Consider the following 222,921-nt stretch of genomic DNA (forward strand, 5'->3'; position numbering starts at 1 on the left):
TAAATTCGAGGTATTTCTTCAAACGCATCCCCAACTATGACCGAAATAAGTTCTTTTCTCCCATTTGTCGCTTTCAACAGTGAAGCGTATGCAACTATAGCAGGAAGAGAGAGCGGTTCTATACCCCACACCTTTTGCAGTCTAGTAGTACCAATTTTTTGGATTGCAGTAGTTAAAGTTCGTCCTGAGCCAAGAAACGGGTCTGTAAGCACTATCTTTCGTTTTTTAGACCTTTCAATGTATCTTCTAGCTATAAGTGCCATAAAATTGGTACCTTGGTCTATAGTATAGTAGGCCGCAAATTTTTTCCGATTTCCTTGAGGAAGTATTTTTTGAACTAAAATTTGGCATTCATTAATTGAGATTTCTGATTTTGCCAGTTTTGAAGTAATAAAGTCAGCCTCAGTTGAATTTAGTTTTTTTAAATTTGGCAATATTGGAGCATCTAACAATTCTAACTGCTTCAGATTTTCACAATTTGTATACTTCATTATCGTCTTTAAACTTGATATGAAAATTTTAAAACTATCTGGTGTAATTGGTTCTATATTAAGCTTATAGAGTATTTCTCTCCACATATATATCTCACCTTCTTGTTATAGGTTTTACAATGATTATTATTTCTCCATTCTCTGCACTCATCTCCCAGTTTAACAAATCTCCTTCAGAAAGGTTAAATTGTCTAACAATACTAATGGGTACTGTTGTTCTTAGTGATCTGCTTTTAGTAGATGCTTTGCTGAGAACAGTTATCTCCCCCATTTACCTACCCCCCGGTATATGCATAGGTAAAATATTTTATATACTTTACCATACATACATCCTAATTCCAGTACCATAACCCCTCATAAAAATATTGCCACACTAGGGCAACATAACAATCGTTGAAAGAAGTTTCAAAAAAGAACACATTGAGCTTGCCAGGAAATGGATACCAGACAGAAAGGACAGGCCAGTGTTCATCTACACTCTCATCCTGCGTGAGGAGCATCCCGAAAACCTACTTAGTTACGGGGGACAGAAAACTCCGTGAGTCGGTGAACCTGTTCCTGAAAGGCTTGGCCATCACCGTTGATGAGGCTCTGGAGTGGATGTCCTGAAAGAAGTTCTGCACCAAAACCTTAGCATGTTCTAAGGTGATAACGGGGGTTAACGATAGAATAGACCGGAGACACTGTTTCAGAGAAATTCAAGTTTGAAGGGCAGAGCAAGATTATTCCAGACATTTATAGATATTTATGGGTCCATTTGGTTCATGGATTCTAAACGAGACTATGACTCCCTTCCAGTAAAAATCATTAAGAGTGTAAATTACTTCACGTTGCTTTGAAGAATACAATGCAGCACTGCCAGAAATCAAAACAAATTCTCCATTCAAACAATCACAAACAATACACTTAGATGAAATAATCCCATACCCTCGACTCTTTTCCGGTTTAGTGGATTCGCCTTGTAATGCCATTTTTATCGCAGATTTATCATCTGCATGCATGTTTTTCTCTTCTTTGTATGAGTTCGCAATACCTCTCCCACGATCTACAATGCAAAGGTCAACATATCCTTTCGTCGGGTAATGTTGAGCAAAAACCCAGCCTTCATTAACCTTACTGTGATCAAAGATATTATCGACAAGTTCACTTATTGGATAGGCAATTCCATCTTTAACCCCTTGTGTCGGCTTCAAAACTTTATACACCATTTCTATAAATTTCGACTGTAAATTCTCCCTCTCTTGGCTGTATTTGTAAAGAACACAGATCGGGATGTATGAACTTCCACCTCTGTTTTCAATTTGTTCGAGAGATGAAATACCATCCGGAAAACCAATCACTTCTAAATATTCTCTGACATTTTGATTTCTTGGCAATTCATATTCACTTTGCGTGTCTCGTATGTAGCTTGCTATTGGTAACACTAATAACGGCACAACCCACGTAGTAGATTGCATGTCAAACAAAAGCCGTTCATCCATCCCATTTCCTTTAAAAATTTTGTAAATGTTTCTCAGCTGCTGAAACAAACTAACATCATCGAAATTTGTGACACTAACTCTTTTCATACTCTCTTAGCATGAAATGTTACGCCACAAGCTCCATAACCTTTATGCCTACAGATTTCAATTTGTCTTTATTTGCGCGCCCCTCTAATTGTGCTTCCACCAGATAAAACATCTTCTCCACAGATTGATTCATGTTGTGAAACTCGATAACTTTGTCTGGATTGTTTCTCTTATATTCCAACAATACATGTGCAGCAGACCTCGAAACGAATTCGACGTTCTTGAAATCCAGTACTATCTTTTTCGCAGTATCCATTCTTCTTTCGAGAGTTTTTACAACATCCCTTGATCCTACAATCGGTGCAATCTCTTTTTCAACATCTATGAAAATGGTTGTCATGCCCCCAACCCCCACAACTCTTCAAATCGCTGTGATATTTCCTCATACTTCCTAATTTTGCAGCATACTATATACTATAAAACTATTTCGAGGATGTGCTACGATGAATTAGACGGAAAAGCATGAAAACGCATATTGCAGGGAGAGATGTTTTCCCATTGATGGTTGAAGAGTAATAGGGGGTGAGTGAAAGAGAGGGAGTTAATCCCCAGTTGGAGAGAGGTGGTGAGTCAACCTCTCTAGCTTGACCTCTGGTGGAACAAGGTCAACCTTCCCCCATGCCTCCACGTATTGTTGATAGATCTCAGATGAAAGTTTCCCGTCATAGCTCTGAACGCCCGGACTGCCTGTGTTGTGTGCCATGATGTAATCTCACAATCCCGGATAGGTCATCCGCTGCAAACATAAAAATACCCGAAACCATTTTACCGATAAAACACAAAACTGCGATGAATGAAAAGACGGGAGCTCCTGCTCAGATCAGGCATCTTGGCAACATCCATAATTCTGGGATGCTCAGAAGTAAAAGAGGAGGGTAATATGGAAATTTACGATGGGGAACCGAAAATAAATGGAGGAGAGCCGAAGGTTTACGTTATTAAGACTGATAACAGAAGAGAGGGAATTGAGAAACTCCTCAAATACTTCAAAATTGAAGAGCTTAAAGGAAAGACCGTGGCGATAAAGGCGAATTACAACAGCGACGACCCGTTTCCGGCATCCACGCATCCAGATACGCTTGATGCCATAGCCAAAGAGCTTGAAAGGGTTAACGCAAAAGCTGTGCTTGCAGAAAGAAGCGGAATGGGGAATACGGCAGCAGTTCTGAAAAACAGAGGAGTATTCGACATTCTGGCCAGACATGGATTCTCTGCCGTGGATCTTGAAGGGCATAATAGGTGGGTCAGAATTGAAGCAGAACACTGGAAAAGGGGCTTTTTAATGGCGGATATCTTCTACGAAAGCGACTGCGTTATCCAGACGTGCTGCCTCAAAACCCACAGGTTTGGCGGACATTTCACGCTTTCACTCAAAAACAGCGTGGGAATGGTTGCAAGGCACGCTGAAGGTCACGACTACATGAAAGAACTGCACACCTCAGAATACCAGAGGTACATGATAGCCGAGATAAACATTGGCTACAGTCCACATGTGGTCATACTGGACGCGGTACAGGGATTCTCAAAAGGTGGCCCAGAAAGCGGCGAAATCATAAATCCGGGAGTCATTCTTGCCGGAAATGATAGAGTTGCCGTTGATGCGGTCGGCGTCGCCATCCTCAGACTGTTCGGCACAACGCCAGAAGTATCCAATGGCCCAATCTTCTCTCAGGATCAGATAAAACGGGCAGTTCAGCTCGGCCTCGGAGTGAGTGAGCCTGAGGAGATTGATGTTGTTCCTGTAAACGATGATGCAACTGAAATATGTTCAGAAATTTCCTCCGAACTTGTAAAAAGAAGTTGAAAACAAAATTAAGGGTTACCACTCCAGCGCTATTGCGTTGCTCGGGCAGACCCTTACACAGGCCCCGCATTCCATACACAAATCCTCGTTAACCTGCGCAACACTTCCATTAAGGAAAATGGCTCCACCTTTCTCTGAGCATACATCCACACATGTTCCGCATCCGGTGCATTTCGATCCGTCAATTACCGCTGGCATACACAAACCCCGAACAACAGCCAGATAAATATCGGGGGGTTTTCCGGTTTTTACTCAAAACCTCACGCCCGAACGAAGGACCAAAAATCACAACTACACGATCTCAAGGGATATCTCTCTTCCGAGAGAATCGTAAGCTTTCCAGCAATGTTTGCAGTACGGGTAGTGGATGATTATGTGCACCTTTCCATAAGATGTGAACGTGGACAAGTCCTGACCTGATGGTCCGAAGCTCGAAGAGGGGTGGCTGTGGACGGTCCCGTAGATCCTCATGCCAAGGGGCAGAAAAGATGTGTCGAAACTTGCATAGTTCTCACCCTGCTGGAACGGGATGTACACGAACTCCTCAATAATGCCCTTTTTCCCAGTAAGAAGGGCAAAGAATTCATACGGATGATTGTTTTTGGCCATCTCTATAAGAGCCTCCAGCAGATCACGCCTTATTTTCATGTGATCTCCTCCACAGCATTGAGAAATGCATCGTTCTCATGTTTTCTCCCAACACTGACCCTGAAGTGAGGACCTTCCAGACCCTCCAGCCCCGTCACATCTCTGACAAGAATCCCCCTTTCCATCAATCTGTCAGCAAGACCCCCAATCTCATGTCTCACAAGCAAAAAATTGGCCTGACTTTCATACACATAAAACATCTTTTCAAGCCTTTTTGCAATCCTGTCTCTCTCCAGAGCTATCAGCTCAGCTATTTTTCTGTAATAGTCCACATGCTCCAGTGCGGCGATGGCGGCTTTGTATGCGAGAATCGATATCGAAAACGGATTCCTTATTTTTTCTATTGCTCTCGCAACATTTTCATGTGCAATTGCGTAGCCAACTCTCATCCCTGCAAGCCCAAAAAACTTTGAAAAGCTTCTGATGACGATGAGGTTTTCATAATGGTCTATCAGATCAACCATACTCGTGCCAGCGAACTCAGAATACGCTTCATCAACCACCACGTAATCAAAGTTCTCAAGGTATTCCTCAATCACCTCCCTGCCAATGACGTTGCCTGTTGGATTATTGGGAGAACATAAAAATGCGAGCTTCCCCCTGTCATAACACCCATCCAGCCTGTATCCTTCAAAAACTTTCGTTACAACCTGTGCCTCCCTCAGCATTGAAAAAAGGGCATAGAGTGTGTATGATGGCATGGGAATGAAGACCCTGTCAAACGGCTCGATGAAAAGATCGGTAACGAGTCTGAGCAGATCAGAGGCTCCGTTAGAGATCGCAATATTTGAAGAATCAACACCAAGATATCCCGAAATCAGATATTTCAGCTTTTGGTAATAGGGGGACGGATAACGGTTTATCTCCATCACCGAGTTTTTCAGGATGCTGACCACCTCCTGGTGAGGCGGGTACGGATTTTCATTTGATGCAAGCTGGACAACTCTCCTGTCAAAATCTTCTGGAAACGGGCCCGGATCATACTCATTGATCAGGTTTACTACATATCGCATGGTTTTTACTTGTACCGCTAAAATTTAACTTTTCCTCACACTTTCCAGCCGGAAAGCGTTATTTTTCTTTTAACTATCCGGTAAAGCACCTGCCTGGCCAGGGCAATAATAGCAATAGACATCCACATGGGCGAATATATGAAGTAGTAGACAGGAAGATACCTGAAATCAATTCTGAACCCGGTTACTTTTGAAAGAACAATCATCAGAGCTGCCCAGACAGAGAAGGTTAGCAGAATAAGAATGAGATTCCTCAGAACATGGTACCCGTATAAAAGATACAGTACCAGAACAGACATCTTGCCGGAAATTACACCAAAGGAGGGCAGGATAAAAAACAGGAGCTTGAACATCACTCCATCGGGAATCGCAATGCCAAGAATCAGGGGCAGAATTGATGGAAAGAGAATCACGATTGCCGGAACCCACATTGCTGGTTTTCTGATGATTTCTCTGAAATTCTCCATCAGCACCTCAGCCCCACCCAAAGCCCATCTTTCCCTCTGAGAAAGCCAATCCCGGATGTTGTGGGGAGAGTCTGTCAAAGCAAAACCATCAACTCCAAACCTGTAGCCAGAAATTCCAAACCTTATGCCGAGATCTGTATCCTCGTTGATTCTTCTCCTGAAGCCTCCCAGCTTTTTCAGAACCTCTTTTCTTATCCAGAACGCCGCACCATTGAATCCGAGGCAGATTCCAAGCCTGGCGGCAATCAAAGAGACCAGATACATGTTGAAATAATCTATATTCACAAGTCTGCTGAGCCTTGAATCCAGGTCTACCTCCTTCTTGATTTCCAGGCCATCAAAGCTCTCGGGATTTCCCGGATTAATCAAAAGGGTATCCGAATCCAGAAAGAGCAGATATTCTCCCTCAGCCATTTCAACAGCATCGTTTAAAGCCTTCCATTTACCTCTTCTCTTATGAGATACCGTTGCTTTTAAACCGTACCTTTCAATAATCTGCAATAACTCATCATCGGGCTCATCAACTGCCAGAATCACTTCAAAACCTTCAAGTCTCTCCAGATTCTCTTCCAGTTTTTCCGGATGTTTGTATGCAGAGATTATTACAGTCCTTTTCATGCAGCATCTCAAGTGTCTCCAGCAGGAGTATTAAAAAATTTCTTCCAGAAAATAATAAAAAATCGTTGAAATTTTTCAAATTCAAAAAGAAAAAATCTGTAGTGACAAGAATATATAGGAGTTCATTTGTATGCATATAATTCGCAACCTTTAAAAACTCACTGGCTTTCCAGAAAACGATCAGCATGTGCGGAATAGTGGGTATTCTCTCAAGAAATAAAAAGGATGATCTCGGTTCACTGGTCATAGAAATGATGAAAAGACTTCAGCACAGAGGCAGGGATGGCGCTGGAGTCGCAATGTATGGTGGAATAAGCCTGGAAAAAGATCAGTACCTCATCAGAGCAGAAATACTCGGTGAAGACCTTGAAGAAAAGCAAAGCGCAATGGAAAAGATAGCCGACCTGGCAAACAGATACGGAAACGTCAGATCCATTCGTAATGTTGTTGAAAGTGAAGAATATTTCATAACCGACTTCCTCGTCGAGAGGGTCGATGATTTTCAGAAGGTGAGAAAGCTCGCACTGGAGATCCAGGGACTGAAGAACGTTGCTGTTCTTTCCGCAGGTAAATTTGAGATGTTCAAGGATGTTGGAACCATAGACGTGGTCGATTCGATATACAGTGTGTCTGAGAAGGGAGGAACTCATGCCATTGGCCACATAAGATTCTCAACAGAAAGTGGAGTTGACAGGTATCACGCTCACCCGTTTCAGAGCTTCCTCTACCCGGACATAACGGTCGTCCACAACGGCCAGATAACCAATTACTGGAACACGAGACAGAGGCTTGAGGCGAAGGGACATTACTTTACAACAGACAATGACACTGAATGCATAGTGCATTACGTTGCAGACAAGCTCCTTGACGGATACAGCCTTGAAGAAGCTCTTGAAAACGCCGTGAAAGACCTCGATGGTCCGTTCGCATTCATAATAGCAACTCCAGACGAAATAGGCGTCGCCAAGGACAAGCTTGGATTGAGGCCCGCAATGGTCGCTGAAGGAGATGGAACCTATGCGATTTCAAGTGAGGAAGTCGCCCTTGAACCTCTGGGACTCGAAACAGAGTATCTTGCCCCTGGAGAGTTTAGAGTTTACAGGAAGTGATCGAAATGGAGATCGATTGCAACGGTTTGAGTGTTAGGGAGATTAACAGGCAGATTAAGGAGGCTGTCAAAAACGGAGAGAAAGAAATTGTTCTGCTGAATCCCGGAGCAAAACATTATCTCGCTGCAGGAGTTGTCGGAGATGTGGAGATACATGTAAAGGGCAGTGCTGGCTATTTTGCAGGAACGATGGTCCACGGCGTGAGAATGATCATCGAGAAGAATGCAGGATGGTTTGCGGGAGATAACATGACCGACGGCTACATAGAGATAAAAGGGGCAGCCGGTGATGGTGTCGGTCAGGGAATTTACAATGGAACAATAGTCGTCAGGGGCAATGCCGGAGCGAGAACGGGGGAGATAATGAAGAACGGTACGATAATAATCGGCGGAAACAGCGACTTCATGACCGGACTGTACATGATGGGCGGAAAAATCGTGGTTCTCGGCAACATCAAGGGGATGGCAGGAGAAAGCATCGTGAGGGGTGCGATTTACGTTAAAGGTGATGTTGACAGTCTCGGAAAGAATGCGAAGCTGGTTGAAATAACTGAAGAAGACGAGGAATGGTTAAAAGATACTCTTAAGGCTCATGATTTTCCCGCATTCACCGAGAAATTCAGAAAAATTGTTCCGATTAAAAAGAGATTCGTGTATGGTAGCGCTCCATCGGAGGAGGGTTAAATGGTATTCGAAATCACGATTGATAGGGAAAGATGTATAAAATGTCTCAGATGCGTGAGGTACTGTCCTACCTCTACTCTGAGCTCTGAAGAGAGCAGAGATGAGAAGAAAGAGCCCGTTGTAAAAGACCAGACGGCATGCGTGGGATGTGGAAACTGTGTGGACGTGTGCCCCGCATCAGCAATTCAGGTTTCAGGAACGTCAGACCTCGAAGAAAGAGGAATGTGGAGCAGAAGCATAGTGCATGAGATCTGGAGAAAATCTGAAACCGGAGAATACCTGGTCAGAGGTACGGGAGCTACCAGACCGGTGCCCCACTTTGATGACCTTGTCCTTCTTCCCGCTCAGACTTCGAGGCCGCCCATAGACAAGTACAGGGAGCCATGCGATACAAGGGTGGTACTGGGAGACAGATTTGCAGAGCAGCCCCTGATTCTCGAAACACCCATAATGGTTGCGGCAATGAGCTACGGCGCATTAAGTCTGGAAGCAAAGGTTGCAATCGCAAAGGGTACAGCAATGGCAGGAACCGCCACAAATACAGGAGAGGGGGGCATGCATCCCGAAGAGAGAAAGCATGCCAAGCTTCTTGTTGCACAGTATGCCAGCGGAAGATTTGGAGTTTCAAGCAGGTACCTGAACTCGGCAGATGCAATAGAGATCAAAATCGGCCAGGGTGCAAAGGCCGGAATGGGAGGGCATCTGCTTGGAGAGAAGGTCACAGAAGACATAGCAAAAATCAGAGGTATCCCCGTCGGAACCGACGCCCTTTCACCTTCAAGACACATGGACATAATTGGCCCAGAAGATCTCGCAATGAAAATAGAGCAGCTCAGAGAGATAACTGACTGGAGAATACCAATAGCGGTTAAATATTCAGCAGGAAGAGTGGCTGATGACGTCAAGATTGCCGCAAAAGCAGGAGCAGACATAATCGTCGTGGATGGCATGCAGGGGGGTACAGGAGCCACGCCAGATGTGGTTGCAAACCACGCAGGAGTGCCAACAATAGCCGCAATAGTTCAGGCTGATGAAGCCTTGAGAGAAATTGGGCTTAGAGACGAGGTCAGCCTCGTGGCAGCAGGAGGAATAAGAACTGGAGCCGACGTTGCAAAGGCGCTGGCCCTTGGAGCAGATGCGGTTCAGATTGGTACCGGAGCACTGATCGCCATTGGATGCACAGTATGCAGACAGTGCCACAGGGGAATCTGTCCTAAGGGCATAGCTACACAGGACCCCAGACTGAGAAGGAGACTTGATCCGGAGAAGGGAGCAGTTAAGGTATACAACTACATAAAGGCCATGACAGAAGAACTGAAAATCCTGACACAGCAGGCTGGAAAGACAGACGTGAAGAATCTCGAAAAAGAAGATTTGAGAGCCCTGGACATAAATACATCTGCCATAACAGGTGTTAAACTGGCTGGCCTGGAGAAACCGTTCAGATTCTGAAAGCACATTTTCTTTAAATTTTCAAAACATATTTTCCTGATTCTCCAGCTGCATAAACAGAGGCCCTCTCTCTAAAAAAGCTGGTGAAAAATTTTAATCTAATTCAAAGTTTTAGAAAAATTTATATGCCAACTAACGGTTAGCTGCTAAAAAACTTTAAGGTGGTCAAATGGATGTGGAACAGGCAAAGAAAATTCTGCAAGAAAACGAGATAAAACAGGTACTGTGTGCATTTGCAGACGTCAGAGGGTATCTGCAGACATTCAGCATTCCTGCAAGAAAGTTTATTGAAGGCGGAGCTTTTGAGGGCATCGGATTTGATGGTTCATCAATAAGAGGTTTCAAATCAATCAACGAGAGCGACATGGTCTGGATACCAGACGTTTCAACCCTGAAGATTGTTCCGTGGGAAACCGACCCGGTTCAGAAAACAGCAATAATGTTCGGAGACGTTTATGAGGCCTGGGGCAGTGCGCAGAGCGACGCAGATCCGAGAGGATACGTTGCAAAGAGAATGGAAAAGAAGCTTGCAGACATGGGACTTTCAGCCATTTTCGGCCCCGAAATCGAGTTCTTCCTGTTTGAAAACGTTGATCCAACAAAGCTCATCTATGATCTCTGGGTGTCCCCCAACGGAGGGACGGGGGACAGCTGGGGGCCACCAAGGGTAATGCCCGAAAGCCCCGAGCTGGCGTCCGGGGGTTTCATAATAAGGCCTAAGGAGGGCTATTTCAGGCCCCCACCCGAGGACACAACCATCACATACAGAAACGAGCTTGTCGATATCCTTGAAAAACTCGACGTAATGGTTGAATACCACCACCACGAGGTTGCAACTGCGGGACAGGTTGAGCTTGACTTCGAGCCAAAGACAATGGTGGATGTTGGTGATGCGTTCTACCTTTACAAGTTTGCCGCAAAGAACCTTGCCGCAATGTACGGAATGATCGCCACATTCATGCCGAAGCCTCTGTACCTGGACAACGCCAGCGGTATGCACGTCCACCAGAGCCTCTGGGAGGGTGAGCCGTTCAAGGGCAAGAACATATTCGCAGATCCTGACGACGAGTACATGCTCAGCCAGAAGGCCAGATACTACATCGGAGGTCTGCTTGAGCATGCAAAGGCACTCACAGCCCTGACGGCACCAACGGTGAACAGCTACAAGAGACTCGTGCCCGGATTTGAGGCACCGATTTACATCTGCTGGAGCCCGAGAAACAGAAGTGCTCTGATAAGAGTGCCAATGTACCACAAGAAACCATCCGCAATCAGAGCCGAGTACAGAGGTGTTGACCCCAGCACCAACCCGTACCTATCACTGCCCGCAATGGTCGCAGCGGGTCTCGATGGTATCAAGAAGAAGATTGAGCCTGGAGACCCGATAATGGAGGACGTTTATGAACTCAGCCCGGCAAGGAAGAGAGAACTTGGAATCGGAGAGCTTCCGACAACTCTGAGGGATGCGATCGATCACCTCGCAACCGACGAGGTTATCCAGGACGTCCTCGGTACACACATCTTCGATGCATTCATGGAAATCAAGATCGACGAGTGGAACCAGTACTGCCTGTACATAACTCCGTGGGAGTTCATGAAATACCTCGACATTTAATAAAATTTCAAAATTTTTTTCATTTGCATACTTAAGCGAAACAAAAGCAATTTTGCGAAATTTTTTGCTTAAAATCCATAAAATACCACAAATAATAAATAAGATCTTTTACAAATTAATACTGAGGTGATAGAGATGGGTGTTCACAGAATTACGAGCGAGGCTGCCAAGTATTATGCCATGAGGGAAAGAATCCTTGGCAGCGGAATCTCACTTCTCGGTGCAGCAAGCGAAAAAGTCCAGGAACTCGATAAGGATACTCTTGAAAAGCTGGGCGATGTTGCGGCCTTCCTTCTGCCACACAGCCCGGGATACGCGGGCAAGCTCACAGCAGTCATAGCAAGACTCTTCTGGGCTCTCGCCGGTGTAGAAGAGAAAGAATTTGAATTCATAGAGCTTGACGATCTTGAAAAAATGATAGAAGAACTCAAAGAAAAAATCAGCTAAAATATTTTTTTATCTCCTCTGCAGTCTCTTCTGGAAGTCTGTTCGAATAAGTTTCATCATATACCTTTGTTATTGCAAAAATGTCGTTCCAGTAGTACTTATCCATGACGCTCCTCGCAACAATGTCAAACTGAGACGCCAGATATTCCTCAGTTCTGAATGATGCAAAGAGTCCGAAATTGAACGCATTGTATCCCTTCTCCCCGTAATACCTCAGCACCTTCACGATGCCCTCTGAAAGCTCTGAAAAATCCTTCTCGTCCAGGTCTCCAAATCCTCTGGATATAAAGGCACTAACATGCTCAAAGCCCCTTGGAGAGAACGGAGCATACCATTTCCACATATTTTCTGAAATTCTGAGATTTCCGGCATTTTCCCAGAAGACTTCCCAGAAGTTCGCACCATTTTCACTGTAAAATTTCTCTGCACAATCTCTTACCCTCTCCTGATAGTCCATGAGCACCTCAGTTACAAGAACCTGAATGTGCGGGTGTGTCAGGCTGCTCCCGGCAGATTTCATGTAATTCATCGTTACCGATACAAAATCCGGTTCAAGCTTAGCCATATACTCCTGAGTAAGCAGGAATGCATCAGTGAATAACTCAGGCCTGAAGTCGCTTATGGGTATGTAATGAGCCCTGGACAGCCGGACAACCAGTGAATTTCTGGCATACGGAGAGATGTTCGCCATGAGGATGGCTTCGCCCCTTTTCATCAGCTCTCCTTTCGCGATTCTGACGTCCCTGCATCCAACCTTATAGATGTTCTCCTCACAGAATGGGCACCATTCATTGCTGAAATCCGGCAATTCCGGTTCCGTTGAGAACGGAAGTGGCTTGGTGATCACCCTCGAAGGTTTTCCAGTAAGTGGGTCAAACCTCACCTCAACATCGACGGTCTCAATCTCGTTTGTCATCGGATTGAGGAACTCCGCCTTCTCAACAACAGTTCTGAACTCCATGATAGTAAATTGAACAGGAATTATAATAGTTTTCCTAAATCAGCCTGCCGTATCTGTCAATGATGCCTTTTTTTATCCTCGTAGCGGAGATGGGCTTATCATCATCGGCAAGAACAAAATCGACTCTAACTATCTTGATCTCATTCTTTCCCATTTCTCTTCGTTTCTCGTTTATTATCTTCGCCATCTCACACGTTTCGGGAGAGACGACGAGATACTCAAAATCATAATCGAGAGTTTTACCGTATGGAGTCGTGATTTCAACTACATGCGGATCAAAGCCATATTTCCTCCTGACGTACCACCTGACGTTTTCAGCCCTGATGACGAAGGGCAAAACGCTCCTGATTCTCTGTCTCGCCATCTTATCGCTGGTAACTCCAATCGTAATGTCCTTCCCTCCAAGTTCCACAGCCTTGTCAATCAGTCTCTTGTGTCCTTCGTGAAGTGGCTCAAACGTGCCACCCACCGCAACCCTGAACCTCTTCATTGCATTTCCTCCAGCAGTTCCCTAATTCTTCTTGCAGTCTCTTCGGGGTCTGCCCTGCCCCGCGTAACCTTCATCACATAGCCAACGAGGAAGTTCGCGGCCTGCTTCTTCCCGGCTTTGTAGTCCTCCACCGCCCTGGGATTCTTCTCTATCGCCTCCCTGCACAGCCTTTCAATTTCCTCCCTGGGAATGGAAAACAGCCCTCTCCTCTCGATAATCTCTCTTACACTGCCGCCCTCATCAAGCTTGGCTCTGATTACCTCGACAACACCCTTTTCAGTTATCTCACCCTTCAGGAAGTAGTCAAGCAGCTCAATCAGCTCGTCAGATGACAGCCTTCTTTCCCCCTCCGCAAAAGACATGTCCCTGTAGTTCAGCTCGCCCCTCAGCACGTCAACTATCCAGCTTGCGGACACCTTTGGATCTATTTTCTCCGCAACCCTCTCGAAGTAGTCGGCCATTTTCGGATCAAGAACCAGGATCTTCGCCTTCTCCACGCTGAGGCCGTACTGCTCCATCAGCCTGTCCCTCTTCTCCCACGGCATTTCCGGCAGGGTTGCCCTGACTTCATCGATGAATTCGCGGGTGTAAACCGGGACGAGGTCCGGCTCGGGGAAATAGCGGTAATCCTGCTCCTCCTCCTTGCTCCTCAGGGAGACGGTTATGTTGTTCGCCTCGTCGAAGTGTCTCGTCTCCCTCTTAACTGCTCTCCCACGCCTTATCAGATTCCTCTGACGGGTTATCTCATAGGTCAATGCCTTTTCGACCCCCTTGAAGCTTGAAATGTTCTTGATCTCAACTCTCCCCCTGCCGGCAATACTTATGTTGGCATCAACCCTCATCGAACCCTCAAGATTTCCGTCGAAAACGTCCAGGTATTCAAGGATTATTCTCAGGTTGTTCAGAAAAGCCCTTGCTTCCTTTGGTGAGTTCAAAACTGGCTCGGTTACTATTTCAAGGAGGGGGGCTCCGCTTCGGTTATAGTCAATGAGGCTGTACCTTGAGGTTGTTATGGACCCCTTGTAGCTGAGCTTGCCCGGATCCTCCTCCATGTGAATTCTCTTGAGCGTTACCCTCTTCTCGCCGTTTTCAGTTTCTATCGTCACGTAGCCTCCCCAGGCGAGGGGCATGTCGTACTGGCTTATCTGGAAGCCCTTGGGCAGATCTGGGTAGAAGTAATTCTTCCTGTCGAACCTCATTACGGGATTTATGTCAGCATTAAGGGCAAGGGCGACCTTTATTGCTGATTTAACGGCCTCCTCATTCAAAACCGGCATCGCTCCGGGCAAGCCCAGACACACAGGGCAGACGTGGGTGTTGGGCTCCTTGCCGTGATAATCGAGAGGGCATGAGCAGAACAGCTTGGTATTTAATCTGTTGAGCTGAACGTGAACTTCCAGTCCGATGACCACATCATCCATGGTTCGGGTGTCGGAAAAAAGGAATATATCTTTTTTGATTCACCTGGCAAATCTTTCAGCAAGGTATTCTGCTATGGTGTGCTTTTCCCCGTCCGTTACGCTTGTGAACCTATTCTCCACCATCACGTCTATTCCGACGCTCCATTTCTCCGCAGGCTGTCCGTAGTACTCGGACTCCCAAACTTCAAGCCAGCCCGGCGGGTTGCCGGGATTCCGGTAGTAATTGTAGTGGCAGGAGCACTTTTCCTCGAACAGCCTTTCTCCGCTCAGTGACCGGGCGGTGGGTGCGGTCTCATTCCCCGCAGGAGTTTTCGCGACTTCTGCCTTCTCGCTTCCCGCGCACCCCAGAAAGAGTGCCACAATGGCAATGGCCAGAATCAGCCTCATACAGAATCCAATTCCAACCGTGTGGCATAAACCTTTCTACATAAATATTTAAATACACACGTATGACAACGTATATCATGCGCATTCCGAGGGTCATGAGCACCCAGCATCCGGACAACGTGGAAATGCCGTTCTTCGCGAAGCAGAGCCATTTTGACGGAGAGGATGAGATAAAGGAAGCTTACTACGTCTTCTCCCACCTTGACATAGAGGAGCAGATGTGGGACTTCGAGGGAAAGGAGGTTGACGATTTCGTGATCAAGAAGCTTCTGAGCACGTATCCCGAATTTTTCAGGAATAACGTCATCGGTCAGGATGTGCGGATCACTCCGAGAGTTCCAAATCCGGAAGTTGAGAGAGATGAGGCAAAGCTTCTCGCCGAAACCCTCGAAATGATCCCCAGAAGCTTCGATTACGCCAGGAAGTTCTACGACGATCCATCGCCGCCAATATTCGAGATAATCGTTCCGATGGTTACAAAATCCGAGGAACTTGAGAGGATTTACCTGTTCTACAGGGACTTCGTTGCCGGAAAGTCAAAGCTGACGCTTGCAGACGGGACAAGGGTTGGGGACTGGCTGGGTGAGTTCGAGCCTGAGACGATTGGAGTGATTCCGCTTTTTGAGGACATCCCGGCAATGCTGAGATGCGACGAGATAGCCGGGGAGTTCGCGGACGGAAAGTTCGACTCCATGAGGGTTTTCCTGGCAAGGTCTGATCCCGCACTGAACTATGGCTTCATTCCCGCGACTCTCGCAGCCAAGATTGCCCTCCAGAAGCTCTACGATCTGGAAACTGACGTTCACCCGATAATCGGGGTGGGCTGTCCGCCGTTCAGGGGGTCTTTCGACCCGGAGAACATGCACGCCCTGGTAGAGTACCCGTCGGTGCAGACGTTCACAGCCCAGTCGGCCTTCAAGTATGACTACGACTTCGGAGTTGCCAGAAAAGCGGTAGAGGAGCTGAGAGACAGCGGTCCTGATAAGCCCCAGGACGTTGAGGTGGATGAGACAATCATACAGAGGTTGAGCGCTGAATACAGAAGAAGAGTTCCGCAAATCGCGGAGTTCGTCAATGAGACCGGAAAATTCGTTCCCAAGAGGAGGATGAGGAAGCTCCACATAGGCCTTTTTGGATACTCGAGAGGAGATAGGGTAAGGCTCCCGAGAGCGATAACCTTCTGCGCGGTCATGTACTCCATAGGATTCCCACCGGAACTGATAGGTATCTCCGCGCTGGGCGACAAGGATTACGAGGACGTGTGCGAGTCCATCCCAACACTCGAGAGCCAGATGGAGTTCGTTCTCTCCCACTTCAATCCCGAAAGCCTGAGGATAGTCCCGTTTGAGGACGATGTAAAAAGAGCGATGGAGCTGTTCGACTTTGAACCGCGTGAAGACTACCTCATTGCAACCGGAAGAACCATAAACTCAATCAGGAAACAGAACGGAATCGGAGACGCGATAATTGAAAGCGGAAAGCTCAGGAGGTTTCTCGGCTGACTGTCTTTTCCCGAAATTATTTCCCACTTCAACAAACCCCCATGTGAAACTTGACGAGAAAGCGATAAAATGGATTATCAGAGAGAAAGGGAAGGGTACACCGACAAAGGAGATAGCAGAGATCGAAAACATAACACCAAGAAGAGTAAATCAGATCTACAAGCAATACAAAGATACTGGAGAAATACCAAAGCCAAAGAAACCAGGTAGACCTAAAAAAGAACTATCAGAAGAAGAAATAGAAGCCATAAAAGAAGCCTATGAAGAGTACAGGTGTAATGCAGTAGTTCTCCAAACAATCTTAAAGGAAAGAGGTTACAGAATAAGCAAGAACAAAATACACGAAGTGTTGAGAATGAACGGCTATGCTAAGGAGGAGAAGAACAAGAAAAAGCGTAAAAAGTGGATAAGGTATGAGAGAAAGCACTCTATGGAATTATGGCATGCAGACTGGTTTTTCTATAACGGGAAGTGGATAATTGCTTATCTGGACGATGCTTCCCGTCTGATTACTGGTTACGGAGTATTTGATAAAGCAACATCTGAGAATGCCATAAAAGTGCTAAAAGAAGCCATGGATGATTATGGCAGGCCGGAATCAATCCTGACGGATAGAGGTACTCAGTTCTACGCATCTGCAGGGGAGAAGAAGGCTAAAGGAGTATCTAAATTTGAGAAATTCCTTGCAGAGAATGAAATTAAGCATATTGTGGGTAGGGTGAATCACCCACAAACGAATGGAAAGATAGAGAGGTTCTATGGAACGCTGGAAGCTAAAATCAAGTATTTCGATACAGTAGATGAATTCATGGAGTGGTACAATCACAAAAGACCCCACATGAGTCTCAACTTAGATGAACTGGAGACTCCCTATAAAGCATTTTTGAGAAAGTTGACTCCTGAGAGAATATTGAGTTATTCGTGGAGGTGGTTTGATGGTGGGAAATGATTTTAGGAAACTACAGTATGAATGCTCACCCGAAAGCCTTATTAACAATTTAGTGTGTCTGGGGAACAGGCGCCGGTGGTGTAGCCTGGCTAACACAGGGGCTTGCCGAGCCCCTGCCCCGGGTTCGAATCCCGGCCGGCGCATTTACACGCCGTTTTTTCCAGTCTGGGGTCTCTCGCTCTCTCTTTTTCAAAATGCAGGTCTGGGAAAACTTTTTTAACTTGTATGGGAAGATAATCAGGGCGGTAAGATGAATGGTGTGAGAGTGGGTATTGACGAAAAGGTTCCGCTTAACAGAGCGGTAGTTCTGGGGTTCCAGCACGTGCTTGCAATGTTTGGTGCGACGATCACCGTACCCCTTGTTGTGGGCAATGCCATTGGTCTTGACCAGCACCAAATAGCGCTGCTGATTCAGGCGGTTCTGCTTGCGATGGGAATTGCAACGATACTCCAGACGACAATAGGTTCAAGGTATCCGATTGTACAGGGGTCGAGCTTTGCCTTCATTCCCGGTCTCATAAGCATAGGGGGTTCGAGCGGTCTGGCAGCGGTTGAGGGTGCGCTTATTGCGGGAGGAATAATAGAGGCGTTTTTCGGCGGTCTCGGGATTGTTGGACGGCTCAGGAGACTGTTCACACCCCTGGTTACGGGAGTGACGATAATGCTCATTGGATTCTCGCTGGCACACGTTGCGGTGAAGTATGCACTGAACTTTTTTGCCGATCCTACAGCTGCCTCAGCTCCAAAGGCTTTTGCTATTGCTCTGATAACATTTGCCGTAACTGTGGCTGTTGCATTGAAGGCAAAGGGATCGCTGAAGGCGATGCCTGTTATAGTGGGTGCAATTGTTGGTTACATTGTAAGCATCCCTCTCGGAATGACAGATTTCACCCTTGTGAACGATCTTCCGGTATTCAACGTTCCATCGCTGTTTCCATGGGGCGTTCCCGTTTTCGAAGTCTCAGCGATAATAATACTGCTGTTTGCGTACATGGTCAGCATCATAGAGAGTGTTGGCGACTATCACGCAATTTCAGCGATTTCAGAGGCCCCGATCACGAAAAAGCACATAAACCGGGGTATCATGAGCGAGGGAATCGCATGTACGATTGCAGGAGCGCTGGGTGCGTGCGGAACAACGAGCTATTCGGAGAACATAGGGCTCGTGGCACTAACAAAGGTGGCGAGCAGGCAGGTGGTGCAGATAGGGGGCATAATCCTGATCGTCATAGCAATGTTTCCGAAGTTTTCGGGATTGCTCGCTTCAATCCCCCAGCCCGTTCTTGGTGGTCTTACGATTGCTCTCTACGGTATGATCAGCGTTACTGGTCTGAGGCTAATCAAGGAAAAGGTTGAACTTAACGACAGGAACGTTCTGATTATTGCAAGTGCAATCATCGTCGGGCTTGGCTCACCGCAGCTTCCACAGGAGTTCCTTGAGCACTTCCCGAGGCTTATTGCAAGCATTCTTGAGTCCGGAATGGCTGTTGGTGCAATAACCGCCATTATTCTCGATCAGGTTTTGAGGTGATGTTATGATAAAGGATGGTAGGTGGGATGGAGTTTACACGATGGAAGATTCTCCGTATCTTATGGAGGTGCTGACCGAACTGAGAGACAAAGAGACGGATTCAATTCCGTTCAGAAAGGGTCTCGTAAAATTTGGAAGGTTCATGGGCTACGAGATAATAAAAACGATGGAGATTGAGAAAATAACTGTTGAGACACCTCTCGAGGAGACCGAGGGAGTGGCCGTCAGGGACAGAAAGAACGTTGTAATAATAACCGTTCTGAGAGCAGCCGTTCCAATGATGGAGGGACTTGTGAAGGTTTTCGAGCATGCCAGAATAGGTATTGTCTCTGCTGTAAGGGGTAAGGCACCTGAGTTCAGGGTCGAGATGAACTACATCAAGGTGCCCAACATAAGCGATGAGGATACCGTCATTATCGCTGACCCAATGATTGCAACAGGCTCAACTCTCCTTGAGGTTATAGCCGAGATAAAGAAATACGGCAGCCCCAAAAGGATCATTGTGGCAGGAGTTCTTGGTTCTCCTGAGGGCATATCGAGAATTAAAGAAAAACATCCTGACGTCGAAATATTCGTCGGAAAGATTGATAGAGGGCTGAACGATGATGGGTACATCCTTCCAGGGCTGGGAGACGCAGGTGACAGGGCTTTTGGATTGCCGGTGAAGCTTTCAACGCTCCCACAGCTGAGGAGAATTGAGTAAACCTACCTTCAATTTTTTCAGAAAAGCTTAAGCATTCGCAAGTGCATTCAATTCAGATGTCAGGTGGTTCTTGCATTGGTGTGATTGCCAGCAGGCGCAAAACAGTCAGAAAGTTCAGCTCAGAAAGTTTCGATTTGAGTCTCATTATTGAGAGTATAGACGTGGCGAAGGAAGCTCCTTCAGGCAAGAACGCCCAGCCCTGGCATTTTGTAGTAGTGAGAGATCCCAAACTAAAGGAGAACATCAGAAAAGTGTGTGAGGATAGTGAGAAAAAGTTCTACTCCAACGTCAGAGGAGAGCTTGCGGAATGGTTGAAAAGCAAGGGTTTGAGCTGGAAAAAGCCCTTTCTGACAGAGGCTCCATACATAATCGCAATTTTCGCCTACAAGAAAGCTCCGTATTCGAGGGAATCAGTCTGGCTTGCTGTAGGATATCTGCTCTTAGCTCTTGAGGAGAGGGGACTCGCAAGTCTTACATACACACCGCCGAACAGAGACGAGGTTGCCCAGCTGCTGAAATGTCCCCCAGAATACAGGCTGGAGGTCCTGATTCCTGTGGGATTTTCGGAAGATGACAAGGCAAAAGAGCCGAGGAAGAACATTGATGAAATAACGAGTCTGGACTATTTTGGAGTAAAACTGGGTGAGAAGGAGTTAAATAACAAAACAGTGCAGGGGAAAACATGAGAATCGGAATCGTGATTTACTCGAACGATGCTGAGACAGTCTGGAACGCATACAGGTTTGCGAACTTTGCCCTGAAAGCCGGAGACGAGGTAAAGGTCTTCCTGCTTGGAAAGGGTGTTGAGTGCGAGAACATGAATGATGAAAGGTTCAATGTCCGGGAGCAGATGGAGGAGTTCGTGAAAAACGGCGGGAAAATATACGCCTGCGGAACCTGTCTGAAAATCAGAGATTCCTCTCCGGAACTCTGTCCGGTTTCCACGATGAAGGACATGTACGAGATCGTGAAGGAAAGCGACAGGGTTCTTACTTTTTAAAATTTTAGGGTTTGGTTCACTCCCAGAGAGGACCGCTCAAATCCAATCCTTGTTATGGCAAAGTTACCCGTAACTTTGCTTTTCCAGCTTTTTTGTCTTTTCGCGTTCTTTCTTTAGACCGATAATTACGGCCACATCCAGTAGGGCCACAAACGCGGTAAACCAGTTCATCCCTTCAGCCAGATAGACATACAGCCCCGCTGCCGTGACGAGTGCTGCTGCCGGAACAAACAGGACGAGGAGCGGTATGAAAGGGATTCTCCTTTTTTCGGCGCTCGAATCGGCAATTTCGAGGGTGTAGTTACCAAACCTTGCAGAATACCAGAGAATCAGGATAGCGAGAACAAATGGCGGTGTGTATTTTTCCGAATTGCTCAACCCCCCTATGTAGTTCGAAACCTGTGTTCTATATTCAATCAGAAACGGAATTTTGAAAATTTCGAGAAGAAATACCCAGCCTGTCAGAATCAGAAGCAGAGCAGTCACGACATATCTGTGCAGACCTTCATGCCTTATTCTTACCTCCACCACTGCCTTACAATTCGGACACTCGAAAATGCGAAAATGTCTGAGCTGAGATGCCAGTTTCCACCATGAGGGCAGGTCTGCCCCGCAGTTCGGACATTTAAGGGTCATTGTGGCATTTTTATCTCTATTATATTTAAAAATTTTTTGATACTCAACAACATTAATCAGAAAAATGAAGGAGAGTTTATAATCAAACAGTTTTTCGCAGATTGAGCTGACGGTATGCCGGCACCGAACATACTCCCGGACTTTCCCGGACGGGAAGGTTAAAATATGCCCCTTGCCACTTCATGTCATGCGAAGCGACACGGTCAAGAAGGGTGTTGATAGGGTAGCCCACAGAGCGCTTTTAAGGGCTTTAGGTCTGACAGATGACGATTTTGATAAACCATTCATCGGGATAGCCAACGCCTACAATACAGTTGTTCCTGGCCACATGGCCCTTGACAGAATAACTGAGTATGTGAAGCAGGGCATAATTGCCGCAGGCGGAGTTCCATTTGAGTTCGGAGTTATTGGAGTTTGTGACGGCATAGCGATGGGTCATGTTGGAATGAGCTACGCTTTACCTTCCAGGGAGGTCATAGCAGACTCCATAGAGGTCATGGTTGAGGCGCACAGATTTGATGGTCTGGTGGTTGTTGGCAGCTGCGACAAAATCGTGCCGGGAATGCTAATGGCAATGCTCAGGCTCGACATTCCTGCCATAGCCGTAACAGGCGGCCCGATGGTTGCGGAAAAGATTTACGGTGAGAGGGTTACGATAAAGGACGCTTTCGAGGCTGCAGGTCTTTACAAGGCAGGACAGCTCGACGACGAGGGACTGAAGCTTTACGAGAACTTCTGCGCACCATCGTGCGGAAGCTGTCAGGGGCTTTACACTGCAAACACCATGCAGATTCTCACTGAAACTCTTGGCCTGAGCCTGCCCTACACCTCCACATCACCATGCGGCTCTTCGAGAAAGCTCAGAATAGCAAAAGAGGCTGGCAAGAGGGTAGTTGAGCTGGTCAGGCAGAACCTGAAGCCTTCAGACATCGTGACGGAGAGGAGCTTTGAGAACGCTGTAACGATGGACATGATGATTGGTGGTTCAACAAACACAGTGTTGCATCTGCCTGCAATTGCGAGGGAAGCAGGGATAAAGCTGAGCCTTGACGTGTTCGAGGAGATAAGCAGGAAGACCCCTCACCTGGTCAAGCTCGACCCGGCGAGCAGGGATGTGGTTGTTGATCTCGATGAAAGCGGAGGTGTGCCCATAATCTTCAGGAAGGCCAGGCAGTACTTCCACAACGAGCTAACTGTTGGTGGACTGAGAATCCACGAGATTGCAGAGCTTGCTGTCAGAAGAGGGGTGGACATAATAAGGGAGCCATCCAACCCGTACAGCAGAGAAGGTGGAATAGCGATTCTGAAGGGCAATATCGCAGAGAGAGGGGCAGTTGTGAAGGCTGCTGCTGTTGAGGAGGATATGAGGGTCTTCGAGGGTGAGGCAAGGGTTTTTGACTCTGAAAAGCTTGCTCTTGATGCTATTCTGGCAGGCGAGATTCAGGAGGGGCAGGTTGTCGTGATAAGGTACATGGGTCCGAGAGCTGCGGGAATGCCTGAAATGCTCCTGCCTACAGCAGCAATAGCTGGTATGGGGCTGCAGAGGGTTGCGCTCATAACAGACGGCAGATTCAGCGGTGCAACGAGAGGACCGGCAATAGGCCACATCTCTCCTGAAGCATTGGCTGGAGGAAACATCGCGCTGATTGAGGATGGAGATGTGATTGAGATCAACATTCCTGAAAGGAAGCTGAATGTCAGGCTGAGCGAGGACGAGCTTGCGGAGAGGAAGGAGAGGTGGAAGCCGAGAGAGATAAAGCACAGAGGATACCTGGCAAAATACTCCAAGCTCGTGAGCGGTGCTGATGAGGGTGCAGTTCTGAGGTAAGGATTTTTTCCACTGTTATCTTTTTCAATACAATCTTTTAGAATAGTTGAGGTTGTTAATTTGGCGGCAATTATGCTCCAAACCTTTAAATTTTCTAAATACAGAAAACATTCAATGAGTGCTGAAGCAGAGCTTTTAAAGGCAATTTATGATGAGTTAAAGGTCATAAAAGAGGAGTTGAAAAAGTTAAGCAGCAAAATTGAGCTTATAGAAACTGGATTAATTCCAGAAGAGGAAATAAGCGAAGAAGAGGCAAGGGAACTTGAGAGGCTTGCTGAGGAGACGAAAAAAGACGGGATTCCATGGGATAAGCTTAAAGCCGAGCTCGACCTATGAGTTACGAGATCATAGTTCATTCCAGAGCTGCTAAATCGATTAAAGAGCTACCAAAATCACACAGAGCTAAGCTTTCTGAATTTCTGGATACTCTGAAGAACAATCCTGTTCCTTTCAGGAAATTCGATATAAAGAAACTAAAAGGATATCAAGACAGATACAGAGCACGTTTCGGGGATTTCAGGTTGACCTATCAGATTGATAAAAAAGAAAAGGTTATTCTGGTTTTGAAGCTTGAAAGGCGTGGGAGGGCGTATAAATAGGGGTGAGCTAAGCAGATCCTTGCAAAAGGTCTCGGGACGATAGGAATGGTGTGGTTCCTTCAGAGCTTTAATACTGTAGTGAGGGACTACACTAAGGAGAGATGAGAGTGACCTGATGGAGTGTGGAAGACATCGTGATAAGGATCATGAATGCCAATAAGTGGAATTTTTTTGGATGTCACATTTGAAGAGCTGGAAAAATCATTTTGCCAAAAATCTCTCTCCTTGTCCAGATAGGCACATCCCAACCCAATCAAAAACTGCACCTCTGTTCCAGACGAATTTTTCCACACCATGCAAAAAAACTGTAGTATCCCGAAATCACTTTACACCCGAACAAACCTGCAACGTGAGGAAGCTGACGAACAAGGACATAGTAAGAATTGTGAAGCAGTGGCTTAAAGGAAAGCCGGTGAGAAAGATAGCGGATTTCTTTCAAGTAACAAGGCAGAGAATCCATCAGATAATCAAAAAGTTCAGGGAAACAGGAGAAATTCCTTTCCTTCGAAAACCAGGAAGAAAACCCAAAGAGATAGACGAAGAAATGGAGAGAATAATTCTGGAAGCTCACAAACAGTTCAACCTTGGACCAGTTCACTTAGAAAAGAAAATAGAAGAGATCCACGGCATTCATATCCCACACAACACAATCTACAAAGTCCTGCTTAATCACTGTCTGGTGGAGGAGAACATGAAGAAGAAAAGGCAGAGGAAATGGGTTCGCTTTGAAAGAAAACATTCAATGGAGTTATGGCAGGGAGACTGGAAAATGATTCATCTCAATGGAGAAGAGAAATGGGTCATAGCCTTCATGGACGATGCAAGCAGAGTGGTAACCTGCTTTGGTGTTTTTGATGAAGCCACAACAGAGAACACGATAAAAGTACTTGAGAATGGATTCAGGGAGTATGGTGTTCCAGATGAGATACTAACGGATCATGGAACTCAATTCGTTCCTGCAAGGAACAGGGATGAAGCTAAGCACAAATTCAAGCAGTTTCTTGCTGAGCATGGTGTAAAGCATGTTGTTGCGAGAATAAAGCATCCACAAACCAATGGTAAGATAGAGAGATTCTTTGGCGAGGTTGAGAGGAGAGCTGATAAATTTGGCTCTGTTGATGCAGTTGTCAGATGGCATAATGAAGTTAAGCCTCACAAAAGCTTGGATTGGGATGAGCCATGCAACGTGTTCTGGTATAAGCTCTCTCCAGAGAGGATTATGTGGTTTGTAAGGAGGTGGTGGGATTGAAGAGAAAGTGTAGAATTAATCTGGGATACCACATTAAGAAAGGGAGGTGAAAAAGATTATGAAAGTTGAGTATGATCCGGAGGCAGATATTCTCTATATCAGGATCAAGGAAGATGAGATCAAGGATACTGTTGATTGGAATGACGACATATGGGCAGATTTGAACGAAAAAGGAGAAGTGGTTGGAATTGAAATCTGGAAAGCGAGAAAACACGTAATTTCAGAAATTCTGAGGTATTTGAATAGAGCAAAGGAAATAGAAGTTTAAAATCTTTTTTGCTGCGATTATACTGTGTCTTTTCCCGAAATTATTTCCCACTTCAACAAACCCCCATGTGAAACTTGACGAGAAAGCGATAAAATGGATTATCAGAGAGAAAGAGAAGGGTACACCGACAAAGGAGATAGCAGAGATCGAAAACATAACACCAAGAAGAGTAAATCAGATCTACAAGCAATACAAAGATACTGGAGAAATACCAAAGCCAAAGAAACCAGGTAGACCTAAAAAAGAACTATCAGAAGAAGAAATAGAAGCCATAAAAGAAGCCTATGAAGAGTACAGGTGTAATGCAGTAGTTCTCCAAACAATCTTAAAGGAAAGAGGTTACAGAATAAGCAAGAACAAAATACACGAAGTGTTGAGAATGAACGGCTATGCTAAGGAGGAGAAGAACAAGAAAAAGCGTAAAAAGTGGATAAGGTATGAGAGAAAGCACTCTATGGAATTATGGCATGCAGACTGGTTTTTCTATAACGGGAAGTGGATAATTGCTTATCTGGACGATGCTTCCCGTCTGATTACTGGTTACGGAGTATTTGATAAAGCAACATCTGAGAATGCCATAAAAGTGCTAAAAGAAGCCATGGATGATTATGGCAGGCCGGAATCAATCCTGACGGATAGAGGTACTCAGTTCTACGCATCTGCAGGGGAGAAGAAGGCTAAAGGAGTATCTAAATTTGAGAAATTCCTTGCAGAGAATGAAATTAAGCATATTGTGGGTAGGGTGAATCACCCACAAACGAATGGAAAGATAGAGAGGTTCTATGGAACGCTGGAAGCTAAAATCAAGTATTTCGATACAGTAGATGAATTCATGGAGTGGTACAATCACAAAAGACCCCACATGAGTCTCAACTTAGATGAACTGGAGACTCCCTATAAAGCATTTTTGAGAAAGTTGACTCCTGAGAGAATATTGAGTTATTCGTGGAGGTGGTTTGATGGTGGGAAATGATTTTAGGAAACTACAGCTGCGATTATACTGTAAATCTTCAAGTGGCAAACAGTAGCATGGGGCGATTTTACCGATGAAAGTGACATTGATGTGCTGGTTGTAGGTGATGTAAGACTTGAGGATATCTCAAAAATAACCTCACACATTCTTTTGAAATACGGGGAGGTAATATCCGCAATGGTTAGAACAGAGGAGGTAATGAGCAGAAAATCATTCTCCTTTTACAGAAACATCCTGAGGGAAGGCGTGGAAATTGCATGATGAGGTTGCCGAGCAGATTTCTATGGCTGAAGAATGCTTGGAAAAGGCAAAATTACTCCTATCCAGTGAATATTATCGGGGTGCAGCTTCAAGAGCTTATTATGCCATGTTCCATGCTGCAAAAGCCATGTTACTAGCGAAAAACATCTCTCCAAAAAGACACGTTGGCGTTTTGAGAATGCTCGGTGTCGAATTTGTCAACAAAGGCTATCTCGAAGAAACCTATGCTGAAGCGTACAAACTTGCATTTGACATCAGAATGGATGCAGATTATGAAGGCGGGCTGAAATTGAGCAAAGAGATGGCCGAGCAGGTGGTACACGATGCCGAGGAGTTCTTGAAGAAAGCAAGAATCGTGATTGAGCAGATTGCCAGTGAATGAACTCCATCCAGTTAACACCCCGGCTCTTTTGCCATGACCTGTATTGCAGAAACAGCATGATTTTTATCTGTGCCAGACAAGTAATGTTCATGATGCTCGTAGATACTCACATCCATTCTGAGGGCAGGAGCGTTGAGGATTTGAAGCACATGGCCGGGAACGGGATAAAGAAGGCCATAACCTGCGCCTTTTACCCGATACAGCCTGAATTTCCCGAAACCCTGATGGATCTCGCAAGAAAACTGACGGAATTTGAACCTGAGAGGGGAAAGAAGGCCGGAATGGAGATTCATTCTGCGGTGGGAATTCATCCGAGGTGTATCCCTCCAGGATGGGAAAGAGTCCTCGAGTTCATCGAGAGCTATTCAGGATATGTCGCTATTGGTGAGATAGGACTTGAAGACGGCAGTGATGAAGAAAAGGAGGTTCTGAAAGCCCAGTTACAGCTTGCGAAGAAACTCGACATCCCGGCAGTAATCCACACTCCCAGAAAGAACAAGGAGGTGATTCTCGAGAAAACCCTGCAAATTCTTGAAGATGTGTCCTTCCCTGAGGAGCTCGCCCTGATAGACCACAACTCCGTCGGGACTGTGAAAGCTGTGCTTGAAAAGGGATACTGGGCCGGAATAACCGTGCAGCCCGGAAAGCTCACCGTGGATGAGGCTGTAAGGATAATTGAGGAGTTCGGAGATGAGAGGCTGATTGCCAACAGCGACACCGGTTTCAGCGAGTCGGACATGCTTGCAGTGAAGAGGCTGTACGATGCATGCGAGAACGAGAGGGTTGTTAGGAAGAATGCGGAGAGGTTTTTCGGGATTTGACTGAGAAACCTTTTTATTTTCCAGAACCAGTAGTCTACCTTGCTAACCCCATTATATTTGCGAGCGTGTGTCGCAATCATGGATTTCGGGTTACTGGATGGAGCTGTGAGACGGAGGGGAAGCCTGACCGAATCTCCGAACTCCTGAGGATGAGTTGACTGAAGTGGAGATTGAGGGACTCAGCAGATTAAACGAGGGGATGAGGGAGTGAAAAACCCCTCTTGACAATCTTCCTTGAGGTGGGAAAACAGTGTCCATGGAGAGGGCAATAGCTAAACGTTTTGGGCTTGAAAGCCCGGAGGACTGGATGAGGCATGCAAATCCCCGGAGCGTGATTACGAGGTTCACAACATTGCCACTTTTGGTACTTGCGGTCTGGTCGAGGGTCTGGCTCGGCTGGTATTCCCTGATTTTTGTTGGGGTGGTTGTCGCCTGGTCTATGATAAATCCAACCCTTTTCGCAAAACAGACGAAGATTGACAGCTGGTGGTCGAAGTGTGTGGCTGGCGAGTATTTCTGGGCAAACAGGGATAAGTTCCCGGTCGCTGACTATCATTACGGGGTCATTAGGGTACTGACGTTTTTGCAGGCTGCCGGCGGAGTCTTTCTCATAGTGGGGATGTACCTGCTCGACGTCTGGATGACCATCGCAGGAGTTGTCTGGGTGTATCTCAGCAAGATGTGGTTTCTTGACAGAATGGTCTGGATATATGAGGAGATGAAGGATCACGCTGGTGAGCTGGAAAGAGGCACATAATCCAGGGGCGTCTTAAAAACTTAAAATGCGATCAATTTGGCCGGAGTGGCTAAGTCTTCCTGCAAACGTATATCCTCCTCGTGAGACTCTTGTGCAGCCTCTGGTAAAGCTTGTATTCAACTTCGAACCTCTCCTTTACGAGGTCGTCAACGTCAATGTTTGTGAGAAACACGGCCCTTTTGCCCATCCTCAGCACCCGGTGAAATTCATCAAGAGCACTGCTGTAAAGCTCGTGAATCTCACCGAGGCTCTTCGTGGACTGCAGATAGGGAAAGTCCGTGACGATACCGTCAACGCTCTCTTCTCTGAGACCCATGCTCTTCACGTCACCGATCATTACATTTCTTGGAAGTCCGTAGTACTGCAGGTTAACTCCGCAGCCCTCCGCTATGACCCTGTATGCCTCAATTCCGATGAAATCCAGCCCCATGAGGCCAGCCTCAACCAGAATTGTGCCTGTGCCGCACATCGGGTCGAGTATTGTGCCGTCTTTAATGCCTGTAATGTTGACCAGGCTCCTCGCTATCCTTGGCAGAATCGCTCCCGGTCTGAAGAACGGTTTTAGGTCTGGCCTTCTCAGCAGGAACTGCTTCCTGTCAGTCTCGTGCATAAGAATTCCTGCATGAATTCTGTCAGAGAAGTAAACCTTAACCACGTGATCGGGCTTTGAAACGCTTATCTCTGCTCCTCTCCTCCAGAGAATCGCCCCGAGTTCCCTCTCGAGCCTGAGAGAGTCTGCCTTTTTCCCTCCGATGTTCCTGACCCTCACGCAGATCTTCCCTTCAGGAATTTCCATCTGTTTAAAGTGCTCCTTCAGCTTTTCAAGACTCGCGCATGAGAATAGATGCTCGCTAACCTCGTGGATGAGCCCGAACCTGTGGAAGTATCCGGATATTTCCTCAGAGCATTCTCCAGCCACAATCTGGGCGTCTGTGCTTTCAGTGTGGCCATCAAAAACGTTCAGAAACGTCTCAGCTTCTATTCTGGCAAGCTCCTCGAACTCTCCGCTCAGATAAAATATCAGCCTCATCCCCGCATTTCCTTTATTTTCTCCGCAAGTCTGATCATCAGTTCGGTTTTCTTCAATTTCTTCTCAACTCTGATCCGGCCTCCCTCCTCCCACCAGCACCGGGGGTACTTTTTCTGCTCCACATCATAGCTGAGACCGAGAGCCTCGCATGCTTTTGCAAGCTCGTCCAGCTTCACGTTAGGGACGGCAAACCTTCTGGGGATTTTCCTCCCCTCGCTCCTGCTCTTCTTTTTGTCAATGTTGACCGTCCAGATTACGTAACTACTTCCTCCTTCTTGCAAGCTCATCGTAAACTTCCTCCAGACTTATTTCTAGTTTTGAAAGCAGAACGAGTAGGTGGTAGAGCAGATCCGCCACCTCGTAAACGATTTCCTCTTTTTTCCCGTCCTTCACGGCCAGGATCACTTCTGTCGTCTCCTCGCCGAGCTTCTCCAGTATGCCGTTTATCCCCTTCTCACCGTAGAGGAGTCCTGCAGTGTACGAGCCTTCGACCGGATTCTTCTTCCGCTCCTCAATGATCCCGTAAAGCTCCTCCAGCATGGCGATCACTTTGAGTTCTTGAACGTTATCTCGACAAGGGGATGGGGAACGTCCTCTATGATCTCGATGTCCCTGATGGATTTAATCTTTTTCTTCCTGACGAGCTTCTCCATGCCGAGTTCAACGTTTTCGGGGACTTCGAGAATGTATGCATCGAGCTTCTCCATGCCGATCTTTTTAGCCGCAACCGCTCTGTGGTGTCCATCCACCAGAAAGAGCTTGCCACCCTTTTTTATTACCACAACTGGCTCCGCAAGCCCCCTCCTCAGCTCGTATATTCTGCCTCTCAGCTCGTCTGCGTATATCTTGGTCTGGGTGGGGATCAGCCTGTCCACCTCAACATCTCCGTTGTAAACCCTCACTTTTGTGCCGTGGACTTTTTCGATGGTCTCCTTCAGTTTCGACACTTTTGTCGGATCGGCTCTTTCAATCTGACTTCTGATTATATCTGTGTTGGTGATTATGCCCTTAATCCTGCCTTTATCGTCAACTACCGGCAATTTTGAGTGTCCGGTTCGGAACATAACTCTTGCAACGTCTTTCAGATCCATGTATTCTCTTGCAACGTAGAGTGATCTGGTCATCACATCTTTAATCCTGGCATTCAGGTCTTTTCTAAGCAGATCCATTGACGAAATGTACCCCACAAGCTTTCCGTTTTCGTCCACAACAGGAAAACCGTCATGACCTGTTTTCTCTATTATGTCTATTGCTTCTTCAACAGTATTGTCAGGCCTGAGCGTGATGACATTTCTTGTCATGTAGTCTGCAACTTTCTGCTTCACAGGAAACATGAAAAAAGAGAGGTATATTTAGTTTCTCATGTCAGGGTATCGTGGTAATGTCTGATGCGATCACCGTTGCTGGACTCATCTTGGAGAGACTGTCCAGAAATTCATTTACCTCAGGGGTATCTGCACCTCTCAGGTCTTTCAGGAAAAGATCTGATACTGACTGGTAGATCAGCTCCGCTCTGACCTCAAATGGGCCACTGTATCCGGCGACATTTATTATGTAACTGACCGTATCCTCTCCGCCTGTGAAGTCCGGGTCTTCCGATGCTTTACCCTTAATGGCGATATCCGGGATGGCTTTAGCGACATCGAAGCCCTTAGGGGGTATGCGGTTGTCCTTGATGTAGTCTGCAGCCCTTAGCAATGTGGATGTTACCTCCCCGTTGACATCGACCATCACGGCTTCGTAAATCTGAACATCATCCTCGCTCGTTATTGTGTCGTGATGGGGTTCGTAGGGTTCACTCTCTCCGGCAATCCTGCCGTTCTCCAGCTTACCTGACTCGAAAACGACATTGCCATCTCCATCGGTCACGACCAGGTGGATCCATGCCCTCCTTGATGGAAAACCGGTGGGGAACTTGTGGCCGGCACCGTTTTCCACCTTTACATCAACCTTGAGCTCGTCCCCATCTCTGCTGGCAGAAACTATTTTCAAGTTTATGTGTGACCTGAGCATTTCCCTGGCTTTATCTGCGCCATTCTGTGCTCCGAGCATATCGAGCATCTGAACATTTGCTCCGGCAAATACGTGCCGGAAGAACGGGCTCCTTTCTGGAAGGTTTGGTGGCATCGTTGAGACTCTCACACCCTCTGCCTGGGGCATGTGGCAGCTCTGGCAGGGTTTTTCCAGACTGTATTTGCTGTTCAGCCATTCCAGGTATGGCGTCTGTTCGGGAAACTCTCCGGCAACGTTACCCCCATCATCAATGAATGGCGTGTACAGCGTGTGGCATGTGGCGCACAGCTCGGCTTTTCCAATGTGTTTGCCAAGCTGGGGTATGTATCCCACGTTGTTTACCATTGGTCTCACTCTTACAGGCTCAAAAGGACCAAAGATGATTCTGTCCGGCTTTTTGGTTTTCGTGTCTATCGTATACTTTCCGCTGAAGCTTTCCTTCTTGCCGAGATTATCCGGGAGTATCTGGTGACACAGTGTGCACGAAACACCTTCGATGGCGAGGGAGTGCATTTCGCTCTCTGCGTTCAGGAACGACCCCACATTCACCTCAACTCCGTCTGCATGTGCCTGAACGCTAGCCATCGGCATGTGGCATCTGGCACATTTCTCGTTTATCACGTCTGCAAGTTCCGGGAACTTTGCAATTTCAGCGCTGACCTTAGCTCTCCAGTAGGGGTCCTTTGACGCAAAGGACATCATGCTCTGGCCCCATTCTTGCAGAATGGATACGTCTGTGCCGTTCCGGTCTCTCAGGCCATCGTGACAGAAACACGATGCTGACTGTGCAAAAAGTTCGATTTTTTCCGCCTTCACCGCTTTTGTTGTGGTCTTTTCTGGAGCTGGTTCTGTCTTTTCCGGTTCTGCAGGCTTTTCCACCGGTTGCTGGCAGCCGGAAACGAAAATTGCGAGAGCAATAAGAACCGTGAAGACCAGAAGTTTCTTCATGTTAAATAATTTTCTCAAAACAGATATTTAAGATTTCTCGAATTATTTCTTCCCTCCAAAAACATCCGCCGGGTGCCCATCTACTGCTGTTCGTGGACGTTTTTCAGGAATTCTGTCACGGCCCTGTTGAACTCATCGGGATTCTCCAGCATTGCGAGATGAGCGGCGTTGCTTATCTCTTTTACAGTCGAGCCCGGTACAAGCCTCGATATCTCCAACCCGAATGCAGGTGGTGTTGTGACGTCATGTTCCGCCGTTATCACAAGCACCGGCACACGCATGTTCGGGAGAACATTTTCGTAATCTGCTTTTGCGAGTTCAGACGTAGCGGCGGTGTACACTTCCTTGCTGTTCTTTCTTATGATGGTCTCAACGAGTTCTTTCAACTCCTCTCTTTTCTGATAGAGTGATATTTCGGCTATGAATCTGGCAATCTGGGTCATGTCCGGGCTCGCTTCGAGAATTTTCAGCCTCTGCTCGAACTCCTTTCTCACCTGCTCGGGAAGTTTGTGGAACGTGTTTGCCAGGATGAGGGACTTCACCCTCTCAGGATACTTTCTGTAGAACTCCATGCACACCAAGCCCCCCATGGAATGACCGAGAATGCTGGCTTTCTCAATCTCAAGGTGGTCCATAAGGTTGCGAACGTCATCTGCAAATCCCTCAATTGAGACCTTCTCCGGAGCATCCGACATTCCGAAACCCCTGAGGTCGAGTGCGATGACCCTAAATTCTTCAGAGAAGTCTTCGAGCTGGGCAGTCCATGCTTCTATGCATCCACCGAGACCGTGGACGAGAATGAGTGGTTCGCCTTCTCCCATGTCAAGGTATCTCAGCTTCAGTCCCGCAGAGTCGAAAAACCCAAATATCATGATAATATGTTTCAATTTCCTGACATTTAAACTTTCGGAGACCCGGTGGGCTGGGTGGACAAAAAACATTATATTTCAGATGCATTAGATTGGGAGGGTGATAAGGTGGATGCTTTTCCTGATAAGTTCAAATGCGTTGTGACAAACTGGGAATACATGGACGGGCTCTGCAGGAGAGTGGCAGAGCAGATAAGGGAGGATGGTTTTGAGCCGGAAATCATTGTTGCGCTCGCGAGGGGCGGATGGTTTGCTGGCCGGGTTTTATGCGATTTGCTCGGCCTTGATGACCTGACGAGCCTGAAAATTGAGCATTATGTCGGCACTGCAAAGCAGAGCGGAGAGGTCAAAATAAAGTATCCCCTGCCCGAGGACAGCGTTAAGGGCAAAAGGGTGCTGATAGTTGACGACATAGCCGACACGGGAAAGAGCCTGATGAGGGCCAAGGAGCATGTCGAGGAGAACGGGGCGAGCGAGGTTAAAACTGCAACCCTTCAGCTCCTCTACACCTCCCGCTTCACCCCCGACTACTTCGGCGAGTACATGGAGGAGTGGGCGTGGGTTATCTTTCCATGGAACTTTGTCGAGGACATGATAGAACTGATATCGCGGCTGCTTGCCAAGGACAGGGAAAGGCTGTGGGGCGAGTGGGATATAAAGTGGGGCCTGCACGAGTACCACCAGATTGATCCGATTTATCTTGAAATCGCCCAGCCCAGAAGGTTTTTTGAGGTCATGGATGAGATGGAGAGAAGGGGAATTGTCGAGAGAGTGACTAAGGACGAGAAGACCTTCTGGAGGCTGAAATGATGAAAGCTGAGATTGCCATAATAGGTGGTACCGGAGTGTATGATAGCGATGCGTTCGAAAACGTTCAGGAAGTCGAGATTGAAACTCCATTTGGGAGACCATCGGATAAGATTCTGATCGGAGATTTTGAAGGCAGGAAGGTTGCTTTTCTCCCAAGGCACGGGAGGGGGCACGTTTACTCTCCCACAAACCTGCCATACAGGGCCAACATCTACGCTCTCAAAAAACTGGGCGTCAGCAGGATCATAAGCATTGCAGCAGTTGGTTCGCTGAAAGAGGAAGTAAGGCCACTCGACATCGTCATTCCCGACCAGATTTTCGACAGAACGAAGCACAGAAAGGACACCTTTTTCGAGGAGGTTGTAGTTCATGTTGGCATGGCCGAACCGTTCTGCGGGGAGATGAGGGGTGTGGCAATAAGGACTCTTGATGAACTTGGACTTTCGTATCATCCAGAGGGAACATACGTATGCATCGAAGGTCCCCAGTTTTCCACCAAGGCTGAATCGAACGTTTACAGGCAGCTCGGTTTCGACATCATCGGTATGACCGCTCTTCCTGAGGCTAAGCTCGCAAGGGAGGCTGAGATGTGCTATCTGACAATAGCGACGGTCACAGACTACGACGTCTGGAAGAATGAGCCCGTGGATGTAAAGACCGTCCTTGAAAACGCCGCAAAGAATGAGGAAAACGTGAAGAAAATCCTCAGAAAGCTCATTCCAGCTATCCCTGAGAAAAGAGAGTGCGAGTGTGGGGATGCTCTTAAATTCGCGATAACCACGAGTCCCGATAAAATCACGGACGAGGCGAAAGAAAAATTAGGCATTTTCCTGAACAAATACCTCTAATTCTCTCAGCAAAATCCTGTTTTCATCTCTTTTTTTGACAGCGATTCTGAAGTGGCTGTCGGTGAGCCACCTGAAGTCGCTGCATGTCCTTATCAGAATGTTTTTCCGCTCCAGGAACTTGAAGATGTCTTCCGCATGAAATCCACCTTCGCACAGCAGGAAGTTGGCTTTACCCCGGCACTCAAAACCAAGTTTTCTAAGGCTCCGTACCAGATGTCTCCGTTCCGTTTTTATTCTTGCTCTGACATGCCTCGAGAATGTTCCCAGCCTTGGCAGATATTTTTCGGCCACGAATTTTGCAACCCCGTTAACGCTCCACGGCATCCTTGTGTCATGAAACTTTCTTGCGTACTCTTCGGGAAAGCATCCGTATCCGAATCTCAATCCCGGAATACCGAGAATTTTCGTGAGAGATCTAATCTGGAACGCATCAACGTCATGGGGCTTTACAAAGTCTATGAATGCCTGATCGACCATCAGCTTCACGTTCCTTCTCTGACATGTCTCGGATATTTCCTCCATCACGGCTTTTCTGAAAAACTCTCCGGTGGGGTTGTTGGGGTTGCAGATCACGATCCCTTCGGGGCTTCTGCCGTCTATGAACTCCAGAATTCTTTCGACGCTCCATGGGACATTGTAGACTCTGAGACCGTAGATTCTGGCGAACCTCTCGTATTCGGTGAATGTTGGCTGGACTATGGCCACATCTTTCCTCAACATTCTGAAGAAGAATTCGATAAGCTCGATTGAGCCGTTTCCGAAAACGACGTTTTCTGAATCCCATCCGGTGGAGCCGGAGATGACTTCAATCAGAGACCTGTAGCTGTTCTGGGGGTAGTAGTACGCACTTTCAATGGCTTCAATGAGATTTTCGTGCAGGTCTCTCGGCCTGAACGGGTTGATGTTTGAGGCAAAGTCCAGCGGTTTCAACCCCATCTTCAGGTATTTTTCATAGTAATCTCCGTGCACAGCTTTTCTTGGGCAGGGGTGTGATAAGCTTTTTCAAATGTGTGGACGCTGTCAAGCTGCAGTAACCGTGTAGTTTTTGCCGGCCACGGTATTTCATGGCGATTCAGACCGGAAAACAACCTCGACTTTGAACTCCTCATTGACCCATAATCCCACCACTTCCGCACTCTTGAAATGCTTTTTCAGTTTTTCAACCGCAGTTTTTAGCTGTTCAATCTGCTGCTCCTTTTCCACCGGATTTCCGGCACAGTCATGATGTGCCACAACCGCGATCGCACTTGCTCTGTGCCTTTCCACGGAAACTTTTATTTTTTCGATAAGTTTTTCAGGACTTTTTTCACACTCAAATAGCTTCACGATTCCGGGCTCGGTAATCATGTCAACAAACTCGACTTCAAAGTTTTTCCTCATTCATTCTATAACTGGAATCTGCGTTCTTCCGTCAATGCAGTTCACGGCACAGCCAAATTTCATGGCCTGGCTCTGTTAAACGCTCATTTAAATTTTGCCTCATAACGGGTTCCAGCAAGCACCGCAATGCTTAAATTCAATTTATTGGACAGTGGATTGCTGCCGCCGTAGCTCAGCTGGTCAGAGCGGGTGACTTGTAATCACCAGGCCGCGGGTTCGAATCCCGCCGGCGGCTCTCTGGATTTTTTCAGATGAGGTTGCTGGCACATCTCCATTTCTGATTGAATTAACTTAGAACCATTTAAATACCTGTGATGTGATTGAATCCGTAGGAGATGTCTGACATACAGGTGAAAGCATGGAGAAATGGGTTTACGAGCTTATCATTGAAAAAATCCCGCCATTCTCTCTCATAAGTGATAGAAACGTGGTGCTTGTGCAGCTCCTCTTAATGCTTGCCGCAGGCATTCTCATAGCAATACTTGCAAAATTGCCGCTGGTCTCCCTGCTGATGGGCTCTCTGGCGATCCTGGTTGTTGTCGTGTGGAGCAGACTGACCCTCATAGTTGCACCGTCTATAAGATCCTTCAGACCATCAATGAGTGAGGCGGAGAATATTGTGATTGAGGGGTACAAACAGCTGCTCTTCAGCAAAAGGAGGCCTGAGCTTTTTACCGGCATACTGATTTTCATACCATTTCTCTATCGAATTTTTACCAATAAGACCTTATTTCAGTTCTATCACCTTGAAAACTGGGTAGTGATTTTATTTGCCCTCATTCTTGCATGGGATGTTGTTTATCGGGCAGGTATTGGTATCTGGGTGTTCTCTCTGAGTCTTTTCAGATCATACAGGCTCTTCAAACTCTCAAAAAGGAGGAAGGAGCTTGAGCATGTTCTCCTTTATGATCTGAAGGCGATGGAGAGTATAGACAGGAGGGGAATTGCTTACGCATTCACGTCTCTCATGCTCTATCCTGTCCTTTCTCCGGACAAACTTCTGGCTTCAGCCGTTCTTGCCTACTTTCTGGTGATATTCTTGCTCTCATCCGCTTCGGTCTGGCTTATCAGGATGGTTCCGTGGCTCCCTCCAGATATAATGAAGCTGCTGGAAGAGGCAAAATTTGCGTATGTTGGCCATAATGGAGATTATTACCCGCATGTCACCCCTGTTGTACAGGTTTTCGATGGCAGAAGCATATACTTTTTCACCTCAAGGAAAAGCAAGAAACTTCGCCTGATTGAGAAGGACAATACCATCACGGTGGTTGTCGACGTCAGGGATTCGAGGGACTTTTTCAATAACCGGGCCGTGATGATTTCGGGAAAAGCGAAACCGTACTATCTCTGGAGAGCTTTACTCAGCCTTCCAAAAATTTTAAAACTTTTCTATTTAACCAGGAGGAAGTACTCTGTGTATCTTTCGAGATACAGGGAAAACTACAGCGAACTTCCTGAAGCCTGGAAGCTGACACCCTTCCTCACAAGAATCCCTATTGAGGTCGAGCCTGAGAGAGTTATTTACTGGAGAGGTGCCAGAAAGATAAGGATAGGGTTGTGATATTATGATCCCGTACGAAGTGCGGTCTCTGCTCAACACAACATATTTTGGATATCTCTGTACGAGAGCAACGTATCCCCACATAACCCCCGTTTTCTTTGTGTACGATCAGAGGGACGGTGTGTACTTCATGTCGACTTTTGGCTCAAGAAAAATCAGAAATATTGCCAGTGACAGGCGTGTCTCTCTTGTGATTGATGTGAGGGATGAAAATGATCCCTTTAACAATGAGGGTGTCATGATCTCAGGCATCGCAAGACTCTATCTGCCGGAGCAGTTTAAGTCTCAGGATTATGGTTCCCTGATAACCGTCTACAATCTTTTTAGAGAGAAGTATGCTGAGTTTGTTGAACCGGTCCATGGAGATGATGACGTTCTGGTCAGAATAGAAATGAAGAGACTGAGCTACTGGAAGGGACCGCAGTTTATGAATGTCAGACTTCACGACTGATCTGAACCCCTGGATCAGTAGGACCTCCAGATTTCTCTGACGATTCCCATGTGGCGTTGTTTACCATTAAGTATTGTTTCAAGACAGGCGGACACTCTTTCTGCAACAGAACCATTTATTGTGCCTTCAGCCACTGCGTGCCTGACATCTTCAAGGAGGTATGTGTGGAAGTCTCGGAGGACCAGCACAACTTTTCTTAAAATTGCGGCTTTTTCAGCGTAAAGCATGTCTTCAAACTCATACTGCTTGAATCTTACAGGTTCAGCCTCTTCGCCGCCTTTTATTGTTCTGAGACACTCCATAAGCCTGACTTTGTGGTACTCAGAATCTCTTAAAAGCTCATAGAGCTTTTTTCTCCCGCTTTCATCGTCTTCTGCCACGAACAGCTTTAACAGTATGTTTATGTTTGCCTCTTCCATGCTTATGGCTTTCTCAAGCAGGCGGATCAGCACCTCTTCATTTATGACGGTGCCACCTTCCTCGGACATAACAAAATAACTGTCCTCACCAAAATATTTATCTTTTTCCTTGTTTTATTTTTTATTTCTTCACTGGGGTTATTATCGGAGCGTTTCTGGCATACTGCGCGGTGCTTCATAATGTGCGAGCACTCGCTTTCCTGCTCGCCCGGCTTGGAGGCATCGTACCTGCATGATCTGAAGCAGAAACTGCATGGCTGTCATTTGTTAAGGTCGAATGCTGTTTGCTGTGGCAGAATTCCTTTTCAGTGTCTATCCGGCTCTGACACACGGCTAACATAGTTTTTCGGTTGTTATACTGGCCTGGCTTAATGAAATTCAGAAACACAAATCATATAAACACATCTTTTTAAGCCATTATTCGTGTCTGCCATGATGTCGGGAAGAATTGTCTTGGTTTGCTTTATCCTTGTCATCTCATCTGTGCTCACGGGATGTGCTTCCTCTGACCTGCACAGTTCTGTGGGCGGTGGGAACGCTCTGATACCCATGCCTGCAGGGATAAAGGAACGATACGAATTTCCGACAGAGGTGAGTGAAATCGAGTCGCTTACAGCCGAGCTGAATGCGGGGGTGAATTCGCAGGACCCTCGAGTAAGGTCTCTTGCACAGCGCATCGTTCAGGGTGATGGAGAAGGGAGCCATGATATTATGGCCGTGCAGGCCATCTATTCTTACGTGCAGAGCAACTGGACGTATGTGGAGGAATCCGAGAAATTTGCTCAGATTTCGTCTGCACCGGAAATAATTGAAAGGGGGCTCAGAGGTGGATCGCTCGACTACTCCATCGTTATGGCATCACTGCTTGAGGCCGCAGGATTCAAAGCGAGAATTGTATTCGGGTGTGATCTGAATGAAGGAATCTGCAGAGCCTGTCCGGAGGTGTTTGTTGGAACTGAGGAGGAGGCGAAGCAAATTCTTGTGGGTTTATCGGAAACCTTTCAGGACAGGATATACTATACGCATGATCCTGAAGGCGGTTACTGGCTCAGTCTGGATTTGGGAGGCGAACACATCGGAGGAAAGCCCTCAATCGACAGAGTGTACCTGATCGTTTATCCGGTGGAAAAGAGATGGGAGGTTGTGACAGGGGGCTGATTATCCTTTACATTTCAGTAAGGGATGAGGAAGTCAGGGATACGGACGAGATAGGCGAGGATGTGTTCATTGAGCTGAATTTGAGCAATGGAGCCTGTGGCTATGGATTTTTGGGGTATGGGTATGTAACAAACTGAACCTGAAGAACAACTGCCGAGGGGGGGATTTGAACCCCCGACCTCCTGATTATGAGTCAGGCGCCCCGCCAGCTAGGCTACCTCGGCCTGTGAATCTGCATTTGAGAAAGGATTATTAAAATTTTTGGCGGGCTAAATCATGGATATGAAGTTTTCGAGAACCTTTAGACCATTTTTACCGCTTTTTTCGGGATGGAACTGGAGACCCGTGTAATTCCCCTTTGCCACTGCAGAGGGAAATCTTATTCCGTATTCTGTCCAAGCTATTACGTTTTCCGCCTTTGTATTGAAATAGTATGAGTGGACGAAGTAGAAATAACGGCTCTCTATCCCCTCAAAAATCGGATGGTCCTCATGTTCTATCTCATTCCACCCCATGTGAGGTATTTTTCCTGAATTCTTCGGGAATCTGACAACCCTGCCTTCGATCACATCAAGCCCCCTGTGCAGCCCGCCCTCTTCACTGTAGGTGGCAAAAAGCTGCATTCCGAGGCAGATTCCCAGGACAGGAACTCTGGAGTCCTTGATATGGCTGGAAATGTTCTGCAGATTGTTGATGGCAGTCTCAAAAGCCCCAACACCGGGAAGTACAATCGCATCAGCGGATTCGATTTCTTCAAGTTCGGATGTAATCTTCACAGCAGCACCTGCTTTTTCAAGAGCCTTACTGATACTTCTCAGATTGCCTGCACCGTAATTTATTACTGCAATCACAATTTTAATGGGTTTTTTCAGGCTTTAAATATTTCTCAGTGAAAACTCGTAAGAGATAAATATCTGTATGCACAACAGGTGATGGAATGATCTCTCTCGACGATGAGATTTCAGGCAGTATTGAATCCGAGGTAAATAGAGTCTGCTGCAGAGTCTTTGAAAAGTACAGCATTGATCAGCTCATGGAGATGGTCAGGGGCAGTGAAAATGTCTATCTTCTGCTTCACAGAGATGATAGGGAGTTCGTAGACATTTATGTCAGCAACAATGGGGTAGATTCCTCAGAATTTATTGCCGTTCCGGTACCAAAGAGATTCGCAGTCCTGGAGCCGGATAAAAATTATTTTGAAATAACTCTAAAGGCAAACATTGCCCTTGCACTGAGGGGAGAGAGGGACTTTCACCTCTGATCTATTTTGAAGGCAGTTATGAGGCCTGAAACGCCTCCTATCACCACTGCGAAAAATATGCTCAGTGCGAACAGCTGACCTGTCTGCGCGGCTTTTTCGAAAATGCCTTCAGAGGACAGGTAGGCAACGAAAGCCAGCCATACAAGCAATCCGCCAAACGCTCCGAACATTACCTTGGACTTTATTGAGTTTCCGTAGAGTGACAGTCCTGCTCCGGCGATAATTATCCCGATCCAGTGGAATGCCGAGATCATAACACCTAAAATAAATATTGGAAATCCGAGGTTCATTCTCCCACCTCCATCTCTATGTATCTGCACTCCTTCCACATCTCAAGCAGGTCCTGGTAGTGCTTGGAGAAGTAGTTTCCAGAATTTCCACCGGGGATGATTCCGTACATTATGCCCTTAGCGTCGTCGAACGTTGTGATCATTCTCCAGCTGCTTCCGGCCTGATCTGGCCTGTAATCGTATCTGAAATTGTAAACTGTGTATTTCGAGCCGTTCATTTCCATAACCTGGTAATTCATGAACGAAACCTTCGGATAGAATGGGTGAACGGCTATGAATCTGTTTATGTCGCCGTACTTTGTCCACCCCTTCTCCTCAATTTTCTCGGCAACTCTGTCCATGGCTCTTGCAATAATGTCATATCTGTTCTCGGTCTTTTCAGTGTTTATGTCGTCAAACCATTTGCTGTTTTCAGGCAGGTTCTGCAGAACCCACAGTTTGGGGTAGTAGCTTTCGTCAAGCCCTGCTGAACTGAATTCATCATGGAAGGTCTCGTTCATGAACTCGTCTATGAAAAGCGAGAATATCAGTGCCGCTTTAGAGTCATACGTCATCCTGTAATCCCAGTTTATCAATTCTTTTGCGTACTCCTTTGCTCTATCTGAGAACGGAATCCTGTCAAAGTTTTCCCTGATGTCGTTCACGAAGAACTCTGCGGGCTTGGAGTAAACGTCTTTCTGCATGTCGATGAAGTCCTGGACTGTGAGCTTCCTTCCGTCCTTTGTCTTCTCCTTAAGCATCTCGTAAATTCTCATCCCTCTGTACGGGTCTGCAAAATACCCGCTGTCTCCTATGTAATGTTTGAAGCTCAGGACGGGTCTCTGGTTTGCTGTGGCAACGTAATCCGGATTTATGAGGTGCGGGATCTCCTTGAATGGTATGAACCCCTCCCAGCTTGAGATTCCGTATGGTGTAAAGCCCACCCATTCGCCTTCACCCCTGCTTCCATTGAAAATGACATTTCCTGGAACTTCCTTTCCGTCTGTGTATCTGATTGGATACTTTCCTGCGGGATAGTATGCAGTATTGCCTTCTCTGTCGATTATAACAAAATTCTGGGCTGGAACGTAAAACCATTTCAGCGCATCTATTGCCTCCTGAACGTTTCTGGCTTTATCGAGGTTGAAGATTGCTCTGAGTTCTGTTGTTGCGCTCAGTCCTGTCCATGCCACCGCAACTCTGGTACCGTATTTTTCGATCAGTGGTCCGTGGACGGTTTTTTCAACCACAATCTTTTTCTCCTTGATGCCTTCGTCCGTTAGCATCTTCAGGGTTTTCACTTCCTTACTGACTTCCCTCCATTCTCCCTTGTAGAGGTATTTATCTCCATTGAACTTGTAGGTGTAGAAGTCTATAACATCGGCACCCACATTCGTAACACCCCATGATATGTATTTGTTCTGTCCAATGATTATTACCGGGATTCCGGGGAATGTAACGCCCTGAACTTCGAAGTCGCCGGCTTTCAGGTGCATCATGTACCACACAGGCGGAACACGCAGGGACAGGTGTGGATCGTTGGAGAGCATGGGCTTTCCGTTCTCCGTGTACTTGCCGGAGACAAGCCAGTTGTTTGAACCTGCCGAATCGTCTTTTTCGAAGTTGCTGAGCCAGTCAACAAGACTTTTGTTTATGTTCGGTATTTCGCTGTTTATTATCTGGTATGTGTGGTTGAGGTAGTCTGGATAAAGTTCTCCAGCCTCGGGAAGGTTTTTGAGGATCACTGCTCTTTTCAGGTCCCAGAAATCGCCTGTTAAACCCCATGCTATCAGCTTGTTTACGAGGAATGTATCTACCGGAGTCCATGGTTTTGGAGTATACCCGAGGAGCTTGAATTCCGGCTGTAGCTCACCATCTTCAATGTATTTGTTCACACCGTCGCAGTATGCCTGCAGAAGTGGAGCGTACTCGCTATTTTTGAAGTATTCCCAGGTTGCTTTGGCGGCACCCTCGAAGTCCATTTTGATGTAAAATTCGTCAGTTTCGTTTAGGGACTCTCCAAAAACTTCTGAAAGCTGACCTTTCATCAGTCTACGCTGCAAATCCATCTGAAAGAGTCTATCCTTGGCCTGAGCATATCCTGTAGCATAAAAAAGGCTTTCAAGGTTGTCGGCGGTAATGTGAGGCACACCATACTCGTCATATTCTATTACTGCCTTGCCATAGGGGGTTGTGAGTTCGATTTTGTCGACTTCGTGGAACTTCCAGAACTGTCCAAATGGCGCAAAAAGATTCATGTAATCGTACATTGGTGAGATCAGTATCAACAAAATCGCTACTGACAGAAGGGAGAAAAATTCTCCTCTTCTGAGGGGTCTCAGTCTCATAGTATGTAATTTAAATGCCAAATAAATATATTTTTCGGATTAATAATGAAAATTAAAATGGCAACTGTTAAAAAACCACGTTAACCCTTTCTGAAACATGGTTGACAGAGCGGAAAATCTGACGAAGGTGTCAATGGCCGTAATCATGGCAGCAATAATTGCGTTATCTGCTCAGTTGAGCTTTAAAATTGGCCCAGTGCCATATACCATGCAGAATTTCGCCATAATGCTTTCGGGATTCCTGCTCGGACCTTATTACGGAGCAATGGCCGTCATCATCTACCTCGGTATGATTGCCGTTGGACTTCCTCTCGGAGCAGGTGGTGGGGGTCCCGGCGTTCTCATGGGATATACAGCAGGATATCTGTTCGGTTTCGTCTTCTCTGCGAGCCTGGCAGGCATATTCGGCAGAAAATTCGGGGACAGGCCGGTCATCCTGTGGATATCCACGTTTGTTGCAGCATTGCCAACCTATCTTCTCGGTTTCGCTGTTTTCTACAGGTTTGCTCTTGGAAGTGCTGGACTTTCAGACTGGGCACTGAGCGCTGTTGAACGATTTGGTATTCCCGCCATATCATTCCCGTTTGTAATATTTGCCGCAACCGTCCTGATATATATCCCCCAGGACATGCTTATTGACCATCTGCTTGCAGTTGTCGTTTTCCGATATGTTAGGGATCTAATGATTCAGAGAGGTGTTCGACTCTGATTGAATTCGAAATTCATGAATACGTGTATCCCAGCGGGCAGAAAGGGCTGGAGGGTGTTAGGGGCAGGATAGAAGAAAGCTGCTTCATTTCCGGGGCTACGGGAAAGGGGAAAAGCACACTGCTGAGAACTTTCAACGGTCTGATTCCGGATTTTTATGCGGGTGTATTCAGGGGGAAGGTAAGAGTTCTGGGAGAGAAACCAAGTGCTAAGATAGCATATCTGGTGATGCAGAATCCCTATGAGCAGATAACATCTCTGAGAGTGATTGATGAGCTTGTATTTCCCTCAGTGCAGGGTGGTGCGAACTACCGGGATGCAAAAAAAGATGCTGAATCTCTTGCCGAGGAGATGGGAATCGGACATCTGCTCGAAAGAACCACGCATACTCTCTCGACAGGTGAACTGCAGATCGTGGAAATACTCTCCGCAATTCTTTCTAAAAAGAAAGTCCTTCTCATGGATGAGCCTTTTGCCCATTTGAGCACCAGAAATGTCAGGGGCCTCATAAAAATTATTGGAGACCTTTTTACCATAATTTCTGACCACAGGGTTGAGTTCAGGGAGCTATTTCCCCAGCACATGGATCTTGGTGTTGACAGGGTGGATTATCCTGATGTTCAGGCAGAAATTGGTGATGTAATCTTTGACGGCCTGCTCACGTTGAAAAAAGGCGAAATTATTGCTGTAATCGGGGATAATGGTTCGGGAAAAACAACAATGCTGAAAAAACTGGCAGAAGAGATGAAAAAAGCGAAAGTGGATTTTGGAATCGTTCTCCAGAACCCAAATTATCATCTGACTGAAGGAACTGTCATTCAGGAGGTGGGTGATGAGTGGGTTCTCAGAGATTTTGGTCTTGAGGGGTTGAAAGACCGGCATCCACACGCTCTGAGCTATGGTCAGGCCAAGCGTGTCAGTATTGCGAGAGTATTCAGACGCGACATCCTGCTTCTCGACGAGCCAACAGCCGGGCAGGACACATCTTTCAGGCGCAAACTGATACATCTGCTGAGAGGCTATGGAAAGACTGCCGTAATAGCGACCCATGATGAACGTCTTGCAAAATGCTGTGACAGGGTTGTCAGACTATGATTCTGCAGAACCTGAATCTTGCTCTGAATGAAGGAGATCTTGAGGGCAGAACAGCGCTGATGTCCTCGATAATGCTGTCAGCATCCATATATTTGTCCGGTTTCGACATTTATGTCTCTTTCGCCGTTATTGCAGTCTCCTCACTTTTTTCTGGAGGAAGGAACTTCAGGTTGATCCTGTCTTTTTACCCGTTTATGGCTCTCATTCTTTTTTCCGGAGTCTTCTTCGATATGGGTTATGCTGTCAGGTCTTCACTCGCATTTGCCGGGATACTGTCAACCGGGGCAATGGTCTATTCTTCGAGGATCTCGGAAGTTACCGGAGCGCTTCTATGGATGAGGGTTCCGGAGAAATATGTTTCTCTCATGCAGCTTGCTCTTGCATCGTTACCTCTTCTGGCAAAGGACCTTGCTGAAATTTTCTGGGCGGTTGATGATTCCGGATTTGCAAAATACCGTAAGGTGTTGAAGGCTTTCGTATCCACCTCAGTTCTGCGCTCGATTTCACTATCTGAAGCGCTTTATTCGAAGAATTTCGCCTACATCCCTGCAGGAGTATTGAGGAAACCGACCATGAAAGACGTCGCCCTTACTGCAGTATCTCTGCTTTTACTTCTTTCCACAGTTCTTCGAGTTCTCTGACTTCGCCTCTTGCAGTGTACGCTCCATCTGTTTTTTCAACGAACCCGTTATCGTGCAGGAAGTCCAGATGGGCTATGACCTCCGACATTGCCAAAAAAAGCTGATCCTTCTCCCTGAAATGCTCCACTGCTATTTCGTAAGCAGTTTTCCCTTTACAGAGTTTGAAGATTTCGATGCTCCTTCTCTCGAATCCGTCGAGATAGTCTGAGATGAGTTTTCGGTGGTTTTCTATGTGTTTTCTGTGACCTGGGAAAACTTTCTCTATTTCAAGCCCGTAAAGGTATCCGAGCGTCCGCAGATAATGCTGGAGAACGGGCTTTCTGTTATATCTGCCGTCGGGCTCTATCACCGGATTTGGGGTGATGCCGTTGAGAAGTGTATCTCCCGAGAACAGAACGCCATGCTCCTCATTATACAGCGCAATGTGGGAGAACGAGTGACCCGGAATGTGTATAACCTCAAATTCATCGTCTCCAGCCCTGATCTTTTTCCCCACTTTGGAGCAATTTTTGCACGGGCGTATCAGTTTTGAGTACTCCTTGAGGGCGTTCTCCTTCATTTTCCTGGATACCTCCAACGGCATCCCTTCCTCTCCAAAGTGATGGTATATGAGTTCAAAATAGCTTTTTTCAGCATCGTGGACTCTCTCACAGGCGATTTCGTGAGCGTATACCTTTTTGAACATATATGCCGAACCAAAATGGTCAACATGGGGGTGCGTGAGTATGAGCGTGGAATTTTCAAAGTCCATATCCGATTTTTCAAGTTCATTTTTGAGATCATTGATGGACTCGGGGAGGTTAATTCCCGCATCAACAACGATTTCGTGGTTTATTATGTACACGTTGGTATCTCCCACGGGATAGGGGCTGAAAATTTTTGCAAATCTGATTTCCATGAAAGGAAAGTTTATAATTTGACTTATTAAACTTACTCCATGGCTCTCGACACTCTGAAAGACGTTGTCAGAAAAATCGCAAGATCATCCTCAATTGATAAACATCTCGTTGATGAGGTCGTTAAGGACATTCAGAGGGCTTTGATCAGGGCTGATGTTAACGTAAGGCAGGTCAAGGAGATAACCGATGCGATCAGGAAAAGAGCCCTGAGCGATGAACCCCTGAAGAGTCTGAACCCGAGGGAGCACATCATCAAGATCGTTTATGAAGAGCTGCTGAAGGGGGTCGGAGAGGGCCTTGAGATCCCCCTCGAAAAGGCCAGAATAATGCTCGTCGGTCTGCAGGGGAGCGGAAAGACAACAACGACCGCAAAGCTTGCCAAGTACTTCAAGGACAGGGGAATGAAGACCGCCGTTATAGCTGCAGATACCTGGAGGCCCGCTGCCTACGACCAGCTAAAACAGCTTGCAGAAACCATCGGCGTTGGATTTTATGGGGACAGGAATGAGAAGGATGCCGTCAAGATTGTCAGGAACGGGCTTGAGGAGCTGAAGGACTACGACATGATAATAATCGACACCGCAGGAAGGCATGCGCTCGAGGACGAGCTGATTAGGGAGATGATCGAGATCGAGAAGGTTGCAAAGCCTGACTACAAGTTTCTGGTGCTCGACGCTGCAATAGGCCAGCTCGCCTCCAAGCAGGCGCAGGCGTTCCACGATGCGATAGGCATAGACGGGATAATTATAACGAAATTCGACGGAACCGCCAAGGGTGGAGGTGCCCTATCGGCAGCGAGGCAGATTCAGATACCCATAGCATTCATTGGCTCTGGAGAGAGGGTTGACGACCTCGATCGCTTCGATCCTGCCGGCTTTATCTCGAGACTGCTTGGAATGGGGGACATAAAGGCTCTGCTCGAGAAGATAGAGCGGATAACTCAGGAGGAGGAGCTCGACCCGGAGAAGTTCCTCAAGGGGGAGTTCACGCTGAAGGACGTTTACAAGCAGATTGAGGCGATGAACAAGATGGGTCCCATAAGGAAGATATTCGAGATGCTCCCCCTGGGCATGTCGGTGAAGGTTGACGATGACGCCCTGGAAATGACGCAGGAGAAGATGAAGAGGTTCAGGGTTATAATGGACTCTATGACGGAGGAGGAGCTTCTCAACCCCAGGGTAATAGACGGTTCGAGGATAAGGCGCATCGCCATCGGCAGCGGGACGTCCCCGCAGGAGGTCAAGGAGCTGCTGAAGTACTACAACACCATGAAGAGCCTGATGAAGAGGATGAAGAAGGGCAGGCTGCCGATAAAGGGGCTGAAGATGGGGTTCTGAATTTTTTAAATACTTCTAGCACTCTTTAAACAAGATGGTTAAGTCAAAAATGGTTCTCGGGGCGGTTATGGGTTGTGTAATTGCAACTTGAGGTAGCAATTTAGACGATCTTGCCGAAATTCTGAAGGAGAATGAATTACATCTTGGATAAGTTTTGTCCAATCGCCCAAGTCCGTTAAACCATTGATGAAGTGCGAGTCTCAAAGCTATCGTGGTTCGAGATTTATTACCTCCAGCAATTCTGGTTATTTATGTTCATATTGCTCAGAGACTGTATTGGCAATATCCAGCTGTTTTACTCAAAAATTTTATAAATAATTGCTTCGTATTAAAGAAACAGATATGCCGGCATTTAATTTGGTCATGGCGGCTATTGGAATCGCCGGTGTCATATCTTCAGCCATCCCGATATATATTATTGGAACAGAAAAGGATAACTTTAAGAATATTTACACCTCTTGGCTTAAGTTCAGCCGGTATTTTGCGATATTTACATTCATCGTTACTTTGATTAGTGTTATGGAAGGATTTGAACTATTCTTCGAACATTTTGATATACATCCTGTAAGCTTGGAAATCGTGCACAACATATTTGGTCTGAGTATAGGGGTGATAATAATCGCATTTTTGATTTCACTTTCCATCTCAATTTGGAAGGAAAGTGAAAGAACACAACTGCTGGATAGTTCCGTTTTTTACGGAAAATTTGGAATTACGCTATTGTATGTTTCAGTTTTCGGGATTATAAGTCATATTCTGAGCAATAGTCCAGATATTGGTCATTTAATCGTAAAGATTTCTGAAATCCTGTACATAGGGTTTTTCCCGACATTTGTGTATATTCTCCTGAGATTAATGAAGTACAATACCATGATCAAAGAGGGGAGGATAATCGTCCCTTCTCATACAATTAATGTGTTTATTGGTGTATCCACGTCATTTCTGATGTTCTTTATTGGTATTGTATTTGATGCGTTCGGGAATCATTTGATGTATAATTTGATGGAAGTTGGGTCTCTTGCAGTATTCGTCCTTGTGGGTCTGTCGTACGGAGCAGAGATGGAAAAAGTGTTGAGTATTTCGGAATAACCGCTGTGGAGATGTAAATTAATGGCACCTCTTCTACCATCGAACTGGAGGAATGAATAATCTTTATCAAACTTGATATTCTGGTGTCGTTTGAATGATAATTGCGGGAATTGACGAGGCAGGAAAGGGTCCGGTTATTGGCCCGCTCGTGGTTTGCGGTGTTGCGTGTGATGAAAAGCTGTTGAAAAAGCTCGTTGATCTTGGAGTCCGGGACTCAAAGAAGCTAACGCCGAAAAGGAGAAAGGAGATCGCTGAGGAGCTGAAAAAACTTGTGAAATGGGAGGCAGTAGTTATTCAGCCAGCAGAACTCGACAGGATGATGGAGGACAGGACAATAAATGAGATCCTGAAGGAAACATGTGCCAGAATCATATCCAGGCTCAATCCTGATGTGGCCTTCGTGGACAGCTTTGACGTCAGGCCTGAAAGGCTCTCTGCAGAGCTTGAAAGGCTGACCGGAAAGAAGGTTGTTGCGAAGCATTATGGTGAAGAAGAGCCTGTTGTTGCTGCTGCCTCGATAATTGCCAAATGCCTCAGAGATGAGATGGTTGAAAGGCTGAAGGAGAAATACGGAGATTTCGGGAGCGGATATGCTTCGGACGAAAGGACAAGGAAGTGGCTGGAGGAGAGGCTGAAAAACGGTGAGGTTCCGGATATAGTTCGAAGGAAGTGGAAGACCGTTGACAGGATGATGAATGGTTTGAAGCAGAAGAGCCTGTATGAGTTCTGATTACTGTTTGTCAAGCACCGTGACCTTTATTCCCACCTCTTTCAGTCTCTCAAAGTCTCTGTCGAATGTGAGAATCTCGCAGTCCGGATCGCTGCTTGCGATGAGGATGTCAATGTCGGGGACGTCTATGCCTTTAAGCATGAGTGACGACTTCACTTCAGAGGCTCGCTCTACAACCTCTTCGTCCACGGGAACTCTTGTAAGTGCTTTCAGCATCTCTCTGATTTTGATTAGCTCTTTTGCATCTCCGTGCTTCTTCCAGACGAACTTTGCACCAACAGTGAGTTCGTAAATTGTTATTTCGCTCACCATCAGGTCCTCACACGCTTCTTTCCTCTCTTCAAGCGCTCTCAGTGCATTTTTGTTCTCTCTTTTCAGCTCTATCAGAAACGAAGTATCCAGCAGGAGCTTCAAAGTCTCACCCTGAATTTCTTTCTGATTTCCTTAGATATCTTTTCGAGCTCACTCTCGTATCCTGTGGCCTCAGCAGCCTCAATGAGCATATCTATTCTCTTTTCCACGCTTTTTGATATCAGTTCGTCTATGATGGCACTGAAGCTCTTTTTCCCCTTCAATCTGAGGAGCTTCTCGTAAACGTCATCGGATATTGTTATCGTTTTCATGTTTCGTGTGTTGTACATGAAAATATTTAAGCTGTTCTGCTGGCAAATTCGTTCGGCAATATTTATATCGCTCTTCTCAAAAAATCTCTCATGGCCTACGAAGATCTCAGGGAGTTCATTGCCAGACTCGAGCAGGAGGGCGAGCTGGCGAGGATAACGCGTGAGGTTAGCGTTGAGCTTGAAATCACCGAGATTGCTGACAGGGCAGTCAAGCAGGGTGGAAAGGCTCTGCTTTTCGAGAACCCGAAGGGCTATAGCATTCCTGTTTTGATAAACGCATTTGCGAGCGATAAGCGCATCAGGCTCGCCCTTGAGACTGAAAGGCTCGAGAGCATCGGAGAAAAGCTTGTGGAGCTTGCGAGGATGAAGCCCGAGTCGGTCCTCGATGGCCTCAAAGCATTATCCTCGGCAAAGGACCTGGTGAGCTTCATCCCGAAGAAGGTGAGGAATGGACCTGTGAAGGAAGTCGTGGATCACAATCCCAACCTGCTGAAATTCCCGATTCTGAAGTGCTGGCCTCAGGATGGTGGGAGGTTCATAACATTTCCCGTCGTAATCACCAGGGATCCTGAGACAGATGTGCTTAACGCGGGAATGTACAGGATGCAAGTTTTTGATGAAAAGACCACGGGCATGCACTGGCAGATTCACAAGCATGGTGCGCTGCACTACAAAAAGCTGAAGGAGATGGGGGTGGACAAACTTGAGGTTGCCGTTGCAATTGGCGTTGACCCTGCAACGCTCTACTCTGCAACCGCACCGCTGCCGGAGAACATGAGCGAGTTCATGCTCGCGGGCTTCATCAGGAAGAAAAGGCTGAAGATGGTTGATTGCGAGACTGTGGACCTGCAGGTCCCAGCAACGGCAGAAATCGTGCTCGAGGGCTACGTGAAGCTCGATGAATTCAGGACTGAGGGACCTTTCGGTGATCACACCGGCTACTACACGCCGGCAGAGCCGTATCCCGTGTTTCATGTTGAATGCGTAACTCACCGCGAGAACCCGATTTATCATGCTACAGTGGTCGGAAAGCCACCAATGGAGGACGCGTGGCTCGGGAAAGCCACGGAGAGAATATTCCTGCCCATGATAAAGATGATCCACCCTGACATCGTGGACATCAACCTTCCGATCTCGGCTACGTTCCACAATCTGGCCATAGTCTCGATAAAGAAGCGCTATCCGGGGCACGCGAGGAAGGTCATGTTCTCGATATGGGGCACGGGTATGCTCAGCCTGACGAAGGTTGTGATTGTTGTGGACGATGATGTGAATGTGCACGACATGAATGAGGTGATGTGGGCCGTTACGAGCAGGTTTGACCCTTCGAGAGATGTGGTCGTCATTCCAGACTCACCCCTCGACAGCCTTGATCATGCCTCGTACAAACCAAACCTTGGAGGAAAGCTGGGTATTGATGCGACGAAGAAGTGGAAGGAGGAGGGCTACGAGAGGGAGTGGCCCGACGTGGTTGAGATGGATGAGGATACGAGGAGAAAGGTGGATGCCTACTGGGATGAGATAAAGAGAATGATTTTTTGAGCAGTGAGAGGCAAAGGATGTTTTTCACATTCTATTTTTCGGTATCTCAAACAATGCCTCGGAACACTCCAAGGTTCTGGTGCAGAAGGTTATGCATCAGCAACTTTTTGAGGATGCATCCTTAGGTTTCCATGTGGGCAAACCATCCCTTAGCTTATTCTAAGGGATGGGCCCGGAGGGATTTGAACCCTCGACCGCCCGGTTATGAGCCGGGCGCTCTGACCTGGCTAAGCTACGGGCCCTTGGCTTAACGATACTGAGTAGATTTGTTTATAAGGGTTTTGGGTGCTTTGAATTTAGCAAGTGATTATTTGGGCCGATACCGCTGGAGACTATGATGGTGTACGCCCCTCAATGCAGAAGTCTGTTACAGCTGGATTAAATGGATGCATGACAGCAAAGGAAGGTCAAAATTATGTTTGAGCAGCCATGGTGTTCCTGGTGGATTTTTGCAGGATTCTTCAAACTGTATGCAAATTAATCAAAAAGACTATATAGTATGAAAACTAAGATATAATGGGGACGAAGGTCAAACTTCTAAGACTAAAAGCCCAGGGGTTTAGAGCCTGAGGGTTTTTGAATCTCGAAGTTTGACTGAGAGTGGTAAGCATTCGTTGCTGGTGGTGAAAGCTACCAGCAATGTCCCCCCATTACCTGTTATATGCTTGTGTGGCCTTAGTATATATGTCTGGCAGGCTGTTATTTTTACTGCGGTGCTGTGTTTGAGAAATCGACGCTTTACGGTCAAACTTCCTCTTCGTAAATTTTCTGCGCGATTCTCCTATTGAGTACAAGCTCTTTGTCCTTTACGACCAGCCTTTCTAATTTGCTGAGGGCAGCATGGACTGCAAATTCTACGCCCCAGGATTCACTTGTAACAAAGAAGTCCCCCTGGTCACTTCTGAGCCTCATTCTCACGTAGATGAGGGGCAGATCTCTGTAATGTCGCTTGAGCTTTTTCACATATACAAATAGATGGGCCGTCCCGAGAGAATCCTTGAATTTCATTAAAAATCTGTCCAGGTCCTCCAGAAGTCCTTCCACTTCAGAGCTTCTCAGAGTTATTCCCTTGGAGACAATCTGTACATTTTGTTCTTTTGACGTGGTCATCCTGAGATAGTATTCCAGAAAGTCCTTCTTAACAACGATCCCCTCCGCCACATCGTTTTCCATGACCACGAGGCTCGAAACATTCTTCTCTATCATCAGGTCGATTGCTCTGACAACCCTGTCGTTTTTCTTGACTGTTACAACCGGTTGACTCATTATGCTCTCTACCGGTATTGAAAGCGTCTTCTCCTTTTCCTTCATACTTAAATACCCAAGTCCATCGTCTTTTTTAAGAGATACAACTCGGTCTATTATGTCTTTGCCGGTGATGATTCCTGCAACCTTATTTTCGCTGTTGACTACAACAACTCTGCTTATGCCGTGATTTCTCATGATTGCTAAGGCTTTTGATGCACCATCGCTCGTTTTAACAGTGATAACGTCTGGATTCATAACACTCTGGATTTCAGTACCTTTGAATTCATCCTTTATCCTTTCCAGGAAATCATTAATACGTATTATCCCTGTTTCTCCGTCAAGTTTTACAGGAACAAATGGCGTGGAATCCTCTATAAATCTTCTTGCCACTTTTTCCGGGGTCAGTTCGTCAGGACGAATGATTCCAGTTTTTGCGGCAAATCTTCCGATTTTCGTCTCATCGGGGTTTGTCATCAGGCTGCCTCTGATCAGGTCTTTTTCTCTTATGGCTCCTATAATCTCACCACCCTTCTCGACGAGCATGGGCCTTTCGTGTTCATATTCGGCCAGCATTGAAATTACCTTTGAAATTGTCTCATCTGCATTGATGATGCTGTACTCGTCTGTGATAACCTCCAGAAGGCTTTCAGCATTCATGATGTTCATCCCCGTATGATTCCTGTATGTATTATATAGTATAAAAATTTAACTGCTTATTATCTATTTTGAATTATTTTAATTTTTGATCCTTTATTTTGCTTAAGAGCTGCTGAAATCGCTTAAAAGCTGAATACCTCTCTGGAAGTTATCATGATGACATTCTGAACAGCATGAAAACTCTGAGCTTCAGCAAAATAGTGTTGCAGGGAACTGAACCGGAGGAGAAAGTGCCCGGAGCCGGATTTGAACCGGCGACTATGCGGTCTTCAGCCGCACGCCAATTTACAAGCTCTATTAGCGAAATAGAGTCGAATAATGGATTAATTAGGTATCCTGAGGAAGCAAAAGGAAGCAAATTGCACCAAAAATATAATGGCTACAATGAAAGAATAAAGTTTGAAGATATTGATTACGAGGATTTTGAGCTTTTCTGGACGGCAGAGAGGAAAATGAAAACCAGCAAGGGGAGAGTTAAGAGATTATACAATGTTCTCAGGAAGGTTCTATCTGGAAAGGTGATCAATGAGGAATCTCTGAGGGAAGGATTCCACAAAACAACAAACAAGAAGGATTACGTGAATGCTGTAAGGGTTCTGCTGGAGTATCTGAAGGTTAGGAAGCTAATGCCAAGGGAAGTCGTTCAGGAGATCCTTGAACAACCATTCTTAACACCAATAAGATCAAAGAGGAGAGGAATCTATCTGAAGGATGAGGAGATCAGGCAGGCTTATGAGTGGTTAAAAGAGAAGTGGAAGGATAAAGATACCGAACTATTGTTCAAACTGCTTGTGTTCTCAGGGATAAGGCTTGATCATGCTCTGGATCTGCTCTATAACTTTGATCCAAGGAAGCTTGAGTTTAAGGGGAGAGTTGCAAGGTATCCATTAACCAATATTAGCAATGAGATCAAATCTGGAGAGTATGCATTCATGCCGGCAGAGTTTGCAAGGAAGCTGAAGAAAATCAAAAAGAAGCTCAATTACCAAACGTGGGAGAACAGGATCAACGTTAAGAGATGGAGGGGAGATGAGAAATACAAAAAGAGCAGAGTTGATGCGAATGCCATCAGGAAATGGTTTGGGAACTTCTGCTTAAGCCATGATGTTTCTGAATCTGCAACGGAATACTTCATGGGGCATGCAATAAAGGGAATGGGAGGAAAGGCTTACTTTGATCTCAGGGATAAGCTGAGCTGGAGGGAATATGAGAAGATTGTTGATAAATTCCCAATTCCACCCTAATTTTTTTGGCAAAATTGTTCTATTAATTTTAACAGGATGCTCTATTAGCGATTTAATGTTTCATTTCTACTGAAGCACATGAGTATCTGTTTGAGTTTTCTAATATATTAGACGGCTCTAACAAAAATATTGTTAGAAACTCTAATTGTAACAGAACTACAATGAAGTTTACTTTTGTGCAGAGTTGGAGAAAGGCAACGACCTTAACAAATGGCTCTACTAACTCTCACAGATGGGATGACTAAACAAAAATTCTACTCATTGGCTTTCCTAATCTTCCTCGCAATATCTTCTACGCTCTCATCGAGCCACTCACGCCTTTCTTTTGTGTAGTCTCCACTACCAGTATCGAAGCTCTGGAGGAATCTGACCATTCCTATCGGCCCAAGAGCTTTCGCAAGGGCCTCAATACCTTCCTTCCTGATTTCATTGAGGGTTTTAGCGCTGCTCATCTTCGAGCACCTCCATTAACCAAGTTACTGGATTTTCAACTTTAATCTTAATACGATCTTCATTTTCTTTAACTTTTCTCACGAAATCATCATCTGTTGTGAGCAGAATATCTGAAGATTTTTCTGCACAGGCCAAATGCAGAGCATCAATTCCTTTCAAACCCATTTTTTCAAACTCTGAAGCCATTTTAACAACCTCATCATCCACGAGAACTTTTTCTTTTGAAATTGATGCCAGAACTTCAACCTTACTCCTTCTCTCATCGTCCGGAATTTTCGAAATTTCGTAATCTACAGCTTCACTCCCCACGAGAGTCCAGTCTCCCAGACATCTGGTAAGGATTACCAGCACAGCCTCAGATTCAATTCTGATCCTATCCTGATTTTGATCATCAAATGGCCTGTTAAGGCAGCAGACATCCATGTAAATTCGCATATGGTTGCTTATTTGATTTTCTCACTTTAAAATGTTTTTCTCCGCCCAAGAAGTTATTCGAGTAAAAGGTAAGACTCAGACCAGAGATTCACTCCTGAGAGCCTCCAGCAAACCAGCCCAGCCCTCGTTTATCTCCCCTCTCAGCATCCAGTGGATTTCGCTCAGAAGCAATCCGTATCCCTTAGGGCCGAGAACTGCCTGAGTTTTCGCCAAACCCAGTGTTGCCGCAATTTTGCCAGTTGTTGTAAATGCTGCTCTGTAGGCTACCTTTTCTTCCAAAAAATAGAAATCAGCCATGAACAGGAATAGGTTCTTGTAGAACTCCCAGTAATCTTCATCACTATCGCTTGGCAGTTTTTCAGCTGACTCGTACAGTTTGTTGTATGAATCGATGAGAGCTGAATAACCAAGTGCTTTCTTAACTTCCTGTATCCCTGCAAAATTCTCTCTGGATAGATCAATTTCAGGTATTTCAGTTCTAAACCGACCATTGAGTGTTTTTGCAATGTGATTGATCCTGTATGTTTGCCTGTTGAAAGTTTCGTAATCCTCAAAGAACGTTTCGTTAATTGGGCCTATGGCTTTCATTTCTTTGGCTAATGAATCTGCGAGCTTCTTGTGAGATTCATTGATGGATTTCTCCTGCATTAGGGCTTCAGCATGGAACGTGAGCAATTTGATAATTTCCTGATTGGATGGATTCTCTTTCAATTCATCATAAAGAGCAGTAAGTATTTCCGTATCAAATCCGAGTTCTTTCGCTTTTTCGATCAACTCTTCTTGGTTTAATGTTTCTCCCAATTGAGAGCAGCCAGCAAGTAATAAGGTGAAGAATATCAGAGAGGCATAAATAACACCCCTCGTCTTCCACATAACCTTTATTCCTTTAAATATTATATTTAAAATTTTCCAATAGCAAAAATATGTTTATGGAAATGTAATTGGCTGGGTTTTTTTACAAAAGAGGGAAAATATGAACCCAAAGGTATCCAAATGTTGATTGGGGCAACTACAAGCATTCGCTCCCAGAGTTTGTTTATCTGATTTACATGGAGAGCTGGAGGAATGTTCACCTGATACCCAAGGAAGCCTATGAGTTGCTTTGATTTCATCATTTTTGGTAGAATAGTTCTATTAATTTTAACAGGATGCTCTATTAGCGATTTAAGGTTTCATTTCTACTGAAGCACATGAGTATCTGTTTGAGTTTTCTAATATATTAGACGGCTCTAATATTATTAATATTAGAACCTCCATTAGCAACAGAGGGATGATACAGATATTTTTGTGCAGAATGAGAAGAACAAACAATCTCTAACAGATCACCCTATTAGTTCTAATAGAGGTCAAACGAATCAAAAATTCCACACCTGTTCGTGTTTGACCTCTCCAGAATGCAGAAAATCTCACCTATCAGACTCAAGAACCTTCTTCAAAGCTTCTGATACCCTTCCTACAAACTCTTCTGCATCGTGTATTATCTCCTCAGCCTCCTCCTTTCTGGCTTTATAGTATACATCGTAATCAACTCTCTCCCTCATCTACATACCTTTCGAAAGGATTTTTCCATAGATCTCATCTATGTATCCCTCACTGACGAATCTCAGCCCAAGCTCCGAAACAACTCCTTTGTGTGTTTTTGGATGTCTTCCCTTCACACTGAGAAGAGCTTTCGAGGCATAGAACATTGAGTAGTAGGCCTGACTCACTGCCGCATTGTATTTCCCGTTCTCAAACAAAATTCTTGCAGATTCGAGGGCCTCATAAGCCCTCTCCAGAAATTTCTCATACTCTGGCATAGACCGTTACTCCCTCGCTGAGAACGTTTTTTATGAACCCAGTTTCTTCAGCCCTCAGCATCTCGAAATGCTCTCTGCTCATCACAATCGGTGAGATGTAAATCCCGTATTTGAGTGAGAGAGGATAGGTTACATCGATAACCTCACTGAGCGTTACGTCTCCAACCACAAGAACATCCATATCGCTTTCTTCATTCATCTCATCTCTCGCATACGAGCCGAAGAGGATAACCAGATCTATCCTACTTTCAAACTCTTCTTTAAGTTTCCTGGAGAGCTCTTCAACTACTCTTTCGGCTTCAACCCTCATCAGATCACCGCCGTGCAACCACTCAATCTCCACCAAATCTTGTATGAGCCACTATTTAAAGCCTGCTCAGCACAGATAAGTGCTAAGAGATTATTTGGCTGAGCTCACGATCAGCCTGTAATCATCCTCAGGAATATCCCTCATCGCCTTGCCCATTAAGTGACCGCTCCACTTCTGCTTGTTGGTTATGAACTTCAGCTCTGGAATTAGAGGTTTGAACTCAACGGGCTTATCGAAGATTTTGATTGGTTTGAGCCTGATTCTGAGTGGAAAAGTTTCGTTTCCCATTCCTTTTGGTGTTTTGAAAATCCTGCTTGAATCTCTGAAGACTTCTGAAACTGCTTCATAAACTGCAACAATTCTCGGTTCTTTGATTTCGTCTTTATCCCTTTCCTGTTTGAGGTAGATGAGAAGTTTATCTCCGGGCTTTAATTTGTATTTTTCAAAATCGTTCTCTGTAATCTTGCAATAGGGCATACTATCCTCCCAATTAATTCCATAATCAGTAATGTCAGTTATTCGTAGTAGCTTAATACCTGTTTTTTCCTCTACTGCTGAAGTAGTTATGCCATATTGAAAATTTCCGATCTCACCAAGCCTTACAACCTCCCAATCCTCTGGAATTCTGCCGATTGGTGTTTCTTTGTATCTGGATGTTATGTTTGCCCCTCCTCTTTCAACTTTCTAACCGCTTCCAAAGCTCCGTTCAATTCGTCGAGTAAGTAATATGCATCAACCCCATATTTCCGACCATTAGCAACCATCAATCTGTCGGAAGATATCAGAATAGAGTTCGTTAATTTAGCAGTTGCAATGAAATATGAATCTGCAGCTCTGGGATGGACTTGCTCGGCAACATTAAAAGCCTCGTCAAACACAAAATCCTCAGAAAGAACTTCAAAGTCGGCAACGAGTTCTTCAACATCTTCTTTCGAAATATTAATTCCAAGCCTCTTTGCAACAGAAATTAACTCAATGAGGAATATCTTGGGTATAAAAACAGTTAAACCACCAATTGAACCCAAAAACTCAGTTGCCTTTTTATTTCTATCATCATTTCTCTCAAAAAGATAATCCACGAAAACAAAGGTATCAATAACGAGCATTTCTTATCTCCTCTAACGTTCTGTAAGCTCCTTCAACTTTCTTAGATTTCCTCTCAAGTTCCTCAAGCTTACTGTAAAATCTCTTCGTTACTCTCTTCGTTTCTTTAATCTCTACTCTTACGATTTCTCCCTCCCTTAACTTAACTTTCCTGAGAGGCTTGAAAACACCATTTCGGTAAACCATTTCGATAGTTTCACTCACGTGAATCACCTGTTTGAAACTCTGTATGTTTACTCATTACTCTAAAATACTTAAAAAACTTTCAGGCTTGCTATTGTTAAAGCGGATCTATTCTAAACCCGGTGAAATATCATAGCCATCTAAGAACGCTCATAGAGCTCTGTTTTCAGCTCCTCCCAGGATTTATCTACCTTCAGCGCTCCTCTTAGCTCGTTCATCAGTTCAAAGAATCTGTCTCTTTTGTTGAAGAACTTGGCAGTTTCCTCAACTGCTTTTTTGAATGCTTTTTCAGCGTGATCGGGAACAGATACTTTGATTGTCATCTCACCCATGAGCTTAAGTTGTTCTGAGATATTGCATAACTTATTCCAGCTTTCCTTAAAACAATCCCAATCCTCTGGAATTCTGCCGATTGGTGTTTCTTTATATTCCACTCTCCAATTTTTCCCTCTTTAACTAAAATTCTATTTTTGGAGTAAATTCTTGAATGAACTTGGAGTGTTCTAAAACGTCCAATGTACCCCTAACTTTTTTGCACTCTGGTAAATCTTCCCTAAATAAACAAGTGTTTCTTTTAATATTTCCAACTGTAGTGTTCGCAACTATTTTAACTAAGATGGGTAAGTCCCTCCATTCCCACTTTTTAGGATTTTTAGGATTTAGAGTTACATTACACCTATCCAAAAAATCTGAATATACGTCCTTGAAAATTAGTTTTAATTCAATAACTTTTGATCCATATGGTCCAATTTCTATAGGAAAGACATCTAAATAATCGGCAGGTCTTTCTGAAACTACCAATTCACTGTTAATCATTCCAAGCACAAATGGGTACATCTTTATAGCCTTCTCTGAATATCTGACAAACACAACTAAATCAGTAATTGAGCCAGATGCGTTACCTTTGTTCTCAAATAAAACTTTCATTGTAAGAATTAAGTCGTCTTTACCGTTATCCTTCCTTTCAATTTTAAAACAACCTTCCACCACTTTAAATTCAATTTTTGGCTCTTCTTTCTTTAATTTTTTCCAGTATAGGTATAATGATGCGATTCCTGGTGAAGCACTAATAACGTAACCTAAAACTTGGAAATCCATTTCTACCACACCTCACAATTTAGTTTTAACTCATTTAATAAACTTTAATTTTGCTCTCACTTATACGCCCTCCCTCACCTTTCAAGCTTCAAAACCAGAATAACTCTCTCTTCTCTATCAATCTGGTAAATCAGCCTGAAATCCCCTAAACGAACTCTGTACCTGTCCTGATGCCCTTTGAGTTTCTTTATATCGAATTTCCTGAAAGGAACAGGATTATCTTTTAAGGCATCCAGAAATTCAGAAAATTTAACTCTGTGGGATTCTGGTAACTCCTTAACCGATTTTGCAACTTTCGGATGAACTATAATCTCGTAACTCGTAAACCAAGCTCAGCTTTTAGTTTATCCCATGGAACCCCGTTCTTTTTCGTCTCCTCAGCAAGCCTGTCAAGTTCTCTTGCCTCTTCCTCACCATACTTCTGCTTAACATAATCATATGCCCTGATAAGCATCCTCGCATAGCCAGCAGCAGGATCATAAACGCTGTCCATTGGCTTTGGATCAACAATCCTGACAATCAGATCAACAACCTCAGAGGGTGTGAAAACTTCACCTTCCTTAGCCTTTTGCGGAGCGAAATAACCAATCAACCATTCGTAGGCATCACCGAGGATGCTATCACTCGCTCTTCCAAGATTTAATCCGCTGAAAAGCTCAAAAAGCTGAACAAGAATATCAAAATTATCTCTGTGCCTCGTAAACTCAAGAAAATCGAGCCTGTCAACCACTCCCTGCAATTCAGGATTTTTCTCAGCAAGAAGTTTCAACGCCTCGGAAAGCCTTACAGGCAGCCCATTAATGTTCTTTCTCAACTCTTCCCATGTGTATCTCTCAGGATACTCAAACCTGTGGAAGGATCTATCCTTTGCAAGGTTTTCAGCCTCTTCTTTGCTCAACCCTTTCTCAAGCAGTGTTTTCAGAGCTTCGTTGTATTCTCTTTTCCATTCATCACTGAGCCGTTTCAGAAAGAGGAGAACGAGAATGTACTTGTAATCAACCCTCGTTCTTATCAGATCCGCAGCCTGCTTGCACGCTCTTATCAGCTCATCTCTTGTGGTCTCAATCTCGATGTAATCGGCAAGAGTCATTACAACAAATGAGTTCATCCTGTATATTTTATTTTTCTGGAAAGTGTTTGATTGCTGCTGATCCCATGTTGATCTCAATCAACGTTGAATCAACAGTTGATTGATTGCTGATTTATGCTGATCAGCATGTTGATTGATTGTTGATTGAGCGTTGATTGCTGTTGATTTGTCCGTTGATGCTGCTGATCTGAATAAATCAACTCATGTTGATCCTGCTGATTTGAGAATCAACATGGTGTTGATATTGCTGATTGATTGTTGATCAACAGTTGATTTTGTGGTTGATTTTCTGTTGAATTTCTGCTGATGATCACTCCTCATTTTTAGTCAATACCAAACTCGAAATTATGTGTTCATTTTCTTGTGTGTGCGCATTCGCTACTTGTGAGAGGTAGAGCTTTATTGCCTTGGATAATTCCTCACCTAGATACTTCCAGTGATAGCTGTATTTGGTTAAAACGTAATTCTTGAAAGCCATCCATTCATCTTCATTCACGTGAACGCTGATTTTTACTGGTTTATCCATCAGATCACCTCTCCAGAAATCGCATAGAACCGTGAAAAATGCTCATTTCTTCCGATATGCATTACTACTATGCATTTTTTGCACATTTCTTCCTGTCTTCCTTTATTTCTTCCTGTCTTCCAATGTGCATAAAATGAATGAATGTTGGTATGAAATTCATGTATCTTTCTTCCAATGTGCATGAAAAGAAGCTCTCTCCTGCCTTCATTTGCGATCACCTGATACTCTCTCGTGGAGTGTGCACACACATGAATTTGTGCATGCAAAAATTTCGTACATTGTGGTTGCAATCTTTCTTGTGTGCAATCTGAATAAATTTAGTTTTTGTTACAAAAAATTTATATATCTGTTATGCAATATTTATCACTATGACGTCCATGGACGTTCGTGAACGTCCAGATAGAATAAACTCTGAGAAAAATTCAGAATCTCAGAAAAAAGGCAGGAGAAAGCTCAGAATGACTTTGTGGTTTTCAAGGGAGAACTACGAATACCTGAAAGAAAACTACGATGGCAGGATTTCTGAGATAATGGATGCTTTTGCAACCTTCCTGAGAACTGGAAACGTTGTAGAGGTTTCAGTTTTAAGAATTGGAATGCCCGGAGCCGGATTTGAACCGGCGACTATGCGGTCTTCAGCCGCACGCTCTCCCAAGCTGAGCTACCCGGGCGTGTGTTCTACCTTAAGCACGAAGGGTATTTTTAATTTTTGGTAGAATTGCTTTCGTTCAGAGAATGGTGATTGGACAGAACACCTACAACATGCCGGAGTTGAAGTTGTGAGGTAGAATTTGCTGAAAATCTTGGCTTACTCGGATTCTCAAAAGAAAAAATTTGAAATTGTGGCTTTATTCTGTGACTATTTGATAGCTTTTCAAAAGGACTTCTGAGTTCAGCTTTCCGTGCACGTATGTTTTTCCGGTGGATTTGTCGTTGATGACGATCTGAGCTGGAGCGAAAAGGTGCGGATCTATCTTGTAGAAATCGTAATTTGCATCTTTGAATATTTCATAGAATGGCTTACCGTAATCCCTGCTCGTGTTGCTCGGGACATTTTTCAGTATCTCATCGTATTCTGTGACTGTCAGATAAACGCTTCCGTAATACAGCATGCTATCATTTGTGGCGCCCATCGCTTTCAGGTCGTTTTCCAGGATTGGTGCTATGGGGCATTTCCCTGCTCCGTAGAGTATTTTCTTCGGATCATATCCAATTTCTGCCATCTTGTATATTCCTGTCTCGACGATTCTGCCTGAAATCTGAACGCTGCCGACGATGCTTGCTGTTGGTGCCACCACTGCATAAAGGTCTTCTGGGTCCACATCGCACTCCTTTGCTATGTGTTCCATGACCTTTTCATCGGGCAGTTTGTTTGCCTCAAGCGCTATGACTGCATAGCTTGCGTCATCCTTGTAGTCAATCAGCTCGTAAGTTTTCTTTGGCTTCAGTGCCAGAGCCCTTGCAGGACCGCTTCCCATGGCAAAGTACTTGTCAACGCTTATTGCCCATCCTGCCTTCTGGCTTCCGAGGCATGCAACTGCGGGATGGTCTGTATACTCGGTAATGAACGCAAACGGTATGTCGTTCACGTAGTCCACAACTATGTCGATCTTGGCAAGACCTCCCATGCAGATTTCAGTGTACATTATTCCGGCTTCGTAGCTGCCGGATACGTTCACACCGCAGTCTATGACTGTGGCACCGTTTTCAAGCTTCTTTGACTCGATTCTAAGCTCCTCCTCAAAATCAAGCATGTCTTCAACTATATTCAGAGCCAGCTCATTTACACTTATCAATTCTACCACCTCTTTTCATCTCTCGCATTTTTAATGTTTAAACCTTGTGCTTTTTTTCGAGGTAGTTGATGAGATTGTCCACCATAATTTCGCACAGCCTGTTGTGTTCTTCGATTCTTTCCCTGCTTTCTTCGATTATGCTCTCTGGCACACCTTCTGTTGTTTTAACCCACTTTTCAATCAATTCCAGCGTCATTTCGATGTGGAACTGTATTCCCACAGCTTCGCCAATTCTGAATCCCTGGTTTGGGACATCTTTTCCACTGAAAAGCATTGCTGCGTTGTCTGGCAGTTCGAACGTGTCCCCATGCCACTGGAATACTTCTGGCTTTTCTGGAAAACCTCTGAAAAGCTCGTCTTCATGGATTTTTTCAACCCGGAACCACCCTATTTCCTTCTTATAGGGATAGACTCTCTTTCCAAAAGAGCCGGCGATAAGCTGGGAGCCGAGACACACACCAAGAATTGGCTTTTTATCATAGTTCTTGGCTATCAGATCCATTTCCCATTTCAGGAATGGATACTTTTCAGCCTCGTAAACACCCATTGGGCCTCCGAGGATTATATATCCATCTCCGTCGACTTTCCTCTCTCCATTCCAGGCTTCGCAGTATTCGTATTCGATACCCTTCTCCCTGAAAAGTTCTTCGATGTATCCGAGGCCTTCGGCTCTGTGGTTTTTTATGGCGAGGATTTTCATGGTTTAATCAATCGGCAGCCCAAATATAAATGTACTCCCGAAAAGATTGGCACTCATGGAGTTTGATTGAATGTGGATTATTTGTTTTCCCCACTGTGCAGCAAGGTGGGGCGATCACTTTCTTTGTTTCATTTTGCCAATCAAATCAAACAGATGTATGTTTGTTTTTTCCGGGTAAACCCTGTTCAGAGACCAGATTCTAATCAGTGTAAAACCGATTTGAATTCTGAAAATCCCCTTCAGCAATCCATAAATTCTGTTTCTGTCCATTATGGTCTCACCCCTGGTTTCAGTTATATGTGCTGTCTCTAAATTTGTTGCCTACAAGGACATCAATTGAAATGTTGGATATAAGGTTTTTCAATATCTGTATGCTGCAGAGTCTGTATTGCGTTCAGGGTCTCTGCGGATTCTGTAATTTTTCGCATCACGTTTGGTCAAAATTCTCTTTTTTACCATAATGCCCGACAAAAACTTAATGACCACTTTTCCAGAAAGCACCTCTGTGAAATTCACCATAATCGCAGAGGATGGAATGGCAAGAAGGGCTGTTCTGAAGGTAAACGGAAAAAGGCTTGACACACCTGCATTCGTTCCGGTGGCAACTCTTGCAAGCGTCAGGGGGCTGGATGTGAGGGATCTCAGGGAGATGGATGTTCGGGCGGTGATATCGAACACATACCATCTGCACATGAAACCCGGTGATGAACTCATCAGAGAGTACGGAGGGATTCACAGGTTTATGAACTATGATGGTATTGTCATGACTGACTCCGGAGGTTTTCAGGCGTTTTCTCTTGGCTTCGGGATGGAACATGGAGTTGGAAAGATTGCCGACAATATCTTCCTTGAAGGTTTGAGATCAGCGGAATACAGAGGAGAGAAGTGGGCGTTCGTGGATGATGATGGTGTTACGTTCAGGGATCCACTTTACAGCAGGAAGTCAAGATTTACGCCGGAAGTCAGCATGAGAATACAGTCCAATCTTGGCAGTGACATCATATTTGCCTTCGATGAATGCACGTCTCCTCTTTCTGACTATGGTTACACAAAAAAAGCTCTTGAGCGAACCCATAAGTGGGCACTGAGATGTCTTGAGACTTATGACCGAAGGCAGAAAATATTTGGAATAGTTCAGGGCGGGGAGTACAGGGATTTGAGGGAAAAATCTGCCAGATTCATAAGCTCTCTGCCCTTTGACGGTTTCGGTATTGGTGGTTCGCTTGGGAAGAGCAAGAGAGACATGCTTAACATTCTCGAGTGGGTCATTCCCCTGCTTGACAGAGAAAAACCCGTCCATCTTCTCGGCATAGGAAGTGTAGAGGATATTTTCGAGGGCGTGGAGCGTGGAATCGATACATTTGACTGTGTAACTCCGACAAGGTGGGCAAGGAGGGGAGTTCTTTTCGTATCTCCCTTCAGCGGAGGGAGCATAAGAAACAAGTTCAGGGTGCACATCAAAAGGAGTGAGTTCAGGCTTGATGACAGACCTCTCGACGAGTGGTGTGACTGTTTTGTGTGTCAGAACCATTCGAGAGCGTATCTGCGACATCTTTTCAAGGCCAACGAATTAACGTTTTTCAGACTGGCATCATACCACAATGTCTGTTTTATGATGAAGCTTATGCGAGAAATTAGAGAGAGCATAGAGGAAGGCAGGTTCTCTGAGCTTAAAAAAACATGGCTTTATGTCTGATCCCTATCTTTTTAAGGACCTGGCCAGCCTGCAGAGCTTCTCCACTTTTTCAACTTCTATCTCATCCCCAGCTTTAAAGTAGCTGCCAACAATGAATCCATCGGCATACTCCGCAAACCGGGCAATATTCGATGTATTGATGCCGCTTCCTGCAAAGACCGGAATCTCAACGGCCTCTTTGATCTTTTTCAGTTCAGCAAGATCGGGAGCCATGCCCGTCTTTTTTCCGGTTACGATGACCGCATCTGCAAACGTCCTTTCGATGTTTTCGAGATAATCTTCAATGGCCGCAAAATGCACTGCATGTTTCACGTTCACGTCTGCGTAGACTCTTGCTTTAAGATCAATCATTCGCATGTACCTGGCGAGCGTGCCTGCTGCCGGCTCGAGGAAACCTTCTGGCGCTGCTGATGGAAATGCTGCCTGGTTCACCCTTATGAACTCTGCTCCGGCAGCTTTGGCAATCGCACAGGAGGCGATGGCATCATTTCTCAGAACATTCACTCCCACGGGTATGTGTATTTCTTTCTGGATTTCTTTTATCACGGCGGTCATGCATGCCACGGTCTCTTTTCCAACTTCTCTGAGATATGGAAAATCTCCGTAATTCTCAACGAGAATGGCTGAAACCCCTCCCTCTTCGAGCTTTCCTGCGTTTCTTACCGCGTGTTCGATAACTTCGTTGAAGTCGCTGTAGCGCGGTGATCCGGGCAGTGGTTTCAAATGAAGAACTCCGATTATCATTTTATTAGCTTTTTTCCTTCTTCAGTTATCACATAAACGCCTTTTTCAGGAGAATCAAGCAGACCCTTTTTTCTCAGCGGTGCAAGCCTGCAGGATACTTTTGAAGTAGGAACTCCAATCTTTTCTGCAATTTCCTTGGCTTTTGCAGGTTTGCCGAGTTCGGCAAGGGCTTTCAAAATCGCCCTGGTCATGTCCTCTGCCATATTGCTAAATTGACATGCTGAGATATAAATTTTGTCAGAATGATAAGGAAACTGATTTAAATCTATGTGCCTTCTGCATAACATGAGCAGGGTTGTGCTGTGCTATTCAGGTGGCCTTGATACCACTGTTTGCATTCCTCTGCTTAAAGAGCGCTACGGTTTTGCTGAGGTAATCACGGTCACAGTTGATGTGGGTCAGCCAGAGAGTGAAATTAAGAGAGCTGAGGAGAGGGGTAAGAAATACGCTGACAGGCATTATACCGTGGATGCTAAGGAGGAGTTCGTAAACGCCGTTTTTCAGCTTGTGAAGGCCAACGGAGACTATGAAGGTTATGTGCTTGGAACTGCACTCGCAAGGCCGATAATTGCTGAAAAGGTTGCTGAGATTGCGAAAAAGGAGAATGCAGATGCAGTGGCTCACGGAGCTACCGGAAAGGGCAATGATCAGCTCAGGTTTGATAACATATTCCTTCAGCACGGGTTTAAGGTTATAGCTCCGATGAGAGAGCTTAACCTTACACGAGAGTGGGAAATCGAGTATGCAAATGAGCATGGTATTGACATTCCCGTTACGAAGGACAAGCCCTGGAGCATTGATGAAAACATCTGGAGCAGGAGTATAGAGGGTGGAAAGCTTGAGGATCCGTCCTATGTCCCTCCTGACGAAATATACGAATGGACAAAAGGCGGCAAAACGGAAGAAGAGATAATAACCATCGAGTTTGAAAAGGGCATACCGGTGGCCCTTAACGGTAAGAAAATGAATGGGATAGAACTCATTATGGCACTCAATGAAATCGGAGGAGAGCACAGGATTGGCAGGACTGACATGATGGAGGACAGGGTCCTCGGCCTAAAAGCGAGGGAAAATTACGAGCATCCTGCGGCTACAATTCTCATCACCGCTCACAGAGATCTCGAAAAACTGGTTTTGAGCAGAAGAGAGCTGAAATTCAAGAGATTCGTGGAGGAGGAGTGGGCGGAACTTGTTTACTATGGACTGGTAAACGATCCTCTCTTCCATGCCCTTAACGCCTTCATAGACAAAACCCAGGAAAGGGTTACCGGGTGGGTAAAGCTGAAGCTTGGAGATGGCTATGTTATGCCCGTGGCGAGAGATTCGAAGTATTCGCTGTATGATGAAGAGCTAACGTCCTTCGACTCCATTGTTGTGGACCAATCTCTCGCAGAGGGTTTCTCGATGTTTCACGGACTTCAGGGAAGGGTGTTTTACAGGGTTGTGAAAAACAGGAGGAATTAGATATCAACAACGACGAAAGCATACCAGATATCTTTTCTTTTTTCAACAGTGAAATTGTGGAGTGTTATTGCTTTTGGCTCCATTTTGACCTTCTCCGGGCTGAGAATGTCTCCTTTAAGAACGCCTCTTGCTGCAATTCCATCGCCTTCCACGACCTCCACCTCTGCAAATTTCCCCGCAAATTTCTCGGTGTCGAAAAGGTACAGCAGTTCATTGAGCCATGAGTACAGCAGGTAGTCTACCGAGTCCTCATTGACCTGGACCTCTCTGATGGTATCTGCTTTCAGCTCTTCGACATATACAAATGCATCGTAAAAAGCGAGAGATGCATCTCTTAAAAGCTCTGAGATCGTTTCTGCTTCGATCTCAAATGCGATATCTGCGGTGTGGTCGATGAACCGGTACATACTGGTAGTGGCTGGAGACGTTTAAAAAATGTTGGCAGAAGTTTAATTAGCAATCGTGCCTGAGATTCTCTGCCATGATTCGGAAACTCAACCTCAAGGGATGTAACTGCTACCTGATAGTGGACTCTGGAAAGACGTATCTGGTGGATACTGGAACTCCCGGGAACCTGAAGAGAGCTAAGAAAAGCATAAGAAATCTGGACGGAATTATCCTGACTCATGCCCATTACGATCATGCTGGCAGTGCTTTTGAGATCTCAGAGCATTTCTCGTGCGAGGTCTATTCGCACGTTGCAGAACACCCGTATCTTGAAGGCAGAGAGGAGTTTCGGTTCAGTGGATTTGTGGGTCGGATGATAAAAAGACTCGAGTCGCTGAGACCAATGAAGTGGATTCAGGCTGAGGACATTGAAAAGCTCAGGCTGAGAGAGTTTGACGTTGTCCACGTTCCCGGCCACACCCCTGGCAGCATCATGCTTCTGAAAGGGAATGAGGCGATTGTGGGGGATCTCATCAGATTGAGAAAGAAACGCTTTATGGCAGGAGAGTATGTTGTGAGACCATCCTCAAGAAACTTCAACTGGAACCAGAGTGAGTACGTCAAGAGCCTTGGGAGACTGGGGAACCTCGCACCTCTGAAAGTCCATCCCGGCCATGGTGTGAGCATCACACTGGAAAGGGACTTCATGGAGAGGCTGGGAGTCTGGAGAAAATGAACTGGAACAGGTTTCGGGAAGAAACTCTGGAAAAATACAGAAAGGCAGAAATTGACAGGTGGATCAAACCCATAACTGACGATATTAATTCGGCTGATTGCTTTGTCACTCTTTCGAGCTGTGCTGGACGGTTTGCGGTAATGGACATGCCCGAGTTTGGAGATAAGAGAAACTCAGTTTTCCTCGGAAAGTGGCATGATGTGCCGGCAGTTGAGGATGTACTGACTGCCATTCGAAAAGGTGTCATGGAGACGTGGTTTATGCTCCACCCACCAATACTTCATGTATCCTGCAAAGACCTGGAATCCGCCCGCATTTTGCTCGATATTCTCAGAAAGGCAGGATTCAGGAGGGCTGGAATAATATCCCTGAAAAGGATGGTTGTTGAGATTGCCGGACAGGAAAGGATTGAATTCATAGCGGCGAGGAACGGTCAGGTTTTCACGGATGCCGGTGTTCTCAGAGAGAATTACCTTGAGGCGGTGAAAAAGCTGGAGATGGGTAGAAAGAGGTTTGAAAAATTCCACAGCATTTTCAGAGAAGTTTTTCTATGACTTCCGGATTTGCTGAAACCTCCATCGGCTTTTCGCACACTCTTATTATCTCTTCCGGATCCTTCAGCAGGTTCCCCGTTGCTATGCATACAACAGTGTCGTAATCGAACTCTTCTTTCAGGAATCCTGCTAGACTCGAAGCACTGGCAGGCTCCACACCTACTCCCTGTTTTGCAAGGAATTTCTGTGCCTCGACTATCTCGCTATCACTTACTCTTAAAACTCTCCCACCTGAATCATAGATTGCTCGCAGCGCTTTTTTCGCATTCACGGGATTCCCTATCCTGATTGCGGTTGCGATTGTTTCCGGATTGCTGACTGGATCAATTCTGTCCTTTTTCTGAATAAATGCTCTGTACACTGGATCTGCACCTTCTGCCTGAACACCAACCATTTCGGGAACATCGTCAATGAATCCTGCTTCTTTTAGCTCTCTGAATCCTTTGTATATTGCCGAGATATTGCCCGCATTTCCTATGGGGACAAATACTGCATCCGGAACGTATCCAAGCTGGTCTACTATTTCATAGGCTATGGTTTTCTGACCTTCAAGCCTGAATGGATTGATAGAGTTCAGGAGATATATCTCATTTCTCTCTGTAAGCTTGCGAACGATTTTCAGTGCAGCGTCAAAATTGCCCTTTATAGCTATGACTCTGGCTCCGTGCATCATTGCCTGGGTCAGTTTTCCCAGCGCAACCTTGCCTGATGGAAGAATGACGTATGCTTTCAGTGAGGCTCTTGCAGCATACATTGCCATTGAGGCGGAGGTGTTTCCTGTTGAAGCACACATCACACTTCTTTTTTTCAGTTCTAAGGCTTTCGTTATTCCAACGGTCATTCCTCTGTCCTTGAACGATCCTGAGGGATTGAGGCCTTCGTGTTTGATGTATACTCTTGAGCTTTTGCCTGTTTTCAGCGGATACAGAGGAGTACCACCTTCAAATAATGTTACGGGGTCAGTCTTAACGGGAATAAGGCTTCTGTACTTCCATAACGTGATGTTGTTACCATCAAGCCTGAAGTCTGCATTGCTCAGGTCAACAACGACCTCTAACAGTCCTCCACACTTCGCGCAGGTGTACAGAGAATCAGTTTCGTATACCTCTCCACATTCAATGCACCTGAGTAGATACATGAAAAAAGGAAAGGAGGGTTTTTTATAAATTTACTCTTTTGACTCGGGTGGCCAGTTCTTTTCCAGCCAGCCCTTTATTCTTCCAGAATCCATTGGTCCAACGAAAACGCTCCAGCCAGTCTCGTCTTCAATGGCACCCTGTAGCCTCGCAGCAAGACCGGGGATCACCAAGTTCTTGTGGTTCACCTTCTGCTCTATGCCAGTCTGCTGAATCAAATCCTTGACTTTTGCAGCGGTGAACTGCCCTCCTGCAACACTGACCTCAACACCGAGACCTTCGGTGTCAAGCACGAGGAGCCACCCCTTTATGTTGTTGCTGGAAAGGTCGCTCTCCACGGTATAGTATGTCAGGGCGAAGTTTGTGGTTATGAATACCGGGTCTTCCGGTCCCGGGCTGTTGATCTCCCTGAGGCCAGGTTCGACCTGTACCGGCGTTCTTGGGTCGGTGTATATGTTGTATCTGAGGATGACTGAAGGCATGACTGTGTACTGCTCGAGGTTCCTGAATATCATGACATCTGCGTACTTGACTATGAATGTTCCTGCAATTACAGCCTCCCAGTAACCCTTCGTAACCTCATCTCCCTCAACAAGCCATGCCGCTATTGGTGTGACCATTATCGGATATGCTATGTCCTTATCTTCTCCCAGAATTCCCGTCCTTCTGAGCTGCACAACCCTCTCGAATGTGCCCCTCAAACCATCTCCGAGAGGCTCGGTAACCGGATCGAGGACAATCTCCTTCACTCCCGCATCTTTGAAGGTTTTCGCCATGCTTTTCAGGGTGTCGAGGTTCCTGCTTCTCAGTGTAACCGGAACATTGAATTCAAGAGCAAGCTGGAGAAAATCCTTCCAGTTATCCTCTGTTGCGGCGTAGATCAGTGGTCTCTTATCCGCAACCTCTTCAAGTGCTGCTCTCATGCATTCTGGATTCAGGCTTATCAGGATCATTGGTTTTCCATATTCTGAGACCTTTTTCGCAACACTTCTGAACTTCTCCGGATCGTTGGAGGTGCATCTCACTGCGATACCTTCAAGGGTTATGTAATCTCCAACATAGAATTTCCTGTATTCAACAACCTTCTTGCATCTCTCATCGATCTGGGCTTCATCCAGCGTGTCCCATACGTCAAAGAAGAACGGTGGTGGATTGAAGAATGTGAGTTCATGCCTGTGAAGCACATCTTCTCCGCCTATCTTTACAGCAGACTCACCCGTTCCAATCACAACCTCTGCAATCTCGGGAGATGTTAATTCGACAAGTTCGTTAAGTTTTTTCTCAAATTTTTTGTCTGTTTTTGCCTTTTCGACGAGAGGTGGACAGTCCGTGGGTTTGACACTTCTGTCTATGATCTGAGCAGCGAAGCTCATGCAGGTATCGTATCCGCACTCACCGCAGTTTGTCTGTGGGAGGAATTTGTAAACCTCAAGGGGACTTTTTACCTTCATCTGCCTACACCTCCATGGTTATCCAGGCATCGACATCCTTGATGGACTCTTTCACGGCACCCGAAAGCATGTCCATCCAGTCTTTTACCACTGCCACAGCACCTGGATGCATCATCATGAAGAGGTCCACGCCTGCGAGAGCAAGGGTCATTCCGGTGACAATCTCCCAGATCGGCCCTCTGAGTTCCCTTGGACCCCACGGAGTGTCTCCTTCTATCGGGGAGTCTATCATCCATGACTCTCTTGCTCCCCATGCATTTGTGGTTCCACTTGAAATCGGGAAGTTAAGGTCCTGATCTCCTCTCAGTCCTGAGATCCTGATTCTTTCCATGTTGGTGAACGCGTAATCGAGACCGTATCCGAGAGCAGCGGTTGTTGGGTCCATGACCAGGCTGTTCCTCTCGATTCCGACTCTCTTCAGCAGGTATCTGTTGAGGGTCTTCTGGTTGTTGATGTCCATCTGGGTCCAGCTGAGAATAACGTGTCCGTGTTTCTTTGCTGCATTGCCGATTCTCTCCCAGTCCATGTCGAGTGTTGCGCTTGCAAGCATAACTCTTTCTCCTTCAGCAACCTCTGCGGCTTTCTCAAGCACTTCGGGATCTTTTTCCTTGTTACCTGACCCACCTATGATGAGCGGGACCTTCACGGCCTGGAGAACTTCTTCAACAACCTTTACTGCCTCACTGGCCGGAGTATCTTCAAGGAGTGGGTCTGTGCTTATGAGGTGAAGCGTTACAAGGTCTGCGCCAAAATCTTTCACGGCCTTTCTTGCCCACTCTGCCGGATCGTCAAGCACGTCTTCGTAGTGTTCTCTCACGGCCTTTGCCAGCATTGGTCTCCTGTCAAAGATATCTATCGCAATCACCGGTGTGTGTGGATTCTGGGCATCGAAATTGTAGAATGCAAGGCTTCTCTCACCGCCTATTGTTACCACGCTCTCTCGTGTACCACCATCTGCTCTTGTTGCACCGAGCGTTACCTCTTCAATGACTCCCGGATATTCCATCTTGTACGGTTCAAACCTGGCTGGAGCAAGGCTTTCTGGGATTTCAAACCTGGGCTTTTCGAGGATCTCTGCTGGCTGAATCTGCTGTGCAGGCATTGCAGGCTGCGCCATACCGACTGGCAGCTGAATTCCAAGTGCATTTGAGAGCCTCTGCAGATAAGTGAAGGCCATGCTTGTGTGGTAGAGGAAGTTTCCAAATTCCTGTATCAGCTGTGTGTATCCTGCCAAAGCGGCTAAAGCTTGGATAACGTTTGCATCCAAACCACTACCCGGTTCGATTTCAATTTCGAGGTCACCCTCAATTCTTACTCCTTCAAGCTCTTCGACATTATACTTTTTCAGCTTTTCAAAAAATTCTTCAAGGGTAAATTTATTTGCCATTCTCACACCTCCAGAGATTATTTAGTGGTAGATTTAGCATGAAGTTCGATAAACATCTCGGCTATTTTCTTAGCTTTCTGGTAATATTCTGAACTTTCAGGGAGGTTCACCACAGGTTCTCCTTTCAGATCAAGTTCAGCAATTTTTTCGTCAAACGGTAGGAAGTCCAGCACTTTCATCCCTATTTCGTCTGCGAATTTTCTGATCGTTTCTTCTGCCTCTTTGCTGGTTATTCTGTTCCCCACGAGGAATATGTCTTTAAATTTGAGATCTAGTTCTTCACTGAGTTCCTTTATTCTCTTTGCCGTTGCAAGACCTTTCTTGGACATGTCCGTTACTACAACAATGTAGTCTGCGCTGTCGATCGTCTTTCTGCTGAAATGCTCGAGTCCCGCTTCACTGTCGATGATGATGTATTCGTAGTGTCTCATGAGCTTTCTCAAAACCCCTCTGAGGAGGCTGTTGGCATAACAGTAGCAGCCCTCTCCCTCAGGTCTGCCCATCACAATCAGGTCATAATTGTCGCATTCACAAATAGCCTCGCCGTATATTCTTCCCTCGAGCCACTGCTCTTTGTTGGCCGTCCCCATTTCGTCTCTGCTTACCTGAAATGTCTCTCTCACTTCTCCAAGCGTTTTCTCTACAAGCTCAGCTACGCCCAGTGCGTCCGGAAGGTTGCTGTCGGGATCTGCGTCAACCGCCATCACTTTGCTCGTCGTCTGGGAAATAAAATGGGTGAGGAGCGCTGAAAGTATTGTTTTTCCTGTTCCCCCCTTCCCTGTAACCGCTATCACTGTCATGACTACTCCTCTATGATCATCTCACTGATCTTAATTTCTGCGCCTTTTAAGGTAATTTTAATAAATTTTGGTTCATCTTTTTTGTCGGTCATTTCCCTCCCTTCTTCTCCTCGCTTTTAACAATTATCTTGTCGATAACGATCTTCGCATCCTTGATTATCAGTTTTATTCCAGCGGTTGCAGGCTGTGCTGCCGGGAGCTGAATCTGCGGCATCTGGAATGCTGGCATCTGTGGCATCATGGGCATCTGTGCTGGCTGTACCACCTGCTGTGTGGGCTGTGCCTCGGCAACCTCAGCCTCTGCCGGGGCCTCCTCGACCTCTTCAACTTCCTCTTCTTCCTCTTTCCAGCCCTCTGTTATCTTTTTGCCGTCGACAGGTCTTGTAACTCCGGTAACGACGGGATGGTCAACATTCTTTAGGAACTCCTTGAGTTCATCAATCGTTCTCGCATCCTCTTCAGTTGCTATCTTGTCCCTTACATCTTCTGGAATGTATTTTTCGATTCTCTGTTTCAGTTCCTTGGGCATCCAGACGGTTCTGTACCATCCACCATCGGCCTGAATGAACTTCTTGCTCCTGAAGTAGCTTATACCAATTCCGAGGAAACCGATAACCTGCTTTCCTCCACCGGTCTGACCTGCCATTGTTGAGAACGTGAGGCCATTGGGTGCAGGTTCAGGATATCCTCTGTGGACCCAGCCTATACCATCAACTTCAGGCATGTAGAATCCTATGACCTCAAAGCATCCACATGAGGTGTGCGGATACTCGAAGAAGCTGTGAAGCTTGATCCTGTCATATTCTCCACCGCTCTCCTCCTTTGCGAATTCATTAACTCCGCTGTATTCTCCGCCCACCGGATCTACAACATCTCCTTTTGGTATGGCCTTGTTTGGCCCCTCTGGATCAACTCTTGCAGCAGCTCTGCCATCAAACCAGCTTATAGCACCACAGAGCGATGGTCTGTCAGGGCTGACGACACACACATTTGTTGGAGCAAAGCTCTGGCAGAGTGTGCATGAATAGAATTCGTCCACGTCCTCGTCATGGAGGGTCTCAACTCTCGCATCTCTCTCCTCATAAATTGGCATTGCAACCTCGTTCAGGATTTTCTCCACAAGATCCTTGTCCGTGATGTAAACTGCCTCGATCTTCTCTATGAATGGCAGCTCGTTTTTGAACAGGAACATGGTCGCATGAGCGATTTCGGTCAGGCTTTTGAGGCCTTTCTTCAGCGCACCTTTGCTCAGCCTGATCCAGATATCATATCTCTGGTTGAGGTGCATGTATCCCTCGATGTAGTTCTGGAAGTCATGGTTTCTTCTTTCGATAACCGGTTCGAGGTCCTCCTCAACCTGGCTGCCTGCGATGTAATAGATCATGGCATAAGGATATGCTTTTCCTTCTTCCATCTCATCAAGGTCCGGGCCTATCAGTGTAACCTTCATGTCTTCAACCTGATCTTCAGGAAGGGCGAGCACAAGCTCGAATCCTGGCTGTGATGGACCTCCAAGCTCCACAAACATGTCTCCCTTCCTGACTCTCTCTCCTTCAAACATTGGGGATATATCAAACGGAAACTCCGCCTCAGTCCCCTGAACCTCCTTTATTTTCGCACCTTCAGGAATTTCCACCCTTTTTCTTTCTGCCATTTAAATCACCCCCATACTTACAGATTATTCACAACCTCTTCAAGCATCTGATAATGCATTTCCTTATTTGCGGTCAGGTTTGTGAAACTGAATTTTGCGTGTGGCTGGTAGAACTCGTCTAAGCTTATCGTCGTTATCTTGGAGAAGTGCTTCAGTGCTGAAAGCATTCTTGAGAGATAATACGGCAGGAAACCCAGGAAGAGTACGACATCATAGGGTCCCTTGCCATCAAATCCCTGCCATTCCTCGTCGAGCATGAACTGGGTTACGTAATGCAGAGGGAATACGGCTGACTGGGGTTTGACTCCTCGCTCTATCAGGGCTTTGCTTGATCCTCCGGTGGCTATGATTGGAACGCCCTTCTCGTGAAACTTGACTGCAAAGTCCACAAGCTTCGGATCCTTCAGGAGCTGACCTCCTGTAACGAGTACCGGATGTTTCGCCTTCTTTACGAGATTTACCACCACATTCGGTTTTACTGCTGTGGCTTCTCTGCTCACCTGAATATCGGCAACCTGATATCTTCTCGCAGCCGGATATTTGTCTTCCTTCTTAACTGCCATCATAACACCTCCAAAAAATTAGTTACTGTGGGGGCTTTTCCCCCGCGTATTTTTCATAAACCTCCTCAACGAGCGTTGGGTTAAATCCAGCATCAAATGGTCTTATTGGCCCTTCGAGTATCTTCTTCTTATCCCAGTCGATCTTCCAGCCGTAATCGCTTTCGAGGATCTGCAGGAGCTGGTCTTTCAGCTTCAGCGGGAGGTCTGCCTCGCTTCTGACATACAGTGGCCAGTCATCCGGCAGTGTACCGAGGTATTTCTGGCTCAGTTCGAGGTAATGCGTGAGTTTGATCTGTCTTCCCTGGCTGGTGTCGTTGGGTCTCAGGGCAAGTCTTGCCAGCTGGACGATTGCTTCTTCTTTGGTCTCAACTGCAACAAGCAGTGAGTCTGGGGCAGGCTCGATGTTCATCTTCTTTCTGGATTTTATGTCATATACCCACCACTTCTCTGGCTTGTAGTATCTGCCTATGTATGCTCTTCTGTATTTTGCACCGTGCGGCCCGACAACGACCGGAACACCGAGTCTGTTGAAGCCTGTTGCGATACTTGCAGCCTTGTGGCTGTACGGTCCCCAGCTGAAACCAACAGCGCCGACTCTGTTCAGGATGTAGTCTGCAATCTCAGCATAGTTTCCTCTGAGCGGTCTCATTGCGAATATGCTCGCAACCTTCATTGCCACACCGCTTATGTGTGAGTTGGATACACAGCTCCCTGTGTTGACGAGACCACCTGCGTCGAATATGCCGGGATATTTCTCAAACAGGGTCTGCCCATCTTCATCCTTGAGCATACCTATGTCCATTGCGTGGCAACCGGAGGTTACCACAATGTATCTCCTCTTGAGGAATTCTTCAAGTATTTCTCTTATGGACTGCATTTCATCCGGAAAGTTTATGCAACCAACAGCTGCAATAATTCCGGGAATCTGACCCATGACAATTGGCTGACCGACGTTTCTCACTTCCGTATCCTGTATCGGACCCCTGCCGACTCTGGTCTTACCGCTCTTGTTGTAGAGCTTTTCAAAGTTGCTCGCCATTATTACGTTAATGATTTTGATGTTCTTCGGGCATGCCTGCTCACACTTCCCGCATGCAAGGCACTGTTCTTCAAGGTACCCGAGCTTGCTCAGGTCCTTTGTCTTCTGGGCGTGGGCCATTCCCTGGTCTATTCTCAGGTTGTGTGGACAGGTGAACACACAGCTCATGCACTGTGTACACTTGTTTATCTCTCCCCAGAGGTCTTCGTCTGTCTCGAAGAATCTGTATTTTCTCTCACCGCCGTGCTTCTTGAACACTGCCTCAGCAACAAGTGGGGCAACCTGGCCAACCTTTTCAGGATCTGACAGGAAAACACCTGGAAGCTTTCCGCTTACGAGAGCATCAACAATCTTGTCAACTGGCCAGTCACTTACGTCCGGCAGCCCTCTTATTGCTGCATCACTTGTGGCAATGAGTGGGATTCCCACAGCCTTACACGCCTCGAGCAGGTCAGCCCTTATGCACTGCTCGTCGCTTATCAGCACATCCGGCAATCCAGACCTTATAACCCTGAGCTGGTAGCTTATTGGCCCGAAAATCTTTGTTTTTGAACTGACTCTTGTCATGTCATGTGCCGTACAGCAGAGTCCGGCAATCTCGAAGTTATCGATTTTTCCCTGTTCTTCAAGATACTCCACAACCGGCCTTGAATACATCACGTTATGGCCGACAACAACAATGACTGGTTTGCTCTTGTCGACAATTCCAAATCCGGTATCCACAAGCGGAGTATCCTGTTCGGCTTTTGGCAGGTTATATGCCACGATCTGGGCAATGTCAGCTACCTCCATACCTATATGGTCTGCCATACCTACATGCATGGCCTTGCTTTCGTAATCTATGAAGCTCTCTTCATTTCCTATGTGGGTTGCGTGCAGCACTTTGACAATCTCCTTTTCAGCCCAGTCGAGGGCCTCTCTCAGATCCCCGAGAGTTCTTGGCTTTATGCCGATAATCGTCCTGATATTCGGAGCCTCCACGTTGATGTCTCCACCCAGGTCTATCGGAAGATCCTCTCCATAATCCTCAATCAGATGATCAAGAAGGTGTCTTGCATGGGCCGTGTGGGCGGCAGCACCAATACAACAGGCAATTGTGACGAGTCTTGCCTTGGCTGTTTTCAGGTCAATGCCGCATGCGCCTCTCTTGTTCATGGACAGATCACATGGACCCATCGTACAGAGGTTGCAGTAGTCGGACATCGGAGCATAGAAAGGTTCAAACCTTTCGAGCAGTTTGTGATCCCACTTCCTCAGTTCGAGAATACCGGGCTTTGGCGTAGGTCCCATTGGCTCGGTCCATTCCTCTTCTTCCTCGACTACCTTTCCTATCTTTATACTTACGTTTCTCATCTCGTCTATTGCAAACAAACCTTTTTTAAGTTCGAAAGCCATACCATACCACCTCACATATCGAATCCAATTATCAGATTTTCTGAATCTCAGATTTTGTGTTTTATATGCTGCAATTTGCCTATTCCTGACATCTCAGTAATGCAGCAATATAAAACATTACCTATTTTTTCCATGTTAAAATAAAATAAAATTACGTTAACACTTTTTGCATAATTTCTTCAGGTTTAGTAACACTGCCTTCCACAGGTTCAATCGTGGCCTGAAACCTCTTGAAATCGTCGAAATCTGTGAGATACGAGCTGTAAATGCTGTTTGGCATAAATGCACCATCTTCAGGAGCGGTATCAGATATCAGCACTTTGAGATTCACACTTCGCCCTTTAGCAGTAACCTTCACAATATCTCCCTCTCTGAAACCATTTTTCTTTGCAAAATCGTCTGTGAAGTATATCACCGCCGATTTTTCGACAAATTCTTCGCTGAACTTGCCTTTGTCCATCGCCTCAACTTGATAGCTGAGCCTCCCGACAACCACTTCCACACTCACTTTTTTCAGGAATTTTGAGAACTGAAGGGGCATTCAGACCACCTCCAGCAATCTGCTGAGAATCGCCTCGTCATTGATTTCTTTCTCAAACAGGGGTTTCAGCTCAACTCTGACACCATCACTCCTGACCATTGTCCCACCCGTTTCAACCCCGGCTATTGCTGATGGGAGAACCACCCTGGCAAACCTGCCGGTGAATGTTTCTCTCGGGTCAATCACGATTGTGTTTATTTTTGCCAGTTTTTTCGCATATTCAAACGGCAGGGAATTTAGAGGGTCTGTACCAATTATCACAGCGGTATCTATGGCGTCGTTTTCGAGAAGTCTGTAAAAAGCAAACTCATCGGAGCTGCGCTGCTCATTGAAACTGTACCTGTTAATCTCACCTGTTTTATCAAACATCAGCTCGTTGAAACCCCTCATGTTTGGATGGCAGCCAGCCGGGATGAAATAGACGCCTGTTCTCTCGTTCAGTCTTGCTATGAGGTTTTTGAACGCTTCATATTTGCCTTTCAGCCCGTATTTCAATCCAAGCCCTCCGAATATCACGTTGAAGTCTGCTTTTTCCATTTCTTTCAGGATTCTGGGGATATCGTTGACGAAAATTGACGGAGCCTTTCCGTCGAGAGCCTGATTGAACGCCTCGATCAGCTCCAGATCATCCCTTATCTGAAGGAATCTGGCATTTTTCTTGGCGAGCTTTGCTGTGTGGGTTTTTCTAACATCGATGACAACGAGAAATCTGTCTTCCTCGTAGCCACGCTGTCTTTTTCCACCTCTCGGGTAGTAGGTGTATCTGGACATGTGTCTCGAAAGGCTGTGGTATGCATCGCTTCCCCAGTATGCAATCACGTATGCGTTGTCCTTGACCTCCTCGAGTGTGGTGCTGGGCAGTTCTCCTTTTAGAATCATTTCCACAAAGTCTCCGAGGCAGAACGTTGAGTTGTCGTCTATGTATGCTTCTTTCTTTTCTGCAAGTTTTATCGCAAGTTCCTGCACTTCGAGGGTTGTTGTGTCCAGCCCGTAAATTGCGAGGTTTTCCGAATTCTGAATGATATCCTGTGCCTTCTCGATAGCCTGTTCGAAGTCGGCAATTTTCCCGTCAACCTTTGGTTCTGTCCTTGACAGCCTGTAGTTCAGAAATATTCCGGCACCTCTTCTGCAGGCGTTATAAACAGTTTTTACATCGTCTTTTTCTGTCACTATCTCAATGTCATCGCACAGACATGAGCATCCTGCGCATGTGTACATTCCATCACCCCTCCAGAAAACTTATTGCATCGCTCGGGCAGTTTTCTCTGCATGCAACACAGAGTATTCTGTTCTTACCGTATCTTCTGCACCTCTGGACGTTGATTATTTTAAGCACCCCGTTTTCCAGTCTGTAAATGGGATCGTCGATTTTTGGTCCGAATCCACTTCCCGATCCGTAGGCATCCTCTGCTGCATGCACAGGACACACAACAATGCAGTTTGCACATCCCGTGCATTTGCTTTCATCGACAATCAGCCCGGTTTCACTTGCCTCTTTCAGAGGTTCAAGCATTTCAAGGAGCTGTTCTTTTTGTTTTGCGTATTTTTCCTCTTCAAAAAGAGGTGTGCATTCCTCTATCTGTCTGTCTCTGTTGACAACCTTGAAGGCAAAGGCCATACATGTTTGTTCGCCGCATTTCTTGCAGTTGGTTTTCGGTAAAAGTTTGTAAATCTCCATCGGTGTGATCGGCATTGAAAAGAGTAGGTTTCTTAATAATTTAACGTTTCGCATTTTTGAATCTCCAATCAATAGTCATTATGGTGCAAGAAAAAAACAATGAAAACATTTATAAAAATGTAATTTAAAATATCCGACCATGAAACCGGTGGTTGATTTTGAAAGATTCAAGCCTGATATCAGATACGCTTACGATTTAAAACCGGTTTTGCATCAGCCTGATGCACTTAAGGACAATTTTCCAGCATATTTCATGTACAGGGATGCTTATCTAACCAGAGAGGACTGGGAGAAGATTAAAAAGGCGGGTTTGAGATACGACTACACAATAACTCCTCCTGCGGTCATAGGGGATGAATACATAAAAACCTATGGCCACTACCACCCCAGAGCTGGTAAACTGAGCTTTCCGGAAGTTTATCAGGTTATTGAGGGTAGGGCACTGTTCATCATTCAGAAGAGGGGCGATGATGACAACCACATTGAAGATGTCGTGGCTGTGGAGGTGGATGAAGGCGAAGTTATAGTTGTACCTCCAGAATATGGCCATGTTATGGTGAACAGGACTGATAAGAGGCTGGTGACTTCCAACTGGGTTTGCAGGAATTTCAGTTCGATTTACGAGCCATACACCAATCTCAGAGGTGCGTGCTATTATTTGACCAGATCAGGATGGGTGAGAAACGGGAATTATGCTTCGGCCCCTGAATTAAGGTTTGCCAAGCCCGATCAGGTTCTTGATGTGTCCGGGGACATGTATGACCTCGTAAACGAGATTGAAGCGCTGGAATTCCTCGTCAACCCTGATGAGTATGAAGATATGTTCAAAAAAGCTTTAGTGTTCGATTAAGGCTCTCACAGGTGCTATTGGGGGAAGTTCCCGTTTATGCCTGCTTTTTTCAACCATTTCGATAACCTTTTCAACATCCTCTGCCGCCACACCGGCTTTTTCCACGATCTCCTCTTTTTTCAACCCGCTCTCGATTCCCTTCAGTATTCTGTCGAGCTTATCGTAGCTTATTCCCATTTCTCCCTCATCTGTCTGACCCCGCCACAGTCTCGCTGAAGGCTTTTTCTTCACGATCCTTTCTGGAATTCCCAGATATTCTGCGAATTCGAAGATTTCTGTTTTGTACAGGTCTCCAATGGGAAGAAAATCTACCCCACCATCGCCGTACTTCGTGAAGTAGCCGGTTTTCAGCTCGCTCTTGTTTCCCGTACCTGCAACGACCCTGTTCATTCTGTTGGCGTGGTAGTATATCAGGCTCATCCTCACCCTCGGCTTTATGTTGGCAAAAGCAAGACTATCGCTGTCTCCAAGAATTTCCGAATACTTGTCAACAATGGGGTTTATTTCGATAATTCTGTGTTCAATGCCCAGTCTCTTACACACCTCCAGTGCATCTTCGATATCTTCGGCGGGAGTTACTCCCTTTTCCGGAAGAAGCAGCCCAAAAACTTTTTCAGGTCCCAGAGCTCTTACACTCAGATAGGCTACAACGGAGCTGTCAATACCTCCACTGAGGGCAACAACAACTCCATCTGCATTTGCCATCTCAACCCTCTTTTTTATGAACTGGCAGATTCTTTTTTCAACTTTCTCCCAGGTCATCTTATCCCTCCAGCAGTCTGAGAAGTATTGCTTTCTGTGCATGCAGTCTGTTTTCAGCCTGATCAAAAACGACCGAGTGTTGGCCATCAATAACATCGTCTGTAATTTCCTCCCCTCTGTGTGCCGGAAGGCAGTGCATGACTATGACATCCTTGTCTGCGAAACTTAAAAGTCTTTTGTTTACCTGATATGGCTGGAATATCCTGTTTCTCTCTTCTTTCTCTTTTTCCTGGCCCATCGAGGTCCACACGTCCGTATATATAACATCTGCGTTTCTCACGGCCTCCTCAGGTTTGTGTGTAAGCTCAACCTCGGCCCCCATTTTTTCAGCCCTTGAGAGTATCCTCTCGTCAGGTTCATAACCTTCTGGCGTTGCGATTTTCATTTCAAATCCGAGCAGAGCCGATGCAAGTATCATTGAATTGCAGACATTGTTTCCATCTCCAACCCATGCCAGTCTTATGTCGAAACTGCCCTTCTTCTCCCTGATGGTCTGCAGGTCAGCGACAATCTGACATGGATGCTCGAGATTGCTCAGGCCGTTGATAACAGGAACATCGCTAAATCTTGCAAGCTCGGTGATGGTTCCGTGGTCCCTTACCCTCGCCATTATTCCGGAGGCGTATCTTGAAAGAACTCTTGCAGTATCTGCTATTGTTTCTCCTCTGCCGAGCTGGAGGTCATTCCAGCTTAGGTAAATAGCATGGCCACCCATGTCGGTCATTGCAACTTCAAAACTGACTCTCGTTCTTGTCGATGGAAGTTCAAAAATCATTGCGAGCGTTTTGTTTTTCAGATAATCTCTGAAGATTCCCCTCTTTCTTTCATCTTTCAGGTTTTCTGCCAGTGTTATTATCTCGAGCAGTTCATTTTTTGTCAAATCTGATATGGATGTGAGATGTTTCACCATGTCGAAAGGCAGAATTGAAATTTAAAAAATGTTTCTGATTTAACCGCTGTAGAACTTGAGTCTGTAAACGTTTCCACCGGGCTGATATACGGCAACATTTCCTGGCACAGGGTTGAGGTTCACCTTCTTCTGAAACTCCGTCTGGCTCTGCCAGGTTGATGAATTTATCACAAAAACTCCTCTGTAAAATCCCGTTCCATAGGTGTGAACGTGTCCGGAATGAATGACATCGGGAATGTCATCGATTACAAGATAATCCTCCTTCTCCGGGGCTATTGGGCTTCTTTCCCCATACAGAGGAGCGAGGTGCCTCCGTTTTAGAAGTTCCATGACTGCCTCGTGTGGCCTTTCATAACTGAGCCTTGGAACCCTCGAGATTATGTCGTCAAGGCTCCTTCCGTGATACAGGAGTACCTTGATTCCCTCGACGTCAACGTAGGCGGGATTTCCAACATGTATGACGTTTTTCGGGAAAAGAGATGCAAATTCCTTGGGCAATGCTGGCTGAGGCTCTGCCTGTCTTACGGCATCGTGGTTTCCGGGAGAGAGGATTATTTTGATGTCCTTTCGAATCAGATCGAACTGCTCTGCGGCAAACTCATACTGCTGGTAGATGTCGAGTATCTCAAGCTCTTTTTCCTGGTCGGGGTAGATGCCAACACCGTCCGTTAAATCCCCAGCCACGAAAATGTATTTTACCGAGTGGGCAAGTTCGTTGAGCTTTTCGTTTTCACTTTCACCGTTTAGCCATTTTACGAACCTGCTCCATTCCTCGCTCAGGAAAGTATTGCTTCCGAAATGAACGTCTGAGATAAAAACCATCAGAAAATCTCTGCTTTTTCTGTTTCCATTGCTTATTGGAACATCCGGGAAAATGATTCTGTCTGCGATTATGCTTCTCCCTCTCAGCCTGCCTGCAACACCAATGACTTCATCTCCGAAAAGCTCCATAACCTGCTCCTTTACTTTTCCCTCAGCGTAAACGCGAACTCTGCCCGTTTTATCTTCAAGCTCGAACATGGCCTTTGACGAATCGAGCTCTCTCACATTGTCCGCAAAACCTATGACCTCGACCTCTTCCATTTTAATCCTGCCGAGGGAACCTATCGGTATGGCCTTAACTCTCGGTTTCAGAATTGAATAAAGCTTCTCGTATCTGGAATTGAAATATGCAACGAAATCTTCCACTGTCCCTCTGCATGTTGATTTGCCTGTTACGTCTTTCAGAATTGAGACCTGCCCTCTGCTCTCGACTTCTCCTTTCGGAGTATCTTTCAACCCCGTGTCGAAAACCTTTTTTTCTTCTCTCCTTGATGCAAGCTCTTTCAAAACGTCTGAGATATCTTCAGGAGTTATTATGAATGAGCCGTTGCATTTCCTGCATGCGAAATCAACTATTCTGTCCACGTCAACTCCACTGTTTATTATGAGTTTTACAGCTTCAGGATGGACATTTTTTCCGTTGAGGGCGAATTTTGCCACCACGGTTCTTGTATCGATACTTTTAATAACCATTTTTAAACCCCCAGTTATCATGCAATCAAAGCTTGTGGGATTAATCAAGGATATTCTCACTACACTTATAATTGTTGGTGTGATTGCTGGTGGGGGTTATCTCCTTACAGGGACCTGGCCCTTTATGGTTGCCGTTCAGAGCGGTTCGATGGAACCAAACCTCCATATTGGCGATGTTGTTTTTCTTGTAAGTCCTGAGAAGAAGGAGATTGTAACCTATCTGGAGGGGAAGGAAAACGGATACAAAAAATTCGGAGACTATGGCGATGTCATAGTTTACAGACCGAATGGAGACTCGTCCAGAACTCCCATAATTCATAGGGCGATAACATTTGTGCACAAGGGTGAAAAAATAGGTAGCTATGTTGCTGAAAATGATGGCTATCTGACAAAGGGCGACAACAACCCTGTTATGGATCAACCACTCCTTTCAAAGCCCGTTAAAAAGGAATGGATTGTAGGGGTTGCTGTGTTCAAGATACCATATATTGGCTACTTCAGACTTCTGTTCAGTTAATTTTTATTCTTGCATCAACGACCACATGCAGAACCCCGGGAGAATAGTTCTTTACTTTTCTCAGGTTAATCTCTTTGACTTCAGCCCCGAGTTTTCTGGCGTGTTTCTTTACCCTTTCAACAGGTCTGTTCAGTATCTTTTCCGGGGTGGATTCATGGTAGTGAATCCAGCCCTCCTCCCTCAACGCCCTGATGGCCACGGGAATAAACGCCTCTGCATTTATGTGGCCCATGATCACCCTGTCAGCAAAGCCCTCTGGAACAGTGTACATGGAATCACCCAGAACTGGTATGATTCCATTGACCCGGTTGATTTTTATGTTTTCGAGCAGAAAAGTGTATGAATCGGGGTTTATCTCAAATGCGTATATCTTTTTGGCTGGAGAGTGCTTTCCAACAGGTATTGTGAAGTAACCTATGCCGGCAAACATGTCTGCGACGACTTCTCCATCTTCCACAAGCCCTGCAATTCTCATCTTTTCGTACTTGTTCCCCTGGCTGAACATCACCTTTGTGACGTCAAACCTGAAAATGCAGCCATGCTCCTTCACCTCTGTTTCACTTCCCTGCCCCGCGAGCAGTTCCATCTCCGGCTTCCTGAGCATACCGTGTCTCCCCCTGTCGAGCCACACAGCCTGCAGCCTGTATATCCTCATAAGCTCATCTGCTATTTTCCTTGAGAATTGCGTTAGCTCTTCTGGAAGCTTTACAACACCTATTTTTCCAAATATCTTGAAATCTGTATATTTCGGGTAATATCCGGCCACGTTTTCCACAACACTTCTAAAGTTCTTCTTTTCTTTAAAAACAGGATTTCTGTCCTGGATTATCTCATAGTCTCCCGGTATATCGAAGCTTTCAGTGACTGGTATTATCACATACCCATCTTCAAGCCTGATTCTTCTATCTTTATCCTTGTAACAATTCTTTTCCAGCCACTTTCTGATCTTCTCTGCTTTCTCTCTGCGGACTTTTACGGCTTTCATGGCTTTATCAGGCTTTTGTGTATCACAAACACCCGGTCTTCGCATCTCCCGACAAACACGCTGTCGCCAGCATTGAACTCAAATTCAGGTTTCCTCACACACACGTTCCTGTATGTTTCCGGATCAAGAACTTCTATTGCAGAATTATCTGCACTGACCACGTAGCTTTCCGTTATTTCTTCCTTTCTGACAAGGACCTTTGGGTTTTTCAGGTTTATAGTTCTGCCCGTGAAAATATCAACGCCCTTCCTCTTCTGGACACTCGCCACGATTGCCGTATGCCCTTCATCCTCAACAATGTCTCCCTCAAAATATTCCGGCAGTCTGACCGAATACGTGAACCTGTAGATATCCCTTCCGTCCTGCCTGCCCGCAATCTTGCTGCTCTCCGAAAGTTCACCACCAAGCTCCTTCAATATTGCTCTCGCTATTTTCTGGGCAAGTTTTTTGTCACCCATGTAGATGTCAATACCTTCCCTTCTTTCCTCGATTTTCGTGATGAATGCCTTGGGATGGGATTTCTGTTTGTCTATTCCGGCGCCTATTATCTCGCCAATCTTTTCAAGCTCTTCGTCTTTCAGCTCTCTTTTATCTGCTCTGATCTGGATTATAGCCTCGTAGTATCCACCGGCCTGCCTGCTGCACTTTTCGCATGCTATCTTTTTCAATCTGACCTCAAAGAATGAAGTGTGTTCAAACTCGTGGTTTCTTATCCGGCCATAAAACGTGAACTGGTATTTTCCGGTCTCATCAAGCCCGAACGGCTGGAAGGAGAAGTCCAGCACCTCCACCTCTTCGTGAATTCTCGTCTCTTTCCTGAGTGTTTTTTCAACAGCCTCTTCCAGCGATATATCTCTCCATTTTTCGAGTCTTTTGGCATCGCATTTCGGACATACGGTAATTTCAACTACAGGTGGGATTTTCACCGCATCTATCCTTTCCAGCAGGCATTTTCCACATACGGGATGTTCGCTCTCCTTTCCGCACACGGCACATTTCATTGCAAAACGTGAATGGCGATGGATGGTATTTATCTCTTTTCGCCAATTATTTAAATACTCTTTACGGTATCTCTTAGTGATATGAAGATAATTGCTTTCGTTGGTCTCCCCTTAAGCGGAAAAACAACTGCATCCAGAATTGCCGAGGAAATGGGAATTCCTGTTGTGGTCATGGGCGACGTTGTTCGTGAGGAAGTGCTGAGGAGAGGTCTTGAACTCACGGATGAGAATGCAGGCAGGGTGGCCACTGAACTGAGAGAGAAAGAGGGTATGGATGCAATAGCGAAAAGATGCATTCCCAAGATACGGGAGAAGCTCGAAGAGAGGGGTGTTGTAGTTGTTGACGGGATACGGGGGATAGCAGAAGTAGAAACTTTCAGAAAGGAATTTGGCGATGATTTTATCCTCATAAACGTCGAAGCGCCGCTTGAGGTGAGGTTTGAGAGAGCATTGAAGAGGAAAAGAGAGGATGACGTGAAAACTCCCGAGGAGCTGAAAAGAAGGGACGAAAGGGAACTCTCCTGGAGTATGAGAGAAGCTATAAAGATTGCTGACATAACCGTAGAAAATACTGACACGATTGATGAATTCGAGGACAAAATCCGGGCAATACTGTCCCATTTTTTGCCGAGAGTTGAGGTGGAAATCGAGACGGATGTATTTCCAACAGAAGACGAGGAAAAGGTAAAAAAAGCGGTGAGGAATCTTTTTCCGGATGCAACAATTGAAATTGAGGATGGAAAGCTGTATGCAAGAACGTCCAGCCTTTCGAGATTCAGAGAACTTTTGAGAATGCAGAGAATACTTGATACTGCAAGAAGTGAGTTCATCAGGGGCAGAAGTGGGAGCAGAGTTACGGTTTTCCTGAACAAACAGACTGCTTTTGTGTCGAGGATTAATTTTGCTGAAGAGGATGCGATTCTCTCGCCCCTCAGGGTAACCTTCCGGCTTTATGACATCGATTTCGAGAGGTTCCTTGATTACATGACGCCTGAAACGAGGGACGGAAGACCAATCAGGGAACTGGAACGGCTATGAATCCGATTCTGAGAATCCTTGAGAGAACGGACGGAAGCGTTACATCCATAATCGAAGCCTTAACAGGAGAAAGGGCAGAGATTAAAACCATTGAACAGAAGGTAATTGGTGCAGGCCCGGAAATTGCACAGATGCTGAATATAAGTGAGGGTGATGAGGTCAATTTCCGGGTGGTGGATATTCTCTCAGCCGGGATCAGGTTTGCGAGGGCGGTGTCATACACCCCTCTTAAAAGACTGGACGAGAGCTTTAAGAGGGATTTGATGAGTGCCGACATTCCTGTCGGTAAGATTATAAGCAAATATAAACTGGAGGTCAGAAGGGAGATTAACTGGAGTTGTATAAAAGAAAATGATCTCGGCAAGTGTCTTGTCAGGAATTACAGCATAATCCACAGGAGAGAGGTGCTGATAAACATAACTGAATCGTTCCCGTTCAGCGCCTTTGACAGTTTGAGGTGGGAGTAGATGAATTTTAAGGAAATGGTAAAGGACTGGCTTGTTGAAGAGGGATTTTTCAGAGAGGAGGTCAGTGACGAAAATGCTGATTTTCATTACGTAATCGAGGTCCCTCCCGGTTCGAATCAGGTAATTGACATCATCGCTCCAAGAGACAGGGATGTGGTCCTCATTGCCAGCGGAATCAGGCTGAGCGATGAGCACTATTCGATGGTCATGTCGATGGATGAGAAAGAAAGGAGAAGATTCATGTGGACGGTAAGATTTGACCTGCTCTTTTTGCAGACAGAATTCCAGATAATTCCTGATGCGATGAACCCTCAGCTATTCCAGTTTACGAGGAAGCTCTATGCTGAAAACCTAACACGCCAGCTCCTCATGGATTCGATTTCTGAAGTGCACAAATGCAAGCTCTACATTATATGGAGAATGAAGGAGAGATTTGAACGCTCGGAGAGAAAGGGGGACAGTGAAGTCATGTACCTCTGAAAGTTAATTTTTTATTGATTGCAGCTTACGGAAGAACCATGAAGGTGCTGATGGTCATTGTTGATGGCATGTCTGACAGGGGGAATGGAAATACAACTCCCTTAAAGTCTGCACACTCACCAAATCTCGATTTTCTTGCTGAAAGAGGGATTACTGGAATAATGGACACGATAAGGCCGGGAATAAGACCGGGAAGCGATACTGCCCATTTTTCAATTCTCGGTTATGATCCGTTTGAGTACTATACTGGAAGAGGTCCAATAGAAGCTGCGGGTGCTGGAATTGATGTCAAACCTGGAGACATAGCCTTCAGGGTTAACTTCGGGACGGTCGAGGGAGAAGGCAGTATTTTTGACAAAATCGTTGTGGACAGAAGAGCGGGAAGGATTCAGGACAAGGAAGAGCTTGTCAGGGCGATAAATGAGAATGTGAAGCTTGATGGTGTGGAATTCATACTTGCAAACGCATCCGGCCACAGAGCAGCACTGGTTTTCAGGGGTGAGGGTCTTTCGGACAGAATTACTGACAGCGATCCGAAGAAGGAGGGCAGGGCTGTTAAGAGGGTTGAGCCTCTCGACAGCTCAGCAGAGTTCACAGCAGAAATAGTAAACGAGTTCATTGAGAAAAGTCACGAGGTTCTTGAAAATCATCCGCTGAATGCGGAAAGAGCCGAAGCAGGACTGCCGAAGGCAAATGTCCTTCTTCTGAGAGGTGTCGGTAAGGCGGTCCACGTTCCAGAGTTTGAGGAGAGGTATGGCTTAAAGGCGGCGTTTGTTGCAGGGACAACGCTTATTAAGGGAATTGGCAGACTCATAGGGGCTGATGTTATTGAAAATTCGAAGTTCACCGGGAGCAGGGATACTGATCTCAATCTGAAGGTAGAAACTGCCTTAAAGGCTCTTGAAACGCATGACTTCGTTCTGCTTCACATCAAGGCTCCGGATGAGTTCGGCCATGATGGCGATTTTGATGGTAAAAAGGAATTCATAGAGAGGGTTGATCAGGCAATTACACCTCTCAGAGAACTTGATTTCTCCAGAGTGTGCCTGACGGTGCTTTCAGATCACAGCACGCCTGTGAGTGTGAGAGACCACTCTGCTGACCCCGTCCCGGTGATGATTGTGCATGATGGTGTCAGGAGGGATGATGTTAAGGCTTTCAATGAGTTTGAGGTGTATAAAGGTGGACTGTGCAGAATAAGGGGAGAGGATTTGATGAACATTATCCTTGATCTGATAGGCAAGGCTAAAAAGTTCGGAGCGTAGAGAGCATGATGGAAAAGCTGGTTATCCCACCCGGTGTTGTGTTTGATGAAACCCACATAAAACATGAGGGAGACGTGATAGTTGGGAACGATTCCTCAATCGGATTCGGCATCGATGCGAGGAAGATAGTCGTTGGGGACAGGGCGACGATAAACGGAGATTTAATAGGAGATGAAATACGACTCGACTCGTGGGTTAAGGTTAAGGGAGACGTCCTGTGCAGAGGAGATGCTTTCATAGGCGAATTTTCGTCGATTGAGGGTAAACTTACGGTTCACGGGAACCTTGAAATTGGAAGAAACGTTCGAATTGAGAAGGGATTTGAGGCGAGAGGTCTCATTACTATTCAGAACCCTCTGCCCGTAATAATCTTCCTGTTTGTTTACATCATGGAGCTTCTCAGGCTCGGTAAGCTTGATGAAGTTGAAGAGCTGTTCAGCGAGGAGTTTGAAAATCCGCTGGTAATTCCCGACAACACCAAGTTAGCGATGGAGCAGATAAGGACTGGCAGAAACGCTGATTTCAGGGATAGCAAGATACTGGGGAATGTCAGAGCAAAAAACGTTATCGCTGAAAACGTTGAGCTTTACGGAAGTCTCAGGGGAAAGGATTTGCTAATTAGCGGCTCCAAAATTCACGGTGCGGTTGAGGGAAGGAGGGTATTTATCGTTGGTGAGAGTATTGTTTACGGGAGCGTCAGTGGTGAGGAAGTCCATATTGAGAAGGGATGCATGGTTGAGGGAACGATTGTGGGCAGGAAGGGTGTCTGGATAAGGGATAAGGTTGAGGCAGAAATTGAGCTTGAGGGTGAAGAGGAGGATGATGGACTGGGAGAAGAAGAGATTCAGAAAGATGTTTCCGAACATATACAGGGAACTTGAAGGCGACATTCTGCCTTCGGTCATTGATCACATAGAAAGGTGTCAGAGTGTTGATGAGGCTCATGAGGTTATTGAATACTTTCTCAAAATTGGGGAGATAAGTGAGGAGTATGCTGAATTTTTGAAGGAGAGTGAAATAGTTAAGGACCTCATAGGTTCGAGAAAACACGGGGAGTATACCCGGAGGGGTTTGAAGTGATAGAAATAGGTTTGACCGGAAAGCCAAATGCGGGAAAATCCACTTTTTTCAAGTCTGCAACCATGGCTGATGTGGAGATCGCGAATTATCCCTTTACAACGATTGAGCCAAACGTCGGCGTGGCCCATGTACGGGTTGAGTGTGCGTGCAGGGAGCTTGGGGTTTATCCATGCGGTAACTGCATTGATGGATGGAGGTTTATACCTGTTAAGCTGATTGATGTTGCCGGTCTTGTACCGGACGCTCACAAGGGAAGGGGGCTGGGGAACGAGTTTCTCGATGACCTCAGACAGGCAGATGCCATAATCCACGTGGTGGATGCATCAGGCTCGACAGACATTGAGGGTAATGAGGTCGGTCTGGGAGAGCATGATCCTTTTGAGGACGTTGACTTTCTCGAAAAGGAGCTTTACATGTGGCTTTTCGGCATTTTGAAGAAAAACTGGGACAAGATGGTCAGGAGAATACAGATGGAGAAGAAGGATCCCGCCAGATACATACACGAGCAGCTTGCAGGTCTTGGCTTCGATGAGCTTACTGTTAGAGAAGGTCTGAGAGATGTCGGAAAGCAGTTCAATGAATTTTCGGACGATGATCTGCTAAACTTTGCAAAAAATCTGATGAATAGGAGATTCAAAATCCTCGTGGCTGCGAACAAGGCGGATAAGGCTCCAGAGGGTAACATAAAGAAATTCATGGATTCTGGCGCAGTCATCTGTTCGGCAATATTCGAACTCACGTTGAGGACTGCAAGCCAGAACGGATACGTCCGGTATTTGCCGGGAGATGAAGATTTTGAGATCGTCAAAGAGCTGAATGAAAAGCAGAAAAAGGCTCTCGAGACTATAAGAGCCTTCATGAAAAAATATGGGGGGACGGGAGTTCAGGAGGCGATAAACAGGATTGTGTTTGATAGGCTGGGTTACATAGTGGTGTATCCCGTCGAGGACGAGAACAGGTACACTGACAGCAAGGGCAATGTTCTTCCGGATGCGATGCTCGTGAAAAGGGGAACGACGCCCAGAGAACTTGCTTACAGAATCCACACGGACATTGGGAAAAACTATATCTATGCCGTTGATGCAAAGAGAAAGATCAGAATTTCAGAAGACCATGAACTTCAGAACGGAGACGTTGTAAAGATTGTTTCGGGTGCATAGCTGATCCATCAACCTACACCTCTCAATCTTTTGAACTGACCGGATTGTGAGCTGATACTGTGTGTTTTTCCGTTGCATGGGTTATCAAGGTGCCATAATGTGTTGTTGCAGAAGGTGCTGGAAACGTCCTTGCTGCTGGAAAAATTTCAGCGTTCGAGTTCAAGGAATTTTTTGCCTTCTTCAGTCACTCTGTAAAGCCCGTTTTCATGCTTTTCTATTAAACCGAGAAATTCCAGCAATTCTGCGATGACTCTCTCTTCTTCGCCTTTAATCACAATTTCCTCTTTTTCCAGCATTTTTTCCGCTATTTCACCTATTTTTGACTTCATGCTTTTACACCTTTCCCACAACAATAATTATGATTATGTTGTCTTCATATTTAAATCTTTCGAAACAATAATTGGGATTTTTCTCGGAAATATTTCATTTAGCAGTTTTGCATATATTTGTATATATGTTAATTTTTCCAAACAATTCGATGTAGAATATGTTTACATAGTGTTTTCAAAACAGTATTTAAGCCGTGCTGACAATGTATCGTCATGTGGAATCTCAGGTTTGAGTATCTTAACCGGGTATATGATATTGCGATCTATCTCATGAGCCTGGTTGTTACGGTGCTCGTTGGGGTGAAGATGGTTTCCATTGTTGTTCAGATTCCTGAGGCAGTACTTACACTGTCTCCGTCATCCTTCGATACGCTTATCACCGAAATACTGACTTTTTTCGTTCTAATTGAGCTTGCAAAGGCTTTCACAGAATATCTCGAGTTTAAGAGGGTCAGGCTCCACATCATGGCTGAGCTTGCATCGATATTCACCATAAGGGAGCTTTTGATATCTCTATACAAGCAGAATTTTGACTGGACGATTCTGATTGCTTTCTCCGTACTGATTCTCTCGCTAACTCTTGTGAGAACAATGGCGCTGAAGTACAAACCATCGAGGACGTAAGGTGCATCACTCTCTTTTTTGTCCTCGCCGGGTAGCTGTTCAGATTTTTTGTCTTTTCCCGAAATTATTTCCCACTTCAACAAACCCCCATGTGAAACTTGACGAGAAAGCGATAAAATGGATTATCAGAGAGAAAGAGAAGGGTACACCGACAAAGGAGATAGCAGAGATCGAAAACATAACACCAAGAAGAGTAAATCAGATCTACAAGCAATACAAAGATACTGGAGAAATACCAAAGCCAAAGAAACCAGGTAGACCTAAAAAAGAACTATCAGAAGAAGAAATAGAAGCCATAAAAGAAGCCTATGAAGAGTACAGGTGTAATGCAGTAGTTCTCCAAACAATCTTAAAGGAAAGAGGTTACAGAATAAGCAAGAACAAAATACACGAAGTGTTGAGAATGAACGGCTATGCTAAGGAGGAGAAGAACAAGAAAAAGCGTAAAAAGTGGATAAGGTATGAGAGAAAGCACTCTATGGAATTATGGCATGCAGACTGGTTTTTCTATAACGGGAAGTGGATAATTGCTTATCTGGACGATGCTTCCCGTCTGATTACTGGTTACGGAGTATTTGATAAAGCAACATCTGAGAATGCCATAAAAGTGCTAAAAGAAGCCATGGATGATTATGGCAGGCCGGAATCAATCCTGACGGATAGAGGTACTCAGTTCTACGCATCTGCAGGGGAGAAGAAGGCTAAAGGAGTATCTAAATTTGAGAAATTCCTTGCAGAGAATGAAATTAAGCATATTGTGGGTAGGGTGAATCACCCACAAACGAATGGAAAGATAGAGAGGTTCTATGGAACGCTGGAAGCTAAAATCAAGTATTTCGATACAGTAGATGAATTCATGGAGTGGTACAATCACAAAAGACCCCACATGAGTCTCAACTTAGATGAACTGGAGACTCCCTATAAAGCATTTTTGAGAAAGTTGACTCCTGAGAGAATATTGAGTTATTCGTGGAGGTGGTTTGATGGTGGGAAATGATTTTAGGAAACTACACTGTTCAGATTTTTGGTAAACTTTAAATATGCTATTTCATTCCGCATACTAATTCATGATATTTTTATAAATTAATAATGGAAAATTTTTAAATCATGCAATCTGACTAATCCCATGCTTGGTGTTGAGGGGAAACTCATAACAGAAATTGATCCGAAGGATATCAACCAGTTCTGGGAGAAAAGTTATGACAGTGGAGTTCCATCTGAAATTGAAATCCCTGAAATTCCACTCTATGAGCTTCTTGACAGAACTGCAGAAAAGTTCCCGGACAAGATTGCAATAGACTTTCTTGGAAAGAAGTTAAAGTATGGGGAGCTTAAAGAACTCTCTGACAGAGTGGCAGGCTTTCTGAAAAGCCTTGGTGTTGGCAGGGGATCGAGAGTGGTAATAGACATGCCAAACACTCCGCACTATGTGATTGCATATTACGGAATTCTCAAAACCGGAGCAACTGTTGTTCAGGCCAACCCACTTTACACCGAAAGGGAGCTGAGACACATAGCTGAAAACAGCGAGGCGAGAATTTTCTTCGCTGTTGAGAATGCATTTTCGAAGGTTTACGAGCTTAAAAAGGAGGGAATAATTGACAGGATAATAGTCTGCAGAATTGAGGATTATCTGCCTTTCCCACTGAATTTTCTTTACAGGCTGAAGAAGGAGAAGGTGAACATTCCGAAGGATGACGGAATAGCCTTCTGGACTGACGTGGTGAAATCTGATCTGATTTCGTCCCCTGAAAAGGTGGATCCCAAGGAGGACATTGCGGTATTTCAGTACACTGGCGGGACTACAGGGCTGCCAAAAGCAGCAATGCTCACACATTACAATCTTGTAGCCAATACCTATCAGATCATCCACTGGCTCCCGGAGTTCAGCGAAAAGGATGTTGTAAGCGGGATTCTGCCCTACTTCCACGTGTATGGAATGACGACAAGCATGAACATGCCAATTGCTGTGGGAGCAAAGATTGTCATGCTTCCTGACCCGAGAGATATAAAGAGAATACTGAATGCCATAGAGAAACACGGGATCACGCTCTTCTTTGGGGTGCCAACACTGTTCAATGCAATAAACACACACCCGGACACACCCAAAAAGAATCTGAGGAGTATAAGGGCGTGTATAAGTGGTTCTGCTCCACTGCCGCTTGAGGTCAAGAGAGAATTTGAGAGGATAACCGGTGGAAAGCTTGTTGAGGGATATGGGCTGAGTGAAACGTCTCCTGTTACACATGTCAACCCAATCTACGGCACAAACAAGGAGGGCAGCATAGGTATACCCATTCCGAATACCTACGCCCTCGTCATAGACGAGGAAGGAAAAGTCCTTCCTGTGGGCGAGATTGGAGAGCTCGCAATCTTCGGCCCACAGGTGATGAAGGGCTACTACAAGATGGAGGAAGAAACAAGAAAAACCTTGGTCAGCGGATGGCTTCTGACTGGAGACATGGCCAAGATGGACGAGGACGGCTACTTCTACATAGTGGACAGAAAGAAGGACGTCATCATAGCGGGAGGATACAACATCTATCCGAGAGAGGTTGAGGAGGTCCTCTACGAACACCCCGCCGTACTGGAGGCAGCTGTTGTTGGTGTCCCTGACAAATACAGGGGAGAAACAGTAAAGGCATTCATCGTCCTGAGACCCGAACACAGGGGAAAGGTCTCAGAAAAGGACATCGAACAGTTCTGCAGGCAGAAACTTGCAGCCTACAAGGTCCCCAGAATAATCGAATTCGTCGACGAACTTCCAAAATCAGCAGTCGGCAAGGTGCTGAGGAGGGTTCTCAGAGACCAGGAAGTTAAGAAAATGGAACAATCCTGATATCAAATTTTTTCTGTTTTTATCTTGTTCTCCAGAAATGGTTTGAGAATCTCCCCAAAAAATATATTTTTCAAAATCAACATATGTCATGAAAAATTACGATGCGATAATAATAGGTACCGGTTCGGGGGTATCTATTGCAAACAGACTCCTCAGAGATAGGCCTGATGCGAGAGTTGCAGTTATTGATAAGGATAAACCCGGTGGAATATGTCTTACAAGAGGTTGTATACCCTCAAAGCTTGTAATTTCTCCTGTGGAGATTCTCCACGACGCTGAACGGCTATCCGGGCTTATTGAGGTCAGGGACATTCGGGTAAACTTCAGAAAAATTATGGAGAGGATGAGGGAAAAGGTGGGCAGAGAAAGCAGCATGATCGAGAGATCGCTTGAGGAGATGGAAAACATTGATTATTTTAAGAAAGAGGCATCTTTTACTGCGCCATACACATTAAAGGTTAGCGGGGAAGAGATAACTTCAAAAAAGATCTTTATTGGCTCAGGGTCAAGGCCCATGGTACCGGAAATAAAGGGGCTGAGGGATGCGGGCTTTCTGACAAGCGACACGCTGCTTGAGCTTGAAGACATGCCAGAAAGCATGATCATCGTTGGTGGAGGATATGTTGCGGTTGAATACGGAAACTTCTTTGCTCGGGCTGGCTGCGATGTAAAAATAGTCGAAATGATGCCTCGCATTCTTTCAAACGAGGAGCCGGAAATTTCTCGAATCGTACAGGAAGAGCTTTCGAATCATGCAGAGCTGTTTACATCACATAGGGTTACAGGCGTTGAAGGAAATGGAAAAGTAAAGCGCATTGTTGCGGAAGGTCCAGGCGGGAAAATAAAGATTGAAGGTGAAGAAATACTCGTGGCTGTGGGTAGAGAATCCAACTCCGACATTCTGAAACCCCAGCTGAGTGGAATAGAAACAGATGAGAGAGGATGGATAAAGGTCAACGAATTCCTTGAAACTTCCGTTCCTGGCATTTACGCAATAGGGGATGCGAACGGGAGGTACATGTTCAGGCACGTGGCAAACAGAGAAGCGGCCACAGCCTATGCGAACGCCTTTCATGATGCCGGAGTGAAAATGGACTATTCTGCTGTACCTCATGCTGTTTTTACTCAGCCAGAGGTTGGGAGTGTTGGTATGGCTGAGAAAGAGGCCGTGGAGAGGTTTGGTAGGGAGAACATACTGATAGGATTCGAGGAGCTGAAAACGACCGGAAAGGGTCTTGCCATGAACTCAAAAGGATTTGCCAAGGTGATTGTTCACGGCGAGACTGGAAAGATTCTCGGAGGCCATATTGCGGGCAAATCAGCGTCAGTACTCGTTCAGGAGATTGCCACGCTAATGGCTCTCGATGCTACGTACCACGCTGCATTACATGCGCTGCACATTCATCCATCCCTCAGCGAGGTTGTAAGCTGGGCATTCGGCAACCTCATGAGCGTTGACGAATATCACCGGATGATGGAAAAACTTGGTTACTGACAGATTTGCTTTACATCGTAAATGTTGCACATCACAGGGTCGCAGCCCAGAATGTCTCCGGAGTACATCAAAGCCCTGTATCTGCAACCTCCCCTGCATTCGCCCACATACTGGCATGAGCATTTAAGTTCGTCGAGTCTCCAGATATACCTTTTTTTCAGATTTTCCCAGCAATTTTTGAGACCATTTCTGATGTTTCCACACGGTTCTTCAAAAAACCCGCATTTTACAATGTTGCCGTCGGGATCCATCTCGCAGTAATGGGTACCGCAGGCATACCCCTGGATGCTCGGATAGCTCCTCTTCCCAAAGCCGTAATTCTGGAGCACCTCCTTTATACTGTCTGGAGGTGGCAGGAGGTCTTTTTCCGTAACGGGAACGTCTATACTCCATCTGTAAACATTCAGGCTTTCGAGAACTCTACTCATCTTTTCAAACTCGTTTATGTTGTATTTTGTAACCATTGTTGCAATGCTAACATCTACGCTTCCTGAGAGGGATTTGATGACATCTATCAGCCTTTCCCATCCGGCATTTCTCAGCTTTCGGTGCCCTTCGAACCCATCCAGGCTGATCTGGACTTCATCAACGAGTTCTGTGATTTTATCCATTCTGTTATCCTTCAGGAGATATCCGTTCGTCATAAGGACTATTCTGAACGGGTATTTGCGGGCGTATTCCAGCAGAGTAAAGATTTTGGGGTGAAGCAGCGGTTCTCCTCCTGAAATAAGCAATTTAAGTCCGCCAATACCGTAAAACTCGTCAATTGCTTTCCTGAACGTGTCCTCGTTTACATGGGAAATCTTCTGGTGGATGTAGCAGTGCTGACATTTAAGGTTGCAAGAATGTGTTACAGAAATGAGGAAGTGTCTAAGGGAAGGTTCGCTCTGCTCAACATACGTGTTCTCCTTGCTTTCTGAACTGACCTCAAGAATCTCTTCTGAAATCAAAAAATTCAGGATTTCTTCATCAGCTTCTCTTCTACTTCCATCACAGTTCAATAAAAAATAAAAGGCTTCATCATCGAGTTCATACAGGGTGTCGCTTTTTGCATTGTAAGCGTAATAATTACTGTCGAACTTCCTCAGCAGGACCCTTTCTGCAAGCCTGAGATGCTGCAAGCTCTATCTCCTCCAGCGTCAGTCTGCCTGTTTCGACAAAATATTTCAGCACTTTGTAGCCAGCGCATTCAAGAGTGTCTCCGGGTTTGTAGAAATCACAGGCCCTGCAGATTGCGGTTCTGTAATCAATCTCAGCATGAGTCTCCACACTTGCAGATACCCGTATCTCTCCTCTCAACTTTGCTCACCTTCATGTCGATCACCCAATTAACTGCGTTAAGAAACTATATAAGTCTTTTTATTAAAAAAAGATGTCTATTTACTATCATGTAATACTTTATTTTGCATTCTTGTTACCACATCAGATGAGAATACCAGTATTGAACAGCTTTGAAAGTTCCAGCTCGAACCCAACCACGGGCATTGTTATCTCGAATCTTTCCAGAACTTCCGGATGCAGTTCTCCAAAGACCCCGACTTTTTTTCCTCTGACGATAATATCTGCTCTCCGCCCCTTTATGAAGGCCCTGTCATCACTTTCCTGAGCTTCCCACTCGATGTCCAGCTCATGCATCACCGCCTGCACAACACTTCTGATCTCTGCAAAATTGGCTCTCGAGTGAGTTACACAGGCTGCGAGGCTGAGTCTGTTTTTCGTATTCACGACGACGTCTCCCACCTCAAAAATCCTCTGGGGCATCGCTTCATGCTTGTTGTGTCTTAACAGTTCTATTAGCTTAGGGAGTATGTGGGTTCTCAGAACTGTATGCTCCTCGGTCAGAGGGTGCATAACAGGGGTGTAGTCGTCCCAGGGCCTTGCAGTTCTGTTCATGTATTCGTACATTGTCCTCTCATTTGTGAGTGTGAATGTTATCACTTCTGTAAACCCGAGACCAATCATTATCTCTTTTACAATATCCTTGAGGTTGTTCCATTCATGTTCCCTTCCGACACCAGGTGTCTGGGGATATCTTGCAGCAATTCTGTCGTAGCCATATCCAATGGCTATATCTTCAATCACATCCCAGGGGTGCATCACATCTGCCCTGTATGGAGGGATGGTTACAGTTACCTCATCATCACCGATTTCAAAGCCGTATCTCATTCTTCCGAGTGCGAGTCTCAGTTCATCGTCGTTTAGTGTGAAGCCGAGGAGGGAGAAAATTTCTCTTTTGCTCACATTCATCTTTTCTGGAGTCATGTCTGGAGTTCTTTCCACCCTGTCAGGATAGATTATTTCCACGCTTTCGATAACTCCACCTCTGTCTGCAAACATGGCGGTGAGTATTCTCAGGGCTTTGTCAACGTTCTCGTCAAACCCTGTAACGTCAATGAACAGTCCAGAGGTTCCTTCTCTGACTCTTGTCTTTTCAGCATTTATGACTGGAGGGAATGAAATTACCTCGTCTTTTGCATCTATGATCATGGGGTATTTTTCTGAGTTTTCGAGAATGAAGCCGTACTCCTGTCCTTTGGGGTGTGCTTCAAGGATTTCCTTCACACTCATGTCCCTGTCGAAGTCGAGTGGAACGAATGAAAAGTTCTCATCAACTGCCGTATAGTGGAGTGGAAAGTTCACCCTGTTCAGGTCGTGTATTCCAATTGCCATCTTTCTTCTGTTTCTGCCGATCGTCCAGTGCAGGTCTTCCTGAATCTGAATTATGGATCTCAGGAGTTCTTCATTAACGTGAATGTTTCTGACGATACAGCCGGTTATTCTTGGCCTTACACTCAGGACACTTTCATCGACATATATCTTCCAGTTTCCCTCGTTCACCTTGTAATCCCTGTAACCAAATTCGATGTCGAGGAATCCTCTCAACGCTCTTGCGACACCCTCAACGCTGTACAGGTCAGGACGGTTCGGGAAAAATTCAACATCAAGGTGATCGTCAGCTATACGTTCAATATCGCATCCGAGCATGGGTAATTTTTTTAGTATTGTGTTTCTATCGACCCCAACCATTCTCTCAAGCTCGTCCCAGTATAGTGTTATAACTGGCATTGCTTTGCCTGTTTCAATTCAGAATATAAAGTTTAACGAAAGTTTGCGGAACCGAAATAGTTAGTGGATAGAGATATATTGTTGCAGAGCTTAATTTTAATGGTGAGTAAAATGGTGGAAAAATCTGAAGTCGTTGAAAAGCTGAAGACCGTTATTGACCCGCATACAAGACAGAGTGTCTGGGACATGGGTCTGATAGAACGAGTTGAGGTTGAAAATGATGTAGTGGATATCATCTTTAGACCCTCTTCCCCGTTCTGCCCAATAGGCCAGCAACTTGCGTTTGCCATCAAAAGGAGCGTTGAAGATCTTGGAGTTAAGGCGAGAGTTAAGGTCGTGGGTTACGTGAAGGAGAATGAATTAAATGAAGCGCTTTCCAGGTGACCTGATATGGAAATAGTGGATGTCAGGGGGAAACCCCACCCCGAGAGGCCACCCTTGATACTGCAGAAATTGAGGGAATCGGGCGAGGTGGAGGTGTGGGTTGAGGTGGAACCAAAACCCCTGATGGCCATGCTGAAAGAGCAGGGTTATACGATCGAGTCGAGCTTTGACGGGGAAAAGTGGATCGTCAGAATCCGGAAGTAGCACTTACTGGAGGATGTAATATGGGAAAGGTCTTCTGGGAGAACCTGCCTCTCAGGTTTATCTACACCGGGCTAATGTACCTGCTGGTATCATCTCTTGCAGGTATCTTGGGATTGATGGAATTTCCAGTCAGACCCCTGCACTCTCACATGATGCTCGCGGGTTTTGTGAGCCTGACCATTATCGGTTCGATGTACCAGCTCGTACCAACCGTTACTGGAACGGAACTCAAGCTTAAAAATCTGGCTGAACTCAGCTATTATCTTGTCAATGCCGGGAGTCTGCTTCTCATTGCATCCTTTCTGTCATCGGTTCCTTTCTCTGTCTCAGGGATTTTTTACCTGGCAGGAGCGATTTCTTTTGCAGTCGTTATAGTGGTGACGCTCAGATACATGAGGCTCAGGAGCCCGGCAGTACCGTTTTTTGTAACGTCTGTGGCGTTTTACCTTGCGGGAATTCTGTATGCAACACTGGCCTTTTCAGGCATCACGTCATTCAGTATCTGGGCTCACAGCTACATCATGATGGCTGGATGGGTGGGAATCACGACGTTTGGCGGGCTTTATGAACTCTTCCCAATGCTTTCACTGAGAAAACTCAGAAGCACAGGGCTTGCGTACGCAACACTTCCGATGCTCATCTTCTCAGTACTGGTGACATCTTATGGATACCACATCTCCGAGAAATTTTATGTTTCGCTCGGAAAAGCAGTCTTCTCCCTCGCCTTCACCGTTCTCGTGATCAATCTTCTTCTAACGCTTTCCAGGAAATCTGAAACCCCTGCCCCACTTGATATTAGCGTTAAATTCTTCATTCCGGCGCTGTTCTTTGGTCTTGCTGGTGTCTTTGCAGACCTTTTTGGCATCGGGTGGTATTCAGTATCTCATCTGTATCTTGTCGGATGGGTAACTCTCACAGTCATTGGTGCGGAGTATCACATAATCCCCATGATTTCATGGATGGACAAGTATTCTGCAAAGCTGGGTCTGGAGCAGGTTCCCATGATTGCGGATCTTTTCAACGAAAGGCTGGCAAACCTTCTGCTTTTGCTGTCGGTCGTAGGCGTTCTACTGATCGTCTGGGATGCAGGAAGAATCTTTGGCGGAATGGTTCTGTTTGCTGTGTTTTTGCTGTTCACAACTGACATGGTCATGGTTCAGAGGAGGTGAAGGCGATACAAAATCCGCCAAACCTTTAAAACCTCTCAGTTCTTCACTTTTATCAATGGACGATCTTAGAGAGATTTTGAAGAAAGTTTCTGAACTGATGGCTGGAAGAGAGGTTACGACTGTGGAAGAGATCAAAAGGAATGCATACAGGGCGGTTCTGTCACATTTTCTGTCGAGGCATGTGGATAGGGCCAGGATGGAACATCTGGTTTCCGAGGTGGTTGAAAGTCTGTGCGAAGTACCCGCGTCAATTAACAGTCTGCATTACTCTGAAGAGTTGAAAGTTGAAGGCGTCACCTTCAGACATATCCATACGTGCAAACCAACAGAGGAGAATCTGGAAAATGCGTACAGTGAGTACCTGGTGTCAAAAAAGCTCATTGATTCGATTGAGGTTATGAGAGAAGTTACGGATGTGTTTTTCAAAGGCTATGAAATCGATGATGGGCTGATCAGAGTATATTCAAAGGGCAAGTACAAATACGGGGTGTTTTACTCCCTTATTGATGACGTGGGGGAAGACCTGGAGATTCATGAACGGGTTGCTGCCAGTTTTGGCGGGGAATATGTGGTCGTTGTTCCAACAGAAAACGAACTTACCAGATTTCTGAGGTTTTTCTCAAGGTATTCTGAGAGGGTAAAGAAGGCAGGTTTCAAGGTCTGGGTTGTCAATGTTGAGGAAAGGACGATTGATCCGTTCATCGGTTACCCGAAGGACTTTCTCCTCCTGAAGGGCTTTAAAAATCCCAGGGTTGCAACCCAGATAAATTCCCTCTGGAGAGTCCAGGTTGAGGAAATTGATTGATAAAAATCGAAAAGATTATACCACTCTATTAATTATGCCAGTTTATGAAGTTTGGAATCGAGTTTGTGCCAAATATGAAATACTACGAGCTTGAATACTATGTTAAGCTCGCAGAGGACAGCGGATTTGAATACACCTGGATCACGGACCACTACAACAACAGAAACGTCTACTCAATGCTGACAATTCTTGCCCTGAAAACGAACAGCATAAAGCTTGGTCCGGGTGTTACAAACCCATACCACATCTCTCCCGCACTGACTGCCTCGGCAATAGCGACCGTAAATGAGCTGAGCAATGGAAGGGCAGTTCTCGGCATCGGTGCAGGTGACAAGGTTACGTTCGACAGGATCGGGATCAGCTGGAAGAAACCCCTCAGAAGAATGAGGGAAGCGGTTGAGATTATAAGGGCCCTTCATTCAGGAAAGCCTGTGAATTATGATGGAGAAATTTTCAAATTCAACGGGGCCAGGATGGACTTCAAGGCAGGAAACATACCGATATACATCGGGGCACAGGGTCCAAAGATGCTTCAGCTTGCCGCAGAGCTTGGCGATGGTGTGCTGATAAACGCCTCACACCCGAGAGACTTTGAGGCTGCGAGGGAAAACATAGATGCCGGATTGGACAAGGCTGGGAAGAGCAGGGATCAGTTCGATACAGTGGCGTATGCCTCAATGAGCGTAGACAAGGATGCTGAAAAGGCAAAAAATGCTGCAAAGATTGTTGTGGCATTCATAGTTGCAGGCTCTCCGGACGTCATTTTCGAGAGGCACGGCATAAGCATGGATGACGTGAACAAGGTTAGGGAGGCTCTGAACAACGCATTCACAAAGGGTGACTGGCCTGGTGTCAGCAAGGCAGTTACAGATGAGATGATCGAGAGCTTCAGCATCAGCGGCTCTCCGGACATGGTAATCGAGAGGATCAGGGAGCTTTCAAAGTCCGGAGTTACTCAGGTTGTTGCAGGCTCTCCGATAGGGCCGGATAAAAAGAAGTCTATAAAGCTTATTGGAAAAGAGATAATTCCCGCTTTCAAAGAGTGACTCAGCAATTTTTTTATTTCTTTTCTTCCGTCTAAGCACAATGTTTGAAATGCTGAGAGTTGAGGCAAGAAAAGCTGCAAAAATTCTGGAAGGGCATGATTTTGCGAGAATATATACCCATTATGATGCTGATGGCATTTCAGCCGGGGCCGTAATCTCTGCTGCACTCTACAGAATGGGTAAGGCCTTTCATCTGTCCTTTTTAAGCGGGCTGAACGAAAAGATTGATGTTGACGACGACCTCATTATTTTTGCCGACATGGGGAGCGGTTATCCTGATATTATCTCCGACATCGATGCAGATGTGGTTGTTGTTGATCACCACTTTCCTGTTGGAAGAATTGAGCCAAAAAAGGAATTTGCTCACATAAATCCGCATCTTGCAGGAATTGATGGATCCTATGAGCTGTCCGCAAGTGGAACAGCATACGTTTTTGCAAAAGAGCTTGGAGATAACACAGATCTGTCATCTGTAGCTCTGGTTGGTATCATAGGCGACAAACAAAAGATTTCCGGAGGAAATGCTGAAATCATTGGTGAGGGTGTTAAGGAGGGCTATATCGAGCAAAAAGAAGGTCTGAGGATGATTTCAGGGAAAATCAGAGATGTTCTCAGGTTAAGTCTTGAGCCTTTCCTTGATTTCTATTCAAAGGAGGATGAGCTTGAGGAATTCCTGAGCCAGGTTGGCATTGATGGTGAAAAGGAATTTGACGAACTATCACGGGACGAGGAAAGAAAACTCGCCAACGGAATAGTTCTGAGAATCCTGAAAATGAATTCCTATCCTGGTGTTGTTGAGGACTTTACCGGGATGAGATTTTATCTGAAAGCCGAACTCATACAGAACGCCGTGATGATGAGCGAGGTCGTGAATGCCACTGGCAGAAAGGCAGCGAATGCAATAGGTCTGGCGATCTGTCTGAGGGATGAAAGCTTTCTGGATAAGGGATTTGAGCTGTGGAGGGAGTTCACAGAGGGGATTCATGAGGAAATCGAGAGAAGAAGGCATGAGGTTCAGGAAGGAGAATGCATACGCTATCTTGTCATGGAAAATGGCACCTCCACAGGACCGATAGCGTCAGTTTTTTCAAGATATCTGTTTGCGGACAGGCCATTTATTGCGGTAAATATAAAGAAAGATGGCAGGGTAAAGGTCTCGGCAAGGTCTAATCAGAAAATAGCGGAGAAGCTCGATCTTGCCGAGATTATGAGGGTTGCGGCAGAGAAAGTCGGGGGCAGAGGGGGAGGACACGTGGTTGCTGCCGGTGCAAACATCAGCGATGATGCCGTTGATGACTTCATCAGGGAGGTGGATCGGCTGTGCTGTTCTCAGTTAAGCTCGTGATCGATGAGGGACATCCGGAAATTATCTCAAAAGCCCTGATGCCTGACGACCTCGAGTGGGCGAAAAGCCAGTATGAGGATGGCAGGCTTGTGGTTGAGGTTAAAACTCATAAAATAGGTGCCTTGATAAATGCGGTTGAGGACTTTTTCATGAATATCAAAGCCTCTTCATCTGCTTTAAACGCTCTGGAGCGATTTTGAGAATTCTTTCCACGATTTTTGCAGTGCTGCAAAGCTCACATTCCTCTCTAATGGGTATCCTAACGACTTCTGCATTGATGCCCCGTTTTTTCAGCTCGTCTCTGAGCCATGCCTCATTAAAATGCTGATCATGCCCAAGTGCGATCACGTCAGGTCTCAACTCCTCAATCGGTTTGAAGATATCTTCTTCATCGCCGAGAATTGCCATATCAACGGGTTTCAGGGCTTCAACAACTCGCACTCTCTGTTCTTCGGGAATGATCGGTTTCGGCTTATGTTTGACATTCCGCTCCCTTGCAACAATAACCACGAGATAATCGCCAAGCTTTCTGGCCTCTTCGAGAAATCTTATGTGCCCCGGGTGAATGATGTCAAAAGTTCCTGTTGCCACCACCTTTTTCATCCAGTCAGGAGGTCCGGATGGGCTTATAACTGTTTTGCTGTTCTGCGACCTGTGTTCTCATGGCCCGATTGCCGTGTTTTACATCCAATGGAAAATTGTTTAAATCCTGATGGGTTAATTTCAATGGTGTTCGTCTTTGAATATCTCAGGAACATCAACCATCTGAGGAGGGAGCTGGAGTCGAGAGATAGAGCATATTACAGAGCCAGAAAATACCTGCTCAATCGATTCGGGTTTGACGTGGATGATTGCCTGCCTGAACTGTCTGGCGTGGGTTTCTGGAGGCAGTTTCTGACGCCAAATTTCGAGAACCTTGTGGGTGAAATCCTCGCGAGGCTTTATGGCATGGAGAGATTTGACCTTACTTATCTGAAGGATGGGTTTACAACGAGAAATCCGTTCAAATACAGTCTTGTGAGGCCAAAATTTGTAATAAACGATGGCAGAAGATGGATTTTGAGGAAGTATTTCCTGGCTGACCGCTTCCTGAATCATCAGGTTATTGAGGATATTGGCTCTCTGGATAATTTAAAAAAGGCTTACCGGGTTCATATAGACTTTGTTGAAAATCTCGGGTACAGCTCCGATTCATGGGACATTTCAGCCTTTTTTTCGACCTTTGTTAAATGTTCTCTGGAAACTCTGGAACGGAAGGATGCTGGCAGGGTGTTCAGGACAGTCTTTGTTCTCACGTCTCGGAATGACGTCCTTGTAAGGAAGAAATTCGAGTTCAATGGCGAGATGTATCGGTCAGAGAACGAGACTCTGAAATTCGGAGATCTGATTGAGCTTGCTGCAGAGGGTCTGGTCATGCCAGCAACATCCACGTACTATTCGGAGCTTTTTTACCTTCTGCCGGGAATTCTTCTGCCCAAATTCGTCCAGATTGAGGCTGTGTTTGAGACTGCTGACGAATGCATACAGACCCCGGCACTCCAGGGCTTCAGAAAATGCAAGGAGATTACGGGCGTATATCCTCTCGTAATTCCAATCCCTGATTTCAATGTTGAGGATGGTTTCAGGTTTACGAAAAATCCTGCCTGTACGACCGTCTGTCTCCCGGTAGAGGAGGCGTTCGAGGCTGTCAATCCGGAAAGCTCGATAAGCTTTTACCGGACAGCATACATGATCGGAAAAAGGCTGGTTCAAACGTTCAAAAGTTAGATTTTCCTCAACCTGGATATGAAAAATCCTGAAGTGTCGTGCAGATGTGGGTAGAGTCTCACAACCCTGTCTGCGTCGGGGAATGTTTTTTTCCCGTATTTTCCTATTCCTGAAACGCCAATCGGCAGGTTGAGGGCGTATATGCTGAACAGCCCCCTTAGTTTAAGCAGGTTACCCTCATTCTCTTCAAATGTTATGCTGCAGGTGGAGTAAACGACTTCATCACCAATTCTCAGTGCGTTTGTGAGCATTTTTCTCTGAAGTCTGAGGAGAGACTGGAACTTCTTTGCATCGTATCTCCACTTCACGTACGGGTAGCCTCTTACCGAGCCTGTGGATGAGCATGGGGCGTCAAGCAGAACCTTGTCAGCCTGAGCCTTGAATTTTGATCCATCTTCCACATGAATTTCAACATTTTTTATGCCGAGTTTTTTCATTCTCAGGCGCATTCTCTCGACCCTTTCTTTTGAGTTATCGACAGCAATAATCTTCCCCCTGTTCTCCATCATTGCGGAAATGTGACTCGTCTTTGATCCCGGTGCGGCGGCAAGGTCAACCACAACATCTCCAGGCTCGGGAGATAGTGCATGGCTCACAAGAGCTGAACCGAGGTCCTGGAGAACAAAATCTCTGTCGTATCCATCAAGCAGGGTCAGGGGTTTTTTGTAGCTCACGACCCTGAAGACCTCTGGCAGAACAGTCTCCTCCAGGTTCACCCCCTGACCTTCAAGCACCTTCCACAGATTTTCTGGAGATATCCTTATGGTGTTTGCCCTGACATAGAGTGTCTGATTGAGGTTTGCGATGAGAAGGTTTTCATAATCCGGAAGTGTTTTTTCGGCGAATTTTATATACCATTCCGGATGAAAATACTTCAGAGCGAGATACTTTCTCCTGCTTCTATTTCTGATTTTTCTAAGCTCGCTTTCGACGTCAAGTTTTTCGGCGTTTCTGAGTATTGCGTTAACAAAACCTGCTGCTTTCGGGCTGATTTCCTTGGCAATCCTTACAGCACTGTCTGTTGCGAGGGCCGGATGCACACCCTTGAAGAACATCTCATAAATTGCAATTCTGAGTAAATTCCTTATAAACGGGTTTACGCTGCCGAGATTCCTGAATCCGAGGGAATTTTGCAGGATGAAATCTATATAGTTCCTTCTCTTTGCAACTTCAAAAACGTAGGCGTGGACGCTCCCTCTGATCCTGTAGTCCAGGTTCTTATCTCTGAAGTACTCTCTGAGAGCCGATTTCTCTGAAATCGTGTTCTCCTCGAGCAGTTGAAGTACTTCTGCCGCAAGTTTTTGGGTAGGGACTACATTACCACCATCTGTGCGTGCCAGCATTCTCCTATCTTCAAAACTCTGTTTTCATCCACGATTCCCATGCTGATTGCGAGCTTCACGGCCCTCTCTCCTGAGATGTTGGCGATTGTGGCCTGTCTGAGCATTTTCTTCACTTCGCTCTCCTCGTAACTTTTTTCACCGTAAAATTCTTCTCTGATTTCGATTTTCAGCTCACCCTCTCTGAAATCCCTGCCAATCAGTTCCTCATCACACACTGCAACAAGCACTTCGCCTTTGACTCTGTACACCTTCATTCTGTATTTCATAACCCCTTAACGGAATGTTTTGCACCGCAGGCAAGGCATTTGACGAAGAGCACCCTCTCCTCTCTTACGAACTCGGTGTCTGGCGCTCCACATTCCTTGCAGATGACGTATGTTTTGACATAATCATCGATTTCCTTCTGCACCTCTCTTTCCGAGAATTTTCCCTGAAGAATGAGCCTTCCGGACTCAACAACACCTGCGGTTCCGAGTGATCTTACAAGATATTTGTAAAGATGCTCCTCACTTCTGTTTATCATTTTGGCTATTGACCCGAAATTCTTTACGATTGTTCTGCTACCCTCTTTCTGAACACTCACTCTCGGAATTTCAAACCTATCTCTGCTGGTGACCTTTTCCGGGAGGAGAGCGTAAGCCCTTTCAAGCAGTTCATCATAACTCTTCATAATCCAACCTCTCTGCAAGCACATAATTAAGTTTTTTCGCCTGTTCGACAAACTCTTCAGGGTAGCTCTCTGAATAGTAAAGGTGTGAATAGCATTTGCAGTCTGAGCTACCAAAACCTTTTATTCCTTCCATGGAGCTTGATGCAAGCTCAGCAAGCCTGTGTTCGTCAGCCAGACATCTGTATGCCTCAATAGCTCTTGCATTTACACTGAGATAATCAACATGCCATCTCAGCTTCTTTTTCCTGGAAAAGTGTCTTTTCACCCTCTTGGAGAAGCCTCTTTTTGCAGAGCCAGTGTAAATGTAATACCCCTTTCTGAACTTTATTCTGCCAAGCCTGCCGACCTCGATTTCTTTGTCTTCGTCAAGTCTGAATATCACAAAATACATGTTTTGAAAATTGCTGCCAGTATTTATATATGACCGTATCTCTCTGGATTGATTTCCCTAATTTTTCCACTGCAAAGCTCACAGTTATCTCTCTGTCTAACCTTTATCTCGTACCACTCCATGGATGCCAGATCTACTCTGATCATTCTTCCCTCAAGGATGTCCCCAAACTCCGATAGCAGTTTTATCGTCTCGGCAGCCTGAATAGTACCGAAGAAACCGGCGGTGAATCCGAAAATTCCAGGAGTTTCATGCTCAATTGCTCTTGGGTAGATGCACCTGTAGCACGGGCTTCCATTTTGATATGTGAATGTTATGGCCTCTCCTTCGGTCTCAAAGACGGCTGCATGGATCATGGGTTTTTTGAGCAGGAAGCATGCATCGTTTATGAGGTATCTCAGCCTCATCGAATCCACACACGAAACCACAACGTCCCAGTCTCTGAAAATTTCGAGAATATTGTCTGGGGATAGCATGAACGGATACGCTACAGCTTCAATCTCTGGATTGAGCTGGTGTATGTATTTTACGGCGGATATTGCTTTGTTCTCTCCTGTCCTACCTGCGTGGATTGTCTGCCTGTTTAGGTTCGTTACCTCAACCTTGTCGTGATCAACGACGCCTATTCTGCCAACACCGGCAGCCGCAAGGTATGTGATTACCGGACTGCCTAATCCTCCGGCCCCAATGACGATTACTCTTGCTTTTTCAAGCCTCTTTTGCCCCTCTTCTCCAAAAAATGGGATTATTATCTGTCTATGGTATCTCTTCCAGTTCATATCTTCTGCTACCTAGTCCGAGTTCTTCGGCATACTCAACCAGTCTTTCGGGAGAAGTCCAGCTCCAGAATTTTTCCTTTATGAGCGCTTTGGAGGTCAGGCTTTCCTTTTTGTAGGCATCTAGACTTGCCGTGTCGATGGAGACTATGTCGTTCGAGGCGTAAACGCCTATGTCTGACACCTGGGGTGGGGCACTGTAGGGGTGGCAGTCGCAGTGTGGAGTTATGTCAATTGCAAAATTCAGAAATGCGAAATTCCCTTTTCCCACGGTATCGATCACTGCTTTGGCCGCCTCAACTATTCTTTCGGCAATGTCATCCCCATCAAGCCAGGGACCGAGCTTTATTGCCCTTTCCTCGCACACCTCCGCGCATCCCAGGCATTTCAGACATTTGTCGAGGTCGATTGAATAATTTTCAATGGCATCAAAGGGACAGATTTCGACGCATCTGTCACATTCCGTGCACTTTTCCTTATCGATCTCTGGCGGGGATGGCAGGTGTATGTCAAACTTTGTCGTTTTCGTCACGCACCCAACACCGATGTTCTTCAAACTTCCTCCAACTCCTCCTCTCATGTGGAGTTTGAAGTGAGTAACTGCAACGACAAAATCTGTCTCGGCTATGGCCCTCGCAACATGCACTTCCTTCAGGTGCCTGGCATTCTGTCTAACCCTGATCGCATCAAAACCTCTCAACCCGTCTGCGATAATTATCGGTGCTCCGACAGTCTGGGATGTGAATCCATTCTCTTCGGCAATCTCAATTCTGCCTATGGCCGTGGTCCTGTCTCTTGTCAGGCCAAGCCCTGTTGTCTCGGTTACATAGATTTTTGCTTTCTTCTCTTTAATTTTCTCAACGACCTTTCTCACAAAAAGTGATCTGAGCATTTTCGTTGTACCTCTGTCTCCGAAATGGGTTTTAACGGCTACAATATCTCCTTTGTCGATGTTATCCAGAATACTGCTTTCTTCAATCAATCTTTCAAGCCGTGAGACCAGACTTTTATCGGGCTGATACCACCTTGTTGGGTCTGTTATTTCAACATCTGCAGGGGTGAAAAACACTTTTGACATAGTTTGACATCTATTGCAAAATATTAAATATCTTTCGAAAAATGAGGTAATATGAAAGGATTGGCTGCCGTAATGGTTATACTCGCCCTGGTTTCAGTGGCTGGAGCTTTCGAGATAATGCTTGAAGGGTATGACGGTGGAAACGTAACTGTCAGGCTTATTTCCCTCGAGAATCAGAATGTCTCCAAGGAATTTACTGTCCAGAACAGCACTCTGCTAATCGACAATCTTGAAAATGGAACATACCATGTGATAGTGGATTACAAAGACCTCAGGTATACTGCCAACATTGTAATTCCTGAAACCGAATCCCTGACTGTGAACTTTGAAAAAACTGACGATGTATCAGTTATTGAGGCAGACAATATACACTACATACTGAATTATGATAACAGCAATGGCTTCTTCGTGGTAATGGAGGTTCTTAACCTCAGAAATACCGGCAATAAGTACTTCTCCGGAAACTTCACAAAGAAACTGCCTGAGGGTGTGGACCATCTTTTCGTGGACCAGCAAACACTTGCACAGTCTGGTGTTTATTTTGAGAATGTCACTCAGGGTGAAGACTACATAGAAATTGAGAATCTCACGGTTCAGCCCAACGGAACATTCACTCTTGCATTCATGTACTTTACCGGTGCTGACCCGGTCCTGATCGTGGATCACCCTGCAAAAGTGTTGAGAGTAATCTCGCCTGAGTTCATCAAAGTTCAGCTTCCAGAGAACTTTGTTCAGGAAAACACCATTACTAACTCAGAAGGAGTCGTTTACAGGGTCTACAGAACTGATAACGTCTCATCCGGCAGCGTATTCCAGCTCCAGGCAGAAGTTGACCAGACCCAGGTCTCTCCGACAGGTACTGCACAGCCCGGGAATTCCGACAGCTCCGGTGTGAATACCACATTGCTGGCAGGAGTTGCCCTTATCGGGGCAGGAGTTGCAATACTTGCGTATTCCAGGTTTTCAAAGAAAGGGGAAGAGGGCGAAGAAGAGGAAGAGGACACAGGTGGATGGGAGATCAAGGAATAATCTCAGTTCCAATTTTTTCTCCTTTTAACGCCTTCTTCAGGTTTTCAGGAGTTCCCAGAAAAACCCTTGCGTTAATCCTGCTTCTCTGAATTATCTTGGCCGCAAGCAAATCGACAACGCTGCTGCTTCCTGCGTTGATTTCGCTTCTGGAGACGATTTCGACAAGCTCTGATGATGTAAGCCTTTCATATCTCTGGGCCTGAGGATTCCTGTTTGGGTCTGAACTGTAAACACCGTCCACCGAAGTAGCGATTAAAAGCTCTTCCGCTCCTAAGAATTCCGCCACAATGGCCGCCGTGGCGTCGGTCGTGTGCCCTGGAAAAGTGCCGCCCATGACAACCTTTTTGCACGTCCTGAGGAGGATTTCCACTTCTTCGGGAGAATGTGGAATCTTGCTTGACGCATCACGTAGGGATGCGGAGAAAACCCTTGCATTCACTCTGGTGACATCAATGCCTATCATATCGCACAGGGTCTCATTTGCTCCCAGATCTCTTGCAATCTCTATGTATCTTCTTGCCAGTTTTCCACCGCCTACAACTATGACAAGCTTACCGTCGAATTCGTTAACCACGTCTGCGAACTCCGAAATTTTGCTGGTTTTGAAGTCTCCGAAAAGAATTGAACCTCCAAGAGCAAGAACTTTCATCCCTTCTCCTTTGTCCTGACGGGTAGAAAAACATTTCGAGTATACTGGAGTGTTTTGAATAAAACAATAAATAGTAAAATATTTATATCATCATGGAAAATAATAATGAGGTGATATTATGGAGTTATCCGATAAGGATGAAAGGCTTGTGGAGCTCTTAGCTGAAGCAGGCTTAAACAGGAATATTGCCAGAGTCGTGGTTTATCTTTCAAAGGTTGGAGAAACAATTTCGAGGGATATTGAACGTGAGGCTAATCTGAGGCAGCCTGAAGTCAGTCTTGCAATGAAGGAACTCAAGAACCTCGGGTGGATCAAGGAGAAGGAAATCAAGAGAAAAGGTAAAGGTAGACCGCTCAAGAGTTACAAGCTCAGTCTCGATATAAAGGATATCGTTAAGGAGCTCGTTGAAAAGAAGAGAGAGGAGCTTAAAAAACTTGAAAGCGAGCTTGAGGAGCTTGAAGAGCTGGTGGGGCTTAAATGAAACTGGATTTGATGCTGGGGAGGAACCATGTCAGGCTGAATGTCGATGAGGCGGTTATAATCTGCCACGGACTGCCTTATGAGCAGGGTTCTGCTATTGACAAGAGTTACGATTTGATGGCAGAATTTTTTTCAAAAAGGGGAATAGCTGCAGTTGTTTTTGATTTTTCCGGGACCGGGAAGAGTAAAGGTGACTTCAGCCTGTTATCCTGGCAGGAAGATCTTGAAAATCTTGTGGACAATTTTGAAAGGGTGCACCTTGTGGGCTTCAGCATGGGGGGCGCCATTGCATACGGTATTGATAACGCAGACACTTACAGCATAATTGCCTCGCCATTCAGTGCCAGAATATTCGAAGACGGACTCCTTGAGGATATCTATTCCAACGCAATTCTTAAAAGAACACTCAGAGGACTTGAGAGTCTGGAATCATTCAAGAAAAAATTCAGAGAAGAATTTGAGATTCTCGCACCCGAAAATTCCATTCCGAAAAGGAACGTTCTTGTGGTTCATGGTGAACACGATGAAATTGTGCCTTTTGAAGAGGGTGCGAAACTTTTCAGGCATGCTAAAAGGCCTAAAAAATTCGTTAATGTGAAAAACGGGGACCATTTTCTCAGGAAGCACAGAAAGGTTCTCGAAGTGGTGTATTCCTGGATTGTGGAAAAAAGAGAGGGGGAATCTGTGGAGCGCATCACTCTTTAATGCTCTCGAGCAATTCCACTATCTGGTTCCACACTTCTTCAATATTCTTCGTTCCGTCGACGTTCTTGAGTGATCCCTTTCTTGAATAATAATCTATGAGTGGGGCAGTCTGCTCTCTGTACACTCTCAGCCTTTCTTTTACTGTCTCTTCTTTATCGTCGTCCCTCTGATAGAGGTCTCCTCCACATTTATCGCACTTCCCATCCACTTTTGGTGGACTGTATATCAGATTGTACACCGCTCCGCATTCCTTGCAGATCCTTCTGTAGACGATTCTTTTCAGGATCTCTTCATCGGGTACTGCAATGTTTATCACAGCGTCTATCCTTCTGTTCATCTCGTCGAGAATGTCATCAAGTGCTTCTGCCTGGTTTATTGTTCTTGGAAAACCGTCCAGAATGAATCCGCTCTCACAGTCAGGCTGCATCAACCTTTCTTTCACAATGCCGATGACAACCTCATCAGGAACGAGCTCTCCCTTGTCCATGTATTCTTTCGCTTTTTTGCCGAGCTCTGTACCTTTTGCAACCGCATCTCTCAGCATATCTCCCGTTGATATCTGGGGAATGCCATATTTTTCAACGATTCTTTTTGCCTGCGTTCCCTTTCCGGCTCCCGGAGGTCCGAGAAGAATAAGGTTCATGGTGTGATCTTGAAGTGAATTTATTAAAAGTTTCTCATTTTTGTTCGTTAATTATGGTGCAGGCTTTTCTCAGCACATCCCTCACCTCTCCCCTCTTCCAGAGTCCCCCTAACCTGAGGGCAGTTTTTCTTATGCTTCCTGTCCTGAGAAATAGTTCGATTACTTTCTTTTCCTTGTCGTTCAGCCCATCACTCTTTAACGCTTTTTTCGCAATCTCCATTAAATCTGAATTTTTGTAGTACAGTTCTGCAGGATTTACCGGGGTTTCGAAGGGCGTAAACTCAAATTCTATGAGATACAGATTCTCTTCCTGAGAGTAGTACTGTTTCAGCTCTTGAAGAAGCTCATCTGCGCTTGAAAACCCCTCCTTTCTGGCAATTTCATCATCAATTTCGCTGAAGCTGATCTGCCTTATGTTCTTTATTCTTGCTTTTCCGATAATCTTTCCTCCGCTATGCACGTAAACAAGTTCTTCAGGTTTTACGTAGACTCTCTTTCTGATTGTGGACGTTTTCTCACCCTTTAACAGCTTCTCGGCAAACTTTCCCTTGAATTCCAGATGTTTCATATCTCCTCCCCTAAGTATATTCCGTCCTTCGACCTGATTATTCTGAATTTAACGTGCTCTCCTACCGGCCTGTCTGTTATCACCGTAACCACTCTATCCTTAACCACGGCAATTTTCTCACCAAAATTCCTGCCATCCATTATGATTTTTCCCGTGTATACCTGCCCTTTTTTGACCTCTGACGGGTATCTTTTTCTCTTCTCTATTCCGAAGTCCTTCGGGCTTAGGACGAGTTTTACCCCGTATTCCTCCTCCCATTTCCGCAGTCTGTCGTAGAACGTTCTGAAAGACATCACGTGTCTGAGTTTTCGCCCCCCTCTGTAAGGTATGTACTTCTGTATACCGAGAGGGGGCCACTTCTTGCCTGCACCAATGTCCAGGGCGAATTCAATTATTTTTTCGATATCTTCATCATTGACCCTTGGAACCCATACCGGTGCAATGAGGAGGTCTATTTTGCTGTTTGCAATCATCTCAGCAACGTTTTTGACCTTTTCCACCGGATATCTCACACCGTAAATTTTTCTGGCTCTCTCTTCGTCAAGCGTGCTTATGCTGAGATTCACCCTGTCAATTTTTCCTTCAAGACTGTCGATTGTCTTCTCACCCAGAAGTGTTCCATTCGTCTGAACCGAGATGACTTCGGTTTCCCTGAATGATCTGAGTTTTTCCACTAGTTCTGTGAAATATGGATACAGTAACGGTTCTGCCTGCCCATCGATATGTGCTTCAACACCCTCTCCCTTGAATCCGGCGATCTTCGAATACCATTCAGCAAGATAATCCGGATCGATTATGTAGTCGTTGGCTTTGGTTCTGGTCCCCCTGCCCTCGTCAACACTGCAGAAAATGCAGTTGAGATTGCACCCCGTTATCGGTCGTATCTGGAGGAGGTTTGTTCCTCTGTCTATTATTCCAAATGCAGCATGTCCCAGCAGAGGCACTCCCAGCTGTGCGGAGATGTAGTAAAGGTTCCGTTTTGTTGTATGGTGTATCACCCTCTTTTCGTCAGAGTACTGTATTATTTCTTCCTTCGAGTATTTTCTGCTCAGTTTTTCGTAAATTGATTTTTCTATTCTTATTTCTATAATCCTTCTTAGCAGAAAGACCTTTTCTCCATTCGCTTCGTACTCGGCTATCATGCTTTCTGCTTTTTCAGCACTTCAAAGCCCTTTTCAGTAAGTCTGTATGTTTCTCCCTCTTTGTTAATAAAATTCTGCTCCACAAGTCTTGCAATAACGCTTTCAAGCATTTTTTCGGAGATTCGGACTGATTTTTTTATTGAGGTGAAATCCATATCTCCGTGTTCAAGCAGTGCCAGCACTCTGAGCATGTTTCCTGAAAGCATACTCTTATTGACGCTTTCGATTTATTAAACTCTTGCGCAAGGATTTTAATCGTAAGTGGAAAGAGTTTATGTGGATGCGCTGAGGGCAGGTCTGAGTTTTTTCACGACACTGCGTATGGGAGGTGATTTTGAAGATCTCACGAATAATCTGTATATAATGCCAGTAATCGGCGCTATCATCGGAGTGCTTGTGGGTGTGATGGGCTTTCCTCTTTTTATGCTCAATCTCGGTATGCTGGCCTTTATTGTTTATGCCGGGATTGAGGGGGTCAATCACATTGATGGGCTCGCGGATTTCTTTGACTCCCTTTTCGCTCCACCCGAGAAAAAAATTAAAGCTCTGAAAGACCTGAATATCGGTACGGGTGGCGTGATCGCCGTTGCATCATATGCTGTTTTTTTAATTGCTCTGTTTGGACAGATGGACTTCAAAACGTATTTGCTTTCCATGGTTCTTGGCCAGGTTCTTGCAAAGCAGGGTATGCTCCACCTTATGCTTTCAGAAAAGCCACTGTGGGAAGGCATGGTATCTGAATTTACCAGAAACAGGAAAAGGCGGGACTGGATTTCCTACGTTTTGACACTGTTCATCTCTGGAATTCTGATGCTGTTCGACCTTCTGTCCGTTGTTGTTTCTCTCATGGTTTATGCTGTTCTTCTTGTGCTGTTTCAGAAATATTTGAGGAGACGGTACGGTGGGATCAACGGAGATATGGTGGGTGCGCTGAACTGCCTGATCCTCCTTTCGGTGGTGATAGTCTGGGCCTCACTGCAATTGTAATGTGCGGGGGAAAGGGAAGCAGAATGGGTTATGTTGAGAAGCCCATGCTATCAATCAATGGAGTCCGGCTAATAGACATGGCTGTGAATGAAGTTGAACGGGCTGGACTTGAAGCCATTTTTGTAACGTCGAGGTTTACCGAGAAAACTGAGAGGTATCTGATGGACAGAGGATTTGAGGTATTTCGGGGTGACGGAACTGGATACATGCGGGACGTTCAGAAAGCTCTCGCAGAGTACGGGTTAACTCACCCCGTGCTGACTCTCAATTCTGATCTGTATTATGTTGTGGGGGGGATAGTAGACAGGGTGCTTTCCCATTACTTTGCTGTGGACACACCTGCACTGACCACTGTGTATCCGAATGGGAGGCATGTGGGCATTAACGTTTTCGATCCCATTTTTGGCGAGCAGGAGGAAGAAAAGATAATATTGGATGAGAGCACTGTAATCAATATTGATACCCCTGCTGACGTGGAGAGAGCGTTATGGATGAGTACTCTGAAAAGAGAAAAAGACTGGTAGAACGGCTGAAAAAAGAGATTGGTTTATCTGAAAAAGTTGCCAGAGCTATGCTTGAGGTACCGAGGCATCTTTTTGTCCCTCCTGAAGTAAGAGGCGAGGCGTACAATGATTATCCTCTCCTCATTGGGCACGGTCAGACAATAAGTGCACCCCACATGGTTGCAATAATGTGTGAGCTTCTTGACCTGGAAGAGGGTGATAAGGTCCTCGAGGTTGGAGCCGGAAGCGGATACCATGCTGCAGTGGTCTCCAGAATTGTGGGTGAGAACGGTGCTGTCATAAGCGTGGAGCGAATTCCGGAGCTTGCAGATATGGCGAGGAAAACACTGGAAGCTCTTGGCTACACCAATGTGAAGGTCGTTGTGGGGGATGGAAGCATCGGCTATGAGCCTGAGGCACCGTACGATAAAATATATGTTACTGCCTCAGCTCCAAGAATTCCAGCAAAGCTTTTGATGCAGCTGAAAAACGGTGGGAGGATGGTTATTCCTGTGGGTGATTTTATTCAGCACCTGTATGTGGTTGACAGGGATGAATATGGCCAGATTAAAACAAGAAACTGGGGGGCGGTGAGATTCGTTCCGCTTGTTGGAGAAAATGGCTTCAGAGAATAAAAAATGTAAAAAATTTTAAGCTTCCTCGACAAGCTCGTAGCAGTACTTTCTCACCCTCTCTTCTTCAGTGGGCTTCGTCAGGAGGGACACTATGATGAACAGCAGGAATCCCACCGGAACTGCCCAGACCTGATGCGGTGTTACGAGCCATGCTGCCTTGTTGTCGCCGAAGAGTACCTGGTTCAGGAAGAACCATGCATGATGTCCAAGCACATTCTTTGCGTAGAGCCATGCGAACATGTGAAGGAAGAACATCACTATTGCGGTCGTCCACATTGCGGTTTTCGTTGCTCTTGGCCACCAGAGACCGAGTATGAGTCCGGGGCCGAGTGATGCTATGAGCGCAATGAATGCCAGTCCTGAGAGATCAAGGATCAGTGCTGGTGGGTTGATTGCCAGCAGCATGCTCACGAGCAGGAATACTGCTGAAACAATTCTTGCAACGGTGATCGGCTTCTCCTGTACGTATCTGCTTTTCAGCTGCAGGCCGAAGATGTCTCTTGTGAACAGAGTGTTGACGACCATCGCCCATCCTGCTGCTGTTGACATTGCAATGGCAAGACCTCCTGCTGCAAGCACACCGAGAACGAACGGGTTTCCAAGCGCTTCAACTGCCGCTATCAGTGAATAGTCGAGAGGCGTTCCCACACCGTACTGCTGCTGGATAAGTGCCATTACTTTCAGCGCATTGTTGCCCGCTTCCTGAGCCAGTGGATGGTACATTTCAATTGCCGCTTTTGCTCCAGCACCGATAAGTTCAAGGCCGATGTAGAATATACCTCCGAAAAGTGCAGCCCAGAAGACACTCCTTCTTGCCGTTCTGATGTCCATTGCTGTGAAAAACCTCACGACCGTGTATGGCATTACGGCAAATCCGAAGTGCCAGACGAAGAACCAACCTGCGAGTCCGATCCATGTTCCTGTAAACGGGTGTGGTGGTTTCGGATCTGCGGGACTGTTGAAAAATGTTGGTTTGCTCTGAAGAACCGTCTGATGAAACATCTCGAGACCGCCAAACTTCATCACGAGGGCAATTCCTGCAATGACCGACGCTATGGTCATCAATGCTGCCTGAAATGCTGAGTTCCATGATGTGGCGATCATTCCTCCCCATATAACGTACAGCATGACGATTACCGTACCGATGATGACGCCGTAGATGTACTTCACTTTAAGAATTGCCAGGAGGAAAAGCGCCATTCCGATTATCGAAAGCGTGATGTACAGTATTGCCCCGAATGCAGCAATTATGGCAATCAGCCATCTCAGCCTGTCATCTCCGTACCTGTCTGCATAGTAATCTGCAAAGCTTGTTGGAGCGTATTTTCTGAGAGGTGCTGCTGTTATGAACGTGGCAAGACCCATACCCAGTATGATTGCTGCCATTGCCCACCAGAACGGATAACCGAGGATGAAGACAAAGGCAGGCAAACCGAGCATTGAAGCCGGGCTTAGATACGTCGATGTCAGTGCAAGCCCATTGACAAAGCTGCCTATCTGTCTTCCTGCCACATAATAGTCTGTAGCGCTCTTCAGCATCTTTCTGCTCCACCAACCGATGCCTATGGTTGCTATGAAATACAAAGCTGCAATACCTACAACCGTTGGGTCCATCAGCCACCACCTCTCGCCTTTTCAGACCTCTCCGCCAGGTAGAAGTATATGAACGCCACAAGCGGTGGCATTATCATCGTCTCTATTACCCCGGCGTATATCGTCGGAGCAAGCACTGGTCCGATCCATACATGGTTCAGCCCTGTCATCGCTTCTATGGCCCACATCAGGAATGTGTAGCCATACATCAGCACTACACCTATCCAAAACGCTTTTGGAGGCCATGGCATTCTATCACCTTACGTCAATTGAAAATAATTAAGAATATAAATTTTTCGCAATTTATCATTACTTAGCAAAAAATTATTAAATGAATGGAAAACGAGCTGTTTAATTCTTAATGATTTCCACCCGTAATCTTCAAAATGTGAAACTTCCTTTGTCCAGTCCGACTCTCTGTATAAATGAATTCAGGGCTTCAAATGTGTTTATTCCGTATTTTATAAGCCGCATAACTTGAATCTGGAATATGTGTGCTTCGATTAGTGCATCCGCAAGAGCGCTGTGCCTGTAATTCATTTCGACGTTGTATTTTCTTGCGAGAGCTTCAAGTGTGAGGTCTTCGTTTTTCGGCCTTTCTCCAAAAATTTCGCCTATGACTCTCTCCATCATGGCGATATCCAGAAATCTTTCTATTTTTACGTGTTTACCGCAGTTTTTGAATTCTTTTTCCAGGAATTCTATATCAATCGTGATTCCATGCCCGACAACTATTCTCTCCTGCAGCATCTCTTCAATTTTGTGGGATAATGAGCAGAAATCTGGGGCATCCTCAATATCCTTCGGGATAATTCCGTGGTATTTGGCGGAGGCTATGCTCAGATCATCTACGTTTTCCGGTCTTATGTATGCCGTAAACACGTCGTTCATCTGTATTCTGAGACCGTCCATTGGAATCATCGCTATGCTGATTATTCTGTCCTTTTTCATGTTCAGTCCTGTGGTTTCAACATCAACCACCACGAATTTTTCCTCTCTCAAATCCTGTCAACTCCGTAATAGCTTTTTACAAATTTCTGGAAATTCTTTATTATTTTGAGACTCTCTCTCAGGATAGCCACATCGAGTTTCTCAAGCTCGTCGTATTTTATCACGTTATCTCCGGATTTAATCTGGTGTTTCAGCCTCAGATTCTGGATGTATTCGAATGATTCTTTAAGCTCCTCTGCCCGGCTCTCTCCGAAAACATCTATCAGGTGAGAAATGCGGGCAAGAGTATTCGGTTCCTGTATGTTGTTATCTATGGCAAAGACCCTCACGGCGTTCACAATAGGATATATCGCATGTTTTTTCAGGTCTATGCCTTTTTCGAGATCTTTTATTCCGAAAAACCCTATGGGTGGTTCAAGAGCCACCGCATCGAGGGCGAGAAACCTCATTGTCTGTTTGTTTTTGATTTCAAGTATGTGGTCAAAAAGCTCGTCGTACAGTTTTTTATCACCAAACATGTGTCTCATGTCCAGGAAAACTGTCAGAAGTCGCAGGTTTTTTGGTGTCGTGTTGGAAAACCATTCTGAAAACATTTTTTTCCATTCATCAATGGTGTAGTGCCATTTAACTGCCATGTATCCTGCCCTGCATTTCGGGATTCCTATATAATCGAGGGCGTCGTTCACGTCCTCCAGAAAATCTTCAGGCAAACCGTTTTCGGTTATAACTGCGTTATCCTGGTCTGTGGCGATTATCTGCTCTCTCCTTCCACTGCTTCCCATGTTTATCCACGAAAAGCTTTTCTTCAGGGAAAATTCCTCTGACAGCTCGACAAGAACCTTGACGTACGTCCAGTCATAGATCGAGCTTATCATTCTGGAGAGGTCCTTGAATGAAAGGCCTCTTAACGCAAGCACCTTGATCTCTCTTTTCACCTCACCGAATATCTCTTTCATTTCTGCAAAGTCCTTGGCCCTTCTCATCTCGGCGTAAAGCCTTACAATTTTTGCGAATGGTTCGAATATTGACAGAATATCCTTTATTGAAATTACCCCTTCAAGATTTCCGTTTCTGGTGATTACGAGATGTGTGATTCCGTTTTCCATCATTTTTACGTACGCTTCAAAAACTGGGTCTTCAATCTCAGAAGTTATGAGGTTCTGTGTCATGTAGTCTGAAACAGGTGCATCTATGTCTTTTTGAGAAACCGCTCTCTTCAGATCAGTGTCTGTGAATATTCCTGACAGTTTTCCTCCCCCTGTAACCACAACGCTCCCCACTCTGTTCTTCAGCATAACTTCTGCTGCATCTTTTACAGAATAACTTGGATAGCAGGTTACCGGAGGTCTGGAAATGAGGACTGAGACCGGTTTGAGGAATACTTCTTCTATTGCCTTATCGAATGCAAGCTCACTGAACTTTTTCTCTCTGAAGACCTCAAAGAACTTTTTAAATCTGCTATTTTTGAAAGCAACCTTTTTAATCAGCTGTTTTTCGAATATGTAGCACACCGTGTCCTCTATGGCCACAGCATCGGCGTCAAAATAGTCATTTTCTGACATTATGGTTGAGATTGGAAACAGCTCTCCTGAAGACAGGATCTCTTCATGGTCATTTTTGATGAGGACTCTGCCAGTGTAAATGTAGAATATTTGACCTGGAACAGTATTTTTCGGGATTATTGTTTCCCCTTCTTCAAATGCGTTTATTTCCATGGAATTTATGATCTCGTCAATTTCGTCTTCTGTCAGATAGCTGAATGGAGGGGTCTTCTTCAGCAGCTCTTTGGGTGGTATCATCGGCTCACCGGATATAATTCATGATAAATGTTTTTAAAATATTTCCAAAATAGCTGGGGGAGACCCCCGGCCTCAGATAAACATTACACCTTTTGCTTCAAAGCTTACTGGTTTGTTGTCCTTCTTCAGGACCTTATCGACTGCTCTCTCAAAGTCAGCCATTGTTACTCTCGCTCTTTCCTGTTTTATTGCGAACATGCCTGCCTCTGTCACGATGGCCTTTATATCTGCACCGCTTGCACCTTCTGTCATCTCTGCAAGTCTGCTGAAGTCCACGTCATCTGCGAGTCTCATCTTTCTTGAGTGTATCCTGAAGATCTGTTCTCTACCCTCTGGGTTTGGAAGCGGTATCTCGATTATTCTGTCAAATCTGCCAGGTCTGAGTATTGCTGGATCCAGTATGTCAATTCTGTTTGTTGCACCGATGATTTTCACATCTCCTCTTGGATCAAAGCCATCCATTTCAGCCAGAAGCTGCATTAATGTCCTCTGTACTTCCCTGTCACCGCTGGTATCGCTGTTGGTTCTTCTTGCGGCTATTGCGTCTATTTCGTCAATGAAGAGTATTGTCGGGGCCTTTTCTCTTGCGAGGTCGAAGACCTCCCTAACAAGTCTTGCACCCTCTCCGATGTATTTCTGAACGAGTTCACTGCCGACGACTCTGATGAATGTGGCATTTGTTTCAGTTGCCACTGCCTTTGCGATGAGCGTTTTTCCTGTGCCAGGTGGACCGTAAAGCAGTACACCTTTCGGTGGTTCAATTCCGATTTCAGCGAACACCTCTGGCTTCAGCAGGGGTAGCTCAACAGCTTCTCTCACTTCATCGATCTGCCTGTCAAGCCCACCGATATCGCTGTATGTAACCTCGGGTTTCTCTTCAACTTCGAATCCATAGACCATAGGGTCTTTCGGGGTGGGAAGTATGCTTATTATTGCGAGGGTTTGCTGATGCATTGCAACCCTTGCTCCGGGTTTCAGTTCTGAAAGATCTACATACTGTGAAACATTTACAAGGAATTTTGGTCCCGTAGAGCTTTTTACGACAACCCGTCCATCGTCCAGCACATCTGAAACGGTACCAACAAGGAGAGGTGGTGATCTTAATCTTTCAATTTCGCTTCTAAGCCTTCTAACTTCTCTTTCGAACCTAATTCTTTCTGATTCTACATATCTCTTCTCATCTTCAAGTCTTTTGTAAAGTTCTTTAAGCCTTTCATACTCTCTCTCGAGTAATCTTAACTTGAGCATGACATCCTCGTTCCCGGCTGGAGATTCTACCATATCGCCTGTCATATTTCTCTTCCCTATTCTTTTTTTGACCCGTTTTCCGGGGGTCTCCGATTAAAGTTATATAACTTCAAGTATTTTAACTTATTGGAAATTTGGCAGGGGATAGCAATGGAGTGTGAGATCTGCGGGAAGGAGATTAGGGGCAGAACTTTCAGGATTGTCGTTGAGGGAACAGAATTAAGAGTGTGTGCTTCATGCAAGGAATACGGAGTTGAGGACATATCATCGTCATCACAGCACGGTACTGTGAGGGTGGTCAGGAAAGAAAGAAGCAGACCCTCAAGACCAATAGTGTTTACTGAGGAGCTTGTTGAGAACTACAACGAGATAATAAAGCGAGAAAGGCAGAAGAGGGGCTGGAGTCAGGAAGAGCTTGCCAGGAAAATTCAGGAAAAGGAATCACTAATACGGAAGATAGAGAATGCAGAAATAACCCCTGAACCGGAAGTTGTGGAGAAGCTGGAAAGGCTGTTTGATGTAAAGCTCAGAGAGAAGGTTCAGGAAGTGAAGATCGAGAGTCAGAGAAAACTCGTTCCGACACTTGGCGATGTTGTTGTCATAAAGAAAAAGAAAAAGCAGGGCTGAAAAAATTTTTAAATTATTTTTAATTAAGTTTAGGTTGTGAAAAGAGAGGAAATCTTGGTTCTCATTTCCGGGCTTCTCGGAATTTTTGTTGGACTCGGGCTTGCGAGATTTGCATACACGGTCATTCTTGAACCCATGAGGGCTGGACTTGAACTTGGTTATACTGAAATGGGTTCAATCGCATCCCTCAACTTTTTCGGGTACGTTATTTTTTCACCTGTTGTGGGCATTCTGGCAACCAGGTATGGTTCCAAGAGGGTGGTTCTTGGGTCTATGGCAATTATTGTCGCATCTCTGTATCTCACTTCGCTTTCGCGAGGTTTTGTGGATGCAGGGCTTTACAGGTTTCTAACCGGGGCAGGGTCTGCTGGTGTGAATGTTGGACTGGTGGGTTTAATGGCGAAATGGTTTGATGAGCGGAGCAGGGGATTCGCTCTCGGCGTAATCAATTCTGGATCAAGCTGGGGCATCATCTTTGCGGGGGCAACGATACCTTACGTTGTCCTCTCCTATGGATGGAATGCAGGATGGGTGTTTCTCTCAGCGATATCACTTTTTGTTCTGCTGATGCTGTTACCTTTGAAAGAGGTACCTTCTGACTTTGTTCCGGAAGTGAAGGTGAAAAGTGGTGATGTTTACAGGCACAGGCCACTCATAGTGCTTGGGATATCGTATGTTTTCTTTGGGGCGTCATACATAATATTCGTGACATTCTACACGTCCCACATCATCAAAAACGGAATAGATTATGAGGTCGCAGGGCATCTCTGGGCTATCGTCGGAATTCTGTCAATTTTGAGTGCCATTACCTGGGGAAGAATATCGGACAGGATTGGCAGAAAACAGGCAATTTCTGCCGTGTATCTGTTGATGGGTTCTGCGTTTCTTGTCTTTGCACTTGCTTCCAGCCTGGGGCTTTTCCTAATCTCGACCCTGATGGCAGGTCTCTCGATGCTCGCAATACCCCCACTCGTCCAGGCTTACTGTGGTGATATTGCGGGTAAAAATTCTGCTTCGGCAGCAATCGGGTTCGTAACTCTGTTTTTTGGGATTGGGCAGATGTTCGGGCCGGGTGTCGCTGGATTTCTTGCTGACTTGACAGGTGATTTTGTATTGCCCCTTGCACTTGCAGGTACACTTGGGATCGCTGGTGGCATAGTCGTGAGGAAGACGTAGGCGAAGGCATGTTGGCGCCTCTCATTTTTTCAGGCCCAGTCTGGACATTGTATCGGCAGACCCTATATTGTGAAGTTCACTCGCACAGAAGGGGAAAAAGTTGTGAAATATTGGCTAAGCAAGGTACCATCTTGTCCCGTGCTTGGTGTCTACGAGCATTATTCCTCTATTTTTGAACTCATCCCGTATCATGTCTGCCGTTTTGAAGTCCTTCATTCTTCTTGCCTCTTCTCTTTCAACTATCTTCGCCCTGTCTTCCTCGCCCAGTAGCGGTGATCGGCCGTAATCTTTGATGAGGCCCATTATATCCATCATTGTGTAAAGCTCATCGAACGCTTTTTCCAGGCTCTTGAGGCTTGCAGAGAACTGTCTGCTGTTTATGTTGGAGGCGAGTTCATGCATTACTGCCAAAGCTCTCGGCGTGTTGAAATCGTTTTCCAGCGCCTCCACGAAACCATCCATTAGAGAGGGTATTTCTTCGCCTTCTCTGCCCACCTGGAATGTCTTTATGTGTGCAATCTCCATATCTGCATTCCGGAGAGAATTCAGCAAATATTCGTAAGATTTCTTTGCTTCAATCACCTTTTCTTCAGAGTAGTCGAGAGGATGTCTGTAATGGGCTGAAATGAGGAGGTATCTGAGAGCTAAACCTCCATATTTCTCCACAACATCGCGTATTTTCACTATGTTCCCCAGACTCTTGCTCATCTTTTCCCCATTGACTGTTATGAAATTGTTGTGGATCCAGTATCTGACAGGCTCGGTGTCGAAAAGAGCGTAGCTCTGGGCTCTCTCATTCTCATGATGTGGAAAGACAAGATCCATGCCCCCACCATGTATGTCAAACGGAACTCCGAGAATATCTGAGGACATGATGCTGCACTCTATGTGCCACCCCGGTCTTCCAGGCCCCCAGGGAGAGTCGAAATAAGATTCTGCCCTGAAATCCTCTTCTTTTGCTGACTTCCACAGAGCGAAGTCTCTTTTATCTTTTTTTTGCGGATCAGGCTCGATTCTGTGTCTTTCAAGCTCCTGAGTGCTTAATCCTGACAGCTTTCCGTAGCTCTCGAACGCCGGTACGTGGAAATAAACGTCGTAACCGTTCTCTTTTCTGACAGTGTATGCGAAACCTTTTTCGATGAGCTTTTCTACTGCCCTGATTATTTGGGGGATATACTCCGACACCTTTGGTCTTATGCATTCCTTCACATTAAGCTCTTCTATGTCCTTCAGGAACTCATTAATGAATTTGTTTGAGATCTCTAAGGCTTTTTTCCCCTCATTAACCGCTCTGCTGATGATTTTGTCGTCAATATCTGTAAAATTCTGGACGATTTTTACTCTGTGTCCCCTGAATTCCAGGTACCTTCTGAGTGCATCAAAAATAACGACATTCCTCGCATGGCCGATATGTGAGTAGTCGTAGGCGGTTATGCCACAAACATAAATTCTCACTTCATTTTCAAGGTCCAGTTCGATCAGGTCTTTTTTCATGGTGTCGAAAAGTTTCATAAATCAAAAATCAAATTAAAATTTAAATTACTTGCTGGGATTCTATGATTGTGCGCAGAGTCATAGAGAAATTGCTCGGTAAAGATAGGGCGGCCAGGTTCAGGATATACACCAAGGTAACCGACCTTTCATCGATTTCGAGAAGGTATTTCGTAATAGGTTTTTTCGACGGTGTTCTTACAATTATGGGTCTGGTACTTGGAGCGCATCTGAGCGGGGAGGCAAATGCCACCGTAATCTTCTCGGCCGGAATTGCAACCTCTCTCGCTCTGGGCATATCGAGCGGGTGGGGCGCTTATGAAGCAGAGAGGGTGGAGCAGACTTTATCTGCGCTGGAAAAGCGGAGAGCTTTGCTCAAGATGGATGGCGAGCAATGCCTGATTGATGATGCGCATGATTTTGCAATGAAGGTGAGCAGCTTCGTCCATGCCATTGCACCGATTCCTGCCGGAGTGCTTCCTCTCAGTCCTTACCTCTTTCTTGAAGAGGATATGGCGTTTCTGGTATCACTTCTTACAGGATTCACGCTGCTTTTTATTGTGGGCGTTTCCATGGGACGTGTATCCAGGTCGAATCTGATCAAATCCGGGGTCAGAATGGTGCTTGCGGGAGTGGCAACGCTGTTGATTGTCACTCTGCTGAGTCCGGCACACTTCTGACATTATTTCTTTTTTACACACTGAATAAAAAATAATAAATTGAGAACGGGTGTTATGGTACCCACGCCGGCATTGCTGCTGGGTTTATGCCAAAGGCGAACTGAAGTATGAAGTAGCTCAGCAGCGAAACAAATACTATGCCTATGATGTTCAGAAGGAACCCTGTTCTTGCCATCTGTGGTACTTTCACATAGCCTGTCCCGTAAACGATGGCATTGGGTGGTGTTGCAACCGGCAGCATGAATGCAAAGCTTGCCGCTATCGCTGCAGGAATCATGAAGAATCTGGGATCGACGCCCATCGCAATTGCGAATCCTGCCATCACGGGCATCATGAGTGTGGCTATTGCAGTATTTGATGTCATCTCTGTTAGGAAAATGACCAGCGTGGTGATCGCCAGCATGATTATCAGTGGATGAATTCCCTTAAGGAAGAGCAGCTGTTCGGCAATCCAGTTGGCCAGCCCACTTTTAGTAAATGCTGAGCTGAGAGCAATTCCACCGCCAAAGAGAAGCAGGATTCCCCAGGGAATCTCTTTTGCATGATCCCAGTCGAGTGCGAATTCTCCTTTTCTGAAATCGACAGGAATGAGGAACAGGGCTATGGCTGCAATCATCGCGATTACGTAATCGTCGACAAACGGCAGGTACGTTTTGATTCCCGGTATGGTCACTCCTCCAATAACCTTCGGCTTGCTGTTAATCCAGGCAAGGGCGGTTATGGCAAAAACCGCCAGTACAATCTTTTCTCCCCTGCTCCAGTTTCCGAGTTTTGCCAGTTCCTCTCTCACAACCCTGCGTCCTCCAGGGATTTCAGATATCTCCGGTGGAAGTAGCAGGAAGACCAGTGTTGCCCACGTTATGAACAGAAATACCCATGAGATCGGAATACCTATTGCCAGCCAGTCTGTGAAGGATATTTCCGGTGCATTGGGAAACATTTTTGAGAATGTTCCCACGAAAATGGCGTTTGGTGGTGTGCCTATGATGGTTGCCACACCGCCAATTGATGCAGCGTAAGCAACACCGAGCATGAGTGCTGTACCAAATCTGAAATTGCCCGGGGTGAAATTCACATTTTTGAATTCTCCTCTTTTCTTCATGTCTTCCCCAATTGTGGCGACATGTATGATTATTGAAAGCGCTATGGGCATCATCATCATGGTCGTTGCCGTGTTCGAAATCCACATGCTCAGGAAGGCAGTGGCGACCATGAACCCGAGGATAACGAGTCTCGGGCTTGTGCCGATTGCGTTGATTATCAGTAGTGCGAGCCTTTTGTGCAGGCCCCATTTCATCATTGCCGATGCTATAAAGAACCCACCCATAAACAGGAATATCACCTTGCTGGCATAGCTTGGAGCCACGCTGGTTATTTTGCTAACGTTGAAAAGCGGCAGAATCACAAGCGGGAGCAATGCGGTTGCGGGCAGTGGTATTGACTCGCCCATCCACCATACTGCCATCAGCAGTGCCAGTGCAAGCACAATCTGCATGTCCCTGCCCTTCTTGACGATCGAATCGTACAGCTTTCCGTCCTTTTCCTTTATCAGATTCAGCAGCCCATGGAGGTCGTGGATTTTCACGATCTTTCCGTTTTCCAGTGAGGCGTAACCGGCATTTTCAATTTCCAAAAGAACGTTATCGCTGATTTCCGAATTCTTGACAGCACTCTTCAGGAACGTTGATGGTACCGGCATGAGGACGATGGCTATGAAGAGTATTGCGCCGAGAATCAGTGAGTACCTCTGTCTTTTGGTGTATTCGTGCCTGTCTTCGTCGGGGATCAGGACATCAGCAATGCCTCCCTCCTCGAAGTCCTCTTCAATTTTCTTCACGATTTTATCAGCATCGCTCAAGGGCATCACCTGAAGTTCACAGAGGCTGGAAATTTTTTAATTTTTCGGAGAAAATAATTTAAATTCAATTCTAACTGATAAATAATTGAAGATTATTAAAATTTTTAATCATTTTAGAACGATTCTGAGCTTTCCTATGCTCTCTCTTATTTCGGCATCAATATTCTGAGCTTTCAGGATGTTTTCAAGGAATACCCGGATAAACTTCATCTCGGAAGGACAGGACAGTATCAGCGTGTAACTCCCGTCCGAATCTTCCTTGTATCTGAAAAAGTTTCCGGGTTCCATGTAATCAAGAATGCTTTTGACATCTCTCAGACCCTTGTTGTAATACTGGATTCCATGCTCTATCCCTGATTTCACTATCAGTTCCCAGAACCTGTCATCTGCTTTCTCATTGAGTTCGTCCCAGATTGCGCACCAGTGTTCAAGGTCGACTATAACGTGTTCACCTTCGGAAAGGAAATCTATGTATGTTTTCAGGGCATTTTCAGTAAATCCTGGAGAGAATTCAGTGGCATGGTACAGGTTTATGGCCTCCCTGACTATCTCGCTTACAGATTTCCCTGTCTTTCTGATGAGTTCGTTTATCTTTTCCAGAGTCTTGGAATCAAGGCTTACGGAGGTCCTGTGTACCATGGTGTGAAAGAGTATTACCATGGTTAAATACTTTCCTTAGAATCCGGCCACTTTGTGTTTGAATTATTAATGTCTCTGGAATCGTTACTTCCCGGGTAATAATCAAATATATACGCTTGAAGTTTCAAATTATATATCATGGGAGATACTGGCGAGATGTATAGAAAGGCAATTGAGATCCACAGGAAGTTTCACGGTAAAATCGAAACCATGATCAAGATACCCTTCAGAGGACTTGAGGATTTCAACTATCTCTACACCCCTGGAGTTGCGAAGGCCTGTGAAGAGATTGAAGCCAATCCGGATGAGGCCTATGAATTAACCTGGAAATCAAACAGCGTTGCAATTGTTACAGATGGCTCGAGAACCCTGGGCCTCGGTGATATCGGCAGTCTGGCTTCTTTACCTGTAATGGAAGGTAAGGCACTTATCTTCAAGCTTTTTGGCGGTGTCGATGCAATACCACTGCCAATCAACGAGCATGATGCGGGCAGGTTTATTGAAATCGTTGAAAAAATCTCTCCGTCTTTTGGAGGGATAAATCTTGAGGACATCGAAAGTCCCAAGTGCTTTTACATTCTTGAAAAGCTGAAAAACAGGCTCGATATTCCTGTATGGCACGATGATCAGCAGGGGACGGCAACGGCTACACTGGCGGGGTTGTTTGGTGCTCTGGATGTTGTGGGGAAAAAGCTCGAAGAGGTGAAAATTGCGGTTATAGGTGTCGGAGCGGCAAATTCGGCAACAATTCGGCTGCTGCTCAGGTCGGGAGTTCCGGGAGAAAACATTGTTGCGGTCGATTCAAAGGGAACGATTTACGATGGGCGAGAAGACCTCGATGCGGGGAATTACAAAAAGTGGATTGCCGAAAAGACGAATCTGAATAGGGTCAGAGGGGGTATAATGGAGGCTATGAAAAATGCAGATGTCGTCATTGCGGCAAGCAAACCTGGCCCCGGGGTTATTAAGAAAGAATGGATAGGGCTCATGAACGAAGATGCAATTATATTCGCCGAAGCAAATCCCGTACCTGAAATTTTGCCCGAAGATGCAATAGAGGGTGGTGCCAGGATTGTAGGAACCGGAAGGGGTGATTATCCCAATCAGATTAACAACAGTCTGGTCTTTCCTGGTGTTTTCAGAGGGGTTCTTACCGTGAGGGCCAGAGAAATAACTGACGACATGGCGATAGAAGCCGCAAAAGCTCTTTATGAGCATGCAAGGCCCAATCTGTGTGAGGATTATGTAATTCCGAGAATGGATGAACTGGAAATACACGAAAAGGTGGCCTTTAGAGTTGCCAGAAAAGCGGTGAAAGACGGACTGGCGAGAAAAGAGATGAACGATTCGGAGATCAGAAACGAGATAGACAGGATTCTGAAAATCACGGAAGAAAAAGTAAGGATAATTTCTGACTTTCTCAGCAGTTTATAGTTTTTGTTTCTTCAACGAAAACGACATCTCCTTCTATTTTCTCTACCCTCAAAATCAGAAATGGCCTTGTTATTTCCTGAGTTACGAAGCAGGTTTCAGATGGTTCAGCAAGCTCAATATAAACCTTGACTTTGTCACCTTCTTTTACAATTTCCTTAACTGCAATCATGTATCCTCCTGTTGGCCGTTCTCCCATGAAAAGAGCCAGATAGCTGTACTTCTCAAAATCGGGGTTTTTTATAATCATGCCGGTCTTGTTCCAGAATTCCAGATATTCTGTATCGTTTCTTATCACGAAGTAGGCTTTCTCGGGGAAAGGTGCATAAATCCCCTCGGCTATCCTTTCGAAACTCACCCTGTTCTCTGATTGAGCACATCCCAGTGCGACAATCGAAATGAGTAGGACTGCGAGCATGTAAACGTAACGATTCATGTGGTCAGAACATTTCTTTAATTGATAAATGTTTCCAATTGTTCTGTGAAATTGCATCAAATTTTATATTGCTCAGAACGACTTACGGTGTGTTCGAGCTACTCCTTGCAATGGTCTTCGAGCTGGTGAGGGCTGAACCACCGGAAAAGATCCACCCCACAGTATGGTTCGGCAGGATTGTTGGGTTTCTTGATAATGTCCTCCCGGGCAGCGTTCTATCTGGCTTAATTCCTCCTGTTTTAACAGTATCTGCAGCAATCCTGCTTGCGGGGACTGCTCAGTTCATTCAGGAACCATTCAGAACTTTGTTTTCTGCATATCTGCTTTATTCCTCTATTTCTGTGAGAAGCATGGTTGAGCATGCACTGGCATGCATTCAGGACGGGAGGCCGAAGGCCGGTATGGTTGGGAGAATCGTAAGCAGGGATGTTTACAGCCTTGAAGACTGGCAGCTCAACTCAGCAGTTATTGAAAGCGTGGCTGAAAATTTTGTTGATGGGGTTCTCGCTCCTCTGCTCTACTATTCTGTTTTTGGGGTTTATGGGGCGCTTGTTTACCGGGCAGTGAATACCTGCGATGCCATGCTCGGATACAGGAAAGGAAAATATGAGCGTTTCGGCAAAATATCTGCGAGATTTGATGACATTCTGAACTTCGTTCCTTCAAGGCTCTCACTTCTGCTCTTCACGGTTCTCAGCAGAAAGTCTCTTCTGTGCGGGCTTAAATTCAACCCCAAGCTTAATGGGCATGCCATTCCGGCTATGGCGGGGTTACTGGGGGTTAAGCTTGAGAAGCCCGGGTCGTATTCAATAAACTGTGGGAAGGAGCCCGATGCGAATGATGTGGTTAGGGCGGTACATTACTTCAAAGTACTGTCAGGAATGACAGTGATATTAGCATTGATATCAGAGATGCTGGTATGAGGTACCTGTAAACCCTGTAAAGGTCGGCTTTGAAATACTGGGCTGTAAGCACGAGGCAGAGATGCATGGGGGAAAGTATGACACCCATAATCCCTCCGAGAAATACGAGAAGCACATGGCTCCTGATTATTTCACCCACTCCGGTGAATGATGTCAGCAGAGGCAATGCAACGCTCGTGTAGCTAAGTTCGATTCCCGTTGCAAATCCGATTAAAAATGTCAGGGCAAAGCTTGCCACGTATGGGTTTGAAAAACTCAGAACTTCGCTGTAAAACGACTGTGATGCCCCGCTGACCTGAATTGCACTCTTGTAGATCATGACCCCTATCACCAGGACAATTATTTTCCAGTCGAACGCTTTTCCAAGCATGTGTCCCACTTTTGAGAATGCCTTATTTGCCAGAACGATGCTGAAAAATGAAATCAGAAGGGCCGCGAGCAAATCTCCAGTGAGAACTGCAAAAATCACGATGAGGAGGACAGGGTACATGTATTTCAGATTTTCAAAGTTAGCCTTGCTTTTCACCGCATTGCTTTTAATGCGCATAAAAACCGCTCCTGCAGCGATCATAGAAATCAGAATCGGAAATGTTGAGCTGGCTATTTGCAGGTAGTTTGCTGATAGAATTCCCATTGCAATCACTATGTTCGGATAGAGGGGCCAGAATGTAACCCATACGTGTCTGAACCAGTAGTTTATGAAGACTGCCTTTTCTGCCCCTATCTTCAGCTTCTGGACAAGGTCTTTTATCATGACTGCGGAGACGAGCGCTCCTCCTGGCATGGGGAGCAGACCGATGAGCATGGGGATTATAGCAACGCTAAATTTCCCGGAAATGGAGAAAACAGATTCTGTTATTTTGTCGAGCATTCCTGTGATCTCCATTGCGTACCCTATGGAATGGGCCAGAATGACTATTGCAACGAGTTTCCAGGTGAAAATGTCCGTGAGAGCTATTTCAATGCTTTCTGGATTGGTGGACAGTGCAAGAAATATCGCTCCGGTGAGGACGGCAAGAGATATCTCGAATTTTATGAGGGCAAGGATTATGATTATGGAAACAAAGAGGGCCACGACGACATCCATGAAGTCTGGAATACCTTCAGAAAAATAAAAGTTTTACCTGCTTTCGCTAATGCAGAGATATTTTGGTGGATACCCTGAAATGTTGCGTTTTCATCCATGTAATCTGAACCAAAGGCATGTTTTCACAATATTATGCCTGCGAGAATAAAGGATATTATGTAATTCAGAGCAGAGAACACACCGAACAGGTAAAGTCCACTTTCACCATACTTTCTGAATGCGAAATCCATCTTCTTGAAGAATTCCTCACCCATTGTTCTTATCTGCACATCTTCAGAGGAGTACAGAACTCCTGCATCTTTGAGGTCCATGTTTTCCAAAGCCTTTTTCAGAAATGATTCGATTATTTCGGCATCTTCCATATTTGCTGGCATGTATCCTATTTTTGGCGAAATTCCGGTTTTTGAGTGATTGTCCGTGGTTATTATATCCAGTTCTATACCGTATTCCCTGCCAACGTCGGCGAGGTAGTCTCTGAGGGTCTTTTCCATGTTGTTTGAATCTATCATCAGGATGCCATGAAGCTCACCGTCAAATGACATAACGAGGAGGGCAAGCTTCCCGCAGATTCTTTCGTTCTCGTAGTCTTCTGAGCTGTAATAAACTTTTAACTCATTACATTTTTCCTTAGGTTTTTTACTCGCCTCTTCCATCAGAAAGTATATTTCAGTCAGGTCTTCAGGAGTTATCTGGTATCTGCTCATGTATGCGTTGTGAGCATCAATTACAACAGGATTTTTGAAAAAATTTTCAGCCATGAGCCTGATTTCCTGGGGAATGTCGTCTATTCTCTCCTTCCCATGGATTATCAACAGGGTGAAGTCCTCGGCCGGATAAACTTTCAGCATGAAATTTTTACCGGAAACCGAGTAAGGTTTCATAAACGAGGTCTCCTCATAATCTCCAGCGACATTGACTATTCTCTCGACCTCTTCTCTGCTTACCGGATTCGTTGAATGAGTGGATACTGCATGGAGGAACATGGAATGGTACTTCAGCGCCTCGTTGACGAGTTTGGCTCCGCCGATATCTCTGAAAGGTCCCGGATGAAATTCCGGGGCTATTATGCTCCATTTTCCGACTTTGATTAAATGCACTCTGCCAGTATGTATCCTGGAGAATTTTTTGAGAGCGGTTTCAAAGATTTCAGGCAAACCTTTCAGCCAGTAGAGGACGAAGCTCCTTAAAAGTTCTGGGATTTTCAGCTCTTCATCTCTGCCGAGGTACCTTATGAACAGGTGTCCGAAAAAGATTCCTGCTATTGTCGAGATTGTGTATGCGAGGGTTCTGTGTGGAGCGCTGAACGAAAAGATGTAATCCACCGGATACAGGACGAGAAGGATGATCAGTGGTGCGGAATAGCTGAATTTTTTTGATGTGAAGTATAAGGCTATCGTCAGGATGAATGCTACAACCGATGGAGAAATGATGATGTAATCCGGATTCGTGAGGTGTATTGCAATTATGTCTGCAATTTCTATGAGAATCAGGAAAAATAATGCAAGAAAAAACGTTCTCCTGCTGTTGAACCCGGACTCAAGGAGTTTTCCGAAAATGAGCAGAAGAATTATCAGGGCCAGCCCTATGAAGAAATACCTCATGACAAAAAACGATTTTCCGGATATTCCGTTGAGATATGATGCAAGGATTATGCTCGTAACCCCTATTGCTATGCTCACTCTCTTTTTCGGGACAGAAAAAATTTTGGAATAGAATTTTTCCAGAAGTTTTTCATCAATCATCCGTACTGCTCAATGATGTCTCTCAAATAAATCTTGTGCTGCCCCAGCTTTCCACCGTAATTTCCGGCGGATATCCTGAGGACGCCGTCGATCCTGCTTACGACCTCCATGCAGACATACATGGCTTTTTTAACATCCTCGAGGGTTGTGCCGTTTATCACGATCTCGGGTATGCTCTTAACCCCGTCGGGAACCATGGAGTCGGAAATCTTGTTTTTGAGCGTGGGACAGTAATAGTGATTCGTTGTTGGACCAATTTCGGGATACTTTGTTTCAGGCTTTGAGCCAGCAGAACAGATGTCGAAGGATGTTATCACGTTATCCATATTCTTTAAAGCCTCAACAGCAGCCTCTCCCGCTTCGAGAGCGGATTCCTCACTGTCGCAGAAGAACCACACGTTACCGCCAGCAACACCCTCGGCATAGCCTATGTATCTCTCGATTATGAACTCGCCAAACATTATCGGGACTCTGATGACCTTCCTGCCCCACATCTCCTCTTCCCACTCGTAGCCATCCCCACATCTGCCGATGTTCAACTCTGCATCGAAGTGAGTATCGCTATCAGTTGCGTTGAAAACCCTCGTCGTGGGAACGACAAGAATTCCCTGCCTTATTCTCTTGCTCATCTCCCTTGTAAGGATGCTTTCGAAATTCTTGCTCTTGGCCACCCATATCTGGGCAATCGCTCCGATTCTTCCATCAGGAGTCTCTTCAGGCGAGACGAATTTTTCTACCCCACCCTCTGATTCGCCAAAAACCGTTGAAGGCAGTGCTGTTGAGTTGTATGCGGCTTTTTTCAGCAACCACTTCTGCTTTGCGGTTATCAAAATTCTGGAATAGATTCCATCAAACGCCTCGCAGTACGTATCCTCTACAGGCACACCATTCAGTTCCAGTCCCATGAGTATGGTCTGGCGGACAAATATATAGTTTGCTGGATAACGTTAAATCATCCATGGAATTTATGGCAATTAATAGTTATTGAAACCACAGGGAGCCGAACAGAACTTTCCCGGGGTGTGTGCGGTGAACCGGTGATGGTGTTAATCTCACTTTTTGCTGTGTTTTTCGATCATCGCAAGAATGCCGCCCTCGGTGCAGGGGTCGTGGAGGTTCAGAAACCTTTTATAGTTGAAATTTCAAACATTATTAATCGAAATTCGAAAGATGGTGTTTTGGAATGCATGAAGGAAAAAATACGAAACCGGAAGATGGGGAGAAGGTGCTGTTCACACCGGAAAAGAAAAAGTGGTCCAATGTTCTGAATCTGAGAGTTTTGCACCAGAACTGCCTGAGAGCAAACCCTATGGGAGATGATTTTGACTACGCAAAGGAGTTTGAGAAGCTCGACTTTGACGAGGTGAAGAAAGATATAAAGAAAGTTCTCACGACCTCTCAGGACTGGTGGCCTGCAGATTTCAGGCACTACGGGCCTCTTTTCATAAGGCTCGCCTGGCACAGCGCCGGAACATACAGAATCATTGACGGCAGAGGTGGAGCCAACAGAGGGATAATAAGGCTCTTCCCCCTGAGGAGCTGGCCAGATAACATAAACCTCGACAAGGCGATAAGGCTGCTGTGGCCGGTTAAGAAGAAGTACGGCAGGAGGATTTCCTGGGCGGATCTGATAATACTGGCCGGAAACGTGGCTCTCGAGTCAATGGGGTTCAAAACCCTTGGTTTTGCAGGTGGGAGAGAGGATGTCTATGAGCCTCAGGAGGACATTTACTGGGGTGAAGAGGATGAATGGCTTGAGTCTCAGAGGTTTGTCGAAGACGACCTGGAAGGGGCTTTGGCCGCCACCCAGATGGGTCTGATATACGTCAACCCGGAAGGGCCCGGAGGAAACCCCGATCCGGTAGAGGCTGCAAAGCACATAAGACTGGCTTTCCGCAGAATGGGGATGAACGACGAGGAAACGGTTGCGCTGATAGCTGGTGGCCACACATTCGGCAAGTGCCATGGGGCAGCTCCCCAGAGCTATCTCGGGCCGGAACCAGATGCTGCACCTGTAGAGCAGCAGGGACTGGGGTGGAAGAACAGCTATAGATCGGGCAAGGGACCCGACACGATTACGAGCGGATTGGAGCTTACATGGACTCAGAACCCGACGAAGTGGACGACCCTCTTTCTCAAAAACCTGTTTGAGTACGACTATGAGCTTATAAAGGGGCCGGGAGGAGCTTACCAGTGGATTGCAAGGGATGCAGAGGAAAACATTCCCGACGCTCATGATTCGGAGAAAAAGCACAGGCCAATGATGCTCACAACCGATCTTGCTCTAAAGTTCGATCCCGTTTACTCGAAAATAGCGAGGAGGTTTCTGGAGAATCCAGAGGAGTTCCAGAGGGCTTTTGCGAGGGCATGGTTCAAGCTGACGCATCGTGATCTCGGACCGCCGAGCAGGTATCTTGGCCCGGAAGTGCCAGAAGAGCAGTTCGTCTGGCAGGAGCCCACGCCGAAAGCAGACCACGAGCTTGTCAGTGATGAGGATGTCAGAAGCCTTAAGAGATGGGTGCTGGAGTCCGGGCTGTCAGTCTCGGACCTCATCTACGTTGCTTGGTCGGCAGCCTCCACGTTCAGGGGAAGCGACTTCAAGGGCGGAGCAAACGGAGCGAGAATCAGACTTGAGCCACAGAAAAGCTGGGAGGTCAATATGCCTGAAAGGCTCGAAAAAGTGCTGGGAATCCTCAGGGAGATACAGAGGAAGTTCAACGAGAGCCAGAGTGGAGATAAAAGGGTCTCTCTTGCCGACCTGATAGTCCTGGCTGGCTGTGCTGCAGTTGAGGAGGCTGCAGGAAGGGCCGGATTTGATGTTTCTGTTCCATTCACTCCGGGAAGGGTGGATGTTTCACTGGAGCAGACGGATGTGACGTTCTGGAAAATGGTTGAGCCAGTTGCAGACGGTTTCAGAAACTACTTCAGGAGAGAAAAGTGTCCCTACTCTCCCGAGGAGATGCTGGTTGACAAGGCCCAGCTTCTAACTCTTACTGCTGCCGAAATGACGGTTCTGGTTGGAGGGCTGAGGGTTCTGAACGCAAACTACGGCGGAACAGACTACGGTGTGCTGAGCGATAAACCCGAAACACTGACAAACGACTTCTTCGTCAATCTGCTCGACATGGGCATTGAGTGGAGGCCAGTCTCTGATGACAGATATCTCTTCGAGGGATATGACCGGAAAAACGGAGGACTGAAGTGGAGGGCGACGAGGGTCGATCTGATCTTCGGCGCGAACAGCCAGCTCAGGGCAATTTCCGAGATCTACGCTGCTGACGATGGAAAAGAGAGGTTCGTCACAGACTTCGTCAGGGTGTGGGTCAGGGTCATGAACCTCGACAGGTTCGACCTGAATAGGGTACCATCGTAGCTCTGCAAGAGTAAACCTTTTTCTCTTTTTTACACATTTATCTGTGCAATGATAAAGGTGGGCTGCTGCGGTATTCCAACATCAATGGAGAAATATTTTCAGATGTTTGATGTCGTGGAGGTGCAGAAGACCTTTTACAGGCCCCCCAAACCTGAGACGGCTGAAAGGTGGAGGGAGCTTGCGGGTGAAGGCTTTGAGTTTACGGTTAAGGCATTTCAGGTCATAACCCATCCGCCATCCTCTCCCACCTACAGGAAAGCCAGGCTGAAGATGGACGATGGCGGTTTTTTCAAACCCATCAGAGCAGTTTTTGATGCGTGGGAGCGAACGAGGGAGGTGGCAAAAATTCTGGACTCCAGTGTAATTGTCTTCCAGACTCCCAGGTCTTTCAGGGAATGTGAGGAGAATGTGAGGAATATGAGGGAGTTTTTCAATTCAATCGAGAGGGACTTTGTATTCTGCTGGGAACCGAGGGGATGGAGCAGCGAGGCTATAAAGGATGTATGTCAGAAGCTTGACCTTGTGCATGTGGTCGATCCCTTCATCAGCAGGAGCATGTATGGTGAAATCAGGTATTACAGGCTCCATGGCTTCAACTACAGGCACAAATACAGCGATGATGAACTTGAATGGCTTTCTGAAAGAGTTTCGGGAGAAAAGACATGCTATGTCCTGTTCAACAACATGCACATGCTCGATGATGCCGTCAGGTTCAGGGAGATACTGAGTGAGAGAAAGTAAATATACCCTTCGGCAGGAGCAGGATTGCAATGATTGGGACACTGATCAATGTGGCCTCTATAGTCTTCTTCAGCATTGCGGGAATTGCAATAGGGTCAAAAATTGGAGAAGAGCTGAAGGAATACCTGATGAAAGTTCTCGGACTCGTTGTGCTTTTAATTGGCGTTGAAATGGCATTCGAGACGACAAACTTTGCCATTCTGACTCTGACCATTCTGACTGGCTCGGTCATGGGAAGTGTGATGAAAATTGAGGAAAGACTCGAAGAGATAGGACTGAAGATAGAAAGGAAATTCGAAGGTTCGAAGTTTGCTGACGGATTCGTGGCATCAACACTTCTTTTCTGCGTTGGTTCGATGGCAGTCATAGGTCCGATTCAGGAAGCCCTCACGGGAGACAGCACACTGCTCATGACTAAGGCCATGCTCGATGGCATTGCATCCCTCGCCCTTTCCTCCGCTCTCGGGATAGGCGTCGCCTTTTCAGCAATACCTGTGCTGCTGTATCAGTCCTTTTTCTATTTTACGGCTCTTGGGGTGAGGGAATACGCCACAGACCTTTTGATAACCGAGCTTACTGCAACAGGGGGCGTTATGATAGCCGCAATAGGGATAAACCTCATGAAGTTGACAAACATGAAACCCGGAAACATGCTTCCCTCTCTCCTCGTTCTTCCGGTCTATCTGAAAATCTTTTCCATACTCACAGCGGTGATGTCATGAGGGTCATGCTGACAGTAATCATAGATGGCGTGAACAGAAGTGTTTACGAAAAACTGAAGTTCTGAAAATTGCAACCCGTGAATTTGAGAAAAAAATTGAAATAAATTTGAAAGTTGAGATTCTGTCAGTTCTCTCTTTTACGCCGTCCTGTCATGTATATTCCCAGCAGGGCGGCAATCGCAGTTATTGCACTCACCACTCCAAATCCTGGCGTCGATTCTGCTTCTCTCTCTGCACTCTCTGCATTAGCCTTCGGTGTGGCTTTACCCTCTTCTGCCAGTGTTTTGATGTTCTCTATCTTCTTCTGTGTGTCGTACCATGCTATCATCCTGCCGTACTTGTCCATGACCGTGTCAACGATACCGCTCCAGTGGGCAAAGTCGTAACCCATCATCGAGGCACCCATCTTCCATCTCCTGCCATCGTGGTGCCAGATGTAGTACCACATGAGTTCAGGATACTCGTCCAGCGGGTTGCTCTTGTCTGCAAGCCCCTCGTCGTAGATTTTCTGTAGGAATTCCTTTGCCGACTTGGCAACTACATTGTAGTCCTGAACCGACTGATCAAATTCCACAAAGTATCTGTCAACCCATGAAGGTGAGTGGCACCCTCTGCATACCTTCTTCATCTCCTCCCTGTTCTGACTGGCTTTTTCCCCGTCCGGCTTGGCCTTGCCCACAGGCACGAGATTGGACGGATACCACTGAGGAGTGCTTATTGCAGGCTGCAGTTCCCAGTAGAGCCTCTCTCCAACGTCGTGGGTCGTTCTGGCTCCATTGAACCCACTCATGTGGCAGACCGCACATGTCGGTGCAGGAGTGTTCTCAGGCGTTAATCTCTCCTCTTTCAGGAAGCTGTGGTTCTCGAGGCTGTAGTAAATATTTCCGTGCTTGCTCTCCTCATATATCTCAATCTGCGGGTGGTCAGGACCGAGATGGCACTGCCCACACGTTTCAGGCTTTCTCGCCTCAGCCCTGTCAAATTTGTGCCTTGTGTGGCATGCGGAACAGCTCCCCAGACTGCCGTCGGGGTTCATCCTGCCAATGCCGTTGTTGGGCCATCCCTTGACAATCTTTCCGTCCTTGACAATCACAGCACTGCCATGACAGCCCTCACAGTTCAGCGTGTTCTTGTAGCCATCAATCTCGTCGAGAAGTCCCACCCTGTCGAGAATGCCAGATGCTGGGAAAAGGGCTGAGACCGTGTTGCCCATGTGTTCGTATGGGTCCTCTGCAAGAAAGACGTCGTTCGTAGGAGCCTCGCCTTCCTTAACAAGGCCCTTTGAGATAACATCCCTGTACCATAGCTTGTAGGGGCCTATGAGTGCAGTCCAGGCGTGTTTGCTCCTCATGAACTCCTCGTACTCCTTCGGGTGGCACTTCTGGCAGTGCAGTGGTGAGACAACAGGGGTTATTCTGTAGCCATTGTGGTTAATAACGCTTGGATCGTTTATACCCTTAATCTCACCGTGACAGTCCAGGCATGTAACTCCTGCCTTTGCCATTGCAGAATCCTCGTACTGGCTGACTATTCCAGGAGTTACGGATTTGTGGCAGCCAATACAGGGCTCTTCTGCAGATACAATTGCTGTCAATGCCATTATGGCTATAAGAGCAGACAGTATTGCCCTCTTCAATTCTCTCACCTCCGGTGAACAATAGTCTGCTATGGTTTTAAAATTTACGATAATTTAGTTAATTAAAAACGAAATCTCGTAAAAACCCGTAAAATATTTATAAGCGTTGCTTCAAATTCACTGTCTGTGCCTGTCTCCCTGACAGATAAAGAGCTAAAAATAATCTCAATTCTGAAAAGTGGCAGTAAAATGAGTGCAGGGGACATTAAAAGGGTCTTTGAGAGCAGAGGTGAACAAATCCCATATACAACGATATCCTCAGCTCTTGAGAAGCTTTATTCAGAAAAAATTCTCGACCGGGTGGAAGTAAGGTCAAGGGGGAAATACGGGAAAAAGTATCTGTATTATCTGAGCGAGGACTTCACTTCTGTGGATAATCTTGGTCCAGTGGCAGATATGGTTAAAAGTCTTTTTTCGGCCATTGATGGGGTTCATTCGAGCGATTCCGTGGCATTTGTAGATCGGAATGGGATTCTGACGTTGCTCTATGGCAACGGCCGGATTATTAACGACAGTGGAGTAATTGGTAAGAGAGTTGACAGTTTCCATTCTGGAGTAACGGCAAAGTTCGTCAGACAGATTTTTGAGGAGCTGAAAAGCAAAAAGAGAGATTTTTTCAGGAGAGTCGTTAATTTCGAGGGCAGGAATTATGAAAAGTATTACTGCGGAGTTTGGTCCTCTGATGGTGAGTTTCTTGGAGTTCTGGTTATAACGAAGGTCGAGGGGAATGCGGAGAAGCTTCCGCGCGAGATTATGTACCCGTGAAGCAATTTCTCTTTAAACTCTGGCCAGTTTTGCAGGCACCCTTTTTGAACAATCACGCCTGGTTAGATTTCCTCTATGAGCTGATGGGCTGGTGTGAACAGTCTTTTCTTGATCAGGTATGTTGCATAAACTGCTGCGACAATACCTGAGCTGATGATCATGAAGAATATGGCTATCTGGTAGACCGTAGCAGTTACTGGGTTGATTCCGGCCATGAGCATTCCAGTCATCGCACCGGGGATGAATATTATGCCAAGAGTCCTCATGTTGTCTATGCTCGGTATAAGAGCAGATTTTATTGAAATTCTTTCATACTGCTCCATTGCCAGCTGGGCAGTGGCGCCGAGAGCAAGCATGGCCTCAATCCTGTTTCTGTTGTTTCTGACCTCACTCAAGAGCCTGTTGAGCGTCAGTGAGCAAATGTTCATCGCATTACCAAACGCCATGCCTGCGAGTGGGATAACGAACTCCGGTTTCAGAGGTATCACCCTGAGGGCAGTCATAACTGCAAGTGATACTGCGGCACCCACTGCAATGCTCGGTGTGGTTATCCACACCGCACCCGGTATGCCAACTCTCTTGGCGGAGGTGTAACCAGCAAGCAGAGCCATGGCGATGAATATTGGTATGGCGAAAGCGGGCCATACCGGTGATGTGAAGACGTATGTGAGCACTGCTGAAAGAATCATGAGCTGGACCAGACCCCTCAAAGCGGCGGATGAAAAATCCATGGCTATTCCGATTTTTCTGAGGTACGACACGGTTATGACAAGGATTGCAAGGGTTGAAGCGGAGATGAGCCTGACCAGAGGTTCAGCGTACATATACATCTCCCCACGACACTCTTCCGGGCACGTTAATTGCAACGATTCTGCCAGCCTTCATAACTGCAACTCTGTCTCCAATCCTTTTTGCCTGCTCGACGTCATGGGTTACCCATAAAACCGTCAGCTCTCTTGCCCTCACCAGTTTTAATATAAGGTTTTCAATTTTTCTTGCATTTTCAGGGTCTAATGAGGCCGTAGGCTCATCGAGAAGCAGAATTTCGGGTTTTAATGCCAGAGTTCTCGCTATAGCAACCCTCTGCTGCTCACCACCACTGAGCTTGCCCGCATCTTCATCGAGGAGGTCACCAATACCGATTTCTGCGGCCAGCTTTTCAACAGTCCATTCTATGCTCCCATCTTTGCTAAAATGTTTGAGACCCCAGGCGATGTTTTCTCTGACACTCCCTTCGAACATTACCGGAAACTGAGAGACCATTCCTACGATTCTCCTCAATCTGATAGGATCGTAATCTCTGATGGATATACCATCTATCAGTATCTCTCCATCATCAATTTCTGTCAATCTGTTGATGCATCTCAGAAGCGTTGATTTGCCGCTGCCTGATGGCCCGGCGATTACCATGACTTCTTTTTTTGCCACCGTTAGATTGACACCCCTCAGGATTTCTTTCCCCTTTATGTTTTTCCTCACATTCAGTAGCTCGATCATTCCAGTACCTCGCTGAAAAGCTCTTTGATCTTATTTTTGGCAATTTCGAGCATTTTTGATCCATCTTCTGTGGTTCTGTACACTTTTCTCACTTTTCCACTCACAACGATTTTTCTTGACTGGAGCAGTCCATCTCTCTCCATTTCGTGAAGTATTGGGTAGAGTGTTCCGGGACTTAGGGAGTAACCGTGTCTCTCAAGCTCTCTCATCATCCATGCCCCGTATATTTCTCCCTTCGATGCGTGGTACAGGATGTGTATCCTCACAAAACTGAGGAAAAGTTTTCGTTCAAGCAAGGTATCACCTTCCGTTATCGACTTTCGATATTGAGTAAATAAATGTTTCCTGCCGTAATGTGTTACAAAAATGAGGTCTTGCAAGGTGCACCAGATAGCTATATCCGGATTACATCAGACTCATTCTGTCGGCTTCTCTGCTGATGCAGTGGATCAATTATCTTTCTGGAGTGCAGCAATCTTCCGATGGGGTTTCAGGAATGGCTGCCCGGGCGTCTTCCGCTTTGGCTCTGGTTTCGAGGATCTTATTTATAAAGTTCGTATAATTGGGTTTGCAGCACCTCCCTGACGGGTTTGTGATAAGACAATGCCCTCCGTTTCCTATTCCTGTCATTCTTTCCACCTCCTCAACGCTCCTCGCCCCTCTATCTATCGCTTCAATTACATCTTCCTCTGTAACCTGCTTGCAGTAGCACAGCGGCTTTGGTGAGCCTTTCTCCTTGAAAAACACCTTTGTTTTCACTTCTTTAACTGTGAATGTGACCTTTCGGCTGAAATACACGACATCGCAATCCGGGTTCGGGCAGAAGTGGAAGTCATCGTCTATAAGGTGCCAGTATTCGGGATCGAGGTGGTTACCGAGCGTTATTTTCTTCACCTTCCAGCCTTTCGTTCCGCAAACGCACTTCATCCTGCCACCTCTTCTGTACTGTCTGACTCAACAGTTTTTAAGGATTTATCAGCATGTTTTTTTATATTCTGTTCGTGCTGGTGATGGGTTGAGGGACTCATGTCTGCTGAAAATCTTGGTCAGAACTGCATCGGTCTGGATGGTGCCGGTTGTCCGGATGGAACATCCGATTCTGTAAAACCATAAGTTTTTATTAAGAAACCCCGATTGGGAACCATGCGCACTGTCACCATATATGACACCACTCTCAGGGATGGAGAGCAGATGCCGGGTATCTCTTTTCCCAAAAGTTACAAGATTCAGATAGCCAAGCAGCTTGACAAACTTGGGGTTGATGTTATTGAAGCTGGTTTTCCCGCCGCAACACAGGGAGAGTTTGAGGCGGTAAGGGAAATAGCGAACCTTGGACTTAACGCCAGAATCAGCGGACTGGCGAGGCTCGTAAATGAGGACATCGACAGGGCGATTCAGGCTGATGTTGATATGGTTCACATATTCATCTCAACTTCAAAAATTCAGATTGAACATACCGTTAAGAAGACCAGAGAAGAAATCGTTGAGATGGCCGTTGAGGGCGTGGAATATATAAAATCACATGGCGTTGAATGCATGTTTTCTGCAATGGACGCCACAAGAACTGAGGTCGAATACCTGAAAACGATTTACAAGGCTGTTGAGGATGCTGGCGTTGATATAGTCAACGTTCCCGATACGGTTGGAGTTGCGACACCATTTTCAATGTATGAACTGATCTCAGAGCTTAAAAAGGCTCTTGAAGTTCCCGTGGATGTGCACTGCCACAATGACCTCGGTCTGGCCGTGGCGAATACCTACGCAGCCGTTAAAGCCGGGGCGGATCAGGTACAGGTTACGATAAATGGTATTGGAGAGAGAGCAGGAAATGCGAGCCTTGCGGATGTTGTTATACTGATAAAAGCGGTTGAGGGACTTGATACCAACATAAAAACCGAATACCTCGTTGAGACTGCAAGGCTGATCGAGAGGCTTACCGGAATCAAACTTCCTCCAAACACCCCTATAGTTGGGGACAATGCATTCAGTCATGAAAGTGGAATTCACGCCCATGGTGTGCTGAGCGAGGCAACGACCTTTGAGCCGGGAATCGTAACTCCTGAAATGGTTGGACACAGGAGGCGGATTGTCGTCGGAAAGCATGCCGGAAGGCACCAGATCAAGAAACTGCTTGAAGATGCCGGATATGCTGTCGGTGATGATGTCCTCACGAAGATTGTGGATAAGGTAAAGGAGCTTGGAGATAAGGGCAAGAAGATAACAGATCTGGACGTTATAACCCTCGCCGAAGTTCTGATGGGTGAGGTCAGGAAGGAAGAGAGAGTCATACAGCTGGACGAGGCGACGGTAATTACAGGAAACAGGATCACACCAACAGCCGTGATAAATGCTGATGTCAACGGTGAGAAAAAGATAACCTCTGCAATAGGGGTTGGACCGGTTGATGCGGCTTTGAGGGCTGTTGCCGAGCTTGTGGGAAAACAGATAAGGATAACTGAGTTCAGGATGGACGCAATAACCGGAGGGAGCGACGCTCTTGCGGAGGTGTATGTGACTGTTGAAGACGAGGAGGGAAGAAGCTTCACCTCGAGAGGGGCAGGAGCCGACATAGTTATGGCGAGCGTGGATGCCGTCATAAACGCGGTGAACTATCTGATGAAAATGAGGAACAGATGATGGAGTTGGCAGACATACACAGCCACCTGAATTTCGGCAATTTCAAAAAGGACAGGGATGAGGTGATAAGAAGGGCGAAAATTGCAGGGCTATCTTTTATCATCGATTCCGGTTTCGATTACGGTTCAAATGAAAAATCCCTCATCATTTCGAATGAGTACGAGGGCTATGTCTTTTCGACTCTCGGTTTTTCCCCAAACAGGATTGGGAAGTCTGACTACAGGTATGTTACCGGTCAGATTTCGGAGAATCTGGACAGCGTAGTGGGGATTGGTGAAATAGGGATCGATCTGAAAAAGGCACAGGCTGATTATGAAACGCAGAAAGAAATATTTCTCCATTTTCTTGAGCTGGCTGAGGAGTTTGAGAAACCTGCAGTTATCCACGCAAGGAAAGCTGAGGAGAAGGTGTTTGAGCTTCTGAAGGGCAGGGATGTTGTGGCGGTTTTTCACTGCTATACTGGGAGTGAAAAGCTTGCCGGGAGGATTGTGGATGCAGGGATGTACATCTCACTCTCCACACTCATCTGTTATTCTGAAAATGTCCAGAGGGTTGCTGAGGTGGTGGAGCCTGAAAACGTGATGTTTGAAACAGATAGTCCTTTTCTCTCTCCTCTTAAGGGCAGAAATGAGCCTGCAAACGTGCAGCTTGCATATCAGAAATTTGCGGAAATCAAGAACATGAGTGTGGATGAGGTAGCCATTAAACTTATAAAAAATGCAAGAAATGTATTCAATATAGTTTGATGTTGCATCCATGGCATCGATTGGTGGTGATTATGGCGATAAAGTCCACACTGAGTGTGTCGAAGATTCAGAAGTTTAAGAAGATACTTTCGTCAAGAAAAGAGGGTAAAAAACGGATTGGTGTTCTGGTCGATGGTCCTAATGTTCTGAGAAAAGAGTTCAATCTTAATCTAAAAGAAATACGGGATATTCTTTCTGAGTACGGGGATATAAAGATTGCAAAGACGTTTCTGAATCAGTATGCTGGAGAGAAGCTGGTTGAGGCTATTGAGAATCAGGGTTTCGAGCCGATAATAACCTCTGGAGACGTTGACGTGAGGATGGCCGTCGAGGCCATGGAGATAATCTACAACGATTCCATTGATGTCCTTGCTCTTGTTACGAGAGATGCGGATTTCAAGGCGGTCCTCAAAAAGGCCATGGAACTGGGTAAGGAGACCATAATCATAGGTTTTGAGCCAGGTTTTTCAGCTGCTCTCAAGAACTCGGCAGATATTGCCATAGTTCTGAATGAGGACGAATATGAGGAAGAGTAAGCTTTTCATTTACGAACATGGAGTATGCGGTGAGGCACTCCCGGAGAGCATTGCTGTTGAAGGACTTGCCATGTTCAAGAGCATGCTCGATTTCTCTGAATACTATGACCTTGTATCTTTCGTAAGGCCGGAGTTCAGATCGTTTTTCAGGTTTGGAGACGGGAATTTTGATGAAGCTCTTGAAATGGCGGATCATGCGTTAATTGTGGCTCCTGAAAACGACTGGATTCTGCACGATCTGACGGAAAGGATTGAAAAGGCGGGAGTTGAGAATCTTGGAAGCTCTTCAAAGGCCCTGAAGATAACCTCGGATAAATGGGAACTTTACCGTAAACTGAAAAATAGGGTCAACGTTCCCGAAACGTCACTGAAGGAGCTGGATTGTGAGTATGTTGTAAAGCCGAGAGTGTCGTGTGGAGGAGATGGGATAAGGGTGGGTGGAGAGGTCCCTCAGGGACATGTTGCCCAGGAGCTTGTTAACGGAAAACATCTGAGTTTCAGTTTTTATGTAAACGATGGCGAGATACACCTTCTTAGTGTTAATGAGCAAATTCTCAAGGATTTTGAGTACCGGGGAGCGGTGATTCCCGCCGAATATGACGGAGATGCAGCGGAGGAGGCTATCAGGGCTGTAGAGGTCGTGGAGGGTCTCAACGGTTTCGTCGGAGTGGATGCTGTTGCCGGCAGTGAGACGTTCGTGATTGAAATAAATGCCAGACTGACAACGCCATCGGTTGCGTTCAAATACGCTTACGGGGTGGGCTATGCTGAAATGAGGGAGATGATACTTAAGAATGGCCATGCTGAATTCAGGCCATTGAGGAGAATCATGCTTTTGAAAGGTAAGGGAGATGGATACGTTCAGCATGGAGAACATTCCATAATTTTAAAAACAATTCAGGAATTCTGAAGTCAAATGTTTACGATTATCGTTCCCGCTCACAATGAGGCGAAAAGGCTGGAAGAGAGTATTGAAACACTTGTGAATTTTTTGAAGAAAAATTTTGACGAATTTGAGATAATCATAGCTGAAGATGGCTCCACTGACGGCACTGACAGAATAGCACAGAGCTTGGAGGAAAAATACTCTTTCGTCAGGCATCTGCACAGCGATGATCGGCTCGGAAAGGGCAGGGCCATTTTTGAAGCTGCGAAGATTTCGAAGTTTCCTGTAGTTCTGTATATGGATGCTGACCTCTCGACCGATCTAACACACATAAGGGATTTGCTCATTGCCATTGATGGGGGTTATGACATTGCCATCGGTTCGAGGCTGGTCAGGGGGAGTGAAATTAAAAGACCGCTGAAAAGAGAACTTCCATCCAGACTTTACAATCTGCTCGCAAGAAAAATGCTCGGTTCAAATATAAGGGATCATCAGTGTGGCTTCAAGGCTTTCAGGAAGGACGTGCTGCTTAAGCTCGGGGAAATGGCGAGAGATAACCACTGGTTCTGGGATACGGAAATACTTGTTCTCGCTCAGAAAAAGGGATACAGGATAAAGGAAATCCCGGTGAGATGGAAACATAATGAGGGAAGCTCAGTTAGCGTTATGAAAACCTCTCTTTATCTGTTCTCAAGTTTGCTCAGACACTCTGAAAGGGCGTTTCTGTACTTTTCCATAGGGGTTACCTTTTTGATCTTTGCAACGCTTGTGTACTTTGCAAATCCGGATAAACTGGTTCAGTCCTTCAGAGCTCTGAATTATGTAAACATCCTCATCGCATTCCTCATTTATCTTGCGTCTTTTCTCCTCAGGGGGGTGAGGTACGAGCACCTCATGAAAAACATCGGGGGTAGTGCAGGAGTGGGATATGCGGTGATGGCGACTGCCATAAGCCAGACCCTCAACATTCTCACGCCGGTGAGGATTGGCGATCTGGGAAGGGCTTATGTTTATTCGAGGAAGGGCATTTCCTACCAGACCAGCTTCAGCGGGCTTGCTGCTGAAAGGATATATGATGTGATTGCGATCCTTATAATAGCGTTTTTCAGCATTGCTTTTGTTGGAATGGCGTATTTCAGGATGCTTTTTTATGCAGTCATATTTCTCGGAATAATTATTGCTGGGGTAATCTTTCTCTCAAAGACGAGAGGATATGTGGCGAAGGTGATGGGGGACGCAAAGGGTCTGATATTTTCAAGAATGGCATTGTTTTTCATCCCTCTTTCCCTCTCCATATGGATGGTCGATGTTTTCGTATGTTATATTGTCCTCAGGTCTTTCTCCGATGTCCCCCTGTATCTCCCTGCATTTGCAGTGGCGATGGGAAATGTCGTCAAAATCCTGCCATTGACTCCTGGAGGAATCGGGACGTATGAGGCAACACTAACTCTGATCCTGAGTTCGTGGATTGCCCGGGATAAGGCACTTGTCGTGGCAATAGCCGATCACGCCATCAAAAACATCGGCACTCTGGTGCTTGGTTTGCTGTCTTCGATAAAACTGGGATTGAGCCTGAGGGAGATGAGAAAATGACTGACGTCGTTTCCGGTCTGATAGTACTTGTAGTGGCCATGGTCTTTCTCTCGAATCTGTTTGAGCATTACTACATTTCGAAACTGCTTTCAGTTGTTCTGCTGTCTTTCATAATCTATGCTTTAGCCCATTTCACCGACTTCAGCACGGCATTCATGATTTCCATAATTGCGGTATCTGCCCCCATTGCTTATCGTATGTGGAAGAGGAGGTTCAGGATAGACTTTGAGGTTGAAGCTGTCTTTATCCTGGCATTTGCATTTTTCCTTTTCCTGAGAAGCCTTGTTCCCGACATCAACGGGGCGGAGAAGTTCATGGACATGGCATTTCTCAACTCGGTTCTGAATGCTGAACGTTTTCCGCCACCTGATCCGTACTTTGCAGGTGGGATGCTGAACGTGTACTACTACTTCGGCCACGTGCTTTCTGCGGTGATCGTGAAACTCTCAATGCTCCCTCCTGAATATGGTTATAACGTTGCCATGGCTTTTTTTTCGGCTGCAAGTGTTTCTGCCGTTTATGGACTGGCAAGGGATATGGGTGTCGGCAAATTTGCGGTTGTTGTCCTTATTGCCGGAGTTCCGTATTCTGTTTATGAGCTGTTATCAACTCTTTCGACGGGAAATCTCCCCGGGTATCTGTTTTACTGGAATTCAACGAGGATATTTTCTGACAGCACTTTTGGCCATGCCATAACTGAATTTCCTTACTTCAGCTTTATCCATGCAGACCTGCATGCTCACGTTATAGCAATTCCCCTCAAAATACTGTTTATAGGGATTCTTTACAGGTTTTACAGAGAAAATGAGTATGCTCTTGCAATTTCTCTCATGAATTTCGCCCTTTTTGCGACGAATTCCTGGGATGCACCTGCTTTCTTTCTGCTATCCTCCGCTCTTCTGATTTACAAGGACAGGAGTTACTGGCCAATCGTGGCTCTGTCTGCAATCCTTATCCTGATCTTCAGACTCGAAATGAATGCGAATGCTACCTTTAGCTTCTCAACTGAGTTCAGCAGTATAACTGAGTTTTTGCTCTTCTGGGGTTTCTTTGCAATCCTGCTTTATGCGAGGTATTATGGGGCTGTGAGGAATAAGCCTGTGTATCTTCTGATTGCAGTGCTTTCGCCGGTTTTTCCTCCGGCCATTTTCTTCCCGATTCTGCTTTATGCAGCTGAAAAAAGGGAATTTACCGATTTCCTTGTAATGCTTTCGATCCTCACAATCGCTGGGTGTGAGGTTGTTGTTATAGATTTCAGAATGAACACGTATTTCAAGTTCTATCTTCTTGCCTGGACGCTGCTCATTCCTGCTGCCTCAGAGGGACTCAGAGTAATTTATGAAAGGCGGAAGAGTATAGCCATACTCATCATGGCGCTGATGCTTATTTATCCAGCTGTCGCAACACCCGTAAGGCACTACAAGCACGAATTCTCTCTGGATGGACTTAAGTTCATGCGGGACAGCTATCCCGGGGATTATTATGCTGTGAAATTCCTTTACGGAAAGAATGCGGTCGTTATCGAGGGAGTGGAGGGCAGTTATTCCTACGGCGGAAGGATTGCAACCTTTACCGGGAATCAGGCAGTCATAGCCTGGCCAAATCACGAGGTGCACTGGAGGGACAACGGTGACGAGCTTTCGAAGAGAATATCTGATGTGAGGGCAGTGTACACATCCTCATGCCCGGTTTCTCAGGAAATAGCGAGAAAGTATGGTGCCGGATATATCGTATATGGTGCTTATGAGCGGAAACTTTATGGTGAAAGCAATTTCAGCTGCATGGATAAGGTTTTTGATGAGTACGGTACTGAAATTTACGAGGTGGATTGAAAAACCTCTTCGGATGGTGTGAAACAGAACCTGCCGTTGAAGCACAGTCCTCCGTTACCAATCCAGTACCTGCAGGAATACCAGTGGCATTCTCCGGGCAGAATTTTTCGTTTGTATTTTTCACACAGCATGTTATATTGCAAAATATGCACAGATGTATATATCTGTTTCTGTGTGTCTGAGAGACTGTGTGAACTTATGTACATGAACAGGTTGCTGACAGCCATCCACTTTAAAATTCTATTCCTGCCTTTTCCATGGAGATTTCAAATTCTCTCCTGATCCTGTTCTTTCTGTAACCCATATCGATCCTGTCCCACGGAAATTCATAGTCTGGGGAAAACCCTTCGAGGAATCTTTCCAGCCGGAATTTTCTGATCGTGCTGAGTCTAAGCTTTCTGTCCAGAAAATCTCCGATGCTTTCGTCTCCACGGGAGATTACGGTTTGAACTGCAAATCTTTCAATGCTCTCGATTTCCACATCTGCAATTCTTCTCAGCTTGGAGTACAGGTAGTCTCTTTTCTTTTTCAGCTCTTTTATATTCTCCATTGCGTTTTTCGACAGGTCTCCGCCATAAGGCAGCCACTGAAATGGCGTATGGGGTTTCGGGACAAGCGGGTTTATGGAAACCTGTACACTCTTTCCGAGATTTCTTATCTTTTCTACCATCCTCACAATTTCGTCCAGGTCGCTGTAGGTCTCTCCGGGCAGACCGAACATGAAATACAGCTTGATTTTTTTTGCACTGGAGATTTCTGCGGCCTGCATGACATCTTCTTCGCTTATGCCTTTGTTCAGGACCTCTCTGAGCCTCTCGCTTCCGGCTTCCGGTGCAATGGTCAGGGTTTTAACCTCACCCAGGAGTTCTGCATGTTCCTCATCAAACCTGTCAGCCCTGATGGATGATGGTGAAACCTCATAGCCCAGATTCTGGAGTTCGGAGACTATCTCAAGGAACTCGGGATGATCGGTGGGCGATGGGGCTATCAGGGCAACCTTACCTGCCAGTCCGATGTTCTCCTCGGCTATCTCGATTATGCTGTCTCTGCTTCTCCATCTTGGCGGCGAGTAAATCTGTCTGACAATGCAGAACCTGCAACCTCTCGGGCATCCCCGCCCCATCTCTATCAGTATTGCCTTACCGTACGCTCCTTCTGCGACAATCTGCCTCTTCATCTCTGTGTCGAGGCTAACAGATCTCCGTTTATTCGAGCGGGGAAACAGACCTTCGACTGATTCATCCTCTATTATGCTTTTCACAGCATTTTCTGCCTCACCGATGAATACTCTATCAAAGTGCTTCAGGTACGGGAACGGATTCTGGATTATGCACGGACCTCCTGCGATTTTTTTACCTGCGAACCCGGATGAGTTCAGAATTCTGAGTGCGCTGAACGCATCCTCTTCGTACTGTATCGAAAACAGCGCCACGTCAAATTTTTCGAGCGGCGTAGCGGATTCAACACTTCTCAAGCCGTTGAACACATCTGTGTAAAATCTCTCTGCGATGTAATTTTCTTCCCTGTTTATTTCGAAATACAGTCTCTGAATTCCTGTGTTGCTTATCCCGCCAACGTATCTGTTTGGATAGATGACTGCAATTCTTCTGGCTTTACTTGAAAATTTTTTAAAAAAGGGGTTGAACTCTCTCATTCCAGCGCCTTACTGCCTCTCTGCATCGCTATTTTTCCTGTTCTCGTAACTTCCTTTATCCCGTACTGCTTCATCAGGTCTATGAATGCGCTGATCTTGTCTTCATCTCCGGTAACCTCTACTATCAGCGAGTCTCTTGCCACGTCCACTATTCTTGCTCTGAATATGTTGGCTATCTCAATGATCTCTGCTCTGCTCTGAGGTGTTGCGGAGACCTTCACCAGCGCGAGCTCCCTTTCAACTGAATTTTTGCTGACATCACTGACCTTTATAACCTCGATCAGCTTGTTCAGCTGTTTTGTAACCTGTTCGATTGTCCTGTCATCTCCGGAGACGACAATTGTCATTCTCGATACTCCATGTTTTTCAGTAATTCCGACTGCCAGGCTCTCGATGTTGAATCCTCGTCTTCTGAATAGCCCCGCAACTCTGGCAAGGACTCCCGGGCGGTCTTCAACAAGAACTGCTATTGTGTGTCTCATCTCTCACACCTCCTCGTCGATAACCTCGTGCAGAGCAGCTCCAGCCGGCACCATCGGATAGACGTTTTCGAGCCTGTCAACCCTGAAGTCTATAACCACCGGGGCGTCGATCTCGAACGCCTCCTTAAGAGCGTCCTCGACCTCCGACGGTTTCTCGACGGTCATGCCCACAGCGCCAAACCCCTCGGCAATCTTTTCAATGCTCATTTCCTTGCACCTGAGACATGTTGCAGAGTAGCGCTCGTCGTAGAACAGCTCCTGCCACTGTCTGACCATTCCGAGGAACATGTTGTTCAGAACTGCCACCTTCACATTGATCCCGTAGTCAACGCAGGTTGCGAGCTCCTGAACGTTCATCAGGAAGCTGCCATCTCCGGCTATGTCAACAACCTGTTTTTCCGGAAATGCTGTTTTTGCACCCATTGCTGCCGGAAAACCGAAACCCATCGTTCCGAGACCGCCGGACGTTATGAACTGCCTCGGCCTCTTGACCTTAAAGTACTGTGCAGCCCACATCTGGTTCTGACCAACTTCTGTTGTAATGATCGCATCTGGCTGAAGCTCCCATATCTTTTCGATAACATACTGGGGTTTGATTTTTTCATCATCCTTCCTGTATCTCAGAGGGTATGATTTTTTCCAGCCTTCGACCCTGTCCTCCCACTCCTTTCTTTTTCTGTAGGTTATGTTGGTAATTAGCTCCTGAAGAATCAGCTTTGCATCCCCCACAATCGGAACATCTATCTCAATGTTCTTCCCTATCTCGGCGGGGTCAATATCTATGTGGATTATCTTCGCATCGGGAGCAAAATCGGAAACCCTTCCTGTCGTCCTGTCAGAGAACCTTATTCCAATGGCAATCAGCAGGTCGCTTTCCTGGACGGCGTAATTTGCATACTTTGTACCGTGCATTCCTATGAATCCGAGGCTTAGTGGATGGGTTTCGGGAATCGCACCCTTGCCCATGAGGCTTGTCGCAACGTATGCTGGAATTGTCTCGGCAAGTTTTGTAAGCTCTTCACTCGCGTTGGAGAGTATGACTCCGCCTCCCGCAAGAATTACCGGCCTTTCGGCCTTCATTATCAGTTCGGCAGCCTTCTTTATCTGTCTGGGATGTCCCCGGTACTTTGGCCTGTATCCCGGGAGAGTGATTTTTTCAGGGTAATCGAATTCAACCTCTGCTGTTGTAACGTCTTTTGGCAGGTCTATCAGCACGGGACCCGGCCTTCCTGTGCCTGCAATGTGGAATGCTTCTTTTATTGTTTTCAGAAGCTCATTTTCGTCCGTAACCAGATAGTTGTGTTTCGTAACAGGCATGGTTATTCCAGTTATGTCCGCCTCCTGAAATGCATCGTTACCAATTAAACTCCTTGCAACCTGTCCGGTCATTACGACGATGGGTGATGAATCCATGTATGCCGTGGCGATTCCTGTAACCGTGTTTGTTGCCCCCGGACCGGATGTGGCAAATGCAACACCCACCTTTCCAGAGGCTCTCGCATATCCGTCTGCTGCATGCACTGCTGCCTGTTCGTGCCTCGTCAGGATGTGTTTTATGCCAGAATCGAATAGAGCATCATACACTTCTATTATTGCGCCTCCCGGTATTCCGAAAATGTGCTTAACACCCTCTTTTTCCAGAGCTTTGATAATAGCATCAGCCGCTCTCATAAACCACCACCACTAACATGGAAAATTCAGCATACTACTACACTCAAAAAGAGATTGCACAGTTCTGCTAGTCTGCTGCACTTTCGCATTGACCCAACATCTGGGAATGAATTTAAATAGTTTTTCATGGTTTTCAGACGAATTGGTCTGTTACAAATAAAAAATGAATTCATGAGGCTATGAACAGCAGAAGGTAGACCGCAAAGATCAGACAGACTATCAGCACTCCGTAGCCTGCACTGAGCTCCCTGAGCCTCACACTCGCTATTGCCTTGAACTTCGATGTCATCTCGAGGAACCTCCTGTCCAGCTCCTTGGAAAACTCCGTGAACCTCACACTGTAGTCAATGAAGTATCTTCCAAGGACTCTGGGCAGCCAGTCCGTGTCGAGAACGATTTTCGCCTCTCCTCTGAGCTTGTCCCTCATTAGCCAGAAGGCGAAGAACGTGAATAGCAGCAGCTGGCTCATTGCCAAGACCTTTGCCGGGGCGTAGGGATGGTACTCGACCGGATACGGCAGTATGGAATACAGGAGCTTGTATCCGGGATACGTTCCAAAGAATACATTCAGCAGTGCAAGTATCGCCATTCCCGCAAGCATGTTCTTCGGCGGTTCTCTCGCCTCGATTTCGGGCTCCTTGGAGAACCACACGTTCCAGGGCAGCTTCAATCCCGTGTGCAGGAATGTTCCCACACTCGCACCCTCGAGCAGCAGCCATACCAAAGGCAAATTAGCCTCAGCCGAAGCATACACTGTCATGTTCTTGCTCACGAATCCACTGAAAAGCGGGAATGCCGAGATGGAGAAAGCTCCGACCATGTACAGCCAGAAAGTTATCGGCATGTATCTGTAAATCCCGCCAAGCTCCGTGAACTTGCTCCTGCCTGTAACGTGTATGACCGCACCCATTCCCATGAATAACAAAGCTTTGTACAGGATGTGCGTGAAGGCATGAGACGTCGCGCCGTTTATTGCCATTGCTGTGCCTATTCCCACTCCCGCGACCATGTATCCGACCTGGGAGATGATGTGGTACGACAGCAGTCTCCTGCCATCATTCTCCAGGACGGCGAAGATGACTCCGTACATGGCCATTATCGCACCAAGCCACATCAGAATTTCTTCTCCTGCAAACCCCCTTGCGAGGGTGTAAACGGCGGTCTTTGTCGTGAAGGCCGTGAGATACACCGCTCCTGTAACCGTCGCTTCAGGATAGGCATCCGGCAACCAGGCATGCAGTGGTGGGACCGCAGCGTTTATGATGAATCCGAGCAGCATGAGGTAGTATGCGTAACCGATGGATGGGTCAAAGTGGTAGAATGCTATGCTTCCGGTCTGGAAGACATACATTACGATACCTGCAAGCAGGCACAGACCGCCAAAGAGGTGCCAGAGGGCATATCTGAACCCGGCACTCTCTGCACTCTTAGTCCTTCTGAACCAGATCAGGAACAGGGACGCAAGAGCCATTATCTCCCAGAAGACGTAGAGAGTAAAGACGTCACCTGCAAAAACCGCTCCGAGAGCGCTGCCGACGTACATCATCGCCGAAAAATGCTCGCGTCTGTCGGCATGAAGGGCATAGACGTTCATTGCTATTGCAGCGAGGGAGAAAACATACGCAAAAACCATTGCAAGCCTGTCCACTCTTGCAAGGACAAGCTCGTAGTCGAGGAAGTGCAGCTTCAGTGCTGTGAACGGGATTTCCCCAAAGTAACCGAGGGATGTTAGCAGGAGTATTGACAGGGATGAAAGAGGGAGCAGAATGAACAGAATCTGCTCAGCTCTCCTTGACCTGATGAATGGAATCAGGAGGGCTCCAAGAATTATGACAATACCGGGGTGAATCCAGGTCATTCATCTCACCTTCCCAATCTTTCGTAGTAGTCCTCGTCCCTCATTATGAACCTGCCAATGGACTTTGACACGACAACGAGCAGAATGCACATGACGAAGCCGTAGGCTGCGCTGAACGCCGGAATTTCCCATGAGAAGTGATGCTCTGGATGGGCAGCGAAGTAGTATGCGATGTCTGCAGTGATCAGGAGTGCTGCAATGGCGTACAGGTACTTCATCCACCTTTCTGCATCAAGCTCAATCATATTCCACCACCCCAGACGTCGTTTACCGCTATTCTCGCCAGCTCGAAAACGTTCAGAATGTCGGGATTCAGGAAGAGGATTATCGAAAATGCTGCGGTCAGGGCGAGTGGCACCACCATGTACAGGTGGTACAGCCTGCCCCTCTCGTCGAACTCTCCGTCTGGCTTCCTGAAGAAGGCATTCCTGATGATCGGGAAGAAATAAACCACATCGAGGAGCGATGCCGCCAGAATGGCTGCGAGGGCAATCAGGTTGTTGGCACTTATGGTGCCGAGAGCTATGTACCACTTGCTTATGAACCCCGCCACAGGGGGAAGACCGCTCATTCCGAAAGCACCGATTGAGAATGCTGCAAATGTTACGGGCATTGCCCTCCCAAGTCCGTCAAGCTGACTCACCCTGTCCTTACCGGAAATCACTGCTATTGCCCCGGCACACAGGAAGAGCGTTATCTTCATGTAGCCATGGAATGGAATGTGCATTATAGCCCCTGCAAAGGCCAGAGGGTTCAGCATTGCCGCTCCCACTAAGATGAAGGAGAGCTGGTTTATTGTGGAATACGCTATCCTCCTCTTCAGGTTATCCTCTCCAATCGCCAGAATGTTTGCCACAATCATCGTGAATCCTGCTATGATGGCGAGAATCGCACCAAGGTTTAGACTGGAGGCGAGATTGGGGCCGTAGATGTAGTAGACGACCCTTATCACTCCGAACACTCCCGCCTTAACAACCGCGACAGCATGCAGCAACGCCGAGACGGGGGTTGGGGCAACCATCGCCGTTGGGAGCCATGAGTGCAGGGGCATGTATGCAGCCTTGACGAAACCGAGGAGGTAGATTATGAAGAGTATTCTCAAAATCTCTGCAGGCCCGTTGATGAAGCCCCCTGCCTGAAAGTCAGTTGTTCCGGTGAGCCAGTATGTTATGGCGAGTGCAACGAGGAGCGCGGCTCCAGAAGGCAAGAGGTAGGCGAGGTACCTCCTTCCACCAGATATTGCCTCGGGTGTTTCTTCATGGGCAACAAGCGGGTAGGTGCAGATTGTTAGGAGTTCGTAGAAAATGTAGAATGTGAGCAGGTTCTTTGAAAAAGCGATACCAAAGGCCGAAAATATCGCAACGGCGAAGCTGAAGTAAAACCTCGTCTGAGCGTGCTCGTTTAAGGCACGCATGTAGCCGATTGAGTATATCGAGACCAGAATCCACAGCGAGGATGAGGTTATGGTGAATATCATACCGAAAGCGTCAACCCTGAAGGCAAAGTCAAGTCCTGGAGCGATGTGGAAGAGCGTAACTTCGACCGGAGCCTGCATAACCTCCTTAGACAGCGGGACTATGGCGAGGAAGCTCACGACGGAAGCGAGGATTGTAACGCTCTCCCTCAGATTTGGATATCTGCCGGTGAGCAGTATCAGAAGTGAGGCGATACCGGGGGACAGCAGAGCAATCAGCACAAGCGCCTCAGCGCTCATGGCACCACCCCTAAGGTTTTCGCAATCGTGTCGAGCATCGGCATGCCAGCACCGCTGAGCCAGAACAGTCCGAAGGCTATGGTGAGGAACGACAGGAATATGGCCGGCAGGAGCATCTCAGCCGGAAGTTCTTCTCTTTCCTGCTCATGGTGGTGGTCGCCCTTCATGTACATGGTCTCGATCACTCTCCAGAAGTAAACGAGGCTGAGAAGAGAGCTTGCAACCATGACGAAGATGTATGCTATCTGTCCTGTTTCGATGGATGCAAGGATTATATAGAGCTTCGTTACGAAACCAACCGTCGGGGGGATTCCGATCATCGATATCGCGGCTATGGTAAACGCTGCTGCTGAGAATGGCATTTTTCTCCCAATCCCGGCGAGATCATCGATCTCTCTGAACCCGAACTTGTAGATGAAGCCGCAGGCGACCATGAAGAGTGTCGCCTTCATTATGGAATGGTTGAGGAGATGCACAACGGCAGCGCTCAACCCCCACTTTGTGTGAAGAAAGGTCATGCCAAGAACTATGTAACCGACATGGGAAATTGAAGAGTAGGCGAGCATCCTCTTCAGACTCCTCTGCATTATGGCAAACACAGAACCCAGAATTACTGCCAGAGCGGCAATCCAGGCGATGAGAGTCCATACCTGAACGAACCTTTCCAGGAAGCTGACGGTGAAGACGGAGAAGACCACCCTTATCAGAGCATAGGCATTTATCTTGGCCATTGCCGTGGATATCAGCACCGTGACAGCGGAGGGAGAGTGTTCGTAAGCGTCAGGCTGCCAGGTGTGGAATGGAAAGAGAGCCATCTTTATCGCAAGCCCAATGAAGTAGAACACAAATGAGGCCTGCACGACCCTGTTCTCGTAAACTAGGGAGAGCAGGATCCTCGCGTCGAGCATGTTCAGGGTGCCTGTCTCCGCGTAGAGAAAAGCCGTTCCGAGCAGATAGAACGAGATTCCGACAGTCCCGAGGATGAGGTAGTTGTATGATGCAACGAAAGCCTTCCTGCCAGCCATTGCTATCAGCGCATAACCCGCGAGCGAGGCTATCTCAAGGAAGACGAAGAGGTTGAAGAGGTCTCCGGTAACGGAAACGCCAACCAGTCCAGATATCATCAGCTGCCAGAGTGTGTAGAAGTACGGCCACTTGCTCTCCTCGATTTCTTTTTCCACAACTCTCCTTGCGTAGATGGTTGCGAGAAGGCTGAACACGAGGACGATGGACAGCATGTAAACTCCGAGCTCGTCAACCACATACTCTATGCCCCACGGAGGTCTCCAGCCGCCCAGCCAGTACCTTATCAGCCCGTTTTTCAGGATGTAATTCAGCAGAATTGCGGAAAAGATCAGCTGGATGATTATAGTCGCGATAGATATGTAATATCCGGCTCTTCTGCTGAATATTCCCGATATCAGGATCGTGAAGGATGCTAACAGGGATATCGCAACAATCAATACTGGCAGGTGTTCCATCATTCTACCATCTCCCTCAGCTCTTCTTCGTCAAGCGTTCCGAACTCTCTGTAGATGCGAATCATCAAAGCAAGAGCTAAAGCGAGCGTTGCCGCTGAAACGACAATGCCCGTCAGCACCAGAACGTGGGGGACGGGGTTGACGTACATGTAGCCGTGCTCTATTCCCTTCTCCCAGACTATCGGCGCTGTCCCGCTCTTGAGGCCGAGCGTGTTCTCGATATCTCTTCCAACATCGGCCATGGATATGAAGAGCAGGAATATGGCCGTCTGGAATATGCTCAGCCCGATTATCTTCTTCACGAGGTTGTTGTAGACTATCGCCCCATACAGACCAATCAGCATGAGCACGACAAAGCTCCAGTAGTTGTAGCGCTCAAGGAACAGCTCAATCACGTCCATCCTCATCACCCTTCCACACGAGGTCGAAGAACAGCGAGGTGAAGCTCGCAGCCACGGTTATACCTATTCCGACCTCAATCACGTCAGCAATCAGGATCCCCCTCGCAACGGTGTGGGGTACGAACAGGCTGAGAAACGTTGCAGAGTAGTTCAGAAACTCGGCAGAGCCAAGACTGTAGAGCACGGTGAGCACTCCGACTCCGGCGTATATGTAGAGGCCGAAGCTCTTGAAGGCCGTGTTCCAGCTTTCAGGAGCTTTCTCCCTGCCCTTCTCTGCCCCGAAGGTTATGGCGTAGAGTATGAAGGATGCGGCGAGAATGACACCGCCCTGAAATCCACCTCCTGCTCCCTCAGTTCCCGTCATGACGTAAAAGCCGTAAAGCTGGATGAACGGGAGCATGGTTCGTATGGTTGTTTTGATGACCACGTTTACGTCATCACTCAAGGTATCCCCTCCTCAGCAGTGCTGCAACGCTAACCGCTGCTGTGAAAATGACCACGGTTTCTCCAAGCGTATCGTAGCCTCTGTAATCTGCAAGACCTGCCGTGACCATGTTGGGCGTGTTCATCTCCTCTTCGCTCTTTTCCTCCCACCTCACCGGAATGGAGTACCTGTACACCTTCAGCTCCCCGTTCGATGATTCGATGAAGTAGAGCTTCTCCAAATTGGGGAAGAACTTCTCGTTCTTCTCAATCAGCACATCCCAGCCATGCTCTTCTTCGTTCCACACAATCCTGTAAGTCCCATCCTCGAGGGGTGGCCAGTTGCTGGCTGTGGTGTACCCGATGGACTCTATTCTGCTCCTGATCTCATCGGGAAGAACGCCATTTTCGAGCTGTGTAGAAATTCCGCTGTCTTCGAGGCTGAAAAGCTCGATCCACTTGTTTGGAGGGGATTCTGGCTCTCCAAATGGGGGCATGTCTTCAACGACGTAAATGAACAGACCAGCGAGCATGAAAACAGCCATTGCTCCAACAACCGCCTTTGAAACGTTGATTTTGCTCGTGTCAAACCTCTTTAGCCTGGTGAGGCTTGCGACCATCAGGGCCGTTGATGCTCCCGCGCCAATGGCAGCTTCTGTGAAACCCACATCCACAGAGTTCATCTGGACGTAAATGCATGCCATGACGAACGTGTATGTGCCGAGGATTGCGATGGAGGCGAGTAAGTCTCTCACCATCAGTGCTGAAACCGCGGATACTATCAGGAAGATTATCAGGGCTATATCAAGCGGAACTATCATGCTGACCCTCCATAAAGACATGGGCTATCTTGTTCTGCATCGTCTGCTCGACCAAGAGTGGTTCAGCCAGTTTCCTGTCTATGGCATGAACCACAAATTTCCCCTTCTCCGGCTCAACCAGTATGGTTATCGTTCCGGGAGTCAGGGTTATGGAGTTCGCCATGAATGTCAGAGCGAGATCTCCCCTCAACGGGGTTTCGAATTCAACAACCACGGGGTCAAGGGGCATTTTCGGGTGTATGGCTCTCCATGCAACATCAAGGTTGGCGAGGACAATCTGCCAGAGCTCCCAGGCTATGTATGGTATTGCCCTCAGGAATTTCACGTGCCACTTTCTGCTCAGGTCAAATATAACGTTCCTCGACAGGTATGTGGTGATGAGGGCAGCAGCTATGCCCTGGGAGATGTGAATCGCATTGAAGTGGCCCGGAGCGTCGGGTGAGATGGCCCAGGCTGACAGCAGAACCCAGAATACGAACATCGTCACGAAAGTGAGTATCAGAGATATTTTCCTGTCCAGATTCTCGCTCATTGAGACTCCTCCTTCTTCCACATCTTGACCCCTGTGAGGTACGCTGCCCTGATCAGCGCGTGAGTGCCCACGGGATTAGCGAGCAGTATGAAGAACGACAGGAAGAGCAGCTTGACCGAGAGGAAAGAGAAGCCCTCATAGACCATGAAGCCCAGAATTATGAGCACCTCTCCGAGAGTATCGCATTTGCCTGCCGCATGCAATCTCGTGTAGAAGTCCGGAAATCGAATGATGCCGAGGGCTCCGGCTATCATGAAGAATACGCCGGAGAACATGAGCAAGGCTGAGACTACGTGTAGGGCTTCCATAACTCTCCCCTTTCAATATACTTGGCAACTATCAGTGTACCAACAAAGTTCAGCATAGCATAGGTCAGAGGGATGTCAACGAAAATCGGCCTTTCAAAGAGGTAGCCGATGACAACCAGAAGCACCACGACCTTCGTGCCTATGACGCTGGTGGCCATCAGCCTGTCGAGGGTTGTGGGGCCTCTGAAAACCCTGTACATTGTCATGAGAATTGACACTGTAATGAGAATGCCGACAGCGAGGAAAACGTCAAGCATCTCCATAGTGGATTTTAACTCCAATAATCAATATAAATAGGTTTCTAAAAATTCCTGAATGCCAACATCGTGAAAATTGAAAATGTTACACGATACTGCTGTCTTTAAATGTTTTCCGGGCAAATCCATCACGGGCGTTTGGCATCCGTACTGTATGCGATTGCAAGACCTCTTGCTATCGTTTCATCACCTTTTTTGACCTCCAGCCTGCAGAATGCAACTTTTCTGCCGTATTCTATCTCTGCCTCGGCAGTAAGTCTGTCACCATGAAATGCCGGTTTGATAAAATCCATTCTTATTGAGAGTGCGAATCTGGAGTAATTGCCGGAATTTACTGCAAGAGCAAAGGCAAAATCGGCCAGAGCCATTATGTACGCACCATGTGCAGTTCCATGGAAGTTCAGATAGTTGCTTGAGACAACTCCCTCCACCCTCGCGTATCCATCTCTGACCTCCAGAATCTCTGCATTCAGAAATTTTCTGAAACTGTCTCCATCCGGTTCTGGCTTGAGATGCTTCCCGGTCATGATCAGGAATGTGCTGTTAAAAAATAAATTTCTTGGGTACTTCTGCACCCTCGGAGTTTTCAACCATCCATTCTCAGATAAACCTGTCGAGGTTCATAGCCTTGTTCCAGGCTTTTGTAAAGTCATGGATGAATTTTTCTCCGGAATCGTCGCTGGCGTAAACCTCTGCCACAGACCGGGCCCATCATGGTGTCGAATATCAGATCAACCCTTGTTTTCCTGAATTTCAGTTCTCCGCTTTTTCTGTCATATCTCTTGAATAAATGGATGTTCTCATCTGCCTGTCTCCACTCAACCCCCATATCGAGCAGATTCACAAAAAGTCGTTGGTCAGCATGCCGGGTGTGTCTGTGAGAACTCTGTGATTCTCATATCTGTAACTGCCCCGGTGCATTTACTCTGACCCATGACCTGAGAAAACTATCGGATACCGATAGTAATAAATACAACACAATCAGAGACGCAATCAATGTCAGATGCGCTCAAGGGCATGCTCAAGCTTCTGATTCTCAGAGAGCTTGAAAGCGGAGAGGCAACGGGTTACGAGCTCATCGAGAGAATAGGAAGAATCGTATCAAAAAAACCGTCTCCCGGATCGGTTTATCCCCTTCTGAATGAGCTTCACGACCGGGGTTTTCTTGAGGTTTCGGTTAGGGGAAACAGGAAGATATACTCCCTCTCCACAAAGGGTAAGAGGGCTCTCGAAGAGTTGAAGGAAAGGGAAAGGATGCTGATACTTGATAAGATCAGGTTTCTGATGGAGGCGGGCATCCTTTCGGGTGAGAGTGTTGATGAAGCAGTAACCTTCGTCATGGAAAGAAGGGAGAAGCGCTGGGAGCTCTTCAGGATTAAAAACTGGTTCAGGCTTCAGGAGGCGATTCTGAAGGCATACAGAAAGAATCCTGAGAAGACTGAAAGGGCTGTTGAAGATGCCATAAGGATGTTTGAAGCTGTTGGGGACTCTGAAGGTGGGAAACATGAGGAGGTGTAGTATTTTTTCAGTGCTGATTTTGGCGGCATTTCTGCTGGCCATGGGGGTTGCAAGTGCAGAGAGTGCAGATTTCAGGTTTCACGTCTCGCCGGTCAGGGATACCTTCTATCCTGGGGAGGAAGCGGTTTTAACCCTGCTGATAGAGAATGACGCAAAGGTTAGCAGTTTTATCATCAATGAGAACACGTCGAATCTTCTGCCCCTCATCACAACTGCCAAGAACCTCAGAGTTGAGCTCAGCGGGAATCCACCTGTTGAGGTGAAGACGATCAATCCGCAGCTTGCCGGAGATCTGCCGTCGGGAATGGTTTCCAAGGTATCCTTCAGGATAAAGATCGATCCGGATGCTCGGGAGAAGGAATACACGTTAACCGTGAAGATTCACTTCACCTATGTCACCTACTCGATTGATCCGCTTACGAAAACGGCATACATAACCTATGACCATGACGTTTATCTCAAAAACGTCAACATTCGTGTGAGCAAGAAGGATTACGACTTCAACGTCAGGATTCTGAACTCGACCCTTCTGGCAGGAAAGAAAGATGTTGTGAGCGTGGAGGTCATCAACACGGGTAAGAATCCAGTACACAACACCTCTGTCATTCTGAACGCAACCCCACCTTTAATGCCAGATCCGACAGGCATGATTGCTTACATTGGGGATCTGGCCTCGAGAGAAAAGAGAACTGTATCTTTCAAGGTGTATGTGTCTGAAAACGCACTCAATCAGAGCTATCCAGCCAGGTTCGTTTTTCAGTTCAGCGACGCTGCAGGCTTTCCAAAAACTGCTGTAAAAACAGCCCCTATTTGGGTGGAGGGCAGCAATAGCATCGAAGTTGAGAACTGGCAGAGCATCCTGACTCCACCGCTGAACGCCCCTGTCAGGCAGAAAATAAGTGTCCCCTCTCTTCCATCCATCCCCTACATCCCATCGCTGCCATCTTCTTCGCCTTCATTTCTCTCCGGGAAAAAAGTCCAGCCCGCTTCAGGTGTCGTGACGATTCCGTCAAGAGGCATTGTGGAGGTCACACTCAAGAACACGGGAGAGGAGATGAGGGATGCTGTAGCCATACTGTCCTTTGACACCCCACTCATCCGTGTGGAGAACTCGCCATACATAGGGCATCTCGGCAGAAACGAGAGTGTCAGGGTTCTGTTCAACGTGGAGAACTTGGCTCAGGAAGGAAAGTACAGGGGATGGGTTGCGATCAGCTACACAAATCCCCGGGGAGATGAGGTTTTGACTGAAAAGCACTACATAGCCGTTGAGATTGGAGAAAGTCCCCTGCAGATAAGGGACGTGAAAGCCCTTCTTTCAGCCGGACAGAAAGGCGAGATGGTTGTGGAGGTGGAGAACGGAATCAAAGAGAGGCTTGAGGATGTCGAGCTGAGCCTCCTGTCGTCTGAACTCACGATAACGCCCCTCACCACAACTGCTTTCATCGGAAGCCTGGAAAGCGGAAAGGTTGGTAATGCAAGGTTCAGGATTGATGTGGATGATGATGCAGTCCTGGGGAACTACACCCTCTACCTGCTGGAGAGGTTTGAGATAAACGGAGCGGAAATAGTAAGCTCGGCCAGAATCCCGGTTTCGGTGGAGTCCAGAGGGGTGAAAATAGAAATAACATCGGTTGAAGCCACTCTTTACCCTGATTCCACGGGTGAAGTTGTCATAAAGCTAAAGAACTCTGGCAGCACCCTGTACAACACCATTGTAATGCTGGAGGTATCAGCACCGCTCTCGGTGGCTGGGGGAAGCTCTCTGGGCAGTCTCGTCGGTCAGTCACAGCCTGGCATGTACTTTGTCGGAACCCTTGAGCCCGGCAGCACAGCAGTGGTGAAGTACAGGGTGAAGGTTGACAAGGATGCGGGAGCGGGCAGCTATCCTGCAAATCTGAGGCTGAGCTATTACGATGCTGAGGGCTATAAGCATGAAACTGGCAGTTTCCCCATCGCTCTCGAGGTGGAGGAGAAGCCATTGATAACCCCGGTTCTTTTTGCTGCTGCTGCACTGGGGCTGATAGCCTTACTGATAGCTGCCGTAATTGCGAGGAGAAGCAGGAGGAAAAGAAAGTCTGAAACGAATGAACGGGAGAAATGAGAAGAATGGAAGCTGGACAATCCGGACATGTGGGATATGGCACGAAAGCAGTAAATCCGTGGCTCTCCCTGATTCCTGTGGCCACCGGAGTATTCATGGTGATGCTGGATACCAGCATACTGAACATAGCCCTCCCAAGCATAGCCGAGGAGTTCAACGCCTCAGCCTCCGACGTTCAGTGGCTCCTGAACGCATATCTCATAACTCTGGTTGTGCTGCTGGTCACCTTTGGCAGGCTGGGAGACATGGTGAAGAGAAACCTCCTTTACGTTACCGGAATGGCCGTTTTCATTGCTGGAAGCCTTCTCTGTGCGGAGTCCTGGGACATCTTAGTGTTCATTGTGGCCAGAGTGATACAGGCAGTTGGGGGAGCGATAATGCTGGGAAACAGCATGGCCCTGATCACAGAGCTATTCCCTCCGGGTAAAAGAGGGGCTGCAATGGGGCTTAACTCAATCCTCATCGCCTCCTCATTCGCATTCGGACCTGTGATAGGTGGCTGGCTGACGACGCATATGAGCTGGCACTGGGTTTTCTACATCAACCTGCCGGTGGGTCTTGCAGGAATCGCCCTCGGATTGACGCTGCTTCCAGCAATGGGTGAAAAGGCCAAGGTGCCGGTGGATGTGCTTGGACTGGCACTACTGTCCATCTCTCTTGGCTCCCTTACAATCGGAATCATCCAGGGGCAGGAGTGGGGCTGGAGAGACGACAAGACAATTGCGTCCTTCATAGTGGCGTTCTCATACCTTACAGCCTTCATCGTAAGGGAACTCACATGTGATTACCCCATTCTTGACCTGAATCTCTTCAGAATAAGAAATTTTACAGCAGGGGTTACTGCTCTCTTTTTCATGTCAATGGGGCTTTCAACCTCTCTGTTTCTCATGCCATTCTTCCTGCAGGGAATAAAGGGGTTGACGGCTGAGCAGGCGGGGCTCTGGATAATGCCGATTCCAATTGTGAACACCGTCATAGCCCCACTTGCAGGAAGGCTCAGCGACAGAATCAATCCGAAGATAACCATGTCGATGGGACCGGTGGTCTTCTCCATCGGGCTTTACCTTCTGAGCAAGATAAATGCAAACGTTACGTTCTGGGAGCTGCTGCCGGTGCTCCTCTTCATCGGCTCAGGCATGGGTCTATTGATGCCCCCTGCAATGAACGTTATGATGACCTCCGCACCCCCTCACAAGGCCGGGATGGCAAGTGGAACCATTCAGACTTCCAATTCCCTTGCAAGAGCCATGGGGGTATCGCTGGGCGGAATACTCTTTACAGGAAAGATGAACGAGCTGATTCCGAATTTCGGAAATGAGATTCCGAACCCGATGCAGATAAAAATACTGGAAGTTTTGGCCATGAAGGGTTATGCCGGTCCGATTGTGATAATCACAGAGGCTTTCATGAGGAGCTTCAGAAGTGTTTTCCTGAATGCCATACCCTTTATCCTGATAAGCCTGTTCATCGTGCTGGTGTTCCTGAGGGGTGGAGAGCATCTTGAAGCAATCGGTAAATCAGGTTTCACTGATCAGAGTGACCAGAATTCGCATGGTTCAGGCTGGCCTTACACAGTCGAGTAGATGAAAATACTGCCGGGAAACCGGCAGGTTCGGGGAGTAGGAGGACACTGCAACTCAGTACGTTCAGAACTGTGACTGAAGGTCACCTTATGAAGTTTATCCGCAATGCGTGGCAGCATGAGATTCATAAGTCTGCAACCTGAACCTGATCAATCAGATCCATCAGATATGGTTCATAGCCCTTTATGCTCTCTCCCCTTGAGCACATATATGCTATTTTGAAGGTTATTTCATGAGGGTATGGTCAGTAAAAGTGATATGCGCATATAACACCTGTAACTGTCTTACTTGGTTTTTCCTCTGCTAACTTATCGATAAGTATTGCAGCTTAACAACTTTCTTTCTTATACTCAATACGTCCCAGCTTCAATTTCATCAGGTTCTCTTATCATCCTCTCCAGTTCTTCAAAGCTCCGGGGGTTTTCCATCCTGCTGTGGGAATTTTGAGCCTTTTCTCGACTGCTGTTGTGGCTGGACTGAGAGAATACCTCAGCCTCGTTAAATGCGGTCAAAAAATGGAGTTTCTTACGGACCCGCCGGGATTTGAACCCGGGTTAGAGGCTCCGAAGGCCTCTGGGATATCCAAGCTACCCTACGGGCCCACAATGTACGAATTGAAATCATGGGTTTAATTTATTTTTCCAGCCACTGTTTTTCAATTTGTCCGCCCGGATAGAAAATATGTATGATGCTGTGTAAAAAAAAGATTTGCACACTGTGGTCAGATTTTCAGTATTTTACCCTCTCCACCGACAAGAATATCTCCTGTCCAACCATCCTCACTCTTTCTGAAGGTTGGAAGCAGATCAAATTCTCCCCCTATTTTTATGGTTCCGGATTTCATGTCTCCTCCTGCATAGCCACAGTCTCCATGGATGATTATCTCTCCACCTTTCATCTCCGTTCCGATGAAATCTCCAGCGTTACCTTTGATCTCTATTGTTCCTCCTGCCATCTTCTCTCCGATATAGTTTCCCGCATCGCCCTCTATCAGAATCTTTCCGCCCTGCATGCCGCTTGGGTTGCCGTAGTAAGCACACCCGATGAGGTTCTTTGCGTTACCATTGACGATTATCTCTCCACCTTTCATCTCCGCTCCAAGCCAGTCGTCAGCATTACCTTCGATAGTTATCCTGCCGCCCTTCATGTACGCCCCGCAGTTTGCCCCGATATTCCCTTTTATGACTATTTCTCCGTCATCCATTCCTGATCCAACCCATTTGACCTTTGAAAAGTCTCCATCGAGCAGGAGTTTTTTACCGTCTCCTTCTTTCTGGACATCAAACAGCTCTCCGAGAGTTTTCTCAAACTTTCCGTACCAGACTCTGAAGTTCTTTATTTCCTCAAGACTCTTCTCTGCAAGTTCGGGGGTGAGTTCAGCCTCAACGCTGACGTCGAATTCGAACTTTGGCTTAAGGATGAGCATCTCAGTTCACCTCCACTCTAACCGGGTTTCTCAACCATTCTTCCTGGATTCCGTAATTCTTTCTCTGGATTGTGTAGTAGCTGCTGAAGAAGGAGTTCAGGTCCTCGTCAATCGATTCGAGGCTGACCTTCTTTCTTGCGTCGACCCAGAATGTTCTTCCCCAGCTTTCGGCAACAACGGCACCATCCTTCACGACTATTTCGCCACCCTTTATTGTGTAAACAGGTTTTCTGAACTCTGAATTTATCAGCTCGTACTGGGCTGCAGGGTCAACATCGTCCGGGTTAATGCTGTAGATCGCAACATCGGCATCAGCCCCGATACCCAGATGTCCCTTGTTTTCCATTCCCATGACTCTTGCAGGCAGACTTCTCGTCATCTGGATGACATCGTATAGGGTTTTTTCGACCTCTATTGCTGGCAGGGATGTTGCTTTCTGGACGTAGGGGCTAACTCTTTCAAGTTCTTTTTCCCTCATCTTTCTGCTCATCAGCATGGCCATTACGTATGGATATTCTGTGAATGGTCCACCGTTGGGATAATCTGTTGTCAGAACCACTTTATCGCTGTCAACCAGCAAACCAAGCTCAAGCCCGATTGCCCACTGCAGGGCGTGAACGGGATTCTTGGGGAGGTAGACTATTGGCACTATTCCAGCTCCTCCCTCAATTTCGCTATCCTTGTTGACCCATCTCGATCCTGTGAGCTTGTGCAGGGTGAACTGGAATGGGGCATCACCGGTCATTGCGGTAGCATGTCCGAAAATTGCCTGTCCCATGTCAATGGTAACGTTATCCATCGAGTTCACAACCTTGGCGATCTCCTCGGCACCGCTTGCAACATCTCTCCATGAGCTTCCGGCATAAGCGTTAAACTGAACGTGGGTTACGTGGAGGGTCTGTCTTTTCTTGTTGGCCAGACCTGAAACGAGCTTCATTGTTTCGATCGTGGTCTGATAGTTTCCAGGATTTCCGAGGTTGTTGCAGTGGAGGTGCACAGAATGGGGGAGGTCAAGCTCTTCGTTGGACTTTACGAGCTCGGTGATGATCTCCTTGGGTGTAACTCCCCAGTTTGGCACCTCGTCTTCAAGGTTCTTTACGTTTCCTCCGTACATCCAGGCCTCAACGCCACCTGGATTTACAACCTTCACACCATAGCCCTTTGTTCTCTCAATTGCCCATGCAATGAACGCTTTCAGCTTTTCTCTATCCTTTTCGGCAACATATTTGAAAACAAAGTGCCAGTTTCCGAAAACGGGGAGCATTGCTTTATCCACTATTGGGATGGCGTCCAGCTCTTCGTGTGTGTGGGGTGAGCCTATCGGGGGTGATGCTGCCTCAACAGCAGTTGTATAACCTATTTTGGCATACTCATATCCGATGGCGGGGGATGTTAACAGCACTCTCCCGAGGGATACCCTTAATTTGTTGGCTGTATGTCTTACAATTCTCATCTCTTCTGGTCTCATCGTTCTGCCGACATTGATCTTGCTTCCTGCGATGTGTGCGTGCATCTCAACTCCGCCTGCAACGACAAGCTTGTTGTTTGCATCGATTACCTTGCATTCCTCCTTGTTCACTTCACTTTCATCGACGATTTTACCGTCTTTTATGAAAACATCCATTTTTTCTCCATCTACTTTATTTTTCGGATCGATAACAATACCGTTTTTAATCCAGAGCATTTCAATCACCCTTCAAGCTTCTCTTCCACAATTCTCAGCATCTCTTTCAGAATCTTCTCATCGCTCCAGTATGGTGAGTCAACGAGCTTCTTCACCCTTAATGGTATTCCGTCCATTCTGTATGCCCATCCCTCGGCCTCTATTCCAGCAACTGCAGAAGGTATTACGACATTCGACAGCAGAGTGGTCATGTTGGGGAACGGATCAATCTGAATCACGGGTATGTTTTTCATGTGTTCAACGGCTCTCCTCGGGAAGTGTGCAGCGGGATCACTGGATACCACGAGCATGGCATCACAGTCTCTTCTGAGAAGCATTTCCACAGCAGAAAACTCGGCAGGTGAAAATCTGGGATACCCTCTGCTGAAATCTATGGCATACTGGTAACCCACCTCCCAGGCCGGTACCTCTCCGGCACCCACGACATTGTAATGACCTCTCATTGGCCATATAATCCATCTTGCATATCTGTTGAGAAGCTGAATTAGCTTTACAGCGTTTTCGATGTTTCTGTCCCTTCCTCTGGATTGTGTTACACCCAGACCGTAGAGAATAACTCCGTATTTTGCGTTTTTCATCATATCTGCAAGCTCTGCAAGCTCTTCTTTCGGCACTCCTCCGACCTCATTTGCCTCGATATCCTCCCCCTTCACGAGTGCCCTCAGGGCAGAGATTATCGCATAGTCGTATCCGGGTTTTATCTGGATGAATTTGTCTGCCATCTTGGCAGATTTTGTTTTTCTCACGTCAACAACAATTACCTTCCTGTCTTTTCTGTCATTTATTAGGAAACCCTTCGCCATGACGCTGTATCTTGTCGGGTGTCTCGGGTGGGCCTCGAGGGGATTGCTTCCCCAGAAAATGACGACATCTGCTCTGTTCTTAATTGCTCCGAGGCTTCCTCCTGGGATGCCCTCCTCGATAACCGCCAGTGTCCCGGGAGCGTGGCATACACTTGCGCACTGATCGTAAACACCCCTGACCTTCTCGGTCAGAAGGACACCATATCTTATCGCTTCGTTAACTGTTGATGCCCATCCGTAGAGCAGGGGCTTTTTTGAAGAGACAAGTATATCCGCCGCTTTTTCAATCGCCTCTTCGTAGCTCGCCTCTTTTCCATCAATCATCGGGCTTTTGATTCTCTCCTTCTCCCTGAACTTCGCAAGACCAAGAGCACAGAATCTCTTCCCTTTCTGGGTGTTTACGTCAAATTCAACATCATCGCATACATTACCACAGAATGTGCATACTGCGTCCATTTTATTCCACCCCTAAAAGTTCTCTAACAGACTTAACATCCTCTTCTGTTTTCACTACAGTCCCTTTTACGCCCTTGAATCTTGGCATTCCTGTGCCATCGGTGTCGTCAGAAATTACCTGATTTGCATACGGACCCATTGGTATGAAGATAACTCCTCTGGGCAGTTCTCCAATTTTCGCAAAGACAACAACTTCTCCAAACTCCGTCTTTACTTTAACCCTGTCCCCCTCTTTCAGACCGAGTTTTTTAAAGTCCGTCTCGTTTATCTCACAGTAGCTGACGGCTTTGAAGTATTCCTCAGAAAGTTTCTCTTCTACGGTCTTTCCCTGGTCTATTGTTCTGCCAGAAATGATTTCAACCTCAATCATATCGGTCACCGTTATTTTTATCCAGGTCTCCCGGAATATATTTAACGATTGCCATTTTTTACAATTGAAAAAACGGTTTTAAGCGAGATTTGCCGCAGGTGTGCTGCTGTGCAGAGCAGGCAGAAACTGTGGAAATTTTAATAAGGAAAATGTTTTTATAAATCTCCTAAAAAAGTTACCCAAAAGCGGGAAGGGGTGAGATACGATGGGTGGTGATGACGATGGATTACAGAGGCTTTCAGGAGCTGTATTCTGCCAGGATAAGGCAGCTTATGGCAGGAACGCTTCCCGCTTTACTCTTCTGCATATTTATTGAGTTCATTGCAGGCGGAGTTCTCGGCGCATATTTCGAGAAACTCATGGAGTCCTACAGGATAGTCCTTGTAATCATACCCGGACTGATGGGATTGAGAGGAAACATTTTCGGCTCAATGGCTTCCCGGCTGACCACAATGCTTCACATCGGTATTATGGAGCCGAAAATATCCGATAAGGAGGTTCAGAAAAACATTCTCCTGAGTCTCTGGCTTTCTCTTATCCCTGTGTTCATTCTCTGGGCGGTTGGTGTACTGAAGGTCGGTGATGTGTGGTCCGGAATGTACATTCTTTTCATAATTGTTGTCTCAACGATTTTTTCCACACTGATCATGGGGTATTCCACAGCAATATCGACGGTGATTCCCTATTTGAGGGGTCTGGACCCGGACAGGGTTGCGGCACCCATAATCACGTCCGTTGGTGACCTAATAACACTCCCTTTTCTGATTCTGTTCATTTTAATCTTTGAACATTATTTCTCTGTTTTTGTTCTTCTCAGCGTCATCAGTGTGGTGGTTTTTGCAGTTCTGGCATATAAAATCAAACTTGGCAGCGATGACGTCAGAACCTTCAAGGAGGTTCTGGCAATACTTGGGATAACCTCGCTCATAGCCAGTGTTTCGGGAGGATTTTTTGAGCATTACAGTGATCTGATTCATGCATCAGTGCTGTTCAGCATACTGTATCCTGCCGTAGCAGGCACCACAGGTAATTTTGGCGCAATTGTGGGGGCGGCAACCTCTACAAGAATTCACGTTGGAGACATCGAGGGTGTTATTGATCGCGAAACCCTTGCGGACATAGTCATTTATCTGTTTACCGGGTTCCTGATCAGTCTTGTCATGAACTTTGCGGGCATCATTATTGCAAAGTATTTTCTGGGTAAAAACGCTGGGATAGTTCCCGAATTCATAATTCTCTATCCACTGCTTCTTCTCACCGCCATGGTTGTTGCTTATTATATAGCCAGATTTTTCGGTAAACTTGGCTTTGACCCTGACAATGCAACTGTCCCGATGATTACGACGATATCCGACCTCATGTCTGTCATCTTCGTCATCTTCATATCCGGTGTGATTGTGGGGAGTTTCTGATTTTCAGACTGACGGGGGTCAGAATCTGGGAATGAATTTCGCTTATTTGCAGCAGTCAAACTTCTTCAGCCTGTCCATGAAAAGCAGCTCATGCAGGGGACCATCACTTTAACATGTTCTTGCCATAAACTTGTGATCTATGGTAGAATGAAAAACAGTGAGTCACATGAAGTAAACAGCGTTCAGTCGTTCTTTAATTCTCCAAGGTCTTTTGGTTCATAAACTCCGCTTGGAGCATGGGTTCCAATACAAGTTCCGGAAATTCTTACTTTGAATAAATTGATTTTTTCTGTATTGATTGCCTAAAATTTTATAAAGCTTGTCAAAAATCGCAGTTGCTTACCTTGTAGGCAATTGATTCGGGGGAAAGACTGTGATGGACATTATCATACTGGGCTCAGGAGTGTATAGCGGTACTCCAAAGCCTTTATGCAGCTGTGAGAACTGTTCGAGAGCAAGAAAATTCTTTCCATATAGAAGAACGCGCTTTTCAGTATATGTTCCCGAAATTAAAGCGCTGATAGACCCTTCGCCGGATCTGCATTATCATTTAGGGCATATTAATGAGGAAATCGACCATGTCTTTATCACACATGCTCACTTCGATCACATAGGGGGTCTGCCTGAGCTCCAGATTTTCAGCCATATCAAAATTTACGGGCACCATAAGACGCTTGAAGTGGCCAGAGATCTACAAAAACGCTTTGTGGGAGAGACCAGGTGGAACTGGGAATATTTTCCTTTGGAGTTCAACAGATGGTATGACTTTGGCTTTATGGTTTACCACTTTAAAGTTGCCCACGAGCCTGTAGAAGCGGCAGGAGGCTTCATACTCCGAGTTAAAAACAAAAAGTTGGTGATAACTGGCGATACTGGCCCAGAGATTCTTGATGATAGCAGTACTATAGAAAAAATAAAAGGTGCTGACTTGCTTGTTGCAGATATGACACATAAACACTCAGTCCCGAATGCCCATCTTGGAGTTGACGATGCGGTAAAGCTGGCCCGGGAGGTTGGGGCAAAGAAAACTGTCTTTGCCCACATAAACCACACGAACTACACGCACGAAGAGCTTGAAGAAAGGGTAAGGCCCTATCTGGTGGCGAGGGACTTCATGCATGTTCTGGTTTAGCCGGTCTTAATTTTGCCGCGATTTTTTTAGTTAATCACGCTGCTCTCTTCGGCTTTTATTAATCCCGTTATACGGGAATCAATCCCTATTTTGTGCCAATCCATTAAGTAATGCAACTTTCCCTTCCACAATTTTCCTGTGCTGTTCTTCTGTTAGTGTGGGTGCTTTATTCGTCCAGAACCTGTAACATGGGATCTCGTAACATTGTCCGCAGTGCTCCAGTCTCGGTCATACTGAACCATTGGGGTTGCAAAAAGGCGCAATACTTGCACAAAATAGCCCTGTAATGATTTGAACCTGAGGTGAAAGTGCCCCGGCCGGGATTCGAACCCGGGTCCGGGAGTCCGCAGCCCCCGAGGATATCCAGCTACCCTACCGGGGCACCTGTTCCACCCCAGCACGTGAGTTTAAAAAAGGATTTCGGAAGTGGAATCGTGAAGTCTGCATTGTGGCTGGAGGTGTTGTTGACATTCCTGCTTTTGTGGGAGATTACCCATTTGGATTAATTAAATTGCCGTCAGTTCAAAGGTGTTCATTCAGGTTCTCTCTCGAATGGGGTTCGTGAGATCAAAATTAATGCTCAAGGCAGCAATTCACTTCGCCATGATTTCTGCAGTAATTTTCAGTAAAAATAATTATAAATTCCCGCATCAACTACACATATGGGCAAATTTCTCGACCTCGACGAACTCGCCGAGGAGGACAGGCTTCTGAAGGAGGAGGTGCATCGCTTCGCCTTGGAAGTCATGAGGCCTGCATCGATCGAGCTGGACAGAATGGATCCAGAGGAGAGGGTCAAACCGGGGTCTCCGTACTTCAGGGTTTTCAGAGAGATGAAAAAGCTCGGATATCACAGGATAACAATTCCGGAGGAGATGGGCGGTGTTGAGCTGACACCTCTGCAGAGGTACGTGATAATGGAGGAGCTCGGATGGGGGAGTCTCGGGCTTGCAACGGCCATAGGTGTTGACCAGATTCCCTTTGCCTGTGCAGCCCTCTTTGGTCCACCGGAAATTTATGATGAGCTTGTGGTTCCCTGGCTTGAAGACCGGGATGGCAGATTCCACGGCTGCTGGGGAGTTACAGAGCCAGAGCACGGCAGCGATTATTTGATTGCCCTCAGGGAGGATGAAGACCTTGTGAGGAAGTTCGGTAAGGGCAACGTTACTGCTGAAAAGGATGGAGACGAGTGGATAATCACCGGCCAGAAATCTGCATGGGTCTCTTCAGCTCCAGTGGCCACACACTGCGGACTGCATGCGCAGCTGAAAGACGGAAAAACTCTGCTCGATGGGCTGTTCTGCATCGTTCCTCTCGATGCGGATGGGGTGAGAAAGGGAAAACCTGCTGACATGCTCGGAATGCGGGATGACCCTCAGGGAGAGCTGTTCTTCGAGGGGGTGAGGATTCCTGAAAGCCATGTTGTTGTTGCACCCGGCTTTTTCTACGGTGTGTTTCTGGATCAGCTTCTCTGCCTGACGAGCTGCGGGATGGGTGCTTTCGCGGTGGGACTTGCGAGGGCTGCATTCGAGGAGGCTCTGAATTACGCAAGGAAAAGGGTTCAGGGAGGAGTGCCCCTTGTCAGACACAAGAATGTAAAGCTCAGGCTGTATGAGATGTTCGAGAAGATTGAGACTGCTCGATACTACGTCAGAAAGGTTACCGAATACACGCACCGCAGAATAATAGATGAGAGGACTGCTGATGCCTCCCCGAGACATGCGAGGGCCGCCCAGATATACGCGAAGAGGGTAGCCTTCGAGGTTGCAAACGACGCTCTGCAGATATTTGGCGCCTACGGGCTGAGCAGGGAGTTCATAATTGAGAAGCTATTCAGGGATGCGAGGGCTTTGCAGATTGAGGATGGGACCGTGGAGGTGCTGAGCCTTGAGGCTGCGGAAGATGTTGTTGCGAATTACGAAAAGGAGTATTACGATGCTGGACATGTTGAGAGATGGTATGAATAGGGGGTGTGATTATGCTGAGAGGAATACCGTTTGATTCACCTCTTTACGAGGTGGACGAGGATAGGGGGATAGAGTACGTGAACTGCGAGGCAATTACGGCCTTCTTTACCATAAAAGGGGATGTTTCAGAAATTCTGCCTGAAGGACTTAAACCCTACAGTGATCCACCGCAGGGAGGAGTGTGGATCTCGCATTACTCCTTCAGCACCCTCGGAGAGTATTTTGAATTCATAAGCACGGTGCAGGTGGAGGACGAGGATGGTGAGATGGGGTATTACATCCCGTACATCTACGTTACAAACGACGCTGCCATGGCCGCTGGCAGGGAGCTGGCAGGAGCGCCGAAAAAGCTCGCCAGAATCGAGCTGAGCAAGGATTGTGATACGATTCAGGGAACTCTCGAACGTCCTGAGGGCAGGAGGCTCGTGACATTCACCATGAAACCGTCTGCGAGAGCTACGGGGGAGCTGATAGATCTGGTGCTGCCCAGGCCCACGTATCTCTACTCTGTCAGACACCTTCCACCGATAAGAGGAAAGGGTGGCGTTACCCAGCTCGTCAGGTGGTATGCAGAGATTGACTTCCACAGTGATGCAAACGGAGAGAGGGTGATCTTTACAGGCCCTGGAAGTGTCAGCTATGACATGCCCTCGGCAGTAGACCCTGTTCACAGGATTGAGATTGACGAGATAATGCTTAGCATCTACTTCCGGTTCGACATGAAGCTGGGCTTTGACGACATTGTGAGAGAATACTGAGCTGATGGGCTCTCGAGATGCTTGAAAACCTTTATTTTTCATCAGCTGGCGTCATCGGAGGGAGAGCATGAAGCGTGTGCTTGTGCCTGTGGTTCTCCTTGCGGTACTGCTCTCTGGATGCTCCGCTGAAGAAAAGAAAGTAGAGGGGAAACTCATTGTTAAAAGCGCATTTGGTAATGGAAGTGAAATTCCCGGAAAGTACACATGTGATGGAATGGACGTAAACCCGCCCATCCACATCGAGGGGCTTGAGAGCGAGGTGAAGAGTCTGGCAATAATTGCAGACGATCCCGATGCACCATCCGGTGTGTTCACCCACTGGATTGCCTGGAACATCCCGGTAACGAATGAAATTCCGGAGAACATCCCGAAGATGGGAGCTGTTGACAGACCGGTAAAAATGGTTCAGGGCGTAAACGATTTTGGAAAACTTGGCTATGGCGGCCCATGCCCTCCCGAAGGCCAGAAGCACCGGTATTTCTTCAGGATTTATGCCCTCGACACATTGCTCGATCTGAACCCTGGGGCGAGCAGAGAAGAGCTGGAAAAAGCAATGAAGGGTCACGTGATTCAGTACGGGGAGATCTACGGGGTTTACGCAAGGTAGACGCGCAGCTAAGGACATACTTTATCTATGAGTTTTTCGGTTATTCATCATGAACCTTGCCCGTGTGGATCTGAGCAGCAGGGATGTCAGGGTCTCGGAAATTCCGGAGAGCGTTGAAAGGGAGCTGATAGGCGGGAAGGGTATTGCCACCAAGCTTCTGCTCAGCATTCCAGAAAAAGCAGACCCTATGTCCCAAGAAAACGCGATAATCTTAGCTGTAGGCCCTGTTAACCCCTTCAGACTGTCCGGAGCTTCCAGGATGACCGCGGTTTTCAAATCCCCCCTCACAGGCGGGTACGGGGAAAGTCAGTGCGGCGGTTTTGCACCTCATGAGATGGCACTGACGGGAATTCACTGCCTCATGCTGGAGGGCAGGAGTGAAAGGCCGGTCTATCTGGTGGTCGAGAACGGAAGTGTCGGGATAAAGTGCGCAGACCACCTCTGGGGGCTTGATGCGTTCGAGACTGAAGAAGCGCTAAGGAAGGATGAGGGCGGGGAGGTCATCGCCATCGGACAGGCCGGAGAGAACCTGGTCAGGTTTGCATGCATAACTCACAGGAGGGGCAGGCAGTTTGGAAGGGCTGGCGGAGGAGCGGTTCTCGGCTCGAAGAGGGTGAAGGCCATCGTCTTTAAAGGAGACGGGGAGAGCAGGGTTGACAGGGAGTTCGAGGAGTTTCTTGACAGCCAGGTGATCTCAAAGCTATCCGCTCTGCAGAAATACGGGACGCCAAACATCATGTGGCTGGTGAACAAATCGAAGAGCCTGCCTTCGTACTATTGGGAGAGATCCGAGTTCGACATTGAGAGCATTGACGCTGAGGAGATGCTCAGGTACTTTGTCAGGAGAAACGCTTGCTTTGGATGCAGGGTTGCCTGCGGGAGGATAAGCAGGACTGATAAGGCTGAGGTTGAGGGGCCCGAATACGAAACCCTCTACGCATTCGGCTCCCTGCTCGGTAACCATGATCTGGAATCCATAATTGAAGCCAATGAACTTGCGGACAGACTTGGAATGGACACCATATCTCTCGGCAATGCTATCGGCTTTGCAATCAGGCTCAGTAGGCTTGGAAAGCTCGACGAGGCGCTGGACTTTGGTGAAGGAAACAGATACGTGGAACTCGTCAGGAAGGTCGCTTTCAGGAAGGGCATTGGAGACCTACTGGCAGAAGGTGTTGCAGGGATGGAAAAGCTAACAGGAGTTGAGGGCGTGCATGTGAACGGACTTGAACCTCCAGCCTACGATCCAAGAGGAATTTTCGGCATGGCGCTGGCATACGCAACCTCGCCAAGAGGAGCGTGTCACATGAGGAGCTGTGCCTACAGGCCAAACCTTGCCGGACAGCTTGACAGACACTCTCCAGAAGGGCAGGCGAGGCTGGTTAAGGAGCTTGAGGATTTCTATGCGGTTGTTGACAGCTTGGTTTACTGCCGCTTCCTAACGCTGCCGCAAATAGGGATGGGCTGGGAGGACGTGGCAAGGCTGCTGAAGATTGCCACTGGTAGGGAGTACACCACAGGCCAGCTGAAAGCAATCGGCCATAAGATCCACAGCATGTCGTGGGAGTTCAACAGGAGGGAGGGGGTCGAGTATGGAAAGATGCCTTCTGTGCTCTTTGAGTACGGGCTGAGTAGAGATGACTTTGAGAGAATGCTTGGAGAATACAGAAAACTCAGGGAGTGAGTTTCAGCACTCTCGGCCTGCCATCATCTCTCCTGCCTGCATCAAAAAGCCCAAATACTAAGGGTTTGCAAATTAAGGTTGTGAACGAAAAGAGGGTAGCAAGATATCTTGACAAGCTGGAGCATATGAAAGAAAGGATTGAAGATGTTATTGCGTGGATCGATGAGGCAGAAGAAGATAAGAAATCAAGACTTGCAGTTTACAAGGCCTTTCAGGAAGCAGTTGAGGCTGCCTGTGATCTCATATCCATGTTTCTGAAGGACTCAGGGTATCTGCCAAAAGACGACTACTCCAACTTCGAAAAATGGGGAGAACTGGCTGACAGGAGAATATCTGACTGCCTGAAGGTGGCAAATGGTTTGAGAAACAGGCTCGTTCACCATTACAACGGGCTCGATGATAAACTCGCTCTCGATTCGATGAGGGACATCATACCCTGTCTTGAGGAATTTATTCAGGTGATGGGGTCATGGCTGGAAGAGAAATTGCAGAGCATGTAGCAAGGGATTTTGAATTTCTCAAAGATAGAGTGCTTGCGGTTCTGATTTTCGGTTCGGCAGTGAGTGAAGCAGAAGCGAGAGATGTGGATGTGTGCATCGTCGCCCCCAATGGTTTTGACATCAGGGAAGTTTTCATGAGGATAGATGTCACCGGAAAGAATTACGATGTATGGCTCTTCGAGGAGCTGCCGCTCTACATGAAGATGGAGGTTATCTTAAACCACGTGGTTGTGCACTGCAAGGACATTTTAGAGCTTTACGAGTACTTTTACTTTTTCAGAAAACTGTGGAAGGATCAGGAGAGGAGAAACCGGTTGACAAAAGAGGAAATTGGAGAAATGCTTAGAGCATTCTCAGGAACACAGAGGAGGTCAACGTAAACCCAGGCGATTCTCTTCAGAGGTTAAAAAAGAAAGTGGGTCAGACAATCCCAAGCGTCCTGTTCGTCTTCTTCATGCTCTCCCATTTGTCGGCGAGCTCGAACATCGCCCTTATTGCATCGATGTTCTCTGGCACAACTATTGCCTCCTGATGGATGGCCTGGGTTATGTAAAGCTCTCCATCGTGGAAGTTGATGCTTTCTCGCCATACAGCGTTCTCGAAGAGGTCGTAGCGGAGTCTGTACTCTCTCGCGAACTCGATTATCTTTGCTGTCGAGGTGAAACCATCCTCTTTCGAGAAAAGCATTATCCTCGGCTCTTCCTCGAATCTGGCTGTCACGTCATCAACACTCACGTCTCCATCGATCTCCACGGCTATGCTGTGCAGGTGCATGAGCGTTGTTGGCACCTTGAATGCCGTCGTCACTATGTTGACGTCAGGCAGCACGGTCTTCACGTCTTCAGCGTGGTGAGACGGGAGCTTCACAGGATCGGGCATTATTCCGTTCACAAGACCTTTTTTGTCCTCCTTTGGGTCTACAACCCTTCTTATCATCGTAGCCCTGACCTTCTTTATGCTGTACATGTCCTTGATGATTGAGAGAACCCTTGCCAGGCCCGTGGTGTTGCAGCTCACAACCCTTACAAAGTTCTTTCCCACAGCCTCATCGTAGTTCGCGAGGGCGCTGAATGACGCCTCGGCAACATGAGCTCTCTCTCCTCCCTGGAAAATCGCCTTGACGCCCTTTTTCTCGTAGAGGGGTTTGTTTTCCGCTCCAACCTTTCCGGGAGAGCAGTCCACAACAACGTCTGCTTTATCGAGCAGGTCCTCGATGGTGCCCTCAACCTTTATTCCAGCCTTTTCGAAAGCCTCCACTCTATCGGGAATTGCCGCGTAGAGCGAGTACTTTTCTGCCCCCATCCTCGCCTCAAAATCTGGTCGGGTTTTGGTAACTCCAACGACTTCCATATCTCCCTGGAGGCTTACCGCATCAGCAACCCTCTTTCCAATAGTCCCGTAACCATTTATCGCAACCTTAACCTTCATTCTCCACCCTCCACCACGATTTTATGACCTCTGAAGTCCATCAGTACTATTCTGCCCTCAACCTCGTCATATTCGCCAAGAAGACCCCACATTTTAATCTTTCCGTTTTCGACCTCTATCCTGACAACGTCTTCCATTACGACTTCCTCTTTTTCACCCTTCTTAAAAATGACCTTTGACTCACACATGATTGAGAATGGGATTCAGAATACTTAAACTCTCCTTTCTCAACCTCCAGCCCTCTTCGACATGAGCTTTTCTCTGAATTTCTCAAGCATCTTTCTTTCCGGAAATATCACTCTGTATAGTTTTAGCCCGAAATGGGATTTTCCGCACTTTTCTATATGTATTCTACCATGGCTGGTCTCTACTGTGTCCTCATAGATTCTGAATTCCAGATTCAGTTCAGTGAGAGTGTCCTTAATAATCTCCAGAATCTCCTCTTTGCTTATGCCGGTTATTATCTCTATAGCACACACCTCGCAATCTTCGAACTGTAGAGGCACTCGGAGCAGGAAGGCTCGTTGGCATAGCAGTCTATGTTGTTCTTGGCGTACCAGCATCCCGCAACATAGGGGCAGTCAGCACACCACGGGAAACTGTCGCTCATATCCTTCCTCAGCCTTTCGAATTCAGATATTTTCTGGAGTGCATCATCGATTTCCTCTTTATTCAGATCAGACACGACAAATTCTCTGATGTCCTTCCAGTGATTGTTGACGAATTCCTTATGACTGTATGCAAAACTCATGCATGAGGACACCTTTCCATCCGCCCTGACAAAAACGACATCTCTGTAAGGACACTCTCTTTTTTGTGAATCCCCGAAAAACTCTGCTTTCTCCAGCTTTACGCCATAATCTTTTGCAATTTCTTCACACTCCATGACCGTCTTTTCTGCTTTTCTGGCAAGGGCAATTCGGTCTCTGCTTTCGAGAATGTAGAGCATGTTTATTGAATACCCCCTGTCGTAGATTTTTTTCAGGATTTTCTGATATTCTTCCTTGTACATGCCCCTGCCTCTGCTCCAGTCCTTTATTGCCCTGATGATGAAATCCCTGTCGAGTTTTTCGACCTCTTCGACACAGAATCTGCTGCCCTCAAAGTAGAGGGCCTTGCTGTATATCTCCCTGTTGCCCGCAACGACATTCGTCAGCTGGACTGATGCTCCGTAACGTGCAGAAATCTCAACGAGTTCTTTCAAAACCTCTATGTTGTCCCTCGTTACCACAATCTGGGTTACTGCCTTTTCTCCCACCATTTTCAGCTTCCTTTCGATGCTCTCGAACACAAGCCCCCTCCTGTGCCTTGCGTCGAAGTCTATTGATATTGCAAGTCTGTCAGCCATCTCGGCAGCTTCCTCAAATCCTGTGTCAACCATTCCGTTTGTGCTGATCAGGATTTTTCCATTCATCATTCTGAGTATCTCTTTGAGGTGTGGGTTGAGGAGGGGTTCGCCATATCCGTAAATAACGACCTCATCCGCGTCGCCAACCTTTTCAGCGACAGAGAGGGGCACGTTTCTTGCGAGGTCTCTTTTTCTGAAACAGTATTCGCAATTTAAGTTGCAGGATGTGGTTACCTCAAGCTGAATTTTCATTGGAAAAAATTGGTTGAAAATAGAATATATAATTTTACGCTAAGATATTCCGAGAGCTTTCAGCTTCTCCTCTGTCGGTCTGCCGTTGACCCATCCTCTCAGTCTGTAGTATTCCTCTTTCATCTTTTCGAACTCTTCTCTGCTCACGACCTGTCCCTTGGTTGGCCCGTTCTGGACAGGCTCTTCGAAGAGTCTTCTCGGCAGCGTATCGTCCTTTCCATCGAATCCGAATTTGTTCATTATCACTCTCTCGAGGTTGTAGATTCTCTCTCCGATTGTCAGCACATCGTCCGGGGTTATGTCCCATCCGGTAACACCAGAGAGGAGGCTCGCGTAGTCATCTGCGCCGAGGGCGAAGGTTGTGAACAGGCAGTTGACCGTCGAGTTGACCGTTGAGGTGAAGTCCTGGAACACCTTTACCCACATTGCCTTTCCTTCGTATGTAAGTGGGTCGATTTTTTCTGGGAGCCCGAGAATTTCTGGACTCACTGTGTAGCCTGTGACGTGGCATCCTCCTCTGTTGGCTGTGGCGTAGTTCAGTCCAATTCCCTTGATGCCTCTGGGATCGTATGCAGGCATCTCAAGACCTTTGACGCTCATGGACACATCCATGCCGAACATCTCTTCCATTCTCTTTGAGCCGAGTGCGAGATACTTGCCAATTCCGATTCTGTAGGCTGTCTTCCAGACACCATCCACAAGAGCAACAGGATTGCCGAAGGTGTATTCTATGCCCTGTGTGTCTTCAGGTGTGAGCTTGTCCTTCTCATAAAGCTCCATTGCACATGCTATTGCGGAACCCATCGAGATTGTGTCAAGCCCAAGTTCATCGCAGAGGTGGTTGGCCTTTATAACTGCTTCGAGATCAATAACGCCTGTATCATTTCCGAGGCTCCAGATGGATTCATATTCAGGCCCTTCAGAGTCTATAATCTGGAATGGACCTGTTTTCACGGATGTGGCTCTCGCACATCCGATGGCACATCCCCAGCATGCGTGGTTCCTGTCGAGATATTTCTCGGCGAGTGTCTCACCGCTTATGTCGTTCGCCTTTTCATGGTATGCATCCTGCCAGTTCCTGTATGGCAAAGCTCCACTCTCGTTGATTATGTTGACGAGAACGGCTGTACCGTATTTGGGCAGACCTTCTCCGGTAACGGGGTTCTGCTTTATCTTTTCAAGCGCTTTTCTTGATGCTTCCTTGAACTCGTCAGGTTTTGCTATCTCTGGCCTGAAGCTACCTCCTACAACTATTGCTTTCAGCATCTTGCTTCCCATAACAGCTCCCACGCCTGTTCTCCCTGCTGCCCTGTGGTTGTCATTCATTATTGCTGCGTAGTTCACCAGATTCTCTCCTGCTGGCCCAATACACGCCACGCTGATCTTCTCCTCATATCTCCTTTCGAGAGTGACAGTTGTGTCAAAAACGTTCTTGCCCCACAGGTCTCCTGCATTTCTCAGTTCAGCCACACCATCAATTATTTCGAGATACACGGGCTCACTTGCAGCCCCTTCAATCACGATCATGTCGAATCCGGCAAATTTGAGGTATGGCCCCCACTTTCCTCCACTGTTTGCAGAAGCCACAGAGCCGGTCAGGGGGCTCCTCAGCGCCATTACGTGATATCTTCCGGATTCGGGGAATCCGGGCACTCCAGTTGCCGGGCCTGTACTGAAAATCAGAACGTTCTCCTCCCCATAGGGGTCAATATCTCTTGCAGACAGCCCCTCTTTCTCATATTCCTTCAGGTACTGGTACAGGAGGTGTACAGAATAGCCCTTCCCTCCCAGATATTTCTTTGCAACTTCTTCATCGACGTCAATAACGTCTAAGGATCCACTGCTCAGATCAACTCTCAAAATACTTCCCATAAAACCGTTTGCCATGGATATCACCTGCGTTATATAATCTATCACAATTCTATAAATACTTTATTGCGATAAATTAAATTTAATAAATCTATCAGTATCTCTTCAGTCTGACTTCGAAAATGGCGCCACTTGGAGAGTTGTCGTACACCTTTATTTCTCCTCCCAGCAGTTCTACAACCTTTTTTGCGATAAATAACCCTATTCCAGTCCCTCCAACTGTTGAAAATCCTTCCTCAAAGATTTTGTCTTTTATTTCGTCGGGTATGCCTTTTCCGTCATCGATTATTCTGAAAACTCCGTATCTCCCGTTGACGAAAGTTTCGATCGTTATTTTAATATCCTCGCTGTTACTGTGCATAACTGCGTTTCTCAGCAGGTTATCTATTACTGATTTTATTGATTCATTTGCCCTTACAAAAACATTTGTAAGTGAGTACTGAATGTTTGCAAGGTCTTCATAGCTTTTGGCTATCTCTCTTATGTAGTCCGAGATGTTTATGGTGTAGGTTTCGCCAATTGCCTCTTCTATGGCTTTGGACTCTTTTATAAGTGATTCAATTCTGTCAAGCTTTTTCAGAGCACTCTCTTTTAGTTTTTCTTCGCCAAGCTCAAAAGCTGCCCTGATAACCGTAATGTCGTTCAGGATGTCATGTCTGAGGATTTTATTTACAAGCGCTAAATACTCGTTCTTCTTCTTGAGCATTTCCGTGAGCCTGTGAAGGTCGGTGGTATCGACAAGAATGCTTGCAACGGCGGGTTTCCCGCGGTATATTATTCGTGAAGGTCTCCCTGTTACCCAGTATACATTTCCATCTTTCGTGAGGATTCTCCAGGAATAGGTTTCGACACTCCTTTTGCCCTCAAGTCGCTCCCTGTATCTTTTTTCTACCATCCCTCTATCCTCTGGATGGACAAGCTCGAGAGGGTTTAATTTGGAAAGTTCTTCTCGAGTATATCCTGTCAAGTTCAAGAGGCTTTGATTAACGTAAGCAACTTTATCATCTTGGAGTATGTATGCAGGATTTGGGGAATCGTCAACCAGAACGCGAAATAGTTCGTTATTCTCTTTAAGCCTGTTTTCAAGCTGTTTTTTCCGTGTTATGTCTATCCAGTTCCCTAAAGCCAGTATTTCATCGTCACACTCTATCGGGAGAACGTAGCCCCATACCCATCTGACTTTTCCATCTTTTCTGACGTATCTACATTCGTAGCTAGTTGCTTTACCATTGAATACTTTGAGGACTTCGCGTTTGATTAAGCCTAAATCATCCGGGTGTACAAGGTCATATAGCGATTTTTTCATTAACTCCTCTTTTGTGAATTTGGTGGCCCTCTCCACTATTTCATTGACATATATTAGTTTGAAGTCAGTGTCGTGTATGTATATTCCTGCTAGTGATTTGTTCACTATTGTTTTCCAGAACTTTTCGTCGAATTTATTACAGTCCATCTGTAATTATTTATTTACTCAGTAGATATAAAATTAACGTCAATTGACAAAATGGCGCTTCAGTCACTCGGCCACCTATACTGATCGCCACATCTGTTGGCAAAGCCAAAAATTGGTTCACAAAAATTAGACCGCAATAAATTTATAAAGCGTATCTAATAAGAGAACGGGGATGGATATGAAAATCCTGATCGTCGATGATGACATGACCGTTCGGGAACTCCTAAGGGTAATTCTGAAGGATTACACAACATTCGAGGCAGATGATGGTGAGAAAGCCGTCAGGATGTATCAGGAGCTGAAACCGGATATCGTGCTTATGGACATCTTCATGCCAAAAATGGATGGTATTGAGGCGACCAGGAAAATTCTTGAGATTGATCCTGAGGCGGTTGTTATTGGTGTAACTGCCTTTCATTCCAACAAGGGAGATGAACTGATGAAAGCTGGAGCGAAGGAAGTCATTTCTAAGCCCTTCACGAGAAAGTGGATTGTGGAAGCGATTTCAAGATATGCAAAGGCCTAAGTGGTTTCCGTTTTATTTCTTTCCGACCTCTCTGGAGCGTTACTGTATTTCTGCATATATGCTGTATTTTGCAAGCACCAGCTTATCAAAGTACATTGTAACGTTGAGAGTACTGCCGGTGAGGCTGGTTTGCAGAACCGTATTGTTGCTGTATCCTCTCAGCTCGTCGAAGTACGTTTTCCAGGCATCGGCATAGCTTGAATTTATGCTCAGATAGATGTATCCGCTCTGGTCGAATATGTTTATCTCTGTGGAGTTCAGCCCGAACATGAGTGTTACCGAGCCCTCTCCTCCTGCGGATCCGCTGCCGTTAATGGATGCAAGGGCCACGAAAACGATGGTTTCGTTGTTTACATTTTTCTTGTAGATGAAAATTCTTGGATTCGACATGATTGTGGTTTTGTCGAAGGACTTCACCCATACACCACCGTTTTCGAACGCCATTATGTAATTGGGGTAGCTGTACTCGACTCCTCCAAGGACATCTGTGGAATCAAGGACAGTCGAGTTGTTTATCACGACTCTGGTGTGCAGATTTGCGTCTGAGGATACGCTTAATGTGCCACCGCTCAGGACAATTCTCACTTCTTTCTTTGTGCTTTTTCCGTATATGACGCTTTCAACCGCATCCTGTATTTTCCTGAATCCCTGCAACATGCTTTCGAATCTCACATCCTCTTTTGCATCATTCACTTTCGAGTTGACGCTGATGTATATTGTAGTGATTGCTGAGATGACTATTCCGAAGATTATTATGAATCCCACGATCTCGGAAACACCCCTGCTGTTCATACAAACCTCACATCCACCACGTATTTGGTCAGCACCAGTCTGCTGAACGGGATCGTTACCTCAACCTCTTCATTTTCCACACTGACATTGCCGATTTTTGACAGATACCGGGACCACGCATCTGCATATTTTGTTCTTATTTCCATTGTGAGATTCCCCGATTCGTTGAAAACAAACGTCTCAGTGGAGTTGAATTTGAGAATGATCCTTGTGATTCCACCTCCCAGACCACCCCCGGCTGAACCGCTCCCCACTATCTTGAACAGGGCCACAGTTAGATTTCCGTTTTCCAGGTATATTCTGGGATGTGAAATGACCGTCTTGCCAAAAACACCCCCGTTTTCTATGGCCATTGAAAAGCCTGAACTGGTGTATTCTATGGATTTCAGATCATCGCTCATCTGCAGGACCACTCCAGTCGAATTTCTCACCGTAACTGTTACGTGTGTCTCATTGGCGACATGCAGAGAGCCACCTGAAAGGGCGAATTTGGTATTGCTCACAGGAAAAACATCCGCAGAGACCTTGGATAGCTGTTCACTAAGATAAACAAGCTGGGAAACCACATTTCGCTCCCTTATTACTTTCTGGTGCGTGTCTATCACCGGCATACCGTACAGTAGCAGGACAGAGATTGTTATGACCATCATGGCAATAATCAGTATTGCATCCAGGACATCCGAAACGCCATCATCCCTCATTTTAACACAACCTTTTCCGGACTTATTCTCGTTACATTCAGCTCTGGAACGGGCAGGTCTATGGTCGTTACATTAACTCCGGTGAATGGCCATGGCAGATATGTTACATTTGAGAGTCCAAAGACATTTGTCTGTATGAGCCCCTCCCTGCTTGGCACGACCTCAAAGCTCGTGGTCCAGGTTTCATTTATTCTTATGCTCGTCAGATTCCACTGCAGGACTGTCAGGCCGCCCGAAATGCTGATGTTGGCACCAGGCGGAGGCTGGGAGAGGGTAACGTTGGACGTCAGCACATCGGTTATGGTAACGTTCACCGCAGCCTTCTCCTTAAGCTCCTTTGCAATCTGTTCGTATATGTTCTGAAGCTCCTCTGATGTTGCCGCAAAGAAGTAGTAGTCAGGAGATGTGGCTATCTGCTGCAACAATGTTGCATTGGCGTCGCTGCCAAATCCGATTGTGTATATCAGTATGGACTCGTTGTTCACCTGAGTTTGTTTGGTGATTTCCGCTTCGTTCAAAGCCTCCTGAATTGCAAGGGTTTCAGAAGCAACGCCGTTCGATGTTATCGTGGGGTTTCCGTCTGAGAGAATAATCATGACCGGGATGTTGCCGGGAGTAGTGTTTGCCACAAGTTCCTCTCTTGCCATCTTTATTCCTCCACCTAACGGAGTTCCGCCATATGCATACAGTCCGTCTATGCTTGTGTTTGCCTGATCGGTGTTGTTGGTGAGGTACTGGTCAAGAGTAACTCTTGGAGTCCTGCCGCTGCTTCCCGCACCTCCGAAGGAGACGACTCCCACCTGATCGCTTGTTCTCAAAAACCCGTTGAATGTTTTTGCGGTTATCTTGGCAGCATCAATTTTTGCTATGTCGGCTGTGAGATAGTAATCCTGTGTGCCGTAGGGGAAGTCCGCAACCACATAGGCTGTGTAGGTTCCGCTGGCAGCATTTGTATCAGTGTAGTATTCACCACTGGAGGAGGAATACGGTCCCCTCAGGGCTCCTCCTGGCTCCTGAACCCACAGATGGAGTTCCTTGGTTCCGTTTACCGGGGTAGCTTCAATCTTGAGGTTTTCAACAGCCGGTATCTCGAATGTGGTGATTGATGCGTTGGCATCCAGTGTGAAGGTCCAGGATGCAACCTGAGTACCTGGATAGTACCACCACCACCAGAAATAGCCGTCCTTCTCAACCTCCACCGTAACGGTATCGCTGCCCGTGGGATAGTCCGCAACGACGCTGATGGTCCAGTTACCCTCCACAGGATTCTGGACAAAATACACTTCTCCATAATTCGGGAGGAAATATGGGTTGATGTACTGTGCCCTCGCAAAATCTCCATCGGGGGACTTGACCCACAGGTCTATGTCCTTCCCGCTGGATGTGTAGGCCTTAACGGTCAGACTGGAGAAGCTGCTGTCAACATTCACGTAGTTCTCCCATTTGGATGGGGTTGCGGTGCCGGTGGTTGAGTTGTAGAGAGTATATCCGTTTATTCCGTAATAATCAGGGTCCATGCTCCCCGAAACGTCAATAACGTGCATCACGCTAACGTTTCTCGCCTGTTCGATTATTCCTCCACCCCTTAGATAAATCACAATCTGAACGGGGTTGCCCGGCTCGGTGATTCCGGGTATAACATATTTGGTGGCAAAGAGGTATGGATTCAGCTCCTGACTTTGTGGTATGACTGTTATGTTGATGGTGCTGCTGTCCGAGTAACCGTAGCTGTCCCACACCGTGAGAGTTGCGGTGTATGTACCGTCAGATGAGTAGGAATGCTCCACCAGCGACTGGGACGGATTGTTTGGATCGTATTTGCTTTCATAGCTGCTCCCATCACCAAAATCCCATCTGAACCATAAATCACCCTCACCCGTCGAGAGGGTCATGTCGAAGGTTACGTTGCTCCCCACCTCAACCGTGGTTGGATATGCCAAGGCCACTGCAGTAGGCATCAGATGGCTGTATTTCGTATATTCTATTATGTGTACAGGTGTTATGCTGAAGGTTGAGCCGGCAGGCAGAACCTTCAGAGCAATGTTGTTGATCGGAATGTATTCGCTTTTTCCGGCCCTTTCGGAAGATATTTTAATGACGTATTCTCCGGATACCTGCGTGAACTCTGCCTTGAAATCGTAATCTCCGACCGTGTAGGGCATGAATACCTTTGCCCTAACGTATCCGTTTTCAGGGGCAATCAGCGAGATATCCGTCAGCTTTACAGCAATCTGGTTTCCGACGTCCTGGAACTGATTGTCCATTGCTGTGGAAACCGGTGCTTTACCAAGAAGATCGTTGAACTCAAGCGCTATAAATGAGAAGAATATCATGAGTATTACCGATAAAATCAGGTATTCCACAAGGAACGATACACCCTTCTCCGGGTTACGTGAGCTGGACTGTGATCGTTTCTTCATATTCTACCTCCGTATTGCTGAAGATTATCTTGACCGTAAACGATGTAATCGATTCGGAGCCACCAACAAAACTCTTCTTGATATCATATACATCAATGCTTGCGTATGCTCCGTGCAGAGCATACAGCGCCGTTATCTGGTTGTCAAGGCCCTTGGCCCGCTGAAGAAACGATGACGGGTCTCCGGCGTACTCGGTAAGCTCTTCCACGGCAATTCTTTTCAGATATCTGATATCGTTTTTCGGAAAGTTCAGCTGGCTGATTGAAGTTTCCGTCCCTGCCAGCAGGTTCTGGGAATATACGTAGGAAAGGCCTATCAGCAGTATTGAGATCAGAAGTGCCATCGTTATGATCAGCTGGCCCCTGTCATTCATTTCTCTCATGTCTACACCCTCCACATTATCAACCTGACCTCAAACAGAACCGGTATGTTGCTGTTAGTCCCCTCCACGTCTGTGGTGTTGATTTTGAATGGGGAGCCGTCTGCAAGTTCCCCATTTTTCAGAACCAGGTATGTGGAGGAGGTTACCGTTGTCGAGGTTGGGGTTTTGCTGGTTATGTTGTACACCTGAATTCTTCCGGTCGTCTGGTTAAGGTAGTAAACCTGAAGATTGAAATCCACATAACCGGGGAGCAGTTTTTTCAGACTGCTGATGAGCTTATCCGGCATGTATGTGCCGTTGATGTGTTTCAGGGCGTATTGAAGTGTATCTTCAGCGTTCGATTCGTTGTTGAGAATCCTGAGGGCGTCATCTCCATACTGTTTGATCTGAACGTAAACAACCTCGTCTGAAATGGGCGAGATTATCATCGTGCTCTGGAAGAGGAAATAGGCCACGCTGAGCATGAGCACTGATGCAATTATGCTCTCCAGGGTCATTATCTGACCCTTACCACACCGCAACAACGAGTTTGGCAACTATTCTCCCCCCTATATATTCTCCCGCGTTCGTTGAGATAACATATCCTCTAACGTTATGCACCTGTATATCCACGTTAACCGTTCCACTGTACTGGTTGATGTCACCTGTCAGATCGAATGTGGATATGGTTTCGTTTCCCCGCACATCTATAACATTGATACTGTTTACATCTACCCTCATCCAGGGTTCTGTTGCGGACTGATTATCATTCACGCCGGTAATCACTATGACGAATGAACCGACTGGAGCAGGGACGGCATAATTGTAGTTGACGGTGTTGGGAGTATCAAGTTTACTTGAGATTTTGGACACACTTGTGGTGTTTTCAAAGGCAATTATTCTCTCATATCTCGCAACATTTGAACCGTCAGGTATCGGCTCCCCGATCAAGAGCATTGGCTGGCTCCCGTTCATGGAGTATATCGGATTCGATGAATTGCTTGACAGCAACTGGAGAGATATATTGAACCCGAACACTCTATCCGGTGTTTTCAATCCCAGAGCCTTTCTCAACCCGTCAATTCCAGCTGACGCATATAAACTGTTCAGGGCATCGATCTTTACCGGGTCAAGCACGTTCACTTCAGAGCCCATCAGGCCCGGCCTCACCTCCACATCAGGCAGAGAGTAATAGTTCTCCCAGTCCGTCCCGTTGACACTCCCGTTGCTCCAGTAACCGGGGTCCTCAACGAGAAGTGCAGAAATTCTGTATGCAAGAGGATATAGGTATATTTCGCTCCTCTCGGAGGCAAAAATTGCGGGAACATACTGGATTATAAATACAAAACTCATGAGAAAAATCGTGAGGCCTATGAGGAGATCGAGGCTGAGCTTGCCCTCGTCGTTTCTCATTTTTTCACTGCCTTTCATTTATGGTTTATTCTCCTCCGGACAATTTTAGTTTTTTGGTTTGTTTTCCTCTCACCTGTTTTCTCTGTAAAGCTCCTGATGTGGCAAGGTTGAAGGTTCTGTGAACCACAAATTTCATAAACCATACCCGGCGAGATAATGCAGACAGATGCATAACGGACTCAGCGGTCGCATCTGTCTGGTTATACTGCTTCCCACACCCTTATGTGGGTGCGGGGGTTGCCGAGTCAGGAAAAGGCGCGGGATTGAGGGTCCCGTCCCGTAGGGGTCCGAGGGTTCAAATCCCTCCCCCCGCATTTGATTTTTCAAATGAAAATTATCCGAAGTTCTGCGAAATGATTGAGCTGAAATCCATTACGAATGACGAAAAACGCCGGTATAAGAAAGCCGTCTCTGATTTTATTAAATTCACCAATAATAATTTTGAGAATAAGTTGATTATTATTTATATAATCGAAATAAAACGGCAGTCCATTCCACTGTGATTTTTGCTTTTTATGGGTTGTCAAAGGAGACCTTTTAAACTTTTAAGAGCATACCTCTGGCTATGAGACTCTATGCAATCCTCTGGAAGGAGGGGAATCTGTTTTTCATCAAGGAGTTTTTCACCGGGTTAACTACCCAGGGAAAAACAATGGACAAAGCGGTTGAGAATATGCGAGAGGCTGTGAGAATGTATCTCGAAAGGATGCCTGAGGTGCTGGAGGAGATCGAAGAGAAAGATGTCGTTGGAGTTGTAAATATCGAAATCGATGCATTATTTGATGAAGATCCACTCGAGTCCACTGATTCACCATGATCTTGCTTTTTAAACAGGTTCCTGCGAGCCTCTGCGTTCCTTAGTTTCCATTCTGTTTTTAAGATGCTCTGCATTTTGATGGAGTTCGATGCAGGTAAAAATTTGAAATATGTCTCAATTATTTTACCTGATTCTTCCTGATGGGGTTTTAAAAACAGGATTCTGAATGACAGGATTTATGCTCAAGAATTGCCTGTGGATTTAGAAAAGAACAATAAATTTTAAAAACTCCATAAAATCCTATTAATTGTGTCATGTGTTCACGAGGGTGGAGGTAGGGACTGGGCGCGGATGCCAAATGGCATCATCAAGCCCCACCCATACTGCTGCTCCTGTGGCACGATGAAAAACGTCTCGTCAGACAGGGGGAAAAAGCTCAGCCACTTCATGATCGCCCTGTCCAGGCTGAGAAAAACTTTGCAAAAAAAGGGTCACAAGGTTTCGGATGCCCAGATAAGGCTGATCATGAAAGATCTTAGCGAGATGGATGGTTTTGGCGATACCTGGTGGATACCGTATTCGAAGCAGAAGGAAATCTTTATCTCGGTGGTGAGGAAGTACATAAAGGTCTCCAGGAGTGTCGTGGAATCCGTGCTGTGATGCCCCCGGCCAGCAGAGACCGAGCGTTGAGCGATGAGGAGGGCTGGTCGGGGTCAGCTGGAGCTATCGAGTTTTCATCTCTCCTCTGAATTTCCGGGTCTAAATGATTGAGTTGAGTCTCGAGACGAGTCTCCTCACGATCCTGACGGGTTCGGGTGGCAGAGGGGACAGCAGGATGTCGACGTCCTCCTCATCGAACAGCTTCAGGATTGAGAGAGCGATGAAATACACCGTGAATGCAATGGCTATTTCTGCAAGAGAGAGTAACCTCCCGTTTAGATGGATGCTCAAAAACACTGCTGACAGGATTGAGTATGAAACTGCAATTTTAAGCAGGTATTTCGGAGACCATTTAAAGTAAAACTTTCCCGCATAGTAGGTCAGAAGGAGGACTGCCGACGTGATTGATGCCGCAACCACCGAGATTGTGGACGATGTTACGGGATTGCTGTCCATGAGGTGGATCATAGCAACCTGAACCACTGTTGCGGTAACCAGGCATAACGCAGGAATTTCTGGTCTCTCAAATGCAACGAGATTGGAAGAAACGAGAAAGGTCAGAGATAGAAATCCGATACCTGCGGAAAGCATTCTCAGGATATCCTCACCGCCCATGTATTTTCTGCCGAAGAATATGTTGAGCCAGGTTCCCGGGTCGGCAGTCATGGAGATGCACACCGGGAACACAAAAAGGGCGACGTACTTTATCGACTGGAATGCGTATTCCTCCCTTTCGGTGTTCGAGTGGGAGGATATGTAGGGGAAAAGCACGGTTATTAACGCGGAAGTGATGAAAAACGGCCCCCTCGCTATCGTCAGGGCAGCATTGTAGTCTCCCGCAAGAGCATCGCTGCCGCTGAACCACCTCATGAAGATTATGCTGGAGTTGATGATGAAGTTGATCCCCAGGAAAATAATTGAGACGAAAAACGTCTCACGGATCATGTTACCGGAGAAACCTCTGGACTGTGGCAGCTCAAGCCTGGTTGCGTGGCAGGTCAGATAGATGAAAACCGCTACGCTCGAAATCAGCAGACCACCGAGGGCACCCACAGCACCCATGCCGAGGACAACCAGGATAACTGCGGTGAGAAGTTTGAGGAAAGACATCATAATGTTCGCGACCGCAATCTGGCCAAACCTCTTCACCGCCCTGAGGAGTGCGGCATAGGAATTGGTGAGTGCCGAAAGCAGCAGCACCCCCAACACCATCAGGTTGGGTATAAGGTACGTTTCCGACCTGTATGAGTAGTAAAGTACCGCCAGAGATGCAGTGACTGCGAGGGCGAGGTTCCCGGCAGTAACGGTTCTCAGAACCATAGATGCTTCGTGCGGTGATGACGCTATCCTCCTCGTCCCGCTCCACGAAAATGTATTCTGTGTCAGGACGGAAGTGATGTAAAGTATTGCAAGCGCAACACCGAGGACTCCGAATTCCTGCTTCGGCAGCAGTATCCCCATGACCACCTGGTAGAGGTAGTTGAACAGTGTACCTACCACCAGTGCCGAAGTCATGATATAGCTGTACTTGGCGATCTCCTGCTTCACGGTGCTGATAAAATGTTAAGTGAATATATTGTTTTTGTAAAAATTTATGTGATTCTGAATTTATAGTATGTATATTGACGAAGGCGTTTATAATAGTGTCGTATGTCCTACAATTGCCAGCGGTCTGGCTTTGATAGAGGGATGTTTATGGAGATGATTTCTGCAATTCTTCCGGCTTACAATGAAGAGGATATTATCGAGAATGTGCTGCATGAAACTGCGAGAACATTAAACTGGATAACCAGCAGATGGGAAATTTTGGTCGTGGATGATGGCAGTATCGATTCAACCCCTGAGATTGTAAAAAAATTTGCAAAAACGGACAACAGGGTGAAGATCTTATCATACGGTAAGAATATGGGCAAGGGTTTTGCCTTGAGATATGGCTTCCAGCACTCGCGCGGAGACCTGGTAATCTTTATGGACGCAGATCTTGAGCTGCATCCGAGGAAGATAATCGAATTTATTGAAATAATGAGAGAAGAGGGAGCCGATATCGTGGTCGGATCAAAAAGACATCCGAAATCTAAGGTAGCGTACCCCCTCAAGCGAAAAATTCTAAGCAATGTTTATTTTTTGCTGGTTAAAATTTTGTTCGATCTCGATGTAAAGGACACGCAGACCGGTTTGAAGTTGTTTAAGAGGGATGTTCTTGCGGATGTTATACCAAGGATTCTGGTAAAAAGGTATGCTTTTGATGTTGAGTTGCTTGCGAACTCTGTCAGGAGAGGATATAAAATTGTAGAAGCGCCCGTAGAACTGAACTTCAGACATAACAGCCACGTCAACTGGAAGGAAGTATGGAAGATCCTTGTCGATACGATGGCCATAGCGTACAGGATGCATATAAAACGGTATTATGATTGAAATCCGGTGTCGGTATGGATATGCTGTGGTTCAACTGGAGGGACATAGGAAATCCCGAAGCCGGAGGGGCTGAGGTTTACACTCATGAGATTGCAAAGAGACTGGTAGGAAAAGGATATTCGGTAACCCTATTCACATCCAAATTTGAAGGCTGCAGAAAAGAAGAGGTTATCGACGGAGTTAGAGTCGTAAGGGGTGGCGGGAAGTATGCTGTGTACCGGAAGGCCAAAGAATTTTACAAGAAAAACGGTAGCAAATTTGACGTGATAATTGACGAAATAAACACGAGACCTTTCCTGACTCCTCGGTTTGTTGATGGGCATAAAATTATAGCTCTGATACACCAGCTGGCAAGGGAGTTCTGGTTTTATGAGACTCCCTTTCCCGTAAATCTAATTGGCTATTATATTTTGGAGAAAAGGTGGCTGAAGAGTTATTCAGACATACCCACGATTACAGTTTCAAACTCCACAAAAGGGGATCTGGAGAGTTTGGGATTCAAGAGGGTTTTTATAGTTCACAACGGACTGAATGTCGAGCCAGTTGACAGAGTTCCAGAAAAATCCGAGAGACCGACCGTAATTTACGTTGGAAGGATGAAGAGAGCAAAGAAACCCCAGGATGTTATCGACGCGTTTAGGGTGGTCAGGACGGAAGTGAGGGATGCAGAGCTCTTGATGGTGGGAGACGGATATCTAAGGAGAAAGCTGGAATCCGTGACCGGAGATGTCAAATTTTTCGGATATGTTGACAGGAAGACAAGGGATGACCTGGTAAAAAAAGCGTGGGTTATTGCGGTTCCCGGGGTAAGGGAAGGGTGGGGACAGGTAGTTACGGATGCAAACGCTCTGGGAACGCCCGCAGTTGGATACAACATCCCCGGTTTGAGGGATTCAATAAAACACGGATATAACGGGCTTTTAGTCGATAGCTCACCTGAAGCGATGGCAGGGGGCATAATCGAAGTGTTAGTAGATGATGAGCTGAGGGAAAAGTTAAGCAGAAATGCCATTGAATGGGCCAAGCAGTTCAGCTGGGACAGGAGTGCCGAGGAGTTTGAGAGGGTCATCGAGGAAGTCATCCGGCAGAGCTGAAAACCATGTTGCTGGCTGAAGTTCGAATACGGTAATTCAACAACCATCGTGGTATCAAAATTCGTAGACAGATGAAAGTTGCGTGTTTTGTGAAAAGGGCATATATTCGTGTCTCTATACACTACACATTAATGCATGAAGACGATTTCAATAAGGGATGATGTTTACAACAAGCTCGCGGATATGAAGGAAGGGAAAGAAAGCTTCAGCGATGTGGAGGAAGAACACCAACATCAAAAAGGTATTTCGGGGCTTTGAAGGATAGCGAGGTTCTCGACGGGATTGAAAAGAGTCTGGAACTGTTGAAATCGCTGAGGGATTTGGAGCCAAGGTATATCAGCTCCGATTGTGAGAGAGCCAAGAATGGGCTTGGGAAGGGCGAAAAGGTAAATACGTTTTGAGGGGATTATAATTTGATGAAGGAGAAGATAAGAGAAACAATTCTGGAAGTGGCTGAAAAGTTCGGGATAAAGGTAGACAGGATAATCCTGTTCGGTTCGAGAGCGAGAGGAGATTACCGAGAGGATTCGGATTGGGACATTTTGATTGTCAGCAAGACTGAGATTGATAGAAATACTGAGAGGAAGTTTCTTTACGAATGTGTTTTGAAATTACTGGACTTAAAAGTCGATGCGGAACCTATGGTAGTCAGTAAGAGCTATTACCTTAAACACAAAGATGTTTTCGGCGACATCTGCGGTATGGCAACATCAGAGGGTGTGGTTATATGATTGTCGAAAAAGCAAGGGAGTGGTTGAAAAAGGCTGAGACTGATCTAAAAGTTGCAAACATATTAATTAGAGAAGGAATCTACGATTACTCATTATTTCACTCCCAACAAGCGGTTGAAAAATACCTCAAAGCATTCCTGACTTATCACAACAAACCGTTTGGAAAAACTCATAACATTCCTTTACTCTTAAGTTTATGCGCGGAGATCGATCAAAGCTTCGAGGATCTGCTTAAGCTCGATTTTTCCATTTTATTTCCACTCGGTGTTACGATCAGATATCCCATAGGTCGGGAAGTAACGGAAGATGAGGCGAAAGAGGCAATTGAGATAGCTGAGAAGGTTAGAGAGTTCATTTTGAGGAAGACAGGATAGCTCCGATGGTGTCATTGGGAATCAGCTGGTATCTGTTGTTATCCCAACCTGCAATTCCGGATGAACTCTTGAGCTGTGTCTGAAATCCGCAGTCAGCCGGAGCTATGGCGATAGTGAAATAATAGTTGTTGATAGATTCTCCGAAGATGGAACTGTCGAAATTGCAGAAAATTGATACTAAAATCAACGAACGAATTCGGAAAGAATATAAGTCTACAGAACGTCATTTAAGGTATGGCTGAATTGAAAATTAGAGTTCCCGAAGATTTGAAGAAGAAGATGGAAAAATTCGGAGTTGACTGGTCACCGGCGATAAGGAAAATGATCGAAAGGGAAATTCAAAATCTGACCGAGATCGAGAGAATAATATCCAGGAGCAAGATGACTGAAGAAGATGCCTTAGAACTCGGCGAGAATATCAGTAAATCGATTGCCGAGAGGTTCAGAAAGCATGTTACTGGTGATCGACGCTAATGTTGTATTTGCCGCTCTTATAGCCAGAGGAGGAACGTTCAGAGTTTTTGTAATGAACAAGATTCTGAGGAAATTCCGTTTCATAGCTCCAGAGTATCTGTTCATCGAAATTCGTGAGCATTTTGACGAAATACTCAAAAAGACTAAACTTTCTCAAGAAGAACTGGAAGTTGTTTTGGATTTTCTAGAGGAGCAGATAGAGGTAGTTCCGTTTGAAGAGTTTGAGGACGAGTATGATGTAGCCAGAAGGATTTCTCCTGATCCGGACGACGTTCCTTACTTCGCACTCGCACTAAAATTGAACTGTGCAATTTGGTCGAATGATAGAAAGTTAGAAGAGCAGGACATCGTTAAAGTCTATACGACGCGGGATATAATACAGATGCTTAGGATGGAGGAGAAATGAAGGTTTCAGTAATAATTCCAACTTACAATTCCGGGAGAACTTTAAGGTCATGCTTGGAGTCTATAAAAAACCAGAGCTATAGAAATATTGAAATAATAATCGTGGACAGATTCTCCAGCGATAAGACTGCTGAAATCGCAAAGGAATATGAAGCCAGGGTTTATCAACTGGATTGCGAAAGAGCAAAAGCCAAGAACTTCGGGCTGAGAAGGGCGAGAGGGAGGTATGTCATGTTCGTGGACTCGGACATGGAGCTGATGCCTGACGTTGTGAAAGAGTGCGTTGAGCTGGCCGGGATGGACAACAAAACAGGCGGGGTGATCATTCCGGAGCGGTCGGTTGGTGAGGGGTTCTGGGTGAGGGTCAGGGATTTTGAGAGGTTGAAATGAACATGAATGATTTGCCTTTGGTTTCAGTGGTTATTCCTACGCACAATCGAAAGGAGAAGTTGATCAGATTGATAGAGTCCATTTTGAGAAGTAGCTATCCGAAGGAAAAGTTGGAGATAGTAGTGGTGGATGATGCATCTACCGACGGAACATACGAGGAGATTAAGAAAAAATTTCCAGATGTTAAAGTCGTTAGAAACGAGAGAGAGTTATACCTTGCAGGTTCGAGGAATGTTGGCATAAGACACGCCAGCGGAAGGCATATACTTTTGGTGGATGACGATAATGTCGTTGATGAAAATTGTATTTTCGAATTGGTCAGAACTTTGCAAAGCGATGGTAAAATTGGAATCGTAGCTCCTATAATGTATTATTTGAAACAGCCAAATCGTATCTGGTGTGCGAGTGTTAGAAGGAATATGATCACATCTTTGACAAAGATCGTAGGAAGGGACGAGATAGACAACGGGCAGTATAGGGCTTTAATAGAGTCCAACGATTTCCCAAACGCTTTAATGGTTAAAAGGAAGGTTATAGAGATGGTAGGTTTATTGGATAATAAGCTCTTTCCTATTCATTATGATGAAGCAGATTTTGGGGAAAGAGTAAGAAGAGCAGGATATATAGTGGTTTGCAATCCTGAGGCAAAAATCTGGCATGACATACCATTGCCAGAAGAAGTGGAAGAGAAGGCAAGGCTCTTTCACTGTCACAGCGAGTTGAGAGCTTACTATTGCGGTAGAAATAGAATAATATTCCACAAAAAATATTCGAAATGGTGGCAGTTTCTGATTTTCATTTCTATTTTCAATTGGTTGTTTACGCTGTATTACTTAAGGGTGATTTTATTTGGCTTAAGGAAACCGTTCAAGGAAAGGTTGAAAATTGCAAAGGCTTATTTGAGAGGGGTTATGGAGGGGATGAAGTATGCTTTCCAAAATATATGACAGTATTATGAACGTGCTAACCACTATTTTATTTGGTCCAACTAAAAGTACAGATAATGTGTTTAATCTGAATTGGGACTACCTTATAATATTAGATGCTTGCCGGTACGATGTATTTAGTAAAGTCTATAAAGTATTTTTCTCTTCAAACATTAAATTTGAGAAAATAATTTCTCTCGGATCAATGACAGCAGAATTTGTAGGGAATTGTTTTAGTGATAAAGAAGTTCTGAGAAAAATGCAAGATGTTGTATTCATAAATTCTAATCCTGTTGTTGATAAAACTCTCTCCAATTTAGGAGTAGATCCCAAAAAGGTATTCTACAAATATATCCCTGTATGGAAAAAATATTGGGATTATAATATCGGAACTGTAATGCCGGAAAATGTATATAATGTAGCATTAAGAACGTATATAAATTATCCAAACAAAAGAATGATAATATGGTTTTTACAGCCACATTTTCCATATCTTGATGAGAAATTTAAACATTTAAATGATATTGGGAAGGAATTTATGAATAAATCTCTATTAAATAATTCTGAAAATAATTTTATAATTCTTCTTAGAATATTAAAAAGAATAATTACAAAAGGTTACCTATCGGCAGGAATACCCGAAAAGTTAAGTGAGTATATGAGACATAATTCAGCAGATGTTTGGAGAGCATATACGTCTAATTTACTATCAGCTCTGAAGTATGTAAAAAAGCTTGCAGAAATTTTACCTGGAAAAATAATAATTACATCAGATCATGGCGAATCTTTTGGAGAGCGTTTAACTAAATTACTACCTATGGAGATATATGGACATCCGTCGAGAATTAGAATGCCCTCATTAATTGAAGTTCCATGTCTTGAAGTTGAGAACAATATTTCTCAAAAAGAATCTATTAGAAAAGCGTATCGTGATTTATTATATTCTTGTATTGTTGTTAAGGAAAGATGAAGAATTCAAAAACATAGAGGTGGTCCTAATATGATGAAGCATTTGTTTAAAGGGAAATTAGGGAACTCAAAAAGAAATCTTATAAAAGCAGGTCAAATAAACAGAGAACAACTACACAAAAAATTAATGGAGTATTACAATAAAAACAAGAAGTATTATGAAAATATGCTACTTTCTGCACCTTTTGAAAGCTATAGAATGTATATGGACTACTTAAAACCGGAAAGTGGTAAAAAAGTTCTAGATGTGGGATGTGGTGTAGGTACTGTTGTTCACCACCTATCTGAACAAGGATTTGAAGCTTATGGTATTGATGTTTCCCCCATAGCTATAGAGATTGCCAGAAAAAGTGGGTCCGGAACATTTAAAGTATATGATGGAAAAAAATTTCCGTTTCCTAATAACTACTTTGATTCTGCTGGCTGTAAAGATACTCTCGAACATACAGTATATCCTGAACATTTATTGGATGAAATGATAAGAGTTGTTAAACCCGGAGGAAAGATAGTCATTAGTTGTCCAAACTTTTTTAGAGTTATTGGATTCTATGAACATCATCCATTAATGTCGGGATTGAGAAACAGATTATTGAATTTTTTCCTATTGGCTGAAAAGTATATTGCTTACAGGTTAAGTAAAAAAGAAAAAATAGAGTTTATGTTTATTGACCCTATTTTGGATGAGTCACCAGCTCCAGATAAAGATGCTGTATTTGCTACGAATCCCATAGATATAATTTTCTATTTAAAATATAAGGATGGAGAGATTATATATTACTCTGGCAACAATAATTATTGTAAAAATAAATTATTAAATGAAATTAGTGATTTTCCTATTATAAAAAGTTTTACAGGCTCCTTCTTTATCGTGGCAAAAAAGGTGAAAAACTATGACTAGCGAACCATCTTCAGTCTCAATAGTTATCCCAACACACAATAGGAAGGATAAGCTAATTAGATTGATAGAGTCAATTTTACAAAGTAATTATCCAAAAGAAAAGTTGGAGATAATTGTTGTAGATGATGCTTCTACAGATGGAACTTATGAAGAACTTACTAAAATATTTAGTGATTTAATTAAGGAAAGAAAATTAAAGATAATACGAAATAAAAGAGATAGGTACTCAACATACTGTAGAAATATTGGAGTTAAGTATTCTCATGGTGAATATATTTTCTTAATTGACGATGATAATATCGTCGATAAAAGTTGTATTCTTGAATTAGTTAAAACCTTTAAGCAAAATGATAAAATTGGCATGGTTTGTCCATTAAATCTCTGGAAAAAAGAACCTGATGTTATTATAGCTATAGGAGGCAAAATACCTATTTTATGGAGAAGACTATTTTCAAGAGACAAGTATAAAAAATTAATAGGAAAAAGAATAAATTTCGTTAATTTGCCTGACACCATCGAAAACTGCGATTTCTGTCCTAATGCTTTTATGATCAAAAAAGATTTGGCCTTGAAAACATTGCCTGATAGCGATCTTTTCCCTCACAATTGGGGAGAAGTAGAGTGGGGAGTAAAAGTAAAACAATTAGGATATGAAATTATCTGCAACACTAAGGCTATAGTTTGGCATGATATTAATAATCCTTATAGAATTATAACAAGAATCGATAATGAATTCAAAGCTTACGATATAGCAAAAACGCGTATTATTTTTGTAAGGAAATATGGGGTTGTAATTGACAAGATTTTGCTTTTCATCACACTTCTCTTATATATTGTAGGGTATATTATAATCGCTCTGAAAAGTTCAAGAAGTAGATCAAAAAGAACTATTATAGGAGCAATACTGGAAGGTACTACTCACGGGTTATTTTATGACTTTAATAATTTAAAAAGGTGAAAAATATGGTGAAAAAACTAATGATGATTAAAAATTGGTATCTTTTAATCTCATTATCATTTTTGTATGCTTTACTGAGCAAATGGTGGTTGATTTCAGCACTAGCACATAATCACACAAGTATAGTATTTCTTCAAGGTGCAAAACCTGTAGCAGCACCAGCCTACTATACCTTCAACAATCTTTTTTATACATGGTTATCAGTCATGAGTAGACCTATGTATCCTCTATCTTTTTACAATCCTATCAATCTAATTTATGTTTTTCCGTCCATATATTCGTGGATACTATATGAGTGTATGTTTCCTTGGTTAGGAGGTTTACTATTTAGCATTTTTATAGTTGTATTTATTAAATATATTGAAAAAATAAATTCTTCATACTTTGATATCACCTATGTATTGTTTAGTGGGTTTATAGGTGGTTTTATTTATGAAACAATTCTACTATCACCATGGTTGGATATTTGGACTAAAGCTTTTGTATCCCTAGTTCCATTAATTTTAATATTTGCAATGCTAGCTTTAGATAAAATAAAAGAAGGTAAATTTCCAATAAAATGTGCATTATTTACTGCTGTAGCAATTACTTTTGTTTATGATATTAGAATTACTCTAGCATCAATAATTGTTATTTTTATATTGAGCATTCTAATTTTATTTATTTTAGATAAAAAAGCATACATAGAAAAAAGTAAAAGATGGGTTTTATTTTTATCTGTTGTATTCATAATTACTGGGACAATGAGAATACTTTCCGCTATTATTCCAATGTTTTCTAAAACTGAAAATCCTTTTGGAGGTTTTAGAACTCTAACTTTACCAGTTATTGTTGGCAACTACGATTTAGTATCGGTATTTGGATTGCCTTTTCCTTTAATAAAAGAGTATGTAATGGTCTATTGCATATTTCTAATATTTCTGACTTTAATACTATCAAGTCTTTTATTAATAAGAGATAAATACATAAAGAAAACTATCCTGTTTCTAATGATCCCTATAGTTTTTGTAATTTCTGTTATTTGGGTTTATTCACCCTTCAAATTTATTCATAAAATGCTTACTGAGATTGTTATATTAGGCATAGATGTTGGTGTAATGTTTAGAACTCCTCGTTTCTTCATAACGATAACTGGCACATTAGTCTCATTGATTGCGGGATTGTTAGCTTACTATATATGGAAACGGAAATTAAAATATCTCCAAGCATTACTAGTAGTTTTTATTGTATTAATAGGTGGGTTAAATATATATTTAAACAATAATGAGCAAATTAAACCATTAGCCCAAAGAGTCAGTATTTTACCTAAGGATTACCAAGATGTTTATTACGAACTAAAACAGTTAGTAAATGAAAGTGATGTGAGAGTACTGTATATTCTCAGAACTGGAAAATATGAAGTAGAAAGACCACCATGGCTGAAAAGTATATGTTGGGGGATATTGGAAAAATCCTTCAATATATTGACTTATTTCTACTATGGCAGACCAATGGAATATTTATATAGATTTATAATGAAAGAGGGGATAGACGGTAACACTCAACCAATTAGCACAATCCTATCTTACTTAGATGTAAAATATCTAATAGTAACTACTGACTATAAATTCAAAAGCATGAGAGAAAAATCTATAAAAATAATTAATTATTTATCCAATTCTTCGTACTTTGAAGAAAAATGGAACAATACAAAAATATTTATATTTGAAATTAAAAGACCGGTAAACGGACATTTTTATGTTTCTTCTTGCCCATTTATTCTTATTAGCGGTGGATATTCATCATTATCTACTGTAATAAATAGTGGCACACTGAATAATGATAATGGAATACTATTTTCTGATCAAATAATTCCATTAGAAGCTTTAGATAAAAATAAAATTGGAACGATAACAACTGTAAAAGGTAGAGACACTATAAATGACTTAATCACCCAACTGGTATATTGGAAGAAAGTTAATGGTATTATTGTAGTGCCTTCTAAGTTCACACTTGGGATAGATAAAAGCAAGTGGCACCCCTTCTTTATAGCTAATCCTCATCATGGAGAGTGGGAAGTGTTTTACATTTGGCCATTCAAAGGTAATGTAAAGTATGAATTTGACTTTAGAAATGATTGGGGATTCGTTGGGGCTACTAAACCCGGACAAAAACTAGATATCCCTATAACGATTAAAGAGGGACGGAAATATATAATATTAATAAGATATTTAGGGAACGCTGAAGGTGGAAAATTCGCAATAAAGATAAATAATAACTCATTGACCACAATTAATACTTTTGATAAAACAAATAGTTTTAAATGGGCACTTATTCAATATGATTTTCCTAAAAAAGGTGAATATAGCCTTACAATAAAAAATATAGGAGGTAGAAATGCCATAAATATAATACTTTCAATCCCTGAAAAAGAATACTACAGAGCAAAGCAGGAAGTGGAAAAACTCCTGCAGAACAAAACCATAATCTACCTCTTTGAAGCTGAATCCGACCTGTACAGGGGTGATGCAAAGATTATCAAGGACTTCAACGCCAGCAACGGCGAAATGCTCTCATTCGGTAAAAACGACAGGGCATGGCAGGATGTGGAAATGATAAAGCCCGGAACGTACAGGCTTGCGCTGAAGGGAATGGGGGAGTTCAGGGTCAGGATTGGCGATGAGGTATTCACGCTGAAGCCTGAGGGAAACTTCTCTTACACTCCGCCCTTCCACCTGGATAAGGGTGACCACAGGCTTGAGATAGCTCCGCTGAATGTCAGAAACATCCTGCAAAACCCGTCATTCGAGGATGTGTTTGCCGGGCTGCCGGAGAGCTGGAATATCGGCAACACTAAGGACTTCAAAATAGGCTTTGACAGAGGTTATGACGGAAACTACAGCTTAAAAGTCTCGACCTCAACAACCGGGAAAAGATGGAGCTGGATAAGGAGCGAGCCTATGGATGTTGAGCCGGGCAGAGATTATCTGATCACAACCCACATGAAATACCGGAACGTCAAGGCATCACACGTGAAGCTTGAGGCGTACTATCCTGAAGAGAACAGATGGAGACAGCTAACCCCGTTCATACCGGGTGGAAAATCCGGAACCTCTGCCTGGCAGAAGTATTCGGCAATAATAAAGATCCCCGAAAATGCAACAGAGATAAGGGTTGTATTGAACGCCGGCTGGGTTCTCGATGAAGGCAAAGGGGAAGCCATAACCTGGTTCGACGACATAAGCGTTATCCCACTCGATGAGGCTCCAAAGCTCGATGTTGTATGGCTGTACTCCACAGAAACCAACCAGACAGTGGAGGGGCTGTTTGAGGTCAAAGAAAGGCCGGCTGAGGTGGTAAACTACACGAAAATCAACCCCACCCTGTGGAAGGTTAAAGTTAACGCAACAAAACCCTTCATGCTGAGCTTTGCTGAAGCATACGATCCATTGTGGGAGGCGAGAATATACAGGGATGGAGTAAAGGTTGGGACTGTTAAGTCCATCCCTCTATACTCGGTCATAAACGGCTTCTGGATCAACGAAACCGGCAACCTTGAAATAGTCATCCGCTACAAACCCCAGGACTGGTTTGAGATTGGGTTGATGATTTCCGGATTAACTTTCGCCGGTTGCATTGGCTATCTTTTCTTTGACTGGAGGAGGGAGAAAGGGGATGGTTGGGCTTTAAAGGTTCAAAACAGAGTTAAGAAGTTCAGGTGGAAACTATTTTAAATTCCAAATCAATCATAAAACATGCCTAAGGTGATTGAAGTCATCTACGAAAACGGAGTTTTCAAGCCTCTCGGAAAGTTAGAGTTGCCAGAAGGAGCAAAGTTACTGGTGTTTGTCGAGGATTTTAGTGAAATTGACAGCATATCCATCAGAACCAAAGAGATAGCTGGTGAAGCGTCTGGAAAAAAAATTCTTGAAGTGCTGGGAGATGTATGGATGTAATGGATGTGATCTACCTCGATTCCGGAGTACTGGTAGAGCTCCTGCTTGGGAAAGATGTGAAAAGGCAGAAAATAAAGTCAATAATAGCTGGAAAAAAGCGCTCTACTTCTGTTATATCTTTTGGTGAGGTGTTGTACGTTACTGTAGCTCTAAGCACTGAGAGGTATTACGGAAATAGAGGGCGTAATAATGTGAAAAGATTCATAAAAGAGAGACACGATGAATATCTATCCCTTTACAATAGCGTTTATCGCTTGCATTCTTTACTTAATCTGGATATATTGCCCCATCCAAAATTTGAGGGATTGCGGAAATTAATTGAAAGATATATTCTCCTCCCTCGAGACCTTATACACATGGCAAGTGCAATCGAAAACAACTGCAACTATTTCCTTACACTGGATAGTGACTTTAAACAAATTGATGAAAACATAGATATAATTGTTATTGAAGACTAAACCTTCCAAACTGTTCTTGGATAGCAGGAACAATCGGCAATCTTAACCTCATCCTTCAAACTCCAATTTTATCTTCTTTATCCAAGGCCTCACTTCAAAAAGGCTTTACTTGATCGAGACAAGTCAAACCATCGATCGAATATAAAGTCGACAAAAAACCCGCTGAGGCTATCAATTACACAAAAATCAACCCCACTTTGTGGAAAGTCAAAGTTCAGGCGAAAAAGCCCTTCATGCCTTCATTTGCAGAAGCATACGATCCATTGTGGGAGGCAAGAATATACAGGGATGGTAAGCTGGTTGAGAAGGTAAAATCCATCCCATTGTATTCGGTGATAAACGGATTCTGGATCAACGAAACCGGCAACCTCGAAATAGTGATCAGATATACACCACAGGACTGGTTCGAGTGGTTTGATGATTTCCGCTACAACCTTCATCGGCTGCATAGGCTACCTATTCTACGACTGGAGAAGGGAGAAAGGAGATGGATGGACTTTGAGGTTCGGAAGAGCTTCCTAAACGAATTTTAAAGTTATGGTCTATAAAACTTCATATATCAGGAAGTTTTGAAGTTACTCACAAAGACGGAGTGTTAGCTCCCGGTTACTTATTATCTCCTATCGGGAAACATTTAATACCCAGTCAGATAAGAATTAAAACATGGCTGCTTTAAAGAGTGAATGGGTGCCTGTAATTCTCACAAAGGAGATAATTGAGCAAAAAATGGAGCTCAAAAAAATTCTTCTAAAATATGGTGTAAAAGACCCTGAAGAGATAGAGGAAAAAATTGAAAGAGGGGAACTTCCAGAGCACCCAACCTATGAAGATTTTCTTTCCGCGCTGGCCTTGAAGAATAACATTGACGAGATGAAGAAACTGGTTGGGAAGCTTATTGAGGAGATCTGATGCTCCTGAGGTATCTGACTTTTCTCAAGATAGTTAATGAAGAATTTTCTGATATGGTTGTAAATATTGAACTTCATCCGGATAGAATAAGACTGATCTTGACGGATAAATCGTGGGTAGATATTAGATATCCGGTTGAGGATAAATTCTCGTTCCACTGGCAGAGAAGTGAGAAGATATACAGAATTGACACAGCTCCTCACCACAGGAATATAAAGACATATCCGAGACACATTCATTTAGGCTCGGAAAATAATATAGTTGAGGACAATGTAACTGAAGGAGGCAAATCACCGGAAGATAACTTCAGAAGATTTATGTTATGGGTGAGAAATACTCTCCAAAATGATTAATCTTAAGGCGATTGCATAGTGATTAATGGACAGATATACCTATTACCCCCTCCCAAATTAGAGAAAGCCAGTAAAATTAACTCATACGAGGGAACCAACCCAACATGGAATGTCAAACACAACAAAACCTTTTCATGTTGTCATTTGCGGAAACATACGAAAATGGTAAAAAAAGCTGAAAACAGCCAAATCTCAGTATTCTGTCATAAACCGCCTGGATAAACGAAACCGGAAACTTGGAAATCGTAATCCGCTACAAACCCCAGGACTGGTTCGAGTTGGCTTATTAATCTCAGCCACCACTTTCGTAGGCTGCGTAGGCTACCTCTTCTACGACTGGGGAAGAGAAAGGGGATGAAGGATGCTTTGAGAGTTGAGAGGAGGATTAAGGAAGTTTGGAAAAAAGTTATTAACAGCTAAACAGTATTTTGGTTATAGGTGATGAAATGATAACCATACCTGAAGACGTGCTGGCTTCCATGAAGCTACCTGAAAAGGATAGAGAGAGGATCTTAAAGGTAGAGTTGGCTATAGCCCTCTATCGGAGGGGTGTTCTGTCCATTGGCAAGGCGAGAAAGCTTGCTGAGATGAGCAAATGGGAGTTTATGGAAGAACTTGGCAGAAGGAAAATCGAAAGGCACTATACAGAGAAGGAACTTGAGGAGGATATTGCATTTGCAAAAGGTAATAAGTAATTCTTCACCACTCATCCATCTATCAAAAATCTCAAGATTAAACCTGCTGAAAGACTTTTTTAACGAAGTAATTGTGCCGGAAGCTGTTTATAAAGAGTGTGTCGTTGAGGGCGGAGACAGAGATGATGCAAGAAAAATTGCGAAAGCAAAATGGATCAGGGTTCTAAAAATAAGGGATGAAAAGCTCAAAAGAGCTTTCATGATGGGACTTGATGAGGGTGAAGCTGAGGCAATAGTGCTTGCCTTGGAAGAATCTGCCGATCTGATCCTTTTGGATGACTATGAGGCAAGAAGAGTGGCCAGGAGTTTTGGATTGAGCGTTACCGGAACAGTAGGTATTTTAGTCAGGGCAAAGCGTGAAGGTAAAGTAGAGTGTTTAGAGGATGAGATTGAAAAGCTTATGAAAACAGGATTCTGGTTAAATAGAGAATTGTATGAAAGAATACTGGCAGAGTCGAGGGAGTTATAGGCATAATAAATCAACGTCAATAGAAACGATTAATTAATATGGGATAATAAAAATGCTCCCAGATATGGCTTGGTTTCTAATCCGATACAAAAACAACCCTCTGGAAAGTCAAAGCCAACGCTTACAGAGCCCTTCATGATCGGCTTTGCCGAAGCTTACGATCCTCTGTGGGAGGCCAGAATATACAAGGACGACTAATAGAGATGACCAAATCCATTCCGTTATACTCAGTCATAAACCGCCTGGATAAACGAAACCGGAAACTTGGAAATCGTAATCCGCTACAAACCCCAGGACTGGTTCGAGATTGGGTTGATGATTCCCGTAGCAGCGTTCATTGGCTGTACCGGTTGCCTCTTCTGCGACTGGGTGGGTGAGCGAAACGGAATGGTATGGAACGCTGGGAGAAAAAAATTAATTGGATGTTTGTGAAATTGCAGCGAGGAGGGACTGCATTGAACTGTGACAGGCGAACCTGGATTGACAATCTCGTTTACGCCGGGATGGCCCTTGCAGTAATAGTGCCCGTTTCATTCGGTAAATATCTGTTCTTGCTGGACTTTGTTCCCAGATTGAATGAATTTAAGGTTCTGGAGCAATTTTACGGGTTTACTGCCCCTGTGTACGGAGGCGGTCTGCCTGTCAGCCTAATCTCAGTTTTGATTCCTCCCTGGATTTTCCAGAAGGTCCTGCTTTTTACCATATTGTTCTTGAGCGGGTACTCGATGCACAAACTGGTAAGCACGTTTACGCAGTCGAAAACGGCCCGGTTTTATGCGGGTCTGCTGTACATGCTCAACCCCTACACATACATCAGAACCGTAGTTGGACACTGGGGCATATTACTTGCATACGCCATTCTTCCGCTGGCAATCAAATACTTTTTAGAACTTCTGGACAAAAGAGATTCGAGAAGCATAATGAAGGCCGTTCTGATAACGACTATCGTGGCGTTCAACGCCCACACGTTTTTCATGGCGTTTCTGGTTTTCTCAATCCTTTTCCTGTTCAGAGTTTACAGAGAAAAATCAGCAACTGGCTTGATAAAGCCCTTGGCAGTATTCTTTACTCTCTTTCTGGCATTGGATACCTACTGGCTGATTCCGCTGATCACAGCCCAGAGGACGACAGTACTCACCCACATTTCGACAGAGGATCTCGCAGCCTTCGCCCCCCGCATAGAATCTTTCTCGGCTCTGTTCACCTTGGCAAGCATGCACGGATTTTGGCGAGCCGGCTATCTCTATGCCAAGGATTTTCTGCCGTTCTGGTGGGTTTTCTTCGTTTTCATTCTGTTCTTGGCAGTTCACGGCTTTGTGTCTTGCTTCAGAAATGAGAGACTTTGGGTTTATGTTAGGGCCTTCGGATTGATCTGGCTTGCTGGTCTGATTCTGGCGACGGGAATAAGAAGCCCCTTTGAAGGATTTTTCAGGTTTCTCTTTGACCACATCCCCCTGATGAAGGGGATGAGGGACACGCACAAGTTCGTGACCATGCTGGCTTTGTCCTACTCCTTCCTTGGTGCTCTCGGTGTGGCTGAGATAGAGAGGGGCCTTGAGGGTCTGAAGAAAGAGAATGGTGTGAAGCTAAGGAAGGCCGCAATTGTAATCCTGTTCGTGCCATTGGTGTATTCATTCACGTTCTTCAACGGATTCGCCGGACAGATTAAACCGGCAGATTTTCCAAAGGACTGGTATGAGGTGAATGAGTTCCTGAACAAGGATAAAGATGATTTCAGGGTTCTGTTCTTACCCTGGCACCTTTACATGGACTTCCACTGGGTTCCGAATAAAGACAAACGTATAGCAAATCCCGCTCCTCTGTTCTTCGACAAGGCTGTTATCTCCGCCAAAAATATTGAGGTGTCCGGCATTTATCGGCAGATCTACTCCCCCTCTCAGCTTTACATCGACCAAATTCTGAGCAAAAGAAACGGCATAACCAACTTCGGCGAACTCGTAAGCATTTTGGGAGTCAAATACATCCTTCTTACTAAGGAAGTGGACTACAAGAGCTACTTTTTCCTGTTCAATCAGAGCGATTTGAAACTTGTTCTGGAAACTGAAAACTTCTACGTTTTCGAAAACAAACAGTTTAAGGGCAGAATTTTTTCTGTGGCCGGGACTGCATATGTCAGAAACTGGGACGAGCTGATAAAGCGGAGCAAAATGGAGGATTTAACCACAAGACTTTATGTGATTGGAAGCGGTGAGGAGGAGAATTTTGAAACCTACAGAAAACTTGAATATGAAAAGGTAAGCCCGGTAAAATACGATATCCGAGATAAACCTCTGAAATATGTTGTCTTCACGGAAGAATACTCCAAAGACTGGAAGCTCGATGGCAGAGAACCTGTGAAAGCTTATGGTGTTGTTAATGCCTATGCTGTATCTGACATTTCTGAATCAAAAGAAGTGGTCTATGAGAGATTTTACAGGGTTTGCTTACCCTCCTATATCGCTTCACTCATAACGTTTATTGGCTGTGCGGGTTACATGTTGCGCGGCTGGAAGATTGCAAGGAAAGGTCGTGTGAGGTAGGGTTTTCTGGTTTTGGGACAGCATCTAACCGAAAGTTTTTCATCATTCTGGTTTTTGGTGATGTACATGAAATCCGACCTTCTTAGGTACAGAGATGTGGCTCTGAGGGTTCTCATCATGCTCCTCATAGCGTATGTGGCTATCCTCTTTTACAAGCTTCAGAACCCGTATGCATTCCCTGGGATCGAGAGGAGATTTGCGTATACCTTAATTGCTGTTGGGACAGTGGTTATTCTTCTGTATTTCCCCTACGGGAAAGTGACAGGGCGAATTGAGGGGGGGGCATGGCATCGCAAATTCACAAGGAGTACAGTGAGTATGTACAGGCATCTGAAGTCGTTATCGACCGGCCAGAGATTTGTAATGGTTGCAGTAATTTTGCTCATGCTGGCGGCAGTTGTTCTGGCTTTCGGAAATGAAGCAGATGCCAACAGGGCGGCGATACTTTCGTATTTCATGCTCGTGGTGGGCGTTCTTAATCTGCTCATGGAGTATGTTTTGAATCCTGATGAAGATGCGCCCGACCCATATTCACGATCTCGTATGGCTCTGAGCCTTGTTCTGCTGAGCGTGGTGATATATTTTACACCAGAAATATCTGGAAAATATCCTCGTCTTTATCTCCTTCCACTGGTCTTGCTCCTACTGGCGCTTTTTCCCGGGAAGTTCAGGTCTAAATAGTACACACCTCTATCTTACAGTTCACAGGCTTTTGGGCGGATACGTTTGGCGTGTGATTGTCAGTCACAAACCCTGAATTGCTGTATGCCGAGCACACGCCTGAAGACTCCACTCCATCCCATGGAACTTTCAGCCGACCATCTTTTTTTGGTAACTTTATGGCTCTTTTCTCACTTGAGGTCTGGTGATTTTCGACACATATGGTGAAAAAGTGTCTCTGATGGTTCCATTTTTCTTTTCCTTTATAAGTTCTGTCTAAATAACCCCTGGAGTTTCCACAACTCGAAAAATTTATATAGATAATCAGGATAATATACGAACAGACCTTTGCAGATCACGTGATCTTCGTGAATTTGCTATGCGGGTGAGTTGCCATGGTATCAGACAGGGAAAAAAATCTGACAAGTGTGTTGATCACTCTGTTGATAATTGCGATGCTGATTTTGAGTCAGCCATCGACTGCGTTAATGCTCAGCGTTCAGCCCGATAAAAGCACCTACAACACGGGCGAGACTGTTACACTGACTGCCACAATCAAAATAGAAAGTAATGAGCTGCTGCCAATCCAGGATGTGAGGTTGGTACTTGTAAAGGATGGGTCGGAATACGAGAATGTGAGTTTACCAATTCAGGAAACAACTACGGATGTGCAGGGAGCAAATATCAACTTCAACGTTTCTGTAAGCTGGGCTGATGTGGGGTATGGATACGGATACGGCTATGCAAGCTACAATGGTTCCGGATACTACATGGGGTATGGTTACGGTTATGGTTACGGTTACGCCGGACAGTATACCGGAAGCGGAACTGCCACGATCAGCTACACCATCAAGTTTACGGTAAGTGCAGCAGGGAGCTACGATGCGAAACTTGTTGTAAAGGCCAATGGAAATGAGTTTGTGCAGAGCAGCTCGTTTACGGTCTCGTCTCCACCGGCTCCGACACCCACCCCGACACAGCAGCCCACTTCTGGTGGAGGATGGTTCATTCCGCTGCCGCCACCCACGCCTGAAGAGACTCCAACTCCGACACCAACACCAACGCCTGAAGCAACACCTACACCGGAAGTCACACCAACGTCAACACCATCGCCGACGCCGACTCCGGTTTCGACACCGGTAAAGACCGTTACGCCAGCACCAACTCCGACCAAGACTGTCACGCCAACACCAACACCTGAGGTAACACCAACCAAGAAACCATGGTGGCGGATCCCAGGATTCGAAGCGGTATTTGCGCTGATTGCAATAGCCACCGTAGGGGTTATGCTCAGGAGAGGCAGGAGGTAGCATACCCAGCCTCTTTTTTTATTACCAAATTTTTTTGAAATTCCGCTTTTCTGTAAAATTCTCTGCCTGCTGTCTGAGATTGTTCTGCGAAGATCTTTTTGCTTTCAGAACTCGGTTTGTTTCCTGACCTGACATATGTATGGGGCACGTTTTGATAGGACTTGGCAGGCCGCAGCCATTGTGCTGCAACTTCGATAAGTGTCTTCCTGCGGTTACGGGTTCTTCGAATTTCTGAGGTGGGTAAATCACCCCGTGGCAAAATCAGAAATATGGGCCCGCGGGGGTTTGAACCCCGGACCTTGCGCTTATCAGGCGCACGCTCTAACCAGGCTGAGCCACGGGCCCTTTTATGGCAGGATCTACCAGTTCAGTGTACCTGCGTGTGCGCCTCTGACGTCATGGTGCATGGTTGGCCTGTGTTTATAAAAGTGTTGGTAGTTCCACCCCACCGGACTTGCTGTTCTGGCCCGGAGCACATTCAGATTCGTGGGTCGGTGCCAGTCACATCCAGAAACCATGGGCATAAATGAAATCCTTTGACTCGAGAATCGCGTCCTCGTCCCTGAGCTCGAGTGTCAGATAGTTTCTGTAATTTTCAGGTATTATCGAGAAATCTATGCTGCCTGCACCGAGTTTCAGGTGTTCGTCAAAGTCACCCCTGTTATCATGGAGGTGGACGTTTATGACTCTGTCGAAGTTCTCCATGAAAAGGTCGTGTCCTGTCTTTACCGCATAATGTCCGATGTCAAATGTTAGCCAGACGTCCGTTTCGTTGATTATCCTCTCCAGACCCTTCTTTATTCCTCCCGAAATTCCTATTGTGTTCTCTATTGCTATGATCTCGTTTTCTCTGATGAATGGCAGGAATTCTTCTGTCAGAACCTTTTCATTGTGTCTGTCGAACCATTCTTCCCGGAAAATAAACCCCCTCGATGTGATGAATCCGGGATTCCATCCGATATGGACTGTAACTACCTTTGCCTCGCTTTTTTCAGCAAAATACAGCGTTTTTCCAAGCTCTTCGTAACTGGCCTGCCTGGCAACATCGCTTATTGCGAGAAAGTTGGTGGTTATCGCTGGAGCGTGTATCAGCACGTCCACCTCGTAGCTCATGGAAAGCTCGGAAACCTGCTGTGGGTGAATTGCAGAGTAGTGATAATGAGGGTGATCCATCAAAAGCTCCACATGGTTGAAGCCATTATTTGCCGCAAACTCAAATGCCTGCTCTAAGCTGTGTTCAACATCGGGCTGAAAACCTAGCATCATTGTCATCACCGGTGGACCATGGTTCCTATCCCCTCCTTTGTAAACAGCTCAAGAAGAATTGAGTGTTCAATTGAGCCGTTTATTATGTGCACTTTTTCCACACCGCTTTTCAGGGCGTTCAGTGCAGCTTCCGCTTTGGGTATCATGCCTCCCGAGAGCATGCCCGCTTTCAGAAGATTTTCAAGCTCTTTCGCGCTCATTTTAGATATGAACGAGCTTTCATCGTTCACATCCCTGTAAATTCCGTTGACGTCTGTGAGCATGATCATTTTCTTGGCCCTGAGCGCTCCGGCAACATCACCTGCCACCACGTCTGCATTCATATTGTATATGTTGCCGTTTAGATCTGCAGCGACCGGCGATATGACTGGAATGAACCCGTTGTCTATCAGAATTTCCAGAATTCTGGGATTTACGTATTCGGTTTCGCCAACGTAGCCAAGGTCCACCTCGACCTCACTCTCACCAATTCTCTTCTTCACCTTCTTTTTTCTTGCTATGACAAGCAGACCGTCTTTACCTGAGATTCCAACGGCTTTTGCACCGTTCTTTATGAAATATGAGATTATCTTCGAATTTATTTTTCCATCGAGAACCATCTCCACTATTTCTATCGTATCTTCGTCTGTTATCCTCAATCCGTCGATGAATTTTGGCTTTATGCCGAATTTTTCCATTTTCTCGCTTATCTCCGGCCCCCCTCCATGCACGACCACGGGTTTAATGCCGACAAAATAGAGCAGCATTATGTCTCTCACGGTCTGTTCGAGCCTCTCATCGCTGACCATTGCATGGCCCCCTATCTTGATTACCATTGTCTGACCGTGGAATTCCTTGATATACGGGAGGGCTTCAAGAAGGGTGCTCACCTTTTCCATGGTTCCGGATACCTGTGATTTAATAAAAAGATTGTTGATTCATTCAATGGCTTTTCTCAGTATCAGTTTGACATGCTCTCTGGCAGAATCTATCACCCTCATTTTCACGTCTCCTTCACCGATGGCGATCGGGAGTTCAGTGCATCCGAGAATTACAGCATCGGCATCGTATTTGTTGATAATCTCCACGAGCCTCTTTTTTCTCCGCAAGTTTCCAAAAACGAGGTCTTCGAAGATTATTGAATGGATCTCATCCACCTCGTCTGGAATTGTGACCTCAAATCCGGATTTTTCAAGCTCCTTTCTGTAGAATTCTTCTTTCATGGTTGTTCTGGTTCCTGTGAGGAGCAG

At 45.9% G+C, this 222,921-nt stretch carries 253 protein-coding genes, 10 tRNA genes and 1 pseudogene (2 of these 264 cut by a window edge); 126 read left to right on the forward strand and 138 right to left on the reverse strand.

Translation table 11 applies throughout. From position 1 onward, the window contains the following. Positions 1-578: the 5' portion of an N-6 DNA methylase gene (locus GACE_RS11120; protein WP_052400171.1), read on the reverse strand. It extends 1,468 nt beyond the left edge of the window; the window shows 578 of its 2,046 coding nt (coding positions 1-578); its start codon is at positions 576-578; its stop codon lies off the left edge, out of view. A gap of 7 nt (positions 579-585) precedes the next feature. Beyond that, positions 586-762, reverse strand: a complete 177-nt coding sequence (locus tag GACE_RS11355; RefSeq protein WP_084063635.1) for an AbrB/MazE/SpoVT family DNA-binding domain-containing protein — start codon at positions 760-762, stop codon at positions 586-588. Positions 763-911: 149 nt separating this feature from the next. On the opposite strand from GACE_RS11355, the gene GACE_RS11495 reads away from it, so the two are divergent. Further along, positions 912-1,100, forward strand: a complete 189-nt coding sequence (locus GACE_RS11495; protein WP_158413783.1) for a hypothetical protein — start codon at positions 912-914, stop codon at positions 1,098-1,100. Positions 1,101-1,213: 113 nt separating this feature from the next. Here the strand turns inward: GACE_RS11495 and GACE_RS01290 are convergent, their stop codons facing one another. After that, positions 1,214-1,972, reverse strand: a complete 759-nt coding sequence (locus GACE_RS01290) for an ATP-binding protein (protein ID WP_158413784.1) — start codon at positions 1,970-1,972, stop codon at positions 1,214-1,216. Between the two features lie 106 nt (positions 1,973-2,078). Next, positions 2,079-2,399, reverse strand: coding sequence for a hypothetical protein (locus tag GACE_RS01295; protein WP_048090542.1), 321 nt, complete (start codon positions 2,397-2,399; stop codon positions 2,079-2,081). Between the two features lie 453 nt (positions 2,400-2,852). On the opposite strand from GACE_RS01295, the gene GACE_RS01300 reads away from it, so the two are divergent. Continuing rightward, a complete protein-coding gene (locus GACE_RS01300; protein WP_084063636.1) occupies positions 2,853-3,863 on the forward strand; it encodes a DUF362 domain-containing protein in 1,011 nt (336 codons plus the stop codon). Between the two features lie 15 nt (positions 3,864-3,878). On the opposite strand, the gene GACE_RS01305 is transcribed toward GACE_RS01300, so the two are convergent. The 4 genes from GACE_RS01305 to GACE_RS01320 all read right to left on the reverse strand — a co-directional run bounded on the left by GACE_RS01305 (position 3,879) and on the right by GACE_RS01320 (position 6,609). Next, positions 3,879-4,061 carry a 4Fe-4S binding protein gene (locus GACE_RS01305; RefSeq protein ID WP_048090543.1) on the reverse strand — a complete coding sequence of 61 codons (183 nt, stop codon included), beginning with the start codon at positions 4,059-4,061 and terminating at the stop codon, positions 3,879-3,881. Between the two features lie 93 nt (positions 4,062-4,154). After that, positions 4,155-4,511 (reverse strand): Mov34/MPN/PAD-1 family protein, encoded by a 357-nt coding sequence (locus GACE_RS01310; RefSeq protein ID WP_048090545.1) that lies wholly within the window; start codon positions 4,509-4,511, stop codon positions 4,155-4,157. Continuing rightward, the gene (gene hisC, locus GACE_RS01315) at positions 4,508-5,524 is read right to left on the reverse strand and encodes a histidinol-phosphate transaminase (protein WP_048090547.1); all 1,017 of its coding nucleotides are present in this window, start codon (positions 5,522-5,524) and stop codon (positions 4,508-4,510) included. The genes GACE_RS01310 and hisC overlap by 4 nt, the downstream gene beginning before the upstream one ends. Before the next feature lie 35 nt (positions 5,525-5,559). Next, positions 5,560-6,609: a glycosyltransferase gene (locus GACE_RS01320; RefSeq protein ID WP_048090549.1), complete on the reverse strand. Its 1,050-nt coding sequence runs from the start codon at positions 6,607-6,609 to the stop codon at positions 5,560-5,562. Positions 6,610-6,794: 185 nt separating this feature from the next. On the opposite strand from GACE_RS01320, the gene GACE_RS01325 reads away from it, so the two are divergent. The 5 genes from GACE_RS01325 (at position 6,795) to GACE_RS01345 (ending at position 11,915) form a co-directional block, all read left to right on the forward strand. Continuing rightward, positions 6,795-7,718, forward strand: a complete 924-nt coding sequence (locus GACE_RS01325; protein WP_048090551.1) for a class II glutamine amidotransferase domain-containing protein — start codon at positions 6,795-6,797, stop codon at positions 7,716-7,718. Between the two features lie 5 nt (positions 7,719-7,723). Continuing rightward, a complete protein-coding gene (locus GACE_RS01330; RefSeq protein WP_048093481.1) occupies positions 7,724-8,401 on the forward strand; it encodes a GltB/FmdC/FwdC-like GXGXG domain-containing protein in 678 nt (225 codons plus the stop codon). Beyond that, complete coding sequence (locus GACE_RS01335; RefSeq protein WP_048090553.1) at positions 8,402-9,853, forward strand: glutamate synthase-related protein; 1,452 nt, start codon at positions 8,402-8,404, stop codon at positions 9,851-9,853. A gap of 169 nt (positions 9,854-10,022) precedes the next feature. After that, positions 10,023-11,468 (forward strand): type I glutamate--ammonia ligase, encoded by a 1,446-nt coding sequence (glnA, locus tag GACE_RS01340; RefSeq protein WP_048090555.1) that lies wholly within the window; start codon positions 10,023-10,025, stop codon positions 11,466-11,468. 135 nt (positions 11,469-11,603) lie between these two features. Beyond that, positions 11,604-11,915: a hypothetical protein gene (locus GACE_RS01345; RefSeq protein ID WP_048090557.1), complete on the forward strand. Its 312-nt coding sequence runs from the start codon at positions 11,604-11,606 to the stop codon at positions 11,913-11,915. Here GACE_RS01345 and GACE_RS01350 read toward each other — a convergent pair. Genes GACE_RS01350 through GACE_RS01365 form a run of 4 tightly spaced genes read right to left on the reverse strand, consistent with a single transcriptional unit; the run spans position 11,908 to position 15,174 of the window. After that, on the reverse strand, positions 11,908-12,876 hold the full coding sequence (locus tag GACE_RS01350) for a hypothetical protein (RefSeq protein WP_048090558.1): 969 nt from the start codon (positions 12,874-12,876) through the stop codon (positions 11,908-11,910). The genes GACE_RS01345 and GACE_RS01350 overlap by 8 nt on opposite strands. Positions 12,877-12,910: 34 nt before the next feature. Next, positions 12,911-13,366 carry a phosphopantetheine adenylyltransferase gene (locus GACE_RS01355; protein WP_048090560.1) on the reverse strand — a complete coding sequence of 152 codons (456 nt, stop codon included), beginning with the start codon at positions 13,364-13,366 and terminating at the stop codon, positions 12,911-12,913. After that, positions 13,363-14,787 (reverse strand): Asp-tRNA(Asn)/Glu-tRNA(Gln) amidotransferase subunit GatB, encoded by a 1,425-nt coding sequence (gatB, locus tag GACE_RS01360; protein WP_048090561.1) that lies wholly within the window; start codon positions 14,785-14,787, stop codon positions 13,363-13,365. The genes GACE_RS01355 and gatB overlap by 4 nt, the downstream gene beginning before the upstream one ends. Positions 14,788-14,826: 39 nt before the next feature. Beyond that, positions 14,827-15,174 carry a hypothetical protein gene (locus tag GACE_RS01365; protein ID WP_048090563.1) on the reverse strand — a complete coding sequence of 116 codons (348 nt, stop codon included), beginning with the start codon at positions 15,172-15,174 and terminating at the stop codon, positions 14,827-14,829. A 77-nt stretch (positions 15,175-15,251) separates the two neighbouring features. On the opposite strand from GACE_RS01365, the gene ppcA reads away from it, so the two are divergent. The 7 genes from ppcA (at position 15,252) to GACE_RS01400 (ending at position 20,859) form a co-directional block, all read left to right on the forward strand. Continuing rightward, complete coding sequence (gene ppcA, locus GACE_RS01370) at positions 15,252-16,676, forward strand: phosphoenolpyruvate carboxylase (RefSeq protein WP_048090565.1); 1,425 nt, start codon at positions 15,252-15,254, stop codon at positions 16,674-16,676. 43 nt (positions 16,677-16,719) lie between these two features. Further along, positions 16,720-17,625, forward strand: coding sequence for an IS481 family transposase (locus GACE_RS01375; protein WP_048090325.1), 906 nt, complete (start codon positions 16,720-16,722; stop codon positions 17,623-17,625). A gap of 69 nt (positions 17,626-17,694) precedes the next feature. Then, a tRNA-Gly gene (locus GACE_RS01380) sits at positions 17,695-17,768 on the forward strand. Positions 17,769-17,875: 107 nt separating this feature from the next. Next, a complete protein-coding gene (locus tag GACE_RS01385; protein WP_048090567.1) occupies positions 17,876-19,156 on the forward strand; it encodes a uracil-xanthine permease family protein in 1,281 nt (426 codons plus the stop codon). Positions 19,157-19,160: 4 nt separating this feature from the next. Next, positions 19,161-19,859 carry a uracil phosphoribosyltransferase gene (gene upp / locus GACE_RS01390; protein WP_048090569.1) on the forward strand — a complete coding sequence of 233 codons (699 nt, stop codon included), beginning with the start codon at positions 19,161-19,163 and terminating at the stop codon, positions 19,857-19,859. Positions 19,860-19,915: 56 nt separating this feature from the next. After that, on the forward strand, positions 19,916-20,545 hold the full coding sequence (locus GACE_RS01395) for a nitroreductase family protein (protein ID WP_048093482.1): 630 nt from the start codon (positions 19,916-19,918) through the stop codon (positions 20,543-20,545). Beyond that, positions 20,542-20,859 (forward strand): DsrE family protein, encoded by a 318-nt coding sequence (locus tag GACE_RS01400; protein ID WP_193363922.1) that lies wholly within the window; start codon positions 20,542-20,544, stop codon positions 20,857-20,859. Before GACE_RS01395 ends, GACE_RS01400 begins: the two co-directional genes overlap by 4 nt. 63 nt (positions 20,860-20,922) lie before the next feature. Here GACE_RS01400 and GACE_RS01405 read toward each other — a convergent pair whose 3' ends face one another. Further along, a complete protein-coding gene (locus GACE_RS01405; protein WP_048090571.1) occupies positions 20,923-21,495 on the reverse strand; it encodes a hypothetical protein in 573 nt (190 codons plus the stop codon). 187 nt (positions 21,496-21,682) lie between these two features. Here GACE_RS01405 and ilvD point away from each other — a divergent pair, with 187 nt between their 5' ends. From ilvD to GACE_RS01455, 10 genes are all read left to right on the forward strand, one after another. After that, positions 21,683-23,323, forward strand: coding sequence for a dihydroxy-acid dehydratase (gene ilvD / locus GACE_RS01410; protein ID WP_048090573.1), 1,641 nt, complete (start codon positions 21,683-21,685; stop codon positions 23,321-23,323). Between the two features lie 114 nt (positions 23,324-23,437). Further along, positions 23,438-23,659: a hypothetical protein gene (locus GACE_RS01415; RefSeq protein ID WP_048090576.1), complete on the forward strand. Its 222-nt coding sequence runs from the start codon at positions 23,438-23,440 to the stop codon at positions 23,657-23,659. Next, positions 23,656-23,922, forward strand: a complete 267-nt coding sequence (locus GACE_RS01420; protein ID WP_048090578.1) for a type II toxin-antitoxin system RelE family toxin — start codon at positions 23,656-23,658, stop codon at positions 23,920-23,922. Before GACE_RS01415 ends, GACE_RS01420 begins: the two co-directional genes overlap by 4 nt. A gap of 349 nt (positions 23,923-24,271) precedes the next feature. Next, a complete protein-coding gene (locus GACE_RS01425; protein WP_048090579.1) occupies positions 24,272-25,171 on the forward strand; it encodes an IS481 family transposase in 900 nt (299 codons plus the stop codon). Positions 25,172-25,229: 58 nt separating this feature from the next. Further along, positions 25,230-25,439, forward strand: coding sequence for a DUF2283 domain-containing protein (locus tag GACE_RS01430; protein ID WP_048093485.1), 210 nt, complete (start codon positions 25,230-25,232; stop codon positions 25,437-25,439). Positions 25,440-25,506: 67 nt separating this feature from the next. Further along, positions 25,507-26,412, forward strand: a complete 906-nt coding sequence (locus GACE_RS01435; RefSeq protein WP_048090395.1) for an IS481 family transposase — start codon at positions 25,507-25,509, stop codon at positions 26,410-26,412. Positions 26,413-26,502: 90 nt separating this feature from the next. Next, on the forward strand, positions 26,503-26,673 hold the full coding sequence (locus tag GACE_RS11590) for a hypothetical protein (RefSeq protein WP_158413785.1): 171 nt from the start codon (positions 26,503-26,505) through the stop codon (positions 26,671-26,673). Between the two features lie 22 nt (positions 26,674-26,695). Next, on the forward strand, positions 26,696-27,055 hold the full coding sequence (locus GACE_RS01445) for a HEPN domain-containing protein (RefSeq protein ID WP_048093487.1): 360 nt from the start codon (positions 26,696-26,698) through the stop codon (positions 27,053-27,055). A gap of 89 nt (positions 27,056-27,144) precedes the next feature. Beyond that, a complete protein-coding gene (locus GACE_RS01450; protein WP_048090583.1) occupies positions 27,145-27,876 on the forward strand; it encodes a TatD family hydrolase in 732 nt (243 codons plus the stop codon). 256 nt (positions 27,877-28,132) lie between these two features. Beyond that, positions 28,133-28,633 carry a DUF6653 family protein gene (locus GACE_RS01455; protein ID WP_318249324.1) on the forward strand — a complete coding sequence of 167 codons (501 nt, stop codon included), beginning with the start codon at positions 28,133-28,135 and terminating at the stop codon, positions 28,631-28,633. Positions 28,634-28,682: 49 nt separating this feature from the next. On the opposite strand, the gene GACE_RS01460 is transcribed toward GACE_RS01455, so the two are convergent. The 6 genes from GACE_RS01460 to GACE_RS01485 all read right to left on the reverse strand — a co-directional run bounded on the left by GACE_RS01460 (position 28,683) and on the right by GACE_RS01485 (position 33,496). Continuing rightward, positions 28,683-29,663 carry a DNA methyltransferase gene (locus tag GACE_RS01460; RefSeq protein ID WP_048090587.1) on the reverse strand — a complete coding sequence of 327 codons (981 nt, stop codon included), beginning with the start codon at positions 29,661-29,663 and terminating at the stop codon, positions 28,683-28,685. Beyond that, positions 29,660-29,950, reverse strand: a complete 291-nt coding sequence (locus GACE_RS01465; RefSeq protein ID WP_052400172.1) for a signal recognition particle subunit SRP19/SEC65 family protein — start codon at positions 29,948-29,950, stop codon at positions 29,660-29,662. The genes GACE_RS01460 and GACE_RS01465 overlap by 4 nt, the downstream gene beginning before the upstream one ends. Beyond that, positions 29,925-30,203, reverse strand: coding sequence for a phosphoribosyl-ATP diphosphatase (gene hisE / locus GACE_RS01470; RefSeq protein WP_048090589.1), 279 nt, complete (start codon positions 30,201-30,203; stop codon positions 29,925-29,927). The genes GACE_RS01465 and hisE overlap by 26 nt, the downstream gene beginning before the upstream one ends. Before the next feature lie 5 nt (positions 30,204-30,208). Beyond that, positions 30,209-30,997, reverse strand: a complete 789-nt coding sequence (locus tag GACE_RS01475) for a CBS domain-containing protein (RefSeq protein ID WP_048090591.1) — start codon at positions 30,995-30,997, stop codon at positions 30,209-30,211. Between the two features lie 31 nt (positions 30,998-31,028). Beyond that, positions 31,029-32,624 carry a hypothetical protein gene (locus GACE_RS01480; RefSeq protein ID WP_052400173.1) on the reverse strand — a complete coding sequence of 532 codons (1,596 nt, stop codon included), beginning with the start codon at positions 32,622-32,624 and terminating at the stop codon, positions 31,029-31,031. An 80-nt stretch (positions 32,625-32,704) separates the two neighbouring features. Further along, entirely contained in the window at positions 32,705-33,496 is a 792-nt protein-coding gene (locus tag GACE_RS01485; RefSeq protein WP_318249245.1) for an alpha/beta fold hydrolase, read from the reverse strand. Positions 33,497-33,601: 105 nt separating this feature from the next. Between GACE_RS01485 and GACE_RS01490 the strand changes: the two genes are divergently transcribed. Continuing rightward, a complete protein-coding gene (locus GACE_RS01490; RefSeq protein WP_048093493.1) occupies positions 33,602-34,303 on the forward strand; it encodes a phosphoribosyltransferase in 702 nt (233 codons plus the stop codon). After that, on the forward strand, positions 34,303-35,151 hold the full coding sequence (gene mtnP, locus GACE_RS01495) for an S-methyl-5'-thioadenosine phosphorylase (RefSeq protein ID WP_048090593.1): 849 nt from the start codon (positions 34,303-34,305) through the stop codon (positions 35,149-35,151). The genes GACE_RS01490 and mtnP overlap by 1 nt, the downstream gene beginning before the upstream one ends. Here the strand turns inward: mtnP and GACE_RS01500 are convergent. Both GACE_RS01500 and GACE_RS01505 read right to left on the reverse strand, forming a co-directional pair. Further along, positions 35,122-36,120, reverse strand: coding sequence for a pyridoxal phosphate-dependent aminotransferase (locus GACE_RS01500; RefSeq protein WP_048090595.1), 999 nt, complete (start codon positions 36,118-36,120; stop codon positions 35,122-35,124). The two genes, mtnP and GACE_RS01500, sit on opposite strands and share 30 nt — an antisense overlap. 93 nt (positions 36,121-36,213) lie before the next feature. Then, positions 36,214-36,531, reverse strand: coding sequence for a carbonic anhydrase (locus GACE_RS01505; RefSeq protein ID WP_052400174.1), 318 nt, complete (start codon positions 36,529-36,531; stop codon positions 36,214-36,216). Positions 36,532-36,692: 161 nt separating this feature from the next. On the opposite strand from GACE_RS01505, the gene GACE_RS01510 reads away from it, so the two are divergent. The 3 genes from GACE_RS01510 to GACE_RS01520 all read left to right on the forward strand — a co-directional run bounded on the left by GACE_RS01510 (position 36,693) and on the right by GACE_RS01520 (position 38,543). After that, positions 36,693-36,766, forward strand: a tRNA-Thr gene (locus GACE_RS01510). A gap of 123 nt (positions 36,767-36,889) precedes the next feature. After that, positions 36,890-38,092, forward strand: coding sequence for a pyridoxamine 5'-phosphate oxidase family protein (locus GACE_RS01515; RefSeq protein WP_048090597.1), 1,203 nt, complete (start codon positions 36,890-36,892; stop codon positions 38,090-38,092). 4 nt (positions 38,093-38,096) lie between these two features. Beyond that, positions 38,097-38,543, forward strand: a complete 447-nt coding sequence (locus GACE_RS01520) for a pyridoxamine 5'-phosphate oxidase family protein (RefSeq protein ID WP_048090599.1) — start codon at positions 38,097-38,099, stop codon at positions 38,541-38,543. Positions 38,544-38,557: 14 nt separating this feature from the next. Here GACE_RS01520 and GACE_RS01525 read toward each other — a convergent pair whose 3' ends face one another. Then, on the reverse strand, positions 38,558-39,031 hold the full coding sequence (locus GACE_RS01525; protein WP_048090601.1) for a hypothetical protein: 474 nt from the start codon (positions 39,029-39,031) through the stop codon (positions 38,558-38,560). Between the two features lie 363 nt (positions 39,032-39,394). On the opposite strand from GACE_RS01525, the gene GACE_RS01530 reads away from it, so the two are divergent. Both GACE_RS01530 and GACE_RS11595 read left to right on the forward strand, forming a co-directional pair. Beyond that, positions 39,395-40,120, forward strand: coding sequence for a transglutaminase domain-containing protein (locus GACE_RS01530; RefSeq protein WP_084063638.1), 726 nt, complete (start codon positions 39,395-39,397; stop codon positions 40,118-40,120). Beyond that, positions 40,096-40,257, forward strand: coding sequence for a hypothetical protein (locus tag GACE_RS11595; RefSeq protein ID WP_158413786.1), 162 nt, complete (start codon positions 40,096-40,098; stop codon positions 40,255-40,257). Before GACE_RS01530 ends, GACE_RS11595 begins: the two co-directional genes overlap by 25 nt. A gap of 14 nt (positions 40,258-40,271) precedes the next feature. Here the strand turns inward: GACE_RS11595 and GACE_RS01535 are convergent. Further along, a tRNA-Met gene (locus tag GACE_RS01535) sits at positions 40,272-40,344 on the reverse strand. Positions 40,345-40,389: 45 nt separating this feature from the next. Further along, entirely contained in the window at positions 40,390-40,971 is a 582-nt protein-coding gene (hisH, locus tag GACE_RS01540; protein ID WP_048090604.1) for an imidazole glycerol phosphate synthase subunit HisH, read from the reverse strand. A gap of 86 nt (positions 40,972-41,057) precedes the next feature. Between hisH and GACE_RS01545 the strand changes: the two genes are divergently transcribed. Next, the gene (locus GACE_RS01545; RefSeq protein ID WP_048090606.1) at positions 41,058-41,381 is read left to right on the forward strand and encodes a hypothetical protein; all 324 of its coding nucleotides are present in this window, start codon (positions 41,058-41,060) and stop codon (positions 41,379-41,381) included. Here the strand turns inward: GACE_RS01545 and GACE_RS01550 are convergent. Further along, the gene (locus GACE_RS01550) at positions 41,372-41,671 is read right to left on the reverse strand and encodes a hypothetical protein (RefSeq protein WP_148305893.1); all 300 of its coding nucleotides are present in this window, start codon (positions 41,669-41,671) and stop codon (positions 41,372-41,374) included. The genes GACE_RS01545 and GACE_RS01550 overlap by 10 nt on opposite strands. Next, positions 41,668-43,998, reverse strand: coding sequence for a penicillin acylase family protein (locus tag GACE_RS01555; protein WP_048090610.1), 2,331 nt, complete (start codon positions 43,996-43,998; stop codon positions 41,668-41,670). Before GACE_RS01555 ends, GACE_RS01550 begins: the two co-directional genes overlap by 4 nt. Positions 43,999-44,095: 97 nt before the next feature. Between GACE_RS01555 and GACE_RS01560 the strand changes: the two genes are divergently transcribed. From GACE_RS01560 to GACE_RS01570, 3 genes are read left to right on the forward strand one after another with little or no spacing between them, the layout of a single operon-like run. Beyond that, positions 44,096-44,707 carry a biotin transporter BioY gene (locus GACE_RS01560; RefSeq protein ID WP_048090612.1) on the forward strand — a complete coding sequence of 204 codons (612 nt, stop codon included), beginning with the start codon at positions 44,096-44,098 and terminating at the stop codon, positions 44,705-44,707. A gap of 23 nt (positions 44,708-44,730) precedes the next feature. Continuing rightward, positions 44,731-45,801, forward strand: coding sequence for an ATP-binding cassette domain-containing protein (locus tag GACE_RS01565; RefSeq protein ID WP_318249247.1), 1,071 nt, complete (start codon positions 44,731-44,733; stop codon positions 45,799-45,801). Continuing rightward, a complete protein-coding gene (locus GACE_RS01570) occupies positions 45,798-46,442 on the forward strand; it encodes a hypothetical protein (protein WP_048090614.1) in 645 nt (214 codons plus the stop codon). Before GACE_RS01565 ends, GACE_RS01570 begins: the two co-directional genes overlap by 4 nt. On the opposite strand, the gene GACE_RS11125 is transcribed toward GACE_RS01570, so the two are convergent. Beyond that, positions 46,390-47,340, reverse strand: coding sequence for an MBL fold metallo-hydrolase (locus GACE_RS11125; protein ID WP_052400175.1), 951 nt, complete (start codon positions 47,338-47,340; stop codon positions 46,390-46,392). The genes GACE_RS01570 and GACE_RS11125 overlap by 53 nt on opposite strands. 39 nt (positions 47,341-47,379) lie before the next feature. Between GACE_RS11125 and GACE_RS01580 the strand changes: the two genes are divergently transcribed. From GACE_RS01580 to rnhB, 3 genes are all read left to right on the forward strand, one after another. Continuing rightward, a complete protein-coding gene (locus GACE_RS01580) occupies positions 47,380-48,678 on the forward strand; it encodes a signal recognition particle protein Srp54 (RefSeq protein ID WP_048090615.1) in 1,299 nt (432 codons plus the stop codon). A gap of 342 nt (positions 48,679-49,020) precedes the next feature. Then, positions 49,021-49,767 carry a hypothetical protein gene (locus GACE_RS01585; protein ID WP_048090616.1) on the forward strand — a complete coding sequence of 249 codons (747 nt, stop codon included), beginning with the start codon at positions 49,021-49,023 and terminating at the stop codon, positions 49,765-49,767. A 94-nt stretch (positions 49,768-49,861) separates the two neighbouring features. Next, positions 49,862-50,497: a ribonuclease HII gene (gene rnhB / locus GACE_RS01590; RefSeq protein WP_048090618.1), complete on the forward strand. Its 636-nt coding sequence runs from the start codon at positions 49,862-49,864 to the stop codon at positions 50,495-50,497. Here the strand turns inward: rnhB and GACE_RS01595 are convergent, their stop codons facing one another. Beyond that, complete coding sequence (locus GACE_RS01595) at positions 50,498-50,911, reverse strand: type II toxin-antitoxin system VapC family toxin (RefSeq protein ID WP_048090620.1); 414 nt, start codon at positions 50,909-50,911, stop codon at positions 50,498-50,500. It lies immediately after the preceding gene. Then, entirely contained in the window at positions 50,908-51,120 is a 213-nt protein-coding gene (locus tag GACE_RS01600) for an antitoxin VapB family protein (protein ID WP_048090621.1), read from the reverse strand. Before GACE_RS01600 ends, GACE_RS01595 begins: the two co-directional genes overlap by 4 nt. A gap of 90 nt (positions 51,121-51,210) precedes the next feature. Between GACE_RS01600 and GACE_RS01605 the strand changes: the two genes are divergently transcribed. Continuing rightward, complete coding sequence (locus tag GACE_RS01605) at positions 51,211-52,662, forward strand: menaquinone biosynthesis decarboxylase (RefSeq protein ID WP_048090623.1); 1,452 nt, start codon at positions 51,211-51,213, stop codon at positions 52,660-52,662. A gap of 167 nt (positions 52,663-52,829) precedes the next feature. Here the strand turns inward: GACE_RS01605 and GACE_RS01610 are convergent. The 3 genes from GACE_RS01610 to GACE_RS01620 all read right to left on the reverse strand — a co-directional run bounded on the left by GACE_RS01610 (position 52,830) and on the right by GACE_RS01620 (position 54,869). Beyond that, a tRNA-Ile gene (locus tag GACE_RS01610) sits at positions 52,830-52,904 on the reverse strand. Between the two features lie 502 nt (positions 52,905-53,406). Beyond that, positions 53,407-54,576 carry a CBS domain-containing protein gene (locus tag GACE_RS01615; protein WP_318249248.1) on the reverse strand — a complete coding sequence of 390 codons (1,170 nt, stop codon included), beginning with the start codon at positions 54,574-54,576 and terminating at the stop codon, positions 53,407-53,409. A 222-nt stretch (positions 54,577-54,798) separates the two neighbouring features. Beyond that, positions 54,799-54,869: transfer RNA gene (locus GACE_RS01620), tRNA-Phe, on the reverse strand. A 57-nt stretch (positions 54,870-54,926) separates the two neighbouring features. Between GACE_RS01620 and GACE_RS11360 the strand changes: the two genes are divergently transcribed. Continuing rightward, the gene (locus tag GACE_RS11360; protein ID WP_158413787.1) at positions 54,927-55,811 is read left to right on the forward strand and encodes an integrase; all 885 of its coding nucleotides are present in this window, start codon (positions 54,927-54,929) and stop codon (positions 55,809-55,811) included. Between the two features lie 254 nt (positions 55,812-56,065). On the opposite strand, the gene GACE_RS01630 is transcribed toward GACE_RS11360, so the two are convergent. The 18 genes from GACE_RS01630 to GACE_RS01710 form a co-directional block, all read right to left on the reverse strand. Beyond that, on the reverse strand, positions 56,066-56,263 hold the full coding sequence (locus tag GACE_RS01630) for a hypothetical protein (RefSeq protein ID WP_048090627.1): 198 nt from the start codon (positions 56,261-56,263) through the stop codon (positions 56,066-56,068). Beyond that, positions 56,250-56,699, reverse strand: coding sequence for a PIN domain-containing protein (locus GACE_RS01635; RefSeq protein ID WP_048090628.1), 450 nt, complete (start codon positions 56,697-56,699; stop codon positions 56,250-56,252). Before GACE_RS01635 ends, GACE_RS01630 begins: the two co-directional genes overlap by 14 nt. A 75-nt stretch (positions 56,700-56,774) precedes the next feature. Further along, positions 56,775-57,572 carry a hypothetical protein gene (locus GACE_RS01640; protein WP_048090630.1) on the reverse strand — a complete coding sequence of 266 codons (798 nt, stop codon included), beginning with the start codon at positions 57,570-57,572 and terminating at the stop codon, positions 56,775-56,777. Positions 57,573-58,105: 533 nt separating this feature from the next. After that, entirely contained in the window at positions 58,106-58,240 is a 135-nt protein-coding gene (locus GACE_RS11860; protein WP_318249249.1) for a hypothetical protein, read from the reverse strand. After that, positions 58,241-58,498: a HEPN domain-containing protein gene (locus GACE_RS01650; RefSeq protein WP_318249250.1), complete on the reverse strand. Its 258-nt coding sequence runs from the start codon at positions 58,496-58,498 to the stop codon at positions 58,241-58,243. Beyond that, on the reverse strand, positions 58,485-58,808 hold the full coding sequence (locus GACE_RS01655) for a nucleotidyltransferase domain-containing protein (RefSeq protein ID WP_048093498.1): 324 nt from the start codon (positions 58,806-58,808) through the stop codon (positions 58,485-58,487). The genes GACE_RS01650 and GACE_RS01655 overlap by 14 nt, the downstream gene beginning before the upstream one ends. A 90-nt stretch (positions 58,809-58,898) precedes the next feature. After that, entirely contained in the window at positions 58,899-59,285 is a 387-nt protein-coding gene (locus GACE_RS01660; protein WP_048090632.1) for an EVE domain-containing protein, read from the reverse strand. Between the two features lie 179 nt (positions 59,286-59,464). Further along, positions 59,465-59,914, reverse strand: a complete 450-nt coding sequence (locus GACE_RS01665; RefSeq protein WP_048090633.1) for a type II toxin-antitoxin system VapC family toxin — start codon at positions 59,912-59,914, stop codon at positions 59,465-59,467. Then, entirely contained in the window at positions 59,901-60,116 is a 216-nt protein-coding gene (locus GACE_RS01670; protein WP_148305894.1) for an antitoxin family protein, read from the reverse strand. The genes GACE_RS01665 and GACE_RS01670 overlap by 14 nt, the downstream gene beginning before the upstream one ends. A gap of 119 nt (positions 60,117-60,235) precedes the next feature. Beyond that, entirely contained in the window at positions 60,236-60,529 is a 294-nt protein-coding gene (locus tag GACE_RS01675) for a hypothetical protein (RefSeq protein ID WP_318249251.1), read from the reverse strand. A 22-nt stretch (positions 60,530-60,551) separates the two neighbouring features. Continuing rightward, positions 60,552-61,202 carry a hypothetical protein gene (locus GACE_RS01680; protein WP_048090636.1) on the reverse strand — a complete coding sequence of 217 codons (651 nt, stop codon included), beginning with the start codon at positions 61,200-61,202 and terminating at the stop codon, positions 60,552-60,554. Between the two features lie 65 nt (positions 61,203-61,267). Then, positions 61,268-61,504, reverse strand: coding sequence for a type II toxin-antitoxin system RelE family toxin (locus tag GACE_RS12000; RefSeq protein ID WP_084063744.1), 237 nt, complete (start codon positions 61,502-61,504; stop codon positions 61,268-61,270). Further along, positions 61,498-62,283 carry a class I SAM-dependent DNA methyltransferase gene (locus GACE_RS01685; protein ID WP_318249252.1) on the reverse strand — a complete coding sequence of 262 codons (786 nt, stop codon included), beginning with the start codon at positions 62,281-62,283 and terminating at the stop codon, positions 61,498-61,500. The genes GACE_RS12000 and GACE_RS01685 overlap by 7 nt, the downstream gene beginning before the upstream one ends. Before the next feature lie 310 nt (positions 62,284-62,593). Beyond that, a complete protein-coding gene (locus GACE_RS01690) occupies positions 62,594-62,809 on the reverse strand; it encodes a hypothetical protein (protein ID WP_048090638.1) in 216 nt (71 codons plus the stop codon). A 67-nt stretch (positions 62,810-62,876) separates the two neighbouring features. Further along, the gene (locus GACE_RS11600; RefSeq protein WP_158413788.1) at positions 62,877-63,017 is read right to left on the reverse strand and encodes a hypothetical protein; all 141 of its coding nucleotides are present in this window, start codon (positions 63,015-63,017) and stop codon (positions 62,877-62,879) included. Positions 63,018-63,406: 389 nt separating this feature from the next. Next, positions 63,407-63,480, reverse strand: a tRNA-Phe gene (locus GACE_RS01700). Positions 63,481-63,657: 177 nt separating this feature from the next. Further along, positions 63,658-64,605 (reverse strand): methenyltetrahydromethanopterin cyclohydrolase, encoded by a 948-nt coding sequence (mch, locus tag GACE_RS01705; RefSeq protein ID WP_048093501.1) that lies wholly within the window; start codon positions 64,603-64,605, stop codon positions 63,658-63,660. 37 nt (positions 64,606-64,642) lie between these two features. After that, positions 64,643-65,305: a type 1 glutamine amidotransferase gene (locus GACE_RS01710; protein ID WP_048090642.1), complete on the reverse strand. Its 663-nt coding sequence runs from the start codon at positions 65,303-65,305 to the stop codon at positions 64,643-64,645. A 505-nt stretch (positions 65,306-65,810) separates the two neighbouring features. On the opposite strand from GACE_RS01710, the gene tgt reads away from it, so the two are divergent. Beyond that, positions 65,811-67,001 (forward strand): tRNA guanosine(34) transglycosylase Tgt, encoded by a 1,191-nt coding sequence (tgt, locus tag GACE_RS01715; protein ID WP_318249254.1) that lies wholly within the window; start codon positions 65,811-65,813, stop codon positions 66,999-67,001. Between the two features lie 3 nt (positions 67,002-67,004). Here the strand turns inward: tgt and GACE_RS01720 are convergent, their stop codons facing one another. Together GACE_RS01720 and GACE_RS01725 are read right to left on the reverse strand one after the other, a co-directional pair. Continuing rightward, positions 67,005-67,745 (reverse strand): BtpA/SgcQ family protein, encoded by a 741-nt coding sequence (locus GACE_RS01720; RefSeq protein WP_048090644.1) that lies wholly within the window; start codon positions 67,743-67,745, stop codon positions 67,005-67,007. Continuing rightward, on the reverse strand, positions 67,742-67,948 hold the full coding sequence (locus GACE_RS01725; RefSeq protein ID WP_048090646.1) for an ArsR family transcriptional regulator: 207 nt from the start codon (positions 67,946-67,948) through the stop codon (positions 67,742-67,744). Before GACE_RS01725 ends, GACE_RS01720 begins: the two co-directional genes overlap by 4 nt. 82 nt (positions 67,949-68,030) lie before the next feature. On the opposite strand from GACE_RS01725, the gene GACE_RS01730 reads away from it, so the two are divergent. After that, positions 68,031-69,209 (forward strand): argininosuccinate synthase, encoded by a 1,179-nt coding sequence (locus GACE_RS01730; protein WP_048090648.1) that lies wholly within the window; start codon positions 68,031-68,033, stop codon positions 69,207-69,209. Here the strand turns inward: GACE_RS01730 and GACE_RS01735 are convergent. Further along, on the reverse strand, positions 69,206-69,616 hold the full coding sequence (locus tag GACE_RS01735; RefSeq protein WP_048090651.1) for an archease: 411 nt from the start codon (positions 69,614-69,616) through the stop codon (positions 69,206-69,208). The genes GACE_RS01730 and GACE_RS01735 overlap by 4 nt on opposite strands. Positions 69,617-69,690: 74 nt before the next feature. Between GACE_RS01735 and GACE_RS11130 the strand changes: the two genes are divergently transcribed. Together GACE_RS11130 and GACE_RS01745 are read left to right on the forward strand one after the other, a co-directional pair. Then, a complete protein-coding gene (locus GACE_RS11130) occupies positions 69,691-70,332 on the forward strand; it encodes an MBL fold metallo-hydrolase (RefSeq protein WP_052400177.1) in 642 nt (213 codons plus the stop codon). Beyond that, on the forward strand, positions 70,329-70,886 hold the full coding sequence (locus GACE_RS01745; protein ID WP_048090653.1) for a tRNA-wybutosine modification methyltransferase TYW3: 558 nt from the start codon (positions 70,329-70,331) through the stop codon (positions 70,884-70,886). The genes GACE_RS11130 and GACE_RS01745 overlap by 4 nt, the downstream gene beginning before the upstream one ends. Here GACE_RS01745 and thrC read toward each other — a convergent pair. From thrC to GACE_RS01795, 10 genes are all read right to left on the reverse strand, one after another. Next, positions 70,867-72,024 carry a threonine synthase gene (thrC, locus tag GACE_RS01750; RefSeq protein ID WP_048090655.1) on the reverse strand — a complete coding sequence of 386 codons (1,158 nt, stop codon included), beginning with the start codon at positions 72,022-72,024 and terminating at the stop codon, positions 70,867-70,869. The two genes, GACE_RS01745 and thrC, sit on opposite strands and share 20 nt — an antisense overlap. 30 nt (positions 72,025-72,054) lie before the next feature. Next, positions 72,055-73,473 (reverse strand): acetyl-CoA decarbonylase/synthase complex subunit gamma, encoded by a 1,419-nt coding sequence (gene acsC, locus GACE_RS01755; RefSeq protein ID WP_048090656.1) that lies wholly within the window; start codon positions 73,471-73,473, stop codon positions 72,055-72,057. A 4-nt stretch (positions 73,474-73,477) separates the two neighbouring features. Then, positions 73,478-74,860, reverse strand: a complete 1,383-nt coding sequence (gene cdhD / locus GACE_RS01760) for a CO dehydrogenase/acetyl-CoA synthase subunit delta (RefSeq protein WP_048093505.1) — start codon at positions 74,858-74,860, stop codon at positions 73,478-73,480. Between the two features lie 17 nt (positions 74,861-74,877). Further along, positions 74,878-75,660 carry an ATP-binding protein gene (locus GACE_RS01765; protein ID WP_048090658.1) on the reverse strand — a complete coding sequence of 261 codons (783 nt, stop codon included), beginning with the start codon at positions 75,658-75,660 and terminating at the stop codon, positions 74,878-74,880. An 88-nt stretch (positions 75,661-75,748) separates the two neighbouring features. Further along, complete coding sequence (cdhC, locus tag GACE_RS01770) at positions 75,749-77,314, reverse strand: CO dehydrogenase/CO-methylating acetyl-CoA synthase complex subunit beta (protein WP_048090660.1); 1,566 nt, start codon at positions 77,312-77,314, stop codon at positions 75,749-75,751. A gap of 17 nt (positions 77,315-77,331) precedes the next feature. Beyond that, positions 77,332-77,880 (reverse strand): CO dehydrogenase/acetyl-CoA synthase complex subunit epsilon, encoded by a 549-nt coding sequence (cdhB, locus tag GACE_RS01775; RefSeq protein ID WP_318249255.1) that lies wholly within the window; start codon positions 77,878-77,880, stop codon positions 77,332-77,334. A gap of 19 nt (positions 77,881-77,899) precedes the next feature. Beyond that, a complete protein-coding gene (gene cdhA / locus GACE_RS01780) occupies positions 77,900-80,311 on the reverse strand; it encodes a CO dehydrogenase/acetyl-CoA synthase complex subunit alpha (RefSeq protein WP_048090663.1) in 2,412 nt (803 codons plus the stop codon). A gap of 151 nt (positions 80,312-80,462) precedes the next feature. Beyond that, the gene (locus tag GACE_RS01785) at positions 80,463-80,852 is read right to left on the reverse strand and encodes a molybdopterin dinucleotide binding domain-containing protein (RefSeq protein WP_048090666.1); all 390 of its coding nucleotides are present in this window, start codon (positions 80,850-80,852) and stop codon (positions 80,463-80,465) included. After that, positions 80,853-82,070, reverse strand: a complete 1,218-nt coding sequence (locus tag GACE_RS01790) for a formylmethanofuran dehydrogenase subunit B (RefSeq protein WP_048090668.1) — start codon at positions 82,068-82,070, stop codon at positions 80,853-80,855. Positions 82,071-82,074: 4 nt separating this feature from the next. Further along, on the reverse strand, positions 82,075-82,545 hold the full coding sequence (locus GACE_RS01795) for a (Fe-S)-binding protein (RefSeq protein WP_048090670.1): 471 nt from the start codon (positions 82,543-82,545) through the stop codon (positions 82,075-82,077). Positions 82,546-82,669: 124 nt separating this feature from the next. On the opposite strand from GACE_RS01795, the gene GACE_RS01800 reads away from it, so the two are divergent. Then, positions 82,670-83,380 carry a glucose-6-phosphate isomerase family protein gene (locus GACE_RS01800; protein WP_048090671.1) on the forward strand — a complete coding sequence of 237 codons (711 nt, stop codon included), beginning with the start codon at positions 82,670-82,672 and terminating at the stop codon, positions 83,378-83,380. Here the strand turns inward: GACE_RS01800 and GACE_RS01805 are convergent. Genes GACE_RS01805 through GACE_RS01815 form a run of 3 tightly spaced genes read right to left on the reverse strand, consistent with a single transcriptional unit; the run spans position 83,366 to position 86,567 of the window. Next, complete coding sequence (locus GACE_RS01805; RefSeq protein ID WP_048090673.1) at positions 83,366-84,142, reverse strand: NAD+ synthase; 777 nt, start codon at positions 84,140-84,142, stop codon at positions 83,366-83,368. The genes GACE_RS01800 and GACE_RS01805 overlap by 15 nt on opposite strands. Position 84,143: 1 nt before the next feature. Next, positions 84,144-85,049, reverse strand: coding sequence for an ornithine carbamoyltransferase (gene argF, locus GACE_RS01810; RefSeq protein ID WP_048093507.1), 906 nt, complete (start codon positions 85,047-85,049; stop codon positions 84,144-84,146). Positions 85,050-85,091: 42 nt separating this feature from the next. Further along, positions 85,092-86,567, reverse strand: coding sequence for a DNA-directed DNA polymerase II small subunit (locus tag GACE_RS01815; protein WP_048093509.1), 1,476 nt, complete (start codon positions 86,565-86,567; stop codon positions 85,092-85,094). Positions 86,568-86,586: 19 nt separating this feature from the next. Here GACE_RS01815 and GACE_RS01820 point away from each other — a divergent pair, with 19 nt between their 5' ends. Continuing rightward, positions 86,587-87,084, forward strand: a complete 498-nt coding sequence (locus GACE_RS01820) for a signal peptidase I (protein WP_048090675.1) — start codon at positions 86,587-86,589, stop codon at positions 87,082-87,084. Here the strand turns inward: GACE_RS01820 and GACE_RS01825 are convergent. Both GACE_RS01825 and GACE_RS01830 read right to left on the reverse strand, forming a co-directional pair. Further along, positions 87,077-88,069, reverse strand: coding sequence for a class I SAM-dependent methyltransferase (locus tag GACE_RS01825; protein WP_048090677.1), 993 nt, complete (start codon positions 88,067-88,069; stop codon positions 87,077-87,079). The two genes, GACE_RS01820 and GACE_RS01825, sit on opposite strands and share 8 nt — an antisense overlap. Continuing rightward, positions 88,066-89,070, reverse strand: coding sequence for a 60S ribosomal export protein NMD3 (locus GACE_RS01830; protein WP_048090679.1), 1,005 nt, complete (start codon positions 89,068-89,070; stop codon positions 88,066-88,068). The genes GACE_RS01825 and GACE_RS01830 overlap by 4 nt, the downstream gene beginning before the upstream one ends. Positions 89,071-89,151: 81 nt before the next feature. Here GACE_RS01830 and GACE_RS01835 point away from each other — a divergent pair, with 81 nt between their 5' ends. The 7 genes from GACE_RS01835 to GACE_RS01865 are packed head-to-tail and all read left to right on the forward strand — an operon-like array spanning position 89,152 to position 94,560. Beyond that, positions 89,152-90,108, forward strand: coding sequence for an AAA family ATPase (locus tag GACE_RS01835; RefSeq protein WP_048090681.1), 957 nt, complete (start codon positions 89,152-89,154; stop codon positions 90,106-90,108). Beyond that, positions 90,105-90,575 carry a chorismate pyruvate-lyase family protein gene (locus GACE_RS01840; protein ID WP_048090683.1) on the forward strand — a complete coding sequence of 157 codons (471 nt, stop codon included), beginning with the start codon at positions 90,105-90,107 and terminating at the stop codon, positions 90,573-90,575. The genes GACE_RS01835 and GACE_RS01840 overlap by 4 nt, the downstream gene beginning before the upstream one ends. Beyond that, positions 90,576-91,055: a DUF2299 domain-containing protein gene (locus GACE_RS01845; protein WP_048090685.1), complete on the forward strand. Its 480-nt coding sequence runs from the start codon at positions 90,576-90,578 to the stop codon at positions 91,053-91,055. A gap of 38 nt (positions 91,056-91,093) precedes the next feature. Further along, a complete protein-coding gene (locus GACE_RS01850; protein ID WP_048090687.1) occupies positions 91,094-92,320 on the forward strand; it encodes a 2,3-bisphosphoglycerate-independent phosphoglycerate mutase in 1,227 nt (408 codons plus the stop codon). 5 nt (positions 92,321-92,325) lie between these two features. After that, positions 92,326-93,201, forward strand: coding sequence for an acyltransferase (locus tag GACE_RS01855; protein ID WP_048090688.1), 876 nt, complete (start codon positions 92,326-92,328; stop codon positions 93,199-93,201). Then, complete coding sequence (locus tag GACE_RS01860; RefSeq protein WP_318249261.1) at positions 93,173-93,400, forward strand: DUF2095 family protein; 228 nt, start codon at positions 93,173-93,175, stop codon at positions 93,398-93,400. The genes GACE_RS01855 and GACE_RS01860 overlap by 29 nt, the downstream gene beginning before the upstream one ends. Then, positions 93,397-94,560 (forward strand): redox-regulated ATPase YchF, encoded by a 1,164-nt coding sequence (locus GACE_RS01865; RefSeq protein WP_048090690.1) that lies wholly within the window; start codon positions 93,397-93,399, stop codon positions 94,558-94,560. The genes GACE_RS01860 and GACE_RS01865 overlap by 4 nt, the downstream gene beginning before the upstream one ends. Positions 94,561-94,706: 146 nt before the next feature. On the opposite strand, the gene GACE_RS01870 is transcribed toward GACE_RS01865, so the two are convergent. After that, a complete protein-coding gene (locus GACE_RS01870; RefSeq protein WP_048090691.1) occupies positions 94,707-94,889 on the reverse strand; it encodes a hypothetical protein in 183 nt (60 codons plus the stop codon). A 213-nt stretch (positions 94,890-95,102) separates the two neighbouring features. Here GACE_RS01870 and GACE_RS01875 point away from each other — a divergent pair, with 213 nt between their 5' ends. The 4 genes from GACE_RS01875 (at position 95,103) to GACE_RS01890 (ending at position 99,847) form a co-directional block, all read left to right on the forward strand. Then, positions 95,103-95,513, forward strand: a complete 411-nt coding sequence (locus GACE_RS01875) for a phosphate-starvation-inducible PsiE family protein (protein ID WP_048090693.1) — start codon at positions 95,103-95,105, stop codon at positions 95,511-95,513. Between the two features lie 91 nt (positions 95,514-95,604). Then, positions 95,605-96,510 carry an IS481 family transposase gene (locus GACE_RS01880; protein WP_048090395.1) on the forward strand — a complete coding sequence of 302 codons (906 nt, stop codon included), beginning with the start codon at positions 95,605-95,607 and terminating at the stop codon, positions 96,508-96,510. 129 nt (positions 96,511-96,639) lie between these two features. Continuing rightward, positions 96,640-98,352, forward strand: a complete 1,713-nt coding sequence (locus tag GACE_RS01885) for a long-chain-fatty-acid--CoA ligase (protein ID WP_084063643.1) — start codon at positions 96,640-96,642, stop codon at positions 98,350-98,352. 88 nt (positions 98,353-98,440) lie between these two features. Continuing rightward, complete coding sequence (locus GACE_RS01890; RefSeq protein WP_048090695.1) at positions 98,441-99,847, forward strand: dihydrolipoyl dehydrogenase; 1,407 nt, start codon at positions 98,441-98,443, stop codon at positions 99,845-99,847. Here GACE_RS01890 and GACE_RS01895 read toward each other — a convergent pair. The 3 genes from GACE_RS01895 to pheT all read right to left on the reverse strand — a co-directional run bounded on the left by GACE_RS01895 (position 99,841) and on the right by pheT (position 102,913). Next, on the reverse strand, positions 99,841-100,968 hold the full coding sequence (locus tag GACE_RS01895; RefSeq protein ID WP_084063644.1) for a radical SAM/SPASM domain-containing protein: 1,128 nt from the start codon (positions 100,966-100,968) through the stop codon (positions 99,841-99,843). The two genes, GACE_RS01890 and GACE_RS01895, sit on opposite strands and share 7 nt — an antisense overlap. Then, the gene (locus tag GACE_RS01900; protein WP_048090699.1) at positions 100,916-101,146 is read right to left on the reverse strand and encodes a hypothetical protein; all 231 of its coding nucleotides are present in this window, start codon (positions 101,144-101,146) and stop codon (positions 100,916-100,918) included. The genes GACE_RS01895 and GACE_RS01900 overlap by 53 nt, the downstream gene beginning before the upstream one ends. A gap of 123 nt (positions 101,147-101,269) precedes the next feature. Next, positions 101,270-102,913, reverse strand: coding sequence for a phenylalanine--tRNA ligase subunit beta (gene pheT, locus GACE_RS01905; protein ID WP_048090701.1), 1,644 nt, complete (start codon positions 102,911-102,913; stop codon positions 101,270-101,272). A 111-nt stretch (positions 102,914-103,024) separates the two neighbouring features. On the opposite strand from pheT, the gene GACE_RS01910 reads away from it, so the two are divergent. From GACE_RS01910 to GACE_RS01940, 7 genes are read left to right on the forward strand one after another with little or no spacing between them, the layout of a single operon-like run. Next, positions 103,025-103,297, forward strand: coding sequence for an iron-sulfur cluster assembly protein (locus GACE_RS01910; RefSeq protein WP_048093513.1), 273 nt, complete (start codon positions 103,025-103,027; stop codon positions 103,295-103,297). 6 nt (positions 103,298-103,303) lie between these two features. Then, positions 103,304-103,501: a DUF2249 domain-containing protein gene (locus GACE_RS01915; protein ID WP_048090703.1), complete on the forward strand. Its 198-nt coding sequence runs from the start codon at positions 103,304-103,306 to the stop codon at positions 103,499-103,501. Between the two features lie 20 nt (positions 103,502-103,521). Beyond that, positions 103,522-104,670 (forward strand): heme-copper oxidase family protein, encoded by a 1,149-nt coding sequence (locus GACE_RS01920; protein ID WP_048090705.1) that lies wholly within the window; start codon positions 103,522-103,524, stop codon positions 104,668-104,670. 55 nt (positions 104,671-104,725) lie between these two features. Then, positions 104,726-105,475 carry a DUF6834 family protein gene (locus tag GACE_RS01925; protein WP_048090707.1) on the forward strand — a complete coding sequence of 250 codons (750 nt, stop codon included), beginning with the start codon at positions 104,726-104,728 and terminating at the stop codon, positions 105,473-105,475. Positions 105,476-105,519: 44 nt separating this feature from the next. Further along, complete coding sequence (gene mer, locus GACE_RS01930) at positions 105,520-106,521, forward strand: 5,10-methylenetetrahydromethanopterin reductase (protein ID WP_048090709.1); 1,002 nt, start codon at positions 105,520-105,522, stop codon at positions 106,519-106,521. 40 nt (positions 106,522-106,561) lie between these two features. Then, complete coding sequence (locus tag GACE_RS01935; protein ID WP_048090711.1) at positions 106,562-107,866, forward strand: DHHA1 domain-containing protein; 1,305 nt, start codon at positions 106,562-106,564, stop codon at positions 107,864-107,866. After that, complete coding sequence (locus GACE_RS01940) at positions 107,842-108,066, forward strand: KEOPS complex subunit Pcc1 (RefSeq protein ID WP_148305895.1); 225 nt, start codon at positions 107,842-107,844, stop codon at positions 108,064-108,066. The genes GACE_RS01935 and GACE_RS01940 overlap by 25 nt, the downstream gene beginning before the upstream one ends. Here the strand turns inward: GACE_RS01940 and GACE_RS01945 are convergent. Further along, entirely contained in the window at positions 108,023-108,469 is a 447-nt protein-coding gene (locus GACE_RS01945) for an adenylyltransferase/cytidyltransferase family protein (RefSeq protein ID WP_048090716.1), read from the reverse strand. The two genes, GACE_RS01940 and GACE_RS01945, sit on opposite strands and share 44 nt — an antisense overlap. 123 nt (positions 108,470-108,592) lie before the next feature. Between GACE_RS01945 and GACE_RS01950 the strand changes: the two genes are divergently transcribed. Further along, a complete protein-coding gene (locus GACE_RS01950) occupies positions 108,593-109,633 on the forward strand; it encodes a hypothetical protein (protein WP_048090719.1) in 1,041 nt (346 codons plus the stop codon). On the opposite strand, the gene GACE_RS01955 is transcribed toward GACE_RS01950, so the two are convergent. Genes GACE_RS01955 through GACE_RS01980 form a run of 6 tightly spaced genes read right to left on the reverse strand, consistent with a single transcriptional unit; the run spans position 109,630 to position 113,891 of the window. Beyond that, positions 109,630-110,976, reverse strand: coding sequence for an RsmB/NOP family class I SAM-dependent RNA methyltransferase (locus GACE_RS01955; RefSeq protein WP_048090722.1), 1,347 nt, complete (start codon positions 110,974-110,976; stop codon positions 109,630-109,632). The two genes, GACE_RS01950 and GACE_RS01955, sit on opposite strands and share 4 nt — an antisense overlap. Beyond that, positions 110,946-111,242, reverse strand: coding sequence for a DUF424 domain-containing protein (locus GACE_RS01960; protein ID WP_048090724.1), 297 nt, complete (start codon positions 111,240-111,242; stop codon positions 110,946-110,948). The genes GACE_RS01955 and GACE_RS01960 overlap by 31 nt, the downstream gene beginning before the upstream one ends. Continuing rightward, positions 111,239-111,646 (reverse strand): translation initiation factor IF-2 subunit beta, encoded by a 408-nt coding sequence (locus tag GACE_RS01965; RefSeq protein ID WP_048090726.1) that lies wholly within the window; start codon positions 111,644-111,646, stop codon positions 111,239-111,241. The genes GACE_RS01960 and GACE_RS01965 overlap by 4 nt, the downstream gene beginning before the upstream one ends. After that, positions 111,633-112,037, reverse strand: coding sequence for a GIY-YIG nuclease family protein (locus GACE_RS01970; protein WP_048090729.1), 405 nt, complete (start codon positions 112,035-112,037; stop codon positions 111,633-111,635). Before GACE_RS01970 ends, GACE_RS01965 begins: the two co-directional genes overlap by 14 nt. A 23-nt stretch (positions 112,038-112,060) precedes the next feature. After that, positions 112,061-112,816, reverse strand: a complete 756-nt coding sequence (locus tag GACE_RS01975; protein WP_048090731.1) for a HesA/MoeB/ThiF family protein — start codon at positions 112,814-112,816, stop codon at positions 112,061-112,063. Further along, complete coding sequence (locus tag GACE_RS01980; RefSeq protein WP_048090733.1) at positions 112,794-113,891, reverse strand: DUF362 domain-containing protein; 1,098 nt, start codon at positions 113,889-113,891, stop codon at positions 112,794-112,796. Before GACE_RS01980 ends, GACE_RS01975 begins: the two co-directional genes overlap by 23 nt. A 51-nt stretch (positions 113,892-113,942) precedes the next feature. On the opposite strand from GACE_RS01980, the gene GACE_RS01985 reads away from it, so the two are divergent. After that, entirely contained in the window at positions 113,943-114,920 is a 978-nt protein-coding gene (locus GACE_RS01985; protein ID WP_048090736.1) for a hypothetical protein, read from the forward strand. Here GACE_RS01985 and pyrH read toward each other — a convergent pair. Then, a complete protein-coding gene (pyrH, locus tag GACE_RS01990; RefSeq protein WP_048090740.1) occupies positions 114,910-115,569 on the reverse strand; it encodes a UMP kinase in 660 nt (219 codons plus the stop codon). The genes GACE_RS01985 and pyrH overlap by 11 nt on opposite strands. A gap of 118 nt (positions 115,570-115,687) precedes the next feature. On the opposite strand from pyrH, the gene GACE_RS01995 reads away from it, so the two are divergent. Beyond that, entirely contained in the window at positions 115,688-116,050 is a 363-nt protein-coding gene (locus GACE_RS01995) for an ArsR family transcriptional regulator (protein WP_048090743.1), read from the forward strand. Then, positions 116,047-116,754, forward strand: a complete 708-nt coding sequence (locus GACE_RS02000; RefSeq protein WP_048090745.1) for an alpha/beta hydrolase family protein — start codon at positions 116,047-116,049, stop codon at positions 116,752-116,754. Before GACE_RS01995 ends, GACE_RS02000 begins: the two co-directional genes overlap by 4 nt. Here GACE_RS02000 and GACE_RS02005 read toward each other — a convergent pair. Genes GACE_RS02005 through GACE_RS02020 form a run of 4 tightly spaced genes read right to left on the reverse strand, consistent with a single transcriptional unit; the run spans position 116,744 to position 119,313 of the window. Beyond that, positions 116,744-117,397, reverse strand: coding sequence for an adenylate kinase (locus GACE_RS02005; RefSeq protein ID WP_048090747.1), 654 nt, complete (start codon positions 117,395-117,397; stop codon positions 116,744-116,746). The two genes, GACE_RS02000 and GACE_RS02005, sit on opposite strands and share 11 nt — an antisense overlap. Positions 117,398-117,431: 34 nt before the next feature. Beyond that, positions 117,432-117,965, reverse strand: coding sequence for an ASCH domain-containing protein (locus GACE_RS02010; RefSeq protein WP_048090749.1), 534 nt, complete (start codon positions 117,963-117,965; stop codon positions 117,432-117,434). Next, positions 117,962-119,107, reverse strand: coding sequence for a radical SAM protein (locus tag GACE_RS02015; protein WP_048090752.1), 1,146 nt, complete (start codon positions 119,105-119,107; stop codon positions 117,962-117,964). The genes GACE_RS02010 and GACE_RS02015 overlap by 4 nt, the downstream gene beginning before the upstream one ends. Continuing rightward, positions 119,104-119,313 carry a winged helix-turn-helix domain-containing protein gene (locus tag GACE_RS02020; protein WP_048090757.1) on the reverse strand — a complete coding sequence of 70 codons (210 nt, stop codon included), beginning with the start codon at positions 119,311-119,313 and terminating at the stop codon, positions 119,104-119,106. The genes GACE_RS02015 and GACE_RS02020 overlap by 4 nt, the downstream gene beginning before the upstream one ends. Before the next feature lie 55 nt (positions 119,314-119,368). Here GACE_RS02020 and cobS point away from each other — a divergent pair, with 55 nt between their 5' ends. From cobS to GACE_RS02035, 3 genes are read left to right on the forward strand one after another with little or no spacing between them, the layout of a single operon-like run. Next, positions 119,369-120,094 carry an adenosylcobinamide-GDP ribazoletransferase gene (cobS, locus tag GACE_RS02025; RefSeq protein ID WP_052400180.1) on the forward strand — a complete coding sequence of 242 codons (726 nt, stop codon included), beginning with the start codon at positions 119,369-119,371 and terminating at the stop codon, positions 120,092-120,094. A gap of 23 nt (positions 120,095-120,117) precedes the next feature. Continuing rightward, positions 120,118-120,618, forward strand: coding sequence for an NTP transferase domain-containing protein (locus GACE_RS02030; protein WP_158413789.1), 501 nt, complete (start codon positions 120,118-120,120; stop codon positions 120,616-120,618). Next, positions 120,582-121,232 (forward strand): protein-L-isoaspartate O-methyltransferase, encoded by a 651-nt coding sequence (locus tag GACE_RS02035; protein ID WP_048090762.1) that lies wholly within the window; start codon positions 120,582-120,584, stop codon positions 121,230-121,232. The genes GACE_RS02030 and GACE_RS02035 overlap by 37 nt, the downstream gene beginning before the upstream one ends. 15 nt (positions 121,233-121,247) lie before the next feature. Here the strand turns inward: GACE_RS02035 and GACE_RS02040 are convergent, their stop codons facing one another. From GACE_RS02040 to GACE_RS02060, 5 genes are all read right to left on the reverse strand, one after another. After that, entirely contained in the window at positions 121,248-122,846 is a 1,599-nt protein-coding gene (locus GACE_RS02040; RefSeq protein WP_048090767.1) for a sodium:solute symporter family protein, read from the reverse strand. Continuing rightward, entirely contained in the window at positions 122,846-123,076 is a 231-nt protein-coding gene (locus GACE_RS02045) for a hypothetical protein (protein WP_048090769.1), read from the reverse strand. The genes GACE_RS02040 and GACE_RS02045 overlap by 1 nt, the downstream gene beginning before the upstream one ends. A gap of 130 nt (positions 123,077-123,206) precedes the next feature. Next, complete coding sequence (locus tag GACE_RS02050) at positions 123,207-123,827, reverse strand: 3'-5' exonuclease (protein ID WP_048090771.1); 621 nt, start codon at positions 123,825-123,827, stop codon at positions 123,207-123,209. Then, entirely contained in the window at positions 123,824-125,575 is a 1,752-nt protein-coding gene (locus GACE_RS02055) for a putative nucleotidyltransferase substrate binding domain-containing protein (protein ID WP_048090774.1), read from the reverse strand. The genes GACE_RS02050 and GACE_RS02055 overlap by 4 nt, the downstream gene beginning before the upstream one ends. Positions 125,576-125,647: 72 nt before the next feature. Beyond that, complete coding sequence (locus tag GACE_RS02060) at positions 125,648-126,856, reverse strand: proteasome-activating nucleotidase (RefSeq protein ID WP_202962742.1); 1,209 nt, start codon at positions 126,854-126,856, stop codon at positions 125,648-125,650. Between the two features lie 117 nt (positions 126,857-126,973). Between GACE_RS02060 and GACE_RS02065 the strand changes: the two genes are divergently transcribed. Beyond that, positions 126,974-127,450: a multiprotein bridging factor aMBF1 gene (locus tag GACE_RS02065; protein ID WP_048090780.1), complete on the forward strand. Its 477-nt coding sequence runs from the start codon at positions 126,974-126,976 to the stop codon at positions 127,448-127,450. Between the two features lie 36 nt (positions 127,451-127,486). Next, the gene (locus tag GACE_RS02070) at positions 127,487-128,626 is read left to right on the forward strand and encodes an MFS transporter (RefSeq protein WP_048090782.1); all 1,140 of its coding nucleotides are present in this window, start codon (positions 127,487-127,489) and stop codon (positions 128,624-128,626) included. Between the two features lie 114 nt (positions 128,627-128,740). On the opposite strand, the gene cysS is transcribed toward GACE_RS02070, so the two are convergent. Continuing rightward, positions 128,741-130,138 (reverse strand): cysteine--tRNA ligase, encoded by a 1,398-nt coding sequence (cysS, locus tag GACE_RS02075; RefSeq protein WP_048090784.1) that lies wholly within the window; start codon positions 130,136-130,138, stop codon positions 128,741-128,743. 44 nt (positions 130,139-130,182) lie between these two features. On the opposite strand from cysS, the gene GACE_RS02080 reads away from it, so the two are divergent. Beyond that, on the forward strand, positions 130,183-130,797 hold the full coding sequence (locus GACE_RS02080) for a VIT1/CCC1 transporter family protein (RefSeq protein ID WP_048090785.1): 615 nt from the start codon (positions 130,183-130,185) through the stop codon (positions 130,795-130,797). Between the two features lie 52 nt (positions 130,798-130,849). On the opposite strand, the gene GACE_RS02085 is transcribed toward GACE_RS02080, so the two are convergent. Together GACE_RS02085 and GACE_RS02090 are read right to left on the reverse strand one after the other, a co-directional pair. Further along, positions 130,850-132,655 carry an SLC13 family permease gene (locus tag GACE_RS02085; RefSeq protein WP_318249263.1) on the reverse strand — a complete coding sequence of 602 codons (1,806 nt, stop codon included), beginning with the start codon at positions 132,653-132,655 and terminating at the stop codon, positions 130,850-130,852. Positions 132,656-132,763: 108 nt separating this feature from the next. Then, the gene (locus tag GACE_RS02090; protein ID WP_052400181.1) at positions 132,764-133,294 is read right to left on the reverse strand and encodes a ribbon-helix-helix protein, CopG family; all 531 of its coding nucleotides are present in this window, start codon (positions 133,292-133,294) and stop codon (positions 132,764-132,766) included. Between the two features lie 138 nt (positions 133,295-133,432). Here GACE_RS02090 and GACE_RS02095 point away from each other — a divergent pair, with 138 nt between their 5' ends. Continuing rightward, on the forward strand, positions 133,433-134,728 hold the full coding sequence (locus GACE_RS02095; protein ID WP_048090792.1) for an NAD(P)-dependent malic enzyme: 1,296 nt from the start codon (positions 133,433-133,435) through the stop codon (positions 134,726-134,728). Here GACE_RS02095 and GACE_RS02100 read toward each other — a convergent pair. Continuing rightward, positions 134,715-135,161, reverse strand: a complete 447-nt coding sequence (locus tag GACE_RS02100) for a protease complex subunit PrcB family protein (RefSeq protein WP_048090794.1) — start codon at positions 135,159-135,161, stop codon at positions 134,715-134,717. The two genes, GACE_RS02095 and GACE_RS02100, sit on opposite strands and share 14 nt — an antisense overlap. Positions 135,162-135,250: 89 nt before the next feature. Between GACE_RS02100 and cbiB the strand changes: the two genes are divergently transcribed. Further along, entirely contained in the window at positions 135,251-136,084 is an 834-nt protein-coding gene (cbiB, locus tag GACE_RS02105; protein ID WP_318249265.1) for an adenosylcobinamide-phosphate synthase CbiB, read from the forward strand. Here cbiB and GACE_RS02110 read toward each other — a convergent pair. The 3 genes from GACE_RS02110 to GACE_RS02120 all read right to left on the reverse strand — a co-directional run bounded on the left by GACE_RS02110 (position 136,026) and on the right by GACE_RS02120 (position 139,818). Continuing rightward, on the reverse strand, positions 136,026-137,171 hold the full coding sequence (locus GACE_RS02110; protein ID WP_048090796.1) for a DUF401 family protein: 1,146 nt from the start codon (positions 137,169-137,171) through the stop codon (positions 136,026-136,028). The genes cbiB and GACE_RS02110 overlap by 59 nt on opposite strands. Before the next feature lie 122 nt (positions 137,172-137,293). Continuing rightward, positions 137,294-138,913: a DUF2070 family protein gene (locus tag GACE_RS02115; RefSeq protein WP_048090799.1), complete on the reverse strand. Its 1,620-nt coding sequence runs from the start codon at positions 138,911-138,913 to the stop codon at positions 137,294-137,296. Further along, entirely contained in the window at positions 138,910-139,818 is a 909-nt protein-coding gene (locus GACE_RS02120) for a formylmethanofuran--tetrahydromethanopterin N-formyltransferase (RefSeq protein ID WP_048090801.1), read from the reverse strand. The genes GACE_RS02115 and GACE_RS02120 overlap by 4 nt, the downstream gene beginning before the upstream one ends. A gap of 278 nt (positions 139,819-140,096) precedes the next feature. Between GACE_RS02120 and katG the strand changes: the two genes are divergently transcribed. The 3 genes from katG to GACE_RS02135 are packed head-to-tail and all read left to right on the forward strand — an operon-like array spanning position 140,097 to position 143,749. Beyond that, entirely contained in the window at positions 140,097-142,286 is a 2,190-nt protein-coding gene (katG, locus tag GACE_RS02125; RefSeq protein WP_084063646.1) for a catalase/peroxidase HPI, read from the forward strand. Between the two features lie 48 nt (positions 142,287-142,334). Further along, complete coding sequence (locus tag GACE_RS02130; protein ID WP_048090803.1) at positions 142,335-143,027, forward strand: DUF72 domain-containing protein; 693 nt, start codon at positions 142,335-142,337, stop codon at positions 143,025-143,027. Positions 143,028-143,056: 29 nt separating this feature from the next. Further along, a complete protein-coding gene (locus GACE_RS02135; protein ID WP_048090806.1) occupies positions 143,057-143,749 on the forward strand; it encodes a DUF554 domain-containing protein in 693 nt (230 codons plus the stop codon). 124 nt (positions 143,750-143,873) lie between these two features. Here the strand turns inward: GACE_RS02135 and GACE_RS11135 are convergent, their stop codons facing one another. Further along, complete coding sequence (locus tag GACE_RS11135; RefSeq protein ID WP_148305896.1) at positions 143,874-145,385, reverse strand: multiheme c-type cytochrome; 1,512 nt, start codon at positions 145,383-145,385, stop codon at positions 143,874-143,876. Between the two features lie 126 nt (positions 145,386-145,511). Between GACE_RS11135 and GACE_RS02145 the strand changes: the two genes are divergently transcribed. Then, positions 145,512-146,150, forward strand: a complete 639-nt coding sequence (locus GACE_RS02145; protein ID WP_048090807.1) for a PAS domain-containing protein — start codon at positions 145,512-145,514, stop codon at positions 146,148-146,150. Between the two features lie 62 nt (positions 146,151-146,212). On the opposite strand, the gene GACE_RS02150 is transcribed toward GACE_RS02145, so the two are convergent. The 4 genes from GACE_RS02150 to GACE_RS02165 all read right to left on the reverse strand — a co-directional run bounded on the left by GACE_RS02150 (position 146,213) and on the right by GACE_RS02165 (position 148,574). After that, positions 146,213-146,974 (reverse strand): ABC transporter permease, encoded by a 762-nt coding sequence (locus tag GACE_RS02150; protein WP_048090809.1) that lies wholly within the window; start codon positions 146,972-146,974, stop codon positions 146,213-146,215. Continuing rightward, positions 146,964-147,647, reverse strand: coding sequence for an ABC transporter ATP-binding protein (locus tag GACE_RS02155; protein WP_048090811.1), 684 nt, complete (start codon positions 147,645-147,647; stop codon positions 146,964-146,966). Before GACE_RS02155 ends, GACE_RS02150 begins: the two co-directional genes overlap by 11 nt. After that, a complete protein-coding gene (locus GACE_RS02160) occupies positions 147,644-147,943 on the reverse strand; it encodes a PadR family transcriptional regulator (protein ID WP_048090813.1) in 300 nt (99 codons plus the stop codon). Before GACE_RS02160 ends, GACE_RS02155 begins: the two co-directional genes overlap by 4 nt. A 157-nt stretch (positions 147,944-148,100) precedes the next feature. Next, positions 148,101-148,574: a (2Fe-2S)-binding protein gene (locus GACE_RS02165; RefSeq protein ID WP_052400183.1), complete on the reverse strand. Its 474-nt coding sequence runs from the start codon at positions 148,572-148,574 to the stop codon at positions 148,101-148,103. Between the two features lie 216 nt (positions 148,575-148,790). Between GACE_RS02165 and GACE_RS02170 the strand changes: the two genes are divergently transcribed. From GACE_RS02170 to GACE_RS02195, 7 genes and pseudogenes are all read left to right on the forward strand, one after another. Then, positions 148,791-150,284 (forward strand): 2-isopropylmalate synthase, encoded by a 1,494-nt coding sequence (locus GACE_RS02170; RefSeq protein ID WP_048090815.1) that lies wholly within the window; start codon positions 148,791-148,793, stop codon positions 150,282-150,284. Next, positions 150,281-151,030, forward strand: a complete 750-nt coding sequence (locus tag GACE_RS02175) for a TatD family hydrolase (RefSeq protein ID WP_048090817.1) — start codon at positions 150,281-150,283, stop codon at positions 151,028-151,030. The genes GACE_RS02170 and GACE_RS02175 overlap by 4 nt, the downstream gene beginning before the upstream one ends. Positions 151,031-151,062: 32 nt before the next feature. Then, a complete protein-coding gene (locus GACE_RS02180; RefSeq protein ID WP_048090819.1) occupies positions 151,063-151,566 on the forward strand; it encodes a TIGR00288 family NYN domain-containing protein in 504 nt (167 codons plus the stop codon). 82 nt (positions 151,567-151,648) lie between these two features. Continuing rightward, positions 151,649-151,849, forward strand: a pseudogene (locus GACE_RS12005) (ATP-grasp domain-containing protein); the annotation flags it as partial. A gap of 18 nt (positions 151,850-151,867) precedes the next feature. Further along, entirely contained in the window at positions 151,868-152,476 is a 609-nt protein-coding gene (locus GACE_RS02185; RefSeq protein WP_394324670.1) for an ATP-grasp domain-containing protein, read from the forward strand. Between the two features lie 6 nt (positions 152,477-152,482). Then, a complete protein-coding gene (locus GACE_RS02190; protein WP_048090823.1) occupies positions 152,483-154,045 on the forward strand; it encodes a flippase-like domain-containing protein in 1,563 nt (520 codons plus the stop codon). Beyond that, positions 154,042-155,877 carry a DUF2298 domain-containing protein gene (locus GACE_RS02195; RefSeq protein WP_048090825.1) on the forward strand — a complete coding sequence of 612 codons (1,836 nt, stop codon included), beginning with the start codon at positions 154,042-154,044 and terminating at the stop codon, positions 155,875-155,877. The genes GACE_RS02190 and GACE_RS02195 overlap by 4 nt, the downstream gene beginning before the upstream one ends. 232 nt (positions 155,878-156,109) lie before the next feature. Here the strand turns inward: GACE_RS02195 and GACE_RS02200 are convergent, their stop codons facing one another. From GACE_RS02200 to GACE_RS02265, 14 genes are all read right to left on the reverse strand, one after another. Further along, positions 156,110-157,531 carry a radical SAM protein gene (locus tag GACE_RS02200; protein WP_048090828.1) on the reverse strand — a complete coding sequence of 474 codons (1,422 nt, stop codon included), beginning with the start codon at positions 157,529-157,531 and terminating at the stop codon, positions 156,110-156,112. After that, entirely contained in the window at positions 157,528-158,013 is a 486-nt protein-coding gene (gene ilvN / locus GACE_RS02205) for an acetolactate synthase small subunit (protein WP_048090831.1), read from the reverse strand. Before ilvN ends, GACE_RS02200 begins: the two co-directional genes overlap by 4 nt. 3 nt (positions 158,014-158,016) lie before the next feature. Then, positions 158,017-159,684, reverse strand: coding sequence for an acetolactate synthase large subunit (locus GACE_RS02210; protein ID WP_048090833.1), 1,668 nt, complete (start codon positions 159,682-159,684; stop codon positions 158,017-158,019). Between the two features lie 169 nt (positions 159,685-159,853). After that, on the reverse strand, positions 159,854-161,542 hold the full coding sequence (locus GACE_RS02215; protein WP_048090835.1) for a Na(+)/H(+) antiporter subunit D: 1,689 nt from the start codon (positions 161,540-161,542) through the stop codon (positions 159,854-159,856). A gap of 5 nt (positions 161,543-161,547) precedes the next feature. Next, positions 161,548-161,787: a hypothetical protein gene (locus GACE_RS02220; protein ID WP_048090837.1), complete on the reverse strand. Its 240-nt coding sequence runs from the start codon at positions 161,785-161,787 to the stop codon at positions 161,548-161,550. Beyond that, positions 161,784-163,256: a monovalent cation/H+ antiporter subunit D family protein gene (locus tag GACE_RS02225; protein ID WP_048090839.1), complete on the reverse strand. Its 1,473-nt coding sequence runs from the start codon at positions 163,254-163,256 to the stop codon at positions 161,784-161,786. The genes GACE_RS02220 and GACE_RS02225 overlap by 4 nt, the downstream gene beginning before the upstream one ends. Further along, the gene (locus GACE_RS02230) at positions 163,253-164,740 is read right to left on the reverse strand and encodes a proton-conducting transporter transmembrane domain-containing protein (RefSeq protein WP_048090841.1); all 1,488 of its coding nucleotides are present in this window, start codon (positions 164,738-164,740) and stop codon (positions 163,253-163,255) included. The genes GACE_RS02225 and GACE_RS02230 overlap by 4 nt, the downstream gene beginning before the upstream one ends. Further along, the gene (locus tag GACE_RS02235) at positions 164,737-165,138 is read right to left on the reverse strand and encodes a sodium:proton antiporter (RefSeq protein ID WP_048093523.1); all 402 of its coding nucleotides are present in this window, start codon (positions 165,136-165,138) and stop codon (positions 164,737-164,739) included. Before GACE_RS02235 ends, GACE_RS02230 begins: the two co-directional genes overlap by 4 nt. Then, the gene (locus GACE_RS02240) at positions 165,125-165,583 is read right to left on the reverse strand and encodes an MnhB domain-containing protein (RefSeq protein WP_148305898.1); all 459 of its coding nucleotides are present in this window, start codon (positions 165,581-165,583) and stop codon (positions 165,125-165,127) included. The genes GACE_RS02235 and GACE_RS02240 overlap by 14 nt, the downstream gene beginning before the upstream one ends. Next, complete coding sequence (mbhE, locus tag GACE_RS02245) at positions 165,576-166,382, reverse strand: hydrogen gas-evolving membrane-bound hydrogenase subunit E (protein WP_048090845.1); 807 nt, start codon at positions 166,380-166,382, stop codon at positions 165,576-165,578. The genes GACE_RS02240 and mbhE overlap by 8 nt, the downstream gene beginning before the upstream one ends. Continuing rightward, positions 166,366-166,914 (reverse strand): Na+/H+ antiporter subunit E, encoded by a 549-nt coding sequence (locus GACE_RS02250; RefSeq protein WP_148305899.1) that lies wholly within the window; start codon positions 166,912-166,914, stop codon positions 166,366-166,368. The genes mbhE and GACE_RS02250 overlap by 17 nt, the downstream gene beginning before the upstream one ends. Beyond that, a complete protein-coding gene (mnhG, locus tag GACE_RS02255) occupies positions 166,911-167,222 on the reverse strand; it encodes a monovalent cation/H(+) antiporter subunit G (RefSeq protein WP_048090847.1) in 312 nt (103 codons plus the stop codon). Before mnhG ends, GACE_RS02250 begins: the two co-directional genes overlap by 4 nt. Next, positions 167,204-167,485, reverse strand: coding sequence for a monovalent cation/H+ antiporter complex subunit F (locus GACE_RS02260; protein WP_048090849.1), 282 nt, complete (start codon positions 167,483-167,485; stop codon positions 167,204-167,206). Before GACE_RS02260 ends, mnhG begins: the two co-directional genes overlap by 19 nt. 122 nt (positions 167,486-167,607) lie before the next feature. Then, complete coding sequence (locus tag GACE_RS02265) at positions 167,608-168,006, reverse strand: hotdog fold thioesterase (RefSeq protein ID WP_048090851.1); 399 nt, start codon at positions 168,004-168,006, stop codon at positions 167,608-167,610. Positions 168,007-168,475: 469 nt separating this feature from the next. On the opposite strand from GACE_RS02265, the gene GACE_RS11140 reads away from it, so the two are divergent. Genes GACE_RS11140 through GACE_RS02285 form a run of 3 tightly spaced genes read left to right on the forward strand, consistent with a single transcriptional unit; the run spans position 168,476 to position 172,684 of the window. Next, a complete protein-coding gene (locus tag GACE_RS11140) occupies positions 168,476-168,997 on the forward strand; it encodes a PadR family transcriptional regulator (protein ID WP_052400186.1) in 522 nt (173 codons plus the stop codon). Beyond that, positions 168,984-171,101, forward strand: a complete 2,118-nt coding sequence (locus GACE_RS02280; protein ID WP_148305900.1) for a COG1361 family protein — start codon at positions 168,984-168,986, stop codon at positions 171,099-171,101. The genes GACE_RS11140 and GACE_RS02280 overlap by 14 nt, the downstream gene beginning before the upstream one ends. Then, on the forward strand, positions 171,098-172,684 hold the full coding sequence (locus tag GACE_RS02285) for a DHA2 family efflux MFS transporter permease subunit (protein WP_318249267.1): 1,587 nt from the start codon (positions 171,098-171,100) through the stop codon (positions 172,682-172,684). The genes GACE_RS02280 and GACE_RS02285 overlap by 4 nt, the downstream gene beginning before the upstream one ends. Positions 172,685-173,212: 528 nt before the next feature. Here GACE_RS02285 and GACE_RS02290 read toward each other — a convergent pair. From GACE_RS02290 to GACE_RS02310, 5 genes are all read right to left on the reverse strand, one after another. Next, positions 173,213-173,286: transfer RNA gene (locus tag GACE_RS02290), tRNA-Arg, on the reverse strand. Positions 173,287-173,405: 119 nt separating this feature from the next. Next, positions 173,406-174,110 carry a formylmethanofuran dehydrogenase subunit C gene (locus GACE_RS02295; protein ID WP_048090857.1) on the reverse strand — a complete coding sequence of 235 codons (705 nt, stop codon included), beginning with the start codon at positions 174,108-174,110 and terminating at the stop codon, positions 173,406-173,408. Position 174,111: 1 nt separating this feature from the next. Next, the gene (locus GACE_RS02300) at positions 174,112-175,794 is read right to left on the reverse strand and encodes a formylmethanofuran dehydrogenase subunit A (protein WP_052400314.1); all 1,683 of its coding nucleotides are present in this window, start codon (positions 175,792-175,794) and stop codon (positions 174,112-174,114) included. A 5-nt stretch (positions 175,795-175,799) separates the two neighbouring features. Further along, positions 175,800-177,053, reverse strand: coding sequence for a formylmethanofuran dehydrogenase subunit B (locus tag GACE_RS02305; protein WP_048090859.1), 1,254 nt, complete (start codon positions 177,051-177,053; stop codon positions 175,800-175,802). 1 nt (position 177,054) lies between these two features. Beyond that, positions 177,055-177,423, reverse strand: coding sequence for a molybdopterin dinucleotide binding domain-containing protein (locus GACE_RS02310; protein WP_048093532.1), 369 nt, complete (start codon positions 177,421-177,423; stop codon positions 177,055-177,057). A 215-nt stretch (positions 177,424-177,638) separates the two neighbouring features. Between GACE_RS02310 and GACE_RS02315 the strand changes: the two genes are divergently transcribed. Continuing rightward, the gene (locus GACE_RS02315) at positions 177,639-178,835 is read left to right on the forward strand and encodes a magnesium transporter (RefSeq protein ID WP_052400315.1); all 1,197 of its coding nucleotides are present in this window, start codon (positions 177,639-177,641) and stop codon (positions 178,833-178,835) included. A 376-nt stretch (positions 178,836-179,211) separates the two neighbouring features. Continuing rightward, the gene (locus GACE_RS02320) at positions 179,212-179,967 is read left to right on the forward strand and encodes an MBL fold metallo-hydrolase (protein WP_048090862.1); all 756 of its coding nucleotides are present in this window, start codon (positions 179,212-179,214) and stop codon (positions 179,965-179,967) included. A 309-nt stretch (positions 179,968-180,276) separates the two neighbouring features. Here GACE_RS02320 and GACE_RS02325 read toward each other — a convergent pair. After that, positions 180,277-180,349: transfer RNA gene (locus tag GACE_RS02325), tRNA-Arg, on the reverse strand. Positions 180,350-180,629: 280 nt separating this feature from the next. On the opposite strand from GACE_RS02325, the gene GACE_RS02330 reads away from it, so the two are divergent. From GACE_RS02330 to GACE_RS02355, 6 genes are all read left to right on the forward strand, one after another. Continuing rightward, complete coding sequence (locus tag GACE_RS02330) at positions 180,630-181,934, forward strand: acyl-CoA dehydrogenase family protein (RefSeq protein WP_048090864.1); 1,305 nt, start codon at positions 180,630-180,632, stop codon at positions 181,932-181,934. An 11-nt stretch (positions 181,935-181,945) separates the two neighbouring features. After that, positions 181,946-182,692 (forward strand): acetoacetate decarboxylase family protein, encoded by a 747-nt coding sequence (locus GACE_RS02335; RefSeq protein ID WP_048090866.1) that lies wholly within the window; start codon positions 181,946-181,948, stop codon positions 182,690-182,692. Between the two features lie 67 nt (positions 182,693-182,759). Beyond that, positions 182,760-183,299 carry a YbhB/YbcL family Raf kinase inhibitor-like protein gene (locus tag GACE_RS02340; protein WP_048090868.1) on the forward strand — a complete coding sequence of 180 codons (540 nt, stop codon included), beginning with the start codon at positions 182,760-182,762 and terminating at the stop codon, positions 183,297-183,299. A 49-nt stretch (positions 183,300-183,348) separates the two neighbouring features. Beyond that, positions 183,349-184,983, forward strand: coding sequence for an aldehyde ferredoxin oxidoreductase family protein (locus tag GACE_RS02345; RefSeq protein ID WP_048090870.1), 1,635 nt, complete (start codon positions 183,349-183,351; stop codon positions 184,981-184,983). Next, positions 184,980-185,483 (forward strand): DUF86 domain-containing protein, encoded by a 504-nt coding sequence (locus GACE_RS02350; protein ID WP_318249268.1) that lies wholly within the window; start codon positions 184,980-184,982, stop codon positions 185,481-185,483. The genes GACE_RS02345 and GACE_RS02350 overlap by 4 nt, the downstream gene beginning before the upstream one ends. Then, on the forward strand, positions 185,453-185,863 hold the full coding sequence (locus tag GACE_RS02355; RefSeq protein WP_052400187.1) for a DNA polymerase subunit beta: 411 nt from the start codon (positions 185,453-185,455) through the stop codon (positions 185,861-185,863). Before GACE_RS02350 ends, GACE_RS02355 begins: the two co-directional genes overlap by 31 nt. A 40-nt stretch (positions 185,864-185,903) precedes the next feature. Here the strand turns inward: GACE_RS02355 and GACE_RS02360 are convergent, their stop codons facing one another. From GACE_RS02360 to GACE_RS02385, 6 genes are all read right to left on the reverse strand, one after another. After that, complete coding sequence (locus tag GACE_RS02360; RefSeq protein WP_048090874.1) at positions 185,904-186,911, reverse strand: type II glyceraldehyde-3-phosphate dehydrogenase; 1,008 nt, start codon at positions 186,909-186,911, stop codon at positions 185,904-185,906. Beyond that, positions 186,908-187,099, reverse strand: coding sequence for a CooT family nickel-binding protein (locus GACE_RS02365; protein ID WP_048090876.1), 192 nt, complete (start codon positions 187,097-187,099; stop codon positions 186,908-186,910). The genes GACE_RS02360 and GACE_RS02365 overlap by 4 nt, the downstream gene beginning before the upstream one ends. 39 nt (positions 187,100-187,138) lie before the next feature. Further along, the gene (locus GACE_RS02370; RefSeq protein ID WP_048090878.1) at positions 187,139-187,390 is read right to left on the reverse strand and encodes a hypothetical protein; all 252 of its coding nucleotides are present in this window, start codon (positions 187,388-187,390) and stop codon (positions 187,139-187,141) included. Next, a complete protein-coding gene (locus GACE_RS02375) occupies positions 187,378-188,511 on the reverse strand; it encodes a radical SAM protein (RefSeq protein ID WP_048090880.1) in 1,134 nt (377 codons plus the stop codon). Before GACE_RS02375 ends, GACE_RS02370 begins: the two co-directional genes overlap by 13 nt. A gap of 39 nt (positions 188,512-188,550) precedes the next feature. Further along, on the reverse strand, positions 188,551-190,398 hold the full coding sequence (locus tag GACE_RS02380; RefSeq protein ID WP_048093536.1) for an aldehyde ferredoxin oxidoreductase family protein: 1,848 nt from the start codon (positions 190,396-190,398) through the stop codon (positions 188,551-188,553). 76 nt (positions 190,399-190,474) lie between these two features. Beyond that, the gene (locus GACE_RS02385; protein WP_048090882.1) at positions 190,475-191,833 is read right to left on the reverse strand and encodes a PAS domain S-box protein; all 1,359 of its coding nucleotides are present in this window, start codon (positions 191,831-191,833) and stop codon (positions 190,475-190,477) included. Positions 191,834-192,005: 172 nt separating this feature from the next. Between GACE_RS02385 and GACE_RS02390 the strand changes: the two genes are divergently transcribed. Further along, positions 192,006-192,359, forward strand: coding sequence for a response regulator (locus tag GACE_RS02390; RefSeq protein ID WP_048090884.1), 354 nt, complete (start codon positions 192,006-192,008; stop codon positions 192,357-192,359). 39 nt (positions 192,360-192,398) lie between these two features. Here GACE_RS02390 and GACE_RS02395 read toward each other — a convergent pair whose 3' ends face one another. Genes GACE_RS02395 through GACE_RS02420 form a run of 6 tightly spaced genes read right to left on the reverse strand, consistent with a single transcriptional unit; the run spans position 192,399 to position 198,064 of the window. Beyond that, positions 192,399-193,151 (reverse strand): DUF7289 family protein, encoded by a 753-nt coding sequence (locus tag GACE_RS02395; RefSeq protein WP_048090886.1) that lies wholly within the window; start codon positions 193,149-193,151, stop codon positions 192,399-192,401. Continuing rightward, positions 193,148-193,852: a DUF7289 family protein gene (locus GACE_RS02400; RefSeq protein ID WP_048090887.1), complete on the reverse strand. Its 705-nt coding sequence runs from the start codon at positions 193,850-193,852 to the stop codon at positions 193,148-193,150. The genes GACE_RS02395 and GACE_RS02400 overlap by 4 nt, the downstream gene beginning before the upstream one ends. Further along, positions 193,849-196,272, reverse strand: coding sequence for a VWA domain-containing protein (locus GACE_RS02405; protein WP_084063649.1), 2,424 nt, complete (start codon positions 196,270-196,272; stop codon positions 193,849-193,851). Before GACE_RS02405 ends, GACE_RS02400 begins: the two co-directional genes overlap by 4 nt. Beyond that, on the reverse strand, positions 196,241-196,654 hold the full coding sequence (locus GACE_RS02410) for a hypothetical protein (RefSeq protein ID WP_048090889.1): 414 nt from the start codon (positions 196,652-196,654) through the stop codon (positions 196,241-196,243). Before GACE_RS02410 ends, GACE_RS02405 begins: the two co-directional genes overlap by 32 nt. Positions 196,655-196,656: 2 nt before the next feature. Continuing rightward, positions 196,657-197,190, reverse strand: a complete 534-nt coding sequence (locus tag GACE_RS02415; protein WP_148305901.1) for a DUF7288 family protein — start codon at positions 197,188-197,190, stop codon at positions 196,657-196,659. Then, entirely contained in the window at positions 197,162-198,064 is a 903-nt protein-coding gene (locus GACE_RS02420) for a hypothetical protein (protein ID WP_048090891.1), read from the reverse strand. The genes GACE_RS02415 and GACE_RS02420 overlap by 29 nt, the downstream gene beginning before the upstream one ends. Before the next feature lie 212 nt (positions 198,065-198,276). Here GACE_RS02420 and GACE_RS02425 point away from each other — a divergent pair. The 3 genes from GACE_RS02425 to GACE_RS02435 all read left to right on the forward strand — a co-directional run bounded on the left by GACE_RS02425 (position 198,277) and on the right by GACE_RS02435 (position 199,463). Beyond that, positions 198,277-198,360, forward strand: a tRNA-Leu gene (locus tag GACE_RS02425). A 251-nt stretch (positions 198,361-198,611) separates the two neighbouring features. After that, positions 198,612-198,863: a type II toxin-antitoxin system HicB family antitoxin gene (locus tag GACE_RS02430; RefSeq protein WP_048090893.1), complete on the forward strand. Its 252-nt coding sequence runs from the start codon at positions 198,612-198,614 to the stop codon at positions 198,861-198,863. A 249-nt stretch (positions 198,864-199,112) separates the two neighbouring features. Further along, complete coding sequence (locus GACE_RS02435; RefSeq protein ID WP_048090895.1) at positions 199,113-199,463, forward strand: hypothetical protein; 351 nt, start codon at positions 199,113-199,115, stop codon at positions 199,461-199,463. Between the two features lie 99 nt (positions 199,464-199,562). Here the strand turns inward: GACE_RS02435 and GACE_RS02440 are convergent, their stop codons facing one another. Then, positions 199,563-201,011: an oligosaccharide flippase family protein gene (locus GACE_RS02440; protein WP_048090896.1), complete on the reverse strand. Its 1,449-nt coding sequence runs from the start codon at positions 201,009-201,011 to the stop codon at positions 199,563-199,565. Between the two features lie 147 nt (positions 201,012-201,158). Between GACE_RS02440 and GACE_RS02445 the strand changes: the two genes are divergently transcribed. The 24 genes from GACE_RS02445 to GACE_RS11605 all read left to right on the forward strand — a co-directional run bounded on the left by GACE_RS02445 (position 201,159) and on the right by GACE_RS11605 (position 220,426). Beyond that, complete coding sequence (locus GACE_RS02445; protein ID WP_052400188.1) at positions 201,159-201,878, forward strand: glycosyltransferase; 720 nt, start codon at positions 201,159-201,161, stop codon at positions 201,876-201,878. A gap of 14 nt (positions 201,879-201,892) precedes the next feature. Continuing rightward, positions 201,893-202,972 carry a glycosyltransferase family 4 protein gene (locus GACE_RS02450; protein ID WP_048090900.1) on the forward strand — a complete coding sequence of 360 codons (1,080 nt, stop codon included), beginning with the start codon at positions 201,893-201,895 and terminating at the stop codon, positions 202,970-202,972. Between the two features lie 135 nt (positions 202,973-203,107). Further along, complete coding sequence (locus GACE_RS11865) at positions 203,108-203,230, forward strand: antitoxin VapB family protein (protein ID WP_318249269.1); 123 nt, start codon at positions 203,108-203,110, stop codon at positions 203,228-203,230. A gap of 158 nt (positions 203,231-203,388) precedes the next feature. Next, on the forward strand, positions 203,389-203,703 hold the full coding sequence (locus GACE_RS02460; RefSeq protein WP_048090902.1) for a nucleotidyltransferase domain-containing protein: 315 nt from the start codon (positions 203,389-203,391) through the stop codon (positions 203,701-203,703). Continuing rightward, positions 203,700-204,077, forward strand: coding sequence for a HEPN domain-containing protein (locus GACE_RS02465; RefSeq protein WP_048090904.1), 378 nt, complete (start codon positions 203,700-203,702; stop codon positions 204,075-204,077). The genes GACE_RS02460 and GACE_RS02465 overlap by 4 nt, the downstream gene beginning before the upstream one ends. 73 nt (positions 204,078-204,150) lie before the next feature. Further along, complete coding sequence (locus tag GACE_RS12010) at positions 204,151-204,252, forward strand: glycosyltransferase (protein ID WP_084063746.1); 102 nt, start codon at positions 204,151-204,153, stop codon at positions 204,250-204,252. A gap of 59 nt (positions 204,253-204,311) precedes the next feature. Continuing rightward, positions 204,312-204,551: a hypothetical protein gene (locus GACE_RS02470; RefSeq protein WP_048090906.1), complete on the forward strand. Its 240-nt coding sequence runs from the start codon at positions 204,312-204,314 to the stop codon at positions 204,549-204,551. Then, entirely contained in the window at positions 204,529-204,957 is a 429-nt protein-coding gene (locus tag GACE_RS02475; protein ID WP_048090908.1) for a PIN domain-containing protein, read from the forward strand. Before GACE_RS02470 ends, GACE_RS02475 begins: the two co-directional genes overlap by 23 nt. Further along, positions 204,954-205,346: a glycosyltransferase gene (locus GACE_RS02480; protein ID WP_052400189.1), complete on the forward strand. Its 393-nt coding sequence runs from the start codon at positions 204,954-204,956 to the stop codon at positions 205,344-205,346. The genes GACE_RS02475 and GACE_RS02480 overlap by 4 nt, the downstream gene beginning before the upstream one ends. After that, positions 205,343-206,293, forward strand: coding sequence for a glycosyltransferase (locus tag GACE_RS02485; RefSeq protein ID WP_202962744.1), 951 nt, complete (start codon positions 205,343-205,345; stop codon positions 206,291-206,293). Before GACE_RS02480 ends, GACE_RS02485 begins: the two co-directional genes overlap by 4 nt. Further along, positions 206,274-207,242, forward strand: coding sequence for a hypothetical protein (locus tag GACE_RS02490; RefSeq protein ID WP_048090912.1), 969 nt, complete (start codon positions 206,274-206,276; stop codon positions 207,240-207,242). The genes GACE_RS02485 and GACE_RS02490 overlap by 20 nt, the downstream gene beginning before the upstream one ends. A gap of 30 nt (positions 207,243-207,272) precedes the next feature. Next, positions 207,273-208,139 carry a class I SAM-dependent methyltransferase gene (locus GACE_RS11145; RefSeq protein ID WP_052400190.1) on the forward strand — a complete coding sequence of 289 codons (867 nt, stop codon included), beginning with the start codon at positions 207,273-207,275 and terminating at the stop codon, positions 208,137-208,139. Continuing rightward, complete coding sequence (locus tag GACE_RS11150; protein WP_052400191.1) at positions 208,132-209,097, forward strand: glycosyltransferase family 2 protein; 966 nt, start codon at positions 208,132-208,134, stop codon at positions 209,095-209,097. Before GACE_RS11145 ends, GACE_RS11150 begins: the two co-directional genes overlap by 8 nt. 5 nt (positions 209,098-209,102) lie before the next feature. Next, on the forward strand, positions 209,103-212,810 hold the full coding sequence (locus GACE_RS02505) for a carbohydrate binding domain-containing protein (RefSeq protein ID WP_148305902.1): 3,708 nt from the start codon (positions 209,103-209,105) through the stop codon (positions 212,808-212,810). Between the two features lie 21 nt (positions 212,811-212,831). Then, a complete protein-coding gene (locus GACE_RS02510) occupies positions 212,832-213,032 on the forward strand; it encodes an antitoxin family protein (RefSeq protein WP_048090916.1) in 201 nt (66 codons plus the stop codon). Further along, the gene (locus GACE_RS02515; protein ID WP_048090918.1) at positions 213,023-213,490 is read left to right on the forward strand and encodes a PIN domain-containing protein; all 468 of its coding nucleotides are present in this window, start codon (positions 213,023-213,025) and stop codon (positions 213,488-213,490) included. Before GACE_RS02510 ends, GACE_RS02515 begins: the two co-directional genes overlap by 10 nt. Before the next feature lie 197 nt (positions 213,491-213,687). Beyond that, complete coding sequence (locus GACE_RS02520; protein ID WP_048090920.1) at positions 213,688-214,023, forward strand: hypothetical protein; 336 nt, start codon at positions 213,688-213,690, stop codon at positions 214,021-214,023. Positions 214,024-214,153: 130 nt separating this feature from the next. Then, a complete protein-coding gene (locus tag GACE_RS02525; protein ID WP_048090922.1) occupies positions 214,154-214,399 on the forward strand; it encodes a hypothetical protein in 246 nt (81 codons plus the stop codon). Then, on the forward strand, positions 214,399-214,752 hold the full coding sequence (locus GACE_RS02530) for a toxin-antitoxin system TumE family protein (RefSeq protein ID WP_052400192.1): 354 nt from the start codon (positions 214,399-214,401) through the stop codon (positions 214,750-214,752). The genes GACE_RS02525 and GACE_RS02530 overlap by 1 nt, the downstream gene beginning before the upstream one ends. 446 nt (positions 214,753-215,198) lie before the next feature. Next, on the forward strand, positions 215,199-215,447 hold the full coding sequence (locus GACE_RS02535; RefSeq protein WP_048093545.1) for a UPF0175 family protein: 249 nt from the start codon (positions 215,199-215,201) through the stop codon (positions 215,445-215,447). Then, the gene (locus tag GACE_RS02540) at positions 215,428-215,916 is read left to right on the forward strand and encodes a DUF3368 domain-containing protein (RefSeq protein ID WP_048090924.1); all 489 of its coding nucleotides are present in this window, start codon (positions 215,428-215,430) and stop codon (positions 215,914-215,916) included. Before GACE_RS02535 ends, GACE_RS02540 begins: the two co-directional genes overlap by 20 nt. Before the next feature lie 455 nt (positions 215,917-216,371). Then, positions 216,372-218,456: an alpha-(1->3)-arabinofuranosyltransferase domain-containing protein gene (locus tag GACE_RS02545; RefSeq protein ID WP_202962745.1), complete on the forward strand. Its 2,085-nt coding sequence runs from the start codon at positions 216,372-216,374 to the stop codon at positions 218,454-218,456. A gap of 66 nt (positions 218,457-218,522) precedes the next feature. Further along, positions 218,523-219,137 carry a hypothetical protein gene (locus tag GACE_RS02550; RefSeq protein ID WP_048090926.1) on the forward strand — a complete coding sequence of 205 codons (615 nt, stop codon included), beginning with the start codon at positions 218,523-218,525 and terminating at the stop codon, positions 219,135-219,137. A 374-nt stretch (positions 219,138-219,511) separates the two neighbouring features. After that, entirely contained in the window at positions 219,512-220,426 is a 915-nt protein-coding gene (locus GACE_RS11605; RefSeq protein ID WP_048090927.1) for a PGF-CTERM sorting domain-containing protein, read from the forward strand. A gap of 270 nt (positions 220,427-220,696) precedes the next feature. Here GACE_RS11605 and GACE_RS02560 read toward each other — a convergent pair. From GACE_RS02560 to GACE_RS02575, 4 genes are all read right to left on the reverse strand, one after another. Further along, positions 220,697-220,771: transfer RNA gene (locus tag GACE_RS02560), tRNA-Ile, on the reverse strand. Positions 220,772-220,927: 156 nt separating this feature from the next. Then, complete coding sequence (locus GACE_RS02565) at positions 220,928-221,698, reverse strand: sugar phosphate isomerase/epimerase family protein (protein ID WP_318249271.1); 771 nt, start codon at positions 221,696-221,698, stop codon at positions 220,928-220,930. Further along, the gene (gene argB, locus GACE_RS02570; RefSeq protein ID WP_048090929.1) at positions 221,698-222,570 is read right to left on the reverse strand and encodes an acetylglutamate kinase; all 873 of its coding nucleotides are present in this window, start codon (positions 222,568-222,570) and stop codon (positions 221,698-221,700) included. Before argB ends, GACE_RS02565 begins: the two co-directional genes overlap by 1 nt. A gap of 39 nt (positions 222,571-222,609) precedes the next feature. After that, positions 222,610-222,921 carry the final stretch of an aspartate/glutamate racemase family protein gene (locus GACE_RS02575; protein ID WP_048090930.1) on the reverse strand. Its footprint extends 345 nt past the window's final position, so the window shows 312 of its 657 coding nt (coding positions 346-657); the start codon falls outside the window, past its right edge; its stop codon occupies positions 222,610-222,612.

This window comes from Geoglobus acetivorans (genome assembly GCF_000789255.1).
Classification (GTDB): Archaea; Halobacteriota; Archaeoglobi; order Archaeoglobales; family Archaeoglobaceae; genus Geoglobus; species Geoglobus acetivorans_B.

Excerpts from the sequence above, each read along its gene's own strand:
- GACE_RS02445 (WP_052400188.1), top strand. The coding sequence starts at position 201,159 with ATGGAGATGATTTCTGCAATTCTTCCGGCTTACAATGAAGAGGATATT.
- GACE_RS01465 (WP_052400172.1), bottom strand. The coding sequence starts at position 29,950 with ATGAGCTTGCAAGAAGGAGGAAGTAGTTACGTAATCTGGACGGTCAAC.
- GACE_RS02450 (WP_048090900.1), top strand. The coding sequence starts at position 201,893 with ATGGATATGCTGTGGTTCAACTGGAGGGACATAGGAAATCCCGAAGCC.
- GACE_RS01935 (WP_048090711.1), top strand. The coding sequence starts at position 106,562 with ATGTTTGAAATGCTGAGAGTTGAGGCAAGAAAAGCTGCAAAAATTCTG.
- GACE_RS11125 (WP_052400175.1), bottom strand. The coding sequence starts at position 47,340 with ATGGAAATCAGATTTGCAAAAATTTTCAGCCCCTATCCCGTGGGAGAT.
- GACE_RS01355 (WP_048090560.1), bottom strand. The coding sequence starts at position 13,366 with ATGAAGAGGTTCAGGGTTGCGGTGGGTGGCACGTTTGAGCCACTTCAC.
- GACE_RS01545 (WP_048090606.1), top strand. The coding sequence starts at position 41,058 with ATGATCTCTCTCGACGATGAGATTTCAGGCAGTATTGAATCCGAGGTA.
- GACE_RS01860 (WP_318249261.1), top strand. The coding sequence starts at position 93,173 with ATGTTTCCGAACATATACAGGGAACTTGAAGGCGACATTCTGCCTTCG.
- GACE_RS01950 (WP_048090719.1), top strand. The coding sequence starts at position 108,593 with ATGGTGTTCGTCTTTGAATATCTCAGGAACATCAACCATCTGAGGAGG.
- GACE_RS01405 (WP_048090571.1), bottom strand. The coding sequence starts at position 21,495 with ATGACCCTTAAATGTCCGAACTGCGGGGCAGACCTGCCCTCATGGTGG.
- GACE_RS01415 (WP_048090576.1), top strand. The coding sequence starts at position 23,438 with ATGAGTGCTGAAGCAGAGCTTTTAAAGGCAATTTATGATGAGTTAAAG.
- GACE_RS02280 (WP_148305900.1), top strand. The coding sequence starts at position 168,984 with ATGAGGAGGTGTAGTATTTTTTCAGTGCTGATTTTGGCGGCATTTCTG.
- GACE_RS01925 (WP_048090707.1), top strand. The coding sequence starts at position 104,726 with ATGGACGATCTTAGAGAGATTTTGAAGAAAGTTTCTGAACTGATGGCT.
- GACE_RS02130 (WP_048090803.1), top strand. The coding sequence starts at position 142,335 with ATGATAAAGGTGGGCTGCTGCGGTATTCCAACATCAATGGAGAAATAT.
- GACE_RS01600 (WP_048090621.1), bottom strand. The coding sequence starts at position 51,120 with ATGAAAACGATAACAATATCCGATGACGTTTACGAGAAGCTCCTCAGA.
- GACE_RS01790 (WP_048090668.1), bottom strand. The coding sequence starts at position 82,070 with ATGTACACATGCGCAGGATGCTCATGTCTGTGCGATGACATTGAGATA.
- GACE_RS02170 (WP_048090815.1), top strand. The coding sequence starts at position 148,791 with ATGCGCACTGTCACCATATATGACACCACTCTCAGGGATGGAGAGCAG.
- hisC (WP_048090547.1), bottom strand. The coding sequence starts at position 5,524 with ATGCGATATGTAGTAAACCTGATCAATGAGTATGATCCGGGCCCGTTT.
- GACE_RS02310 (WP_048093532.1), bottom strand. The coding sequence starts at position 177,423 with ATGATTGAGGTTGAAATCATTTCTGGCAGAACAATAGACCAGGGAAAG.
- GACE_RS02475 (WP_048090908.1), top strand. The coding sequence starts at position 204,529 with ATGTTACTGGTGATCGACGCTAATGTTGTATTTGCCGCTCTTATAGCC.
- GACE_RS01650 (WP_318249250.1), bottom strand. The coding sequence starts at position 58,498 with ATGCCAGAGTATGAGAAATTTCTGGAGAGGGCTTATGAGGCCCTCGAA.
- GACE_RS02005 (WP_048090747.1), bottom strand. The coding sequence starts at position 117,397 with ATGAACCTTATTCTTCTCGGACCTCCGGGAGCCGGAAAGGGAACGCAG.
- GACE_RS01455 (WP_318249324.1), top strand. The coding sequence starts at position 28,133 with ATGGAGAGGGCAATAGCTAAACGTTTTGGGCTTGAAAGCCCGGAGGAC.
- GACE_RS02010 (WP_048090749.1), bottom strand. The coding sequence starts at position 117,965 with ATGAAACATCTGGAATTCAAGGGAAAGTTTGCCGAGAAGCTGTTAAAG.
- ilvD (WP_048090573.1), top strand. The coding sequence starts at position 21,683 with ATGCGAAGCGACACGGTCAAGAAGGGTGTTGATAGGGTAGCCCACAGA.
- GACE_RS02175 (WP_048090817.1), top strand. The coding sequence starts at position 150,281 with ATGATGGAGTTGGCAGACATACACAGCCACCTGAATTTCGGCAATTTC.
- GACE_RS02295 (WP_048090857.1), bottom strand. The coding sequence starts at position 174,110 with ATGCTCATCCTTAAGCCAAAGTTCGAATTCGACGTCAGCGTTGAGGCT.
- GACE_RS01725 (WP_048090646.1), bottom strand. The coding sequence starts at position 67,948 with ATGGCAGAGGACATGACCAGGGCGATTTTGAAAGCCCTTGCCGAACTC.
- GACE_RS01520 (WP_048090599.1), top strand. The coding sequence starts at position 38,097 with ATGATCCCGTACGAAGTGCGGTCTCTGCTCAACACAACATATTTTGGA.
- GACE_RS02420 (WP_048090891.1), bottom strand. The coding sequence starts at position 198,064 with ATGAAAGGCAGTGAAAAAATGAGAAACGACGAGGGCAAGCTCAGCCTC.
- GACE_RS11145 (WP_052400190.1), top strand. The coding sequence starts at position 207,273 with ATGATGAAGCATTTGTTTAAAGGGAAATTAGGGAACTCAAAAAGAAAT.
- GACE_RS02250 (WP_148305899.1), bottom strand. The coding sequence starts at position 166,914 with ATGAGCGAGAATCTGGACAGGAAAATATCTCTGATACTCACTTTCGTG.
- GACE_RS11140 (WP_052400186.1), top strand. The coding sequence starts at position 168,476 with ATGTCAGATGCGCTCAAGGGCATGCTCAAGCTTCTGATTCTCAGAGAG.
- GACE_RS02035 (WP_048090762.1), top strand. The coding sequence starts at position 120,582 with ATGGATGAGTACTCTGAAAAGAGAAAAAGACTGGTAGAACGGCTGAAA.
- GACE_RS02000 (WP_048090745.1), top strand. The coding sequence starts at position 116,047 with ATGAAACTGGATTTGATGCTGGGGAGGAACCATGTCAGGCTGAATGTC.
- ilvN (WP_048090831.1), bottom strand. The coding sequence starts at position 158,013 with ATGAGACACACAATAGCAGTTCTTGTTGAAGACCGCCCGGGAGTCCTT.
- GACE_RS02340 (WP_048090868.1), top strand. The coding sequence starts at position 182,760 with ATGAAGCGTGTGCTTGTGCCTGTGGTTCTCCTTGCGGTACTGCTCTCT.
- GACE_RS02400 (WP_048090887.1), bottom strand. The coding sequence starts at position 193,852 with ATGAGGGATGATGGCGTTTCGGATGTCCTGGATGCAATACTGATTATT.
- pyrH (WP_048090740.1), bottom strand. The coding sequence starts at position 115,569 with ATGAAAGTTCTTGCTCTTGGAGGTTCAATTCTTTTCGGAGACTTCAAA.
- GACE_RS02040 (WP_048090767.1), bottom strand. The coding sequence starts at position 122,846 with ATGGACCCAACGGTTGTAGGTATTGCAGCTTTGTATTTCATAGCAACC.
- GACE_RS01330 (WP_048093481.1), top strand. The coding sequence starts at position 7,724 with ATGGAGATCGATTGCAACGGTTTGAGTGTTAGGGAGATTAACAGGCAG.
- GACE_RS01945 (WP_048090716.1), bottom strand. The coding sequence starts at position 108,469 with ATGAAAAAGGTGGTGGCAACAGGAACTTTTGACATCATTCACCCGGGG.
- mtnP (WP_048090593.1), top strand. The coding sequence starts at position 34,303 with ATGAAAGCTGAGATTGCCATAATAGGTGGTACCGGAGTGTATGATAGC.
- GACE_RS01450 (WP_048090583.1), top strand. The coding sequence starts at position 27,145 with ATGATGCTCGTAGATACTCACATCCATTCTGAGGGCAGGAGCGTTGAG.
- GACE_RS02230 (WP_048090841.1), bottom strand. The coding sequence starts at position 164,740 with ATGATGGAACACCTGCCAGTATTGATTGTTGCGATATCCCTGTTAGCA.
- cdhA (WP_048090663.1), bottom strand. The coding sequence starts at position 80,311 with ATGGCTTTCGAACTTAAAAAAGGTTTGTTTGCAATAGACGAGATGAGA.
- GACE_RS01310 (WP_048090545.1), bottom strand. The coding sequence starts at position 4,511 with ATGAAAATAAGGCGTGATCTGCTGGAGGCTCTTATAGAGATGGCCAAA.
- GACE_RS02380 (WP_048093536.1), bottom strand. The coding sequence starts at position 190,398 with ATGGCAAACGGTTTTATGGGAAGTATTTTGAGAGTTGATCTGAGCAGT.
- GACE_RS01430 (WP_048093485.1), top strand. The coding sequence starts at position 25,230 with ATGAAAGTTGAGTATGATCCGGAGGCAGATATTCTCTATATCAGGATC.
- GACE_RS01345 (WP_048090557.1), top strand. The coding sequence starts at position 11,604 with ATGGGTGTTCACAGAATTACGAGCGAGGCTGCCAAGTATTATGCCATG.
- GACE_RS02155 (WP_048090811.1), bottom strand. The coding sequence starts at position 147,647 with ATGATCGAGCTACTGAATGTGAGGAAAAACATAAAGGGGAAAGAAATC.
- GACE_RS01795 (WP_048090670.1), bottom strand. The coding sequence starts at position 82,545 with ATGCCGATCACACCGATGGAGATTTACAAACTTTTACCGAAAACCAAC.
- GACE_RS02490 (WP_048090912.1), top strand. The coding sequence starts at position 206,274 with ATGCTTTCCAAAATATATGACAGTATTATGAACGTGCTAACCACTATT.
- GACE_RS02260 (WP_048090849.1), bottom strand. The coding sequence starts at position 167,485 with ATGGAGATGCTTGACGTTTTCCTCGCTGTCGGCATTCTCATTACAGTG.
- GACE_RS01400 (WP_193363922.1), top strand. The coding sequence starts at position 20,542 with ATGAGAATCGGAATCGTGATTTACTCGAACGATGCTGAGACAGTCTGG.
- GACE_RS02165 (WP_052400183.1), bottom strand. The coding sequence starts at position 148,574 with ATGAAGTGCGTTTGCGGAACGAAAGGCTGGAAGGTGAAGAAAATAACG.
- GACE_RS02465 (WP_048090904.1), top strand. The coding sequence starts at position 203,700 with ATGATTGTCGAAAAAGCAAGGGAGTGGTTGAAAAAGGCTGAGACTGAT.
- GACE_RS01820 (WP_048090675.1), top strand. The coding sequence starts at position 86,587 with ATGCAATCAAAGCTTGTGGGATTAATCAAGGATATTCTCACTACACTT.
- GACE_RS01655 (WP_048093498.1), bottom strand. The coding sequence starts at position 58,808 with ATGAGGGTTGAAGCCGAAAGAGTAGTTGAAGAGCTCTCCAGGAAACTT.
- GACE_RS01665 (WP_048090633.1), bottom strand. The coding sequence starts at position 59,914 with ATGCTCGTTATTGATACCTTTGTTTTCGTGGATTATCTTTTTGAGAGA.
- GACE_RS01445 (WP_048093487.1), top strand. The coding sequence starts at position 26,696 with ATGGCTGAAGAATGCTTGGAAAAGGCAAAATTACTCCTATCCAGTGAA.
- GACE_RS02355 (WP_052400187.1), top strand. The coding sequence starts at position 185,453 with ATGGCTGGAAGAGAAATTGCAGAGCATGTAGCAAGGGATTTTGAATTT.
- GACE_RS01685 (WP_318249252.1), bottom strand. The coding sequence starts at position 62,283 with ATGACTCTTGCCGATTACATCGAGATTGAGACCACAAGAGATGAGCTG.
- GACE_RS01955 (WP_048090722.1), bottom strand. The coding sequence starts at position 110,976 with ATGCTGGCACGCACAGATGGTGGTAATGTAGTCCCTACCCAAAAACTT.
- GACE_RS01735 (WP_048090651.1), bottom strand. The coding sequence starts at position 69,616 with ATGTACCGGTTCATCGACCACACCGCAGATATCGCATTTGAGATCGAA.
- GACE_RS02525 (WP_048090922.1), top strand. The coding sequence starts at position 214,154 with ATGGCTGCTTTAAAGAGTGAATGGGTGCCTGTAATTCTCACAAAGGAG.
- GACE_RS01825 (WP_048090677.1), bottom strand. The coding sequence starts at position 88,069 with ATGAAAGCCGTAAAAGTCCGCAGAGAGAAAGCAGAGAAGATCAGAAAG.
- GACE_RS01830 (WP_048090679.1), bottom strand. The coding sequence starts at position 89,070 with ATGAAATGTGCCGTGTGCGGAAAGGAGAGCGAACATCCCGTATGTGGA.
- GACE_RS01325 (WP_048090551.1), top strand. The coding sequence starts at position 6,795 with ATGTGCGGAATAGTGGGTATTCTCTCAAGAAATAAAAAGGATGATCTC.
- GACE_RS02485 (WP_202962744.1), top strand. The coding sequence starts at position 205,343 with ATGAACATGAATGATTTGCCTTTGGTTTCAGTGGTTATTCCTACGCAC.
- GACE_RS02015 (WP_048090752.1), bottom strand. The coding sequence starts at position 119,107 with ATGATAGCCGAGTACGAAGCGAATGGAGAAAAGGTCTTTCTGCTAAGA.
- GACE_RS02180 (WP_048090819.1), top strand. The coding sequence starts at position 151,063 with ATGGCGATAAAGTCCACACTGAGTGTGTCGAAGATTCAGAAGTTTAAG.
- GACE_RS11865 (WP_318249269.1), top strand. The coding sequence starts at position 203,108 with ATGAAGACGATTTCAATAAGGGATGATGTTTACAACAAGCTCGCGGAT.
- GACE_RS01835 (WP_048090681.1), top strand. The coding sequence starts at position 89,152 with ATGAAGATAATTGCTTTCGTTGGTCTCCCCTTAAGCGGAAAAACAACT.
- GACE_RS01420 (WP_048090578.1), top strand. The coding sequence starts at position 23,656 with ATGAGTTACGAGATCATAGTTCATTCCAGAGCTGCTAAATCGATTAAA.
- GACE_RS02510 (WP_048090916.1), top strand. The coding sequence starts at position 212,832 with ATGCCTAAGGTGATTGAAGTCATCTACGAAAACGGAGTTTTCAAGCCT.
- GACE_RS01505 (WP_052400174.1), bottom strand. The coding sequence starts at position 36,531 with ATGAGGAAAAACTTTGAAGTCGAGTTTGTTGACATGATTACCGAGCCC.
- GACE_RS01350 (WP_048090558.1), bottom strand. The coding sequence starts at position 12,876 with ATGGAGTTCAGAACTGTTGTTGAGAAGGCGGAGTTCCTCAATCCGATG.
- GACE_RS11600 (WP_158413788.1), bottom strand. The coding sequence starts at position 63,017 with ATGAAGGCAGGAGAGAGCTTCTTTTCATGCACATTGGAAGAAAGATAC.
- GACE_RS02200 (WP_048090828.1), bottom strand. The coding sequence starts at position 157,531 with ATGAGAGAGTTCAACCCCTTTTTTAAAAAATTTTCAAGTAAAGCCAGA.
- GACE_RS01960 (WP_048090724.1), bottom strand. The coding sequence starts at position 111,242 with ATGAAATACAGAATGAAGGTGTACAGAGTCAAAGGCGAAGTGCTTGTT.
- mbhE (WP_048090845.1), bottom strand. The coding sequence starts at position 166,382 with ATGATAGTTCCGCTTGATATAGCCCTGATAATCTTCCTGATAGTATCC.
- GACE_RS02565 (WP_318249271.1), bottom strand. The coding sequence starts at position 221,698 with ATGACAATGATGCTAGGTTTTCAGCCCGATGTTGAACACAGCTTAGAG.
- GACE_RS01580 (WP_048090615.1), top strand. The coding sequence starts at position 47,380 with ATGGCTCTCGACACTCTGAAAGACGTTGTCAGAAAAATCGCAAGATCA.
- GACE_RS02410 (WP_048090889.1), bottom strand. The coding sequence starts at position 196,654 with ATGAGAGAAATGAATGACAGGGGCCAGCTGATCATAACGATGGCACTT.
- GACE_RS01640 (WP_048090630.1), bottom strand. The coding sequence starts at position 57,572 with ATGTGGAAGACGAGGGGTGTTATTTATGCCTCTCTGATATTCTTCACC.
- pheT (WP_048090701.1), bottom strand. The coding sequence starts at position 102,913 with ATGCCAGTTATAACACTATACTGGGACGAGCTTGAGAGAATGGTTGGG.
- GACE_RS01965 (WP_048090726.1), bottom strand. The coding sequence starts at position 111,646 with ATGAAGAGTTATGATGAACTGCTTGAAAGGGCTTACGCTCTCCTCCCG.
- GACE_RS11860 (WP_318249249.1), bottom strand. The coding sequence starts at position 58,240 with ATGAGGGAGAGAGTTGATTACGATGTATACTATAAAGCCAGAAAGGAG.
- GACE_RS02110 (WP_048090796.1), bottom strand. The coding sequence starts at position 137,171 with ATGGATGTCGTCGTGGCCCTCTTTGTTTCCATAATCATAATCCTTGCC.
- GACE_RS02065 (WP_048090780.1), top strand. The coding sequence starts at position 126,974 with ATGGAGTGTGAGATCTGCGGGAAGGAGATTAGGGGCAGAACTTTCAGG.
- GACE_RS02285 (WP_318249267.1), top strand. The coding sequence starts at position 171,098 with ATGAGAAGAATGGAAGCTGGACAATCCGGACATGTGGGATATGGCACG.
- GACE_RS01875 (WP_048090693.1), top strand. The coding sequence starts at position 95,103 with ATGTGGAATCTCAGGTTTGAGTATCTTAACCGGGTATATGATATTGCG.
- GACE_RS02365 (WP_048090876.1), bottom strand. The coding sequence starts at position 187,099 with ATGTGTGAGTCAAAGGTCATTTTTAAGAAGGGTGAAAAAGAGGAAGTC.
- GACE_RS02535 (WP_048093545.1), top strand. The coding sequence starts at position 215,199 with ATGATAACCATACCTGAAGACGTGCTGGCTTCCATGAAGCTACCTGAA.
- GACE_RS01585 (WP_048090616.1), top strand. The coding sequence starts at position 49,021 with ATGCCGGCATTTAATTTGGTCATGGCGGCTATTGGAATCGCCGGTGTC.
- GACE_RS01890 (WP_048090695.1), top strand. The coding sequence starts at position 98,441 with ATGAAAAATTACGATGCGATAATAATAGGTACCGGTTCGGGGGTATCT.
- GACE_RS02055 (WP_048090774.1), bottom strand. The coding sequence starts at position 125,575 with ATGATACCACCCAAAGAGCTGCTGAAGAAGACCCCTCCATTCAGCTAT.
- GACE_RS01785 (WP_048090666.1), bottom strand. The coding sequence starts at position 80,852 with ATGCCCCTTCAGTTCTCAAAATTCCTGAAAAAAGTGAGTGTGGAAGTG.
- GACE_RS01710 (WP_048090642.1), bottom strand. The coding sequence starts at position 65,305 with ATGAAAATCCTCGCCATAAAAAACCACAGAGCCGAAGGCCTCGGATAC.
- GACE_RS01605 (WP_048090623.1), top strand. The coding sequence starts at position 51,211 with ATGGCCTACGAAGATCTCAGGGAGTTCATTGCCAGACTCGAGCAGGAG.
- ppcA (WP_048090565.1), top strand. The coding sequence starts at position 15,252 with ATGCGCATTCCGAGGGTCATGAGCACCCAGCATCCGGACAACGTGGAA.
- GACE_RS02135 (WP_048090806.1), top strand. The coding sequence starts at position 143,057 with ATGATTGGGACACTGATCAATGTGGCCTCTATAGTCTTCTTCAGCATT.
- GACE_RS01800 (WP_048090671.1), top strand. The coding sequence starts at position 82,670 with ATGAAACCGGTGGTTGATTTTGAAAGATTCAAGCCTGATATCAGATAC.
- GACE_RS01460 (WP_048090587.1), bottom strand. The coding sequence starts at position 29,663 with ATGAGGCTGATATTTTATCTGAGCGGAGAGTTCGAGGAGCTTGCCAGA.
- GACE_RS01550 (WP_148305893.1), bottom strand. The coding sequence starts at position 41,671 with ATGAACCTCGGATTTCCAATATTTATTTTAGGTGTTATGATCTCGGCA.
- GACE_RS02030 (WP_158413789.1), top strand. The coding sequence starts at position 120,118 with ATGGGTTATGTTGAGAAGCCCATGCTATCAATCAATGGAGTCCGGCTA.
- GACE_RS01690 (WP_048090638.1), bottom strand. The coding sequence starts at position 62,809 with ATGGATAAACCAGTAAAAATCAGCGTTCACGTGAATGAAGATGAATGG.
- GACE_RS02150 (WP_048090809.1), bottom strand. The coding sequence starts at position 146,974 with ATGTACGCTGAACCTCTGGTCAGGCTCATCTCCGCTTCAACCCTTGCA.
- GACE_RS02235 (WP_048093523.1), bottom strand. The coding sequence starts at position 165,138 with ATGGACGTGATTGAGCTGTTCCTTGAGCGCTACAACTACTGGAGCTTT.
- GACE_RS02220 (WP_048090837.1), bottom strand. The coding sequence starts at position 161,787 with ATGATTGAGCTTGATGCAGAAAGGTGGATGAAGTACCTGTACGCCATT.
- GACE_RS01910 (WP_048093513.1), top strand. The coding sequence starts at position 103,025 with ATGGTGGAAAAATCTGAAGTCGTTGAAAAGCTGAAGACCGTTATTGAC.
- GACE_RS02080 (WP_048090785.1), top strand. The coding sequence starts at position 130,183 with ATGATTGTGCGCAGAGTCATAGAGAAATTGCTCGGTAAAGATAGGGCG.
- GACE_RS11595 (WP_158413786.1), top strand. The coding sequence starts at position 40,096 with ATGGGAGGTTGTGACAGGGGGCTGATTATCCTTTACATTTCAGTAAGG.
- GACE_RS02225 (WP_048090839.1), bottom strand. The coding sequence starts at position 163,256 with ATGAGCGCTGAGGCGCTTGTGCTGATTGCTCTGCTGTCCCCCGGTATC.
- cdhD (WP_048093505.1), bottom strand. The coding sequence starts at position 74,860 with ATGGCAAATAAATTTACCCTTGAAGAATTTTTTGAAAAGCTGAAAAAG.
- GACE_RS01295 (WP_048090542.1), bottom strand. The coding sequence starts at position 2,399 with ATGACAACCATTTTCATAGATGTTGAAAAAGAGATTGCACCGATTGTA.
- GACE_RS01765 (WP_048090658.1), bottom strand. The coding sequence starts at position 75,660 with ATGACAGTGATAGCGGTTACAGGGAAGGGGGGAACAGGAAAAACAATA.
- GACE_RS02195 (WP_048090825.1), top strand. The coding sequence starts at position 154,042 with ATGACTGACGTCGTTTCCGGTCTGATAGTACTTGTAGTGGCCATGGTC.
- argB (WP_048090929.1), bottom strand. The coding sequence starts at position 222,570 with ATGGAAAAGGTGAGCACCCTTCTTGAAGCCCTCCCGTATATCAAGGAA.
- GACE_RS01555 (WP_048090610.1), bottom strand. The coding sequence starts at position 43,998 with ATGAGACTGAGACCCCTCAGAAGAGGAGAATTTTTCTCCCTTCTGTCA.
- GACE_RS01840 (WP_048090683.1), top strand. The coding sequence starts at position 90,105 with ATGAATCCGATTCTGAGAATCCTTGAGAGAACGGACGGAAGCGTTACA.
- cdhB (WP_318249255.1), bottom strand. The coding sequence starts at position 77,880 with ATGATGGCAGTTAAGAAGGAAGACAAATATCCGGCTGCGAGAAGATAT.
- GACE_RS02315 (WP_052400315.1), top strand. The coding sequence starts at position 177,639 with ATGACGATGGATTACAGAGGCTTTCAGGAGCTGTATTCTGCCAGGATA.
- GACE_RS01635 (WP_048090628.1), bottom strand. The coding sequence starts at position 56,699 with ATGCGAATTTACATGGATGTCTGCTGCCTTAACAGGCCATTTGATGAT.
- GACE_RS01805 (WP_048090673.1), bottom strand. The coding sequence starts at position 84,142 with ATGACCTGGGAGAAAGTTGAAAAAAGAATCTGCCAGTTCATAAAAAAG.
- GACE_RS01300 (WP_084063636.1), top strand. The coding sequence starts at position 2,853 with ATGAAAAGACGGGAGCTCCTGCTCAGATCAGGCATCTTGGCAACATCC.
- GACE_RS01660 (WP_048090632.1), bottom strand. The coding sequence starts at position 59,285 with ATGCCCTATTGCAAGATTACAGAGAACGATTTTGAAAAATACAAATTA.
- upp (WP_048090569.1), top strand. The coding sequence starts at position 19,161 with ATGATAAAGGATGGTAGGTGGGATGGAGTTTACACGATGGAAGATTCT.
- GACE_RS02215 (WP_048090835.1), bottom strand. The coding sequence starts at position 161,542 with ATGACCTGGATTCACCCCGGTATTGTCATAATTCTTGGAGCCCTCCTG.
- GACE_RS11130 (WP_052400177.1), top strand. The coding sequence starts at position 69,691 with ATGATTCGGAAACTCAACCTCAAGGGATGTAACTGCTACCTGATAGTG.
- GACE_RS02095 (WP_048090792.1), top strand. The coding sequence starts at position 133,433 with ATGGGAGATACTGGCGAGATGTATAGAAAGGCAATTGAGATCCACAGG.
- GACE_RS01970 (WP_048090729.1), bottom strand. The coding sequence starts at position 112,037 with ATGTATTTTGTGATATTCAGACTTGACGAAGACAAAGAAATCGAGGTC.
- GACE_RS01385 (WP_048090567.1), top strand. The coding sequence starts at position 17,876 with ATGAATGGTGTGAGAGTGGGTATTGACGAAAAGGTTCCGCTTAACAGA.
- GACE_RS02300 (WP_052400314.1), bottom strand. The coding sequence starts at position 175,794 with ATGCTCTGGATTAAAAACGGTATTGTTATCGATCCGAAAAATAAAGTA.
- GACE_RS02530 (WP_052400192.1), top strand. The coding sequence starts at position 214,399 with ATGCTCCTGAGGTATCTGACTTTTCTCAAGATAGTTAATGAAGAATTT.
- GACE_RS01720 (WP_048090644.1), bottom strand. The coding sequence starts at position 67,745 with ATGATAATCGGAGTTCTTCATTTGAAACCACTGCCCGGATCACCGCGC.
- GACE_RS01745 (WP_048090653.1), top strand. The coding sequence starts at position 70,329 with ATGAACTGGAACAGGTTTCGGGAAGAAACTCTGGAAAAATACAGAAAG.
- GACE_RS01480 (WP_052400173.1), bottom strand. The coding sequence starts at position 32,624 with ATGAAGAAACTTCTGGTCTTCACGGTTCTTATTGCTCTCGCAATTTTC.
- mnhG (WP_048090847.1), bottom strand. The coding sequence starts at position 167,222 with ATGGAAGCCCTACACGTAGTCTCAGCCTTGCTCATGTTCTCCGGCGTA.
- GACE_RS02330 (WP_048090864.1), top strand. The coding sequence starts at position 180,630 with ATGGGCAAATTTCTCGACCTCGACGAACTCGCCGAGGAGGACAGGCTT.
- GACE_RS02430 (WP_048090893.1), top strand. The coding sequence starts at position 198,612 with ATGAGACTCTATGCAATCCTCTGGAAGGAGGGGAATCTGTTTTTCATC.
- GACE_RS01475 (WP_048090591.1), bottom strand. The coding sequence starts at position 30,997 with ATGTTTCCTGTGAAGCAGAAAGTTGCAGACTACATGACAAGAAATGTC.
- katG (WP_084063646.1), top strand. The coding sequence starts at position 140,097 with ATGCATGAAGGAAAAAATACGAAACCGGAAGATGGGGAGAAGGTGCTG.
- GACE_RS02060 (WP_202962742.1), bottom strand. The coding sequence starts at position 126,856 with ATGGTAGAATCTCCAGCCGGGAACGAGGATGTCATGCTCAAGTTAAGA.
- hisE (WP_048090589.1), bottom strand. The coding sequence starts at position 30,203 with ATGCTGGAGGAGCTTTACGGGATCATTGAGGAGCGGAAGAAGAATCCG.
- GACE_RS02210 (WP_048090833.1), bottom strand. The coding sequence starts at position 159,684 with ATGAGAGCGGCTGATGCTATTATCAAAGCTCTGGAAAAAGAGGGTGTT.
- GACE_RS11150 (WP_052400191.1), top strand. The coding sequence starts at position 208,132 with ATGACTAGCGAACCATCTTCAGTCTCAATAGTTATCCCAACACACAAT.
- GACE_RS02120 (WP_048090801.1), bottom strand. The coding sequence starts at position 139,818 with ATGGGACTGGAACTGAATGGTGTGCCTGTAGAGGATACGTACTGCGAG.
- GACE_RS01290 (WP_158413784.1), bottom strand. The coding sequence starts at position 1,972 with ATGGATGAACGGCTTTTGTTTGACATGCAATCTACTACGTGGGTTGTG.
- GACE_RS01915 (WP_048090703.1), top strand. The coding sequence starts at position 103,304 with ATGGAAATAGTGGATGTCAGGGGGAAACCCCACCCCGAGAGGCCACCC.
- GACE_RS01570 (WP_048090614.1), top strand. The coding sequence starts at position 45,798 with ATGATTCTGCAGAACCTGAATCTTGCTCTGAATGAAGGAGATCTTGAG.
- GACE_RS01845 (WP_048090685.1), top strand. The coding sequence starts at position 90,576 with ATGAATTTTAAGGAAATGGTAAAGGACTGGCTTGTTGAAGAGGGATTT.
- GACE_RS01870 (WP_048090691.1), bottom strand. The coding sequence starts at position 94,889 with ATGAAGTCAAAAATAGGTGAAATAGCGGAAAAAATGCTGGAAAAAGAG.
- GACE_RS01985 (WP_048090736.1), top strand. The coding sequence starts at position 113,943 with ATGAAAGGATTGGCTGCCGTAATGGTTATACTCGCCCTGGTTTCAGTG.
- GACE_RS02390 (WP_048090884.1), top strand. The coding sequence starts at position 192,006 with ATGGATATGAAAATCCTGATCGTCGATGATGACATGACCGTTCGGGAA.
- GACE_RS02395 (WP_048090886.1), bottom strand. The coding sequence starts at position 193,151 with ATGAACAGCAGGGGTGTTTCCGAGATCGTGGGATTCATAATAATCTTC.
- thrC (WP_048090655.1), bottom strand. The coding sequence starts at position 72,024 with ATGTATCTACTCAGGTGCATTGAATGTGGAGAGGTATACGAAACTGAT.
- GACE_RS02090 (WP_052400181.1), bottom strand. The coding sequence starts at position 133,294 with ATGGTACACAGGACCTCCGTAAGCCTTGATTCCAAGACTCTGGAAAAG.
- GACE_RS02470 (WP_048090906.1), top strand. The coding sequence starts at position 204,312 with ATGGCTGAATTGAAAATTAGAGTTCCCGAAGATTTGAAGAAGAAGATG.
- GACE_RS01395 (WP_048093482.1), top strand. The coding sequence starts at position 19,916 with ATGTCAGGTGGTTCTTGCATTGGTGTGATTGCCAGCAGGCGCAAAACA.
- GACE_RS02405 (WP_084063649.1), bottom strand. The coding sequence starts at position 196,272 with ATGAAGAAACGATCACAGTCCAGCTCACGTAACCCGGAGAAGGGTGTA.
- GACE_RS01815 (WP_048093509.1), bottom strand. The coding sequence starts at position 86,567 with ATGGTTATTAAAAGTATCGATACAAGAACCGTGGTGGCAAAATTCGCC.
- GACE_RS01975 (WP_048090731.1), bottom strand. The coding sequence starts at position 112,816 with ATGAACTGGAAGAGATACCATAGACAGATAATAATCCCATTTTTTGGA.
- GACE_RS02385 (WP_048090882.1), bottom strand. The coding sequence starts at position 191,833 with ATGGACTGTAATAAATTCGACGAAAAGTTCTGGAAAACAATAGTGAAC.
- acsC (WP_048090656.1), bottom strand. The coding sequence starts at position 73,473 with ATGAAGGTAAAAAGTCCCCTTGAGGTTTACAAATTCCTCCCACAGACA.
- cdhC (WP_048090660.1), bottom strand. The coding sequence starts at position 77,314 with ATGGCAGAAAGAAAAAGGGTGGAAATTCCTGAAGGTGCGAAAATAAAG.
- GACE_RS02480 (WP_052400189.1), top strand. The coding sequence starts at position 204,954 with ATGAAGGTTTCAGTAATAATTCCAACTTACAATTCCGGGAGAACTTTA.
- GACE_RS01730 (WP_048090648.1), top strand. The coding sequence starts at position 68,031 with ATGAGCAGGGTTGTGCTGTGCTATTCAGGTGGCCTTGATACCACTGTT.
- cysS (WP_048090784.1), bottom strand. The coding sequence starts at position 130,138 with ATGAAACTTTTCGACACCATGAAAAAAGACCTGATCGAACTGGACCTT.
- gatB (WP_048090561.1), bottom strand. The coding sequence starts at position 14,787 with ATGGATGATGTGGTCATCGGACTGGAAGTTCACGTTCAGCTCAACAGA.
- rnhB (WP_048090618.1), top strand. The coding sequence starts at position 49,862 with ATGATAATTGCGGGAATTGACGAGGCAGGAAAGGGTCCGGTTATTGGC.
- GACE_RS01515 (WP_048090597.1), top strand. The coding sequence starts at position 36,890 with ATGGAGAAATGGGTTTACGAGCTTATCATTGAAAAAATCCCGCCATTC.
- GACE_RS01320 (WP_048090549.1), bottom strand. The coding sequence starts at position 6,609 with ATGAAAAGGACTGTAATAATCTCTGCATACAAACATCCGGAAAAACTG.
- GACE_RS01980 (WP_048090733.1), bottom strand. The coding sequence starts at position 113,891 with ATGTCAAAAGTGTTTTTCACCCCTGCAGATGTTGAAATAACAGACCCA.
- GACE_RS01885 (WP_084063643.1), top strand. The coding sequence starts at position 96,640 with ATGCTTGGTGTTGAGGGGAAACTCATAACAGAAATTGATCCGAAGGAT.
- GACE_RS02360 (WP_048090874.1), bottom strand. The coding sequence starts at position 186,911 with ATGAAGGTTAAGGTTGCGATAAATGGTTACGGGACTATTGGAAAGAGG.
- GACE_RS02020 (WP_048090757.1), bottom strand. The coding sequence starts at position 119,313 with ATGCTTTCAGGAAACATGCTCAGAGTGCTGGCACTGCTTGAACACGGA.
- GACE_RS01335 (WP_048090553.1), top strand. The coding sequence starts at position 8,402 with ATGGTATTCGAAATCACGATTGATAGGGAAAGATGTATAAAATGTCTC.
- mer (WP_048090709.1), top strand. The coding sequence starts at position 105,520 with ATGAAGTTTGGAATCGAGTTTGTGCCAAATATGAAATACTACGAGCTT.
- GACE_RS02100 (WP_048090794.1), bottom strand. The coding sequence starts at position 135,161 with ATGAATCGTTACGTTTACATGCTCGCAGTCCTACTCATTTCGATTGTC.
- glnA (WP_048090555.1), top strand. The coding sequence starts at position 10,023 with ATGGATGTGGAACAGGCAAAGAAAATTCTGCAAGAAAACGAGATAAAA.
- GACE_RS02115 (WP_048090799.1), bottom strand. The coding sequence starts at position 138,913 with ATGATTGATGAAAAACTTCTGGAAAAATTCTATTCCAAAATTTTTTCT.
- GACE_RS02505 (WP_148305902.1), top strand. The coding sequence starts at position 209,103 with ATGGTGAAAAAACTAATGATGATTAAAAATTGGTATCTTTTAATCTCA.
- GACE_RS01995 (WP_048090743.1), top strand. The coding sequence starts at position 115,688 with ATGGAGTTATCCGATAAGGATGAAAGGCTTGTGGAGCTCTTAGCTGAA.
- GACE_RS01630 (WP_048090627.1), bottom strand. The coding sequence starts at position 56,263 with ATGAGCAGCGCTAAAACCCTCAATGAAATCAGGAAGGAAGGTATTGAG.
- GACE_RS01560 (WP_048090612.1), top strand. The coding sequence starts at position 44,096 with ATGGTTGACAGAGCGGAAAATCTGACGAAGGTGTCAATGGCCGTAATC.
- GACE_RS01485 (WP_318249245.1), bottom strand. The coding sequence starts at position 33,496 with ATGATATTTGGGTTTTTCGACTCTGCGGGACTGAAGCTGAGATACCTT.
- GACE_RS02550 (WP_048090926.1), top strand. The coding sequence starts at position 218,523 with ATGAAATCCGACCTTCTTAGGTACAGAGATGTGGCTCTGAGGGTTCTC.
- GACE_RS02460 (WP_048090902.1), top strand. The coding sequence starts at position 203,389 with ATGAAGGAGAAGATAAGAGAAACAATTCTGGAAGTGGCTGAAAAGTTC.
- GACE_RS02320 (WP_048090862.1), top strand. The coding sequence starts at position 179,212 with ATGGACATTATCATACTGGGCTCAGGAGTGTATAGCGGTACTCCAAAG.
- GACE_RS01855 (WP_048090688.1), top strand. The coding sequence starts at position 92,326 with ATGATGGAAAAGCTGGTTATCCCACCCGGTGTTGTGTTTGATGAAACC.
- GACE_RS02190 (WP_048090823.1), top strand. The coding sequence starts at position 152,483 with ATGTTTACGATTATCGTTCCCGCTCACAATGAGGCGAAAAGGCTGGAA.
- GACE_RS02345 (WP_048090870.1), top strand. The coding sequence starts at position 183,349 with ATGAACCTTGCCCGTGTGGATCTGAGCAGCAGGGATGTCAGGGTCTCG.
- GACE_RS02265 (WP_048090851.1), bottom strand. The coding sequence starts at position 168,006 with ATGACCGGGAAGCATCTCAAGCCAGAACCGGATGGAGACAGTTTCAGA.
- GACE_RS11355 (WP_084063635.1), bottom strand. The coding sequence starts at position 762 with ATGGGGGAGATAACTGTTCTCAGCAAAGCATCTACTAAAAGCAGATCA.
- GACE_RS01365 (WP_048090563.1), bottom strand. The coding sequence starts at position 15,174 with ATGAGGCTGATTCTGGCCATTGCCATTGTGGCACTCTTTCTGGGGTGC.
- GACE_RS01920 (WP_048090705.1), top strand. The coding sequence starts at position 103,522 with ATGGGAAAGGTCTTCTGGGAGAACCTGCCTCTCAGGTTTATCTACACC.
- GACE_RS02305 (WP_048090859.1), bottom strand. The coding sequence starts at position 177,053 with ATGGACGCAGTATGCACATTCTGTGGTAATGTATGCGATGATGTTGAA.
- GACE_RS01615 (WP_318249248.1), bottom strand. The coding sequence starts at position 54,576 with ATGAACATCATGAATGCTGAAAGCCTTCTGGAGGTTATCACAGACGAG.
- GACE_RS01850 (WP_048090687.1), top strand. The coding sequence starts at position 91,094 with ATGAAGGTGCTGATGGTCATTGTTGATGGCATGTCTGACAGGGGGAAT.
- GACE_RS02335 (WP_048090866.1), top strand. The coding sequence starts at position 181,946 with ATGCTGAGAGGAATACCGTTTGATTCACCTCTTTACGAGGTGGACGAG.
- GACE_RS11605 (WP_048090927.1), top strand. The coding sequence starts at position 219,512 with ATGGTATCAGACAGGGAAAAAAATCTGACAAGTGTGTTGATCACTCTG.
- GACE_RS01525 (WP_048090601.1), bottom strand. The coding sequence starts at position 39,031 with ATGTCCGAGGAAGGTGGCACCGTCATAAATGAAGAGGTGCTGATCCGC.
- GACE_RS02515 (WP_048090918.1), top strand. The coding sequence starts at position 213,023 with ATGGATGTAATGGATGTGATCTACCTCGATTCCGGAGTACTGGTAGAG.
- GACE_RS01305 (WP_048090543.1), bottom strand. The coding sequence starts at position 4,061 with ATGCCAGCGGTAATTGACGGATCGAAATGCACCGGATGCGGAACATGT.
- GACE_RS01530 (WP_084063638.1), top strand. The coding sequence starts at position 39,395 with ATGATGTCGGGAAGAATTGTCTTGGTTTGCTTTATCCTTGTCATCTCA.
- GACE_RS02045 (WP_048090769.1), bottom strand. The coding sequence starts at position 123,076 with ATGCCATGGCCTCCAAAAGCGTTTTGGATAGGTGTAGTGCTGATGTAT.
- GACE_RS02375 (WP_048090880.1), bottom strand. The coding sequence starts at position 188,511 with ATGAAAATTCAGCTTGAGGTAACCACATCCTGCAACTTAAATTGCGAA.